This is a genomic window from Streptomyces sp. NBC_01723 (assembly GCF_036246005.1).
GTDB lineage: Bacteria > Actinomycetota > Actinomycetes > Streptomycetales > Streptomycetaceae > Streptomyces.
This window is the reverse complement of sequence record NZ_CP109171.1, coordinates 6302411-6522169: the sequence shown is the minus strand read 5'-3', so window position 1 is coordinate 6522169 and position 219759 is coordinate 6302411. Positions and strand designations below refer to the sequence as shown.

The following is a 219759-nucleotide window of genomic DNA, read 5'->3' as shown; positions in this document are numbered from 1 at the left end:
GGCGTCGGACGCCCGGGTGGTGGCCGTGCCGTCGTGGGCGGCGCGGATGGCCTCGGCGATGGTCTGCTGGGAGACGACCCCGATCACCCGGCCGTCGGCGTCCACGGCGACCGCCCAGCCGGTGGGCGAGAGGACGGCGCAGTCGAGGGCGGCGCGCAGCGAGTCCGTGCCGGGCGTGAACGGCCGCCCGTGGGACAGCAGCCGCTCGGGGGCGACGTCGCCGGCGGTCAGGTCCTCCGGCCGGGCCCAGCCCAGCGGCCTGTCGTCCGCGTCGGTCACCAGGAGGTAGGGCGCGTCGGCCGCGGCGGGCGGCGCCTCGGTGGCGCCGGTGCGCACGACCGGGTCGCGGGTCGGCTCCAGGTCCGCGGACGGGAAGAAGGAGAGCCGCCGGATGCCGCGGTCGGCGCCGAGGAAGTCCTCGACGAACTCGTCCGCGGGGTCGGACAGCAGCTCGGCGGGCGGCGCGAACTGCGCGAGCCGGCCGCCGGTGCGCATCACCGCGACCATGGTGCCCAGCTTGATGGCCTCGTCGATGTCGTGCGTGACGAAGACGATGGTCTTGCCCAGTTCGTCCTGGATGCGCAGGAGTTCGTCCTGGAGCCCCTTGCGGACCACGGGGTCGACGGCGGAGAACGGCTCGTCCATGAGCAGCACCGGCGGGTCGGCGGCGAGCGCCCGGGCCACGCCGACGCGCTGCTGCTGGCCGCCGGAGAGCTGGTACGGGTAGCGCTTGCCCAGGGAGGCGTCCAGCCCCACGCGTTCCATCAGCTCGGCCGCGCGTTCCCGGGACTTCTGCTTGCCCCAGCCGATCATGCGGGGCACGGTCGCGATGTTGTCGAGGATCGTCCGGTGCTGGAAGAGCCCGGCGTTCTGGATGACGTAGCCCATCGAGCGGCGCAGCGTGGTGACCGGCTGCCGGCCGAGGTCCTCACCGTCGAGAAGGATGGTGCCCTCGGTGGGCTCGACCATCCTGTTGATCATCCGCAGGGTCGTCGTCTTGCCGCAGCCCGAGGGTCCGACGAGGACGGTTATCGCGCGGTCGGGTATCTCCAGCGACAGGTGGTCGACCGCCACGGTGCCGTCCGGGTACCGCTTGGTGACTGAGTCCATGCGTATCAAAACGCCGAATGCCCTTCGGGTCTGGCAGAAGCTGCCCGCTCCGGCCGCGGTCGGTGGGGCCGTCGCCGGTCGAGTGTAGACGGCGGATCTGCCGGGCCCGTTGGTCCGGGGCGACTCCTTCCCCCTGGCCGGGCGTTCACACCGGGTCGTCGGGTACGACGCACGCGGGCGGGTACGCGGCCGGGCATCACGTCGGCCGGAGTACGACACTGGAGGGAAGACGTCCCCGGCGTCCGATGGGAGCAACGTGGTGTCTTCCCTGCTGTCGGTGAACGTGGGAATGCCGCGGAACGTGGCCTGGCACGGCGACACGGTCCACACCGGCGTGTGGAAGAGGCCCCGGTCCGGCCCGGTGACGGCCCGCCGCCTCAATCTCGACGGCGACGGGCAGGGCGACCGGGCGGGACACGGGGGTGAACAGCGCGCGGTCCTCGTGTACCAGGTGCAGTCCTACCGGTACTGGGAGCAGGCCCTCCACCGTGACGACTTCGGCTACGGCCGGTTCGGCGAGAACCTCACCGTCGACGGTCTGCCCGACGACCGGGTCTGCATCGGTGATCGCTACGCCATCGGGGAGGCCGAGTTCGAGGTCACCCAGCCCAGGGTCACCTGCTACCGCGTCGGAATGCGGCTCGCGGAGCCGCGGATGCCGGCTCTGCTGGTCAGCCACCGCCGGCCCGGCTTCTACATGCGGGTGATCCGGGAGGGCCGCATCCGGGCCGGGGACCCGATCGTCAGGACGCGCACCGGATGGGGGTCACTGAGCGTCACTGACGCCGATGCCCTGCTGTACCTGCCCGACCACGACGTCGGCACGCTGCGAGTCGCCCTGTCCATCCCCGCCCTCAGCCCCGGCTGGCGCGGCTCGTTCCGTGACCTGCTGGCCGCCGCCGAAGATCCCGACGCGGCCTTGAGTCCGAGGTGGTCGGGGTTCCGGGAGCTTCTGGTGGACCAGGTGGTCCCCGAGAACGCCTCTGTCACCTCCCTCTATCTCAGCTCGCCCGACGGGTCGCCTCTCCCAGAAGCCCGGGCCGGGCAGTACGTCACGCTGCGCCTTCCCTCGCTCGCCGAGCCGGCCCCGGTGCGCAGCTACTCACTGTCCTCGACCTCGGCCGACGGCCGGTACCGCATCAGCGTCAAACACGACCCCCGAGGCTCGGTGAGCGGCTACCTGACCACGCGCACGCACCGTGGTGCCCGCCTCGACGTGGCGGCTCCCCGAGGCGAGTTCGTGCTCGACCGCGGCAGTGAGCCGATCGTCCTCGTCTCGGCCGGAATCGGTCTGACACCGGTGCTGGCCATGCTCCACGAGCTCGCCGCCCATGACCGCGAGCGTGAGGTCTGGTGGATCCACGGCGCCCGCCGGCCCGAGGAGCACCCGCTCGCCGCGGAGGCCCACGACCTGCTCACCGGTCTTCCGAACGGGCATGAGCACGTCTACTACAGCTCCGCCGCACCCGGGGACCACCGACTCGGCCACGCCGTACGGGGACGGCTCACGAGGGAGGCGCTCACGGCCCTCTCCCTTCCCGCCGACGCCAGCGCCTACGTCTGCGGGCCCGAGGGCTTCATGGACGACATGCGGCAGGCACTCCACGCGGCCGGGATCGATCCGGCCCGGACGCACACCGAGGCCTTCTCGGCCCTGCCGGCCCTCCGCCCCGGTATCGCCCCGCAGGTGGTCGCGGCGCCGCACCAGCCCGCCGGCGAGCCCGGAACGGGCCCACAGGTCACCTTCGCCCGCAGCGGCCTCGCCACCCGGTACCCCGCGGGCCGGCGGAGCCTTCTCGAGCTGGCCGAGGCCTGCGACGTCCCGGTCCGCTGGTCCTGCCGCACCGGGGTGTGCCACACCTGCGTCACCGCACTCCTGTCCGGGACGGTCGGCTACGACCCGGCCCCGCTGGAGTACCCCGCGACCGGCGAGGTGCTGATCTGCTGCGCCCGGCCGGACGGCGATGTCGTCCTGGACATGTGAGAGAGGGCGGATCGTGTCGCCGGCCGCTCAGCGCAGGAATCCCTCGTAGCGGTGCTGCTCGATCTGGCTGCTGATCTGTTTGACGGTCTCCAGCCCGACACTCACGATGATGAGGATGCTCGTCCCCGTGAGCTGGTTCGCGCTGCCGAAACTGCCGAGGGCCACGGTCGGAACGAGGGCGATCAGACCGAGATAGAGCGATCCCGGCCAGGTGAGGCGGTTGAGGACGTAACCCAGGTACTGCGCGGTGGCCTTCCCGGCACGGATCCCCGGAATGAACCCTCCGGCCTGCTTGATGTTCCCCGCGATCTCGTCCGGGTTGAAAGTGATGGATACGTAGAAGAAGGCGAAGAAGACGATCAGAAGGAAGTAGATCGCCACATAGTAGGGATGATTCCCTCTGCTCAGGTTGTTCGTGATCCAGGTCGACCACCCGGAATCGGATCCGGCGAACTGCGCGATCAGCGCGGGAATGTAGAGCAGCGAGGAGGCGAAGATGACGGGGACCACGCCGGCCTGGTTGACCTTCAGCGGGATGTAGGTGGCGGTCCCCCCGTACGACTTACGGCCGATCATGCGCTTGGCGTACTGCACCGGGATGCGGCGCTGCGCCTGCTCCACGAAGACGACCAGGCCCACCATCACGAACCCCACCAGCAGGACGATGCCGAAAGCGAGCCAGCCTCCGGCAAGGGTGCTCTCCTGCTTCACGGCCCAGAGGGCGCCGGGGAGGGTCGAGGCGATGGAGAGGAAGATCAGCATCGACATGCCGTTGCCGACACCCCGTTCGGTGATGAGTTCACCGAGCCACATGACGCATGCCGTGCCGGCGGTGATGGTCACGACCATGACGGCGGTGACGAAGACGGAGTCGTCCGGAACGATCCGGGACGCGTCCGGGCAACTGGGAAACAGGGCGCCGTTACGGGCGGTCGCCACGAGACCGGTCCCCTGGAGAACGGCGAGAGCCACCGTGAGGTAGCGAGTGTACTGAGTGATTTTGGCCTGGCCGGAGGCGCCTTCCTTCTTCAACGCCTCCAGCCTCGGAATCACCGCCGTGAGCAGCTGGAGAATGATGCTGGCCGTGATGTAGGGAAGGATCCCGAGAGCGAACACCGTGATCTGCAGGAGCGCACCGCCACTGAACAGATTGACCAGCCCGAGGATTCCGTTCGACTGGGAGACGGAATCCACGCAACTCTGGACCCTCTGGTAGTCCACTCCTGGAATCGGCACGTGGGAGCCGAGACGGAACAGGATGATGATGCCCAGAGTAAATGCCAGCTTTTTGCGGAGGTCGGGGGTCTTGAAAACGCTTGCGAACGCGTTCAGCACGATGGTTCCTCTTGTGAGCCCGAGGTGCCGGTCCGCGGCTCCTTGAGGTCATGCTGCACGAACCGGGCGCGACCGGCCCGTCCTGGTGATCCCATCCGGTGGCGTCGGTAGGCCGTCCGGGTTCGGCGGCGGGGTCAGAAACCGCGCAGGATGCCTTCGAAGGGGCCTCGCTCGATCGACCTGCGCTGCCTTTCGGCGGCCAGTTGCGTGACGGCCTGGTGCACCTCACCCAGGATGGCGACCTGATCGTGATCGAGGTCCGCGGAAGCGTCGTCGGGGGGCGTCGGACGCATCCCGGCCGCTGCCGCGAGGTGGGCAAGGACGGGGTCGTTCCAGTCCCGCACGGCTTCGGCCGCGTGACGGTGGAGGTGACTGGCATCCTCCACAGCGACTCGGTAGCGTCCGGCCAGGCCGCTGCCCCGGCGCCACAGCCATCCCACGACCGTCTCGTAGGGGGCGTCCCGGACAAGCTCCGACGCGGCCTCGATCAGCATCGGGGAGCCGGTTCCCACCCGCGCGGCGGGCAGGAGACGGTCGCCGTGGAGAAGAACGGCCTGCGCCTCCGTGAGATCGATGAGTTCGGCGGCCGCCAGCGCGAGTGACAGGTCGCCCTCCTCGATGCGCGGCTCGCCGCCGAGTGCGACGGCGAGAGCCGACAATCTCTGGGCTGTTGCCATGTACGACTCCGTAATTCGGCCGTCTCGTCACATCTCGCTTCAAGGATAGGCATGGGGGCAGCCTCGGCAATTCATCCGCCGCCCTCATCATCGGTTCCCACGTCCGTGGCCGCGACGAGTACCAAAACAAAACGCGTCGAATGGTGGGTATTTCTTCGGCCCGGTATTCTCGTCCACGGTTCCGGCTGCCTGATCGGAGGTCTGCGATGACCCATGAGCAGAAGGACGGCGGGCTTGCCGGGCAAGTCGTCGTGGTGATCGGTGGCAGCTCGGGTATGGGCTTCGAGACCGCTCGCCGCGTGCGCGCCGAGGGCGGCCAGGTGTTCATGACGGGGCGGAACGCGGAGCGGCTGGAAAGAGCGGCGGCACAGATCCAGCCGCTGGGTACGGCCACGTTCGACGCCACGGACCCCGACGGAGTCCGGACGTTCTTCCGGAATCTGCCGCACCCCGTCGATCACGTCATCTCCACGGCCGGCGGGCCGTCGTATCTGCCGCTGGCCGAGATGGAAATCGGCGAGACCAGCCGTCACTTCGGTGACCGCCTGGCCATGACCCTGGCTATCGCGAAGTACGCTCAGGACAAGGTCCGAGCCGGGGGAACGCTGCTCTTCATCGGCGGCACCGGAGGCAGGCGGCCCGGCGTCGGGCGGACGGTGATCGCGGCGCTCACCGCGGCGCTCCCCGCCCTCACCGCCAATCTGGCCCTCGAACTGGCCCCCGTGCGCGTGAACCTCATCGCGGCCGGCTTCGTCGACACACCGCTCTCGGCATCCCTGCTGGGCGATCGCCTCGAGGCGAGGCGGGAGGAACTGAGGTCGACCCTGCCGATCCGCCGCGTGGTCGGGCCGGAGGACGTCGCCGGTCTGGCCCTCCACATCATGCGCAACGAGGCGCTGACCGGGGCCACGTACGACATCGACGGCGGTCAGCAGCTGCTCTGAACCCACGCGCCGCGCAGGGTCATCCGGTCGGACCGGGAACGTTCGGGTGCGGCTGCAAGGACGTGAGCCGGGATGATGACGAGCCTCCCTTGCCCACCGTCGTCAGAGTGTCCCCGAGCCGGAAGAGCATCGTCCCACCCAGCACGTGGAAGACCTCGTGGGACAGCTGGTGTTGGGGGGCGGAGCGCCGTCCGCCCCGGTCACGAGCGTGAGACGACTGGCGCTCACCGCTCCGCCGTCGGCAAGCAACTCGAACGCCCCGTCGGTCAGTTGTGCGCCGACCGCTTCGCCGGACTGCACGACCAGGGCGGTGTTCGTGGATTCCATGGTCATCCTGCGCAGCGGGCGACGGCTCAGGCGAGGATCTTCAGCATTCGCTCGGCCAGCACCTCGGCGGAGGCCGGGTTCTGCCCGGTGACCAGATTCCTGTCCTCGACCATGTACGGCTCCCAGACGGGCCCCCGGCTGTACTGGACACCGACCTTGTCCTTCAGGTCCGTCTCCAGGAGCCAGGTCGCCCGGGGAGCCAGGCCCACGCCCTCTTCCTCGTCGTTGGTGAAACCCGTGACCTTGTACCCCTCGAACGGCGACACTCCGTGGATCCGTGTCGCCAGCATCGCGGCGGGCGCATGGCACACGATGAACAACGGCTCGCCCGAACCGAGTTGTGCCGTCAGGAGCCGACCGGCGTCGGCGTCGAAGGCGAGATCCGACATCGGGCCGTGCCCACCCGGCAGGTACACCGCGTCGTAGTCCTCCAGGCGGACGTCCGAGAGCTTCAGCGGGCGACGCATCACTTCGGCGTCCCGGATGATGGACTCCAGGTCCAGGGCACCTTGCTCCCCGCCCGCCATCGACGGACGGAGGCTCATCATGTCGACGTTCGGAGTCGTGCCGCCCGGAGTCGCCACCACGACGGCGTGACCGGCATCCGTCAGAGCCTTGTAGGGCTTGGCGAACTCCTCCGCCCAATAGCCCGTCGCATATCGTGTGCCGTCCTTCAGCACCCAGTACGTCGCACCACTGACCATGAACAGGACTGTTGCCATCGCTCTGCGCCTCCACTCGGGCCATCGAGGCGATCAGGCACCGTTCCAGTCTAGAAGCGGGCCCGCTGGGACGCATCCGGCTCACACCGCCCCTCGCAGGTCGTGCTCGCCGGGCGAGTCGGCCGCCGCGTCCCTATCCTCGAAGAAGGGCAGCCATCGGTACCGCGTGGAGGCGGGTCACATGACCGGGACGGCACAGGCGCGTGAGGCCGACCGCGCGCTCAAGGCGAAGCATCGCTCGATGTGGGCCCTCGGCGACTATCCGGCGGTGGCGCGGGACGTCGTGGCCGGTCTGGGCCCCGCCCTCGTGGCGGCCTGTGGGATCAAGGACGGCGACCGCGTGCTGGACGTGGCCGCCGGATCGGGGAACGCCTCGATCCCGGCCGCCTTGGCCGGCGGGGACGTGGTGGCCTCCGACCTCACTCCCGAACTGCTGGACGTGGGCCGGAACGAGGCGGAAGCGCGCGGCGCGGCAGTGAGCTGGCAGGAGGCGGATGCCGAGGATCTGCCGTTCGAGGACGGGTCCTTCGACACCGTGATGTCCTGCGTGGGCGTCATGTTCGCTCCCCATCACCAGGCCGCCGCCGACGAGTTGGTGCGGGTGTGTCGGCCGGGTGGCACGATCGGGCTCCTGAACTGGACCCCCGAGGGGTTCGTCGGGCAGATGTTCGCGACCATGAAACCGTTCGCGCCGCCGCCTCCTCCCGGTGCCCAGCCTCCGCCGTTGTGGGGTCGGGAGGAGCACGTGCGGATGCTGCTCGGTGACCGTGTCACGGGCGTCGAAGCGCGGCGGCGGTCGCTTCGCGTGGACACGTTCGGCGAGCCGGAGGACTTCCGCGCGTTCTTCAAGTCCGCGTACGGGCCGACGATCAGCGTCTACCGGAACCTGGCCGACGACCCCGAACGCACCGCCGCCCTGGACGCGGCTCTCGTGGACCTGGCGCGCGGTGCGCTCGAGGACGGTGTCCTCGAGTGGGAGTATCTGCTGCTCACCGCCCGCCGCAGCGCCTGACGCCCCTGCGGCAGTCCGGCCGGTCGGCCCCTAGGGGTTCGGGCGGCAGGTGGCGCAGTATGTGCGGGTGGACAAAGTGCGACTCCTCGTCGTGGACGACGACCCGCCCATCGCCGATCTCGTGGCCACGGTCGCCCGCTACGAGGGGTGGGAGGCGGTCACCGCGAACACCGGCGAGCAGGCGCTGCGGCTGGCCGCCGGGTTCCGTCCGGACATCGTGGTGCTCGACCTGATGCTGCCGGACGTCGACGGCTTCGGCGTCCTGGACCGGCTGCGCCACTCGGGCACGATGGTGCCGGTGGTGTTCCTGACGGCGCGGGACGGGGTGGCCGACCGGGTGGCGGGGCTGACCCGGGGCGGTGACGACTACCTGGTCAAGCCGTTCGCGGTGGAGGAGCTGATGGCCCGGCTGCGGACGGTCCTGCGGCGCAGCACCGGGCCGGCGTCCCCGCGGTCGGTGCTGCGGGTGGCGGACCTGGAGGTGGACGAGGACACGCGCGAGGTCCGGCGCGGCGGGCGGCGGCTGTCGCTGACGCCGACGGAGTTCGAGGTGCTGCGCTACCTGATGCGCAGGTCGCCGTCCGTGATGACGAAGGCGCAGATCCTCGACCACGTCTGGGAGTACGGGTTCGGCGGCCGGTCCAACGTCGTCGAGCTGGTCGTCAGCCGGCTGCGGCGCAAGCTCGACGACACGGGTGAGCCGCTGATCCAGACGGTGCGGGGCTTCGGGTACGCGGTCCGGGAGACGGCCCGGTGATCCGGCGGTGGTGGCGCGCCTACCGGGGGCTGCGGCTCGGGACCCGGCTGGCGCTGGGCCTCGGGGTGCTGTCGCTGGTGGTGTTCGCGGTGGTCGGCACGGTGCTGACCGCGTACATGCGCGACTACCTGGAGCGGCAGCTCGCCGACCAGATGAAGCTGGTGCAGGTCGTGCAGTCCAAGGACGCGGCGACGCACGGCACGGTGCAACGCAAGCCGTACTACGGCTGGTACACGGCCGTGTACGACGTCTCCGGCACCTCGGTCGACCTGCGCACGCCCGCCGAGGTGCCGGCCGACAGCCGGGCCCTGACCGACCTGGCGCGGACGATGGCACGCTCGGAGGAGGACATCACCCGCACGGTGCGGCTCGGCGGGCACGGCCCCTACCTGCTGCGCGCCTGCGAGGTGGAGCCCGGGGTGGTGCTGGTCAGCGCGGCGCCCATGGGAGACGTCGAGGACACCGTCGACCAGCTGATCACGGTGCAGGTCGTCGCCTTCGGGCTGGCGCTGCTCGCCCTGGTGGTGTTCGGACGGCGGATGCTGCGGCGCGGCCTGAAGCCGCTGAGCGACATGGCGAGCACGGCGCACGGCATCGCCTCGCACGACCTCACCGAGTCGGCGGCCCGGCTCCCGCTGCGGGCCGACGGGCGCGACGGCGGGCAGGAGGTGGCGGAGCTGCGGACCGCGTTCAACACGATGCTGGAGCACATCGACGCGTCGCTGGCGGTGCGGGCGGAGGCGGAGCGGCGGCTGCGCCGGTTCGTCGCCGACGCCTCGCACGAGCTGCGCACGCCGCTGATGTCGGTGCGGGGCTACGCCGACCTCTTCCAGTACGCGGCGGCCAACGAGCCCGCGGAACGGGAGCGGCACCTGGCCCGGCTGCGGGCCGAGGCCGCCCGGATGGGGGTGCTCCTCGACGATCTGCTGCTGCTCGCCCGGCTGGACGCCGACGAGGTGGAGGCGCCGCTGCGCCGGGAGGACGCGGATCTGACGGAGCTGGTGCGGCAGGCCGCGGACGCCTTCCGCGCCGGGCACCCGGACCGTCCGCTGACGGTGCGGACGGGTGCGGCGGTGGTGAAGCTGCGGCTCGACCCGCAGCGGATCCGGCAGGTTCTCGACAACCTGCTCACCAACGCGGCCGTGCACACGCCGCCGGGCACCGCGGTCTCGGTCACCGTCTCCGGCGGGGCGGACGCGGTCCGGGTGTCGGTGGCCGACGCGGGGCCGGGCATCCCGGCGGCGGACCGGGAACGGATCTTCGACCGCTTCTACCGCGTCGACAAGGCCCGCAGCCGCGACCGGGGCGGCAGCGGCCTGGGCCTGTCCGTCGCCGCCTCGCTGGTGCGCGCGCACGGCGGCACGGTCGAGGTGGACGGCGAGCCGGGCGCGACGGTGTTCACCGTGACGCTCCCGGCCGCCGCCCGTGACGCGTCCGCCGCCCGGTGACTCAGTCCTCCGCGGGCGTCAGCCGCAGCGAGATGCTGTTGATGCAGTACCGCTGGTCGGTCGGGGTCGGGTAGCCCTCGCCCTGGAAGACGTGCCCGAGGTGCGAGCCGCAGCGGGCGCAGCGCACCTCGGTGCGGACCATCCCGTGCGAGCGGTCCTCGATCAGCTCGACCGCGTCGGTGTCCTTCGGGTCGAAGAAGGACGGCCAGCCGCAGTGCGACTCGAACTTGGTCGTGGAGGTGAACAGGTCCGCGCCGCAGGCCCGGCAGGAGTAGACGCCCTCGGTCTTGGTGTCGGTGTACTCACCGGTGAAGGCCGGTTCGGTGCCGGCCTGGCGCAGCACGGCGTACTCGGCCGGGGCCAGCTCCGCGCGCCACTGCTCGTCCGGCTTCTCGACGTCGTACGACATGAGTCCTCAGCCCCTTAGTTTCCGGTGCTCGACAGCTGGTCCAGGATGCGCGGTCCGAGGTCGGTGACGTCGCCCGCGCCCATGGTGAGAACGAGATCGCCGGCCTTCGCCATTCCCGCGACCACCGCGGGCGCCCCGGCCTTGTCGTGGACCGGGGTGACGTCGGCGCCGGCGGCCCGGGCCGCCTCGATGATCAGGTCGCTGGTGATGCCCGGGATCGGGTCCTCGCGGGCCGGGTAGATGTCCAGGACGACCGAGGCGTCCGCCAGGGACAGGGCCTGGCCCATCTCCTTGCCCAGTTCCTGGGTGCGGGAGAAGAGGTGCGGCTGGAAGAGGACCAGGATGCGGGCGTCGCCGACCGCGGCGCGCATGGCCTCCAGGTCGGCGGTCATCTCGGTGGGGTGGTGCGCGTAGGAGTCGACGACCTGGACGCCGGCCGCCTCGCCCTTGAGCTGGAGGCGCCGCTTGACGCCCGTGTAGGCGGCCAGGGCGGGGGCCAGCTCGGCGGCGGGGACGCCGAGGGCGGCGCCCGCGGCGAGGGCGGCGACGGCGTTGTGGGCGTAGTGGCGGCCGGGGACGGAGACCGCGAAGGTCAGCTCCGTGCCGTCCAGCACCACCGTGACCTCGCTCTTCAGGCCCTGCGGGACGACCGACAGGATGCGCACGTCGGCGTCCTCGGACTCCCCGTAGGTCACGGTCCGCACCTTGCCGGCCAGGCGCCGCGTCAGCTCTCGGGCGCCCTGCTGGTCGGCCGCGATCACCAGGGTGCCGCCGGGGACGATCCGGTCGGCGAAGGTCTCGAAGGACTCGTAGATCTCGTCCATCGAGGCGTAGTTGGCGTGGTGGTCCAGCTCGACGTTGAGGACGATGGCGACCTCGGGGGCGTACTTGTGGAAGCTGCGGTCGCTTTCGTCCGCCTCGGCCACGAAGATCTCGCCGTCGCCGTGCAGGGCGTTGGAGCCGGGCGTGTCCAGGTCGCCGCCGATGGCGTACGAGGGGTTGAGGCCCAGCTCGGACAGGCTGACCGCGAGCATCGAGGTGGTGGTGGTCTTGCCGTGGGTGCCGGCCACCGCGATCGGGCGCAGGCCGTTCATCAGGGCGGCGAGGGCGTCGGAGCGGTGCACGACCGGGACGCCCAGCTCGGCGGCGCGGGCCAGCTCCGGGTTGTCCTGGCGGATCGCGGACGACACGACGACGCAGCTGGCGTCGTCGGCGAGGTGCTCCGCCGCGTGCCCGATGTGCACGGTGGCGCCCAGGGCGCGCAGCGCCTCGGCGGTCTCGGACTCCTTGGCGTCGCTGCCCGCCACCTGGGCGCCGCGCTGGGCGAGGATCCTGGCGATGCCCGACATTCCGGCGCCGCCGATGCCGATGAAGTGCGGTCGGTCCATGGCGGTGGGAAGGCCGGGTGCCATGCGCTGTTCTCCCAGGGGTGCGGCGGGTGGTCTGCTGGTTGGCGCGCCCCCTGGGCGGGGGCGCGGCACCAGCCTATGCCTTGCTGTGGGAGAACAGTTTCAGGACCGGCACGCCGACCTTGTGCCGGGCCCGGGAGGCCCAGTCGCGGTGGAAGAACTCCTCCACGTAGTGCGGGTCCGTCAGGACGATCACCTCGTCGGCGCCGATCTCCAGGACCAGGGACCTCAGCTCTTCCAGCGGGTGGTCCTCGATCAGCCGGCCCTCGGCCTCGGCGCCGGACGCGCGCAGGGCGGTGAGGGAGACCGCCAGTGCCCGCCGGCCGACGCTCTGCGCGTCGTCGCCCTCGGGCGTCTCACCCTCCCGGACGGCGTCGTCCAGCTCGCCGAGCGCGACGTCGTCGATCGCTCTCAACAGCCTGTCGGCCTGATCGCCGCGCGGCTGGAGCAGCACGTGGAAGGCGACCGTCTCCTCGCCGTGCAAGGTGGTGACGAACTCCACGTCGGCGGACGTCAGGGCCTTCTCGATCATCAAAACGCTTGTGAACACCAGGCGCCCCTTCTCCTTCGAGGGCCCGTGGGCCCACCCTCCGTAGGCCGTACCGGACCCTGCGGAAACCATCCTGCCCCGTGATCGCTCGGGTACTGCCGGATTCAGTGTGCCCGGCGCGGACCAAACGGAACGGACGGTTCCGTCGATTCCCGGAGGTGCGGTACGGCCGAACCCGTATCCGGTGGCCGTCGTCTGCCCGGGACGGTATGTCCTAGTCCCGCCGGTAGCGGCTGAAGAGGAAACCTTCCTCCTCCAGGAGGGACGCCAGCGCGAACCGCCGCGGCACCCCGACGGGGGGCCCGCCCGCGATCCGCTGGGCGTCCCCGGCGGTGAGCATCGGGGACACGGTCAGGCACAGCTCGTCCAGCACACCGGCCGCGACGAACTGGCCCAGCAGCCGCGGGCCGCCCTCGGTCAGCAGCCGGGTGTGTCCGAGCCCGGCCAGCGCGCCGACGGCCCGGACGGGATCCACACCGGCACCGTCCCCGGCGATCACGACCCGGGCGCCCGCCTTCTCGGCGGCCGTGATCCGGTCCCGGGGCGCGGCTGCCCCGGTCAGGATCAGGGTGGGCACCAGCGGGGCGGTGAACAGCGGCAGGGTGAGGTCCAGCTCCAGGCTCGCGCTGACCACCGCGACCGCGGGCACGGGGGTCTGCCCGGCCGCCCGCCGCGCCTCCGCGAACTCGGCACGCGCGCGTGCGGGCCGGTACCCCTCCTGCCGTACGGTCTCGGCGCCGGCGACCACCACGTCGGCGAGCGCGCGCAGGGTCCCGAAGACGCGCATGTCGGCCGCGCTGGAGATGGGCTGGGAACGGCCCTCGTGCTGGGCGGCGCCGTCGAGGGTGGACACCATGTTGGCCCGCAGCCACGCCGCACGCCGCCCGTCCGGCACGGGATAGGCGTAGGCCTCCGCCAGCTCGGCCAGGCTCCATTCCCGATCACCCCCGTCGGGGTCCGGGCCCGCCCCGGGGCCGGCTGTCTGATCGATCACAGGGAACAGACGTCGCATGCGATGCAGTCTTCCACGCCCCGGGAACCCGGACCGGCCCCGGAGCCGCCGGTGGGACCCCGTGGCGCCGAGGTCCGCCGCATCGCCGCGGGGGCCCCACGCACCTCCGGACCCACGTGCCGCGGGCAGGCCCCGCGTCCAGGGCCCCGGCCGGGCGCCCGCATCGGCCCCGGAGCCGTCGGCGGCTGCGGCTGCCGCTGTGGCGGGGCCGACAGGATCAAGATCTGCCGCGTTCGGCCGCGCGGCCCACACACCGCGGGCAGGCCCGCGTCCAAGGCACCGGCCGCACACCCGCACCAGCCCCGGGGACGCCGTGGACACCGGGGGCGCCCCGGCCCGGGGCCGCCACCGGCACCGGGGGCGCCGGCCGCTCGACCGGGGCCCCGGGCCCGCAGGGCCTACCATGGACCACCGTGTCGCCCTCCTCCTCCGCCGCCGGCCCCGGGTCCACCCCGATAGCCGGGGCCGATCCCTTGTCCCTGTGTGCTCGTGAGCCGCATGTGCCCGCCGACCACCTGGTCGCCGAGATGGTGCCGCCGCCGCGGTTCGACTCGGTCCGGTTCGGGACCTATGTGCCGGACCCGAACCAGCCCAGCCAGCACGAGGCCGTACGGGTCCTGGAGGAGTTCGCGGGCGGGCTGGGCGAGCCGTCCGGCGCGGGCACCGGGCGGCGCGGGTTCCTCGGGTTCGGGCGGAGCAAGGCGCCGAAGGCCCCGGCCGGCCCCCGCGGCGTCTACCTCGACGGCGGCTACGGGGTCGGCAAGACCCACCTGCTGGCCTCCCTGTGGCACGCCACCCCCGCCGACCCCTCCCGCAAGGCCTTCGGCACCTTCGTCGAGCTGACCAACCTCGTCGGCGCCCTCGGCTTCCAGCAGACCGTGCGGACCCTCTCCGGGCACCGCCTCCTGTGCATCGACGAATTCGAGCTGGACGACCCCGGCGACACCGTCCTCGTCTCCAGCCTGCTCGCCCGGCTCGTCGAGGCCGGTGTGGCACTCGCCGCCACCTCCAACACGCTGCCCGGCAAGCTCGGCGAGGGCCGCTTCGCGGCGGTGGACTTCCTGCGCGAGATCCAGGGCCTGTCCGCCCACTTCCGCACCCTGCGCATCGACGGCGAGGACTACCGCCACCGCGGCCTGCCCGAGGCCCCGGCACCGCACTCCGACGAGCAGGTCACCCGGGCGGCGCGAGCCACCGCGGGCGCCTCGCTCGACGACTTCGGCGCGCTCCTCGACCACCTCGCCCGCGTCCACCCCAGCCGCTACGGCGCCCTGACCGACGACCTCGCGGCGGTGTGCCTCACCGGGGTGCGCCCGGTCCCGGACCAGTCGACGGCGCTGCGCCTCGTGGTGCTCGCGGACCGCCTCTACGACCGCGAGGTGCCCGTCCTGGCGTCCGGACTGCCCTTCGACCAACTCTTCGGCGAGGACATGCTGAAGGGCGGCTACCGCAAGAAGTACTTCCGGGCGATCTCGCGGCTCACCGCGCTGGCCCGGGACGCCGCGCGCCTGGTCGACGGCCCCGACACGCCCTGAGAACGGCCGCTTCGCGCCAACCGACCCGCGATTTTCAGGCTCTCTTCAGCTCGTAACGCTACGTTAACCCTGCAAAGCTCTTTGCAGGGTTAACGTGTTTCTTGACCACGCATTGACCATGCGTTGACCAAGCGATGACCGTGCACCGACCATGCACCGGCACACATCGAAGGCGTGAAATGCCTGGAGGGGGGCGCATGTTCCGAGGCACGACGGCGCGGACGCGGATTCCGTTCCCCGCCGCCGTCCTGATCGTGCTCCTGCTCTTCGCTCCGGCCGCGTCCTTCGCATTCGCGCATACGAGCCGTGACGCCATGGCCAACGCCCACCCCGGAACCACTCTCTCCGGCACGGCGCCGTACGAGGAGCGGGCCGGCTGTCACGACAGCGGCCGCTGCGCGAACGCCCACGACGCCACTCGCGTCCGCGACCGGCACCGCACCACCACCGCGCCCCCGCCCGGTCCGCCCGAGCGCCCGCTCGCGTGGACCGAGGTGGCCGCCTCCGGGCGGCACGCCGACCACCGGTCCAGACCCTCGACGGACCACTCCCCGGCGGCACTTCAGGTCTTCCGCTGCTGAGGGACGGCCGGATCGCCCCCCCCCACCTCTGTCCTGCCCATCCGACGCGCCCCCACTGCGCGCCAGGAGGAATCCCGCATCATGCAACCCCTCATCGACAACGCCCGTACGTTCGGACAGCGCCCTGAGGAGTTCGCCGGGCACGCCGAAGGCCAGTCGCCCGAAGTACTGTTCATCACCTGCTCCGACTCCCGGGTCGTCCCGGCCCTGATCACGGGCGCCCGGCCCGGCCGGCTCTTCGAGCTGCGCACCGCGGGCAACGTCGTCCCGCCGCACGGCACCGGCCACCCCTCCGGCGAGGCCGCCACCATCGAGTACGCCGTGGCGGTGCTCGGCGTCGGCGACATCGTGGTCTGCGGCCACTCGCACTGCGGCGCCGTCGGCGCGCTGGTGCGCGGCGACGACCTGAGCGCCGTACCCGCCGTGCGCGACTGGCTGGCGTACGCCGCCGAGGAGCCGAAGCCCTGCGACCCCGCCGACCCGACCGTCGCCGAGGCCGTGCAGCACCACGTCCTGGCGCAACTGGAGCGGCTGCGCTCCTACCCCTGCGTGGAACAACGCCTGACGGAGGGCCGGCTGCGGCTGCACGGCTGGTACTACGAGGTCCACACCGGGGCCGTACGCCAACACAGCGCGGACACCGACGCGTTCGAGACCCTGTGAGCGCCGGCATGAACCGCATAGCCAAGTTCCCCCACTGGCGGCAGGACGTCACCTCCTCGCTGGTCGTGTTCCTGGTCGCGCTCCCGCTGTGCGTGGGCGTGGCCGTCGCCTCCGGCGTCCCGGCCGAACTCGGCCTCGTCACCGGCATCGTGGGCGGCCTGGTCACCGGACTCCTGCCGGGCAGCAGCCTCCAGGTGTCCGGCCCGGCCGCCGGCCTCACCGTTCTGGTCTTCGGCGCGGTCGACCAGTACGGACTGCCCGCGCTCGGTGTGATCGTGCTGGCCTCCGGCCTCCTCCAGCTCGCGATGGGCGCCCTGAAGCTGGGGCGCTGGTTCCGGGCGATCTCACTGTCGGTGGTCGAGGGCATGCTGGCCGGCATCGGCCTGGTGCTCATCGCCGGACAGCTCTACGCGGCCGCCGGACTGGAGGCGCCCGCCTCCGGCCTGGACAAGCTCACCGGGCTGCCCGGCGCCGCCGCCGACGCGCTGGGCAGCACCGAGGCGCTCACCTCGCTCGCCCTGGGCGCCGGCACCGTCGCGGTCATGGTGCTGTGGAAGCGGCTGCCGAAGCGGGCGCAGACCCTGCCGGGCGCGCTGGCCGCGGTCGTCCTGGCCACGTCGGTCACGGCGGTGTTCGGCCTGTCGGTCGCGACGGTCGAGGTCAACGGCCTGCTGGACTCCATCCAGCCGCCCGGCGCCGGCGCCTTCGGCGAGCTGGCGAACATCGGGCTCCTCGGCACCATCATCGCCTTCACCCTGATCGCCTCGGCGGAGAGCCTGTTCAGCGCCGCCGCGGTGGACCGGCTGCACAAGGGGCCGCGCACCGAGTACAACAAGGAACTGATGGCGCAGGGCGCCGGCAACACGGTGTGCGGTGTGCTCGGCGCGCTGCCGATGACGGCGGTCATCGTGCGCAGCTCCGCCAATGTGAGCGCCGGTGCGAAGACCAAGGCGTCCCGGGTGCTGCACGGCGTGTGGCTGCTGCTGTTCGCCGCGCTGCTGCCGTCCGCGCTGGCCCTGATCCCGCTGCCCGCGCTGGCCGGCATCCTGGTCCACGCGGGCTGGAAGCTGATCCCGTTCCGCGGCATCGTGCCGCTGTGGCGGGAGCACCGGGGCGAGGCGCTGATCCTGGTGGTCACGGCCGTGTCGATCGTCGCGGTGAACATGTTCGAGGGCGTGCTGATCGGTCTGGCCCTGTCCGTGGTCAAGACCGCCTGGGAGGCGTCGCACCTCAAGCTGGAGATCGTCGACAAGGGCGCGGGCCCCGTCCAGGCCCACCTGTCGGGCAACGCGACCTTCCTGCGGCTGCCGAAGATCCTGGAGAGCCTGGAGTCGCTGCCGCAGGACCGCCCGGTCGAGCTGGACCTGTCCGGCCTGCACCACCTGGACCACGCCTGTCGCACGGCCCTGGAGAACTGGGCCGAACGGCACAGCACCGCCGGCACGGACCCGGTGACGGTCACGGAACCGCCGAAGGCGGTCTCGGTGTAGCGGCACACCCCGGTCCGGGGCCATGGCCCCGGACCGGGCGTCGGGAATATCGTGGCAGGAGCAGATGAATCGGACCTCTGAGCGAGGAGGCCGTCATGCTCGAGGAGCTCCTGACCGCGGCCGCGGCCGTGGGAAGCGCCGGGGTGGTGTACGTCGCCTCGGCCGCGCGGGTCGTCAAGCAGTACGAGCGCGGGGTGGTCTTCCGCCTCGGGCGGCTCGCGGGCGAGGTGCGCGGGCCCGGGTTCACGATGGTGGTGCCGGTCGTGGACCGGCTGCACAAGGTGAACATGCAGATCGTCACCCTGCCGGTGCCCGCCCAGGAGGGCATCACCCGCGACAACGTCACGGTGCGGGTGGACGCCGTCGTCTACTTCAAGGTGATCGACGCGGCCAACGCGCTGGTCCGTGTCGAGGACTACCGCTTCGCCGTCTCCCAGATGGCCCAGACCTCCCTGCGCTCGATCATCGGCAAGAGCGAGCTGGACGACCTGCTGTCCAACCGGGAGAAGCTGAACCAGGGCCTGGAGCTGATGATCGACAGCCCGGCCGTGGGGTGGGGCGTGCAGGTGGACCGGGTGGAGATCAAGGACGTGTCCCTGCCCGACACCATGAAGCGCTCGATGGCCCGGCAGGCCGAGGCCGACCGGGAGCGCCGGGCCCGGGTCATCAACGCCGACGCCGAACTGCAGGCCTCGAAGGTCCTCGCGGAGGCGGCTCGGGAGATGTCCGAGACACCCGCGGCGCTGCAACTGCGCCTCTTGCAGACGGTGGTGGCGGTGGCCGCCGAGAAGAACTCGACCCTCGTGCTTCCCTTCCCGGTGGAGCTGCTGCGGTTCCTGGAGAAGGCTCAGGAGCACCCCGTGGAGCAGTGACACGTGCTACGCGCGTGGTTCCCGGGACTCCTGGCAGGTGATAGACACGGCGGGGTCACAATCCTGTCCGCCAGCAGGAAGGTTTCCCCCATGACCATGTCCAGCAACGAGGCGACCCGACGTCAGGTACTCGCCCGCACGGGAGCCCTGGGCGCAGGCATCGCCTTCACCGGGGCCCTCTCCGAACTCTTCGCCGGCACCGCCGCGGCCCAGACCCTGGGCCACACCGGCTACGGCCCCCTGGTGCCCGACCCCGACGCCCTGCTCGACCTGCCCAGGGGCTTCCGCTACCGGGTACTGTCCCGCGAGGGCGACCGGCTGCGCTCCGGCGAGGGCCCGGTGCCCTCCAACCACGACGGCATGGCCGCCTTCCCGGGCCGGCACGGCGGGGTCCACCTGGTCCGCAACCACGAGAACCGCGAGGACGGCCGCGTCCCGGTCCCGACGGTCAAGGGCCTGACCTACGACCCCGAGGGCAAGGGCGGCTGTACGGCGCTGGCGCTGGACTCCCGCAACCGCGTGCTGTCCGAGCGGGTCGCGATCGCCGGTACGGCCGTCAACTGCGCGGGCGGGCCCACGCCCTGGCACACCTGGCTGACCTGCGAGGAGACCGAGGACAAGGCCGGCACCAACGGCTACACGAAGGACCACGGCTTCATCTTCGAGGTCGACCCGGTCGACCCGCACCGCACCGGCGCGGTACCGCTGACCGCGATGGGCCGCTTCCAGCACGAGGCGATCGCCGTGGACCCGCGGCGCGGCGTCGTGTACGAGACGGAGGACGCGTTCGAGCGGCCGTTCGGACTGTTCTACCGGTTCCTGCCCGAGAAGCCGCTCGGCGGCCGGGGTTCACTGCGGGCGGGCGGCAGGCTCCAGGCGATGCGGGTGCCCGGCGTGCCCGACCTGTCCTCGATCCAGGAGACGGGCGCCGAATTCGACGGCATCGAGTGGGTGGACGTACCCGACCCGCTGGCCACCGGGACGCCGATCCGCTTCCAGGACTTCGGCCGGGGCGGCATCACCCACGCGCAGAAGCTGGAGGGCTGCTACTGGGGCGGGCGGTGCGTGTACTTCGTGTCGTCCTTCGCCCACAGCGACGAGGGCTCGGCCGCCGACCACTACGGGCAGATCTGGCGCTACGACCCCGAACGGCGCCGCCTGACCCTGGTGATCGTCTTCGGTCCGGACACCGACGTGCAGCTGCCGGGCGAGTCCCCGGACAACATCTGCCTGGCTCCCAGCGGCGGCCTGATGGTCTGCGAGGACGGCGGGGGCGCCCAGCACGTGTTCGGGGTGACCCGGCGCGGCGAGGTGTACGCGATGGCCCGGGGCGCCCAGAACATCGGGACGCCCGAGGCGCCGGAGTGGGGCGAGTTCGCGGGGGTCACCTTCTCCCCCGACGGCGACACGATGTACGTCAACTGCTACACACCCGGCACCACCTTCGCGGTCACGGGTCCCTGGCGCGGGTAGGCCCGGGAGGGTGAGCCTCGGGGCACGTCACGCCCCATAGTCGTACAAACCGAAGAACACACTCATACGTTCGTACGGTGATCACTCTCGTACGTCGTGCCACCGCCCTCTGCGTGCTGGGCGCCGCCCTCGCCGCCTGCGGAACCTCCGAGTCCCCGCGGGCGCCCCGACCGGCGCCCAGCGCGCCCTCCACCGCCCCGTCGAAACCCTCCCGGCCACCGACGCTCGCGCCCGGCCCGGCCGGTCTGACCCCCGTCTTCGAACACGGCTCGCGCACCGCCGGCAAGACGGTCGCGCTCACCTTCGACGCCGACATGACCGCCGACCAGGGGCCCCGGGCGGCGTCGGGTGAGCGTTTCGACAATCCCGGGCTGATCGCGACGCTGCGGCGGCTGAAGGTGCCGGCCACGGTGTTCATGACCGGCCGGTGGGCCGAGGAGTACCCGGACGCGGCCCGGTCCATCGGCCGGGACCCGCGGTTCGAGATCGCCAACCACTCCTACAGCCACTACGCCTACACCGACGACTGCTACGGACTGCCGACCGTGGCCCGGGACCGGATGCGCTCGGACCTGGAGCGGGCGTACACGTCGTTCCGGAAGGCCGGGGTCCGGGACGCGATGCCCTACTTCCGCTTTCCCGGCGGCTGCTACGACGAGGCGGCCCGCAGGGAGCTGACCGCCGCCGGTGTCACCGCCGTGCAGTGGGACGTGGTGAGCGGGGACGCCTTCGCGACCGACGCCGACGCGGTGGCCCGGCAGGTGCTGGACGGGGTGCGGCCGGGGTCGGTGGTCGTCATGCACTGCACACGCAGCGCCGCCCCGGTGACCGAGCGGGCGGTCCGGACGATCGTGCCCGAACTGCGCGAGAGGGGCTACCGCTTCGTGAAGGTCTCGGAGCTGATCGGCACCGCGCACGGCCGCGCCTGACGGGCCTACGCTGGAGAGATGAACAGCGACGACGACCAGGGTCCGGACGAACGGGGTCCGAACGACTACTGCCTCATCGACGCCACCCGGCCGCCCAAGGCCGACGGGCCGCCGTACGCGGAGTGCGTGCTGTGCCGGGAACCGACGGAGTACCCGGAGTCGTACAAGGGCATCACATACTGCCCGGTCTGCGAGTGGCAGGAGGCGCAGCGCACGGCCTGCTCGGGCTGACCGGCACGCGGATTGGCAGACTGGGGGCGTGAGCAACGAAGCGACGACGCCCGTCCCCGACAGCCCCTTCCGTCCCGAACCCGGCGACCGCGATCTCGCGCCGCAGTTCGTCCTGCCGCTGGTGGTGCGCATCGAGCGGGTGGCGCCGCCGGCCCGTACCGACGCGCTGGAGACCGCGGCCCGGGCGGTGCTGGTGATGCTCGGCGACGAGCGGTCGGCCGGCGACGGCGAGTGGGCGCAGGCGGTGCGGGACTGGCAGGACGCGCGCATCCGCAAGGTGGTGCGCCGGGCCCGCGGCGCCGAGTGGCGGCGGGCCGAGGCGCTGCCCGGCATCACGGTCGCCGGCGGGTCGGCGGAGGTCCGGGTCTTTCCCCCGGTCCCGCTGGACGGCTGGCCGAAGGACCTGGCCCGTCTCCAGGTCTCCGGCACCGACCTCGAGGATCCGGAGCCGCCGGTCGAGGCCGACCTCTCGGCGCCGGTGCTCTGGATGAACCCGGACCTGGACATGTCGGCGGGCAAGGCCATGGCCCAGGCGGGCCACGGCGCCCAGCTCGCCTGGTGGGAGCTGGACGCCGGGGCGCGGGCGGCGTGGCGGGCGGCGGGCTACCCGCTGGCCGTGCGCACGCCGGATCCCGCCCGCTGGAGCGGCCTGACCACGAGTGGCCTGCCGGTGGTCCGCGACGCCGGGTTCACGGAGATCGCGCCGGGCTCGTGCACGGTGGTCGCGGACCACCCGGCGCTGCCTGGTGCTACGACTCGATCTTGATCGAGTTGATGGGCGTGAGGTTGCGGTTCCAGGCCCAGTCCGGGGGAATGCGGTCGCCGCAGCCCGTACCGTTGCCGCCCGTGCACAGCCGCACGGTCCAGCCGTCGGTCTGGTTGTTGTAGACCCAGTGGTCTCCGAACTGGTCGTAGAGCTTGTGCACCCCCCGGGAGTAGTAGAAGTGGGTCGGCTTGCTGTCCTTCCAGTACTCGCCCTGCGGGTAGATGCAGACGGCCCCGACCGGACATCCGTACTGGGAGTCCGCGACCGGTGCCGCGGACGCCGCCCCCGTGCCGGCGCCCAGCAGCCCGGCCGTGAGGGCGACGGACGCGGCGCCGCCGGCGAGTGCGCGGTGGAAGAGCTTCATGGGATTCCCTCCGTTGCGGTTTCCTGCACCGGCAGGTTCCTGGCGCGGGTGCCGTTCGCGCACCACTGTTCGGACCCAGCCAAATCGTCGCCGAGCAGCCGCAGACCCAGGGCGGTCACCGAGTGCAGGACGTACTTGCCGGCCCGGCGCGTCGTGAGCAGGCCCGCCTCCCGCAGCACCGCCAGCTGCTGGCTGCCGCTGGGCAGCGAGATGCCGACCGCCGCCGCCAGCTCGGACGTCGTCCCGCACGCGCGTCCGGCCGCCTCGTGGAGCAGCGCGGCCCGGGTGGGGCCCACCAGGGCGGTGAGCGCGGCGAACCCGGTGAGCGGCGCCGGGACGACCGTCTTGTCCGCCGGGTAGACCAGCACGGGGCTCTGGTCCGCGTCGACCAGGGTGATCGGCCGCCGCCAGCAGAAGTACGAGGGCACGAGCAGCAGCCCACGCCCCTCCAGGTGCAGGTCGCGCCGGACCGGATAGTCCACTTCGAGCACCGGTGGCCGCCACACCGCCACCGGCCGGAAGGTGGCCAGCAGGGCGGCCGTCCCGCCGGTCACCAGGGCGCGGGTGCGCCAGGCGAGGTCGGCGCCCACGGCCGACCCGATCCGGTCGCGCACGGGTTCGAGCAACGCCTCGTCGTAGGCGCGCAGGCCGCCGCCCAGCTCTCCGAGCGCCGTCACGTCGCCCCGGGCCAGTGCCGCCGCGCCCGGGACCGGCCGCGCGCCGGACGCGGCCAGCAGGGCCAGCTCGTGCCGGAGGCGGCCGCGCGGGGTGGCGAGCACCCGTTCGACGCCGTCCCGCAGGGTCACGTGGTGGCCCTCTACGGGCGGGGTGAGGAAGTCCGGGAAGTACGCGCCGAACGGCACCAGGCCACGCAGCGCCAGCGCGGCCCGGCGGGCCGTGCCGTCGCGCAGCAGCCGGGCCCTGACCTGCCGCCGCCACGGGTCGAAGGCGAGCGCGCCCTCCCGTGTCTGGAGGCGGCAGACGCTGCACACGATCTCCCACAGCGGATCGGGGCCGCGCGCCAGTCTGATGTTCTCCAGGTCCTGTCCGGTGAAGTGGATCCGCAGCAAGGTGTTCCCCCGTTCCCCCGACGGGCGCCGAACTCGTCCACGGCCAGCGTGGGCCGCCCGCATACGCAAACGGTTGACGCCCGCTGAACGGCGGCCACGCCGGTGCGCGTGCGATGAGTTCCGCGAGGCGGGACGGTCTGCCCAGGAGACGCACCTCCCAGAAACGGACGTGATCACCGTGCCGAACAGTTCCGCCCACGCCGACCTCGACGGCCTGGAGATGTACTACGAGATCCACGGCACCGGCCGGGACGGCACCCGGCGTCCGCTGGTCCTGCTGCACGGCGGTGTCCTCACCGTCGGACTGAGCTTCGGCGCCCTGCTGCCCGCGCTCGCCGCCGGCCGGCACATCGTGGCCCCCGAGTTGCAGGGGCACGGCCACACCGCCGACATCGAGCGCGCCATCACCGTGCCCAACCTGGCGGGTGACGTGGTCGCCCTGCTCGACGCGCTCGGCATCGAGCGGGCCGACCTGCTCGGGTTCAGCCTGGGCGGGCTGACCGCGCTGGAGGTCGCCGTCAGGCACCCCGCGCGGGTGGGACGACTCGTGCTCGCCGCCACGCAGTACACCCAGGGCGGCTACCGCGAGGAGGTCCGCACCCCCGACTACGACTCACCGCTGCTGCCCAGCGAGGCCGACTTCCAGGAGATGGCCGACGCCTACGCGGCCGCCGCTCCGCACCCCGAGCACTTCCAGGACTTCGTCGACAAGTGCTCGCAGGCCGCCCACGGCCCGCTGCCCTGGAGCGCCGACGACCTGCGCGGGCTGACGGCACCCACGCTGCTGGTCGTCGGGGACCGCGACTTCGTGCGCGTGGAGCACGCCGCCGAGATGCGGGAGCTGATCCCCGACGCGCGCCTCGCCGTCCTCCCCGACACCACCCACATGACGCTGATGCGGCGCACGGCCCTGCTCGTGCCGCTCCTGGAGGAGTTCCTGGGCACCGGGCGGGCGCCGGAGGCGTCGTCCCGTGCGGCGTGACATCGTGATGGCATGAGCATCGACGTACGCCCGGCCTCGGTCTTCGAGGACGTGCGCGCGGTGCTCGGCCCCAAGTCGCCCGGAGCCAACGTCTGCTGGTGCCTGAGCTACCGCGTCCCCTCCAAGGTCAACAAGGAGCTGCGCGGCCCGGCCCGCGGCGCGTACGTCGCCGAGCTGTGCCGGACGGCCCCGCCTCCCGGGGTGCTCGCCCACGACGGGGACGAGCCGGTCGGCTGGGCCGCCGTGGCGCCGCGCGCGGACACCTCCTTCGCCCGCAACCGCAAGATCCCGCACGTGGACGACCTGCCGGTCTGGTCGTTGTGGTGTGTCCGCGTGCGGCCCGGTCACCGGAAGCGGGGGATCTCGCACGCCCTGATCGCCGGGGCCGTGGAATTCGCCCGCTCGCAGGGTGCTCCCGCGATCGAGGCGTACCCGCTGGACAACGGGGACGCCCGGGTCGACCTGACGATGGCGTACGCCGGGCTCCGGCGGAACTTCGAGCGTGCCGGGTTCGTCCACGCCGCCGACACCACCTCCGTGCCGGCCGGACACCCGCGCGTCCTGATGCGGCTCGACCTGCGCTGAGCGTCCGAGATCAACCACGAAACGGACGAGATCTCACCTTCCACACCCCTCAGAGCGCGACACCGTGGAACGGTGCATCGACCGGCTGCGGAACTGGCGCGGTATCGCCACCCGGTACGACAAGGCCCCGGAAAGCTACGAGGCCGGACTGCACCTGTGTGGTGCGATGCTCCGGCTCCGCGGCATCGCACCACACTCATGATGCGAACTACCTAGCAGAACTGCTTCGCGGTCGCCTGACCGAACCTGGCGAACGCCGCACGCGTTCCCTCGCCGGCGATACCGTCGATCTTGCCGGTGTACCCCCAGTTGCCGTGCTTGAGGAAGTACTGGAGCCCCTTGATCGTGGCCGGGCCGACGATGCCGTCTGTCACGAGGTTCCGGCCCCAACTCCTGTTGAGGAACTCCTGCATCGCCTCCCAGCTCTTCGGGCCGAGGTACCCGTCCTCGTCAAGGTTGACGGTGGGCGAGGTGTTCAGGAAGCACTGGACGCCGGTGGCCTGGTTCTTGGTGAGGCCGAGGTTGTTGTACGCGGCCACCGCCGCGGGCGAGGCCGCGACCGCCGACCTCGGGGCGGGTGAGGTGTCCGCCATGGCCGTGCCCGCGGTGGCGAGGCTGCCGGCGGCGATACCGACCGCGGCGGTGACTCCGACCAGTGTCTTGGTGAGTGCTCGCATGCTGTGCTCCTCGATATGACGTGCGCTTGAAGAAGCCGACCGCGGCGGCCGGCTCCGCGACGAGACTGCGGGTTCGGCGGGATGCTCGTCCACAGGTGACGCGGAGGTGGCCCCGTCCCGAGACGTCCCGCTCCATGACCTGCGCAGATGCCGACCGCCGTGTCCCTGTGACGGGACTTCGACGGCAGGGGCACGGCCGGGTGCGCGCCCGGGGCGGGGTCGGCGGCAGGGCGGTTCCCCGGACGGCTGGTGCAGAATGAGACCGGGACACGGGGGGCCGGTCCTGCGGTCCGGAACGCGAGTGGGGGGAAGCGTGTCGCGCTGGAAGGCACTGCCCGCAGAACTGCATCCGCACGTTCACCAGCTGATCGTGCGCCTGCGCAGGCTGAAGGACCACAGCGAACTGAGCACGCGGCAACTGGCCGTGAAGACCGGATACAGCGCGAGGTCGTGGCAGCGCTATCTGAACGGCAGGTCCCTGCCGCCCCTGGAAGCCGTCGAGGCGATAGCCCGCATCGGCCGTGACGATCCGGCCCGGCTGCTGGTGATGCACGAGATCGCCGCCCAACGCTGGGCGGAGGGGCGGACGGCCGGCACGGCAACCCCCGAGGACTCCTCCGCGACACCGGACCACACCCCCACCGAACGGCAGCCCTACGGACGCCTTCTGCGCGTGGCGGCCGCGGCGGGAGCCGTGGTCACGGTGCTGTCCGTCTCCGTGGCCCTCCTGCTGGCCGTTCGGCTCACCGAGGCCCGCGCCCAGCTCGCGCACGACCGCGCCGACGCCGAGGTGACGGCCCCGGCCACCGTGTCGGAGTCCTTGGTGCCGGTCATCTACACCTGTCGGCTGGAGCGGCGTGGCGCCCGCTGGTACGCGGGCCTGAGCAGCACCACGGACATCCTCCTGTCCAACACCCAGGTGGGGCTCGAAGTGGCCGAGGCCCAGTGCCTGCTGCGCCGCGCGGGTACCGCGCCGGGAGACATCGACGGCATCTTCGGCCCGAAGACGCGGCGAGCGGTCGAACGCATGCAGAAGCGGAACGGACTGATCGTGAACGGAGTCGTCGACCCGCCGACCTGGCAGGCACTACGCAAGGCGGCGCCCGAGTGAGCACGGAACACACCCGGCTGGTAGCGGCGTTGCGGGAACTGCGGGCCCGCGCGGGCCTGAGCCTGGCGGCGCTGGCGGAGCGCACGCCGTACAGCAAGTCCTCCTGGGAGCGCTACCTCAACGGCAAGAGCCTGCCTCCCCGACAGGCCGTACGGGAACTGTGCAGGCTCGCGGACGAACCAGACGGGCGGCTGCTCGTGCTCCGTGAGATCGCCGAGTCGCACTGGAGCGGACGCGCGGTGGCCACCGCACCCGCCGCTTCCCCGGACGAGTCGACGCGGCCGCGTCCCCAGGAGCTGCCACCGCCCGACGGGACCCGGCGGCGGCGACTTCGCCGAAGCAGGCTCCTGGTGGTGCTGGCGGCGGCCTACACCGTGGTCGTGGGCGGTGTCGCGGCCCTGCTGTTCCTCCTGTTGCCGGACTCGGAGGCGCGGGAGGCCGAGTCGCTGCCGGCCTCCGTGCCGTTCTCCTTCGCTCCCCTGTGCCGGGGAGCGGCCTGCGAGGGCCAGGACCCGATGCGCCTGATCTGCGGGGTCGGCCCCGACACCCTCGCCTCGTACCGCACGGCCACCGGCGCCCACGTCGAACTGCGCCACAGTGAGAAGTGCGGTGCGAGCTGGGCCCGGACCTGGGCGACCGAGATCGGCGACCGGGTGGACGTCACGGCGGGCGGCCCGACCCACGGCGTGCGCATCAGGAACAAGGACGACGCGGCGACCTTCGTCTACACCGAGATGACCGAGGTGCACCCCGGTAGCACCGTACGGGCCTGCTTCCGGCCCGCGTCGGCCGACGGCGAACGGGAGTGCTTCGAGGCCCGCGTGGGCGCGGCCACCACAACGGCCGACCCATCCTCACCTCAGTAACGTCGGTCCTCCGGACGCCTCGATGTGTCTCGGCGCGGTCATCCCGCAGACAGGAGCAGCCGAGGCACACGCGGGTGCAGCAGCCACTGTCCGTCGCCGTCCACACGAAACGTGAACGTCTCCGGGCCCCGGCCGACGCGGGCCGACCAACGCGCGCCCAGAGCTCACATTCCACACCCTCAAATCTTGCTCTGAAGACGCCCCCGCGCGGTTGGCGGCGGGACGGGTGGGCCATACCCCCGTCATACCGACGGGGAGGAGGTACGACCATGCGACGACTGGGAACCGGCATCGGGTGGCGTCCGGAGATCGCGGACGCCGTGGAGCGGATGCCCGGCATCGACTGGGTCGAGGCCGTGTCCGAGAACCTCTGTCCCGGGCATCTGCCGGAATCGCTGCTGCGGCTGCGCGAGCGCGGGGTGACCGTCGTGCCGCACGGTGTCTCGCTCGGTCTGGGCGGCGCCGAACGGCCGGACGCGGGGCGGCTGGCGGCGCTGGCCGGCCGCGCGGAGGCGCTCGGATCGCCGCTGGTCACCGAGCACATCGCGTTCGTCCGCGCGGGCGGCGCGCTGACCGCCTCCCCGCACCTGGAGGCCGGGCACCTGCTGCCCGTACCGCGCACCCGCGACGCGCTCGACGTGCTGTGCGAGAACGTGCGCATCGCACAGGACGCGCTGCCCGTGCCGCTCGCCGTGGAGAACATCGCCGCGCTCGTCGCCTGGCCGGACGAGGAGCTGACGGAGGGGCAGTTCCTGTACGAGCTGGCCGACCGGACCGGGGCGCGGCTGCTGATCGACGTGGCGAACCTGCACACCAACCACGTGAACATCGGGGCGGACCCGGCCGAGGCGCTCGGCGAACTGCCCCTGGAGGCCATCGCCTACGTCCATGTCGCGGGCGGCTTCGAACGGGACGGCGTCTGGCACGACAGCCACGCCCACCCCGTCCCGCGGCCCGTGCTCGACATCCTCACCGACCTCGCCTCGCGGGTGGCACCGCCGGGCGTCCTGCTGGAGCGGGACGAGAACTTTCCCGGCGCGGGCGAGCTGGCGGCGGAGGTCGCGGCGATCCGCGACGCCGTCGCGCGGGGGCGGGCGGAGAGCGGGGAGCCCGCCGGTCGGGAGGCGTCCGTGGCACGAGCGGCCCCGCCCGAGGCGAACGCGGCGGACCACGCCGTACGGCAGCGGCTCGGCCTGGCGCAGGCCGCGCTGCTGTCCGCGCTGGTCGCGGGGGCGCCGGCGCCCGAGGGGTTCGACCGGGTGCGACTGGGCGTGCAGGCGCGGGCGCTCGCCGGGAAGCGGGCGGACGTGGTCGCGAAGGTGGCGCCCGAACTGCCGGTGATCCTCGGCCCGGCGTACCGGCCGGCGTTCCTCGCCTACGCGCGGGGGTGCCCGATGGGCGCGGGCTACCGGCGGGACGCCCTCGACTTCGCCGAGCGGCTGCTGAGCGCGGACGCGGGGCCCGCGGCGGAGGACGCCGGTGTGCGGCGGGAGTTGCGGGAGTGGTGGCTGGAGCGCTCGGGGCCGGTGCCGCGGTCGAGGCGGCCGGGGGTGCGGTGGGCGCGTGCGACCAGGCGGGTCCTGCTGCGTCGCTGACCCGGTCACGGCCGGTCCGGGACATCACCAAACGGAACGTCACATACTCACAACACTGCGTCCCGAAATGTGAACAGGCCATGGCGCCGGCGAAAGCCTTTGGCATAGAAGTACGGCATGTTCTGGGTCCTTTTCCTCCTGTCGGCCTGGGCCGTCGCCGGCCTCGCGTGTCTGCGGCTGTGTCTGGCCGCCGTGCGCGCGGCGGCCGTCGCCCCGCGCACCCCCGCGCGGGAGCACGCGCTGACGCTGTACGAGGCGGCGTTCCTGTCCGGCGGACCGCGGCGGGTGGCCGACCTGACGCTGGTCTCGATGGCCCGCCAGCGCCGGCTGCTGCTCGCGCACACCGGCTGGGCGACGGTCGTGGACCCGTGCGGACGCGACGACATGGAGCGGTCGGTCATCGGGGCGATAGGGCCCGAGGGGCAGTCCCGGATAGCCCCGGTCCGGGCCACCGCCGCCACGGCCGACCCGGTACGGGGCCTGGCCGACCGGCTGGTCGGCGCCGGTCTCGCCGTACCGGACGGCGGCTCCGACGGCGTCGCGGCCGGGGTGCGGCGGGTACGGGTCGCGGCGGTGGCCGTGTGCGCGCTGGCCGTCGCCGCGCTGGCGCTGCCCCTGCCCGCGCACGAGCCGCGCACGCTGATCGCGCTGTGGTTCGCCCTGCCGCTCGCCCTGACCCTGGGGTGCCTCGCCATCACGCGGATGGAGATCCACCCGTACTCCCGCTGGGCCTCCCCCGCCGGGCAGCGGCTGATCGGCACCCTCGTCCAGCACGCCGACGGCACCGCCGACGAGCGCACCTACCTCACCTCCGTCGCCGTGCGCGGCGTGCACGCGATCGGCGAGCCGGACCTGCGCGCGGCCTTCGCCCACCGCGAGGCGTACACCGAGGGGTACCGCGGGCGCCGGTTCTGACCGGCCGCCGCCGACACGCCGACGCGCCGGGGGCGTACGGAGGCACTCGGCGCCGACACCCGCGGGCGGTGCTTGCCCTGCCCGGCGGGCGAACCAAACATCCCTTGTGACACCCCCGTGCCACCGAAGGGATACGCGATGCGAGCTGCCGCCCTCTACTCGGCCGCCGGGTCCTTGCTGCTGACCACCCTCGCCACCACCGCTCCGGCCCAGGCGGCCCCGCCCGCCCACGGCCTGGCCGAGGCGCGCGGCACCGCCGTGGCCGCCGAGCGGGCGGCGGCGGCCGGTATCGCGTTCGGCAACTGCCCGAAGGCGGAGGACCTGCCGGGCAGCATGCGCTGCGGCACGGTCGGGGTGCCCCTGGACTACGCGCACCCCGACGGGAAGCAGCTCCGGCTCACCGTCAGCCGGGTGCGGGCCACCCACAAGGACCCGCGGAACCCCAAGCGCAAGGTGCCCGGGCAGGGCGCCCTCCTCTACAACCCGGGGGGTCCCGGCGGCTCGGGCCTGCACTTCCCGCTGGTCGGCCTGGTGCCCGAGTGGAAGCGGATCGCGGGCGCCTACGACCTGGTCGGATACGCGCCGCGCGGGGTCGCGCCCTCCGCGCCGCTGTCCTGCCAGGACCCCGGCGACTTCTTCAAGGGCCCGCGCCCGGCCCCGGCACAGCCCTCGGACGCGTACAAGAAGGAGCGCGCCGCCGAGGCCGAGGCGTACGCACGGGGCTGCGCCGAACGCGCCGGGGAGTCGCTGCGGCACTACCACTCGCTCAACAACGCCCGTGACCTGGAGGTGGTGCGGGCCGCGCTGGGCGAGGACCGGCTGTCCTTCATGGGCGCGTCGTACGGCACCTACCTCGGGGCGCTGTACGCCGAGCTGTTCCCGGCCCGGGTGCGGCGGATGGTGTTCGACTCGGTGGTGAATCCGGACCCCGCGCTGGTCTGGTACCGCAACAACCTGGAGCAGTCGGAGGCGTTCGAGGACCGCTGGGGCGACTTCAAGGAGTGGATTGCCGGGCACGACGCCGTGTACGGCCTCGGGGACACACCGAGGCAGGTGCAGAACAGCTACGAGGAGGCGAGCGAGCGGCTCGCGGCGGAGCCGGCCGGCGGGACGGTGGGGCCCGCCCAGTTGCAGGGGGCGTTCCTGCGGGCCGGGTACTACGACGACTACTGGCCGCACCGCGCCGAGGCGCTGTCGGCGTACCTGAAGGGCGATCCGCAGCCGCTGATCGACCAGGCGGGGACGCGGACCGCGAAGGGCGCGAAGGGGGCGGAGAACTCCAACGCCGTGTACACGGCCGTCGAGTGCAACGACGCGCCCTGGCCGACCGACTTCGAGGTCTGGGACCGGGACAACACACGGCTGGCGCGCCGGGCGCCCTTCGAGACCTGGGACAACGTGTGGACCAACCTGCCGTGCGCCTACTGGCGGGTGCCCCGGCAGCGGCCCCTCGACGTGCGCACCGTGCCCGGTGAGCTGCCGCCGACGCTGATCCTGGCCGCCGAGCGGGACGCGGCCACCCCCTACGAGGGCGCGCTGGAACTGCGGCGGCGGCTGTCGGGCTCGGTCCTGGTGACCGAGCGGGACGCGGGCACGCACGGCATCGCCGGGGGACCGAACGCCTGCGTCAACGGCCACCTGGAGGCGTACCTGCTGGAGGGCCGGCTCCCGGCGCGGAACACCTCGTGCGCCCCGCGCCCGGAACCGGAACCGGAACCGAGCCCGGCGCCCTGATCAGGCCAGCCCGGCCACCAGCTCCGCGACGTCCTTGCGGCGCCCGGTGTAGAAGGGGACCTCCTCGCGGACGTGCATGCGGGCCTCGGAGGCGCGCAGGTGGCGCATGAGGTCGACGATGCGGTGCAGTTCGTCGGCCTCGAAGGCGAGGATCCACTCGTAGTCGCCGAGCGAGAAGGAGGCGACCGTGTTGGCGCGCACGTCCGGGTAGCCGCGGGCCATCTTGCCGTGGTCGGCGAGCATGCGGCGGCGGTCCTCGTCGGGCAGCAGGTACCAGTCGTAGGAGCGCACGAACGGGTAGACGCTGATGTAGTCGCGGGGCGTCTCGTCGGCCAGGAAGGCCGGGATGTGCGCACGGTTGAACTCGGCGGGGCGGTGCAGCGCCATGTTCGACCAGACCGGCTCCAGCGCGCGGCCCAGCTTCGTGCGGCGGAAGAGGTTGTACGCCTCCTGGAGCTGGTCGGCGGTCTCCGCGTGCCACCAGATCATGAGGTCGGCGTCGGCGCGCAGACCGGACAGGTCGTACGTGCCGCGGACCGTCACGTCCTTGGCGGCGAGCTGGTCGAACAGCTCCTGGACCTCGTCGGCGTACCCGGCGCGGTCCTCGGGGAGCGTGTCCTTGAGCTTGAAGACGGACCAGAGGGTGTAGCGGATGACCTCGTTGAGGTCCTTGGCCAGCTTGCCCTTGTTGGGGATCCGGCCGGCGGCAGCGGTGGAGGCGTCGTCACTCATGCCCCTATTCTCCCGCTCCGCCGTGCAGACTCTGCACCGGGTGGGCGGTCAGCTCGTCCACGCCGCGCGGGTCCCCGTGGATCTGGTCCACGGCCGCGTACGCGCTCGCGATGCTCGCCGGGATGCCGACGCCGTCGTAGGCCGCCCCGCACACCGCGAGGCCGGGGAGCCTCGCGACGTGCCCGCGGACGCGGGCCACGCGCGCGTGGTGGCCCACGGGGTACTGGGGCAGGCCGTCCTGCCAGCGGGTGACCCGGGCGGCGACGGGCTCGGCGGTCAGCCCGGTGGCCTCCCCGAGGTCGTGCCGGGAGGCGGCGACCAGGCCCGCGTCGTCGCGGCCGAGGATCTCCGTCTCGCCGTACCGCCCGACGGAGGTGCGCAGGACGACCAGGTCCGGGTCGCCGTCGGCGATCCAGCCCCACTTGCGTGAGGCGAAGGTGGACGCCTTGATGGTGTGCCCGTCGACCGGCGGCACCAGGAAGCCGCTGCCCTCGGGCAGGGCGGCGGCGTCGGAGCGGCGGTAGGCGAGGGTGATCAGGGCCATCGAGGCGTACTCCACCGCGGACAGCTCGGCGGCGGCCGCGGGCGCCTCGGCGCGCAGCAGCTCGGCGGCGGGGCGGGCGGGGAGGGCGACGACGACCGCGCCGGCGTGCAGCACCCGCTCGCCGGCGACGATCCGCCAGCCGTTCGGAGCCGTGCGGCGCAGCTCCGTCACGGGTGCCCCGGTGACGATCTCGCCGCCGCGCGCGCGGACCGACTCGGCGACGGCGAGGGGCAGGGTGCCGATGCCGCCCTCGATGCCCATGAACACCGGGCCGCGGGCCGGGGAGGTGGCCGTCCGTCCCTGGAGGGCGCGCACCGCCTCGGTGAGGGAGGTGTGGTCGCGGGCCGCCTCGAAGAGCTGGGGCACGGCGGAGCGCAGCGAGATGCGGTAGGCGTCGCCCGCGTAGACCCCGCCGAGCAGCGGCTCGACGAGGCGGTCGACGACCTCGCGGCCGAGGCGCGCGGCGACGTACTCCCCCACCGCGACGTCGTCGCCCACCTCGGTGCGCGGCAGGTCGGCGTCGCGCTCGATGCGGGCCAGGCCCTCCTCGGAGAGGACGCCGGCGAGGGCGGCGGCGGTGCCGGGGACGCCCATGACGTGGCCCTTGGGCATGGGGCGCAGCGCACCGCGGGTCCACAGGGAGGCCGACGCGGTGGCCGGCGGCTGGAGGCGGTCGGCGAGACCGGCCGCGCGGGCCAGGCCGACGGCCTCGGGGCGGCGGGCCAGCATCGACTCGGCGCCGAGGTCGACGCGGACGCCGGCGATCTCACCGGGCAGCAGCTTGCCGCCGACCCGGTCGGCGGCCTCCAGCACGGTCACCCGGGCGCCCCGCTCCAGCAGGCGGTGGGCGGCGGCCAGTCCGGCGATGCCGGCTCCGACGACGACGACATGTCCCGGGTCCCCCGGAACCCGGCCCGCGGGGGTCTCGCTTGCGCACATGTCCCCAGCGTCTCAGACCCACCGGCGGGGCCGCCGCCAGGCCGGTCACGTGTCCGGGCCCCGCGAGTCCGGACCGTGACCTGTTCGGGACCGTTTCGCGCCGGCCTCCGGGCCGCTCCCCGCGTCGTAGGAACGACAAGTCGTACCGACGATCCCGGGGGCCCCTGTGCGCACATCATCCTTCCCACGACCGCTGCCGGCGCTGGCCGCCGTCCTGCTGGCCGGGGCTCTCGCGCTGACCGGATGCAGCTCCGGGGGCGGTGACTCCGGCGCGGACAGCGCGGCCGGCGCGGCCAAGGAGGCCGCTCCCCCGGCGGCCGACGACCGGCCGGGCGCGGCGGGCGGCGACGCCTCCGGTGCCAAGGCGACCGTGCCGCCGAAGGCCGCCGCGACCCACGTCATCCGCACCGCCTCGCTGACCGTCCAGGTCGAGGACGTGCCGAAGGCCCTGGACGAGGCCCGCACCACCGTCGAGAACGCGGGCGGCTACGTGGGCGACGAGGACACCAGCCGGGACGAGGACGGCCGGGAACGCACCCGGCTGGAGCTGCGCGTGCCCGTCGACGCCTACCAGGACGTCCTCGACGGCCTGGAGGGCGCCGGGAAGCTGCTGCACCGGGGCGCGAAGGCGGAGGACGTCACCGACCAGGTCGTCGACGTGAAGAGCCGGGTCAAGTCGCAACAGGCCAGCGTGGCCCGGGTGCGGGAGCTGATGGACCGGGCGACGAAGCTGAGCGACGTGGTGACGCTGGAGGGCGAGCTGAGTGCCCGGCAGACCGAACTGGAGGCGCTGCTGGCCCAGCAGGCGTCCCTGAAGGACCGCACCAGCCTGGCCACCATCACCCTCTCCCTGTCCGAGACGCCGGCCGACGAGGCCGCCGAGGACGACGACCCCGGGTTCACGGACGCGCTGGCCGGCGGATGGGACGCCTTCGTGACGATGCTGCGCTGGCTGGCCGTGGCCCTCGGCGCGGTGCTGCCGTTCGCCCTCGTGGCGGCGCTGCTGGCGCTGGTGTGGCTGCGGGTGGTGCGGCCCAGGCTGCCGCGCCGCACGGCGGCTACGCCGGCACCTGCCGAGTCGCCGTCACCGGCGGCGCGCGCGGAGGAGCCCGGCGCGCGGGACTGAAATGCCGGGTCCGCGTAGCGTGTTCGCATGAGCATGAGCGCCGCGGGCGGTACGAGAGAACGACTGGTCGTGATCGGCGGTGACGCCGCGGGGATGTCCGCGGCGTCGCAGGCCCGTCGGCTGAAGGGCCCGGACGAACTGGAGATCGTGGCGTTCGAGCGCGGCCACTTCAGCTCGTACTCGGCGTGCGGCATCCCGTACTGGGTCGGCGGCGACGTGGCCGGCCGGGACCAGCTGATCGCCCGCACGCCCGAGGAGCACCGGGCCCGGGACATCGACCTGCGGATGCGCACGGAGGTCACGGAGATCGACGTGGCCGGCGGGCGGGTACGCGCGCGTGACGTCGATTCGGGGGCGGAGTCCTGGACGCCGTACGACAAGCTCGTGATCGGTACCGGGGCGCGGCCGATCCGGCCGGAGCTGCCGGGCGTCGACGCGCCCGGCGTGCACGGGGTGCAGACCCTCGACGACGGTCAGGCGCTGCTCGACACGCTCACCCGCACGCACGGCCGCCGCGCGGTGGTCGTCGGCGCCGGGTACATCGGCGTGGAGATGGCCGAGGCGCTCATCAACCGCGGCTACGAGGTGACGGTCGTCAACCGCGGCCGGGAGCCGATGTCGACGCTGGACCCGGACATGGGCCGCATGGTGCACGAGGCCATGGAGGGCCTCGGCATCACCATGGTGAACGGCGCCGAGGTCACCGAGGTCCTCACCGGAGACGACGGCCGGGTCCGGGCGGTGGCCACCGAGGACGCCGAGTACCCGGCGGACGTGGTCGTGCTCGGCATCGGCGTACGCCCCGAGACCGCGCTGGCCGAGGCCGCCGGGCTGCCGCTCGGCGCGCACGGCGGGCTGCTGACCGACCTCGGCATGCGGGTGCGGGGGCACGAGAACATCTGGGCGGGCGGCGACTGCGTGGAGGTGCTCGACCTGGTCTCCGGGCAGTCGCGGCACATCCCGCTGGGCACGCACGCCAACAAGCACGGTCAGGTCATCGGCACCAACGTGGGCGGCGGTTACGCCACCTTCCCCGGCGTGGTCGGCACGGCGGTCAGCAAGGTGTGCGACCTGGAGATCGCGCGCACCGGGCTGCGCGAGAAGGACGCCCTGCGGGCGGGGCTGCGGTTCGTGACGGCCACGATCGAGTCGACCAGCCGCGCGGGCTACTACCCGGACTCCTCCCCCATGACGGTGAAGATGCTCGCCGAGCGGCGCACCGGCCGGCTGCTCGGCGTCCAGATCGTCGGCCGCGAGGGCGCCGGCAAGCGGGTCGACATCGCCGCGGTGGCCCTCACGGCCGGGATGACGGTGGACCGGATGACGGCCCTCGACCTGGGGTACGCGCCGCCCTTCTCCCCCGTGTGGGACCCCGTGCTGGTGGCCGCCCGCAGGGCCTCGCGGGCGGTGGAGGAGCAGCGCGGCTGAGTGCGGTGGCGCCTGCTACGCGGTCCCGTTGATCCGGTCGATGGCCTGCCGTGCCTGCTCGGCCGGGGGCCGCGCGGGCAGCGACGACACCGAGGCGGGTGCCGTGCCGACCGCCGACGCGGCCACCGCGGGCGGCTGTTCGCCGGCCGGCCTGGCGTGCGTCGCCGCCGCCCGCGCGGAGCGCAGCCGGTGGCTCACCGCCTCGTCCAGCGTCACCGGGCGCTGCATCTGCGCGGCCAGCCGCCCGGCCTCCTGGCCGAGCCGGGCCACGTCCTCCCAGGGCAGGCGCAGCACGAGGGCGACCTCGGCCTCCCCGTCGGGCAGTGCGTGCATCGCCGGCGCCGGTGTGACCCGTTCGTTCATCGCCTGATCCTCACGTCGTCCCCGCGTCCGCCTTCCCCGGGTCGCGGGCGGTTGTGAGGACATACGTACGCGCGGCCCGGGGTGTTCACGGGCGGGGTCAGGCGGGGGTGGCGGCCTCGTCCGGCACGGCCGGTGCCGGGGTCCAGCGGATGCGGGTGCTGCACAGGGCGACGGCGCCCGCGGACGCGGCGACGGCGCCCATGCCCCAGGCCAGGCTGCTCGCACCGGCGATGAAGCCGATGAGCGGCGGCCCGGCCAGCAGTCCGGTGGTCCCCATGGCGGCGACCAGGGTGAGCGCGTCCGAGCCCTGACGGGCCGCGGCGGCGTAGACGCAGGGGGTCACGGCGGCGATGCCCAGGCCCATGCAGGCGAAGCCCGCGAGGGCCGGTGCGACGCCGCCGCTGACCAGCGCGAGGGCGAGGCCGGCGGCGGCGACCACGCTGCCGAGGAGGACGACCCGGCCGTCGCCCCAGCGGGCCCGCCAGCCGTCGGCGAAGAGGCGGGCGACGACCATCATCCCGGACACCACGGCGATGCCCAGGGGCGCGAGTTCCGCCGACGCCTCGGCGACGTCCTTGAGGTAGAGGGCGGACCAGTCGTTCATGGCGCCCTCGGCGACCGTGCCGAAGACCATGGCGCAGCACATCCACAGGGTCAGGCTGGAGGGGACGGTCCAGCGGCGGCCGGCCGGTTTCCCGTCGGCGGTGGCGGCCGCGTCCGCACGGGCCGCCTCGCCCGCCTCGTCCGCCGGTGCCTCGTCGTCGAGGAGCCCCGTCCGCGCGGACGCGCCCAGGGCGACGAGGAGGACGACGGCCACGCCGAAGTGCGCGGCGACCGCGTCGGTGGCGGCGGTCATGCCCGAGGCGAGCAGCGCGGCGAGCAGCGAGCCGGCGGAGAACGTCGCGTGCAGCTTCGCCATGGTGTTGCGTTCGTGCCGTGCCTCCAGGGCGGCTCCCTGCGCGTTCATGGCCACGTTCAGGCAGCCGACGAGGACGCCGTCGGCGCACATCACCAGCAGGGCCACCGGGTAGTTGGGGGCCGCCGCCAGGCCGAGCAGCAGGAGGGCGAGGCCGAGCTGGGAGAGCAGGCCGAGCCGCCGCGAGCCCATGCGCCGCATCAGCCACGCCACCACCGGGAACGACACCGCCGCGCCGACCCCCGCGGCCATCAGGAGCACCCCCACCTCGGCGGCGCTCAGGTCCAGGTCGGACTTGATCGCCGGGATCCGCGCGGCCCAGGTGGCGTACTGGAAGCCGAGGGAAAGGAACAGCGCGGCGATCGCCAACTGGCCGCGCAGGAAGGGGTCGTGGACACGGGACACGCGCATCAGCTCACTTCGCGCAGGAACGGGGGCGGGCTCGGGGGCGGGGACAGGGACGGGTGGGCCGGGACCGGCTTGGACATGTAGACGGCCTCGCCGCCGTAGGCGCCGTCGGGCACCACCCCCGGCTCGGCCACGAAGCCGCGCGTCGACCAGAACCGCTCGGTGCCGCCCACGGCGACCAGCGAGATCCGCTCGTCCCCGCGCGTCCGGGCGGTGCCGGTGAGGTGGTGCAGCAGGTGCCGCGCCAGCCCTCTGCGGCGCAGGCCGGGCGCCACGACGATGTCGTGCAGGTGGAGGTTGCCGGTCGGGAAGGCCGTCGCGGCCTCCTCCGCCCGCGTCAGGTCCGGGTAGCGGTGCGGCGGGTAAGGGAGGGCCAGCACGTATCCGGCGGTGCGGGCGCCGACGTCCACGACGAAGCAGGTGTCCGGCGAGGCCGCCGCGCGGGACTCCAGCGCCGCCCGGCCCTCCGACAGCCCGAGGCCGGTGTAGGCGTCCCGCTCCAGCGCAACGACGGCGTCCCAGTCCCGGTCGGCGAGGGGCCGGACGCGCACGGTGTCAGTCATCGGCGCCGGTCCCCTCGGGGCGGTCCGCCCAGGCGTACGGGAGCGGGGCGAAGCCGTTGAAGCCCAGGGTCGTGTAGCTGGTCGCGTAGGCGCCCGAGGACAGCACCCAGACCGGATCGCCCGAGGCGAGTGCCCGGGGTACCGGCACCAGTGCGTCCTCGTGGGAGTAGGCGTCGTCGCTGTCGCAGGTGGGTCCGGCGACGACGGCCCGGACGGTGGGCCCGTCGGGGTGGGTCGGGAACACCAGCCGGTACTGGAGGGCGTCCATCTCGTACAGTCCGTTGAACTTGCCGCAGCTCAGGTAGAGCCAGTGCCGCCGTTCGCCGTCGGCGTCCCGGCGTTCGGTGAGGCGGGCGACGTGGGCGCGGATCGCGCCGTGGTCGGCGACGAGGTGCCGGCCGGGTTCGATGACGAAGTCCAGCGGTCCGCCGTGGATCCGGCGGAGTTCGTCCGTGCCCTCCCGGATCACCGCGAAGATCTTGTCCAGCGGTGGGTCGAGAGGGGTGCCGCGCCGGTCGCGGTAGCCGAGCGCGGGCAGCCCGCCGCCGAGGTTGACGTGGTCGACGCGGATACCGCCCCGGTCCAGCGCGCGCAGCACCTCGCCGAGGTCCTCGATGGCGGCGTGCCACGCCTCGCCGGTCATCTGCTGGGAGCCGACGTGCACGGACAGGCCGGCCGGGACCAGACCGGCGTCCCGGGCCCGCTCCATGACGTGGACGGCGTCGCCGGGCGAGCAGCCGAACTTGTTGCTGAGTCCCCACACGGCGCCCGCCCCGCCGGTCGCCACCCGGCAGAAGACGCGGGCGCCGGGGGCGTGGCGGGCGACGGCGGCGACGTCCTGGACGCTGTCGGTGGCGAAGGTGCGGATGCCGAGCCGGTACGCCTCGGCGATGTTCCGGTCGGACTTGACGGTGTTGCCGTAGTGCACGCGCCCGGCCGGCACCCCGGCGCGCAGCGCCTGTTCGATCTCGCCGGGACTGGCCGCGTCGGCGCCGGCGCCGCGTCGGGCCAGGGCGGTGAGGACCTCGTCGACCGGGCAGGCCTTCATCGCGAACCGCACCTCGACGCCGGGCAGTTCCCGGCGCAGGGTGTCGTACCGCTGCTCGATGCCGGCCAGGTCGTAGACGATGCGGTCCTCGGAGGCGGCGGCGAGGGCGGCGGCCAGGGGCTCGCCGAGGACCGCGCCCGGCACCGGGCCCGTCACCGCGCTCACCGCGGCGCCACCGGCGGCCGGACCGGGGGCGTGGCCTTGGCGGCGGCGACCAGCCCCTGCCACGCCTCGGTCAGCAGGGCGAAGTCGGCCATGTCGCCGCGCGCCTCGTCGAGGAGCCGCTCGCGCCGGCCGGCCAGCAGGTCGGCGAAGTCGGCGTACGCGCCGCCGAGGCGCCGGTAGGCGCTGTCGAGGGCGTCGAGTCTGCGAACGTTCTCCGCGGTGTCCAGACCGGTGCTCTCGCGGGCCAGGGCGGCGACCGCGGCGGGGCGGGCCCGGCCGTGCTCGTCCAGGAGGGTGTCGCCCGCCTCGGCCATGCGGTCGTAGACGAAGTGGAAGTAGAGCATCGACAGCAGGAACTTGGCGAAGCGGGTCTGGTAGGCGAGGAAGCCGGGGCCGGTCCGTCGTTCGCCGGTGTAGTAGTTGACGATGTTGCGGTTGTGCAGCACGCCGGGCAGCCGGGCGTCGTGCACCAGGTGGATGAGGAAGTAGTCGCTGCCGATGGTGTCGCGGGCGGGCGGCAGCGGTACGCGCTCGCTGACCGTCTCCCCGTGGAAGGCGATGTTGCACATGTCGACCCGCATCGGGTCGACCACCGTGAGCAGCGAGTGGTCCGTCGTGAAGGGTTCGGTGCCGGCGCCGGCGAAGGACTCCTCGACCAGCTCCCGTTTCTGCTCGGGGGTCCAGTCCTCGGGCGCCCACAGGGAGACCACGTCGTGGTAGACGCCGGGGTCGGCGTCGCGTATCCGCGCGATGTCCACGGAGAGTTCGCCCACGAAGGAGCTGCCCACCATGGCGATCCGCCGTTCCAGCAGGCCGTCGGCGAGGTCGGACTCGGTGACGCCGGGCAAGGCGTCGGCGGCGGGCCTGCCGAGGGAGAGGAGTTCGTGGTGGACGGGGAAGACGGTGCGGCCGTCCACCCTCTGGTAGCGGCTGTCGGAGTCCCTGCGGTGCACGGACTCGCAGCCGAGTGCCGCCGCGATCAGGAAGGCGCGGTTGGTGCAGGCGCCGTAGGACAGGCCGTCGGGCAGCATCAGGTCGAGGAGCAGCTCGGGCTTGGCGCTGCCGGAGCGTGCCGTGACCCGCTCCAGGAAGTCGCGCTGGGCGGCCTCGTCGAGGTGGTGCGCCGTGATCCGGGGGTGCGCGGGCAGCCGCCGCAGCGCCTCTGCGTGGGCGGCGTGGTCCTCGGGCGGGCAGGAGTCGAGGACCAGCAGGTGGACATCGATGTCGAAGTGAGCGGTCGCGTAGGCCGCTTCCTCGCCGAGTGCCGTGATGGTGTCCGGGCAGTGCCGGTTGGTGGGCAGGGTCAGGCAGATGCTGCGCATGCGGCGTCCCCGGTGGCCTCGTCGGTCGCCTCGTCCGTGCCGGTGCCGGCGTCCGCGTGCCAGGACGTCAGGCCCAGCAGCCTGGCGCCCAGTTCGTTCAGTTCGGCGGGCCCGTAGCGCTCGGACTCGTGGCGGTGGGCGTCGCCGAGGAGCGTGACGTTCCAGTCGGGGGTGGCCAGGGTGCGCCAGGAGTCGACGCGGGAGTCGCGCAGCCGCCGGTGGCTCTCCAGCGCGGGCATCATCGACAGGTACTGGACGGCGCGCACGCCCTCGCCGGAGACGTTGGGCGCCACTCCGTGGGCCAGCAGGCCGTTCCAGATGAGCAGGTCGCCGGCCTCCAGGTCGGGCCGTACGACGGGCATGTCCTCGCGGTCGATCGCGGGCCGGATCGGGTCACGGCCGTCGGGCTGGAGCGCCTTCCAGCGGTCGAAGCGGCGGAACAGCTCGGGACAGCACTGGAAGCCGCCGTGGTCGGGCTTGGTGTCGTTGAGGGCGATGATGCCCTGGACGCGCTGGGGCAGTACGCCGAGCGTGGTGTCGACGTCCCAGTGCAGGTCGATGTCGAAGCCGCGGTCGGGCTTGTCGATGAGGGCGCGGTCGCGGTTGCCGACGTTGGGCGGGTTGAGGTTGAGCCGGTCCAGGGTGACCCACAGCTCCTCGACGTCCCACACGTCGACGAAGGCGTCGTACACGCGCCGGGTCTGCCGGCTGTCCCAGATGAGCTGGTGCTGGTACGCCTCGACGAAGCCGTAGATGTGCAGTTCCCGGTCGAGGTCGGAGCGGTACTCGCGGTCCTGGTACCAGGTGTCGGGGCGGTCCGGGTCGAGGCCCTGGAACTCCCAGGCGAAGTCGAGCAGTCGGCGCGCGGAGGAGGCGGGTATCGCCTCCTTGACCACGACGTAGCCGTACGTCTGCCAGTGCGCGAAGTCCTCCTCGGACAGCACCCGCAGTGGACGGGTCTTGTCCAGGTCGCGCAGCTGGGTGCGGGCCAGGTAGGTGTCGGCGTCCGCGCTGAAGTACGGGATGGCCGACGGGGCTCGGTGGAGGTAGGAATCGGGCGTCGCCATGTGGTGCTCCAGATCCTCGCCGTCGCACCGTGCGGCAACGGCGGTGTGTGCGACGGAGGTCGGGCCGTCACACATCAGGTCGGTGGGGGCAGCGGGGCCCGCTCGCGTCCGGGGGCGGAGCGGGGCGACGAGGGCGGCTCGGACGGACGGGGCTCTCCCGGTTCAGGGGCTCGCCCGGTCCGCGCTCTCGTCCGGAATGGTCGTCTCGTCCGGGGTGGTCGTCACGGAAGTGGTCGTACGGAAGGCGTCGCGGGCGGTCTTCGCAGCCCGGCCGCGGCAGGTGTCCGGCGCGGTAACTGGTGTCCCATGTGTCCCTCGCCGAACTTGCGCCTCACAATGGACTAGACCAAGGGAGGGTGTCAACACCCCGCCCGACGAGGAAAGTTGTTACTTCCCGGTTCGGCGACACCCCTCTTGACAGGTCTGGTTAACCTGAACGCGCACCCCCTTGGTCTATACCAAGAAACGTCACCGAAAGGCGCGCCCGATGGCCTCCAGCAAGCACAACGGCGAGCTGCGTCGGCTCGCGCTCTCCGTCCTCCAGCCCGGCTTCGTCGGCACCGAGGCGCCCGACTGGGTCCTGCGCGACATCGGCGACGGCCTGGCCTCCGTGGTGCTCTTCTCCCGCAACATCGTCTCCACCGAGCAGGTCGCCCGGCTGACCACGCAACTGCGGTCGGAGAACCCGGAGCTGATTGTCGCCATCGACGAGGAGGCCGGTGACGTCACCCGGATCGAGTCGGCCACCGGATCGTCCCGGCCGGGCAACTTCGCGCTCGGCACGGTCGACGACCCGGAGCTGACCGAGGCCGTCGCCGCCGACCTGGGCCGGCAGCTGCGCACCGCCGGAGTGAGCCTCGACTACGCGCCGAGCGCGGACGTCAACTCCAACCCCGACAACCCCATCATCGGCGTACGCTCCTTCGGCTCGGACCCCGACGTGGCCTCCCGGCACACCGCCGCGTGGATCCGGGGCCTCCAGTCGTCCGGCGTCGCCGCCTGCGCCAAGCACTTCCCCGGCCACGGGGACGTCGCCGTCGACTCGCACCACGACCTGCCGGCCTACGGTGCCGGGCGGGACGAGATCGCGGCCCAGGCCCTGCCCCCGTTCCGGGCGGCCCTCTCGGCCGGGGTGCGCGCGGTGATGAGCGGCCATCTGCTCGTGCCCGCCTACGACCCCGACCTGCCGGCCACGCTCAGCCGGCGCATCCTGCGGGACCTGCTCCGCGACGAACTGGGCTTCGACGGGCTGGTGGTCAGCGACGCCATCGAGATGGGCGCCGTCACCCGCCGGTACGGCATCGACGGCGCCACGGTGAAGGCCGTCGCCGCCGGGGTGGACGCGATCTGCGTCGGCGGCGAGAGCGCCGAGGAGGCCACGACCGAGCTGCTGGTCAAGGCGCTGGCCGCCGCGGTCGCCGCCGGTGAGCTGCCGGAGGAACGGCTGGCCGAGGCGGCGGGCCGGGTACGGGAGTTCGCCGGCTGGTCGGCCGCGCTGCGGGCGTCGGCCGGGGGCGCCGGGGAGACGGCCGGCGCCGGGATCGGACACCTCGCCGCCCGCCGCGCCGTCCGGCTCACCGGGGGCGCGCGCGAGGCGCTGCCGCTGACCGCCGCGCCGCACGTGGTCGAACTGGCACCGGTGACGAACATGGCGATCGGCAAGGAGACCCCGTGGGGCGTCGCCGACCCGCTGCGCGAGCGACTGCCCGGCACGACCTCGGTGCGGGTGCACGACGAGGAACTGCGCGAGGGAACCCTGGAGTTGACGAGCTGCGCTCTCGAACCGGCCGCGGGACGCCCCCTGGTCGTCGTGGCCCGCGACGCGGCCCGCCACCCGTGGATGAGCCGCGCGGTGACCGGCCTGACCACGGCCCGCCCCGACGCGATCGTGGTGGAGATGGGCCTGCCGGGCGCGGTCACGGCGGCACATGCCCAGATCTTCACGCACGGCGCGAGCGCGGCGTCGGGGGTGGCGGCGGCCGACGTGCTGACGGGGAGGGACTGACGGGGGACGCGGGGCGCGCGCCGTGCGGGGCCCGATCGAGCAGGGACCGACCCGTACTCGAGCCGTGCTCCCGAAAGGCTGTTGAAGTAGGCGGCGTTGCCGCCTAGAGTTCAATGGTCCAGACCAAAGGGCGAGGCAGGGCGGCGCGTTCGTCGAGGCCGTCGGCTTCGCCATGCACGGGGGACGGGGGATTGATTCATCGTGAGGGCGCGGGACTTACGCCGGCTGATCGTCCTGGATTTCGACGGGGTACTGCTCGACACGGAACGCACCGGCATCGACGTCTGGCGTGACCTGCTGGGCGACGCTCCGCCGGAGGCACGGGGCGCGCTGAGCGTCCGGACCGACGGCACGCTCGACCGGGACGCCCTGCGCCGGGACCTGGCCGGCACGCTGGGCCGGCGGCGCACACGGGCCCTGTGGTCCGAGTTCGAGCGCCGCAACCGCGCCCGGGCCGACCTGCTCGACGCCCGGCCCGGCGTACGCCCCTTCCTCGCCCACTGCCGGGAGCGCGGGCACCGCCTGGCGATCGCCTCCGGCAACGGCCGGGACTGGGTGGAGGGCCACCTCCAACGGCTCGGCATCCGGTCCGCCTTCCACTCCGTGCACTGCGCGGGCCCCGGGGTGCGGACCAAGCCCGCCCCCGACACCTACCTCGGCGCACTGCGCGCCTGCGCCCCCGCCGGACCGCCCTTCGGACTCCTCGCCGTCGAGGACTCCTACGCCGGTCTGGCCGCCGCCGCCACCGCGGGCCTGCCCGCCGTCTGGCTCACCGACGCACCGGACTCGGCGCTCCCGCCGGGCCCCGTCGCACGACGCGTGCGCGCGCTGGACGAACTCATCGGCACCGTCTGACCCGCCGGGCACCGACCGCACCATCGCCCTCCGACCGGGGACCGTGACCGGGCCGCACCAGGCCCCGTGACGCCGTCACCGCCGTCGAACCGCGCTCTCACCCCACCCAGGAGACTGCGATTTCCGTGCTGCTCGCCTCACCCATGCGCGAACTGGACCAGCTCGTGGCCGGTTCCGACCCACTCGACGCCGCCCGCGACGCGTCGCGGCTGCCCGCCCTGAACCGAGCCGGTGACATCGCCGGCCTCGACCGGCTCGCCCGCACCTGGCACGGCCGGGTCGCGGCGAACGTGCGCGACACCGTCACCGCCGGCGCGGCCCTGCGCGACCTCGGTTTCGCCCTCGCCTCGCTGGAACGCCACGGCGTCGACCTCCGCCGCGTACCCGGCGCGGAGGAGACCCTGCTGCGCCTCGGCGCCCTCACCGGCGAGGTGCCCCGCGACAGCGTCTACACGTACGCGCTGCGCAACCCCGAGAACGCCGTGCGCTCCTTCACCGAACTGCCCGAGGAGGCACTGTTCATCCGGGAGGTGCGCACGGCCGGCGTCGCCCTGCGCCCCGCGGTCGACGCCCTGCTCGAAGCACTGACGCTCACCGCGGAGGACCCCGTGCTGCCGGAGCTGCTGGCCGAGGCGACCCGCGGGTTCACCGTCTTCGCCCAGTCGCTGCTGGCCGTGAAGCGGGCCATCACCCCGCAGACCTTCTCGGGTGAACTGCGCCCCTACTTCCCGCCCATGACCGTCGGCGGGCAGGTGCTCTACGCGCCGGGCGGGGCGCAGATGACCCCACTGCTCGTCGACATCCTGCTGATCCGGCCGGAGCCCGGCGACCACGCGGCGGAGTGGTACGAGGGGTACCTGCGCGAGAACCTGCCCTACCTGCCCGCCGCCTACCGCGCGGCGAGCGACCGGGCCCGCCGCCATCGGCCCCTGCTCCCCAGGCTGGTGGACGAGGCCACCGCGCACTCCCCGGTCCGGCCCGCGGCCGGGCGCGCCCTCGCCGGACTGCGCTCGCTCATGCGGGAACTGCTCCGCTTCCGCCTTCCGCACCTGCAACTCGCCAAGGCCAACATGAACATCCGCCCGGACGGCTCCCTCGGCAGCGGCGGCTACACCACCGACTCCCTCGACCACCTGGCGGAGCTGACGCTCGCCCGGCACCGCCTCCTGTCCGGCGCAACCACGGAGAAGTGACCGAAGTGACCACCCCCATGCCCGCCACAGGGCCCACGCGATCGACGCCGGACCCGGCCGCCATGTTCGCGCCCTTCGCCCCCGGCACCGTCCACCACCCGCTCGCCACGCCCCCGGGCCCGGTGCGCCCGCCCGCCGACGAGGTGCGCGTCCGCTACCCGACCCGGCTGAACGCCATGGCCCTGCAGCCCGGGGCGATCGCGGGCGACAACAACCTCATCTACGACGCCGGCGAGGTCGTCTTCTCCGTCGCCCGCCACCACCACGTCCACGTGCGCCGCCGGGACCCCGGTGCCGGACTGGTTCTGGACCCCGGCGTCCGCAGACCCGAACTGGCCGAGCACGCCGCCCTGATCATGTGCGCGGCCCTCGGCGTGGAACCCGACCTGGCGATCGGCGTCGAGAGCGACCCGCTGCCGGTGCACGCCGGGTTCGGCTCGAGCAGCAGCCTGATCGCGGCCGTCGCCGCCGCCGTCAACCACCTGTACGGCTGCCCGGTGGACCGCGCCGACCTGCTGCCGTACCTCACCGGCAACCACGGCGAGGAGCACGGCAGCAGGCCCGGTCTGCTCACCCCCGTGCAGTGCATCGGCGGGTCGGCCGCCTCCGGGCTCTACCCGGGCGGGGTGCAGGTCGTCGCCGGACGCGGCACCGTCGTACTGTCCGTGCCCGTGCCCGAGCACCTGTCCCTGGTCATCGGGGTGCCCCGAAGCCTGGAGGAACGCCCCACCGACGAACTGATGGCGGCCGAGGTCGCCCACTTCGACCGGTTCCGGGCCACCGGCGAACGCTGGTCGCCCACCATCGCGTTCCGGATGCTGCACGAGGCCATGCCGGCCGCGCTCCGCGGCGACCTCGGCCCGCTCGGCTCCCTGGTCTTCGACTACCGGTTCCGGATGGGCAGCATCGAGAACTGCTCCTTCTCGCACCCCGGCCTGACCGAGCTGGCCGGCGAAGTGGAGTCCCTGTGGCACGAGAAGGCGGCCACGGTGCTCGCCCTCTCCTCCGTCGGCCCCGCCTTCTTCGCCCTCACCGACGACCCCGGCCGCTGCGCCGAGCGCTTCGCCGAGCTGGACATGGACGTGATCCACGCCCGGCCGCACAACGGCACCTACGAGGAGACGGGGTCCGCCCGATGACCGAGACGACCACGGCCGCCGGCCGCGCCGCCGCCTACTGGAACTCCCCGGAGACCGTCGCGGAGTTCCGCGCCCTCGGCGTCCGGCCCTACCTCACCGACCTGCTCGGCCGCACCCCGGTCGACGGCCCCGCCCTCGACCTCGGCTGCGGCGGCGGCCGCAACACCGTGGCCCTGCTGGAGCGCGGCTTCGACGTCCTCGCCGTCGACCTGCACGAGGGCATGGTCGCGGCGACCCGAGCCCGCACCGCCGGGTACCCGGACGGGCGGATCACGGTCCGGCAGGGCGCGGCCCACGGCGTCCCGGCCGACGACGGCGTCTTCGCCCTGGTGGTCTGCTACGGCGTCCTGCACAACGCCGTCGACCGGGCGCAGTGGGACACGGCGGTCGGCGAGATCCGCCGGGTGCTGCGGCCGGGCGGACGGCTGGCGCTCAACACCTTCACCGCCGAGACCCTGGACCCGCGGCTGCGGCCGGGCACCGGCGAGGGCCAGTACCTGCTGCCCGACGACGTGCCCATGACCCTGCTGCCCGACGCCGCGGTCCTGGACGCGTTCGCCGGGGCCGGACTGCGCCCCGAGGGCGGGACGCACAGCTACGTGCGCGACCTCGACGTCGGCCCGCGTGCCGTCCTGCGGTGCGTGCTGCGCCGGGAGGAGGACTGACGTGGCCGACCTGGAGGACGGTTCGACCGAGACCGACGCCTTCCCGGACGTCCCGCTGTCCGGTGCCGAGCTGGCGCGGGTGCTGGACGAGCGCCTGGCCGAGGTGCCCGGCTGGCACTCCCCGGACGACCCGGTGCGGCTGGGGTTCGCCATGACGGCGCCGCACGCCCTGGCCCTGGACGCGTTCGGGCGCTTCGCCGAACGCAATCCCAACAACGTGGGCGTCCACACCCGCTTCGGCGACGGCGTCCGCGGCACCCGGCGCCTGGAACGCGAGGCGGTCCTCGCGCTCGCCGGGCTGCTGCACGCCGACGCCGCCGACGGCTACCTCACCGGAGGCGCCAACGAGGGCACCCTCGCGGGCCTGCGCATCGGCCGCAACGCCCTGCGCGCGGCGGGCGCCGGACGGGTCGTCGTCCTCGCGTCGGCGCTCACCCACCACTCCGTGGCCAAGGCCGCCGAGATCCTCGACCTGGAGCTGCGGCCGTGCCCGGCCGGGCCCTCCTGGCTGCTGGAGGCGGAGGCCGTGGACGCCGCGCTGGACGCCCTGGCCGAGGAGACCGGGCCGGGCGCCCGTACCGGAGTCGTCGTCGTGTCCACCGCCGGGTACTACAACACCGGCCTGGTCGACCCGGTGGACGCCATCTCCGCCGTACTGGCCCGGCGGGCGGCCGGCGGCGGGAACCTGAGCGTCTTCCACCACGTGGACGCCGCGCACGGCGGCATGATCCTGCCGTTCACCGCGCCCGAGGTGCCCTTCGACTTCCGCAACCCGTACGTCCACTCGGTCGTGCTCGACCCGCACAAGTCCGGGCTGATGCCGTACAGCTGCGGGGTCTTCCTGTGCCGCAAGGGGCTGCTCGGGCACGGCGCGGTGCCGGCCCCGATGTCCGGCTTCGTCGACGAGACGATCAGCGGGTCGCGCTCCGGGGCGATGGCCGCGGCCCTGTGGTCACTGGTCTTCGGGCTGGCCGCGGACGGCTACCGCGAGGTGTTCCGCGACTGCCTGGGCGTGCGCGACCGGCTCGCCGACGCGATCCGTGCCGCCGACCCCGACGCGGTGGTGCTGCCCTCCCCCGGCAACACGGTGGTCGTCGCCGGTTTCTCGCACGGGGAGGGCAGGCTGCCCGCCGAACTCGCCGAGCGCTACCGCCTGGTGGGCAACACCCTCCCGTGGACGGCGCCGGACGGCTCGGCCGGAGAGCGGCTGTTCCACCACTTCTACGCCATGCCCCACCTGACCCCGGCCCACGTGGACGGCTTCGGCGCCGCGCTCGCCGCCGCCCTCGCGGGCGCGGCGCGCGTGCCCCGGCGGGAGGTCCCCGCCGCGCCGGCGAACCCCGCGGGCGAGTTGCGGGACCTGCGGCGCAGCAGCGTGTGCCTGCGGCACCTCGTGGTGCATCCGCCGGGCCGCCGCGACCCGGACGACCATCCGCACGCCTACTCCTTCCACACCTTCCAGGACCGGGCCGGTCTCGGGGAGGAGCTGGCCGCCCGCCCGTGGACCGGTGAGGACGGCGGCCGTACCGGCCTGTACGTCTACGCGCCCGACCTGGCGGCGCCGTTCGCGAACGAGCTGTTCGGGGTGACCGACCCCGATCGGTACTCGCTGGAGGTCCTCGACCGCAACCAGCAGAAGCTCTCGCTGGTGGGAGCGGCCCACTTCGCCGTCTTCGGTCCCGAGCCGCGCACCCCGGACCGGCCCGTGGTCCTCGCCAACTTCCACGCGGACGGCGCCTTCCGGTCCGTCGAGTACAAGTACGGCGACCGCCGGTACAACGACGAGGTGCAGGTCTTCGCCGACCACGTCGTGGTGAAGATCGGCAAGGACGCGCGCAGCGTGCGCCGCGACGGGAACGACTACTCCTTCTCCCTGGACACGTCACTCGAGCTGCGGGTGCGGCTGACGGACGACGCGGCCGTCCCCCGGATCACCCGGGTGGCCCGGCACGCGGATCCCGCGCTGCCGCGCCGCCGCCATCTGCTGCGCGGACAGTACCGCCGGTTCCCCAACCGCTTCTTCGACACGGTCGTCGACCTGACGGTGGGCCGGGCGTACGCGCAGCGGTGGCCGGCCGGTCCCGAGGGGCCGTTGCTCGCCCGGTCGGCGCTGCTGGACCTGGTCCGGGTGACGGCGTCCGTCGCCGAAGGCGCCCTGCGCGTGGAGCTGGCGGCGGTCGGCGGAGAGGGCGGCGCCGCCTTCACCGTGCCGCTCGGGCTCGGCGCGCGGCTGCCCGCTCTGCTGCCGGGCATCCCCGTGGGCGACCCGGAAGCACTCACCCCCTCCGAGGTGGTGGGATGGGCCGGGCGACTGCACCCGCGGCTCGCCTCCCTGCGCGAGGCCGCGCTCGCCCGCGAGGGACACCGGCGGCTGTCCGTGCCGGACGGCGCGGCCGGCGGAACGGAGCCGGCATGACCGTGACAGCCCTGGCCGTGCTGTGGGGGGTACTGCTGTGGGGCGTGCTGCTGAGCGTCCGCGCGGCCCTCGCGGCCCGTGTCCTGGACCGGCGGCGTGGGCACGCGGTGGCGCCGGACAGCGCGCCGCACGTCGTGCTGCTAGTGCCGGCGCTGCGCGAACAGGAGCTGCTGGGCGAGGTGGTGCGGGCGGCGGCCGGACTGCCGTATCCCCCGGGCCTGTTGCACGTGGTCGTCGTCACCACGGAGCGCGAGGAGCGGGAGCGGCGGGCGGTGGTGGACCGGCTGCCCGCCCTCGCGGCGGCCCTCGTCGCCGGCGGCGCCCGGGACGCGGCCGTGCTGGCCGGTGTGGTGCCCTCCGGCCTGGCGGCCCGGACGGCGGAGCGCACCCGCGCCTCCGCCGACCCGGCGGGCACCCTGCGGGCCGAACTCGACGCCGTCCCCACCACCCGCGAGGTCGCCGGCGCGCTGCTGCCTGAGGTCGCGGCGGAACATCCGGGCGTGAGCCTGCACCACCTGCACTACCCGGACGAGGGCGCCAAGAGCAGCCAGCTCGTGCACGCGGTGGAGCGGTTGCCGGAGCTGCTGCCGCCGGACGCCGCGCCCTCGTTCACCTATGTCGGGCTCTACGACGCCGACTCGCAGCCCGATCTGGACACCCTGACGCACCTCGCCGCCGCCGTCTCCCCGGACGGCGGCGGCCCCGCGCCCGACCTGGTCCAGCAGCTCCCGCTCCAGCTGCGCCGCCCGCACGCGGCCCGCCCCGGCGGCGCGGACGTGCTGTTGCGCGCCCACGCCCTGGCCGACCTGCGCCGCCGGGCGGGCGTCGAGGCCCACCGCCTCCTGGCCCGGCGCCGCATCCGGGCCGCACGGCTGCCGGCGGGCGTGACGGCCGTGGCCGAGCCGGTGGTGTACGGCGTCGGGGCCGGACTGTTCGTCCGGCACGACACCCTGGTGTCCATCGGCATGTACGAGGAGCCCGTCGACGATCTCCTCGTCGGCTACAAACTCTCCTCCGCCGGCGCGGTGATGGAGGTGCTGCCCGTGTTCAACCTGGTCGACCGGTACTCCGGTACGGCGGCGCTCGGCAAGGCGTACGCGCTGGTGGCGCACGGCTCGCTCGCCGGGTGCCGGCGACTGCTGACCGATCCGGTCCTGCGCGCCTTCCGGCTCCGCAACACCGTGGTGCTGGTCAAGGAAGGGCTGGACACGCTGTGGTGGTTCGCCGGTCCCGCCGTCGTGCTCGCGGCGCTGGGCACCCTGGTCGCGCGCGGCGCCCACGGTCCGCTGCTGGCCTGGGCGTTCGCGGCCTGCGCCTACACACTGCTGCACGCCTGGTGGTGCGTGCGGCGGGCCCGGCGCTGGCTGGCCGCGCACCGGGGGGCCGACGCCCGCGCCGAACCACCCGGCGGACCGGCGGCCCCCGTCCGCGTCCCCGTACTCGTGCTCGCGTTCCTCGCCCAGCCGCTCCTGCACTGGGCGGGGCCGGTCCGGCACCTGGCCCGCGTCCTGCGCGGCGGGCCGCCGGTGCTCGGCAAGACGGAGCGGTGACCGCCGCCCCCCCGTCCGGGCCGCGGCCCACGGCTCCCGCCGCACGACCGACCCGTCCGCCCCTTCGTCCCCGACCTCCCCCGTCCCCCGAAGCCCCGCGAGAAAGACCCGAGAATGACGACACCGCACCGTTCCGACCTCCGCCTGTCCACCGTGATCATGGCCCACCCGCGCCGGCGGGCCGCGGCCGAGGCGCTGGGCGAGGCGCACCCCGCGCTCGCCGCGCGGGTCGTCACCGACCCGGAGCCGCAGGGTCCGCCGTCCGCCCTGCGCACCGCGCGCCTGGCCTGGCGGTCCGTGGCCGCCGACGCCACGCACCACCTGGTGCTCCAGGACGACGCGGTGCTCTCCCCGGACTTCGCGGACACCGTCGCCGCGCTGGCCGCCGCCCGGCCGGGGGACTCCGTCAGCCTGTTCACCGAGTGGGGTTCGCGCACCGCCAACGCGGTCCGTGCCGCGGCGCTGCTCGGCCACGCCTGGGCGCCCGTGGTGGACGACTACCTCCCGTCCGTCGCGCTGGTGCTGCCCGCCGCACTGGCCCGGGGGTTCGAGGAGTACGCCGCCGCGAAGGCCGCACCCGACGCGACCGACGACGTCACCCTGCTCGACTACCTGCACGACGTCGGCCGGGTCGTCCCGGTGGCCGGCCCGGTCGACCACGCCAACCCGCCGAGCCTCGTCGGCAACGACGTGATGGGCCCGCGCAGCGCCGCCTGCCTCGCCCCCGCCGGCGACCCGGAGGGCTCCGTGCTGCCCGCGATGCGCGCGGTGCCGTACTTCTGCTGGTGGGAGCAGCTGGCCGTGGTCTACCTGCGCGACCCGGCGAGTCCGGACGGCTGGCGCCGGGTGCCGGCCGAGGAGGCGCTGCTGGAGCGGGGCATCGGGCGGGAGCGGGTCGTGGCGTCGCTGCGGACGGCGCTGGAGAGCGTCCCGCACCGCGAGTTGATCCACGACCGGGTCAGCGACGTACTGCTCTCCGAGGTGTGGACCACCGCCTACGCGCTGGGCGTGGTGACCCGGGACCTCGGCGGATTCCCCGACCTCGGCCGTCCGGCGGCCCGGGAGGCGCTGGCCACGCTGGCGCCGGGGGCGCTGCGCAGGGTCGTGCCGGTGCAATGGCTGGCGGCGGTGGGCGAGCTGCTGTACCCGCTGGTGGCGGCGGCCGTGCTGGGGGGCGCGGCGGACGCGGAGGCGGCGGGGAGCGGCTCGTGAGCGCTCCCGGGCTCGCGGAGCCCGTCATCGACGTGGAGGGCGTCACCAAGACCTTCCGCACCTGGGACCGGTCCGACGCCTGGAGCGTCCGCCGGCCCTTCCGCCGGCGGCGTGCTTCCCGCGCGGTCGCCCTCAGCGACGTGGAACTGCGCATCGGGCGGGGGGAGTTCGTCGGGCTGCTCGGACAGAACGGCGCCGGCAAGTCCACCCTCATCAAACTGATGACGGGCCTGCTGCTCCCGGAGGAGGGCACCGTCCGGGTGTGCGGACTCGATCCGTACGCCGACCGGGAGGCCAACGCCCGGAACATGGGCGTCACCTTCGGGCAGCGCACCCAGCTGTGGTGGGACCTGCCCGCCCGGGACTCCTTCTCCATCCTGCGCGACATCCACGGCCTGCCCCAGGACGCCTGGCGCGGCGCGCTCGCCGAACTCGACGACGTGCTCTCGCTGTCGGACTTCTGGGCGACGCCGGTGCGTTTCCTGTCGCTCGGTCAGCGGGTGCGCTGCGATCTGGCCGCGGCGCTGCTGCACCGGCCGCGGGTGCTCTTCCTGGACGAACCCACCATCGGCCTGGACGTGCTGGTGAAGGACCAGGTGCGGGAGCTGTTGTCGCGGCTGGCCGCCACCGGGGACCACTGCGTGGTGCTGACGACGCACGACATGGCGGAGGTGGAGGCCCTGTGCCGCCGCATCGTCGTCATCGACCGCGGCCGGGTCGTCCACGACGGGCCCCGCGAACGGCTGAGCGTCGCCGGGGCGGAGTCGGTCTTCCTGGTCGAGTTCGAGACTCCGCCGCCACCGCTCGACCTGCTGACCGCCGAGGTGGTCTCCGCGGAGGGGCCGAGCGTGCGGGTCAGGCCGCTGCCGGGCGCGGACCGGGCACGGGTGACCGCCGAACTCCTCGCCGCCCATCCGGTCCGGTCGGTGCGGTACGAGGGGGCGACGGCGGAGGACGTCCTGCGGGCCCTGCACGGTGACGCGCGACGGCAGCGGGCCGCGGCACCGGGGGCGGGTGGATGAGTGTCCTCGACAGGCCCGGCCCGGCTCCGCGGCCGCCCTCGCGCGCCCACCGGCTCGTCACCCTGGTACCGCGCACCGAGTGGGCCTACCGGCCGCGCCTGGTGGCCACCGCCTTCGTCATCGTCACCCAGGTGTTCCTGTACGTGCTGCTGTGGCGGGCGCTGTACCGGGAGAGCGGCGGCGCGGTGGTCGGCCTCGACGTCGACCAGGCCATCACCTACTCGGTGCTGGCCACGCTGATGGGCACCGGCCGGGTCATCATGGAGGGGGCCTCGCAGGAGACCGCGCAGAGCAAGATCCGCGACGGCTCGGTGGTGTTCTGGTTCGTCCGGCCGCTCTCCGCCCGCCGCTACTGCGCCTGGCGCGGCCTCGGGGAGAGCCTGTACGCCACGGTCTGGCTGCTCGTCGGCCTGGCGGTGGGCGTGGCCTGCCAACTGGTCGCACTGCCGCCGTCCCCGGCCGCCGCCTCGGTGACGGTGCTCGCCTACGGCCTCGGGCAGGTCGTCTTCTACCAGATCGGTCTGCTGGTCGACCTGACCAGCTTCTGGACCATCACCAGCTTCGGCGTGAACCGGCTGGTGGCCTTCGCCCAACTGCTCCTGTCGGGCGGGCTGATCCCGCTCTGGTTCTTCCCGGAGGGCTTCCGTTCCGTCGCCGGGCACCTGCCCTTCGCGGCGACCATCAACGTGCCCGTCTCCCTCTACACCGGGCGGATCACCGTGGCGGACTGCTGGCCGTACCTGGCCGAAGGGGCCCTGTGGTGCGGGGTGCTGGCCGTGCTGAGCCGCGTGATGTGGCGGCGCGCCGCCCGTCGACTGCTCGTCCTGGGCGGGTGACGCCGATGACCTCCGACACCGCCGCCCCGGCGTCCGGGGCGCACCCGGTGGGCCGGCTGCGGCTGGCCGTCGTGATCATGCGGGCCGGGCTGCGCAGCCAGCTCGCCAACCGCGCGGACTTCGCGATGGCCGTCGCCAACGGGGTGACCTTCCAGATCACGGTGCTGCTCTTCGCCGCGGTGATCTTCAGCCGGTTCCCCTCCCTGGCGGGCTGGGACCTCGGCGAGATCCTGCTGATCAGCAGCATCCGCATGCTGGGGCACGGCCTGTACATGCTGTTCTTCGGCAACCTCGGGCTGATCCCGCACCTGCTGCGGGAGGGCCGCTTCGAGGCCTTCCGCACCCGGCCGGCGCCGGTGCTGCTCCAGGTCTTCACCTACGAGGCGCCGGTCAACGCGCTGGGCGACCTGGTGGTGGCCGGCGCCTCGCTCGGCGTCTGCCTGTCCCTGCTGGACGTGACATGGTCGCCGGCCGCGCTGGGCTTCCTGGTGGTGGCGGTCGTCGCCGCCACCGTGATCGAGCTGGGGCTCAACCTGCACATCGCCGCTCTGGTGCTGAGGTTCCGGGGCAGCGAGTCCCTGTTCTTCTGGCTGGACAACACGGCGGGCAACTTCGGCAACTACCCGCTGAGCGTGTTCCCGGTGGCGCTCCAGGGCGCGTTCACCTTCGGGGTGCCCATCGCGTTCGCCGGGTACTACCCGGCGGCGTGGCTGACCGGCCACGCCGACACGGTGCCGGTCTCCCCCGCGCTGGTGTACCTGTCACCGCTGGTCGCCCTGCTGGTGCTGGTGTCCGGGCTTGCGCTGTGGCGGCGGTGCCTGGCCTGGTACGCCCGCAACGGGTGAGCGGGGCTCAGCGGGCGGTGCGGGTGTGGACGTACTCCACGAGGCGGGTCAGCGCGTCCGGGTCGGTGGTGGGCAGGACGCCGTGGCCGAGGTTGAAGACGTGGCCCTCCAGACCCGCCGCCGCGTCCAGGACCTCGCCGGCCTTGGTCTCGACGGCCTGCGGGGTGGAGAAGAGGACGGCGGGGTCCAGGTTGCCCTGGAGCGCCTTGCCGGGGCCGACCCGGCGGGCCGCCTCGTCCATCGGGACGCGCCAGTCGACGCCGACGACGTCCGCGCCGGCCTCGCCCATCAGGCCGAGGAGTTCGCCGGTGCCGACGCCGAAGTGGATGCGCGGCACCCCGTACCCGGCGACGGCCTCGAAGACCTTGCGGGAGGCGGGCAGCACCGAGGCGCGGTAGTCCGCGGGCGAGAGGGCGCCGACCCAGGAGTCGAAGAGCTGGACGGCGCTCGCGCCCGCCTCGATCTGCACCTTCAGGAAGGCTGCGGTGATGCCGGCGAGCCGGTCCAGGAGGTCGGCCCACAGCTGCGGGTCGCCGTACATGAGCGCCTTGGTGTGCTCGTGGTTGCGGGACGGGCCGCCCTCCACGAGGTAGCTCGCGAGGGTGAACGGCGCCCCGGCGAAGCCGATCAGCGGGGTGGCGCCCAGCTCGCGGGTGAGCAGGCCGAAGGCCTCGCTGACGTAGGTGACGTCCTCGGGGGTGAGCTCGCGCAGCCGCGCCAGGTCGGCGCGGGTGCGGATCGGGTTCTCGATGACCGGGCCGACGCCCGGCTTGATGTCGAGGTCGATGCCGATGGCCTTGAGCGGGACCACGATGTCGCTGAAGTAGATGGCGGCGTCCACGCCGTGCCGGCGGACCGGCTGGAGGGTGATCTCGGTGACCAGTTCCGGCCGCATGCAGGACTCGAGCATCGGGATGCCCTCGCGCACCTTGAGGTACTCCGGCAGCGAGCGCCCGGCCTGCCGCATGAACCACACCGGGGTGTGCGGCACCGGCTCGCGCCTGCAGGCCCTGAGGAACGCGGAGTCGTACGTGGCGGTCGGCGGCTGGCCCGCGGGGCTCTGGTTGGCACTCACACCGGCAAGTCTCGCACGGCGCACGGACGGTCCCGGACCGCGGGTGGGGCGGCTCCCGCGCGCCCTCGGGGTACCGCGGGATCCGGACATCGCGTCCGCACGCGGGTGTCCCTCCCTGCGCCGGGCCGCCGTTCCGCTTAGTGTTCCCCGCATGGCTGCGGCTCAGGGACGACTGTCGGACGGCGCTGGCGGAATGGACGAGGCGAAGGGAACCGAGGAGGAGGCCCGGCACAAGGGGAGTACGGCACCGCCGGCCTTCACGGCCGCCGTCGAGGCCCTGCGGTCCGCGCGGCTGCGGCCGCAGATCGAGGTGGAGCCGACGCGCGCGCCCCAGCGGCTCGCCCCGCACACGTACGCGCTGGAGGCCGCGGTCGTCGACGGCGACGAGGACCTGGCGGACGGCCGGCTGGTGCTGCTGCACGACCCGGCCGGGCACGACGCCTGGCGGGGGACCTTCCGGCTGGTGACCCTGGTCCGGGCCGAGCTGGAGCCGGAGATGGCCGCGGATCCGCTGCTGCCCGACGTGTGCTGGTCCTGGCTCACCGGCGCGCTCCAGGCCCGCGGGCTCACCTACGGGGAGCCGAGCGGCACCGTCACGCGCGCGAGCTCCCACTACTTCGGGGGGCTCTCGGCGCGCCCCGCGGCCTCGCAGATCGAGATCCGGGCGTCCTGGACGCCGCGCGAGGGCCTGGGCGGCGTCCCGGACACCGCGGCGCACCTCGCCTCGTGGTGCGACCTGCTGGCGCAGGTCGCGGGCCTGCCGCCGGCCGGGCCCGGCGACGCGTCGATCGTCACGCTGCCGCAGCGCCGCGGCCCGCAGTCGCGCTGACCCGCTCTTCCTTTCCTTCTTCTTCACCAGGGGGCTTCCGCACGGCCGGGAAACGTTCCGTCACTTTGTCGACACGGCCACTTTCGGCCGGGTATCGACAAAGTGTGAAACCGTTCGATCTTCGAATGATCGACCGCGTGTCCGAATTGCTCGGATTGTTACTCACCAGATCGTGATCATTCTCTAAAGGCGAACGGGTTCGGTGCCGAAGACGACTGTGACCTTGAAAGCACGGTTCGTCCCGCCTTCACCCCACGAGCCGGCCCCGTCCCCGCCCCCCAGGAGGCCTGGTGTCCGTTCTCCTCGAGCAGCCTGCAAGCCTGGTCGCCTACCGCCCGAACAAGCCGACCGCCATGGTGGTCGTGGCCGACCAGCGCGTCCGTTCCACCGTCACCCGTCACCTGTGGGCGCTCGGTGTGCGCGACGTCATCGAGGCCTCGTCCGTCGCGGAGGCTCGTCCCCGCATCGGCAACCCCCGCGACATCTGCGTCGCGGAAGTCCACCTTCCCGACGGCTCCGGCCTGACCCTGCTGTCCGAGACCCGCGCCGCGGGCTGGCCCAACGGTCTCGCCCTGTCCGCCGCCGACGACATCGGCGCCGTGCGCAACGCCCTCGCCGGCGGCGTCAAGGGCTACGTCGTCACCGGCACCCGCACCAACGTCGGGCTCCCCACCCGGCCGGGCGCCGCCCCCATCGGCGCCGCCGCCGCCCGCCTGCACCGCCGCCCCCCGGGTGCCCCGAGCCACCCGGGCGGCTACCGCGAGCTCTCCGGCCGCGAGGTGGAGGTGCTGCGACTGGTCGCGGAGGGCCAGTCGAACAAGGCGATCGGCGTCTCCATGGGCCTGTCCGCCCTGACCGTCAAGAGCCACCTGGCCCGCATCGCCCGCAAGCTCGGCACGGGCGACCGCGCCGGGATGGTCGCGGTGGCCCTGCGCACCGGCATCATTCACTGACCCGTTCACCGACCTGACTGGTTTACGACCCCCCGGCGCCCGCCGACGGAACGTTCCGTCGGCGGGCGCCGTCGATCCACCGATACTCTTGACAGGTGACCGACGCCCACGAAACCGCAGCAGACCGCCCACTGCGAACCACCGGAGGCGCCCCTCCGGACGACGCCGGATCTTCTGTGAGTCAGGCGCCGACCCCCTTGCTCGAACCACGCGAGGGCATTCCGCCGGTGATCGCCGACGCCGACGCCCTCGCAGAGGTGACCGCCGCCTTCGCCGCCGGCCACGGCCCCGTCGCCGTGGACGCCGAGCGTGCCTCCGGGTACCGCTACGGGCAGCGGGCGTACCTGGTGCAGCTGCGCCGCGAGGGCGCCGGGAGCGCGCTGATCGACCCGGTGGCCTGCCCCGACCTGTCCGGACTCGGCGCGGCCATCGCCGACGTGGAGTGGGTGCTGCACGCCGCCACCCAGGACCTGCCCTGCCTGCGCGAAATAGGGATGGTCCCCACCCGCCTCTTCGACACCGAGCTGGCCGGGCGGCTCGCCGGGTTCCCGCGGGTCGGCCTCGGCGCGATGGTGGAGAACGTCCTGGGCTTCGTTTTGGAGAAGGGCCACTCGGCCGTCGACTGGTCCACCCGCCCGCTGCCGGAGCCCTGGCTGCGCTACGCCGCGCTCGACGTCGAGCTGCTCGTCGACCTGCGGGACGCGCTGGAGAAGGAGCTGGACCGGCAGGGCAAGCTGGAGTGGGCCCGGCAGGAGTTCGACGCGATCGCGTCCGCCCCGCCGCCCGAGCCGCGCAAGGACCCGTGGCGGCGCACGTCCGGGATGCACAAGGTGCGCCGGCGCCGGCAGCTGGCCGTCGTGCGGGAGCTGTGGCAGGCGCGGGACCGGATCGCGCAGCGCCGGGACGTCTCCCCCGGCAAGGTGCTCGGGGACGCGGCCATCGTCGAGGCGGCGCTCGCCCTGCCCGCCGACGCGCAGGCGCTGGCCGCGCTGAACGGCTTCGGGCGGGTCAGCCGCCGACAGCTGGAGCAGTGGCAGGTGTCGGTCGACCGGGCCAAGGCGCTCTCCGAGTCGCAGCTGCCGCAGCCCGGCCAGCCGGTGACCGGTCCCCCGCCACCGCGTGCCTGGGCCGACAAGGACCCGGCCGCCGCGGCCCGGCTGTCCGCGGCGCGCGCGGCGGTGACGGCGCTCGCCGAGCAGCTCGCCATGCCGCAGGAGAACCTGATCACGCCGGACACGGTGCGCCGGGTCTGCTGGGAGCCGCCGGCCGCGGTCGACGCCGGCTCGGTGGCGGCCGCCCTGGCCGGCCACGGGGCCCGGCCCTGGCAGGTGGAGCAGGTGACGCCCGTACTGGTCACCGCGCTGACCTCCGCGGCGGACCCGCGCTGAGCCGCCCGGCGGACCGCGCCGGGCCTCCGCGTGCCCCCGACGGTGTGACGTTCGCCGCTCCCGCCGGGGGGACTGGGCAGCTACGTTACTCATAAGTAGCATGGGGCTGAGCGCGCGCTCAGTGCATGCGTGCCGCAGCAGTGCCACCCCGCACCCTGGAGGAGAGCCATCGTGCCTCGTACCGTCAGGGACGTCGTCTTCGTAGACGGCGTCCGCACCCCGTTCGGCAAGGCGGGCCCGAAGGGCGTCTACCACGAGACCCGCGCCGACGACCTGGTCGTGAAGGCGATCCGGGAGCTGCTGCGCCGCAACCCCGGTCTCGACCCCAAGAAGGTCGACGAGGTCGCCGTCGCCGCCACCACGCAGGTCGGCGACCAGGGCCTGACCATCGGCCGGATGGCCGGCATCCTCGCCGGTCTGCCCCAGTCGGTGCCCGGCTACGCGATCGACCGCATGTGCGCGGGCGCGCTGACCGCCGTCACCACCGTGGCCGGCTCGGTCGCCTTCGGCGCGTACGACGTCGCCATCGCGGGCGGTGTGGAGCACATGGGCCGCCACCCGATGGGCGAGGGCGCCGACCCCAACCCGCGGTTCGTCTCCGAGAAGCTGGTCGACGAGTCCGCCCTGTTCATGGGCATGACCGCGGAGAACCTGCACGACCGCTACCCGAGCATCACCAAGCGGCGCGCCGACGAGTACGCCGTGCGCTCGCAGGAGAAGGCCGCCAAGGCGTACGCCAACGGCCAGATCCAGGCCGACCTGGTGCCGGTCTCGGTGCGCCGCACCAACGAAGAGGCGGGCGAGACGGGCTGGGGCCTGGTCACCGCCGACGAGCCGATGCGTCCGGGCACCACGCTGGAGAACCTGTCCGGCCTGAAGACGCCGTTCCGCGTGCACGGCCGGGTCACCGCGGGCAACGCGGCCGGTCTGAACGACGGCGCCACCGCCTCGATCATCGCGAGCGAGGACTTCGCCCGCGAGCACGACCTGCCCGTCAAGATGCGCCTGGTCTCGTACTCCTTCGCGGGCGTCGAGCCGGAGGTCATGGGCTACGGACCGATCCCGGCGACGGAGAAGGCGCTGGCCCAGGCCGGCCTGTCCATCTCCGACATCGGCCTGTTCGAGATCAACGAGGCCTTCGCCGTCCAGGTCCTCGCCTTCCTGGAGCACTACGGCATCGCCGACGACGACGCGCGCGTCAACCAGTACGGCGGCGCCATCGCCTTCGGCCACCCGCTGGCCTCCTCCGGCGTGCGTCTGATGACGCAGCTGGCCCGCCAGTTCGAGGAGCAGCCGCACGTCCGCTACGGCCTGACCACCATGTGCGTCGGCTTCGGCATGGGCGCGACCGTCATCTGGGAGAACCCGCACTTCGAGGGGGACAAGTGAGCACCACCGCAGAGCTGCTGAAGGGTGCGGCCGAGCTGTTCCCCGGCGAGGTCGTCACCCAGGCGCACGTACGCCACTTCGACCTTCCCCTCGGTGCCGGGCGCTTCGCCCTGATCACCCTGGACAACGGCCACGACCACACCAAGCCGACCACGCTCGGCCCGCAGTCGCTGGCGAACATCGACGCCGCGATCGACCAGGTCGAGAAGGAGGCCGCGGACGGCGACATCGTCGGCGTCGGCGTCACCGGCAAGCCGTTCATCTTCGCCGTCGGCGCCGACCTCAAGGGCGTCGAGCTGCTGAAGCGGCACGAGGACGCGCTGGCCATCGGCAAGGGCGGACACGACGTCCTCAAGCGGCTGTCGAAGCTGGCCGTGCCGTCCTTCGCGTACTACAACGGCGCCTCCATGGGCGGCGGCGTGGAGATCGGCCTGCACTGCTCGTACCGGACGGTCTCCGCGGCCCTCCCGGCGTTCTCGCTCCCCGAGGTCTTCCTCGGCCTGGTCCCCGGCTGGGGCGGCTGCACGCTGCTGCCGAACCTGATCGGCGCGGACAAGGCCGTCTCGGTGATCATCGAGAACAGCCTGAACCAGAACAAGCAGCTCAAGGGCAAGCAGGTCTACGAACTCGGCATCGCGGACGCGCTGTTCGAGGGCGCGGACTTCCTGGAGCAGTCGCTGATCTGGACGGCGTCCGTCCTCAAGGGCGAGATCGCCGTCGAGCGTCCGGTGATCGACCGCGGCGACGCCTGGGACCAGGCCGTCGCGAAGGGCCGCTTCATCGCGGACGGCAAGGTGCACGGCGCCGCCCCGGCCGCCTACCGCGCCCTGGACATCATCGCCACCGCCAAGAACGGCGACCTCCAGCAGGGCTTCGACGCCGAGGACCAGGCGCTCGCCGACCTGATCATGGGCGGCGAACTGCGGTCCGGCATCTACGCCTTCAACCTGGTGCAGAAGCGCGGCAAGCGCCCCGCGGGCGCCCCGGACAAGTCGCTGGCCCGCCCGGTCACCAAGGTCGGCGTGGTCGGCGCCGGCCTGATGGCCTCCCAGCTCGCGCTGCTCTTCCTGCGGCGCCTGGAGGTCCCGGTCGTCCTCACCGACATCGACCAGGAGCGTGTCGACAAGGGTGTGGGCTACGTCCACGCCGAGATCGACAAGCTGCTCGGCAAGGGCCGGATCAACCAGGACAAGGCGAACAGGCTGAAGGCGCTGGTCTCCGGCGTCCTGGACAAGGCCGAGGGCTTCGCGGACGCCGACTTCGTCATCGAAGCGGTCTTCGAGGAGATGGGCGTCAAGCAGAAGGTGTTCGCGGAGGTCGAGGCGGTCGCCCCGGCGCACGCGATCCTCGCCACCAACACCTCCTCCCTCTCCGTCTCGGAGATGGCGTCGAAGCTGAAGCACCCCGAGCGGGTCGTCGGCTTCCACTTCTTCAACCCGGTCGCGATCCTGCCGCTGCTGGAGATCGTCCGCGGCGAGCAGACCGACGAGGCCTCGCTGGCCACGGCGTTCGGCGTCGCCAAGAAGCTGAAGAAGACCGCGGTCCTCGTCAAGGACGCCCCGGCGTTCGTCGTCAACCGCATCCTGACCCGCTTCATGGGCGAGATCCAGAACGTCATCGACGAGGGCACGCCGGTGGACGTCGCGGAGAAGGCGGTGGAGCCGCTCGGCCTGCCGATGTCCCCGCTGGTCCTGCTGGAGCTGGTCGGCCCGGCGATCGGCCTGCACGTCTCGGAGACCCTCAACGGGGCCTTCCCCGAGCGCTTCACGGTCTCCCCGAACCTCAAGGCGGTCGTCGAGGCCGGCAAGCGCGGCTTCTACGTCTACGACAGCGGGAAGCCCGAGCTGGACCCGGAGGTCGCCGCGCTCCTCAAGCAGGGCGACACCGTCCTGACCGAGGAGCAGGTGCGGGCGCGGGTGCTCGACGCGGTCGCCCAGGAGATCGGCCTGATGCTCGACGAGGGCGTCGTCGCCGAGGCCCAGGACATCGACCTCTGCCTGATCACCGGCGCCGGCTGGCCCTTCCACCTGGGCGGCATCACGCCGTACCTGGACCGCGAGGGCGTCTCGCAGCGGGTGAACGGGAAGCCGTTCCTGGAGGCGGGCGTGGCGAGCGTGCCCGCGTAGGTCTCCGTACGAGAGGGCCCCTGCCACGTGTGGCGGGGGCCCTCTCGCGTGCGGGGGCCGGGTCAGTAGCCGTACGGTGTCGCGCCCGCCGTGACATGCGCGACGGCGAAGGGGACCGGCGTCGCCGGGGACTCGTTTCCCGCCGCGTCCACGGCGAAGACCTCCACCGTGTGCCGGCCCTCCTGCCACGGCCAGCCGGAGTCCCAGGCCCAGCGTCCGTCGACCGCGACCGGGCTCCCGCCCAGGAGCGTGCCGCCCGCCCGGAACCCCACCTGCGCGGCGCCCCTGGCCAGGCCGGTGAAGCGCACGGCCGACCCGCCGATCTGCTCGTACGCCACCGGGGAGTGGACGGTGGGCGCGGGCAGCCCGCCGCCCATGGGCGCGAAGTCCATGGGCGCCGCGGGCTGGGCCGGGATCGCGCCCGCACCGGCGGCCGGGGCGCCGGCCACCGCGGTGAACGGGACGGCGGTGCCCCTGGTCTTGCGGCCCTCCGCGTCCCACGCGACGGCCTTCACCAGGTGCTTGCCCTTGCTCCACGGCTTGTCCCGCTGCCAGGACCAGGTGCCGTCCACGGCCACGGCCGGCGAGCCCAGGAACTTGCCGTGCTCCCACAGGCTCACGCGCACCGCGCCGGGCGCGGTGCCGGTGAAGTACACGCCGTTCGTGGGCAGTTCGGTGTCCGGTGCCGGGTGGGAGACCACCGGCATGGCGATGGTGCTGGGCCGCTCGGCCGAGGTGGCGGACAGATAGCCCTTGATCGCCGAGGTGTCGCGGTCCGGCTCCTCGTACCCGTTGCGCACCATGCCCAGCCGCGGGGCGAGCCCGTCGGAGAGCATGTTGACGAGGCCCATGAGGAAGGGCACGTTGCGCCGGGTGACGTCCGAGTGGCGGGTGATGTGCGGGGATTCGCTGTAGACGAGGTTGAAGTTGTCGTACCCCTGGAAGAGCCCGAGGAAGGGTTCGACCTGCTCCTCGTACTGCTCGTCCTGCGGCGAGGTGAGCAGGTAGATGTTGGACTGCCGGCCCACGCCCGAGCGCACCAGGTCCGGGAGGAGCGCGTCGACCGTCCGGACGTTCTCCTCCGGCACCCCCTCGCCCAGCATGAACCGGGCGACCTTGGGGTGCACCGTCTTCACGTAGGTGCCGATGAGGAACTGCGGCACGATGGAGACGATGTTGCCGAACCCGTAGCGCAGGCCGAAGTAGAGGGCCGCGCTGCCGCCCTTGGAGCCGCCCCACAGGGTGACGCGGTCCGGGGTCAGGTCGAGGGCGTTCATCACCTTGGAGACGACCCCGATCACGGACTGCTCCAGGGAGAAGTCCATCCCCTCGCACAGGTAGTAGCTCCGCATACCGCGGAACCGGTCACGGATCCAGAGGATGTTGGCCCGCACCGGGTTGAGGACGCCGTTCGACCAGCCGTAGTCGTCGGGGACGCCGAAGTTGGAGAACACGACGAGGAGATGGCGGTTGCCGCCCTTCCCGTGCGTGAACCGGTACTCGACGGGATACGCGCCCGAGGTGTCGATCCCGCTGATCAGCTCGCGTGCTTTCGGCGGTGCAGTCGGCATGTGTGGCTTCCACTCGTGAGTTGTTCGTCGTCCGGACCGTCGTGCTCAGTACCGCGGCGGGAGGTGACCGACGGGCACGGCCGCGTGCAGGACCGTGAAGGCGGCCGCGGCCGGGGCGGACTCCGCGCCGTGCGCGTCCACCCCGACCACCTCGACCAGGTGCATGCCCTCCGGCCACGACCAGCCCGGGTCCCAGCCCCAGACGCCGTCCGGCGCGACCGCCACCGCGCCCAGCAGCACGCCGTTCTCCCGGAAACCGACCTGGACCGCGCCCGGCGCGGTCCCGTGGAAGGCGACCGACGGCCCCACCTGCTGCCCCGGTCCCGGCACGGCGACGGCCGGCGGGGTCGGCCCCGCGGGGGCGGGGCGGTCGACCACCGTGAAGGGCACCTCGACCCGGCTGGAGTGGAACCCGGCCAGGTCGACCGCGAAGACCTTGACCAGGTGCTTGCCGGTCGCCCACGGCCTGGCCGGCGCCCAGGACCAGGAGCCGTCGGCCGCGACCTCCGGCGACGCCACGAACTTGCCGTTCTCCCACATGCTGACCCGCACCGCCCCCGGGGCCGTCCCGGCGAAGCGGAGGCCGGTGGCGGGGGCCTCGCCGTTGTAGTCCGGGGCCGTCACCACGGGCGGCGCGAACGCGTCGGCGCCCTGCACCTTCGAGGTGGCGGAGAGGTAGGCCTCGATGTCCGACGTCTCCCGGTCGAACTCCTCGGCGGCGTGGCGCACGAACCCGAGGCGCGGGGCGTAGCCGTCGGCGAGCAGGTTCAGCAGACCGACGAGCGCCGGGACGTTCCGCCGGGTGACCGTGGCGTGGCCGGTGATCGTCGGCGACTCGCTGTACAGGAAGTTGAAGTTGTCGTAGCCCTGGAACATGCCGAGGAACGGCTCCACCTGCACCGCGTAGTGCTCGTCCTGGGGTGAGGAGAGCACGTAGATGTTGGCGGCGCTGTTGGCGCGGGCCCGCACCAGGTCGGGGAGGAGCGCGTCGAGGAACCGGGCGTTGTGCGCCGGGGCGCCTTCGCCCAGCATGTAGGCGGAGACCTTCGGGTGCCGCCGCTCCAGGGCGTCGCCGACGAGGAACTGCGGCACGATGGCCACGATGTTCCGGTACCCGTACCGCAGCCCGAAGTACAGCGCGGCGCTGCCGCCCTTGGAGCCGCCCCACAAGGTGACCTGGTCCGGCGTCAGCCCCAGCGACCGCGTGACGTTCGAGATGAGGGCCTGTACCGAGTCCGCCAGGCCGAAGTCCATGTTCCGGCACAGGTAGTAGGCGTTCGTCCCGTCGAAGCGGTCGCGGATCCAGAGGATGTTGGCGCGTACGTTGTCGAAGACGCCGTTGCACCAGCCGTAGTCCTCGGGCGCGGAGAAGTTGGCGAACACCACGACGAGGTGGCGGTTGCCGCTCTTGGCGTGGGAGAACCGGTACTCGACGGGAAACGGGCCCGACGCCTCGATCCCGTTGAACATCTTCCGCGCGGGCGCCTTGGTCATGTACGGAACTCCACTCTCATGACCGCCCCCGTGGGCCGGCTCGGTCGATCGGACATGATGTCGGGATGCCTCTGCCGGACTTCCCGCTCCTCACCGGCCCGCGCCGGCGTCGCGGCCTCGTCGCCGTGGCCTCGGTGCTCGCGCTGTCGGCGCTCCTGGTCACGCTGGTGCCGGTGCTGACCGCGAGGGGAACGGTGCGGTCCCTCCCGGCGGAGCGCGTCCTGACCGTGGCGTCCTGGAACATGTGCGGCGTGCGGCGGTGGAACTGCGCGGAGACCGGTGGTGCCGCCGCCAAGAGGCGGGCGGTGGAACGGCTCGTCGGCGAGGGTGCCGACGTGGTCCTGCTCCAGGAGGCCTGCGAAGCCGAGGCGGAGTCGGTCCGCGACGCCCTCGGCGATTCCTGGCAGCTCGCCTTCCGTCCCTACACCTCGCGCGACCGGGCCGGGCGTTCCGGCACGGTGCGGTGCGACGGGCGCGGGCAGGGCGCCGCCGGCCTCGCCCTGCTCTCGGCCCACCCGCTGTCCTCGGTGCGGTCGGTGCCCTCGCGCCAGCCGGTGGCCGGACTGGGGCGCGGCATCCTGTGCGCGACGGTCGACAAGGCCGGCGTCCGGGTGTGCAACGCCCACCTGAGCCTGCCCGGCAGCGACCTGGCGCATCCCGGCCGGGAGTACCGCGACGACCAGTTGCGGGCACTGGTCGCGGCGGTGCCGCGGCGGCGCACCGTGTTCGGCGGCGACTTCAACCTGAACCCGCCGAGCGTCCGCAACACGTCCAGCTGGGTGTGGCCCGACGCCGTCTACCGCGTCTACCGGGAGTGCGACCAGGAATCTGCCGCCGACCGCTCCGGGCGCCCGACGCACGAGTCCGGTCACAAACTGGACTATCTGTTCACCGGCCTGCCCAGATCCGGCTGCACGGTGCGCGACACCGGCGTCTCCGACCACCGCGCGCTGCTGGTCCGGGTGGACACCGGCTGAGGGCCCGCCGAGTACCGGCGTCATACGACCGCGCCCTCGAAGGTCCGCCCGCCGGGCATGAGCTGCGGAGGGCCGGCGTACTCGGGCCCGGGCTGCGCGGGCACCGCACCGACCACCGGCGCGACGGCCGGCTCCGGTTGCACCGTCCGGCGCGGCGCCGTGAACCAGCTCCCGGCACGGCCCTGGACCGGCGTCATGGGCCGCCCCGCCTGTCGGGTGTCGACGGTGCCCACGGCCGGTGCCTGCGCCTGCCCGGGAGCGAGGTCGCCGCCGACCACGAGCATCCGGTCGGCGAGCCGCGCGGAGGCGTAACCGTCGTCCAGGTCGCAGAACTCGCGCTGGAACCAGCGGTACCGGTCGGCGTAGGCCTCCTCGATCCGGTCGATCCGCTCGACGGCCGTCACCAGCGCCTCGGAGGTGTGCAGGAGGGGGCCGGGGGCGCTGCTCGCGAAGTCGAAGTAGAAGCCGCGCAGGGTGTCCCGGTAGTGGTCCAGGTCGTAGGTGAAGAAGAGGATGGGCCGCCCGGTGTTGACGTAGTCGAACATCAGGGACGAGTAGTCCGTGATCATGACGTCGGTGATCAGGGAGAGTTCGGCCATGTCCGGGTAGTCGGAGACGTCGAAGACGAATCCGTCGCCGGCGCCGGGCACCGGGTCCACGACGTTGGGGTGGCGGCGGACCAGGAGGACGTGGTCGGCGCCCAGCCGGGCGCGGGCGTCCGCGAGGTCGATGCGGAAGTCCAGCTTGTACTTGCCGGGCGCGTAGTACTGGTCGTCGCGCCAGGTGGGCGCGTACATCACGACCCGCTTGTCCTCGGGCAGGCCGATGCGGCGGCGGATCTCCCGCCCCCGCTCCTCGGTGCCGGGCAGCCGGAGGATGTCGTTGCGGGGGTAGCCCGACTCGACCATCTCCCCGGGGAAGCCGAAGGCGCGCTGGAGGATCGGGGTGGAGAAGCTGTTGGGCGAGACCAGCATGTCCCAGTTCCGCACCTCCTTCTCGACCCGTTCCAGGTAGCGCTGGTCGGCGAAGTGGATGGACTCGATGTCGTGGCCGATCTTCTTCAGCGGGGTGCCGTGCCAGGTCTGCACGACGATCTGGCCGTCGCGCCGCTGGAACCAGTCGGGGAGGTGGTTGTTGGCGACGATGTACCGGCTGGTGGCCAGGGCCTCGTACCACTCGGGCGACCACATGCGGATCGGGATCGCGCTGGGCGGCACCTCCACCTGGTCGTCGCGCACCACCCACAGCTGTTCGAGGTCGGTTCCGCGGCGGAGCAGTTCCTCGTGCAGGGCGCGGGGGCTGTCCGAGTACTGGGTGCCCTTGAAGGCGTCGAAGAGGACGGCGGGGCGCACCCGTTGCCGGCGGGCCGCCGGATACGCCTTGGTGCGCAGCAGTTTCTGGCGGTAGGGGCCGCGGGCGTAGTCGGGCATGGCGGAGTGGACGAGCAGGGAGAGCCGGTCGTAAGCCTCGGCCTGGAGTTCGTAGCGGCGCTCGTTCTCCTCGTACTCCTCGGGGAAGGCGCCGACGAGATCCTGCTCGATCTTCACCATCAGGTCTTCGAGGCGGTCCTCGCGGGCCACGGCCGAGTGGTCCTGCCGGCGCAGGAAGAAGTCCCAGCGGCCGGCCGCGAGCGGGATGTCGCCGGCCAGCGTCCGCATGGCGGCCGGGCTGACCAGGCACCGGAACGCGTTGCCGTCCCACTCGACGGGGACCTCGCGCTCCGCGCCGTGCGCCCGGGAGCGGACCACCAGGTGGGCGTCCCGGTACTCGCGCGACGAGAGCCGGTCCGCGGCCAGGTAGCGGCCGTGGATCTCCAGCGAGCCGTCCTGATGCCAGGAGAATCGATTCACCGTCGGCAGGGTGGCGCGCTCGAAGAGGACGAGGTAGCCCGAGCCGTTGCGGTGCACCACGACCTCGCGGTCGCCCTCCCGGGTCTGCAGCGAGCCGGGCATCCGGTAGTGGCCGTCGGGCGTCTCCTCCGCCATCACCGGGTAGAGGGCGCCCTTGCGGCCCTCCACGTGGAGAGTGGTCTTCCAGCCGTTGCTGCCCATGCTCCAGGACTCCGGGATGTCCGCGTCCGCCTGGGCGTCGGCCCGGAAGGCCGGCACCAGCGAGCGCAGCGGGAGCCTGGCCGAGAAGGTGCACCAGCCCTCGCCGCCCGCCGTGAAGTACACGCGGCCGTCGTGCTGGCCCGCGCCGCTGAGACTGGTGACGCGCAGCTTGCCCCACTCCGGCACGCGCGGCCCGAGGTAGACCCCGCGCACCTCCAGCTGGTCGCCGGTCACGCGGTGGCCGGTGATCCGGCAGCGGACGATCTCGACCCGGAGCTTCAGCTTGCCCTGGAGGAAGACCGGAAGGATGCGGGTGTTCTTGTCGACATAGCGGTACGGCGGGTTGGCGGAGCTTCCCGCACTGCCGCGGTCGATGCCCCGGTAGCGGAACAGCCCGCGGCTGAGGACACCGGCGGCCACGTCCCAGGTCCCCTCGACCCACTGGCCCTTGCGCTTGAGCCGGGTCGTGTCGATCCGGGCCTCGAAGCCGGCCCAGTCGTAGCAGTAGCGGTTCTGGTTGGAGTGCTCGGTGGCCTGGGGGGCGTAGGTGGTCTTCGCCGGGGTGAGCACCATCCGCCCCTGCTTCTTGTTCCGCAGGGCGATCGCCTTCACCGACATGTGCCGCTTGTGCACGTTGATGAAGCGCACGTACGCGCTCCCGGTGAGGGTCAGCAGATGGCCGTTGGTGCTCCAGCGGGCCTCGCCGAGCGAGCCGTGCAGGGAGAGTTCCTTGTCGAGCCGGAACGCCTTCTTGTCGAGGCCGACCTCGCGGTCCCCGAGGTAGGGGTACTTCAGGTAGCGCCGGAAGCGGCGCTGGACCGGCATCGGGCCGCCGCGCCGCTCGAACTCGATGACCTCCAGCAGTTCGGCCAGCCGCCACTCGCGTACCAGCAGCCACTTGACCCGGGCGTCCGCGGGCAGTTCGTCGATGATGGTGAGGTCGGTCTCGTCGAGGAACTCGTTGGCCCACCGCATGAACGACTGCCGGTACTCCTCGTCCGCGTCCGGCAACACCTTGAGGTGCAGCATCAGGTCGGACTTCAGGCAGGCGAGGTCGTACTTGCGCTTGCTCTCCTCGTACTGGCGCGAGCGGCGGTCGGCCAGGAAGCGGCTGACCGACTGGACCGCCGCGACCCGGTCCCGCAGGTTGGACAGCTCGGTGTGGCGCTGGGTGATCGAGGGCGCGGCCCCGCCCTCGCGCCGGCGCCAGAAGTACACGATGTCGGTGACGACGTCGACCTTGGCGGCGCGGAAGTGGGCGTACATGTTGACCCAGGAGTCCTCGTACATGACGCCCTCGGGGAACGCGATGTAGTGGTAGTCCCAGAAGGACCGCCGGAACATCTTGTTCCAGACGGTGCGGTCGTAGATCAGCGCCTCGAACCGGGTGATGTGCGTGCCCCGCCGGTTCTTCTGCATCGGCCCCTTGTGCAGCGGTGACTGCCACTTCTTGGTGGAGTTCATCATCTGCACGTTGCCCGAGACGAAGTCCGACTCGGACCCCTCCAGGGTGCGGACCAGCAGGCCGTAGGCGTACTCGGGGATGACGTCGTCCCCGTCGACGAAGGCGAGGAACTCCCCCTGGGGGTGCATGGCGCGCAGACCGGTGTTGCGGGCGTGGCCGGGCCCCTGCGGCTCCTGGCGGATCATCCGGAAGCGCGGGTCGGCGGCGCAGAAGTCGGCGGCGATCCGTGAGGAGCCGTCGGTGGAGCCGTCGTCGACGAGGATCACCTCGAAGTCACGGAACGACTGCCGCGCGATCGACTCCAGGCATTCGGCGAGATAGGTCTCGACGTCCTGAAAGGGCACGACGATGCTCAAACGCGGGTGATCCACCAACTCGTACTCCTACCAAGACATTTCGCCCAGCGGGCTGCCGAACAGTCCGCACTGGACGCCCCTCCCCTGTCCGGCGCAGCCACGGCCCCCACCGTGAACGGCCACACCGGAAACCCCTGACAGCGGGAAAGCCCCCCTTCACAGCCGTCACAGGTTCGCCACATCTTATGTCACCCTTAAGGCTGGTCAAGGGGAGTTAATGTGGCGTACATCGCTGTTACCCGCTATGGTTCCCCGCTCGTAAAATGACTGGGCGTGAGCACATATAGTGCTCGCACTGACACGACCGCCCAGCGGGCCGGCCTCCCCCCACCCGGGCCCTGCGACTCCGCCACCGCGGAGCCCGTGAGGAGAGGAACCCACCACCATGACGCACAGCGCCACCACGGAGCCTCGGCGTACCCGCCGGGCCGCGCCGGACGGCGGTCGCCGCGCGCCACGCCGCCGCAGACGCTGGGGACGGATCGTCCTGCTGTCGCTCGTCGTGCTCCTGCTCGCCCTCGGCGGCACCGGCTACTGGCTCTACAGCGGCCTGAACGGGAACATCGACGGGGTCGACCTGGACAAGGCCCTCGGTACCGAACGTCCGGAGAAGCTGCCGACGTCGGGACAGAACCTGCTGGTCCTCGGCTCGGACTCGCGCGCCGGCGACAACGCCTCGCTCGGCACCGGCAAGGTCGCCGGGGCCCGTTCGGACACCGCCCTGGTGGTGCACATACCCGAGGGCCGCAAGCAGGCCGTCGCCGTGAGCATCCCGCGCGACACCCTGGTCACCCGCCCCGAGTGCGAGAAGTCCGACGGCTCCGCCCTGCCGGAGGCGAAGCGCGTGATGTTCAACTCCGTGTACTCGCAGGCCGGACCGGCCTGCGTGGTCAAGACCGTGGAGAAGATGTCCGGCGTCCGCATGGACCACTACATGGAGATCGACTTCGCCGGGTTCAAGGGCCTGGTCGACGCCATCGGCGGGGTGCCCGTCACCGTCGAGGAGCCCATCAAGGACCCCGCCAGCGGCCTCGACCTGAGCGCCGGCACCCACACCCTGGACGGCACCGAGTCCCTGGCCTTCGTGCGCACCCGGCACGGGGTGGGCGACGGCAGCGACCTCGGCCGCATCGGGCTCCAGCAGCAGTTCCTGATCGCGCTGCTGAGCGAGGTCAAGAAGCAGGACCTGCTGGGCAGCCCCACCAAGACGTACAAGATCGCCGACAGTCTCACCGCCGCGCTCACCACGGACTCCGAACTGGCCTCGCTGACCAGCCTGGCGGACTTCGCGCGCAGCATGAACGGGGTCGACCCGGCCACCATGGAGACGATCATGCTGCCGGTGGCGTACGACAAGACCGACCCGAACCGGGTCGTGGCGGCCGAACCCCAGGCCACCGAGTTGTGGAAGGCCGTCCGGTCGGACTCCGAGATCCCCGAGTCCGCCAAGAAGTCGCCCGCGACGGGCGGCTGATCCCCCGCCAGGACGTCCGCACGGGACGCCTTCAGGACGCCGCGAGGCGTCGGCCGCTCAGGACCCGAGGGTTCGCCAGCGGGTGAGGGTGAGGCCGGTGCCGTCGTCCTGGCGGGCCACCTTCGGGGTGCCGTCCGCCCCGAGCAGCGCCATCACCACGCGCCCGTGTCCGTCGCGTGCCAGGGCCGGTGCGCCCTGGCACGACTCGGCCAGGGCGTACCACCAGAACCCGCCGGTCTCGTTCTCCGTGGCGCCCATGCCGAACAGCGCGGAGCCGTCCCGGGTCCGGTGGGCGAGGACGACGCAGTCGTAGCCGTCCACGGCCGTGCGCAGGGAGGCGTACGGCCGTTCGGCCGGCGATCCGCCCAGTACGGCGGGCCAGTCGCCCTCCCGCCACGCGGCCGCGCCGCCGCTATCGGCGTCGGACCAGAAGTACGTGGATCGGTCCGGCCCGGTCTCCACCGCGGTGACCGTGCCCGGCACCGGGCGCAGGGCGAGGCCCTGGGGGCCGGCGAAGTCGCCGCCCGGTTCGTTCTGGCGCCACAGCAGGACGCCCGACGCGGAGACGGCGCAGACCTCCAGCCGGCCGCCGGACAGCGCGACCGGCGCGGGCGGTCCGTCGATTCCGTTGCCGCGCAGGTCCTCCCAGGCGCGCCACTTGCCGTTCGGCGCCTCGCGGCGCAGTGACAGGCCGCCGTTCGCGTTGCGTACGAAGACGTGCACCGTGCCGTCGGACGCGACCGCCCCCACGGGCACCCCGAGTCCCCGGCCCTCGGCGCCGTCGCGGTGCGGGCTGCCCAGCGAGCGCCACTCGGTGAAGGCCAGTCCGGTCTGGTACTGGATGGCGTGCACGACGTCCACGCCCGGCGCGCCGTCGGACCGCTCGCGCTCCCGGCGGCCCAGGAAGTGGACGTAGGTGTCCGCCCCCTGCACCACCGTCAGGTCGGTCAGCCCCGCGACGGGCACGAAGTGCGGTCCGCTCCAGTCGGGGCCGCCCACGGCCGTCTCCGTCCAGCGCACCAGGCCGCCATCGGCGGGCAGGTAGAGGCTGAGGCGGCCGTCCCTGCCGAGGGTGAGCCAGTCGCCGTGCGGCGGTCCGGCCGCGCCGTCGTGCCCGCGCTCCGCGGTGCCGGGCCCGACCCGGCTGGCGGTGCCGACCGGGGCCGCCGACTTTCTCCGCATGGCCTGCTGCACCTTCCTGAAGCCCGCCGTGTCACGGACAGGGACCGTCGAACGCGGAACATCATATGCCGTTCGTTCACCAGTTCCCCATGCGTCCGTCACCGGGCCGCCGGGCGGCGTCAGACGGCCTGCCACGCCCCCAGCGCCAGCCCCGCCTCGTCCTTCCGCCGGGTGAGGTGGAGCTGCCCGGTGGACGGGGAGAGGGCCGCGGCCACCAGGCGGCCGTCGGCGTCCAGCGCCAGGGAGACCGTCGCGTCGGCCGGCAGCGTGGGGCCCGACTCGGTCCAGGCCGCGCCCATCTCCTCCAGTTCCGAGGGGTACGCGGCGAAGGCGACCCGGCCGCTGCCCGCCGAGCGCTGGGCGACCACCGTGCAGTCGTGACCGTCTATGACACAGCGGACGGCGGACACGGGGCCGGGTCCCGCGGCGGCCACCAGCGGCGTGGGCTTGCCGCCGGGGCGCCAGGCGCACAGCTCACCGGTGCCGTCGTCGGTGTACAGGACGGTGGTGTGCCCGGCGGAGGTCGCGAGCGCGCGCAGGGTGCCCGGGCGGACCGCCGCGTCGAGGCGCTCCCCCAGCACCGGCCGCGCACCCGCCTTGTCCTGACGCCAGTGCAGGATGCCGTCCGGGACGGGCGCGTACACCTCGACCAGACCGGTCTCGGCCGTCGCCGCCGTGGGTGCCTCCTGGACGCCGCGGCCCTTCAGGTCGCGCCAGGGGTCCCAGCCGCCCTTCTCCTTCTGGGCCACCATGCTCAGGCCGCCGCCCCCGTTGCGGACGAAGACGTGGGCGCGCCCCTGGGCGTCGACCGCGACGGCCGGCGTTCCGGTGCGGTCGCCCTGCTTGTTGGGGTGGCCGGCCGGCTCCCAGTCCAGGGGGGCGAGCAGCGGCCGGAAGTGCGTGGTGTGCACGAGTCCGGACCGGTCGGCGCCGGTCGGCCGCCAGGCGACCAGGTGGGCGTAGCCGTCGGGGCCCCTGCCGACCGCGAGGCCGGGGCGCAGGGCCTGGTCGCCGCCGAGGCGTCGCGGGGCCTCCCAGGCGCCCGCGGGCACGCGTTCGGCACGCCAGAGGGCGGCGTCGTCGGTCGGGAGGTACACGCTGAGGCGGCCGTCGCGGCCGAGGAGAAGCCAGTCGCCATTCACCGCATCACTCTAAGCGGGGGGACCGGCTCCGTGTCGATCGGGTGCCGTTCAGGGGCGGCGACCGCGTGCGACCCTGGCCGCATGGACGACGACAACGCACCCCTGTTCGTGATCGTCGACGCCGCAAACGTGGTCGGCTCGGTGCCCGACGGCTGGTGGCGCGACCGGCGCGGGGCCGCGGAGCGCCTGCGGGACCGCCTGGCGGCGGACGGAGTGCCGGGGCACACCGGGCCGGTGGAGATCGTGCTGGTGGTGGAGGGCGCGGCCCGCGGGGTGGAATCCGTCGAGGGCGTGAGGGTCGAGTCGGCGCCCGGCAGCGGGGACGACCACATGGTCGCCCTGGTCGAACGGGCCGCCGGCCACCGCCCCGTCCTGGTGGTGACGGCCGACCGCGAGCTGCGCCGCCGGGTGGCGGAACTGGGCGCGGAGGTGGCGGGGCCTCGGACCGTACGGCCCCGGTGACGGCGAGCGCCCGGTTCCGGAGCAACTCATCCGGGACCGGACGCCGCCTTCGTCCGGCTACTGGCCGGCCGGGGGCGCCGGGGTCTCCTCGCCGCGGGCCAGGCGGCTGTGGTTGCGGCTGTAGAGGAAGTACACGACGACGCCGATGACCATCCAGATGCCGAACCGGACCCAGGTCTCGGCCGGCAGGTTCAGCATCAGCCAGAGCGAGGCGGCCACCGACACGATCGGCAGCACCGGCACCAGCGGGGTGCGGAAGGCGCGCGGCAGGTCCGGGCGGGTGCGGCGCAGGATGATCACGCTGATCGCCACGATGACGAACGCGAACAGCGTGCCGATGTTCACCAGCTCGGCCAGCTCGCTCAGGCTGGTGAAGCCGGCCACGATGGCGATGATCACGCCGAGCAGGATGGTCGGCCGGTACGGGGTCCGGAACTTCGGGTGGACGCGGGAGAAGAAGCGGGGCAGCAGGCCGTCGCGGCTCATCGCGAAGAACACCCGGGTCTGGCCGAGCAGCAGGATCATGCACACCGTGGTCAGGCCGACGGCGGCGCCGAAGCTGATCACGCCGGCGAAGAACGGGTGCCCGGTGGACTTGAAGGCGTCGGCGAGCGGGGCGTCGACGGACAGTTCGCTGTAGTGCTGCATGCCGGTGACGACGATCGAGACGGCGACGTAGAGGGCGGTGCAGATGAACAGCGAGCCGAGGATGCCGCGGGGCATGTCGCGCTGCGGGTTGCGGGTCTCCTCGGCGGCCGTGGCGACGATGTCGAAGCCGATGAAGGCGAAGAAGACGACCGAGGCCGCGGTGAAGATGCCCATGACGCCGAAGTTCGCCGGCGCCCAGCCGAACATCAGCTGGATCAGTGGCGAGTCGAGCCCCGCTCCGGCATCCACCGGCTGCGACTTCGGGACGAAGGGGTCGTAGTTGGAACCCTTGATGAAGAAGGCACCCGCGATGATCACGATGAGGACGACGGTCACCTTGATGGCGACGACGAGCGAGGTGATCCGCGCCGAGAGCTTCATGCCGAGGACGAGGATGCCGGTGAGCACCAGCACCAGGGCGGCGGCGAGGATGTCGAAGCCGAATCCGTCGGCCCCGTCCCGGCCGCCCAGGGTCTCGGGGAACGTCACGCCGGCGTTGTCGAAGAACGAACGGATGTACCCCGACCAGCCGACGGCCACCACCGCCGTGCCCAGCGCGAACTCCAGGACCAGGTCCCAGCCGATGATCCAGGCCGGCAGTTCGCCGAGCGAGGCGTAGGAGAAGGTGTAGGCGGAACCCGCCACCGGGACGGTGGAGGCGAACTCGGCATAGCAGAGTGCGGCGAGCCCGCACACCACACCGGCGACCACGAAGGCCAGGGCCACGGAGGGCCCGGCGTTGTTCTTGGCGACCGTGCCGGTGAGTACGAAGATGCCGGTGCCGATGATGACACCGACGCCGAAGACGGTCAGGTCCAGCGCGGACAGGGATTTCTTGAGCGCGTGCTCCGGTTCCTCCGTGTCCCGGATCGACTGCTCGATCTTCTTGGTCCTGAAAAGACTGCTGTTGCTCACGCGTACCTCCGACGCTTGTCGTCCCCGACATGATCGAGAGGGGGGCGTACTGCGTATGCCCTGGCGTGAGCCGATTCACGCGGATGGGCCGGTTTCACCACCGCAACGAGTGGAGATACCGGCCCATCGGCGCAACAGCACTGGCGTCCCGTCAGTCGCGGGCCGCCTCCACGGCGTCCGCCCCGGCGCCCGCGCGGTCGTACCGGCCGTCGAGCCGGGCGACCAGGCCGGTGACCTGGCGGGCGATGTCGGGCGCGGTGAGCCCGATCTCGGCCAGTACCTCGGCGCGGGAGGCGTGGTCGAGGAAGCGCGGCGGGATGCCGAAGTCGCGCAGCGGCACGTCCACGCCCGCGTCGCGCAGCGCCTGGGCGACGGCGGAGCCGACACCGCCGACGCGCGAGTTGTCCTCGACGGTGACGACCACGCGGTGGCGCTCGGCGAGCGGGGCCATGGCCTCGTCGACGGGCTTGACCCAGCGCGGGTCGACCACGGTGGTGGAGATGCCCTGCTTGTCCAGCAGGTCCGCCACCTCCAGGCACATCGGCGCGAGCGCGCCGACGGAGACCAGCAGGACGTCCGGGGTGTCGGTGCCCGGGGCGCGCAGCACGTCCATGCCGCCGACGCGGCCGACGGCGGGTACGGCGGGGCCGACGGCGCCCTTGGAGAAACGGACCACGGTCGGCGCGTCGTCGACCTCGACGGCCTCGCGCAGCTGGGCGCGGACCTGGTCGGCATCGCGCGGGGCGGCCAGCCGCAGGCCGGGGACGACCTGGAGGATCGACATGTCCCACATGCCGTTGTGGGAGGCGCCGTCGGTGCCGGTGACACCGGCGCGGTCCAGCACGAAGGTGACGCCGCACTTGTGCAGGGCCACGTCCATCAGCACCTGGTCGAAGGCGCGGTTGAGGAAGGTGGCGTACACGGCGAAGACCGGGTGCACCCCGCCGTGGGCGAGGCCGGCCGCGGAGACCGCGCCGTGCTGCTCGGCGATGCCGACGTCGTAGACGCGGTCCGGGAAGGACTTGGCGAACTTGTCGAGGCCGACCGGCTGGAGCATGGCGGCCGTGATGGCGACGACGTCCTCCCGCTCCTCGCCGATCTTCACCATCTCTTCACCGAAGACGCTGGTCCAGTCGGCGCCGGAGGTGGAGATGGGCAGGCCGGTGTCGGGGTGGATCTTGCCGACGGCGTGGAAGCGGTCGGCCTCGTCCTGGAGGGCGGGCTGGTAGCCGCGGCCCTTCTCGGTGAGGCAGTGCACGATGACCGGACCGCCGAAGCGCTTGGCGCGCGTGAGCGCGGACTCCAGGGCCTCCAGGTCGTGGCCGTCGATCGGGCCGACGTACTTCAGGCCGAGATCCTCGAACATGCCCTGCGGGGCGATGAAGTCCTTCAGGCCCTTCTTGGCGCCGTGCAGGGTGTCGTAGAGCGGGCGGCCGACGACCGGGGTGCGCTCCAGGACCTCCTTGGTGCGGGCCAGGAAGCGCTCGTAGCCGTCGGTGGTGCGCAGGGTCGCCAGGTGGTTGGCGAGGCCGCCGATGGTGGGCGCGTAGGAGCGCTCGTTGTCGTTGACGACGATGACGAGGGGGCGGTCCTTGGCGGCGGCGATGTTGTTCAGCGCCTCCCAGGCCATGCCGCCGGTGAGCGCGCCGTCGCCGATGACGGCGACCACGTGGTCGTCGCGGTCGAGGACCTGGTTGGCCTTGGCGATGCCGTCGGCCCAGCCGAGGACCGTGGAGGCGTGGCTGTTCTCGATGACGTCGTGCTCGGACTCGGCCTGCGCGGGGTAGCCGGACAGGCCGCCCTTCATCTTCAGCCTGGAGAAGTCCTGGCGGCCGGTGAGCAGCTTGTGCACGTAGGACTGGTGGCCCGTGTCCCAGAGCACCTTGTCCTTCGGGGAGTCGAAGACGCGGTGCAGGGCGAGGGTGAGTTCCACCACGCCGAGGTTGGGGCCGAGGTGGCCGCCGGTCTTGGACACGGCGTCGACCAGGAAGGTGCGGATCTCCTCTGCCAGGCCGCCCAGCTCTTCCAGGCTGAGCCGGTCCAGATCGCGCGGTCCCGTGATGCGGGTCAGCAGCGGCACCCGTGCCTCCTTGCAGTAGAGCTGTTGCCGGGCCTGCCCGAGTCTAATGTTCCGCCGTGGCGGAACGTGTCCGGGCGGTGCGTCGTACGTCACGCGTTCGGCCTTACCCAGCGGCGGACCGTTCTACGACTGCCCCGCCGGCGGCGGCCGACGCGCACCGTCCCCCGAACGCCACGGCACAACGGTCCGCCCGCCCTCCCGGGGCTCAGCCGGGCGGGCGGGCGGTCGTCGGCCGTACTGGCCGCGCCAGGGGCCTGTGTGGCGCCGCTACGCGCGGCCGGCCGTCTTCTGGGTCTTGCGGGTGACCGCGTCGATGACGACGGTCGCCAGCAGCACGCCACCGGTGATCATGTACTGGACCGGCGAGGCGATGCCCTCCAGGGCGAGGCCGTACTGAATGGAGACGATGACCATCACACCGAGCAGCGCGTCCCAGGTGCGGCCGCGGCCGCCGAAGAGGGACGTGCCGCCGATGACGGCCGCGGCGATGACGTTCATCAGGAACTCACCGGTGCCCGCGCCCTGGTTGGCGGAGGCGATCTTCGAGGCCACGAAGAGGCCGCCGATCGCGGCGAAGGTGCCCGCGATCGCGAAGACCGAGATCCGGATCAGCTCGACGTTGATGCCGGCCCGGCGGGACGCCTCGACGCTGCCGCCGAGCGCGAAGATCTTCCGGCCGTAGGCGGTGCGGCGCAGGACGAAGTCCGTGAGCAGCAGGAAGCCCAGGAAGATCACGACGGCCAGCGGCAGGCCCTTGTACTGGTTGAAGACGATCGCCACGGCGAAGGCCAGCACGGCGAGAAGCACCGTGCGCACGATGATCTCGTTCAGCGGACGGGACGGCACACCGGCGGCGTCCCGGCGGCGGTTGTCGAAGAACGCGCTGAGGAAGTACCCGGCGGTGACGACGATCGCCAGACCGTAGGCGGCGGCCACGTCGCTGAAGTAGTAGCTGGTCAGCTTGACGACCACGCCCTCGGAGTCGAGGTTGATCGTGCCGTTGCTGCCGAGGATCTGCAGCATGAAGCCCTGCCAGAACAGCAGGCCGGCCAGGGTGACGGCGAAGGCCGGGACGCCGATGCGGGCGAAGACGAAGCCGTGGATGGCGCCGGCCGCGGTTCCGGTGAGGATCGCCAGCACCAGGGCGAGTATCTCGTTCATCCCGTGCGTGACGCTGAGCACCGCGAAGGTGGCGCCCGCGACACCGCTGACCGAGCCGACCGACAGGTCGATCTCGCCGAGCAGCAGGACGAAGACGATACCGACGGCGATCATGCCGGTGCCGACCATGGCGACCGACATGTCGGAGAAGTTGCCGGCGGTGAGGAAGTTGGAGTTCAGGCTGGTGAAGATGGCCCAGATGACCAGCAGGCCCACGACGACCGGGATGGACCCGAGGTCACCGGCCTTCATCTTCCGCTTGAACTCGCCGAGGTAGCCGGCGAAGCCCTGCTCGCGCACCAGCAGCCGGGGGTCGACCGCGGCGACCGCGGCGGGGGCCGCGTCGGTGTTCTCCACCGAGCTCTCCTCGGCGGCCGTGGAGGTCTTGTCGATGCTCACTTCTTGATCTCCCCATTGGTGCGCGCCGCACGACGGGTCACGGCGTTCTCCGTGGCGCCCGTGATGGCGGAGATGATCTCTTCCTGGGAGGTCGACTTGACCTCGAAGATGCCGTTGTTGCGCCCGAGGCGCAGGACGGCGACCTTGTCGGCGACCGCCTTGACGTCGGCCATGTTGTGGCTGATGAGGATGACCGCGTGGCCGCGCTCGCGCAGCCGCTCGACGAGGTCGAGGACCTGGGCGGTCTGCTCGACGCCGAGGGCGGCGGTGGGCTCGTCCAGGATGACCAGCTTCGGCTCGCCGAGCATGGAGCGGGCGATCGCCACGACCTGGCGCTGACCGCCGGAGAGCGAGGCGATCGGGATGCGCACGCTGGGGATGCGGATGGACAGCGTGTCCAGCAGCTCGCGGGAGCGGCGCTCCATCTCCACCTCGTCCAGGACGCCGCGCTTGCGCAGCTCCCGGCCCAGGTAGAGGTTGCCGACGACGTCGATGTTGTCGCACAGCGCGAGGTCCTGGTAGACGGTCGCGATGCCGAGGTTCTGGGCGTCGTGCGGCCTGTTGATCGAGACGGACCTGCCGTCCCACTCGATGGCGCCCTCATCGATGGGGTGCACGCCGGCGATCGTCTTGACCAGCGTGGACTTTCCGGCGCCGTTGTCGCCCACCAGGGCGACCACCTCACCGGCGTGGACCTCAAGCTCTACGTCGGTGAGCGCCTGGACGGCACCGAATCGCTTGGAGACCCCGCGCAACGCCAGCACGGGCGTAGCGGACACGTGAACCATCTCCTTCGCCGCCTGACCCGGCGGGAGGTTGTGCAGAAAGGTTGGGGGGAGGGTCCGTCCGGCGCCCCGCGTAGCTTGCGGGGCTGATGAGTGCGGGGCGCCGGAGGAGCTGAGGCGGACGGTCCCGGGCGGCTCAGTCAGCTCGGGACGCGGGTTCCGCTTACTTCAGACCGATCTTGTCGCAGGCGGCCTTGTACTTGCCCGCGCAGATCTCGTCGATCGTGTAGAAGCCGTCCTTGATGACGGTGTCCTTGATGTTGTCCTTGGTCAGCGAGACGACCGGGACGATGACCGCGGGGACGTCCTTGGCGGACTCGCTGTCGACCTTGTCGTTGGCGATGGAGTCGAGCGACTCGCCCTTGGCCAGCTTCACGGCCATCTCGGCCGCGACCTCGGCCTCCTTCGGGTAGGACTTGAAGACGCTCATGTACTGCTCACCGGTGACGATGCGCTGCACACCCGCGAGTTCGGCGTCCTGGCCGGTGACCGGGATGTCGGCGATGCCGGCGGCCTTCAGGGCGGTGATGATGCCGCCCGCCATGCCGTCGTTGGCGGAGTAGACGCCGGCGATCTTGTCCTTGCCGAGGGCGGAGATGGCGCCCTCCATGTTGGCGTTGGCGTTCTCCGGCTTCCACTCCTTGGTGTCGTACTCGCGACCGACCTTCACCTTGCCGTCGAGGGCGGCGTGGGCGCCCTCCTTGAACTGGGCGGCGTTCGGGTCGGTGGACGAGCCGTTCATCATGACGACCTGGCTGTCCTTGGCCTTGTCGCCCAGCGCCTTCAGCAGCGCCTCGCCCTGCGTCTTGCCGACGGTGACGTTGTCGAACGAGGTGTAGGCGTCGATCGGGCCCTCGGCCAGGCGGTCGAAGGCGACGACCTTGATGCCGGCGTCCTTGGCCTTCTTCACCGAGCCGGCGATGGCCTTGTAGTCCACCGCGTCCAGGATCAGCACGTCGACCTTGTTGGTCACCATCGTGTCGACCTGCTGGTTCTGCAGGCTGGCGTCCTGCTTGGCGTTGGCGTAGACGACCTCGCCCTTGTTGTTCGTGAGCTCCTTGACCTTCTTCTCGATCATGGGCTTGTCGAACTTCTCGTAGCGAGCGGTCTGGTTCTCCGGAAGCAGGAGACCGACCTTGATGTCGTCGCCCTTCTTCGCGGCCGAGTCGGACGAGTCGTTGTTGTCGGACTCCGCGGCGCTGCCACAGGCAGCAAGCGAGACGACCATGGCGCCGGCGGCGACGGCAAAGGCGGCACGACGCATACGCGTGTTCACTTCACAAACCTCCCTGACGAGGCCGCGTCGTTGCGGCCGAGGTGGCTGGAAGTCAACTCGGCCGCGCGTACGACGTCAAGAAGTAAATCCTTAACGAGATGACAACGGTGCCATCCGTGCTCTAAGTGAAGGCAGGCGTGGCCGTCGGCAGAGCGCCGGTCGCACTTCCGTCCAAAAGGGTCGAATCACCCATTTCACTGAGCGCGAGGGCGAGGGCCCCGAGCACCTCCGCACGGCCCCCAAGTGCCCCGGGAAGCACCGAGAGTTGACGCGCCGCGCTGGGGATGGCGTACCGCCCGACGGACTCCCTTATCGGGCCGAGCACCAGCTCACCCGCCTCGGCGAGATCGCCGCCGAGGACGACCCGGCTCGGATTGAGCAGGTTGCAGAGGTTGGCGACTCCACTGCCGATGTGGCGGCCGACGTCGGCGATCACCCGACGGCAGCCCGGGTCACCGTCCCGTGCCAGCCGCACGACGCCCTCCATCGTCAGATCGGTGCCGTGGCCGGGCTGGAGGAGCGGAAGCACATAGCGTGCTGCCGCGAAGGTCTCCAGGCAACCCCGGTTTCCGCAACGGCAGACGGGGCCCGCCTCGTCGAGGGTGATATGCCCGATTTCTCCCGCTGTGCCGCCCGGTCCACGGTAGATCTTCCCGTTGATGACCAGGCCCGCGCCGACACCGCTGGCGACCTTGATGTAGGCCAGGTCCCGCACCCCCCGGCCACTCCCCCAGACCAGCTCCCCCAGGGCGCCGAGGTTGGCGTCGTTGTCCACGTGCACCGGCACGCCGAGCCGCCCCCGCAGCTCCTCGGCGGGCCGGGTGCCGCCCCAGCCGGGCAGAATGGCGGTCGAGCCCAGCGTCCCGGACTCCACGTCGATCGGGCCGGGCACGCCGAGACCCACTCCGGCGATCTTGGAGCGGTCGACGCCGGTGGCCGCGACCAACCGGCTGACCAGCTGTTCCGCCCGGTCGAAGCCCTGGTCCGAGGAGGCGTCCACGTCCAGTGGCTCGGCCTCCTCGGCGAGGACCTGATGGGCCAGGTTCCCGATCGCGACGCGCAGGTGGGTGTGGCCGAAGTCCACACCGATGACGATGCCGGCGTCCCCGCTCAGCGAGACGCTGCGGGCCCGCCTGCCGCCCGCCGACGTGGGCGTGACCTCGACGGTCCCGCCCTCCCTCAGCTCCCGGACGATGTTCGAGACGGTCGCCGCGGACAGGCCCGTCGTCCTCGCGATCTCCGCCTGCGTGAGCGAACCGGCGAGCCGTACCGCTCGTACGACCCGTTCCAGGTTGGCTCGGTGCAGCGACGACTGCGACCCCGGAGTCTCCACGACGACCTCCTGCGCGCGGGGCCGCTTCGATGAGGCCCCGTCCATGTCCAACTAGTGAACTCTAAGCTGAGCCGTTCGGGTCGCCTCCCGTCAAGAGGTTGAACCGCATCAGGGCCCCCCACGGGTGCGTGGCCGCACACACGCGCGTGCCGCCCCCGGCCTTCGGGAGCGGCACGCGCGAGCACGCCGGCGAGCGCCGGGGCGCTATTTCAAGGCGCCCGCGGTGAGTCCCTGGACCACCTGGCGCTGGAAGATGATGTAGGCCGCCAGCACCGGCAGCATGGCCATCACCAGTCCCGCGAACAGGCCCGACCAGTCGCCCTTGTACCCCTGGCTGACCGCGAGCTGCACCAGGCCCTGGGTGAGGACGTGCTTGTCCGGGTCCGTGTTGAGCACGGTCGGCAGCATGTACTGGTTCCACTGGCCCAGGAAGTTGAAGATCCCCACGCTGATCAGGCCGGGCTTGGCCATCGGCAGCATGACCTGGAAGAACGTCCTGGTGTGCGAGGCCCCGTCCACGAACGCCGCCTCCGCCACCGAGCTGGGCAGGGTCCGGAAGAAGGCGGTCAGGAAGAACACCGTGAAGGGCAGCGAGTAGGCGATGTAGACCAGGATCAGCCCGTGGATGGTGTTCAGCAGGCCCATGTTGTCCACGACGTAGAACAGCGGGACCAGCGCGAGCATGATCGGGAAGCTCATGCCGCCGATGAACAAGTAATAGATGAACCGGTTGCCCGGGAAGTCGAACCGGGCCAGCACATAGGCCGCCATGGAGCCCAGCACGAGGGTGCCGACGAGCGAACCGCCCACCACCATGACGGTGTTGAGGAAGTAGTCGCTCATGTGCGCCTGGGACCAGGCCCGCGACCAGTTGTCGAAGTTCAGCTTGGTGGGCAGCGACCAGGGCGAGCCGAAGATGGAGGCGTCGTCCTTGAAGGACGTCATCACCGCCCACACCAGCGGCATGCCGACCATGATCGCCCAGATGACCAGGACGCCGTGGGAGAAGACGTTGAGGGCGGTGCCCTCCTTCTTCCCCTTGCGGAGTCCGCCGGGCGCGGCCTCGGTCTTCAGGACGGGCGCGCCGGACTCGGCCGGCACGGGGGCGGGGGTCTCGGTCGTCTTCATTGCTCAGTACTCCAGCCGCTCGCGCCGGCCCAGCTTCATCACGAGGGCCGCGAAGGCCAGCGTGACGAGGAGCAGGGCGACGCCGATGGTGGTGGCGTAGGCGGCCTGACCGTCCCGGAACGCCTTCTGGTACACGTACAGGACCGTCACGGTGGTCGAGTAGTCGGGTCCGCCGGGCCCGGTCGTCATGATCTGCACGACCGCGAACGACTCGGCGCCGAGCGCGAGGATGCCCATGTAGACCCAGCCGGACTGCACGGTGTCCCACAGCAGCGGCAGGGTGACCTTGAAGAAGGTCGTGAAGCGGTTCGCCCCGTCCAGCAGCGCGGCCTCGTACAGCTCCGCCGGGATGGAGGCCATGCCCGCCGAGAAGAGGACCACGAAGAAGCCGACGGTGGACCAGACGAGCACCGCCATCACGCACCACAGCGCGAGGTTCGGGTCGCCGAGCCACAGGGGCTGCACGGAGTCCAGGCCGATCCCGCGCAGCAGGGAGTTGACCGCGCCGCTGTCCGGGTTGTAGGCGAACTGGAACAGCAGGGCGACGATCGCGATGGACAGCACCTGCGGGAAGAAGTAGACGATCTTGTAGAAGCCGGAACCGCGGACACCGGTGATCACCGGGCCGCCCTTCCGCTTCCGCCCGCCCACGTTGATCATGAAGGAGAAGAAGAGCGCCAGGCCGAGCGTCACCAGCGGCACCAGCAGGGCGAACAACACGCTGTGCCACAACGACTTCCAGAAGATGTCGTCGTCGAGCATCCGCGAGTAGTTGTCGAAACCGACCATCTTGAACTCGGGACTCAGCCCGGTCCAGTCCGTGAACGAGTAGTAGATGGACTGGATGAACGGCCAGACGACGAAGAGCGTGTACAGCCCCAGGGGTACCGCCAGGAACCCCACGATGAACCGGTACTTGCCGTGCTGCATTGCTACCGACCCCGATCTGAGCGCGGGTGGCGCCGCCAGGGCCCGTCCGGCGCGACGGCGCCGGACAGGCCCTGGTGACGCTTCCTCACTGGTGCTTGTAGTGCTTGATCGACGAGTCCTTGGCGGCGTCGTCGGCGAAGCCCTGGATCTTCTTGATGGTCTCGGCCGGAGTCATCCGGCCCGCCATCATCTCGCCCAGGCAGCCGACGCCGATCTTCTCCTTCTGGAGCTGCACGTACCAGTCCTGCATCCGCGGGTTCACCACGTTGCTGCCGGCCAGCTCCAGCGCCGCTACGCCGGACTTCAGGCCCGGGGTCAGCTCGATGCCGTCGGTGCCGCCGTTGTAGGCGCTGAGCGACTTCACCTTGCTGGTGAAGTTCTTCGAGGAGGCCTCGCTGAGCATGATGCGCAGCTGCTCCATGCCGCCGGCGCCGTTGGCCGCCTTGGCCGGGACGATGAAGGGCTCGCCGCCGGAGGCCCACATCGTGCCGAAGGGCATCTTGTCGCTGTCGTCGATGCCGGGCGGGGCGGACACCGCGAGGTCGAAGTCGGCGGGGATGACCTTGGCCGACTCGTTCTCCACCCAGGAGCCGTTGGGGATGAACAGGGCCTTGCCCTTGGCCCAGGCGGTCTGCGACTGGATGTGGTCCAGGCCGGGGGTGCCCTTGAGGATGTAGCCCTTCTTGTACAGCTCGTACCAGGCCTCGAAGACCGTCTTGACCGCCGGGTGCTTCCAGGCGTTCGGCTCCAGGTTGTCGATGGCGTCCAGCACCTCGACACCGCCGACCTTGGCGATCATCGGGGACATCGAGAAGGGGATGTAGTACGGGTACTTGCCCGCGTACGTCCAGCCCGCCATGCCCTTCTTCTTGGCCTTCTCGCAGACCGCGAGCATCTCGTCCCAGGTCTTCGGGTACTCCGCGTCCAGCGAGTCGAGCGCCTTCTGCGAGTACCAGTTCCCGTAGACCGTGTACGCGTAGTACAGGATCCAGACCGGCTCGCCGTCGAACTGGCCCATCTCCACGATGCCGGGGCGCAGCGTGTCGCGGACCTTCTTGTTCGGGTCGTCGTAGGACGGGGCGTCGAGGAGCGGGGTGAGGTCGGCGAGCTGCTTCTTGCCGACCAGGACGCCCATGTCCATCTGCTCGGCGCCGGAGTTGTCGACGAGGTCGGGCGGGTTGCCGCCGTTGAAGCGCGGCTGGAGGGTCGACTGGATCTTCTGGGTGGCGGAGAACTTCACCTTGGCCTTCGGGAAGGCCTTCTCGTACAGCTTCACGGCGTCCTCGGCGTACTCCTTGCCGAAGCCGCCGTCGAAGAGGACGAATTCCATCTGGGCGCTGTCGTTGACCGCGAGAGGGTTCTTCGCGGACTTCTCGCCCGCCTTGGCCTTCTCCTGGTCGTCCCCGCCGCCGCTCGCACAGGCGGAGAGGAAGCTCATGGTCGGTACGGAGATCAGGCCGAGCGCGGCGGACCGCTTGATCAGATCGCGGCGGCCGACGCCCGTACCGTTGTTCTCGGCGGAAGTGGATCCCATGCTCAAGTCCTCGCCTTCTAACAGGACTCAGGCGGTGAACCGGATCCTCCCCGGCACCGCGATCGGGTCACGCTGGGTCGTGCGGGAAACGCTGGTACTGCTCTGCTGAGAAGTGCTGCTCGGGCGCTTGGGCGGTTCCCCTTCACGGTTCCCCCCGTATCCCCCGGTGGGCGACAGGTATAGTCCACTTCCCGCCAGCGGATCAAGATCGAAAGCAAGGTTGGCGGTACGTCTTTTCCGAGTTGAGACCTCCCGGAAATATGAGTGGCCTGTGCGCGCCATGCCGTAAGAATCCCTGGCATAAGCCCCGAACGCCACATCCAACACCCTTGACATCACATGCCACTTGACCCCTACTGGTCCTTGCGCAGCAGAATTGACAACGTTGTCCCACGCGCAGGGAGGGTGGCCAGGACATGGAATACAGAGTTCGGCACAGATGGGGTCCGGCGGTCGTACTGACGACCGCCTTCGCTTTGGCGGTGGGTTCACAGGGGGCGGCGGTCGCGCTGCCGCAGGCTCCGGCCGGAGCCGACCGGGAGTTCGCGTCCTCGTTCGAGGCGGACGACCCGGCTCCGGACTGGCTCAACACCGTGGACACCGGCGCGGACGGCGGCAAGCGGTCCTCCGGTGTGGACGGCGGGTACACCACCGGCATACCGGGCAACGTCACCGACCACGTGACCGGCGTGCGGGCCAGCGCCGAGAACACGAACGGCGGGGAGGTCAAGGAGAACCTCGTCGACGGCGAGCCGGGCACCAAGTGGCTGACCTTCGAGAAGACGGGCTGGGTCGAGTTCGACCTGGACAAGTCGACGAAGATCGCCAAGTACGCCCTCACCTCGGCCAACGACCACGACGAACGCGACCCGGTGGACTGGACGCTGAAGGGCTCGGCGGACGGCGAGACCTGGCAGACCCTGGACACCCGCTCCGGCGAGTCCTTCGGCGAGCGCTTCCAGACCAAGACGTACGACCTCGCCGAGGCCGTCGAGTACCAGCACTTCCGGCTGGAGATCACCAAGAACAACGGCGCGGGCGACGCCCTCCAGCTCGCCGACTTCCAGCTGTCCACCGGCGCCGGCGACACCCCGGTGCCCGAGGACATGCTCTCCCTGGTCGACCGCGGCCCGACCGGGTCGCCGACCGCGAAGTCGGGCGCGGGCTTCACCGGCACGCACGCCCTGCGCTACGCGGGCCGCCACACCGCGGACGGCCGGGGCTACTCGTACAACAAGGTCTTCGACGTCAATGTGAAGGTCGACCGCCGCAGCGAGCTGTCGTACAAGATCTTCCCCTCCATGGCCGACGGCGACCTCGACTACGACGCCACGAACGTCTCCGTCGACCTCGTCTTCACCGACGGCACCCACCTGAGTGACCTCAAGGCCACCGACCAGCACGGGTTCCCGCTGACTCCGCGCGGTCAGGGCGACGCCAAGATCCTCTACGTCAACCAGTGGAACAGCGTCGAGTCGGGCATCGGCTCGGTCGCGGCCGGCAAGACCGTCGACCGGATCCTGGTGGCGTACGACTCCCCCAAGGGCCCGGCGAAGTTCCGCGGCTGGCTGGACGACGTGAAGATCGAGCGGGCCGCGTACGAGCGCCCGAAGGCCCACCTCTCCGACCACGCGCTCACCACCCGCGGCACCAACTCCAGCGGCAGCTTCTCGCGCGGCAACAACTTCCCGGCGACCGCGGTACCGCACGGCTTCAACTTCTGGACGCCGGTGACCAACGCCGGATCGCTCAGCTGGCTCTACGAGTACGCGCGCGGCAACAACGCGGACAACCTGCCCACCCTCCAGGCGTTCAGCGCGAGCCACGAGCCGAGCCCGTGGATGGGCGACCGGCAGACCTTCCAGGTGATGCCCTCGGCCGCGTCCGGCACCCCGGACACCGGCCGCGACGCCCGCGAGCTGGCCTTCCGGCACGAGAACGAGACCGCCCGCCCGTACTACTACGGCGTGCGGTTCGAGAACGGCCTCAAGGCCGAGGTGACGCCGACCGACCACGCGGCGATGATGCGCTTCACCTACCCCGGTGACGACGCGAGCGTGATCTTCGACAACGTCACCGACCAGGCCGGCCTCACCCTGGACAAGGAGAACGGCACCTTCTCCGGCTACTCGGACGTCAAGTCCGGGCTGTCCACCGGTGCCACCCGCCTCTTCGTCCACGGCGAGTTCGACAGCAAGGTCACCGGCGGCGACTCCAGCGGCGTCAAGGGCCACCTGCGCTTCGACGCGGGCAAGGACCGCACCGTGACGCTGCGCATCGCCACCTCGCTGATCAGTGTCGAGCAGGCGAAGGACAACCTGCGCCAGGAGATCCCCGCGCGCGCCTCCTTCGACAAGGTCAAGCGCGACGCCCAGAAGCAGTGGGACGAGGTCCTCGGCAAGGTCGAGGTCGAGGGCGCCACGCAGGACCAGCTGACCTCGCTGTACTCCAGCCTCTACCGGCTGTACCTGTACCCGAACGCCGGCCACGAGAAGGTCGACGGCACGTACAAGTACGCCTCCCCCTTCTCCAAGGCGGTCAAGGAGGACACCCCGACGGAGACCGGCGCCAAGATCGTCGACGGCAAGGTCTACGTCAACAACGGCTTCTGGGACACGTACCGGACCACCTGGCCCGCGTACTCCTTCCTGACCCCGTCCAAGGCGGGTGAGCTGGTCGACGGCTTCGTGCAGCACTACAAGGACGGCGGCTGGACCTCCCGCTGGTCCTCGCCCGGCTACGCGGACCTGATGACCGGCACCTCGTCCGACGTTGCCTTCGCGGACGCCTACGTCAAGGGTGTCGACTTCGACGGGAAGGCGGCCTACGACGCGGCCGTCAAGAACGCCACCGTGGTGCCCCCGTCCTCGGGCGTGGGCCGCAAGGGCATGGAGACCTCGCCCTTCCTCGGCTACACCAGCTCCGAGACGCACGAGGGACTGTCGTGGGCGCTGGAGGGCTACCTCAACGACTACGGCATCGCGAAGATGGGCGAGAAGCTCTACAAGGAGACCGGCGAGAAGCGGTACAAGGAGGAGTCGGCGTACTTCCTCAACCGCGCGCAGGACTACGTGAACCTCTTCGACTCGAAGGCCGGCTTCTTCCAGGGCAAGGACGCCAAGGGCGACTGGCGCGTCGACTCCGAGAAGTACGACCCGCGCGTGTGGGGCTACGACTACACGGAGACCAACGGCTGGGGCTACGCCTTCACCGCCCCGCAGGACAGCCGCGGCCTCGCCAACCTCTACGGCGGCCGCAAGGGTCTCGGCGACAAGCTCGACGAGTACCTCGCCACCCCCGAGACGGCCTCCCCGGAGTTCAAGGGCTCCTACGGCGGTGTCATCCACGAGATGACCGAGGCGCGGGACGTCCGGATGGGCATGTACGGGCACTCCAACCAGGTCGCCCACCACGCCCTGTACATGTACGACGCGGCCGGGCAGCCGTACAAGACGCAGAAGAACGTCCGCGAGGTGCTCCAGCGCCTGTACACCGGCAGTGACATCGGCCAGGGCTACCACGGTGACGAGGACAACGGCGAGCAGTCGGCCTGGTTCCTCTTCTCCTCGCTCGGCTTCTACCCGCTGGTGATGGGCAGTGGCGAATACGCCATCGGCTCCCCGCAGTTCACCAAGGCGACGGTCCACCTGGAGAACGGCCGCAAGCTGGTCGTCAAGGCCCCGAAGAACAGCACGAAGAACGTCTACGTGCAGGGGCTGAAGGTCAACGGCAAGCGCTGGAACTCCACTTCACTCCCCCACTCGGTGATCGCCAAGGGCGGGGTCCTGGAGTTCGACATGGGCGCCAAGGCGTCCTCGTGGGGCACGGGCAAGAACGCGGCCCCGCCGTCGGTCACCCAGGACGACGAGGTGCCGGCCCCGCGCGCGGACGCCGTCACCGGTGAGGGAGCCCTGTTCGACAACACCTCGGCGACGGACGCGAGCGTGACGTCGGTGGACCTGCCGGTCTCCGCCAAGGGCGTGAAGGCGGCCCAGTACACGCTGACTTCGTCGGCGGACCACGCGAAGGCACCGGCCGGCTGGAAGCTCCAGGGCTCGGCCGACGGCACGACCTGGCGGACGCTGGACCAGCGCTCCGGTGAGTCCTTCGCCTGGGACCGGCAGACCCGGGCGTTCTCGGTGAAGTCACCGGGCACGTACGCGAAGTACCGGCTGGTCCTGGATGGCGAGCACACGCTGGCGGAGGTGGAGCTGCTGTCGTGAACCCGACGGTGAGCGTGGGATGAAGTCGCGGGGTACGCCGGGTGACCGGCGTACCCCGCAAAAGGTTGTACGGCCCACGTTGCTCTTCCATACCTGTTCTGTACCGCTCTCGTCCCCTGCGGTAAATCTGATTGACCTGTGAACGTCATGTGTAAGGATCACGGAGTATCCCGGATCATGCCGGGCCGTCATCGGCCCGCGATCCGTTCCGGATGCCTCATCGCATCGTCAACTGGAGGACACACGTGGCCAAAAGCTCTGGCCTGAACACGCGTCGCGCCCTGGCGCGTGCCACGGCGGCGGCGCTCACCGCCGCCCTGGTGGCGACGGGCGCGGGTGCCGCCGTCGCGGCCGACGGTCCGTCGGCCGCGTCCCGGCCGCAGGCCGACCTGAAGCCCTCGGGCGCCACGAAGTACGGCTCCACCGCCCTGCCGGGCGACGCCCAGATCAACCCGGTGTTCGGCGTGGACGGCAACGGCGACCTGTGGAGCTACTACCCGACCGGTGAGGGCGGGCTCGAGTCCCGCATGGACTCCGGGTACGGCTGGCAGTCCGCCCGCGCCATGACGCAGGTCGACCAGGACGCCGACGGCTACTCGGACGGCATCTGGCACGTCACCAGCGGCGGCCAGCTCTACTGGGCGCCGTGGGGGACCGAGGACCACACCTTCGTCGGCAACGGCTGGAAGATCTACAACCAGCTGTTCTCCGGCGCCAACCTGGGTGGCGCCGCCGCCGACGACCTGCTCGCCCGGGACGGCTCCGGCAACCTGTACCTGTACCTCGGCTACGGCAACGGCAAGCTGACCCAGCGCTACAAGGTCGGGGGCGGGTGGGACGCCTACACCCACATCACCGGCAAGGGCGACCTGACCGGCGACGGCAAGGACGACATCGTCGCCAAGGACAAGTCGGGCGTCCTGTGGCTGTACAAGGGCACCGGCAACTACAAGGCGCCCTTCTCCTCCCGCACCCGTGTCGGTGGCGGCTGGAACACGTACAACAACATCGTCTCCGTCGGTGACATCGACATCGACGGCATCACGGACGTCGTGGCCCGCAACAAGAGCGGGGCCCTGTACCTGTACAAGGGCACGGGCAACGGCTCCGCGCCGTTCAAGAGCCCCGTGAAGATCGGCAGCGGTGGCTGGAACACGTACCGCCTGATGTTCTGAGGCAGGCAACGGCCGAGGGCCGCACTCCCGGTGACGGGGGTGCGGCCCTCGGCTTTCGCGCGCTGCTTCCTACTTGCGGATCAGGCTCCGCAGCACGTACTGCAGGATGCCGCCGTTGCGGTAGTAGTCCGCCTCACCCGGGGTGTCGATGCGGACGACCGCGTCGAACTCGACGCCGGTGTCGGTGGTGACCTTCACCGTGCGCGGGGTGGTGCCGTCGTTCAGCTCGGTGACGCCGGAGACGGAGAAGGACTCCTCGCCGGTGAGGCCGAGGGAGGACGCGGTCTGGCCCTCCGGGAACTGGAGCGGCAGGACGCCCATGCCGATGAGGTTCGAGCGGTGGATGCGCTCGTAGGACTCGGCGATGACGGCCTTGACGCCGAGGAGCGCGGTGCCCTTGGCGGCCCAGTCGCGGGACGAGCCGGAGCCGTACTCCTTGCCGGCCAGGACGACGAGCGGGACGTTCTGCTCGATGTAGTTGCGGGAGGCGTCGTAGATGAACGACACCGGCCCGTCAGCCTGCGTGAAGTCGCGGGTGTAGCCGCCCTCGGTGCCCGGCGCGATCTGGTTGCGCAGGCGGATGTTGGCGAAGGTGCCGCGGATCATGATCTCGTGGTTGCCGCGGCGCGAGCCGTAGCTGTTGAAGTCGCGGCGCTCGACGCCGTGCTCCGTGAGGTACTTGCCGGCCGGGGTGTCGGCCTTGATGGCACCGGCCGGGGAGATGTGGTCGGTGGTGACCGAGTCGCCCAGCTTGGCCAGTACACGGGCACCGGAGATGTCCTCGACCGGGGCCGGCTCCATGCCCATGCCCTCGAAGTACGGGGGCTTGCGCACGTAGGTGGACTCGCTGTCCCACTCGAAGGTGTCGCCGGTCGGGATCGGCAGCGCCTGCCACTGGGCGTCGCCCGCGAAGACGTCGCTGTAGGACTTGGAGAACATGTCCTCGCCGATGGCGTTGGCGACGACGTCGTTGACCTCGGCCTCGGTCGGCCAGATGTCCTTCAGGAAGACCGGGTTGCCGTCCTGGTCGGCGCCCAGGGCGTCCTTGGTGATGTCGACCTTCATGGAGCCGGCGAGGGCGTAGGCGACGACCAGCGGCGGGGACGCCAGGTAGTTCATCTTGACGTCGGGGTTGATCCGGCCCTCGAAGTTGCGGTTGCCGGAGAGCACCGAGGTGACGGCCAGGTCGTGGTCGTTGACGGCCTTGGAGACCTCGTCCGGCAGCGGGCCGGAGTTGCCGATGCAGGTGGTGCAGCCGTAGCCGACGAGGTTGAAACCGACCTTGTCGAGGTACGGGGTCAGGCCCGACTTCTCGAAGTAGTCGGTGACGACCTTGGAGCCCGGGGCGAGGGTGGTCTTGACCCACGGCTTGCGGGTCAGGCCCTTCTCGACCGCCTTCTTGGCCACCAGGGCGGCGGCGACCATGACGTACGGGTTGGAGGTGTTGGTGCAGGAGGTGATGGCGGCCACCGTCACGGCACCGTGGTCCAGCTCGTAGGTCGTGCCGTCGGGGGCCGTGACCGGGACCGGGTTGGACGGCACACCGTTGGTGACGGCCGGGGCGTCGGAGGCCGGGAAGGACTCCTGGCCGGCCTCGTCCACGCTGTCGACGTAGTTGCGGACGTCCTGCTTGAACTGCTCGGCGGCGTTCGCGAGAACGATGCGGTCCTGCGGGCGCTTCGGGCCGGCGATGGAGGGCACGACCGTGGACAGGTCGAGCTCCAGCTTCTCGGAGAAGTCCGGCTCGGCCTTCGGGTCCAGCCAGAGGCCCTGCTGCTTGGCGTACGCCTCGACCAGGGCGACCTGCTGGTCGCTGCGGCCGGTCAGGCGCATGTAGTTCAGCGTCTCGTCGTCGATCGGGAAGATCGCGGCGGTGGAGCCGAACTCCGGCGACATGTTGCCGATGGTGGCGCGGTTGGCGAGGCTCGTGGCCGCCACGCCCTCGCCGTAGAACTCGACGAACTTGCCGACGACGCCGTGCTTGCGCAGCATCTCGGTGATGGTGAGCACCAGGTCGGTGGCGGTGGTGCCGGGCGTCAGCTCGCCGGTCAGCTTGAAGCCGACGACGCGCGGGATGAGCATGGAGACCGGCTGGCCGAGCATCGCCGCCTCGGCCTCGATGCCGCCGACGCCCCAGCCGAGGACGCCGAGGCCGTTGACCATGGTGGTGTGCGAGTCGGTGCCGACCAGGGTGTCGGGGTAGGCCTTGCCGTCGCGGGTCATGACGACGCGGGCCAGGTGCTCGATGTTCACCTGGTGGACGATGCCGGTGCCGGGCGGGACGACCTTGAACTCGTCGAAGGCGGTCTGGCCCCAGCGCAGGAACTGGTAGCGCTCCTTGTTGCGGCCGTACTCCAGGTCGACGTTCTGCTTGAAGGCGTCGTTGGTGCCGAACTTGTCGGCGATCACGGAGTGGTCGATGACCAGCTCGGCCGGGGCCAGCGGGTTGATCTTCGCCGCGTCACCGCCCAGCTCCTTGACGGCCTCGCGCATGGTGGCGAGGTCCACGACACAGGGCACGCCGGTGAAGTCCTGCATGATCACGCGGGCCGGCGTGAACTGGATCTCCTGCGACGGCTGCGCCTGCGAGTCCCAGCCGCCGAGGGCACGGATGTGGTCGGCGGTGATGTTCGCGCCGTCCTCGGTGCGGAGCAGGTTCTCCAGCAGCACCTTCAGGCTGTAGGGAAGGCGCGCGGAGCCCTCGACCTTGTCCAGCCGGAAGATCTCGTACGACTCGTCGCCCACCTGCAGCGTGCTGCGGGCGTCGAAGCTGTTCGCCGACACGACAGTCTCCTTCATTCATGTGCGCGTACCACCGCATCCTGCCGCCACGCCGCCCTGGCCTTTTCGCTAAGGTATGGCTAAGTTAGGTAAGCCTTACCGCTGGACCCGACGGCGGCTGCGGCTGCGGTGCGCCTCAGCAGATATCTCGATGTCGAGATAACTCTAGTACATGGGGGCGGTCTGGTCATGCCCGGGCACTGTGTGGCGTGCGCCCCACCGCCCCACTTCCCGAGTGACCCGTGCGGCCATCACTACGCCGAACGGGGGTATCCGATGCGTGCCGGACAGCCCCGGCACTACTCGGACGGAGGCACGATGCCGCTCACATTCCGCAAGAGTTTCCGGATCCTTCCCGGAGTGCGCCTGAACATCAACAAGCGTTCGTGGTCCATCACCACCGGCGGCAAGAACGGCCCGCGCCACACCCGCAGCAGCACCGGACGTCGTACGACATCGATGGATTTGCCCGGACCCTTCGGATGGCGCCGCACCACGACGAGCAAGCGCCGCTGAGGCACGCTTGACGTCGCGTCACCCGAACGGACCCCCCGAGAGGCGCCATCTCATATCTGAGATAGCCTCAACCTCATGGCAGACGACTACCTCGTACGCATCGGCAAGCTCATCCGTGACGCCCGGCAGCACCGCGGCTGGACCCAGTCACAGCTTGCGGAGGCGCTCAACACCAGTCAGAGCGCCGTCAACCGCATCGAGCGCGGCAACCAGAACATCAGCCTTGAGATGATCGCCCGTATCGGCGAAGCGCTGGACAGCGAAATCGTCTCCCTGGGCTACGCGGGTCCGATGCACCTGCGCGTGGTCGGCGGCCGGCGCCTCTCGGGCGCCATCGACGTCAAGACGAGCAAGAACGCGTGCGTGGCCCTGCTGTGCGCCTCGCTGCTCAACAAGGGCCGCACCGTGCTGCGCCGGGTCGCCCGCATCGAGGAGGTCTACCGCCTCCTGGAGGTGCTCAACTCCATCGGCGTGCGCACCCGCTGGATCAACGACGGCACCGACCTGGAGATCGTGCCGCCGGGCGAGCTGGACATGGAGGCCATCGACGCCGAGGCGGCGGTGCGCACCCGCTCGATCATCATGTTCCTCGGCCCGCTGCTGCACCGCATGGACCGCTTCCGGCTGCCCTACGCCGGCGGCTGCGACCTCGGCACGCGGACCATCGAGCCGCACATGATCGCGCTGCGCCGGTTCGGCCTGGAGGTCGCGGCGACCGAGGGCCACTACCACGCGGTGGTGGACCGTCAGGTGCGCCCGGACCGCCCGATCGTGCTGACCGAGCGGGGCGACACGGTCACGGAGAACGCGCTGCTCGCGGCCGCCCGCCACGACGGCGTCACCGTCATCCGCAACGCCTCCTCGAACTACATGGTCCAGGACCTCTGCTTCTTCCTGGAGGCCCTGGGCGTCCGCGTCGAGGGCGTCGGCACCACCACCCTCACCGTGCACGGCATGCCCGTCATCGACGCCGACGTGGACTACTGCCCCTCCGAGGACCCGGTCGAGGCGATGAGCCTGCTGGCCGCGGCCGTGGTGACGGAGTCGGAGCTGACGGTCCGCCGCGTCCCCATCGAGTTCCTGGAGATCGAGCTGGCGGTCCTCGAGGAGATGGGCCTCGACCACGACCGCACGCCGGAGTACTTCGCGGACAACGGCCGCACGCGCCTGGTGGACCTCACCGTCCGGCCCTCCAAACTGGAGGCGCCGATCGACAAGATCCACCCCATGCCCTTCCCGGGCCTGAACATCGACAACGTCCCGTTCTTCGCGGCCATCGCGGCCTCCGCGCAGGGCCAGACCCTCATCCACGACTGGGTCTACGACAACCGCGCCATCTACCTGACCGACCTCAACCGCCTCGGCGGCCGCCTCCAGCTCCTGGACCCCCACCGCGTCCTGGTCGAGGGCCCCACCCGCTGGCGCGCCGCCGAGATGATGTGCCCGCCGGCCCTGCGCCCCGCGGTGGTCGTCCTGCTGGCGATGATGGCGGCGGAGGGCACGTCGGTGCTGCGCAACGTGTACGTCATCAACCGGGGGTACGAGGATCTGGCGGAGCGGCTGAACTCGGTGGGGGCGCAGATCGACATCTTCCGGGACATTTGAGAGCCTTCAGAAGCAACGCTGCTGCACCCCTCCTGAACTGCGCGTATGCAAGCCAGGGGGGGGTCGGCTTCACCTGTGGGACTTCTCAGGGACCTTGTTGTCACGCTCAGACACCTTCCGCGAACCCCTCCCGCTCACGGCGGACGCGGGCTCGCATCATCACCCTTACCGCTCCCCTGCCGTCATAATGGCGGCATGTCCTCCAGCCCACAGCACCCCGCACCCGGGCCGAGCGGCCTCTCGGACGCGGTCGCCGAGGATCTCGCGCTGTACCGGGAGAAGTTCCGACGGCGTCTGCCGGAGTCGCTGGACGAGTTGCACGGCCCGACCCAGGGGATCGTGGAGCTGCCGCTGCACATGGCCTGGTCGGGGATGACCTCGTACGACCTGGGCAAGCCGCGCCAGCGCATGGGGCTGTACCGCACCGTCCTGCACGAGGGCCTGCGCGATGACCTGCCCCGCTACCTCAACCAGGGCCTGCTCCTGGAGCTGTGGCCGGTGCTGCGCACCCTCGTCGGCCGCAGCGTGCGCGCCGTATGGGAAAACGCCTTCCCTCAGCTCGCCTCCCGCACCCGGGCAGCCGCGTGACGGACATGCCGGAGCTGCACACGCGGCTCCTGGCGGATGTGATCGCGCTCGGTTCGCCGTATCCGCTGGTTCTCACCGGTGGATACGCGGTGCGGGCACACCGCCTCGTGAACCGTCCCAGCCAGGACCTCGATGTCGCCACCGAGAACCCGGCCCCCATGGCCGACATCGCCACCACGCTGCGTGCAGGCCTGGAAGCCCGCAGCTGGAACGTGCACGCTCTGGAGACCGCCCCGCTGTCCGCCCGCTTCACCGTGTCCGACCCGACCACCGGACAGGTATGCGAAGTCGACATCCTCAAGGAGATCTTCTGGCGGCCCGTCGCCCAGAGCCCGTACGGGCCCGTCCTCGCGGAGGAGGACGTGATCGGAACCAAGGTCCGCGCCCTCGCCGACCGCGGAGCGCCCCGCGACCTGATCGACGTGTTCGCGGCCTCACGTCGCTGGCCCAATGCCGACCTCGAGGAGTTCGGCCGTCGCCACGCTCGTGGCCGCTTCGAGCGTGAGGACCTGCAATCCAACCTCACGGGCGCCGAGTGGACCGACGACGAAGCCTTCGCCGCCTATGGGCTCGATGACGCCACGATCAACGCTCTCCGCGGCTGGGCCTTGGAGTGGGCCAACGAACTTGCGGGCCGTCTCCTCGAAGAGGCCGCCGATCCGGACATCGAGTAATCACGTCCGAATCAGATCGCATCTGCAAGCACTCAGAGCAAGAGCCGAGCCTCCGACTGATCTGCCCCGGATCTGCCCGGCGTGCTTCCAGTGGACCCGCTCGGCAACGCGGTGGACGGTCGCCCCACGCGAGGGTGCGCCGGGCAAGGCGGTCTGGGTGGAACTCGACCTCGCGTGAGAGGCGCCGGACTCGGCCAGCAGTGGACATCCTCTTCGGCGGAGCCACGGACCGCGCCGACTACGTCCGCGACGGCCGCGCCGATGTCGCCCTGCTGTACGTGCCGTTCGACGACATGACCGGCCTGGACCACGAAATCCTGACGGTCGAAGGACGTGTCGCGATCCTTCCGCCGGACCACCGGCTCGCCTCTCGCTCGGAGATCACTCTCGCCGACCTCGCCCAGGAGACACTGCCACGCTGGAAAGGCGTGCGCTGGACCGGAGCGCCCGAGGCCCGGCCTGGGCCCGAGGTCACGGACGCGGTCGAAGCCATGCAGATGATCAGGCTGGGACGCGCCGTCGCGATCCTGCCGCGCTCGCTGGCCCAGCCCATGCAACCCGATCTCGTCCACCGGCCCGTAACCGATGCCCCCCACAGTGAACTCGTCCTCGCATGGTCCCAGGACGACCGCCGCAGCCTGGTCGCCTCCTTCGTCGCTGCCGCTGTGGATGCCGCGGGGGCGACCGAGTGAAGTCTTCTGGGACGCGCGGGTGCGACGCAGGCGGGGCCGGAGGGACGTGTCGTCCCTCCGGCCCCGCCGTACTGCCTGGCCCCGCCGGCCTCCGCGTGGGACCGGTGTCCCTGGGGCTCAGGCGGTCTGTGGGTCCGCCGGTCAGTAGGCGGAGTCGACGTTGTCCATGGAGCCGTACTTGTCGGCCGCGTAGTTGCAGGCGGCGACGATGTTGGCGACCGGGTCGGTGATGGAGTCCTTGGTGCCCTTGACGTGGTACGCGTCGAAGGTGGGCTGAATGGTCTGGAGCAGACCCTTCGAGGGGATGCCGTTCTGGGCGTTCACGTCCCAGTTGTTCTGCGCGGTCGGGTTGCCGGACGACTCGCGCATGATGTTGCGGTGCAGGCCCTCGTAGCTGCCCGGGATGTTCTTCGCGTCCATGACGTCCAGGGCGGTGCGGATCCAGCCGTCGAGGTCGTCGCCGTGCTTCTTCTCGCCGGCCTTGACGATGGCCTTGATCTTGTCGGTCTGGGCCTGCGTCTGCGCGGAGGAGGCCTTGGCCGGCTCGGCGGCGTGCGCCGGGCTCGGGGCCAGGGTGAGGGTGACGGCGGCGGCGCCCGCGGCGGCGAGGGAGGCCACGGCGGACTTGCGGATGCTGGGACGGCGCAGGATGGCGTGCATGGGTGTACCTCTCCATTCGGGAACGTGATGGGGAGGCCGACGGGGGGTCGGCGACGCGGTGTCCGCGTTGGACGCGGCTTCGCGTCATCAGGGCCGGTGTCTGGATCACGGTCGGGCTCTTCCCGTCCGGTCCCGGCGCTCGGCTCCCCGGTACGCCGAACACATTGCGGAACGCCCGGGCGCCGCGACAAGTGTGTGACCTACTACGCCGCTTCGCAGACCGGCCGTGCGACCACCCGGGCGGCTGGTGACCACGGGGGCTTGCGGCCGTCGGGCGTCTACTAACCCCGGCGCAGTGTGACGTGGGCCCTGTGCGCGCCCTCACAGAGCCGATCACCCGGCGCATACCCGTCGTCACCTTGCGGAGGCAGAAGCCTCACTCAACGGCACGGCACAGTCACCTTTCGGGGTCGCCAGGAAGGTCGGCGTCCCCGCACCGCACGCACTCCGCCCAGACCGTCTTGCCCGGGCCTCCCGGCCGGAGGTGCCAGCCCCAGCGGGCGGCGAGACCCGCGACCAGCAGCAGCCCTCGGCCGCTGCTGTCCTGCGGGGCGGGGGCGGGCAGGGCGTCCGGTTCGGGTGGTGTGCGTTCGGAACGGGTGTCGGTGACCTCGATCCTGACCGTGCGGGCGGGTTCGCCGGCGTGCAGGAGCAGATGGAAGTCCCGGCCGGGGACGTGGCCGTGCCGTACCGCGTTGGCGGTCAGCTCACCGACGATCAGCACGATCTCCTCGTGCGGGCCGGTGCCGTACGGGATCCCCCAGGCGTCCAACCGGTGCGCGGCCAGCCGACGGGCGAGGCGGGCGCCCCGTGGGGTGGAGGTGAAACGCATCTCGAAGGTGCGGTTCAAGTCGACGTTGGGACAGGTGGGTTGGGTGGTGCCGATGGGGCTGGGGAGTTGGCTCGTCATGCCGACCACGGTGTCGCCGGTCGCGTAGCGTGACCAGTGGTGACGCACCGACGCGGTCGGTTGTACGCGTTGGGGCGGCACGGGTACGAGACGCGCGGCGTGACGAGGCCGTCGGGGCGGCGTTGGGCCAGGGAGGCGGTGGCGATGACCGAGGTTGCGCGCGAGGGGGCCGACGCCGTGGTGGCGGACGAGGCGGGACAGGCGACGGCGGACACGTCCGGCCAGGCCGTGGTCGTCGCGTTCGGGCAGACGATGAAGACGCTGCGGGTACGGGCGGGGCTGGAGCGGGAGGAGTTCGGGCGGCGGATCGGGTATTCGGCGTCCACGGTCGCGTCGTACGAGCAGGGGCGGCGGATCCCCTCACCCAGGACCATCGAGCGTGCCGATGAGGTTCTGGACGCGGGCGGGTTGCTGACGGTGTGGAAGGAGCAGGTGGAGCGGGCTCAGTATCCGGTGTTCTTCCAGGGGATGGCCGCTTTGGAGAAGGAGGCCATCGAGTTGCTTTCGTACGACACGCTGGTGGTCAAGGGCCTGCTCCAGACCGAGGAGTACATGAGGGCGGTACTGGCTATGCGGCGGCCCCCTCTGGGCCAGGAGATCATCGAGCAGCGCGTGGCCGCCCGGCTGGCCCGGCAAGACATCTTCGACCGCCAGCCCGCACCACTTCTCAGCTTCGTGATGGACGAGTCGGTATTGCGGCGTCGGCTGGGTGGAAAGCGCGTGGTGCGAGGGCAGTTGGAGCATCTGCTCCTCGTTGGCCAGAAGCGAAACGTCGAAATCCAGATCATGCCGCTCGACTGCGAGGAATGTGCAGGCGTGGACGGAGCGTTCACGGTCGTCACGCGTGACGACGGCAAGAAGTTCGCGTACACGGAGGCACAGGGGTCCAGCACTCTTCAGACCGACCCACAGCAGGCAGCGCTCACCGCCGCCCGTTATGGGATCATCCGATCACAGGCTCTCACTCCGCGAGAGTCCCTTGAGTTCGTCGAGAGATTGCTGGGAGAGCTATGAACACCGCTGAGTCCTCGGCCGTCGCTTCCGGCCTCGCCTGGTTCAAGAGCAGCTACAGCGGAGCGGAGGGCGGCGACTGCGTCGAGGTCGCGGCCGACATGAGAACCGTGCACATCCGAGACTCCAAAGCCGTGACCGGACCCGTCATCCGTGTGGCACGCGAGGCGTGGGAGGGGTTCCTCGGGGAGGCCTGACGGCTTCATCCGCGCGGATGCCGCCACCGCCACCCCCGCGCAGGCGCGCAGCCGGTCGTCGGTCGCGTCCCGGTCGGGTACGACGCGCAACGTGGCGTAGGGCCCGTCGGCCGGGTCGAGTGCGGGCAGGTGGCGGAGTACGACCGCGGTGTCCGTGCCGATCAGGCCGGTCAGGACCGCCTCGGCCAGGGCGTGGTGGACGTGCACGAGGTAGTCGGCGAGGGAGACCCGGGTGGTGACGACGTCGAGCCGTGCGGTGGGGGCGTCCAGGGCGGCGGGGGCACGGGGCGGGATCTCGATGCGGGCCGGCAGTGGGGGCAGGGCGGCCGCGGGGAAGAGGCGCAGCAGGCGTCGCAGGGGCGGGGTTTCGCCCGTCTGCTCGGGCAGGGTCCACGCCATGGTGCCGTCCGCGCTGACGTGGTGGAAGGCGAAGCGCCTACGGAGGTTGTCGGGGTTGCCGGAGAGGAAGACCGTGCGGGTGTACGCGCGCAACCACGGCTCGCCGAAGGTGTCGGGCAGGTCCAGGGCGTAGCCCACCGCGGACCGCGCGAAGGTCGTGGGCGCGAAGCGCCGCAGGACGACCGTCACGGCCGTCCGGTCCGGGTCGGGCGCCGGGTTCGCGCGGGCGGCCCGGACGCGGCGTTCGGCGTGCTCCCGGAGGTACCGCTGGGTGAACATGGGGTGCGCTCCTTGTGCCGGTCGGTCAGAGGTAGGCCGCGGCTGCCACGGCGCGCAGCGGGACGGGCCGGTGCCTGCGCAGCAGCGCGGAGGTGAGCCGGTAGGGATCCACGTGGGCCCGCCCGCCGGTCTGCCGGCGTACGAACTCCGGGGCGTCCGGGGCGGACGGCGGGTCCTCGCGGGCGAGCAGTCCGGCGGCGCGCTGGACGGTCTGGCGCAGGAGCTCCTCTCGGTAGGACTGCCCGTTCTCGCCCTTGCCGAGCCCGGCGACGAAGTACAGCCGCACGCCGAGCCGGACGGCCTCCGGTGACGCATGGTCCCGCAGCGCGCCGGCCAGCCCGGCGACGGTGTGCGCGTGAGCGACGCCGTGGCGGCTGGAGCGCACCACGCCGTCGAGCGGGACCCGGTCGAGACAGACCCGGTGCGCGCGGGCGCCGCCGAGCGCGCCGAGGAGCTTCTGCAGCAGGACGTAGTCCTCCGTCAGCTCGCGGTCGTGGAGCAGGACGATCTCGTCGTACTCCTCCGCCGCCGGGATCAGGTCGCGCAGGGCGCAGCCAAGGTAGTTGGGGCGGCCCGTGGCGGACGTGGCGGGGCGCAGGGGCAGTCCCTGGGCGGTGGCGTCCAGGTAGACGGGGCCGCCGTCGTCGCGCGTGTCCAGGCAGAGTCCGTGCTTGGCGAGCCGTTCGACCGTCTCCTCGAAGTCGAGTCCGGGGTGCAGGGTCGCGGTGAGGCCGGGATCGTGCATGCCCAGCCGGGCGAAGTGGCCGCGCCACAGCTCCAGCAGCCGTCGGCTCACCGGGTGGGTCCAGCCGGTCTGCTCGACTGCGCGGACGTACGGCAGCAGGGCCGCGTCGCCGGGCGGTTCGCCGCGGGTCTGGAACTCCGTGTAGAGCAGGCCCACTTCGTCCTCGGTGATGGCGCTCGGGTCGAGGTCGCCGTGCACGCGGTCGAGGTACTCCCAGAAGCCGGCGGTCTGCCGGGTGCCGTTGAAGGTGGTGTTGCTGTAGAGGTAGTCGACGTCGCGGTCGGCCAGCATCCGTGTGGCGCGGTACATCACGTCCACCCAGAGCAGCCCCTTGAGGTGGCTGAGGCCCAGTGCCTTGGTGGGGGTGACGGTGACGGGCGCGATCAGCACGCGCGGGCGGGGCGCGGTCACAGGAGCCGGCCCTGGACGAGGAAGACGCGGCCGGTCCCGGGGATGTGCCGCGGGGGGACCGGGTCGGGCCAGCGGCCGAAGTCGGCGCCGGGCTCGCCGGGTTGCCGGACCGTCGCCTCGATGCCGTACGCGGCGAACAGGGCCTCCGGCTCGTCGTGCCCGGACAGCCACGGGCAGCCCCAGGTCTCGAACACCGCGAGCAGCGGCGCGACGGCGGGTGCGGTGAGGGCCGTGGCGCTGACCAGGTCCGCGGCGACCGTGCTGCCGGGCGCGGCGGCGTCCCGCACCCGGCCCAGCACCTGTCCGACCTGTTCCTCGGTGAGGTAGTAGAGGATTCCCTCGAGCAGCCAGACCGAGGGCCGGTCCGGGTCGTAGCCGGCCTCGGTGAGCGCGGCGGTCCAGTCCGGGCCGAGCAGGTCGGCGCCGACCTGGTGCCGGGTCGCTCGCGGGGGCGCCGGCTCGGCGCGCAGCACCGACTCCTTGGCGGCGAGGACGGCCGGGCGGTCGAGTTCGAAGACGTCGACGGGGCACGGCCAGGGCAGCCGGTGGGCCCGGGTGTCCATGCCGGCCGCGGCGATCACGACCTGGGGACGATCGGCCTCCGCGATGCGGGCGAGCAGGACGTCGTCGAAGTACCGGGTCCTGATGGCGTTGTAGGCGAACGTGCTGGGTACGGGTCGCGCGGAGCCGGTGCGGTTCGGCCGGGTGGCGTCGCCGATCCGGCCGAACAGGTCGGTGCCGAGGACGCCGGCCAGCCGGGCGGCGTACGGGTCCCGGAACAACCGGTCCGGACGCCTGCTCTCCTGGGCTCGCAGAGCCGCCGTCAGGAGGGAGGTCCTGGCGACCGCGTCGAGTGTTTCCACGGATGCTCCTTGAAGATCGGGAAGGTGCGGGGTGCGGGCCGCTCAGGCGTCGAGCAGCCGGCGCCACGCCGCGTCGTCGTTCTGGAAGACCCGGTCCTTCACCTGGGCCGGCCGCGTGCCCCGGGCGACCCTGTCCTGCCACTCGGAGGCGAACCCGCCGGGCGCGACGTGGTGCAGGTCGGGAGCGCCGAGGCGGGCGCTCACGCGAGCCGCGCGGTACCCGTCGGACCGCCCGCCGAGCGCGCTGTCCAGGGCCCGGGCGAACGCCTCGGTCTCCTCGTGCGACCAGCGGCCGAACGGCTCCACGGCGAAGGCGTACCGCTGCGGGCCGTCCGCACCGGGCTCCGGTGGGCCCGGCCGGGCGGGGGACCCGGTGACCCGGCAGGTGGCGTTGCGGATCTCCAGGCCGGTGGCCCGGGTCGCGCCGTGCAGCGCGCTCACCACGTGTCCCTCGCGCAGCCGTTCACCGGCGGCGTCGGACAGGGTGCGGCGGCCGGCGTACTCGAGCCGGGGCACGCCCTCGGTCCGGTCCACGACGCGCACCACGTCGCCGAGGGCGTACCGGTAGAGGCCGCCGACGTGGCTGAGGACGACGTGGTACTCGCCGCCCGGCGTCAGTTCGTCGCAGAGCAGCGTGTCGCTGTCGGGCAGCAGGTCGTCGTCGGCGTCGACGAACTCCAGCAGTCCGCCGGTGACCGCGGGCGACCCGGCCGTGGGATGCCGGTCCAGGGCCACGGCGACGAAGCCCTCCGACGCCGCCGCGGGAGCGGGCAGCGCGCTCACCCGGGGGCCGAACACCTCGCGCAGCCGGGGAAGGTAGAGCGAGGACAGTCCGGTGGTCCAGCAGAACAGCAGCTCCATGCGCGGCCAGACGTGGGCGGGCAGCGGGGCGCCGGCGCGTTCGGCGAGCCGGTCCAGGAGCCTGGCGCGCTCCGGGTCGGGCTCGGGCCCCGGGCGGCCGTCGACCGTGCCGTCGTGCACGTCCTTGACCAGGCGCGGCCACCACTGGACCAGTTGATGGGGCAGCGCGGCCACCACGGCGGGGTTGATGCCGATGACGCAGCGCACGTCGTGCGCCATGGCGGCGCGCAGCCGTACGTAGCAGCGCTGGAGGTGGTCGGCCGGGTCCACGAACGAGGGCAGGGTGCTCCAGGGGGCGCGGCTGCCCGGTTCCGCCGACAGCCGTTCGCCGAAGGCGCGGCCGAAGTCGACCTGGCTGGCGCCGAGATGCGGGTGGCCGGAACGGGTCGCGGCGGGGGCGGGCGCGGGGTCGTGCTTGAGGTTGAGCGTGGCGTCGGGCCTGCGGACGGCTTCCGGGTGGTGCTCGACGATGTTCGCCCAGGCCGCGTAGTAGGGCGGGAAGAAGCAGGTCCGCATGAACTCCCGGGTGACCGGTATGCGTTTGCTGTCGCCGGTGCTGCCGCTGCTCTTGAAGAAGACCACGGGGGGATCGGCGCTCAGCACGTTGGGCCGGCCGGCGGCGGCGGCCTCCATCCAGGGGCCGAGGGCCTCGTAGTCGGCGATGGGGACGGCCGCGCGGAAGTCGTCGACACCCCGGCAGCGGGCGAACCCGTGGCGCCGCCCGAACTCGGTGTCGGCGTTCGCGTCCAGCAGGTGCCGCAGGGCGCCGTCCTGTGCCGCCCGCACGTCCCCGAGCGCCTTGCGCAGCCCGTCCCGCTCGGCCAGCACCCTTTGCCGGTAGGCGGCGAACCGTTCCTCTCCCACGTCAGACACCGGCCCCACGTCCCGTGTGCACGACGGCGTCCACGGCGTCGACGGCACGGTCGATGCCGGAGCCCTGTTGGAGGGTGGTCACCCTCATGCCCGCCACCTCTGTCCGCAGCATGTCGCGCAGGTCGTCCTGGAACCGGGTGAACCCTTCCTCGGTGGGCGTGTCGCCGTAGTGCTCCATGGGGTTCAGCGCCGCTCCCCGTCCGCTGCGTTCCCAGGCGACGGCGGGCGGAACGTCGAGGTAGACGACCCGGTCGGGCTGCGGGAACGACCGCCACCAGGAGAACAGCGACGGATTGGCGTATCCGAGCAGCGTGCACTTGGCGAGGATCTTCAGGTAGTACGAGTCCACGATCACCGGCCGTCCGGGCGGTGCGCCGGTCACGCGGTCGCGCATGTGCACCACGGCCAGCTGCATCAGGGTGAGGAGGACGTCCGGCGAGTAGCGTCCGGCCGGCGCCCCGAGCGCCTCGGGCAGCAGTTCCCGGCGGGCCCGGCCGATCAAGGGGTAGTCCGTGTCGAGCGGACCCTGGTCGCAGGTGACCACCGTCCAGGAGCCGCTGTCGGCGAAGCGCCGCAGCACCGACGACTTGCCCGCGTAGTCGGGGCCGAGCAGCACGGTGAACTTCGGGCCCCCGGTCCGGGGTGGCGCGTACGGCGGTGCGCCGTACGGCATGGGTGGGATGGGCATCTTCGCTTCCTGGTAGCTGCTCCGCGGCCGGGTCCGGGCACAGGCCGGCCCCGCGCACGGCGTTGGGCGCGTACGGCCTCGGGCGCGCGTGGGCACGGCCGCTGGGACGGCCGCCTGCGCGGCGCCGCGGTGCGGTCGGTTCTTGAGGGTCGGGTCGGTTTTCTCGGCGCGGTGGACCCGGGTCCACCGCCTGATCCGCGGCGGCGGGTCCGGGTCCCCCCTGCTCCGCGGCGGCGGGCCCGGGTCCGCCCCTGATCCGCGGCGGCGGGCCCGCGCCCTAACCGCGCAGGTCGGTGGCGGAGGGGCCCGTGGGCTCGTAGTACTCGGTGAACAGCCGGCCCACCAGCTCGCCGCGGCTGGAGACGCCGAGCTTCTCGAAGATCGCCTTGATGTGGTCGCGCACGGTGTGCGGGGACAGGTGGAGCTCCTCGGAGATCCCGCTGGTGGACAGGCCGCGTGCCACCTGCCGGGTGACCTCGAGCTCCCGTTCCGACAGCTCGTAGGCCTGCACGACGAGCGGGGTGACGTCGGAGACCGGGGCGCGCTCGATGATCACCGCGGAGACGCCCAGGCGCCCGTCGGACCCGCGCAGGCAGGACGCGTGGCACACCAGCCAGCGGCCCGTGCGGGTGCGCATCCTGATCCGCGCGGTGTCCCCGCCGCCCTCCTCGGCGATCGCCCTGGCCCGCATCGCGGTGCCGTGCACCCACAGGGGTACGCGCAGACCGAGGGCGGTGAGCGAGGCGGGGCCCTGCGGCATCTCCTCCAGATAGCGCCGCGCCTCGTCGTTGACGGAGACGAGGGCGCCCTCGGCGTCGAACAGCAGCAGCCCTGTGCCGGTCAGCGCGCCGGCCGAGGGATCGGGGCGCTTCTTGGCGTGCGCCCTGATCAGGCGGGCGATCGGCGCAGCCAGCTCCTCTATGAACCTGCGCTCCCCGGTGGAGAACTCCGCCCGCCCCTTCTCCCGGAACAGGCTGACGTACCCGTGGGGGCGGCCGTCCACCCGCAGCACGGCACGCAACTCGTCGTGCACCCCGCGCGGCGCCAGAAAGCCCCGGTACAGGGAACTGCGCTCGGGCTCGCCCCCGGTGCTCTCCCACAGACTGGCCACCGGCACCGGCGCCCGCGCGAGGTCCCGGAACAGGTTGATCTTCTCCGTGAACAGCTCGTACTGCCAGTAGACGGCACAGCTGTGATCCTCGATGTTCTCCGCGAGGATCGGTGACGTGATCATGCCGGTCTCGGGGTCGGTGGCCCGCCAGACCGCCGCGTCGTACGGGACCGCCCTGCGCAGTTGCGTCGCGAGGGTGCTGAACAGCGTGTGCGGGCTGTCCGCGCGTCCGGCACGCAGGAGGAGTTCGTCGCGACCGAGCGCAGTGGGCATCTCCGGCACTCCGTTCCGGGGTGGTCCGCGGATGATGAGGTAAGCCTTGCCTGTCCCAATCTGCCACCACAGTACGCCACTTGGCGGCGGCAGGCCGGTGACGGTGGCCGGAACCGACCGTCACCACACCTCGTCCGGCAGCCACTGGGCGTACCGTCGCGCACCGGCCAGGACGCGTCCGTCCTCGCGGACCTCCACGTCCGGCAGGTCGGCCGCCTCCGGCATCCTCGGCATCTCCGGTCCGACGTAGAGCGGGTCGATCCGGATGTGCTCGATTCCCAGTGGCCGGAGCAGCGCCAGGAGCGCGGGCCGGGACAACCGGGTCCACCGCTGGGTGGGTCCCAGCGCGGCGTGGAGCCGGTCCTCGCCGGTGAAGGCGAGGCCGACCCGCTCCCGGCCGGCACCCGGCCTGGCCGTCCGCAGGACGGCCGCCACGTCCTCGGGGTCGCCGCCCCGGACCGGGACGTACAGGAGCGCGTCCACTACGTCACGTCTCGAGGCAGAACTCGTCGAGCGGGTAGCCGACGTGCCGGTCCTCCGTGGGCAGGAAGCCGAGCACCTTGTCGCCGGGCTTCAGCTCGGTGCTGTTGAGGACCTTGCCGCCCGGGCCGAGCACCCGCACGTGCCAGTCGTCCTGGAGGATCAGATTGACCTCGCGGCCGTCGGCGGCGACCGCGTTCACCGAGATGAGCGGCCTCGTCTCGATCTTGACGCGGCCGACGGTGACGAGCCGGGTGCGGCCCTCGATGTCGGACGCCACCACCTTGCTGCCGGCCTTCAGCTCGCTGAGGTAGTTGGTGCGGCCGTCCTTGGACAGCGTGTACGAGTGGATGGCGCCGGCGTTCACCCGGAACGGGCGGGTCGGCATGTACGGCAGCGGGTGCGTCTCGCTGACGCAGAGGATCATGCCCTTGGAGTGCGACCCGACCAGGATGCCCTCGTCCTTGCGGAAGTAGGTGCAGGTGTCGACGCACGCACGCTCGCCCATGCCGACGTGCTCGGTGCTGACGACCTCCAGCTCGGTCAGGGTCAGGTCGGGGGTCTCGGCGTTGACCACGGCCTTCAGGGCGATGGCGTCGCCGACCTTGCGGGGCGCCATCATGACGCCGTCGGAGCCGTGTTCGAGCACCCCGAAGATGATCTCGGCCTCCTCGACGTCGGCCGCCACCGTGATGAGGCTGCCCCGGGAGGCCGCGGACGCCGCGATGACGATCTCCAGCGGGATCTTGGTCGGGTCGCGGAACAGCAGCAGGCTCCACTGTTCGGTGCGCGCCGACTCGCAGGCGTCCTCCAGCGTCTTCGCGTCGATGATCTCCACGAAGCGGCCGAATTCCAGCTCCGGGTGTTTGAGCTTCAGCTCGGCGGGCGTGATCTTGTGGAAGTCGGGGTCCACGATGACCACGGTGGCCTCGCCGAAGTCCTCCGGGAGGGGCTTGCCGCGGGGGAACAGCACCTTGGTGACGGTCGGGGGCAGCCCCTCCAGGGATGCCGGGTCCGCCGCGACGATGCCGTCGACCCGCTGGTGCAGCGCCTCCTGGACGATGGCGTCCCGCGCCTCGTCGACGTTGCGGATGTCCAGCCAACTGAGCTTCATGTGCAGGGCTCCTAGAAGTCACTCACTGTGGATGAGGTCGGCCAGCTTCGCGGCCATGACGCCGGGATCGGGCGCCTCGAAAACGTTGCGGCCCATCGCCACGCCCGCGACGCCGGCGCTGAGCGCCTCGCTGACGTGGGCGAGGACCTGGCCCTCGTCGTCGTTGCGCGGCCCGCCGACGGTGATGACCGGGACCGGCGAGCGGGCGACGATCTCCTTCATCTCCGTCACCGAGCCGACGTACGGGGCCTTCACCAGGTCGGCGCCGAGATCGGCGGCCAGGGTCACCGCGTGCGCCACCAGCGCGGGGTCGCGGGGATCGCTGATCCTGGGACCACGGGGATACATCATGGCCAGCAGCGGCACGTTCCAGCGGTCGCAGGCCTCGGCGACCACCGCCAGATCGGATATCTGCCGCTGCTCGCCGTCCGAGCCCAGGTTGACGTGCACGCTCACCGCGTCCGCGCCCAGCCGCAGACTCTCCTCGACGCCGGCCACCAGGTACTTGGCGTCCGGGTCGGGAGCGTGCACGGTGCTGGCGCTCAGATGGACCATGAGCGAGGTGCTGCCGAACCAGGCGGGATCGACGTGCCGGAGGCTGCCCTTGTGCAGGACGATCACGTCCACCCGGTTGGCGGCCAGTCGGCCCACGAGCGCGTCGATCCCTTCGCCGCCGGTGATCGGTCCCTGGCTCACCGAATGGTCCAGCGGCACGATCAACAGCCGTTCGGAATCGTTTCGGTACAGGCGCCGCAGGCGGAGTCGCCTGCCGAACGCGCCATTGGAGATCATGGGGGTTCCTCATTTCTCCGTGCCGGTCTTGGATCAACCCTGAAGAGAGCGCGTATCTTCGGTGTCTCATCCGTATATCGCGTGCCACGCCTTTCCGATATCGGCGAGAAACATCGGCGGTCAAGACTCGTGGGCAACCGGCGAGAAAGGTGTCCACAAAGTGACCACCATGAAGATTGACGGGCGCGGCCTGACCATCTCCCAGACCGTGGCCGCCGCATCCCGCGAAGGTTCGGAATTCGCGGTCTCCGAGGACGCGTTGCGGGCGATGAACGCCTCCCGGAACCTGAAGCTGGAAATCCTCGCGACCGGCAAGCCCATTTACGGGGTGACGACGGGTTTCGGTGACAGCGTCAACCGGCAGATATCACCGGAGAAGACCGCGCGACTCCAGAACGAGCTGATCCGCTACCACCTGAACGGAACCGGCCCGCTCGCCTCCGACGAGGTCGTGCGCGCCACCGTGCTGATCCGCGCCAACTGCCTGGCCCGGGGCAACTCCGGCGTCAGCCTCCCCGTCGTGGAGCTGCTGCTGGACTTCCTCAAGCACGACATCCTCCCGACCGTCCCCGAGCGCGGCTCGGTCGGCGCCAGCGGTGACCTCGTTCCGCTGTGCTACCTCGCCCACGCCCTGACGGGCCAGGGCAAGGTGCGCCACCGCGGCGAGACCCGGCAGACCGCGGAGGTGCTGGCCGAACTGGGCCTGAAGCCGGTGACGCTGGAGGCCAAGGACGGGCTGGCGCTGATCAACGGCACCTCCTTCAGCGCGGCGTTCGCCGTCCTGAACACCGAGGCGGCGGCCGAACTCGCCGACGTGGCGGACATCTGCACCGCGCTGGCCGGCGAGGGGATGCTCGGCAACCGGGGCCACTACGCGCCGTTCATCCACAACGAGAAGCCGCACAGCGGCCAGGGCGCGAGCGCCGCGTACATCCACCAGATGCTCGAGGGCTCCTCGCTGGCGATGACGTACGACCAGGTCGTCGACCTGAACGTCCCGCTGGACGGCCGCCACTACCAGCGGCTCACGCGCAGCATCCAGGACCGCTACTCGCTGCGCTGCGCCCCGCACGTCAACGGCGTGCTGCGGGACATGCTCGACTGGGTCCGCACCTGGATGACGGTCGAGATCAACTCCTCCAGCGACAACCCGCTGTTCGACCCTTCCACGGGCGCGGTGTACAGCGGCGGCAACTTCTACGGCGGGCACGTCGTCACCGCGATGGACTCGCTGAAGACGGCCGTCGCCGGCGTCGCCGACCTGCTCGACCGGCAGCTCGCGCTGCTGGTCGACGAGAAGTTCAACAACGGCCTCACCCCGAACCTGATCGCCCGGGTGGACGACGACGACACCGAGGCCGGGCTGCAGCACGGCTTCAAGGGCATGCAGATCGCGTGCTCGTCGCTCACCGCCGAGGCGCTCAAGCACGCCGGTCCGGCCTCCACGTTCTCCCGCTCCACCGAGGCCCACAACCAGGACAAGGTCAGCATGGCCCCGATCGCGGCACGCGACGCGCGCAACGTGATCGAGCTGACCCGGGAGGTCGCGGCCATCCACCTCCTCGCCGCCTGCCAGGCCGTCGAGCTGCGCGGCGTCGACGAGATGAGCCCCCGCACCAAGGCCGTGCACGCGCGCATCCGCAAGGAGGTCCCGTTCGCCGCCAAGGACCGGCAGATGGACGGCGACATCGCCGCGGTCGTGGAGATGATCGCCTCCGGCGCCATCACCGAGGCCGCCCGGGCGGGAGGGAGTCTGTGACCGTCGCCCTCGACACCGAGTCGGCCGCCTCCGGCCGGGCGCCCGGCGCGCTGCCGGCCATCGGCGACTGGAAGACCTTCGACGAACTCCGGGCGCTCCAGCGGGAGCGGATCGGGCCGACGCTGCGGCACGCCCTCGACTCGCCGTTCTACGCCGAGCGTCTGGAGGCCGGGCAGGAGCTGTCCACGGTGGGCCTCACCGGGAAGTCGGACCTGCGCGACAGCTACCCCTTCGGCATGCTGGGCGTGCCCAGGGAGCGGCTGGCCTCCTACCACGAGTCCAGCGGCAGCACCGGCAACCCGACCCCCGCCTACTTCACCGAGGCGGAGTGGACCGACCTGGCCGACCGGTTCGTCCGCAAGACGGTCCCGCTCGGTCCGCAGGACACCATGCTGGTGCGTATCCCCTACGGACTGGTGCTCGCCGGGCACATGGCCCACTGGGCCGCCATGCGGGGCGGCGCGACCGTCGTCCCGGGGGACTGCCGCTCGCTCGCGGTGCCCTATGCCCGGGTCGTGCGCGTGCTGCGCGACCTCGAGGTGACGCTGACCTGGTCGACGCCGAGCGAGTGCCTGCTGTGGGTCGCGGCGGCCAAGGCGGCCGGCGTCCCCGTCGGCTCCTTCACGTCACTGCGGGCGCTGTACGTGGCGGGCGAGCCCATGAGCAACGCGCGCCGCCGCCGGATCGAGGAGATCTGGGGCGTCCCGGTGATCGAGGAGTACGGCTGCACGGAGGTCGGTCCGCTGGGCAGCGACTGCCCGTACGGCCGGATGCACTTCTGGGCCGACCGGGTGCTGCCGGAGATCTACGACCCCGAGACCGGGGAGATCGCCGCCGAGGGCGCCGGGCAGCTGGTGATCACCCCGCTGTACCGCGAGGCGATGCCGCTGGTGCGCTACAACCTGGAAGACCTGGTGGAACTGCGGTACGAGGACTGCCCCTGCGGGTGGAAACTCCCCACCGTGCGGGTCATGGGCCGGCTCGGCCACGGCTACACGGTCGCCGGGCGGCGGATCGGGCAGATCCAGGTGGAGGAGATGGTCTACCGGCTGCCCGCCTCGCACGGCGTGCTGTTCTGGCGGGCCAGGGCCGAACCGGACCGCCTGGTCGTCGAGTTCGAGGCGCCCGGCCCGGACGGCGCGGCGGCCGCCGTGTCACTCGCCGCGTCCGTCGAGGCGGAGCTGGGGGTGCCCTGTGTGGCCGGCGCGGTGCCGGAGGGCACGCTGGTGCCGACCGCGTTGCTGGCGGAGCAACTGGACGCCATGAAGCCGCGCAAGCTGTTCGGGCCCGACGAGGACTGGGGGCAGGCCGTTGTCCGGGGGTGAGACATGGTGATCGTGATGGCGCCGCACGCCACGGCGTCGGACCTCGCCGCGGTCGTCGCGCGGGTCGAGTCGGCGGGCGGCGAGGCCTTCGTCAGCCGTGGGACGAGCCGTACCGTCGTCGGACTGGTCGGTGACATCGAGCAGTTCGGCACGCTCAGCCTCGGCGCCCTGCGCGGGGTCGCCGAGGTGGTGCGCATCTCGGTGCCGTACAAGCTGATCAGCAGGGAGAGTCACCCGGACCGCTCGGTGGTCCGGGTGGGCGGGGCGCCGATCGGCCCCGGCGCGCCGACGCTGATCGCGGGGCCCTGCGCGGTGGAGACGCCGGAGCAGACGCTGCGGGCGGCGCTGATGGCCCGGGCGGCCGGCGCGACCATCCTGCGGGGCGGTGCCTTCAAGCCCAGGACCTCCCCCTACGCCTTCCAGGGGCTGGGAGAGGACGGGCTGAGAATCCTCGCCGACGTGCGCGCCGAGACCGGCCTGCCGGTCGTGACCGAGGTGGTGGACGCCCACGACGTCGAACTGGTCGCCTCGTACGCCGACATGCTGCAGATCGGCACCCGCAACGCGCAGAACTTCGCGCTGCTGCAGGCCGTCGGCGATGTCGGCAGGCCGGTCATGCTCAAACGGGGGATGTCCGGGACCATCGAGGAGTGGCTGATGGCCGCCGAGTACGTGGCGCAGCGCGGGAATCTCGACATCGTGCTGTGCGAACGCGGCATCCGGACGTTCGAGACGGCCACGCGCAACACCCTGGACATCGCCGCCGTGCCCCTCGTCCAGCGGCTGTCGCACCTGCCCGTCATCGTCGACCCCTCGCACTCGGGCGGGCGGCGCGACCTCGTGCTTCCGCTGACCCGGGCGGCGCTGGCCGTCGGCGCCGACGGGGTCATCGTGGACGTGCACCCCGACCCGGCGACCGCGCTGTGCGACGGGCCGCAGGCGCTCGTCCGCGAGGACCTGGCGGAACTCGGCGCGGCGATGCGCGGCGAGCGGGCCGGAGGGCACCGGGTCCTCGACGGCGTCGCCTCCCTCCCGTAACGGCGGCCGGTCGCCGGGTCCGGCCCGGCGACCGGCCGCCGCATCCTCCTCAAACGGGGGATGGGACGCGGCCCGAGGGGTTGAAAGAGTCCTTCCGTCCCGCCAAACAACCGGGTCCGGGAGGACTGAGGATGACGACAGGCAAGAGCATCGAGAAGCCGGCCGCGGCGGAGCTCTCCGACCGGCTCCGGGGCCGGGTCCTGCTGCCGGGAGACCACGACTTCGCCCCGGAGCTGGACGGGTTCAACCAGATCACCGAGCACGCTCCGGACCTGCTGGCGGTCGTGGCGGGGGCCGAGGACGTGCGCGCGGCCGTCTCCTTCGCCGCCGCCCGCGGGATGCCGGTCGCGGTCCAGGCCACCGGCCACGGTCCGTCGACCGCCGCGGACGGCGGACTGCTGATCAGCACCCGCAGGATGCGCGGCGTACGCGTCGATCCGGAGGCGCGGACGGCCCGGGTCGAGGGCGGCACGCAGTGGTTCGAGGTGGTCGCGGCGGCCGCCGAGCACGGCCTCGCCCCGCTCAACGGCTCCTCCCCGCTGACCGGGGTGATCGGCTACACGCTCGGCGGCGGCCTCGGGCTGATGGCCCGCAAGTACGGCTACGCCGCCGACCACGTCACCGCCCTGGAGATCGTCACGCCCGACGGGCAGTCGCACCGGGCCACCTCCGACCAGGACACCGACCTCTTCTGGGCAGCGCGCGGCGGCAAGGGCAACTTCGGCGTCGTCACCGCCCTCGAGTTCGGCCTCTTCCCGGTGGAGCGGCTGTACGGCGGCGGGCTGTTCTTCGCCGGCGAGGCCGCCGCCGAGGTGCTGCACGCCTGGCGCGAGTGGACCGCGGCCGTGCCGGAAGAGCTCACCTCCTCGCTGGCCCTGCTGCGGCTGCCGGACGTCGAGTCGATCCCGCCCTTCCTGCGGGGCCGGCTGATCGTGCACGTCCGGATCGCCTACCTGGGCTCGGCCGAGGACGGCGACAAGCTGGCCGCGCCGCTGCGCGCCGCCGGTCCACTGGTCGCCGACACACTGGCCGACATGCCGTACACGAGGTGCGGGGAGATCCACAACGACCCCACCGAGCCGATCCCCTACAGCGAGCGGTCGCTGATGCTCCGCGAGCTGGACGAGGCGGCCGTGCGCGCGCTGCTGGAGCTGGCGGGACCGGGCGCCGACTGCATCGACCTGGCCGTGGAACTGAGGCAGTTGGGCGGCGCGGTCGGCCGGCCGCCGAGGACGCCCAACGCCGTCGACCACCGGGACGCCGCCTTCGCGCTGTCGACGCTCTCGCTGCCCGACAACCGGCCCCCTCTCGTGGTGGACGGCCTGGCGGCGTGGGGCACCGGGCGGCGCTATCTCAACTTCCTGGCCAGTCCCGACACCGCGGACCTCGCCGAGAGCGGCTACGAACCGGCCACCTTCGCCCGGCTGGCCGGGATCAAGGCCCGCGTCGATCCGGACAATCTCTTCCGGTTCAACCACAACATCGCGCCGCGTCCCCAGCGGGTCTGAGCTCGCACGAGCCGAGCGGCGCGCCCCCTGGCGCGCCCCCGGCGCACTCCCGGCGCGACTGCCGGTGCGGCGCCTCCGGCGCGATATCTCGGCGATACATCCCATTGCAAGGCTGACCGGGACCAATACCACTGTTTGGTGGTTTGTCAATTGGAGGACCCTAGTGAAACGACGTGACGTGATGAAGGGCGTGGCGGGCGCCGTCGCGGTCGCGGCGGCGCCCGCCGCCGTCATCCACGCGGGCAACACCTGGGCGGACTCGCACGCGGACGCGCCCGTCGCCCGGGCGGCCGCGGAAGAGTCGGGGGACCTGTACACCGAGCAGTACAAGGGCCGCACGATCACCGTGTCGAAGAGCTCCGAGAAGGTGCACATCGACGGCAAGGAACTGCACCTCATGAAGCTGGGCGAGGGCGCCTACCTCAGCTCGATGTGCCACTACCGGTTCGAGCCCACCCCGCTGGCCGCCGGCCGGCAGGCCGTCGACGAGCTGCGCGGGGCGAACCTGCTGCCCTCCGGCGGCCACCACCAGGTCTGACCCGCCCGCGAGAGAACCGAGAGGGAAGAAGACGATGGTTCCCGTCCGCAAGAACCACCTCAACATGACCGCCCGGGAGAAGAGACGTTTCATCCGCGCGCTGCTGCGGGTCAAGGAGACAGGCGTCTACGACGAGCTGGTCCGTATACACATACAGATCAACTCGGGTGACTACCTGGACAAGGACGGCGGGGTCGGCAAGCGCTGGGGTCACATGAGCCCGGGCCTGTTCCCGTGGCACCGCCAGTACCTGCTGGTCCTGGAGCGCGCGTTGCAGCGGTTCGATCCGACCGTCACCATCCCGTACTGGGACTGGACCAAGGACCAGAGCCCCGACTCGCCCCTGTGGGCCGACGACTTCATGGGCGGCAACGGCCGGCCCGGCGACCGAAGGGTCATGACCGGCCCCTTCGCCCGCTGCAACGGCTGGAAGCTCAACGTCAGCGTGGTGCCGGTCGGCGAGGAGCACCCGGCGTTCAACGGCCACTACACCGCTGACGACCGGGACTACCTGGTCCGCGACTTCGGCACCACCAACCCCGTCCTGCCGACGACGAAGGAGTTGGAGGACACCCTCGCCCTCCCGACGTACGACACACCGCCCTACAACTACACCTCGGGGTACGGCACCGAGACGCAGTCCCTGCGCAACCACCTGGAGGGGTACGCGAAGTTCCCCTACGAGGCCAACCTGGGCAAACTGCACGGCGCGGGCCACACCTGGGTGGGCGGCCACATGCTGTACATAGGGTCGCCGAACGACCCCATCTTCTTCATGCACCACTCTTTCCTCGACCGGGCCTGGTCGATCTGGCAGAAGCAGCACCCGGACGTTCCGCAGTACTTGCCGGTGGAAGAGCACCCGGACGTCCCCTCGCTGCACACGAAACTCGCGCCGTGGTACACGATGACACCGGCCGATCTGCTGGACCACACGAAGTTCTATCGCTACGAATAGTATCTACCTGCCGCCGAAGCAGTTGCCATCGACATTCTCACTGATGCCGATGGCAACTGCATTGGCAGCACTCGCACATCACTACCGGGGGTATATATGTGCGCCGACTACGTATTCCGAATACTTGGCCCGCTGTTAGTGACCAACGGCGGGGAACCCATCGAAATAAGCGGGATCCGCCGGCAGAAGCTGTTGGCGGCGCTGCTGCTGCAGGCGAATCAGTTGGTGAGCCTGGACCGGCTCGTCGACACCATGTGGGACGACAAGCCGCCCGCTTCCGCCCACGGGCAGATCCGCATCTGCGTCTCCGGCCTGCGCCGCCTGCTCAGGGGCGGCGAGCGCGACAGCGTGATCGAGACGCACCCCTCCTGCTACCGGATCAGCGTCCACGACGAGGACGCCCTGGACCTGTTCACCTTCGAGCGGCTGGTCTCGCAGGGGCGGGCGATGGTCCACGACAACCAACTGGAGCGCGCCGAGCGGCTGCTGAAGTCCGCGCTCGCGCTGTGGCGCGGACCGGTCGTCACCGGGCTCGACAGCTCGGCGCTGACCTCGCTCGTCGTCCGGCTCCACGAGGACCGGCTGACCGTACAGGAGGAGTACTTCGACGTGGCGCTGAAGCTGGGGCGCCACCAGCAGATCATCGGTGATCTGACCGGTTTCGTCGCCGAGAACCCGTTCCGGGAACGCGCCTGCGCGCAGCTGATGCTGGCGCTGTACCACGCCGGGCGTCAGGCGGACGCCCTGGAGACCTTCCGCGCCATCAGGATGCGCTTCTCCGAGGACCTCGGCATCGAGCCGGCGCGTGACCTGCACGTCCTGCACCAGTCGATCCTGGTCGGACGGCTCGCTTCGGCGGCCCCCCATCCTTCGGACGTACTGGCGCCACCCTCCCCTCGCACGAACCGCAACCAGGGCCGGCCGGCCGGGGTCGCGCTGCTCTCACGCACCGCGCCGAGCGCCGTCGGCGGCGACCCGCTGGAGCAGCTGCGGCTGGAGAACGACCTGCTCCGCGTGGAGCGCGACGGGCTCCGCCGGATCCTGTCCCTGTGGCTGGACCTGAACGACGGCGACGCGGGCGCCGCGGCCGTCTGAACCGTCGCACGGCAACGCCCCTCCCCCTGGTCTCCGACGAAGTGGACCGGGAGGAGGGGCATTGTCGGCTCGGCGCCGTGCGTGTCAGGCCTCCTGCTGCGCCCGGGCGGGCGGCAGGGTCAGGGCGATCAGACCGGCCAGCAGCGGGAGCGCCGCGACGACGGCGAGCGCGCTGGTGAGGTCCATGTGCTCGGAGAGGGCTCCGGCCGCGGCCGAGCCGATCCCGCCGCCGACGAAGAACAGCAGGTTGAGCACGCCCATGGCGCCACCGCGCCGGGCGGGCTCCAGGCGGCTGGAGAGCACCGCGGTGGTGAGCACCTGCGTGGCGGCGAAGGTCGCCATGCCCATGGAGGTGCCGATGAGCATGACGACGATGCCGCCGTCGACGAGGCCGACGATGCCAAGGAACACCGCGCAGCTCACGGCGGTCACGGCGAGCAGCAGGCTGCCGCCCTTGCCGACGGTGAGCTTGCTGGCCACCCGGGCGGCCACGGCGCCGACGACCGCGCCCGGCAGCAGCCAGGCGCCGATCTTGAACACGCCCCAGCCGTACTGGACGGCGAGGATCTGCGGCACCGCGTACATGGCGGCGAACAGCCCGGCGTAGCCGCCGACGCCGATCATCGCGGAGGTCAGGAAGGTGCGGTCGGTGGCCAGGTCGCGCGGGAGGAAGCCATCGGGCCGCTTGCCGATCCGGGTCAGCAGGCCGGCCACCGACACCACGAGGAGCACCGCCAGCCCGATGACCAACGGGGTGTCGAGGTCGAGGGAGGAGGCCTGGATGAGCAGCAGCAGCGAGGTCGCGCCGGCGCCCAGCAGCACCCCGCCGGGCACGTCGACGGCCTTGCCGTAGCCGGGGCGGGAGGCCGCGAGCTCCAGGCAGAAGGGCACCAGCAGCAGCGAGAGCGCCGGCAGCACCAGGGTCAGCCGCCAGTCCAGCCAGTCCGTCACCATGCCGCCCATGAGGGTGGCGGTGGAGGAGAACAGCGCCATGGACGCGCCGAAGATGGCCAGGATCTTCGTCCGTTGTTCGGGCGCCGCCGCCGAGGCGAGCGTGAGGGCGCTGGAGGTGATGGCGCCCGAACCCGCCGCCTGCACGAACCGGCCGGCGATCAGGGTGCCGAAGTCCTGGGCGACCAGGCACAGCACCGCGCCGACGGCGAGGAACAGGGCGCCGGTGAGGAGGGAGTTGCGCACCCCCCACTTCTCGGAGAGCCGCCCGAAGAACGCGGTGCCCACACCGAGTGCGAGGGCGTGCGCCGTCAGCACCCAGCCGGCGACGGCCGGGCGGACCTCCATCTCCATCGCGACGTCGGGCAGCGCCACGCCGGCCGCGGTCACTCCGAAGATCACAGGGCCGAAGAGAGCGCCGAGCCTGAGCCCGGTCAAGCCCGCACCGGGTGCGGTTCGCGGCGGGGCCTGCACCGCGCTGTTGGTGGTCATCGAGAGTCGTCCCTTCCAGGATTCGTGAGGTGTGCCGAGTCGGCGTCTTCGTGTGGTCGGGGGGCTCGTCACGCGGGGCGTTCAGACGGCCGTCACGCGCGGCGAGATGGTGTGGTTGAACCGGAAGAGGTTGTCCGGGTCGTAGCGGGCCTTGATCTCGCCCAGCCGCGCGTAGTCGGCGGGCGCGTAGCCCCGGGCGGCCAGCCGGGCGGTCCCGGGTCCGGCGAGGAAGTTGAGATGGCTGCGGCCCGTTCCGTGGTGCGCCATGCCGTCCACGACGTGATCCGGGCGTCCGCCGGGCGGTCCGAGCGTGGTCAGGCAGTACAGGGCGTCGCGGTGGTCGGTCGCGCCCGGCACCGGGGCCGGGCGGCCGAGCGCTCCGCCCAGGTGCCGCAGCTCGACCATGACGTCCGTGCAGCCGCTGCCGGGGCCGGCGAGGCGGAGCAGGTCGTCGGCCGCGTCCGGGCCCAGCTCGCGCAGCATGACGGAGCGTTCGTCGTAGGGGGTGGGGAAGGCCGGGTCGTTGTGGATGTCCGCGAAGCGGCTGTACGGCATCTCCCCCAGCGTGTCCGCGAGCGTCGGGGCGACGGCTCGCAGGGGCCTGACCAGTCGCTCCCCCTCGTCGCCCGGGCCGAGGTGGGCGACGCGGACGTGCACCACGAGCCCGCCCCGCGGGAAGGGCGGGATCGGATCCTGGTCGGGCATCCTCAGCAGCGCCAGCGAGGAGGCGGTCCGCTCCGGCACGGACTCCGTCCACGCCCGCCAGGCGTGCAGCACCTCGGCGACGGCGTCACCGGGGAAGAAGAGGCCGCCGCCGTAGAGCCGGGTGACCGGCACGAGCCCGAATTCCAGGGCCGTCACCACGCCGAAGTTGCCCTTGCCGCCACGCAGCGCCCAGAAGAGGTCGGGGTTCCGCTGTGCGGTGGCGGTGCGGGGCAGTCCGTCGGGGGTGACGAGGTCCACCGCGGTGACGTGGTCGGCGGCGAAGCCGTACGCGCGGGAGAGCAGCGCGAGGCCGCCGCCCAGGGTGTAGCCGACCACCCCCACCAGCGGTGAGGAGCCGTTGAGCGGGGCGAGTCCGTGCACGGCGGCCGCGTCGACGACCTGCCGCCAGCGGGCCCCGGCCTCGACCCGGGCGATCCGGGCCACCGGATCGATGCTCACGCCGTTCATCCGGCGGGTGTTGATGAGCAGCCCGGATCCCTCGGTGACGCGGGAGGGGCCGTGGCCGGTCGCCTGGACCGCCGTCGGCAGTCCGGTCTCGGCGGCGAAGGCGACGGCCTTGCGCACCTGCGTGGCGTCCCGTGCGCCGAGGACCATCGCGGGCCGGTGCCGCAGGACGCGGTTGAACCCGGCGACCTCGGCCGCGTATCCCTCGTCCCCGGGCCCCAGCACCGGACCGGAAAGGCGGCCGGCAAGCCTGTGCGCGGTTGCCGGTCTGTACATGCGTCAGCCCTCCCAGGCGGAGCCAGTCGGTTCGCTGATCACACTTCCAGCGCCGGCTCGGAGGGCCCATCCCTCTATTGAGGGGAAGTGGGCTGCGGCATGTCTCCCATGACACGGAGCATCTCGACCAGTTGCCTCGTCCGCTCCTCGCCCAGCAGCTCCTCCACCCGTGCGTGCAGCAGCGCCGCCTCCTCGACCCCCTCGGCCAGGCGCCGGCGGCCGGCGTCGGTGAGGGCGACGATGCGGCGCCTGCGGTTCGCCGGGTCCATCTCCTTGGTCACCAGGCCGCGCGCCTCCAGACGGTCCAGCAGGACGGTGAGCGTGGAGCGGTCGACGGCGGCCAGGGCCCCCAGCGCGGACTGGTCCAGGCTGCCGTGGTCGTCCAGGGCGAGCAGCACCGCGAACTGAGGACTGGTCAGGTCGGGCAGGCGCTGCTGCCACAGCGCCGTCCACGCCTGTCCGGCCCGGCGCAGCTGATGCGGCAGCGCGTCTTCCAGTTGCGGCCGGGGTCGGGGGCTTGTGTTCGTCATGACGACCAGTATATTCAGTACAAGGATATTCCGTGTACGGAAGGTTCGATGGGGGCAGGATGCGGCTGATCGTGGGAATGACCGGCGCCACCGGAGCGGCGCTGGGTGTGCGACTGCTCAGCGAGCTGCGCGGGAACCCGCAGGTGGAGACGCACCTGGTGGTCAGCCGCTGGGCACGGGCGACGGTGGAGCTGGAGACCGGGCTGAGCGCCCGCGAGGTGGCCGCGCTGGCCGACGTCACCCACTCCCCCGACGACCAGGGGGCGTCGATCTCCTCCGGCTCGTTCCGCGCCGACGGCATGGTGATCATTCCGTGCAGCATGAAGACGCTGGCCGGCATCCGGGCGGGGTATGCCGAGGGGCTGCTGGGCCGCGCCGCCGACGTGACGCTCAAGGAACGGCGCCCGATGGTTCTGGTACCGCGGGAGACGCCGCTCAACGAGATCCATCTGGCGAACATGCTGGAACTCGCCCGCATGGGCGTCTCGATCGTGCCGCCCATGCCCGCCTTCTACAACCGGCCGGAGTCGGTCGACGACATCGTCGACCACATCGTCACGCGTGTTCTCGACCAGTTCGGGATCGAGACCGCCGGCGCCCGGCGCTGGAACGGCTTCCCGCGGTCACCGGCCGGGCGGGCGGGCCCCGCGGCCGACGTCCCCGCGACACGCCACAACGGTACGAAGCAGAGGAGCGCCCGTTCATGACCGACCCCACGACCAGGCAGCCGATCCGGTTCGGTGAGCTGCGCGGCTACCTCGACACGCTGGAAGCCCTCGGCGACCTGCGCCGCGTCACCCGGCCGGTGAGCGCGGACCTGGAGGCCGCCGCGATCAGCCGGCTGTCCTGCGAACGGCAGTCCCCGGCCCCGCTGTTCGAGAACGTGGAGGGCGTCGCGCCGGGCTTCCGGCTGCTCGGGGCGCCCGCCGCGCTCAGCTCCGCCCCCGGCAAGCCACTGGCCCGGGTCGCCCTGTCCGTCGGCCTGCCCGCGGGGACCACCGCCGCCGAGCTGGTCGACCACCTGGCCTCCACCCGCGTCGCGAAGCCCGTCCCCCCTCGGCGGGTCGCGCGGGAGGACGCGCCCTGCAAGCAGAACGTGCTGCTGGGCGACGACGCCACCCTCGACCGCTTCCCGGTGCCCCGGGTCCACGAGTTCGACGGCGGCCCCTACGCCAACACCTGGGGCATCATCGTCGCCAAGACGCCGGACGGCCGGTGGACCAACTGGTCCATCGCCCGGATCATGCTGATCGACGGCAGGCACATGACCGGCCTGGTGATCCCGGCGCAGCACATCGGCATGATCTGGTCGGAGTGGGTGGCGATCGGCGAGCCGATGCCGTACGCGCTGGTGCAGGGCGGCGACCCGGCCATCCCGTTCGTCGGGGGCGTCCCGCTGCCGCCCGGGGTCGACGAGGCCGGCTACATCGGGGCGCTGCACGGCGAACCGGTCGACGTCGTGCGGTGCGAGACGGTGGACCTGGACGTGCCCGCGGGCGCGGAGATCGTCATCGAAGGGCACCTGTCCGTCGGCCGCGACGCGCGGGAGGGACCGTTCGGCGAGTTCGCCGGATACGGCTCCACCGAGACGTCGATGCAGCCGGTGTACACGGTCGAGGCCATCACCCACCGCGAGGACCCGATCTGGCCGCTGGTGGCCGAGGGCCGGCCGGTGGACGAGTTCCACACCGTGACGGGCGTCGGTCAGGCGGCCGAGGTGCTGGCGGAACTGCGCGCCGCCGGGCTGCCGGTCACCACTGCCTGGTCGCCGCTGCGTGCGGCGTCGCACTGGATGGTGGTGACCGTCCCGCGGGACTGGCGGGAGCGGCTGCCCGGCGTCGACTCCGCCGAACTCACGCACCGGATCGGCAAGGTGCTCTCCGACTCCCACTCGGGCCGCGCCACGGCGGCCACCTTCGTCCTGGACGACGACGTCGACCCGGCCGACGACACCGACCTGCTGTGGGCGCTGGCCACCCGGATCCACCCGCTGGACCGGGCGGAGCCGTGGTACGGCTTCGTCCACCCGCTGCTGAACTGCTACACCCACGAGGAGCGCGCCGCCCAGTCCGGCCCGATCGTCTTCCACGACGGGCTGCTGCCCGCCCCCGGCGAGGGCCGGCTTCCGCACAGTTCCTTCGCCCAGGCGTATCCGGAGCGGATCCGGAGCCGGGTTCTCGAGCACTGGGACGACTGACACCGGACCGGGTCGGTCCTGGTGACCGGTCCCTTCGAAACAAGGATGGAGCGCGTGAACACCGAGCAGCAGCACGCAGGGCTCGCGGCCCTCCCCCGCCGCGCGGCGATCCGGCACGAGGGCGGTGTCCGATGAGGAGCGCCCTGGTCATAGGAGCCGGTCTGATCGGTACGTCCGCGGCACTGACGCTCGCCGGACGCGGCGTCACCGTCCATCTGACCGACCACGATCCGGACCGGGCCCGGACGGCGGCGGCCCTCGGCGCCGGCAGCGACGAGCCGCCTCTCGGCCCCGTGGACCTCGCGCTCGTCGCCGTGCCGCCCGCGCACACCGCCGCCGTGCTGGCCGGGGCCATGCGCGCGGGGGTGGCGCGCGGGTATGCCGACGTCGCGAGCGTCAAGGGCGGTCCCCGGCGCGAGTTGGAGGACCTGGGCCTCGACCTCGCCTCGTACATCGGCACCCATCCCATGGCGGGCAAGGAGAGTTCCGGACCGCTCGCGGCGAGCGCCGATCTGTTCGAGGGCCGGCCCTGGGTGCTCACCCCGATGCCGGACACCGACACGGAGGCGCTGAACCTCGCCCTGGAACTGGTCGCGCTCTGCCGCGCCGTGCCCGTGGTCATGGACGCCGCCGCCCACGACCGGGCCGTCGCCCTCGTCTCGCACACGCCGCAGCTCGTCTCCTCGATGGTCGCCGCACGGCTGCGGGCCGCCGACGAGACGGTGGTGCGGCTGTGCGGACAGGGCATCCGCGACGTGACCCGGATCGCCGCGTCCGACCCGCGGATGTGGATCGAGATCCTCTCGGCCAACCCGGGTCCCGTCGCGGAGGTGCTCGCCGGGGTGGCGGCCGATCTGGAGGACACCGTCGAGTCGCTGCGCGCCCTGCAGTCCGCCGACGAGGCCAAGCGGCGCGGCGGCGCGGCGGGCATCGAGGACGTCCTGCGGCGGGGCAACGCGGGCCGGGCCAGGGTGCCCGGCAAGCACGGCGAGGCGCCCGCCACCTACGAGACGGTGGCCGTGCTCATCAGCGACCAGCCGGGCGAACTGGCCCGCATCTTCGCGGACGCCGGGCGCGCGGGCGTCAACATCGAGGACATGCGCATCGACCACGCGACGGGCCGGCAGGCGGGCCTGGCCCAGCTGATGGTGAGCCCCGCGGCGGCCCCGGCACTGAGCGCCGCCCTGAGCGAACGCGGCTGGTCGATCCGCCGTTGACGTCGCGAGTCCGGCGTCGGCACCTGGGTCCGGCACGACCGGCGGGTGCCGAAGCCGGCCTCCCGAGCGGTGCGTTCGGGGGCCTCCTGGGGCCTGTCCGACCATTACCGACCGGCCGGTGACCCGGGGACGACCCACCGCGCCCCGGGCCCGTCCGTGCGCGACGCCTTGGCGGACCTGGAGGCGCGCCCGCGCGACGTGGTGAACGCCGCGGGCGCGCCTCCAGGACGGCTGACCGCCCTGTGCCGGGGCCATCCGGACTTCGCCGCGGTCCGCCCGGGGCGCTACCGGACGAAGTTCGGGGGGATCTGGATGTCGGACCCCGAGCAGGGCTCGTTCGGCGCGCAGGATCTCGCGGCACTCGGCCGGGCGAGCATGCGACCGCTCACTGAGGCCCTGGGGAACTGCGCCGACGAGCCCTCGCGACCAGCACCGACGTGGCCGCCGAACCGACGCGCTCGCGCGCTGGCTCGGCCTGCACGGCCTCGCCCCCCAGCGGGCCGCGGCCCCGTCGTCCCCCTGGACACCGGAGATCACCGAACGCCTCGTCGGCTCACTGGCGCAGGTCACCGGCGAGGCGGCCCTGCGGCGCCGGCGGGCTCAGCCCTTGGCGACGAGTTCGAGGATCTGCCGGGCGTGCTCGACGGACCCGTCGACGGTGTCGACGTCGTACATCGAGTCGACCATGAAGTGCTCGATACCCGTCCGGTCGTGGATCTCCCTGATGGTGTCCGCGACCTGCCGCGTGCTGGTACCGGCGTCGATGTTCACCCGCAGCACGGTGTCGATGGCGCCGGGATCGCGGCCCTCCGCGCGGGCCAGTCCGTCCAGCGCCGAGCGCTGGGCCACGAGCCCGTCGACGTCGACGTAGCTGGGCACGACCACCAGCGGCAGCCAGCCGTCGCCGCGCCGGGCGACCCGGCGCAGGGCGCGCTCGGACATCGCGCCCAGGTAGAAGGGCGGCCGCGGCCGCCGCGCCGGCTTCAGCGGTGCGTGGTGTTCGGGTACGGAGAGCTGGTCGCCCTCGTACCGCGCGGGGTCGTCGGTCCAGATGGCGTCGAGCGCGTCGAGCAGTTCCTCCATCCGGGCGCCGCGGCGGGTGAAGTCCAGGCCGGCCGCCTGGTACTCCTCGGGCGACCAGCCGACGCCGAAGCCGGGAAGCAGGCGCCCGCCGCTGATCAGGTCGATGGTCGTCAGCGACCTGGCCAGCTGGACGGGCGGGTAGAGCGGGGCGACCAGGACGTGGGAACCCAGCAGTACGCGGCTGGTCGCGGCGGCGGCGACACCGAGGAGGACGAACGGGTCGGCGGCGGGGTTCAGTTCCTCGGGGATGGTGTCGCCCTGGCCGCCGTACCCCACGACGGGGCGGACCGCGGCCAGGTTGCGGTCCCCCACCCAGAGACTGGCACCCCCGGCCTCCTCGATCGCGGCGGCGAACGTACCGGCCCGGGCGACGCCGGATGCCTGGTGGTGGAACTGGGGGAGAGCGAAACCGATCTTCATGACGTCCTTCGCATCGTGATCCTGATCGGGTGGGCCTACCCCGACGAAGGCACCACACACGCAACTTCGATCAGAATGCGACTAGTTGACGACCGTCGCCCTCTCGACCGGCGACGCCCGAGAGCGCGTGCGGGCCGAGCGGCTGCTCGATCTGGTGCCGGACGGCCTCACCCGCCGCGACCGCCGACACCCGTGCGGGGACCGAGCCGGTGTGAATTCGGGATTGGGTAAGAATCGCAGAAACCGTTCACTCGACTGCCGCGCATCCGACGGAGTAGGCAGACGTTACTTCGGATATGACCGAGGAAAACGGGGAATTGACGGCGCTCGGCCCGTACACCTACAGGCCCGGCGAAGATCACTTTCCGTCACCGAGTGACGGAACCCTGACCAGAGGCGGGCGCCCCGTTCCTCTGCGGGTGACCGAACCGGTCCTGCAACGCTTCCTGGACGTCATGACGGAACTGGAGACCGGCCTCGCCGAGCGCTGGGGCAGGGCGCAGTCCTCCCTGACGTGCCCCCCGGCGGAGTGACCGGCGCGTCGTGCACGAAGAACACACCTACCCTCACATGCCGTACGGCGAAGGCTCGTTCCGCACCACGGGCAGCGGGCGGCACCGGGCACCACAGGAAGCCTACGGGGAAGCCCTCGTCCCGCCCGAACCCGGCTGGGACCCGGCCGAGGAACTCGCGTTCCTGCTCCAGGACGCGGTGGAGCAGCAGCCCGCCGTCCCGTACGGCATGGACACCTCGGCGATCCCGCCGGTGCCGGGCACGCCGCTGAGCAATCTGCAGGAAATCACCGCGGAACTGCCCCCGTTGAGAGACGCGCCCACCAGTCACCGCCGCGTCCGCCGCCCGAAGGTGAGCCGGCTGCGCGCCGCGAGCCTGTTCGTGGCGGCGCTGGCCGCCGTCATCGCGGCCTCCGTCAGCCTGTTCGGCGGCATGGTGGCCTACGAGCCGCTGCGGCTGGCCGCCGTCACGCGTACTCGCGGCAGCGTCGTGTCCTGGTGGCCGCTGCTGGTCTACGGACCCTGGCTGGTGGCGTCGCTGGCGGTGCTGCGGTCGGCCCTGCACCAGCGCCGCGCGGTCCACTCCTGGGCCGTCGTCCTGCTGTTCTCGGCCATCGCGATGCTGCTGTGCATCGCGGAGGCGCCGCGCACGGTCAGCGACGGGGCCGCCGCGGCGCTGCCGGGTCTCGCCTCGCTGGTCTGCTTCCAGCAGATCGTCCGGCAGATCACGCTCACCCGGCCGCCCCGCCGGGCGGTGCCGCGCCACCGGCAGCGTGCGGAGGCCGCGCCGGGCGACGAGGCGGCGGACACGGCCGGCCAGGACCCGGTGTCCCTACCGCAGCAGCGGCAGAGCACTCAGCGCGCGCCTCGGCCGGGCACGGGCCCCAAAAAGCGAACATGACTCTGTGTGACTGACCTCGGGGACTAATACAGCACTTACGAAAGGCGCCCAATTCCTTCCCGCCGCCTCCCGGAGAACGAACGGATAATTCCTTCTCCGGGAAGTGGTGGTGGCGTTGGGCGCCGTCCGCTCAGCCCGCCACCAGCTTCACGTCCTGGTCCTTCCGCGCGTGGAAGCTCGGCAGCGGCAGGCCGCTGGTGATCCGCAGCTCCATCAGCGTCGCCTCGACGTGGGCCGCGCCGGGCTTGAGCAGGTCGGTGGAGGGCGTGCCCGTGTTGGTCCAGCGGTGCTCCTTGCCGTCGCAGACCGCGCGGGTGCCGCCGATGCCGTGGCGGACGGACGAGTCGTCGCCCTGGCGCACGATGGAGCTGACGAAGACGGCACCGTCGGCGGCGGTGCAGCGGTAGGTGCCGGTGAGGGTGACGGTGCCGTCGGCGGCGACGCGGCCGGTCCGGGCGACCGTCACGGACTCCGTGACGGCGGGGGTGTCGGCGGTGGCGTCGGCGGGGGCCGCCGTCGCTGCGGGGGCGGCAGGCAGGAACAGGGCGGCGCCGGCGGCCGCGGCGAGGACCGCGGATCGTACGGGCATGGGGGGACCTCCCGATCGGTCGGAATGGGGTGTTCCACTGGTACCGGGCGGATGGGCCGGCGCCAGTGACCGTCACCCCTTCGGTGGCGAGTCCGCCTCGGCCGCCGTCCGTGAACCGTCGCCGGGTTGTCCGGGTGTTGTCACGCTTGCCGCCCGGGCCTTGGCGACGAGTTCCCGGCGGGCGCACGGTCTGTTCATGCGACGGTCCCATGACGGGACGGTCTCCCGACGTGGAGGTGCGCCATGTGTACCCACCGGTCTTCCTGCCCCGCGGCCGACTCCCCCGCGACCGACTCCGTCGTCGCGCACATCGTCGCCGCCCACCCGGAGCAGGGGTGGCACCTGCTGTGCGACGGCACGATCGTCTTCGACGACACCGGTGAGCTGCGGCCCGACGGCCGGGTGGTCGCGCCGCGCCGGATGCCCGCCGGGCGCCTGGCGATGGCGGCCTGAGCCCGACCGCCGGCCGGGTGCCGCTCAGCGTTCCGGCTCAGCGTCTCTCCGCTCAGCGCTTCTCGGCGATGAACTCCCGCAGCAGGGAGGCGAGCAGCTCCGGCTGGTCCTCGGGGATCAGCGTCCGGGCGTCCTCGACCTCCACCAGCCGCCCCTGCGGGAGGAGTTCGGCCAGGCGCCGGCCGTGGGCGCGGGGCATCATCAGGTCCTCGGTCGCCCAGACGACGAGTGCGGGCCGGTCGAACCTCCGCAACCCCTGGGCGGCCTCCAGCAGTTCGTCGCCGCGGACGTGGGTGTTGTAGTGCCGGAAGTCGCGGCGGATCGCCGGATCGGTGCGCAGGGGGCGCAGCCAGCCGTCGACGACCGCGTCCGGCACGGGCCGCTTGGTGAGGGCGCCGATCCCGACGGGGAGGCGGCGCAGCGGCTTCAGGCCCAGGGTGCGGACCAGCAGGGGCACGCCGCCGGGCAGGCGGCAGGCGACGCCGATCAGCTTTCCCGGCAGTCCCGGCGGGTAGTTGTCGAAAGCCTCGCACGCGACGAGCACCAGCCGTGCCAGCCGCTCCGGGTGCCGGGCCGCCACCGTCTGGGCGCGTCCGCAGTCGTTCTCGACCAGGGTCACGTCGGTCAGGTCGAGGCGGCCGAGGAACTCCGCGATCAGTTCGTTGACGAGGTCCGGCGTGGGCGGCCGGGTCAGCGGCCGGCGGTGGGAGCCGTAGGGCAGGGTCGGCGCGATCACCCGGTGGTCGGCGCGCAGGTCGGCGAGGACCCCGCGCCAGACGGTCGCGTCGTGGACGAGACCGTGGAGGAGCACGACGACCGGGCCGTCCCCGCCGGTGTCCTCGTACTCGATGGTCCCCGCGCTCAGTTCGATGTCCGGCATGCCGGAACTCTAGGGCGGGCGGGCGCTTCGCGGCAGTGGGCGCTACGGCAGTACCGCGAAGCCGTCGAGTTCCACCATCGCCCGTTCGTCCCAGAGGCGTACCACCTCCACGACCGCCATCGCCGGGTAGTCGCGGCCGGCCAGTCGGCGCCAGGTGCGGCCGAGGTCGGCGGCGTGGGTGCGGTAGGCGGCGACGTCCGTGGCGTAGACGGTGACGCGGGCGAGGTCGGCGGGGGTTCCGCCGGCGGCTCGCAGGGCGGTCAGGAGGTTGGTGAGGGCCTGTTCGAACTGGGCGGGGAGGGTGTCGCCGGTGACCTTGCCGTCGGTGTCCAGGGCGGTCTGGCCGGCCAGGAACACGACGCGGGTGCCGGTGGCGACGACGGCGTGCGAGAACCCGGTGGGCGGGGAGAGTTCGGGCGGGTTCACCCGTTCGGCGGTCATGTACCGGCCTCCTCGGTCGTCGTGTCGTGCGTGCGGTACAGCTCCTTGGCGATGATGCCGCGCTGCACCTCGCTCGCGCCCTCGTAGACGCGGGGTGCGCGCACCTCGCGGTAGAGGTGTTCGAGGAGGTGGCCGCGGCGCAGGGCGCGGGCGCCGTGCAGTTGGACGGCCCGGTCGACGACGTACTGGGCGGTCTCGGTGGCGAGGAGTTTCGCCATCGCCGCGCGCCGCGGGACGTCCGGGGCGCCCTCGTCGTACGCCGTCGCCGCCGCGTACACCATCAGGCGGGCGGCCTCGGTGCGCAGGGACATCTCGGCGACCTGGTGGGCGACGGTCTGGAGGTCGCGCAGCTTGCCGCCGAAGGCGTCGCGGGAGGTGGTGTGCGCGACGGTGGCGTCGAGGGCGGCCTGCGCCATGCCGACGGCGAAGGCGCCGACGCTGGGCCGGAACAGGTTGAGGGTGTCCATCGCGACCCGGAAGCCACGGTCCGGCTCGCCGAGCACGTCGTCCGCGGTGACGGGCACGGCGTCGAAGGCGAGGGCGCCGATGGGGTGCGGCGAGAGCATGTCGAGCGGGCTGCCGGAGAGGCCGGGCCGGTCGGCGGGCACGAGGAAGGCGGTGACGCCGCGGGCGCCGGCGCCGGGTGTGGTGCGGGCGAACACGGTGTAGAAGTCGGCTTCGGGCGCGTTGGAGATCCAGCACTTCTCGCCGGTGAGCCGCCAGCCGGAGCCGCCGTCGGGGTCGGCGTTCAGGGCGACGGGGCCCGACGGGGCGTCGGCGGCGACCGCGCGGTCTCCGGGGGCGGGCACGTTCGCGTCGTCCTCGGCGGCGGGTGCCACGGCGTCCCGGCCGGTGCCGGTGCCCTCGGTGGCCCAGGCGGACTCGGCCGGCGGGGCCGTACCCGTGCCGCTTCCCGCGGCCTCCCCCGCCGGGCCCCCGCGCTCCCCCGCGGCGGGCCGCGACGCGGACGGGGTCGCCGTGAGGGTCAGGGCCGCCGCGTCCGAGCCGGCGTCGGGCTCGCTGAGGGCGAAGGCGGCGACCGTCGTGCCGGCGACGACGCCGGGGAGCCAGCGGGCGCGCTGGGTCCCGGTGCCGTGGGCGTGCACCGGGTGGGCGCCGAGGCCCTGGAGGGCGAGGGCGGTCTCGGCCTCCGTGCAGGCGTGGGCGAGGGACTCGCGCATCAGGCACAGGTCGAGCGCGCCCGAGGTGAACAGGCGGGAGAGCAGCCCCAGGGCGCCGAGTTCGGCGACGAGGGCACGGTTGACGTGGCCGGGCTCCCCCTTGTCCGCCAACGGACGCAGCCGTTCGGCGGCCAGGGCGCGCAGCTCCCCGCACCAGGTGATTTGTGCCGGTTCGAGCGAGAATGCGGTCATCGCCGATCCTTCCCCTGCTCCGCTGCGGCCGCTGGGTCTCACCCGAGGTTATCGCGCCCCGTTGACTGTCGTCACCAACGCGATACGCTCGATGCGCGTGCCCACCACGACAAAGGGGGCGAACCGCCATGGCAGCTCCGCACCGCGCGGAACCGAGCCGCTCCGCCCACGTCGACACCTTCGCGCGCGAGCACCTGCCACCCCCCGACCAGTGGCCGCAGCTCCGCTTCGACCTGCCGGAGCTGCGCTACCCCGCGCGGCTGAACTGCGCCGCCGAGCTGCTCGCCGGCCCGCCCGGCGACCGCCCGGTCTTCCGCACCGCCACCGGGGACACCTGGAGCTACGGCCTGCTCCGGGACCGCGTCGACCGGATCGCCCACGCGCTCACCGGCGAGCTGGGCGTCGTACCGGGCAACCGGGTGCTGCTGCGCGGCCCCACCACGCCCTGGCTGGCCGCCTGCTGGCTGGCGGTGCTGAAGGCGGGCGCGGTGGCGGTCACCGTGCTGGCCCAGCAGCGCCCGCACGAGCTGGGCGCGATCTGCGAGATCGCCCGGGTGCGGCACGCCCTGTGCGACGTCCGGTCCGTCGACGACCTCGCCAAGGCGGAGATCCCCGGCCTGCGGATCACGACGTACGGCGGGGACGCCCCCGACGACCTGCTGGCCCGCACGGCGGCGGACACGGCGCCCGGCACGCCGTACCCGGCCGTGGACACCGCGGCCGACGACGTGGCGCTGATCGCCTTCACCTCGGGCACCACCGGCCGCCCCAAGGGCTGCATGCACTTCCACCGTGACGTGCTGGCCATCGCCGACACCTTCTCCCGGCACGTGCTCAAGCCGGACCCGGACGACGTCTTCGCGGGCAGCCCGCCGCTCGGCTTCACCTTCGGTCTCGGCGGGCTGGTGATCTTCCCGATGCGGGCCGGCGCGAGCGCCCTGCTGCTCGAACAGGCGGGCCCCAGGCAACTCTTGCCGGCCGTCGCCGAGCACCGGGTGTCGGTGCTGTTCACCGCGCCGACGGCGTACCGCGCGATGCTCGACGAGCTGGACGGGTACGACGTGTCGAGCCTCAGGCGGTGCGTCTCGGCGGGCGAGAACCTGCCCGCGGCCACCTGGCAGGCCTGGTACGAGCACACCGGGCTGCGTGTCATCAACGGCATCGGCGCCACCGAGCTGCTGCACATCTTCGTCTCCGCCGCCGACGGCGACATCAGACCGGGCACGACGGGCGTCCCGGTGCCGGGCTGGCACGCGCGCGTGCAGGACGCCCGCGGCGTGCCGGTACCCGACGGCGAGCCGGGACTGCTCGCCGTGCGCGGTCCGGTGGGCTGCCGGTATCTCGCCGACCCGCGGCAGCGGGAGTACGTGCGCGACGGCTGGAACATCACCGGGGACACGTACATACGGGAGCCCGACGGCTACCTCCGGTACGTGGCCCGGGCCGACGACATGATCATCTCCGCCGGGTACAACATCGCGGGACCGGAGGTCGAGGACGCGCTGCTGCGGCATCCGGACGTCGTGGAGGCGGCCGTGGTGGGCCGGCCGGACTCCCGGCGCGGGCAGATCGTGGTGGCCCACGCCGTACTGAAGGAGGGCGCCGGCCGGGACGCCGAGGCGCTGCGCGCCTTCCTGCGGGAGGAGCTGGCGCCGTACAAGTGCCCGCGGGAGATCGTCTTCCTGGACGCGCTGCCGCGCACGGCGACCGGCAAGCTCCAGCGGTACCGGCTCCTGTCCGACGACATAAGATGATCAACGTGTACGACCAGCACGCGCAGCACGCCCCGAGGTCCCTCATCGTCACGCTCTACGGCGCCTACGGCCGTTTCGCGCCGGGCCCGGTGCCCGTCGCGGAGCTGATCCGGCTGCTGGGCGCGGTCGCGGTGGACGCCCCTTCCGTGCGCTCGTCGGTGTCCCGGCTGAAACGGCGCGGGCTGCTGCTGCCCGCCCGGACCGCCGAGGGCGCGGCGGGCTACGAACTGTCGCCCCAGGCACGTCAGTTGCTGGACGACGGCGACCGGCGCATCTACGCCGCGGCCCCGCACGACGACGAGGGCTGGGTGCTCGCCGTGTTCTCCGTGCCGGAGTCGGAGCGGCAGAAGCGGCACGTCCTGCGCTCCCGGCTGGCCGGCCTCGGCTTCGGCAGCGCGGCCCCGGGCGTGTGGATCGCCCCGGCCCGGCTGTACGAGGAGACGCGGCACACGCTGGGCCGCCTGGACCTGGACTCCTACGTGGACTTCTTCCGCGGCGAGCACCTGGGTTTCACGCCGACCGCGCAGGCCGTGGCGCGCTGGTGGGACCTGGCGGCGATCGCCAAGGAGCACGAGGCGTTCCTCGACCGCCACGCGCGCGTACTGCGCGACTGGGAGGGCCGGGCGGACACTCCGCCCGAGGATGCCTACCGCGACTACCTCCTCGCCCTGGACTCCTGGCGCCACCTGCCCTACACGGACCCGGGGCTGCCCGCCCGGCTGCTGCCCGCCGAGTGGCCCGGCACGCGCTCGGCCGCCGTCTTCCGCGCCCTGCACGAGCGGCTGCGCGACGCGGGCTCCCGCTTCGCGGCCCTCGGAGCACCAACCGGCCCCGCCGAGTGACCCCCGTCACACTTTTCCGGGATCAGGGAACCCTCAGTCTTCTCAGACCCTCTTCTCAGGTTTCTCACCTACCGTGCGGACGCATGAGTCTCGCGCGCAACTTGAACCGGGCCCTGACCGTCACCACCGGCCTCCAGGTGCGGAGAGCACCCCAGGCCGTGAAGGGGAAGGAGAAGTCCGCCGCGCCGAAACCGGCGGCGGCGCGCCCCGCGGCCGCCTACCGATGTCCGTCCTCCGAGGAACTTCCCACCGAGCGGCTGCTGCGGCGGCCCGTCTTCATCATCTCGTCCATCCGCTCCGGCTCCACTCTGCTGCGCATGATGCTGGGCGCCCACCCGCGGCTGCACGCCCCGCACGAGCTGCACATAGGCAGGCTGGAGGTCGTCTGCACCAACTGGTTCTCCGAACGCGCGATGGGCGCCCTCGACCTGAAGCGCGGCGACCTGGAGCACCTGCTCTGGGACCGTGTCCTGCACCGCGAACTGACCAGGTCCGGCAAGGACTTCGTGGTCGAGAAGACCCCGGCCAACGTCTACATGTACCAGCGCCTCAAGGACTGCTGGCCCGACGCCCGCTTCGTCTTCCTGCTGCGCCACCCCGTCTCGGTCGCCCGCTCCTGGCACGAGACCGACCCCGTCAAGCGGCCGTACGACACGGCCGTCGCCGACGTGCTCAAGTACCTGACGGCCGTCGAGGAGGCCCGGGCGGCGGACGCCGAGGGTTTCACCGTGCGCTACGAGGACATCACCGACGACCCGGGCCGCGAGATGCGCCGCCTGTGCGCGTTCCTCGGCGTCGACTACGCCCCGGCCATGCTGGACTACGGCAAGAAGAGCGGCGGCGAGCTGGTCAGGGGGCTCGGCGACTGGCGCGACAACATCCGCACGGGCACCGTGCAGCCGGGCCGCGCGCTGCCCGACGCGGACGAGGTCCCGGAGCCGCTGCGCCCGGTCTGCGAGGCCTGGGGCTACGCCTCCTGAGGCCCGCCGCGCAGCGTGAGCCGGGGCCTCGGGGCGTCGGTGCGTCCGGTGCGCGGCGGACGGCTGCCCGCCCGGTACGGCGCCGGCCAGGCCGCTCCCGGGCCCTCGTACCCCTGCTCGGCCGCGGCGTGCAGCGTCCAGTGCGGGTCGTAGAGGTGCGGGCGGGCGAGGGCGCACAGGTCGGTGCGTCCGGCCAGGATCAGTGAGTTGACGTCGTCCCAGGAGGAGATCGCGCCGACGGCGATCACCGGGACGCCCGCCTCGTGGCGGATGCGGTCCGCGTACGGCGTCTGGTACGACCGCCCGAACTCGGGCCGTTCGTCGGACACGACCTGCCCCGTGGACACGTCGACGGCGTCCACCCCGTGCGCCGCGAAGGCGCGGGCGATCGCCACGGCCTCCTCGGCGCCGGTGCCGCCCTCGGCCCAGTCGGTGGCGGAGACGCGCACGGTCATGGGCCGCTCCCCGGGCCACACCTCGCGTACGGCGTCGAAAACCTCCAGCGGGAAGCGGAGCCGCTTCTCCGGTGAGCCGCCGTAGGCGTCGGTGCGCCGGTTGGTGAGCGGGGAGAGGAAGCCGGAGAGCAGGTAGCCGTGGGCGCAGTGCAGTTCGAGCAGGTCGAAGCCGGCCCGGGCGGCGCGGGTCGCGGCGGACGTGAACTGCTCGCGGATGTCCGTGAGCTGTGCCCGGGACAGCTCGCGGGGCGTCTGGCCGCCGGGCCTGTACGGCAGCGGGGAGGGCGCCACCAGGGGCCAGTTGCCCTCCGGCAGCGGTTCGTCCATGCCCTCCCACATCAGCCGGGTCGAGCCCTTGCGTCCGCTGTGCCCGAGCTGCACGCCGATCGCGGTGCCCGGGGCGCTCGCGTGCACGAAGTCGGTGATCCGCCGCCACGCCTCGCCCTGCCGGCCGGTGTAGAGGCCCGCGCAGCCGGGGGTGATGCGGCCCTCGGCGCTGACGCACACCATCTCCGTCATCACCAGGCCGGCACCGCCGAGGGCGCGGGCGCCCAGGTGGACCAGGTGGAAGTCGCCGGGGACGCCGTCGACGGCGGAGTACATGTCCATCGGGGACACCACGACGCGGTTGCGCAGGGTCAGGTCGCGCAGCCGGAACGGGGTGAACATCGGGGGCGTGCCGGGCGGGCAGCCGAACTCGCGCTCCACGGACCCGGTGAAGCCCGGGTCGCGCAGCCGCAGGTTGTCGTGGGTGACCCGGCGGCTGCGGGTGAGCAGGTTGAAGGCGAACTGGCGGGGCGGCTGGTCGACGTAGCGGGCCAGGTCCTCGAACCACTCCAGGCTGGCCTTGGCCGCGCGCTGGGTCGAGGCGACGACGGGGCGCCGCTCCTCCTCGTAGGCGGCCAGGGCGTCGGCGAGGGAGGGCTGCTCCTCCAGGCAGGCGGCCAGCGCGAGGGCGTCCTCCACGGCGAGCTTCGTGCCGGAGCCGATGGAGAAGTGGGCGGTGTGGGCGGCGTCGCCGAGCAGGACGGTGTTGCCGTGCGACCAGCGTTCGTTGACGACGGTGCGGAAGGTGGTCCACGCGGAGTTGTTGGAGCGCAGCGGGTTGCCCCCGAGGGCCTCGGCGAAGACCTTGGCGCAGCGGGCGGTGGACTCCGCCTCGTCGAGTTCGTCGAAGCCGGCCGCCCGCCAGACCTCCTCGCGCATCTCCACGATGACGGTCGAGGCGCCGGCCGCGTAGGGGTAGCCGTGCAGTTGCATCACGCCGTGCTCGGTCTCGGCGATCTCGAAGCGGAAGGCGTCGAAGGCGAAGTCGGCGGCCAGCCAGATGTAGCGGCAGCGGTGGGTGGTGACGCGGGGCCGGAAGACCTCGCGACAGGCCTCGCGGGTGGCGCTGTGCACGCCGTCGGCGGCGACGACGAGGTCGTACGTCCGCGCCAGCGTCCCGGGGTCCGGGGCCTCGGCCTGGAAACGGAGGTCGACGCCGAGGGCGCGGCAGCGGTCGTGCAGGATCTCCAGGAGGCGGCGGCGGCCGAGGGCGGCGAACCGGTGTCCTCCGGAGGTGTGGCGGTGGCCCCGGTGGACGATGTCGATGTCGTCCCAGCGGACGAAGTCGGCTTTGAGGGCGGCGTAGACGTCCGCGTCGGCGTGTTCGATGCCGCCGAGGGTTTCGTCGGAGAGGACGACTCCGAAGCCGAAGGTGTCGTCGGGGGCGTTGCGTTCGTAGACGGTGATCTCGCGGTGGGGGGCGAGGCGTTTGAGGAGGGCGGCGGCGTAGAGGCCGCCGGGGCCTCCGCCGACGATCGCCACGTTCAAGGGGTGACCTGCCTTCGCGGGCGAGTGCGGCGCCGTCGTGGCTGGTCGCGCCCCGCGGCGGAGCCGCAAATCGACACGGTCCCGCGCCCCTCGGGCCGGCATGCTCCCCTGCGCCGAGAACACCTCTACCTCCCTCGCCACTTCGGAGGGCGTTTCTCCGTGAACGACGCGTGGAATTCCGCGTAGTCCTCGCCGGTCATCAGGAGGGCCTGGGTGGAGGCGTCCAGTTCGATCGCCGTGGCCAGGGGCATGTCCAGCTCGGCGGTGAGGAGGGCCTTGGTCTGGGCGTGCGCGAGGGCGGGGCCGTCGGCGAGGCGGTGGGCGAGGGCGTGGGCGGCCTCGTCGGCGCGGCCCTCGTCGGTCAGCTCGCTGATCAGGCCGATGCGCTCGGCCTCGGGCGCCCGCACCGTGTCGCCGAGCATCAGCAGCCGGGTGGCGTGGCCGAGGCCGACGACGCGGGGCAGCAGGTACGCGGCGCCCATGTCGCCGCCGGAGAGGCCGACGCGGGTGAAGAGGAAGGCGAAGCGGGCGGACGGGTCGGCGACGCGGAAGTCGGCGGCCAGCGCGAGGACCGCGCCCGCGCCCGCGGCGACGCCGTGCAGCGCGGCGATCACCGGGAACGGGCACTCCCGTACCGCGCGCACCACCTGGCCGGTCATCCGGTTGAAGTCCAGCAGCTGGGCGGTGTCCATGGACAGCGTCGCGCCGATGATCTCGTCGACGTCGCCGCCGGAGCAGAAGCCGCGGCCCTCGCCGGCCAGCACCAGGGCGCGTACGGACCGCTCCCGGGACAGTTCCGCGAGCAGGTCGCGCAGGTCGGCGTAGGCCTCGAAGGTGAGGGCGTTGAGTTTGTCGGGGCGGGCGAGGGTGACGGTGGCGACGCCGTCGGCGCGCTCGACGCGCAGGTGCCGCCAGTCGGAGGTGGGGGCGGCGGAGCCGGTGAAGGGACTCATGACGGGCGGGGCCTCCTAGGGCGGGCACGGCCTCACTGAGCGTGGTGTCTCGCGGCCCTTCGAAGTTATCACCCTTCCGTGACCGTCGTCACGAGTGCGCGATACTTTGGTCCCGTACCGGAGGGTCGAAGGTCCCGGGGGTGCCCGTCGAACGGCTCTGCCGGGTGGCGCCGTACCATTCATACGGTTGAAAGCAGGACAGGACGCCCTGCTCCACGAAACGGACCCGCCGTGCAAGATCACTCCAAAGCTCCCGCCTCCTGGCGCATCGCGCTGCCGCACTCCGCCGCGGCCGTGCCGGTGGCCCGTGCCCTGGTGCGCACGGCCCTGGCCGAGCTGGAGCACACGACGGACGGCGACACCGCGGAGCTGCTGACGGCGGAGCTGGTCGCCAACGCCGTGGAGCACACCTCGGGCGGGACGCCGATCGAGCTGGTGGTGGAGCTGAGGCCGACCGGCTGCCAGGTCGAGGTGCACGACCCGGACCCGGCACCGCCCGCCGACCTCACCCGCCCCGGGATCGAGCCGCCCGACCCGTGGCAGGAACACGGGCGCGGTCTGCTGCTGATCCGCGCCCTCAGCTCGTCCTGCGGTCACCGGCCCGCCGGCTCGGGCAAGGCGGTCTGGTTCAGGCTTCCTGCGGTACCCGCTCCGCGTTGCTCTCCGGAGTGACCTCCGCGCGGGCGAGACGGGAGTGCCGGCGGCCGTAGGCCGTGTACACCAGCAGCCCCACCGCCAGGAACACCGCGAACTGGAGCCAGGTGGCGCCGCCCGTCTCGTACATCAGGTAGAGGCAGAAACCGACGCCGAGGAGCGGGGTCACCGGGTACAGCGGCACCCGGAAGGTGCGGGCCAGGCCCGGCTCGCGGCGGCGCAGCGCGATGACGGAGACGTTCACGGCGGCCATGGTGGCGAGGGTGCCGATGGTGCACAGGTTGACCACCGCGTCCAGCGGCGCGAAGGCCGCGGGGAGGGCGAAGACCACGCCGACGATCAGGGTGCCGGCGACCGGGGTGGCGGTGCGCGGCGACACCTTCTCGAAGACCCGCGGGATCAGTCCGTCCCGGGACATCGACATCAGGATGCGGGTCTGGCCGTACATGACGGCGAGCACCACCGAGGCGATGGCGACGACCGCGCCGAAGGCGACCACCCCGCCGCCGACCGTGGAGCCGGTGACCTCGTTCACGACGTACGACAGGGCGGCGGGCCGGTCGCCGACCGCGTCGCCGCCGACGGCGCCGATCGCGGCGACGGCGACCGCGCAGTAGAGCAGGGTGACCAGGCCGATGCAGACCAGGATCGCGACGGGGATGTCCCGGCGCGGGTTCTTGGCCTCCTCGCCGGCCGTGGTGATCGCGTCGAAGCCGATGTACGAGAAGAAGGCGGCCGTGGTGCCGGCGCCGATGCCGCCGAGGCCGGCCGGTGAGAACGGGCTGAGGTTGCCGTCCTTGAAGGCGACGAAGCCGATGGCGCAGAAGGCGATCAGGACGGCCAGCTTGAGGACGGCCATCGCGGCCGTGGCCCGGGCGCTCTCCCGCACACCGCGCACCAGCAGGACGCAGGCCAGGGCGATGACGATCACCGCGGGCAGGTTCACCGCGCCGCCGTCGCCGGGACCCGCGGACAGGGCGTGCGGCAGCTGGATGCCGAGGACGCTGTCGAGCAGCTCGTTGACGTACTGGCTCCAGCCGACCGCGACCGCGGAGACCGAGACGCCGTACTCCAGGAGCAGGCACCAGCCGACGAGGAAGGCGGTGCGCTCGCCGAGCCCGGCGTAGGCGAAGGAGTACGAGGAGCCGGAGACCGGGATCGCGCCGCCCAGCTCGGCGAAGGCGAACGCGGTGAAGACGCAGGTGATCGCGGCCAGCACGAAGGAGACGACGACGGCCGGGCCGGCCTCGGCGACGGAGTCGGACAGGCCGACGAAGATGCCGGTGCCGACGATCGCGCCGACGCCGAAGCAGACGAGCTGGAAGAGGCCCATCGTGCGCTTCAGGCCGTGGCCTTCGCGGTCGGCGCCGGATTCGGCGATGAGGACCTGGGGGGACTTGATACGGGAAGCGGGCATTGCGGGTGGTGCTCGTTTCTGGTGGTGCGGGGCGCGACGGTGGTCGCGGCGGCGGCTCCGGAAGGGGTGGCTCCGAGGCCGCCGGACAGCATAGGGCCTGTTCAGGCGAGGGTGGCCACGAGTACGGCCTTGATCGTGTGCAGCCGGTTCTCCGCCTCGTCGAAGACGACGGAGTGCGCGGACTCGAAGACCTCGTCCGTGACCTCCAGGGACTCCAGGCCGTGGGCCTCGAAGATCTCCTGGCCGACCTTGGTGCCCAGGTCGTGGAAGGCGGGCAGGCAGTGGAGGAACTTGACGTCCGGGTTGCCGGTGGCGCGCAGGACGTCCATGGTCACCGCGTAGGGGGCGAGGGCCTTGATCCGCTCGGCCCAGACCTCCTTGGGCTCGCCCATGGAGACCCAGACGTCGGTGACGACGAACCCGGCGCCGCGCACCCCCTCGTCCACGTCCTCGGTGAGGGTGATCCGCGCCCCGCTGGACTCGGCCAGCCCCCTCGCCCGGTCGACGACCTCCTGAGCGGGCCAGTAGGCGCGCGGGGCCACGATGCGCACGTCCATGCCGAGCAGGGCGCCGGTGACCAGGTAGGAGTTGCCCATGTTGAAGCGGGCGTCACCGAGGTACGCGAAGGCCGTCTCCGACAGCGGCCGGTCGGTTTGCTCGGTCATCGTGAGCACGTCGGCGAGCATCTGGGTGGGGTGCCAGTCGTCGGTCAGGCCGTTGTAGACGGGGACGCCGGCGAAGGCGGCCAGCTCCTCGACCTTGGCCTGGCTGTCGCCCCGGTACTGGATCGCGTCGTACATGCGCCCCAGGACGCGCGCGGTGTCCTTCACGGACTCCTTGTGCCCGATCTGCGAGCCGGCAGGGTCGAGGTAGGTCGTCGAGGCGCCCTGGTCGGCGGCGGCGACCTCGAACGCGCAGCGGGTGCGCGTCGAGGTCTTCTCGAAGATCAGCGCGATGTTCCTGCCCTGGAGATACCGCGTCTCGGCCCCGGCCTTCTTCGCCGCCTTCAGCTCCGCGGCCAGTTCGACCAGGCCGCGGAACTCCTCCTCGGTGAGATCCAGCTCCTTGAGGAAGTGGCGGCCGGCGAGGGCGGTCGGGACTGTCGCCATGGGGCGCTCCAGAGGTACAGGGTCGGGGAGAGTGACTCTGGAAGTCTATACGACCTTCTGAATTTCTATACAGGTGCCCGCTCCACCGGGCAGCTCATGCAGCGCGGCCCGCCCCTGCCCCGGCCCAGCTCGCTGCCGGGGATCTCGATCACCTCGATGCCCTGCTTGCGCAGGTGGGTGTTGGTGGTGGCGTTCCGTTCGTAGGCGACCACCACCCCCGGCTCGACGGCCAGCACGTTGCAGCCGTCGTCCCACTGCTCGCGTTCGGCGGCGTGGACGTCCTGGGTCGCGGTCAGGACCCGGATCTCGCCCAGCCCGAGCGCGGCGGCCATCGCGCGGTGCATGTGCTCCGGCGGATGGTCGGTGACCTTCAGGTCCTTCTCCCCCGCGCCCGGCTCGATCGTGTAGGAGCGGAGCATGCCGAGCCCGGCGTACTGGGTGAAGGTGTCGCCGTCGACCATCGTCATCACCGTGTCCAGGTGCATGAAGGCACGCCGCTTGGGCATGTCGAGGGCCACGATGGTGCGGGCCGAGCCCGCGGCGAACAGCTTGTGGGCGAGCATCTCGACGGCCTGGGGCGTGGTCCGCTCGCTCATGCCGGTGAGCACGGCGCCGTCGCCGATCACGAGGACGTCGCCGCCCTCGATGGTGGAGGGGTAGTCGGCCTGCCCCTCGGACCACAGGTGGAAGGTCTCGTCCCGGAACAGCGGGTGGTGCCGGTAGATCGCCTCGAAGTGGACCGTCTCGCGCTGCCGGGCGGGCCAGCGCATGGCGTTGATGGAGACGCCGTCGTAGATCCAGGCGGAGGTGTCCCGGGTGAAGAGGTGGTTGGGCAGCGGGCCGAGCAGGAAGTCGTCCAGCTCCATGGCGTGGAAGCGCACGGAGGTCGGCTCCGGGTGCGCCTCGAGGAACTCCCGCTTGGTCATGCCGCCGACCAGGACCTCGGCGAGTTCGTGGGCGGGCAGGTTCTCGAAGGCGGCCCGGAGATGGTCCGTGGCCAGCACTCCGTACTCCTTCTCGTCGAAGACCCGGTCCAGGACGAGCCGGCGGGCCGCCGGGACGTCGAGGGTCTCCGTGAGCAGGTCGCCGAAGAGGTGGACGGCGACCCCGCGGTCGCGGAGCACGTCCGCGAACCCGTCGTGCTCGGCGCGCGCCCGGCGCACCCAGAGCACGTCGTCGAAGAGAAGGGCGTCCTTGTTGCTGGGGGTGAGCCTTTTGAGCTCGAGATCCGGCCGGTGCAGGATGACGCGGCTGAGCCGCCCGGCTTCGGATGCGACGTGGAATCCCATGTCTCCATCCTGACCATTCGGGCCCGCGTTCACCCCCTGCTTTCACGTGCCCGTGGCCACAAGTGCGCCCTCCCGGTGCACCCGTGCGACGTCGGTGTGCCCCCGGGTCCCCGCGTAGACCAGAGCGAGGGCCGGAGCGCCCGGCCACGTGTCAGGGGGGGGAGACCGGGTGAGTCCCGATTCGATGATCGCCCACTTCGTGGGTGCCTCGGCGCTGATCCTGGTGGCCGCGCACGCCGGCGGCTGGCTGGCCAGGCGGCTGCGTCAGCCCTACATCGTGGGACAGCTGGCGGCGGGGATCGCCCTCGGTCCGTCCCTGCTCGGCAGTCTGGCCCCCGACGCGTACGCCGCGCTGTTCCCGGCGGCGATCGGCCCGGCGCTGACCGGCTTCGCGCAGTTCTCCCTGGTGGTGTTCCTGTTCGCGGTGGGCTACGAGCTGGACCTGAAGGTCCTCGGCGACCGGGCGCGCACCTCGGTGACGGTGGCCCTCGCCTCGTTCGTGGTGCCGATGGCCGTGGGGTGCGGCACTGCGCTGCTGTTCCGGGACGCGCTGCACGACCTGGGCATGGAGCGGGAGCCGTCGGTCGCCACGGTGCTCTTCGCGGGGATCGCCCTGTCGATAACGGCGGTGCCGGTGCTGACCGCGATCGTGCGGGAGAACGGGCTGTCGCGCTCGGTGCCGGGGGTGGTGGCGGTCTCGGCGGCCGGGATGCTGGACGCGGTGTGCTGGACGGTACTCGCGGCCGCGCTGCTGGACAGCGGTGCGGGGGACGCGACGCTCGGCTGGCCCTGGCGGGCGGCGCTCGCCGTCGGCTTCGTCACCGTGATGGCACTCGCCGCCCGGCCGGTCCTGCGCCGGCTGCTGTGGCGCACCCGCCTGGAGCCGTCACTGCGACTGGCGCTGCTGATCGGGTTCGCGCTCGGGTCGGCCTGGGTGACGCACTCACTGGGGCTGCACGTGATCTTCGGGGCGCTGCTCGCCGGGGTGGTGGTCCCGCGCGAGGAGGCCGGCACGCTCGACCCCGATCTGCTGCGGCCGCTGCACGAGGTCGGTTCCCTGCTGCTGCCGTTCTTCTTCGTGCTCTCGGGGCAGTCCGTGGCCCTGAACAGCATGACCGGCACGGGCTGGGCGGCCCTGCTGGTGGTGACGGTGCTGGCGGTCGGGACGAAGATCGGCAGCGGGACGGTGGCGGCCCGGCTGGGCGGACTGGACCGGCACGAGGCGCGCACGGTCGGGGTCCTGCTCAGCGCCCGGGGCCTGACCGAGCTGATCGCCCTCAACGCCGGCCTGGAAGCGGGGCTGCTGAGCGGCCCGCTCTACACGGTCCTGGTCTTCATGGCGCTGACCACCACGCTGCTGACCCAGCCGTTCCTGCTGCTGACCCGCCGCCTGGCCGACCGGGACCGCCGCACGGCCCCGGTCCCGGACAGCGCCGTGAAGCCGTCCGCGGGGTGACGCGGCGGTGTCGCCGCGTCACCCGGTTCACAGTCGCGGGTCCACCGGCTCCGACTCCAGCGCCAGCACCCCGAACACCGCCTCGTGCACCCGCCACAGCGGCTCGCCGTCCGCGAGGCGGTCCAGGGCCTCCAGGCCGAGGGCGTACTCGCGGATCGCCAGGGACCGCTTGTGGCCCGGGAACCGTCCGCGCAGGCGGGTGAGGTTGTCGGGGCGGGTGTACTCGGGGCCGTAGATGATCCGCAGGTACTCGCGGCCGCGGCACTTGATGCCGGGCTGGACCAGGCGCCCTCGCGGGTCCCGCACCAGGGCGCCGACCGGCTTGACCACCATGCCCTCACCGCCCCGGCCGGTCATCTCCAGCCACCAGTCGACGCCCGCCGCGACCGACTCGGGGTCGCCGGTGTCGACGTACAGCCGCCGCGTGGTGTGCAGCAGGCCGGTGGTGTCGTGCTCGACGAGGCGGTCGATGAGGGCGAGCTGCTCGTCGTGCGGCAGGGACGCGAGGCTGCGGCCCTGGGCGGCGAGGATCTGGAACGGGGCGAGGCGGACGCCGTCCAGGCCGTCGGTGGTCCAGCAGTAGCGGCGGTAGGCGTCCGTGAAGGCGGCGGCGTCGGCGGACCGTTCGCGCTGGCGGGCGAGGAGGCCGGCGACCTCGACGCCGCGCGCGGCGGCACCCTCCAGCGCGGCGAGCGCGCCCGGGAACACCGCGCCGGAGGCGGCGCCCACGGCGGCGTACTGGGAGCGCAGCAGCCCGGAGGCCTTCAGGGACCAGGGCATCAGCTCGGCGTCCAGCAGCAGCCAGTCGGTGGACAGTTCGTCCCAGAGTCCGGCCTCGCCGATCGCCGCGCGCAGCCGGTCCAGGACCGCCTCGGCCACGGTCGCGTCGTCGAAGAACGGGCGGCCGGTACGGGTGTAGAGGGAGCCCGTGGGTCCTCCCCCACTCTCGGCTCCGCTCGAGCGGGAGGTGCCCCCATCCCCGAAGCGGGCGCGGGCGGCGTCGGCGTCGCGGCACACCAGCGCCACCGCCCGCGAACCCATGTGCTTCTCCTCGCACACGACCCGTGCCACCCCGTCCGCCGCGTACTGCGCGAACGCCTCCTCCGGGTGCTCCAGATAGCCGGCCACCGACGAGGTGGCGGTCGGTGCCATGGTCGGCGGGAGGTACGGCAGCAGCCGGGGGTCGATGGCGAAGCGGCTCATGACCTCCAGGGCCGCCGCGCCGTTCTCCTCGCGCACGGTGACCCGGCCCGCGTGCCGGGTCTCCACCACCCGGCGGCCCCGGACGTCGGCCAGGTCCAGCGGGCGTCCGTCGTGCCCGCCGGGGGCCTCGGTGCGCAGGGGCTTCGCCGGCTCGTACCAGACCCGCTCGGCCGGTACGTCGACCAGCTCGCGCTCCGGCCAGCGCAGCGCGGTCAGCTTGCCGCCGAAGACGGCACCGGTGTCGAGGCAGATGGTGTTGTTCTGTCCTTCTAGCGCAGGTCACGTGCTGCTCGATGGCGCCTCGGGGACGGCAGGGCCCTGATCAGGCATTCATTGCCTGACTTAGTCGAACACTGCCTGAACGGTTCGCTCACGATAGATCTCCCCGGACACTCCCCACTCGCCTTCACTCCCCAGACACTCCCCGGCTCCCCGGCCTAATAGGCGGCGTCACCAGGGCTATTCCGACGACTCATGGCGCCCCAACTGGCCCGGCAGGTAGGGCACTCCACGGCGGGCGGCAGCACCAGCGCGGAGCCGCTCCATCTCCAGGACGCATTCAGCGCAGGCGCGCACATCCTGAAGCCCTCCCCCTGCGGGGCGGATCGTTTCGACGTGAGTCGTAGCCACGCGGCCCTTGCCGGGGTGTCGAAAGCAGACCCCGCCGGCCCACTCGTAGAGGTCGAGGATCTGCTGGCGGTCCATCTATCCAACTCCTGGTGAGGTCTCTCGCTGGGCGACGCTGTGGCGCTGGTGCCCTGTCTGCGAGCGGTGAAGCGGCGAAGTCGTCATGTTCACCCAAACGAGCGAACACATATTCGAATCTTGCACACTACCTGCGGCCTTGCGGCACGCGAAGCCGTATCGCAAGGCTGTTCCAATCTTGATCGCTTGGCGACCATTTGGGTACTGACACAAGATCACGGACGTCGAACCGTGTACCAAGTGCCAGCCCGCCGCAATTCCAGACCCGACTGGGTCCAGCCCCGACGCGTCGCCTTAGGGCACCGCATCGCCGACCTGCGGCGGCAAGCAGAGCTATCGCAAGAGGAACTCGCACACCTCGCCGGCATGGAACGCCGGTCGATCCAGCGGTACGAGAACGCGGTGCGGGATCCCCAGTACTCGGATCTGCTGCTCATCGCGCACGCCCTGCGAGTGCATGTGACCGACCTCCTGCACGACTGACGGCCGGGAGCTGGCCGCTTCCTGACCGTCGTCACCGGATCGAACCAAAGTCAACAACAAGTCAAGGGCCGTGGGAAGGGTGCAGGCGACATATATCTACACCTCACCCTCACACCCCGTGCGAAAAGATCACCGCAGGTCAAGCGTTGGCCAAACGTTTCACCCGGTAACCGATTCCACCCGCCCTACTGACCGGTCGTACAGCGGTCGGCTACGCGGTCCCCCCGGCCAGCCGGCGGAACGCGCCGTCCGTGGCCGCCACCCAGGCCCGCCGCAACTCCCCCGCGGACTCGCACACGCCGCCGTCGACGTCGCCACAGACACGGCAGGCGAGGGAATGCCGGGCGTAAGCCGCCCAGGCCTCCTTCGGCGGGGCGAGGTCGGTGTGGGCGGCGACTAACCGCGGCCTACTGTCGGCCGGGCTGGGTTGGTTCGTAGGCTCGTCCACGTCGACGCTCCGTTCGTCGGCCAGCCCCGGGGTCGGTCGCACGGCCGCCGGGGCACTACATGCAATTGCAGGGTACCGCTGCATACTGCTCTATACCGCTACACGGAGCAGCCTGCCGCTACCTGCGGAGGCGTGGCGCGGTAGGGCTCTCTACGTTCGACTCATGGGTGATCAGGAGCCTGTCGTCGACCCGACCCGGCCCGTGTATGCGTGGCAGCAGGTCGCGGACTGGATCGCACGCCGTATCGAAGCCGGCGAACTCCGGCCGGGTGCCCGCCTAGAAGGTGAGCGGGAGATGGCCGAGCAGGCTGGTGTCGCCGTGGGTACGGTGCGGCGGGCCGTGGAGGATCTGCGGCAGCGCGGCCTGGTGGTGACCCTGCCGGCGAAGGGCACGTACATCGCGCAGCCGCCGAAGTCGTAGCCGCGTGTCAGAGGTGCGCCGTAGGATCGTGGGCATGCCTCCCTCCCCTTCGCCGCGCCGCGGGCTGCGGTCTGCCGAGGAGTTGAACGCGGCGATTCGCGCCCTGTTCAGGCACAGGGATGCCCGGCTGTCGGATGCGGAGCGGGCGGAGTATCGGGCGCTGCTGGATGAGCTGGAGCAGGTACAGCGCGGGGACGTGACGACGGCGGCGTAGGCTGACATGCGAGCGCCCCCGCCTGCTTACCTCAGGCGGGGGCGCTCCTGCGTGCAGGTCTCGGCCCCGTCACTTCTCGGCGGCGGAGTCGGCAGCAAGCCGAGCGCTGGTCTTGTCCCACACATTCTCGTAGCGCACCCAGCGCTGCCCGTCGACGTCCCACTGGTCCACGGCGATGCGGACGACGTTGCTCAGTCCGGCGGCGACGCGTTCCTTCTCGTCATCGACGGCTCGGTAGGCGGCGGGCTTGGACCGGTGCTTGGTGTAGACAGGGACGCTCGGCGTGGTCAGCACCAGCCGCCACGGCTGCGAAGGCTTCTTCGCGGGCATGGTCACTTCTCCTCGTGGGGTCGGGTTTCGTGCTTGCGGACGCTGGCTTCGGCGCCGACGTAGGGGCAGCCGGGGATTGAGCAGCGCACCCAGCCGTGACGGACGGCGGCTTCGGTGACGGACTTGTCGGGTCCGTAGCCGTGGGCGGCGAGGAGTCGGGGGACGGTGCCGCCGTACTCGGCTTTCATGAGCGCGGCTTCGGCGGTCTTGTCGTGGCCTCGGGCGAAGAAGCTGCCGATGCCGGTCTCGGCGCCGCAGCCGCACCAGCAGAAGCCCGTGGGGAGGAGGCGGTTGGGTGTCTCTTCGGTCATGCAACCAAGATACCCAATCAAGAATGGCAATCAAGATGTACGTAGGGAAGATGCGCTCCGACGCGTAGACGAGCCCACGCCCGGACAGCACAGGTGCCCGACGTGGGATCCCCGAGTGGCACACACCTTCGAAGATCTTGTGAACCTGGAGCGGCTGGCCGAGCAGGCGCACACCGCCTACACCGCCAACCCCGGCGACGACACCCGCACCGCATGGCTGGCCGCGGCAGACACGTTCCAGGCCGCCGTCGTCGAACACGCGACGACCGAGGGGAAGAGCCGGTACGAGGTCGAGATGGCCGCGAAGAAGATCGTGCGGCACCCGGAGGCCGAAGCGGCTTGACCACTTTCGCGATGCCACGAAAGTGATGCCTGACCTGCGGCGGGGGATAGCGTCTCAGACAAGACGCCGATCCCGTGTCACCGTCGCGGCATGACAGAGCAGAGAGAATGGCGCCGCTCCGAGGCCCGCAGACTGAAGCCGCGCCCTTGCCCGGAGTGCCGCATCGGCACCGACATGCCGCACTGGGCCATCGCGGACGCCACCGACAGCCCCGACCCGCTCGTTGTCGTGCGCCGCGAGTGCACCAACGAGCTGTGCGAGAAAGGGCCCGGGTTGGGATAAGCGGCAGGCCCCGCCTGCGTGACCAGACGGGGCCTTCAGCCACAACAAACCCGACTTGCTCGTCGGATCGATACGACGAGTCTACGAGGGGCCGCTGACAGTGCCGGGGCGTCGCGTCGACAGGACGTACACGCCCGACTGGCCCTGCGGCTGACGGGGCACGGGCAGCAGGTGGGCGGGGATCTCGTTGCCGTGGCGGCGCATGATCTGCCGCAGCGCACGGGCACGAGACGGTCGAGGACGGACGGTCAGTGCCGCAGCATGGCAGACGATCACCGATCGTCCGGCCACTCCGTCAGCACCCTGCCCGCCTCCTCATCCACGAGGGTGACGCGGGCGCCGGGCCGGCTGCCGTGCTCGCCGATCCACGACGCGAACTTGCGGCGGGCCACGGTCTTGTCGTCCCACCAGCCCTGGATCAGCGGCTCGCCGTCGGTGGTGACGGTCACCCGGAAGCGGCCGGCGGTCATGCGAGCCGGATCCCGCGCGGCTGGTGCGGCTCGCGGGCGATGGCGCCCTTCGTCTCCAGCTCGCCGAGCTGGTAGTGGACGGTCGACGCGCTGAGGCGGACGGCGGCGGCGATCTCGGCGACGGTGGGGGCGTCGCCCTGCTCGGTGATGGCCGCACGGATGGCGCCGAGGATCCGCTCCTGGGTGCCGGTGAGGTACTCCGTCTTGTGGTTGGCCATACCCCCAGTAGAAACCTTGTTCGAATTTTGGTGCAAGCTGGAGACGTGACCGACCTGCCGCCTGACCTGCCGCGACTCCGCACCCTGGAGACCTGGCTCGCCCACACCCTCGACCAGGTGCGGGCCGCCATCCGGCAAGCAGAGCAGCGAGAGGCAGAGCGGCAGCGCGGCATCCAGGACCGCCCCCGGCCACCCGACTGGCTCCTCGAAACCGGCCTCAACCGCGACAGCCCGCCCGTCCAAGTCCACCAAGGCGACTGTTGGAACTCCGGGAAACGCACCCGCGGACTCAGCCTCGACGAAGCCCGCCGCGCCATCACCGAAGGCGTCAAACCGTGCGACGTGTGCCGGCCGGATACGGCGTTGGGCTTCCTGGAGAGCTGACAGCCGCGAAGCCTCCCGTGGGGAGCCGGGAGGCGCGGCGGGCCCCGCCGCTCGCACGGCAGGGCCCAAGGCGGGGGCCCAACGGGGGCGTGGACCCCTCATGCCCACACCATGCACCACATCCGGCCAGCGAGGAAGGCACTGGCCGAGAATCCCCCAAACGAGCGACGGGCTCAGGCCGACTTCCGAGGCTTCCGCGCCGCCTTCTTCGCCGCAGCCTTCTTCGCCGACTGCTTCTTCGCGGACCGCTTCTTCGGCATCTCGTGCACGTCCGCGTGCCCCGCGTCCTCGCCGCGGGACTGCTTTGCCTTCGACACCGACTCTGTCAGTGCGGCCATCAGGTCGACCAGCTGCCCCGACTCGGCCTCTGGCTCCGGTGCGACCACTGGCTCCCGGTGCTCGCGCTTCGCCTCGATCAGCTCCGCCACCGCCTCCGTGTACGTGTCGCGGAACTCTGGGCTGTCAAGGTCGTCGCGGGCCATCGTGTCCATCAGGGCGAGCGCGCCGTCGATCTCCTCCTCCGACACCTCCACGGCAGGTGGCAGCAGCGAGGAGGGGTCGCGGATCTCGTCGGGCCAGCGCATCGCGTGCAGCACGATCGCCTCCTCGCGGACCCGGAGCAGGCCCAACCGTTCCCGCCCGGACCAGGCGTACCGGGCCACCGCCACCCGCGACGACCGTTCGAGGGCCTGGCGGAGCAGCTTGTACGGCTTGCCCGCGACCTGCCCGTCCGGGGCCAGGTAGTAGCCGTCGCCGATCCGGATCGGGTCAATCGACTCCCACGGCATGAACGCGACGATCTCGATCGCGCGGGCGGTCGGCAGCGGCAGATCCCGCAGCTCCTGGTCGGAGATCGGCACCACGATGCCCCGGGCCACCTCGTAGCCTTTGCCGATCTCCGAGGTGGCGACCTCGCGGTCCTCCAGCTCGCACACCTTCCGCGTCCGCACCCGGGCCATGTCCTCCAGGTGCACGCGATGGAAGCGGATTGAGTGGTCCTCCGTCGCGCCGACCACATGAATCGGCACCGTGACCAGGCCGAAGCTGATGGCGCCGGACCAGATCGTTCGGGGCATGACGAACCTCCGTGACAGCCCCGAGCAGGAACAGCCTACGAGGCAGCCGGGGCGATCGCACCCGCGCCGCTGTCAGTGCCACCAGGCAAGATGCGGCCATGACCACGATGCGCAGCTACGCGTTCACCTGGACCGACTCCGACGGCACCCCGCGGGCCTCCGCCGTCGCCTACGACCGCGTTTCCGCCGACCGGCGACGGGCCGAACTGGAGACGGCCGGCGTCACCGACATCGACGAGGTGCCCGTCCGGCCCGGGGAACTGCCGGTGGTGAAGGGCTGAACCTGAGAGACCCGCCTCGACGGGGATGCGAGACGGGCCTGCGGCCAGTGCGGCACGAAGGGGTCTACCGGCGTCGCCAACCCGGCTTGCCGCCCATCGGGATGCTGCTGGTAGTCCAGGTGGCGGAACCCTTGCTCAGCTCGCGTCGCTCGGCGAGGAACTCCTCGTACTCCTCCCGTGCCCACTCGACGACCTCGTCGTAGCTCTGGCTGTGCCCGCCCCACTCCTTGCCTGTCCCCATCACGCTCCAGATGGTGAACTCCCAGTAGGGCGGCTCTCCCTCGGCGGTGTCCTCCTCCGTGAGTTCCCCACGTCGGATCTCGCCGATGCGGTCGTCGCCGTCGTAGAGGTCGAAGCGTTCAGGTTCGTCGGCAGGGCGGATCTCCAGCGTCATAGTCCGATGTCCTCCGATGCGGCGTCGGTCCACTTGTCGGCTTCGCGGATGTACCCCCAGAAGGCGGGGCTGTTCTCTGCGTGGCCGGACTGTTCGCGGATCTTCTCCTCTCGCTTGCCTGCGCGTCGAGAGGTGGTGATGAATCCGGCCCGCATCGAGTGGCCGGTGAGCCTGACGGAGAGTCCGGCGCGTTCGGCGTTGCGGGCGATGATCTCGCGGACGGCTTCCGGGGAGAGGGCGCGGTCGCCGAGGTGGCCGTGGACGGTGATGGGCAGGAAGGCGGGGCCGGTGGAGATTCCTGCGGCGGCGCGCCAGGTGAGCCAGGCGCGGACGGGACAGGTGTCGGGGTTCTTGCCATAGCCGACAACGACGTCTCGGGGTGGCCGTCCCTTGACGGCGGGGACGTGAACTTCGAGTCCTTGGCTGACGTGGACGATGGTGTCGGCGCGGAGGGCGGCGACTTCGGCGGAGCGTCCGGCGATGGCGAAGGCCATGAGCCAGAGGGCGCGGTCGCGTAGTCCGGTGAGTCCATCGGTGACGGCGGCGTTCATCTGCCGGAGTTGTTCGGGGGTGACGGCAGCGGCCTTGCCCCGGCCGCGCGCCTGCCGCTCGGGGTCGTTCTTCAGCGGCTTGAGCGCCTTGCGTGCGGCGACGGTGGCAGCCTTCGCGACTTCGACGCCGATCCCTCGCGCGGTGACGGTGACCCCGGTGATCCGCCGGTCGATCGACGTGGGGGCCGCGAGCTTGATCGTGTCGAGCCAGACAACGAAGCCGACGAGGTTGCCTCTGGTGACGGCGGCTGACGGCATGCGGTGGCCGGTCCGTTTGGCGAGCCAGTCATGGAACTCTTCCCAGAGCGCCCAGTCGTTGGCGTAGCCGCGCTTCGTGTTGTCGGGGATGATCCTGTCGAGGTGCTCGTCGGCTGCCTTCTCCATGGCGGCCAGGACGGCGAGCGTCGCAGCGTCGTAGGCGGCGGGAGTGGTGTCGGGCTGTCGCGGAACGAGGTCAGGCACGGGGTCTCCGATCGGGTACGGTACGGGCGGTGCCCCGGCTGCTTCCTTCAGCCGGGGCACCGTGCACATCGGGCAGCCTCAGAACCGCCACCAGCCGTCGTACCCGTCGGGAATCTCCGGGTAGTTGGCGAGCATCGGTTCGAGCAGCGCTAGGTGCAGCGACTGCTCGAACGGCTTCTGGGATCCCCAGTAGCGCTCGCCATCCCATCGGCCGTCTGGGTCGCCTCCGTACCGGCTGTCGAGGTTGTTCGCGAGGATGGCCTCGGGGCTGGACACGTCCGGCTCGTCCCTGAGCCAGTGGGCCCACAGACGCAAGGTGCCGAGGCACGCATATGTGGTGCCGTTCTTGCGTCGGAACCAGACCGCCTGGCAGCTCCCGGACAGCCAGTCGGCGTCGTGCTGGTGGGTCCGTTCGACGGTGACGGTGGACAGGTCGATGGCGAACGGCTTGCGGCTGATGAGGAACTTCTCTTCGCGGATCATGCGGTGTCTCCGTCGGCGGGGTTGGTGATGGTGATGCCGTCCCGGGTGCGGGACAGGACGCGGTCGTACTCGCGCTTGGGGTCGTCCCAGCCGCCGCCACCGCCATCGAGCGTGAGCGTCTTCTTGTTGACGCGCTTGACCCGGTAGGTGCTGGTGCTGGTCTCGAAGACCCGCACGGTGACGATGTCGCCGACCTGGAAGTCGGCGGGCTCCCAAGGACGGGACCGAGTGGCGACGGTGTCGGCGATTTCGGATTGCGCGTCCGCCTTCGCCTTTGTCCACTTCGCCTCTGCCTGAGCACGCTCGGCCGCCTTGTAGGCGTCGATGGCGCGGTCGGAAGCCGCGTCGGCGCGGTTCTTGGCGCGGCGGGCACTGCGGTACGAGTGGTGCCCCGGGAGGAGTGGTTGCCCCCCGGCGAACCTGCCGTACATGGCGAACGCGCGCTCGGAGCGCTGCTTCGCCTCCGTCGTCAACTTGTCCGCCTTCTGCTGGGCTGCTTCCGCCGCCTTGCGGCTTCGCTCCGCATCCATACTTCGTTCCTCCTGCATGCAGCTAGTTTCTGTACCTACAGATTACTCCCATGGAACCCCCTTGTCGAGCAGTGAAGCCTGATGGATGCTAGTTTCTGTACCTACACGCCCGAGGGGGAGAGATGGCCAGGCCAGCCACCGGCAAGACGCCACTGCGTAACGTCCGCGTACCCGACGAACTCTGGAGCGCCGCCATGACGGAGGCGAAGGAGGAAGGGCGGTCGCTGACCGATGTCATCGTGAGCGACCTGCACCGGTACGTGAACCGGAGACGGCGCGAACGGGGGGCTCTCGATGGCGAGTCGCAGCCCTCCGGAGAGTCGGACAATCACCCCAAATAGCGCCCGCGATATGGCATGTTATCGAGAGCGCGCCGTCCCGGAATCGGCGTCAGGCGTTGCCATCCTCGGCCATCTGTGCCGCCTCAAGGAAGGCTTGATGGCGAGCCGTTCCTGCGGGATGCCGGCGAGCAGCCGTGCGCAGCTCTGTGGCAACCACCCGACGAGTCTGAGCGGCGTCCCAGCCTTCCTCCACGATGCCCAGTTCTTTGCCCAGATGGACGGTGAGCGCGCCGACGATAGGGAGGAGGAGCCTCTCGTCTGGGTCGCCGATCCGCCAGGTGGATCTCCCCAGACCCTCGCGGGCTGCGGCGAGCATGCGGTCGAGGACGGGGCGCACATCGCAAGAGTCGTTCATGCCGTGCGAGCCTACGACCCCGGTCCGGCAAGGGGGCAGCGCCCAAGCCGGCCAGGAAGCCGTCGTACTCTTCCGACATGCAGGCAGCCGACGCAACGCGTCTTCAGAAGGAATGGGAAGCCAAGGGCTCTCCCCCGTGCGACCACCCACGGCTGGAGAAGGAGTACTACCTCAGCTCCCAAACCGGGGACAAGGTGTGCACGACGTGTGGCGAGGACTTCTCTCCGGCCGAGTTGAGCAAGATGGGCCGGTAGGTCCCGCCCGGCGAAGCGCCCCCGCTCCCCTATTGCGACAAGGAAGCGGGGGTGCGGTCGTGTCACAGAGCGGTAACCCGCAGGCACACATCCCTCACATCTGCTCTACCGTGTTCCGCCTGTACTGGCATCACTCGGGGGGAATCTGTGCTTACCCGCATCATCATGGTCGTTCTGCTTTGCGCCGCCGCAGCTGGCGCCACGGCCTGCGAGCCGACGGATGACAGCAAGGCGTCCAGCAGTAGCGCGCCGTCTCAGGCCGCGGAGTCGCCGGCCGACGAGCCCGCGAAGGACGACAACGCCGACAGCGAGAAGGCGACCGTGCCGAACTTCGTCGGCATGGGCCTGCAGTCGGCGCAGGACAAGGCGCAGGAGGTCGGCTTCTACAGCCTGGACTCGCACGATGCGCTGGGTCGGGACCGGATGCAGGCCTTCGACCGGAACTGGAAGGTGTGCAGCCAGAACGTGAAGGCGGGCACCTCGGCGGCGACCGACACCAGCCTGGACTTCGGCGCGGTGAAGCTCGAGGAGACGTGCCCGGCGAAGGACGAGAAGGCCCCAGAGGCCGCGGGCGGGAAGATGCCGGACTTCGCTGGCAAGTCGGTGAAGGCGGCCCGCGGAGCCCTCGACTCTGGTGCGTCGATCACGGTGAACGATGCGTCGGCCGACGACCGGATGGTGCTGATGGAGTCCAACTGGCAGGTCTGCTCGCAGAGGCCAGCGGCGGGCGCGGCGTTGCACGGCCAGCCGGTGGAGTTCACGGCGGTCAAGTTCGAGGAGACCTGCCCGTAATGGGCGAGGCTGAGACAGGGGGAATCATGCGCACACGCGTCTCTGCGGCTACGGCCGTTCTGCTCCTGGCCGTGCTTACGGCCTGTGGCGGTGGGGGTGACGACAAGTCCGCCGCCAAGCCCGAGGCGTCGTCGCCCGCCGCCCCGGCATCGAGCGAGGAGCCGGCAGGGCAGGTGGAGGCGAGCCCGAAGTTCGGCACGCCGGCCCGGACGACGGGTGACGGCGGCACGGGCGTCCTGGAGATCACCCCGGACACGGTCGTCTTCGTGGAGGAGGGCGGTGGAGAGAAGGCCGCAAACGGCATGTTCGCCGTGGTCACGATGAAGGACAAGGCGATGACCGCGGTCGCCGCCGACGAGCCGGCGCCGATCTCGGGCGGCGGCTGGAAGTGGATGGCTCCGGACGGAGAGATGATCGACGTCGGCGGCGGTAACGGGTTCAACGTGGTCATGGAGAAGTACAACAACGCCGACCCGGTGCAGCCTGGCGCCTGGCAGTGGCGGTCGCAGGTGTTCGACCTGACGGCGGAGCAGGCGAAGGGCGGCACGCTGATCTACATCGACGGTGAGGAGAAAGCCCACCGCTGGCAGATGCCGTCGACGGACTCGGGTCCGAACGTCGCCGAGGTGAAGAAGCAGCTGGCGTCCTGAAAACAGACGAAGCGCCCCGCCCTCCGTGATGGAGGGCGGGGCGTTGTCATGCTGGCTGGTCCTCGGGGGGCCAGTCGGGTTCGACGAACGGCTGGGTGGCCGGTTCGGGGATGGGCTGGGGTTCGATGCGGCCCATCTTCTCGAGGCTGCCTGCGTCGGCGGCGCCAGGATCCTGCCGGGGCTGCAACGGGATCGGGTCGGGCATGCTCAGACTCCAGTTCGGTTGTACTCGTCGACCAGAGGATGCGTCGGCTCCGGGTCGATACCCGCGCGGAGCATCTGGCGAGCCCACCGGTCGGTGGTCCAGGCGAAGGCGCTGACGACACGCTCCAGGCGCGACATTTTCCCGCGGAGCTGCCCATTCTCTTCGTCGACGCGGCGGACTGTCGCTTCGAGGACGGCGAGGTTGGCGGCCTGTTGCGCTGGTGCGGCGTTCGCTCGGGCTGCGGCTTCGGTTGCTGCGGCTGTGGCTTGGCCAGCACGGACGGTGGCGCGGGAGACGAACCAGCCTCCGCCTCCGAGGACGCTTCCGGCGGCCGTGATGATCCCCGCCCATTCGCCGACGTTCATGCGGCCTTACCTCTCCGGGGCCGCGGAGCTGGGGGGACCGAGTATTCGGGCACCGTGGCCGCCCACATGATGACCCCGACGTGCGAGGTCAGATACCAGATGGCGACGAAGCCGCCGCGTGAGTAGTCGCCGGTTACGACGGCGACGGTGTAGGCGGTGGCCCACACGATGGGGGGAACGAGCGCGGCGAGGAAGCCGAGCTTGTCACGGCCGACTTTCAGGAAGGCGCTGCCCAGGACAGCGAGTCCGCAGCAGATCCACAGCCATGCCCAGTGCCGGAGGCTGCACACGCTCGTGAGCAGTTCCAGGCCCTGGTCGCCGGGTGGGTCGACGAGGAAGCTGATGCCCCAGCAGGTTTTGCCGACGCCCAGGATGAGGAGGAAGCAGCCGCGGCGGCCCAGCGCCTTGTACAGCCGCCGGGCCGCACGGCACGGCATCAGACCGTCCGCGGGGGCTCGGCTGCAGCCGGCGCGCTGGGGCTGGCCGGGGCGACCTGGCCGCGGGTGAGCAGGGCGAGGCCGGCGAGGACGACCGCGTTCAGGGCGCCGATCTTCTCCGTGGACAGGTCCAGCCCGTAGGCGCCGAGGAGTACGGCGACAGCGGCGACGAGACCGGTGAACGCGGACGGCGCGATCGGCCGGGTGACCGCGGCGGTGGCGGCGGCGAACACCGCGGAGATGACCGCGACGATCGCGCCCGCCTGCTCCGCAGACAGGCCGAACCCGAACGTGACCAGCAGGGACAGGCCCGCGGAGACGCCCGCGATGATGAGAGCAGGCTCTCTGCCGAAGAACTTCATGGAGGTTCTACTTCCAGTAGAGGCCGCGGCAGTACGCGGCGGTGATGGTGACGGACTTCTGGTCGTCGGACTTGGCCGGGTAGTAGATGACCTCGAAGCGCACGCGCTCGCTGTCGACTACCGACCCCGAGTTGTGGAAGTCCGCGAACGTAGACCCGTCGGTGCCGATGCGTTCGATGAGCGGGCCGGACCAGCGGGAGTTGTCCTTGCGCAGGTGGTAGAAGCGGCCCTGGAGCGTTGATCCGGGCGGCAGGACGGCCTGGACGTTGGCCATGGCCTGGTAGTGGGAGGCGCCGGTGAGCAAGTCGGCGCCGTCGATGCTGAGGGTCGTCCACTTGCGGGGGACGAGGGTGCGGTCTGTGCTGTCGTAGCGGCCGATGGCGTGCGGCACGTCGTCCTCCTGAGCTGGTGGCTTGTCGCTGCTGACGGTGGGCCTGGGGGCGCCCTTCTGGACCCAGGCGTAGAGGGGTCCGCCGGGGCAGGCGGTGGCGTAGCCGTCGCGGTGGCCCTTGATCTCGGTGCCGGCGCCGTTCTTGCGGAGGAGTTCGATGCCGTCGCGGATCGCGGAGAGCATGGCGTCGGTGGGCTGCGTCAGGCCTTCGGAGCCGACGAGTCCGACGATGGCGTAGTGGCCCTGGTTGAGGGTCTGGTTGCCGTTGGCGCCGGTGCGCTTGCGGAGGCCGCGGCCTTCGAGGAGGTAGCCGTGGGGGCAGGCGGCGTAGTTGTAGGCGACGTCGCTGTAGCCCTCGGCGGTGTTGGCCAGGTGGCTCTTACGGATGTTCTTCCACTCGGCGATGCAGGCGTTGTGGTCGCTGAGCAGCTTGGTGCTGACCGGGGCGCCCTCGTAGTGGACCTTGACGCCCTTGGTGCTGGTCTGGGTGGGCGCGGCTGAGGCGGGCCAGCCAAGCTGCGCTCTCGTGACGAGCTTCACCAGTCCCCCCTTTCATGCGAAAGGCCCCGGCCGTCTGGCTCGGGGCGTGCTGGGTGGTGCGGTGGTTAGAGGCTGGCGAAGCAGCCGTTGAAGCCGATCCATGGCGGTTTCGCGGTGTTGCTGATGCCGTAGAGGGTGAGCTGGCCGCCGGTGGTGATGTCGAGCTTGAGGGTGATGCGGTCGGAGGCGACGTCGGAGCAGGGCACGACGATGGTTCGAAGCGTGGCCGGGCGCGCGTCGGCAGGCAGGGCGGTGCTGTTGATGGTGAAGTTGGCGGGGATCGTCCCGGGGTAGCTTGACCTGCCGATACCGCCCCGGAACATGATCGAGTCTTCGCCGAACAGGTTCACGATCCGGTACTGGAAGGTGCCCTGGCTGTTCCCGTTCTGGGACCAGCCGGACGACAGGGCGATGGTGGTCCAGGCCCGGTTGCCGACGGCGACGACCACCCACACGCCGTCGACGCGGAGTTCGAGGCGTCCCACATCGGCCAGCCAGGTGAGCATGCCGTCGACCGGCGCCTGATCGCCGACCATCCACGCGCCGCGCGCCGACGCCGACGCGTAGCGGAGGACGCCGCGCGGGATCACACCGTCCGCGATCGCCTTGATCGCGGCGGGAATGTCGGGGGCGTCAGTCATCTGCCAGAGGCCGATGTCCTGCCCATACTTGTCTGGTGCGGGCACGTGGCCCCCCCTTCCTTAGGTGAGCCGGTAGTGGCTGGCCACGTCGAACTCGGCCCACTTCTGGCCGGTGGAGGACAAGGTGCCGCTGAAGTCGCCGAGCGTGACCCGCCCGTCCGGGTAGAGCGTCATGACCCCGTAGAAGCCGAGAACAACCTGCACAGGGAACCGGCACTGGAATGCAGGCCGGGCCTCGGCCGGCAGCGTCGCCACGACCGTGCCCGACGGGAGGCTGCCCGACATGGCGGCCAGCCCGCACAGTGAGGCAGTCCCGTCATCCCAGATGCGGTAGGCGGGCGTGTAGTAGCCCGAAAGGACAGCCCAGCCCGACGACAGAGGAAGCGTCGTCCAGGAGCGGGTGGTTGCGGCGAGCCGGTTGAGGGCCACCCAGTTTCCGCTGCTGGACTGGCTGATGACGATGAAGTCGCCGACGGCTGGGCCTGTGTAGGGGGCGAGGCAGCGGATGCGTGGGATGCCGTCCGCTGTGATCGTGCCGTCGGTGTTGACGAGGGTGACAGTGGCGGTGCGCCAGTCCGCGCCGCGCACCGATGGTGTGGACTCCCCTGCCCGTGTGGCCTGCTGCTTCAGCGCGGCGGCGAGGTCGCGGCGGACAGCGGGTGCTGGCCGGTCGGGGCTGGTCACCCGTCCTCCTTCGCGGAGATCGTAGAGATCGGGAGGTCCCCGTCGTGGGACAGCGGCACCGTGAACGCGGCGACCTGGTGCAGTTCGCGGGTGCCGTCCTCGTGGGTGACGCGGATGACGTCGCCGGGCTCGAGTGCAGGGTTCGGCAGGGCGGAGATGTCGCCGGTAGCGTTGGGCGTCTTGGCCTGGCGGAGTTTCAGCACGGCGGCCTGCTGGCAGGCGGCGAGCGTCGTCAGCGTGCTCGACGAGTAGAAAGACGGCCGGCGCCCGAACGGGCCGCCCCAGTAGGTGGGGCTGCCGGTGTCGTCGTCGGTGGCCAGCCAGGACACGGGCGGAGCGAACTCGCTGGTGTTCTCGCCGCGGGCCAGGACGCCGTTGAAGACGTTGTCGCTGTTCATGGCCCGGTTGGCTTTGATGTAGACGCCGCCCTCGGTGGCCTCAACGGCCCACACCGGCTCTGCCGTCAGCAGGTCTGGCAGTGCGGCGATCACGAACACGCCGTCGGCATTGCAGTACACCTCGGCACCGGCAGCCGCCGCGATCTCCTGCGCGCCGGCCCACGGATCGGCCTCCACATCGAACGTGCGCCGGCCGATCGCGGCATCGTCGACGAGCGCGATGACGTCCGCGTCCGGCAGGCTGCGCTGGATGAGGGCGGTGACCGCGCCGACGACGGTGCCGGTCGCCGAGTACGGCTCGGTGAACTTGTCGTCGGCGACGCACGCCGAGAGGTCTTTGCCTTGCATGTTGACGGGGCCTTCGTTGACGTCGCCGTCGACGGAGTCCAGGCGGAACACGCCCAGCGGCACCAGCTCCGGGGCGTCCGGGTTGCCGTAGTCGACGCCGCGGGAGACACGCATTCGGGCTCCGTAGGTGGCGAGCTGGTCCGTGGGTGTACGGGGGATGACGGCCGGGTCGGCGACGGTGACGGTGCAGGTGCGGCGGATGGCCTGCCCGCGGTCCACCGTCACCGAACCGCCGGTGTGCTCCAGGTCGACAACCTCACCGGTCGTCAGGAACAGCTGAACCCTGGTCGCGACACGGTGGCCTTCGGCGAGGCGGGCGAGGAACCTGTCCGACACGGGGTACACGGCGTCACCCCATTCGCAGGTCGAGCAGCAGATCCTCGCTGGTCGCGTACACGTCCAGGACATCCGCGCACGTCGCGAATTCGGCGACGACGTCCTGCCAGGTACGGCCTGCTGCCCCGTTGACGCCGGTCGTGACCGGCATGTCTTGCTCGGTCGACGGAAGTGTCCAGGCCCGCCACTGCTCCTGTGCGAGCCTTCCGATGCGGCCCTCGGTGATGGTGGCGACGGAGATGTACATGTCGGTGACGCCCATGCCCGGTACGGCCTGCCACAGCAGGGTGTTCCCGGAGTCCAGGAGGAGGTGCAGGGCTTCGCGTTCGGCGTCGGTGCGGGTCCAGATGGCGAGGTCGCCCTCCAAGCCCTGCCGCCGCCCGGACAGAACAACCTTGTTGCGGCGTCCGCGGACCACAAAGGATGCCTGCTCGATGGGGCGCTGCCAGTCCGGCGGGCTCTGCATGACGACCATGCAGTTCCGCTGGGGGTTCCCCGGGTCCTTGATCCAGGCGAGGTTGATGTCGTCGAGGGTCAGCATCACCGGGTCCGACGACCTGGTGGATGCGAGGACCCCTGGGGCGCTGTACAGCTCGATGCGGTAGAAGACTGTGACGCCGAGCGGCGCCTCGTGATCCTCCAGGACCATCGCGTCGCCGGTGACCTCCTGCTGGCTGATCAACCCCGACGTGCCGCGCACCAGTGTCCGCGCCCCGTCCGAGGTCATCCGGTACACGCTGACCAGGTAGCCGTCGGGGAGTTCCCGCAGCGTCAGACGGATGTAGCCGTCGCCTGGCACAGCCTCCACCGCGGTCAGCGGAAGCACCTGCCACAGGGCGACCGCATCCACCCACAGCGCCGCCGCTGTAGAACCCGCCACCCCCACAACCTCAACCGCGGCCTGAGTAGCGCTGGCCGGGGCGACCGCATCCGACGTGAGGAGGTACCAGGATCCTGCCGGGACGGCGTAGGTGTTGCCGGTGCTGGTGCCGAGGCTGACGCTGCCTGCGTCGTACCAGCGGACCCGCACCGTCACCGTCGTCCACGTGCCGGTGGAAATCTTGGTGATGATCTGTGCCCGCCAGTTCACGCCCTCCGTGACGGGTACGAGCGGGGACCGGATCGTGGACGTGGCCGCGGTCGCCGACGACACGGTCAGTGCGTAGCTGCCGGTGATCCCGGCCGCGCCCCACGGTGTGGACCTGGCGAGTGTCGCCGGGCCGGTAGTGGTCGTCCAGCCTCCGGTGTCCTGTTCGAAGCTGCCGCTGGCGTAAGGCAGCACAGTGCCGGTGACGAGCGGCGGCAGCGACCGCACCACCACGGTTTCCAGGCGCAGCACCTGCCCTGCCGCAGCACCGTCCAGCCCCGCGGCGAACCCGCAGGTCGCCGCGTTCGCCGGGGCGACAGCGGACACGAGCTGCCGGTAGAACCCGACGCCAGGGGCGGCCAGGGCTGCACGGGTGGCCTGGACCTGGTTGCCGTTGCTGTCGTAGAAACGCAACTCGATCCAGGCGGCGGACGCCATCGTCGGCGGCTGCAGGTAGGCGTGCCCCAGGTACTCGGCGCCCGGTGTGACAGTGGGCCGGTCCACCGAACGGACTGCCGCGTTGCCCGCCGCCGTAGCCGTGACGGCGAGAGTGTGACCACCCGCCCAATACCAGTCCACCGACCACGGGGCTACCGGCACCTGCCGGGAGATCGTGGCGTTGACCTCGGACACCCAGCCGGTGGCATCGATCTCAGTCGATTCGGTTCCGAAGCCAAACAGGTTGCCCGTCGTCCTCACCGGCAGACCGAGGTAGACGTTCTCGAAGTAGGAGATGACGTTCGGCGCGGCCGGGGTCATCATCGACAGGACGACCTGCGCCTTGGCGGCGCCGACCGGTGCGGCCCCGGCGACGCTGATCCGATGCCACGACGCCGAGGCTGCCATCGTCGTCAGCGACCAGGTAATGCTGATCTCAGTGCCTGTGATGGCGAGCCAGCGGATGCCGATGCGCTCCGGGACGGTCGCCCCGGAGGCGTCGGCGAACGCCTGGTAGGTGACCCCGGCGGTGATCGTGTAAGAGGTGACGGTGCGGGCCTGCGCCTCGCCCGCAGCAATCGACTTGACGGCAAGGCAGCCGTCACCGTTCCGGCCGCCCGCCCCCTTGCTGGTCGTCGCATTGAGCTTGGCCGTCCACCCGGAGGTGTTGGGGTCGACCATCTCGGTGGTCGGGCTGAGGAGGTTCCCGGGGATCGCCAAGGTGGCCTCCTCAGTTCGCGTTGATGACGGAGATCAGTTCCTGCTGGTTGCGGTGGACGCAGACGTCGATGAAGTCGGCGAGCGCCCGGTCCTGCGTGTTGATCTCCACGGTGATGGGTCCATCGCTGCCGCCCGCGCGGGCCAGAGCGTTGAACTGCGACCCGGTCAGCACCGGCTCGGGCCTGCCCGTTCCGTTGTAGGCGAGGTTGAAGCCGGGCTGGAGCATGCCGCCGTTGTCGTACTTGCCGGGCTGGAACCCGTACCAGTCGGTGAACAGGGAGTCCTTGTAGCCGCGGGCCCTGCTGCCGACGATGACGCCGTCTCCGCCGCGGGACTCGACGTTGGTTTTGCCGATGGTTCCCGCGGTGTGGCCGACACCGGCGTTGGTGATGCCGATACGGAACGCGGACGCGCCGTTCTTCTCCCAGCCGGGTGGAGCGGTCCGGCCCGAGAAGGAGCCGGTCGCCCACCTGCGGTGCGGCTTCTGACCTCGGATAACGGACTCGATCGCCGACATGAAACCAGAGCAGTCCCACGAGGGGTTGCCGTTGCCGCCCCACTGATAGGGCAGGCCGTTCTGGGTCTTCGCCCACTTGAGTGCGGCCTGGATGCGGGGGCCGCCGATGCCTCCGCCGCCCTTCTTGTCGGCCTCCTTGGAGTAGCCGAACAGCGCGTCGATGATCCCGTCGGGGATGTGGCGGACCAGCTTCCCGAACCCGGTGTCCATGCCCGGGAAGCGCTTCAGTAGCGGGTCGACGACGTTCTTGACGCCCGCCCGAGCGGACGCCTCCAAGCCGTCCTTCAGCCAGGACGCGGCCTCTTTGACCTTGTTCCAGGCTGCCGAGCCGGCGCCGACCGCAGCCGACGCCGTGCTCTTGATCCAGCCGAAGATGCCACCGTCCGCGAACCGCTGCACCGGGAGCACGCCGCCGCCGGAGTAGCGCAGCGACCGGTCCGTCGGCGTCGACGGGTTCCCGCCGAACACCGGAGCCAGGGCCGCCTTCACGCCCTGCGCGCCCTGCGACTTCGCGATGCTGTTCATCGTGCCGACGAAACCGGAGCCGACCGCCCGGGTGAACTCCGGCCGCATGATGGCCTCGCCACCCGACAGCTCCAGTGCGCCGCCCGTCGGCGACAGGAAGCGGTGCACGTCCCGGCCTGGCGTGTAGCCGGGCATGATGCCGCCCGACGCGAACGTGAACTTGTCGAGCTTTTTCGCGCCGAACGCCGAGGCGACCTTGTTCCAGACGCCACGGATACCGTTGTTGTAGACGGTGTCGACGATGAACTGCACCGGGCGCCGGGCCACATCTCGGATCCGGTCCCACGCCGTCTTGATCGCGCTCACCGCGGTGCTGAACGCGCCGGACAGGCTCTTGACGACGCCCTTGAACGAGTCGAACGTCGGCTTGATGCTGCGCTGCCACGCGTTTCGGCCTGCCGCGGAGATGTTGTCCCAGGCCGGCTTGATGGCCTCCCGGTACAGCCAGCGTGCGGCGGCACCGAGTGATTTGATGTCGGCGACGAACCCCTTGAAGATCGGCTTGAGGATCGTTTCCCACATGTACTTCCCGGCAGCCTGAATACCCTGCCAGGCGGGCTTGATCGCCCCGTTGTACAGCCACTTCGCCTTGTCGCCGATCTGCTGGAACGCGGGCTTGAGCGCCGTATTCCACAGCCAGCGTCCGGCCGCACCGATGCCCTCGAAGGCAGGCTTCAGCGCGGTGGTCCACAGCCACTTGCCGACCGCGGCGAGGACTTTGAATCCGACGACGAGCGGCCCCACCAGCAGCGTGAGAACGACGATGGCCAGGTACTTCGCGGCCGTCATGATCCCGTCGAAGGCTGGTTTGATCGCGTTGTTCCACATCCACAGCGCGACCGCAGCGACCTTCTGCCAGTACGCGATGATGAAGCCGACATAGGGCTTGATGACCGTGTTCCACAGCCACATGACCGCCGTGCCGATGCCGGAGAACACCGGCTTCAGGACGGTGCTCCACAGCCACAGAGCCCCAGAGCCGACCATCTTCCAGTAGGCGATCAGGAAGCCCAGGTACGGCTTGAGGATCGTCGTCCACAACCAGGTGACGATCTTCCCGAACCAGTCGAAGAACGGCTTGAGGGCCGTGTTCCACAGCCACATCGCCCCGGCCTGGATGCCCGACCAGACCGCCTGGACGCTGTTACGGAACCAGTCGAACTTCTTGTACGCGTAGATGAAGATCGCAACCAGGGCGATCACCGCGATGACGATCAGCGTCAGCGGGTTCGCGGCCACCGCAGCGTTGAACGCCCACAGGGCGATCGTCCACAGCTTCGTCGCGAGGATGATGCCGTAGATGGCCAGGACGAACCCGGGTGCGGTGTCGGCGACGATGGCGATGGCCTCCGCCATGGCGCCCAGGATTCGCAGCAGCGGCCCCGAGAGCGGCGACAGGGCCTGCCCGACGCTCAGGAACGCGGCGCCGATCTTCCCGAACGTGTCGGCAAGCTGCGGGCCCATCCTTGCCGAGTAGTCCAGGAACCGCTCAAATTCCGGGCCCCCCTTGAGGCCGGTCCCCCAGTCGGCGAACCGCCCCGTGATGTCCTGCATGCGCGTCGAGATGGAGTCCATGTGCGGCAGGAATGCCTGGACGATCCCGGCCATGCCTTTGAACACGCGGCCGAAGGAAACCCCCAGCCCGGTGATCGCCGGGCCGACAGAGCCCTGCAGATCCTTCTTGAACCCCTGCCACCACGGCGACTTGAAGCCGCGCGACACCCGATCCTGCAATCCGCTAATCGCATCAGCGGCAGCCAGAACGAACGGCGTCAGACCCGGAAGGGCCTTCCGCATCCCCACCAAAGCCCGCGTGAAGATCGGCATGACGGCCGGCTGCAGACTCTTCGACCACGCCGAGAACGCGTCCTTCAGCCCGAGGACCGCGTCATACGTTTCCCGCGCGGCCGGCGTCAGCTTCGCCAGCTCGGCCTGATACTTGGCCTGCGCGATGGCAGCCTGATCAACGCCCCCGGCCGCAGACTGCGACGCGGAGGCAATCTGGCGCTGAGCCGACGCGATCGAATCCGCCGCCGACTCCTGCGCCGCCACCAGACTCTCCTGGGCGCGGGCAACCGACCGGGCCCCGTCCTCCTGGGTGCGGGCCACATTGCGCTGCGCCTCAGCCACACGATCCTGCGCCTCAGCGATGTCCCGCTGTGACTGGACCGCTTGCCGTGCGGCATCCTCGCGGGCCTTCCCCAGGGCACGCTGCTGGTCGCCGACACGCTTCTCGGCGTCCTCCAGGCGCTCCTGGGCGTCCCGGACGCGTTCCGAGCCGTCCACCCCCGCTATGTCCGCGGCGGTCTTGTCGGCGGCGAGCTGCTTCGTCTCGGACTGCTGGTCCTTGAGACGCTGCACCGCCTGGTCGTAGGCCAGCTGGGCGCGCTGCCGCTCCAGCTCGGTGGCGGTCGACCCTTCTACCTGGGTGGCGCGGAGCCGCTTTTCCGCCTCCTGCACGGCCAGCGTCGCGTCCCGCTCCGACAGCTTCGCGTTGGCGAGCTGGGACTCCATGTCGGCCAGTTCCTGCGCCGCCGCAGCACGGGCCTCGGTCAGATCCTCCTGAGCACGGACCGCGTCCCGCTGGGCGTCCGCCAGCGACTCCTCCGCCGACCGGACCTGCTCGGCGGCCTGCCGCTGCCGGTCCGCGGCCTGCTGCACGGCATCCGCCAGACCGCGGCGGGCATCCACGACCTGGTCGGCGGCACGCTCATTCGCCTCCGCCGCGTTCCGTACCGCGTCCGAGACGCTCTGCTCGGCCTGCTTGATCTGCCGGGCAGCGTTTCGGTGCGCCGACGCCAGAGACTGCTGGGCGCCCGCCATCTGCTGCGCCTTCTGAGCCCCCTGCGCGGCGGCCTGCCCGCCCTGCAGCGACGCCTGCGTCGAAGCATCCTGGGCGGCCTTCTGCGCCTGCATGACCTTGCCCATCTGCATGAACGCAGGCACGGCCACCAAGGCGATGCTGCCGATACCAACCGCCGCAGCCGTAGCTGCAGCAGCAACCGCACCCAGGCCCGCCGCGGCCACAGGCAGCACCGGCAGCAGCGCCGGCCCGAACGCCAACGCCGACGCCACCAGCAGCTGCATCCCGGACACGCGGACGTTGACGTTCGCCGTCTGACCATCCAGGCGGTTGACCATCGCCTGCACAGTCGCGAGCTGGGCCGCCGCCGCACCGGTGTCGACGCGGATCGCGACGTCAGCATCAGACGCAGACAGAGCCTGCAGCCTGGCCTGGATCGCCTCTATGCGGGCCGTGGCGGTGGCGACGTCCATGTCGACGCCGATCCGCACATCCCTCAGCGCGGTCAGCTGCGCGCGCAGCCGGGCGATCTCGACCTCGGCTGCGGACGAGTCCGCGCGCAAGTTGATGTTCGGGAGGGACGCCTCAGCGGCCTGCACCTGAGCCCGAAGCCGCTGCCCGAATGTGCCGTCCGTCTCCACCCTGCCCCGGGCCGGGTCACGCGTGGTGTCGTCGATCTGCTGCTGCAGCAGCTGAAGCTGGGCGATCGCCGCGGCCGTGTCCGCGCGCACTGCAACGTCCGGGTGGGCGGCGCCGATCCGGCGCAGCCGCTCCTCGATGTCCGCCGCCTGCGCCCGCGCCGTAGCAGCGTCGATGTCGATGCCGACGGTCTTGCCGGCCAGCGACTCCAAGCGGGCCCGGAGCCGTGCCAGGTCCGCGTCGATACCGGTGTCGGAAAGGCGGACGTCCAGGCGGGGCATGCTGCGGAACGCGGCCTCCAGCCGTGCCCGCAGCGACCGGGCGAACGCACCGCCAGCCTGCTCCCCACCCCTAGTAGCGGCAGGGCGGGCCGCACGAGCACCGTTCTGGATGCCGTCCCGGACCGCAGGCGTGATGTGCGTGGCGATCTGGCGGCCGATGATCCGGCCGACCTCGTCCCCGATCGCCGACGCCGGAGGCACCAGCGCCGCACGCAGCCGCGACTGGATACCGGACGCATTCGGCAGAACATCGACCTCAACGGAGCCGACGGAGATAGCAGGCACCAGGAGCCTCCTCCCGGCGCCCCTATGCGGCGCCCCCTTGCAGCAGTTCAAACAGCCGGTTCGCGGACGTCTTCGTGAGCGTTGCTGTCTTCTTCCGCGACCCCGCACCCGGCCGGCGCATCGGCTCAGGCGGATCCGGCCGCTTGCTCTTCTTCTCGGTGTTGATGCAGATCAGCAGATACTCCAGGCGGCGGATCGCGTCGACGTTCGCGGCCACCAGCTGCTCGAGCTGTGACCAGCGGCCCTTCTCCGGCTCGCCCTTGTCGGCCTGAGCGTCCAGCTCCGCCTGCGACAGGCTGTTGCGGAGGGCGGTCATGGTGTGTGACTCCGGCGGCAGATGCTCGATGAGCACGCGCAGCCACCGCCATGACCGGCGGCCCGCCAGCACGTCAGCAATGTCGTACTGGCGGTCGATCAGGTCGGCCTCTACCGCCTCCGGGTGCGCCCGCCAGATCGCGACGGTCCCCCGGACTTTCCCAGGGACTCCCCCGAGCGGCGGCCCGCATCCTCCAGGAACTCCTCCCACTCCCGCAGTGTGGGATCGACATCGATGTAGAAGTCGAAGTCCTCCGGGTGCAGGATCTTCTCGGCGAAGAAGTCGATCTGGCCCTGGCCCAGGGCGCGCTGCCACGACGCACGCCACGCCGCTGGCGGCACGACCTGCACTTCCTCGCCGCAGAGGGTGGCGGTGACGTAGTGGCCTTCCGCCTCGATCTCCTGTGCGTCCGACGCCGACACCTCGACGTCGTCCGTCTCCGGCTCGACATCCGGCTCAACCGCCCGGCGGCTGGTCGCGGGACGGGACGCGGCGCGTGCCCCGCTTCGGGGCTTCCTGCTGCTGCTCGTGCTCTTGCTCGTGGTTGCCACGGCGCGGGCTCCTCATCTCTCAGGCGCGGGCGTGGGAAGGGGGAAAGGTGGGCGGGCCGGGCCCGCGCCGACGGTGATCGGCCCGCCCACCAGCTCAGGAACCGGTGTAAGCCTCGGTCTCAGGCACCCGGTCGAAGTGGTAGACGGTGTTACCGCTGAGGTCCGGGTAGGCGGTGATCGTCCACTCGAAGCCCGCGACCTCGTCCTGCTTGTGAGACACGTCCGAACGCTCGGTGATCTCGCCCTCCGGCACGTAGAAGCCGCGCTGGAAGTTGTCGCCGTCCAGGACGACGAACCAGAACGCGCGCCGGTCCGGCTGCGGCGACGCGGTCTCCGCGAACGTCGTCAGCCCAGACGCCGGAGTCAGATCCGCGGCATCCAGCCGGTACTGCAGGGCCTGCACCGTCGTCCGGCCCGTCTCCCACACCGTCAGCCCGAACGTCCGCAGCGACGAGGTGATGGTGGTGCGGATCGGCGCCGTGTAGCCCCACGGCGTGAAGCTCTCGCTGTCCTCCTCGAAGCCCTGCGTGAGGCCGTCGTCCGAGATCGCGCCCAGCGGCAGCCACGGGGCCAGCGGTTGGATCGCCGGATCGCCCGGCGAGGTCGTTCCCAGCGGGGCGGTCCAGCCGGCGCCGTTGGCTCCCACTTCGAGGAGGTCCGCAGCGCGGGTGATGTTGACCATGATGTCTCCAGACATGCGTGAAGCCCGCGCACGGGCGGGTACTGAGGGGGCCTGGCGCGGGCCGAACAGCCGGTCAGGAAACCGGGTGACAGAAGATCTCGAAGGTTCCGCCCACACGGCGGAGTCCGGTGTTCTCGTAGGGTCGGGCAGCAGGCAGGGTGACGACACCGGCACGGCTGATGGTCAGCGTGCTGGTGGTGGAGCCGCGAAGCTCCCGCTCTACCCAGGCGACGGTCTCGCGGGCCAGAGTGAAGGCCTCCGCCCGGGTGGCCGCGTACACGTCGATGTCGACGAGCATCCGCGCCAAACGGCCAGCAGCCAGGTCACCACCGGGGATCTGCGTGATCTGGATCGTCGGCAGCTCCTCGAGGAGGCCGTTGTCGAGTTCGTCGCGGACCACGACATCCTGCCAGCGGGCCTGCGCACGTGGGATCAGCTCGCCCTCGATGTCGACGACGACGGTCACTGGTTCCGCCCACCCACCCGCGCAGCCCGCAGCAGCACGTGATGTGCAGTGACCTTCTCGGTGCCGTACTCCACATAGCGGGCGTAGTAGGCGGTGTTGCGGACGTACCCCACAGCGCGGTCCCGGCGACGGCCGCCGCGGGAGGTGCTGTCCGTCTCCCAGGACTCCTTGTAGTGGCCCGGGTCAGGGCTGTTCTGGTCGACGGGCGAGATCGACACTGCGACGCCCTTGATGACCTCGGCGCGGCGCAGCATCTCCGCCTGCATGCCAGGCATTCGCAGCATCTTGCCGATGCCCTTGCGCTTCACTTTGAACTTGGCGGCCACGAGCACCTCCTTCGGTCAGCCGGTGACTCGGTCGGCGGCGAACTGGATGACACCGCGGGTGCCGGTGAACGGGCTGCGGCCCCAGTCGCCGGGCTCGCCGGTGATCTCGCAGTCGACGCCGCGAATCCGCGCCTTGTCCGTCGTCCGCAGCGGCATGCCGGGCTGGTCGGCGGGCGCGTACACAGTCCAGCCGACGATGACCGTGTCCCGCTCCTGCTGCTGCGAGCCGCCCACCTGAGGCGTCTCCGCTCGCGGCGACACCACACAGCCCGGCACGTCGAACGACTCGTCCACGCCCGGAAGGGGCTGGCCGCGGCCGTCCCGCAGCACCTTGCCGTCCGGGCCCCGCGGCGGATCCCCAGTGCGGACGATGCGCACCGTCTCCCCGAACGGGTACGGGGCCGGCATCAGTAGCCCCAGCCCGGTTCGAACTCGTCGGCGAACCCGGCGTCGTCGATCGGCCACGTCGGTGACGGATCCGCTGTGTCCGGTGTCGGGTCGATCGTGAACGCCCCACCCCGGCCCGCGAGCGACTTCAGCGCGGACTTGTCGGCCTTCGTCAGGTACAGGCCGCCAGATCCCTGCGGGCGCTGCACCGACATCGGGCCGATCGTCTCGTAACTGACCTGCTGCGGGTTGACGTAGGCACGGCCTGCCACCGACAGTACGACCGCCTCCGCGCCCTCCGGGAGCGGCTTCACGATCGTCTGGCAGAGAGCCGTAGCCGACGCGATCAGCAGGTCGGCGCGGTCGCCTTGGATCTCACCCAGCCCCAGATAGAGGCCGAGCTGCTCAGCAGTCGGAGGGACGAATGCCATGACGCCCTCCTCAGGCCAGAGACTCCACAGCGCCACACCAGGCCGCCAGATCCGCAGTCGGATCAAGCTCAGCCGACCGGGCCTTCGCCCGCTTCGACGCGAGCCGGTACTCGGCAGGCGCTGCGAGCTTTCGCAGCACCGCCTCATAGCCCGGCACGTCATTCCGGTCGACGAAGATGCCGGCCTCACCGAGGGACTCGCACAGCCCCGGCGTGGGGTGTGCGACCACAGGGATACCGCTGGCCAACGCCTCGACGCCGGCCCGGCCCCACGACTCGTAGGACGACGGCATCAGCAGCACCCGAGTGCGGGCGTACACCCGGTCCCGCATGTCCTCGCCACGCACGTGGTCGACAATCTCGACGTTCGGCAGGTCCGGGAGTATCTGCTCACCGTAGGCGCCCTTCACGGCGAGGAACTGCTGGTCCGGCATCCGCTCGGCGAGAGCCGCAAGAACCTTGCCGCCCTTCTCCGCATTGCAGTTGATCAGCGTGATCGCCTTGCCCGGCTTCGCCGCGTACTCGCCAGCGAACACCGGCGGACGCACCACCAGCGCCCGCTCGGGGCGGACCGCCTTCGGGTACTCGGCGAAGAACAACTCCGCCTCCCGCTCCATCCAGGAGCTGTTGTACACCGCCAGCGCCGTCCCGCCCGCAGCAGCGTCCCGAAAGGTGGGCCGGTGCGTGTTGTGGCACACCACCACCATGGGCTTCCCGTACCCGCGGGCCAGCGACGCCGTCGACGGCACAGTCTCCAGATGCGCAAGCAGCACATCCGCCTTGCGCACCGCCGTCGGGAAGTCGAGCCGTGACTCCAGAGGGACGACCTTGATGCCGTGGTACTCGTACTCCTTGTGCGACTTGCCGTAGCGGGACAGCCACACCTGCACGTCGTGCCCGCGTTCCACTAGCGGCCGGAGCATGGACACGAGCATGTGCTCGGCGCCCGCGTTGTGCTCCGGCGGCATCAGATGCACACGGGCCACGATCTTCAGGGGCTTGGCTGCCCCGCCCGGCGCGGAAGCCGGGACAGCCGTAGCCATCAGGTGCCCGAGGGGGTGCCGGTGTACTTCACGAAGGCGTCGACGTCGCCGAGGACGAAACCGTAGTAGGCCTCCGCGAGGATCAGCACCAAGTTCTCCTGGAAGGCGGAGTGGACACCGCCCTCCTCGTCCACGTAGGTCGCCTGGTCGGAGATCCGCACGGTGATGTCCATGCCGACGCCGTAGGCCGCCTGCGACCAGTCGCCGCCGATCGCCCGGAGACCCGAGTCCACCGACGCCGACTGCCGACGCTGCTTACCCGACACCGAGCGGGAGTAGGCGAGCGGCTCACCGATCAGCGTGCCCGCCGCCGCCATGTTCGTGCCCGGCGTCTGCGTGTCCACCAGGATCGGACGGCCCGTGGTGTCCGTCGCCAGCAGCAGCGACGGCTTCAGCCGGTGGTCCGCGACCGTACCGGTGTAGTCCCAGTCGGAGTCGACGACCTCGGCCATGCCGTTGACGAAGTCGGCCCAGATGCCGCCCTGCGCCTGCGTGGCCGTGCCCAGCGCCACCGAGTTGCTGGTGGCGGCGAGGTACTCGGTGAACGGGCCGGTGGCGCCCTTCATCGTCTTGCCGTGGATCGTGGCGTGGTCGAAAGCGCGGGCGAACGCTGTCGGCAGATCCTTCTGCAGCTGGTCGTACAGGCCGCCCGCGTTGGTCTTCGCGACCTCCATCGCGACCGGGATCAGCACGGCGACCTTCTTCGCCTGCATCTGCTTGACGTCGACGCCGCCCGTCGACAGGGGCTTCTTCGCCGCCTGCCCCACCCAGTCCGCGACCGGGACGTCCATGGGGATCGGCACCGACGTGGTGGCGTCCAGGGCCAGCGGCGCCGGACGGGCCAGCTGCATGACCGCCGACGCTTCGACGGACTTCTCGAAGATCGGCGCGGTGATCGTGCGGGGCAGGAGCGCGCCATCCACATTGGACAGCGTCAGGGGGGCGGTGACCGCCATGATGTCTCTTCTCCCGAAGCTACGTGAGCTTCGAACTCAGCCACCCCGCGAACTCGTCGCGAGGATTGGGGGCCTGCTTCTTGTTGGCACCGGACGCCTGTGTGCGGTCCGGTGCGGGACGCCGCGGGCCCTCCTGGGGCTGGGTCTTCGCCCAGTGCGGCTTGCGCTCCAACAGCGCCTGAAGATCCGCCTCAATAGCGGACGCGTCGATCACACCCGACTCGTCGATGTACGACGACAAATCCAGCTGCCCGACCGCATCCTCCGGATCGGTGAACGCAGCCCGCTCCCCCACCTGCGCGCCGGCCAGAGCCTGCACGCGCGCCTCAACGAGGCTCCTGCGGGTCGCGGCGATCTGCTCGTTCGCCTGGGCCAGCTGGTCAGTGAGGCGCTCGGTCTCCGACTTCTTCGCGTCCTCGAACTCCTTGGCCTTCTGCGCCAGCGGTTCGAGTTCCTTCAAACGCTTGCGGAGGTTCGCTGCCTCGCTGTTCTTCTTCCGCAGTTCAGCCTCGAACTTCTTCCGGTCGAACGGCTTTCCCTCGTCGCCAGACTCCGCCTCCTGGGCGTCGTCCTGCTGCTCGGTGCCGTCCGCCTCGGTGGCCGTCTCCTCGACGGTCTCCTCGGTTCCGGTGTCCTGCTGCTCGCTGGTCTGCTCGTTCTCTTCGGGCATGACAGATCGGCCCTCCAGGGGCTGGGAAACGGGGAAGGCCGCCACCAGGGCGACCAGGTCAGAACCCTCCGGGGAGCGGGTTCGGGTCGTGCTCGGCCAGCGCCCGCCGGAACCGGGCAAGCTGGCTACCGGAGTGGCCGGCGGCGTACTCCTGGTACAGCCGCGCCCACTCCGCCGCCTGCGGGGACGGTTCGAAACGCTGCCCACGGAAGATGGGGACGGCGCCGCAGTGGCAGCCATCATGTGCCTCGAACCGCGCCGTGCCCTGCTTGAACACGGCGCCCCGGCTGGCGATGAGCTTGCAGAAGGCGCAGGCACCCAACGCGGCCGTCCGCGCCCACGCCGTGGCCTGCGCGTCCTCGCGCACAGCCCCAGTCACGGTGCTGCGGCCGGTGTCAGCGACGAGCTTCTGCGCTACAGCTTCGGCCTTCTTCGCCGCCTGCTCGAGGCGGACGGCGAGCGGCTGTGACTGTGCCGCGGTGGCCTCGTCGGGATCGCGGTCCCACACGTCCTTTGTCGCCCATCGGAGGCTCGCCTCGGTCTTGCCGACCGACGGCGGATCAGCGACCGGCACCGTGAACACCCCGGACACCCCAGCCGCGTCCCGCTGGGCGTCATAGAACTCGGCGCCGAGCGCGGCAGACGTGCGGGCGTACTGATCGATGACCGCCTGCATCGCGGCAATCCAGTCCGGGACCGACGTCCGCAGCCGCGACGGAATGATCAACCGGCGCAGGCCGCGAACATCCCGCACCAGCAGCCTGGTCAGACCCAGCTGAGCGGAGCGGTAGCGGGCGGCATCCTGGCCACCGTCAGAGACCGTCGTCGCCACCAGACACCTCCGCGACCGAAGGCAGACGCTCACCCCGCTGCTCGTTCACCGCAGCAAGACGATCCAGGAGGCCGCCACCCGAGACGGCAGCGGACGACCTGCGCCGGTCCGCACCAATCCGCTGCCGCTGCGGCTCCGTGAACCCAGCCATCTCCAGCGTGACGTCGCTGTCCGCAGGCAGGACCCCGGCCTGCACCAGCTTGACCGTGGCATCCACCTGGGCCGCAACCGTCGGTGTCGCCGGGTTCCGCCACACCGTCTCGATCCGCCGGGCCTTGTCCGGCGGTTCACCATCACGCACCCACAAGGCAAGCCGCATCGCCTGCTGCCAGCCGGCACCGAAGCGCCTGATGCGGCGCTCCGCCTTCTTCACCTGCCGGTTGTCAGCGAAACGGATCGCGTCCGCCGAGGCCGGATTGTCGCTGCTGTAGCCGAGAACATGCGGGGCCACCGACATCTGCGACGCCATGATCCTGGCGTACAAGTCGACGATCTTCGTCATGCCCGTCGGGTCATGCGCCGCGAACTGGCCGACGTCCGGCACATTGCCGTCCTCGTCCCGCTCCAAAGCCAGCACACGGCCGATGTACGTCTCCCACGCCGACTTCGCCGTACCATCCGCGTCCTGGAACGCCGACTCCGACGCGCCCAGAATGTACCGCTGCGGGGCGCCGAAGAACTCGGCGGCCACCTCGATCCCGCTGAGCCGACGACACGCCGCATCCGTGATCGACATGACCTCGGGGGTGATCTCCGACTTCCCCACCCGGTCCGCCGTCCGCTGGCGGTTCGCCAACCGCACCACCGGCACGACCCCCAGGCCGTGCATGTCCCGGTCGACGACCTCCCAGCCGCCAGACGCCGACGGCATCGCCATCACCGTCTGATCCGGCAAATACAGGACCAGCATCCGCTCCTCAGGGCCCGCCTCGACGAAGGAGTCCGCAGCGCACTCCCGCAACGCCGCAGTGCCCATACGCAGGCGGGCATCCCACATCAGCGTCATGTCCAGCGGCGACTCCGCCGTAATCAGCGGCGGACACTCATCCGTACCGCAACCACCCGAACCCACAGCCAGGTACTCCCGGCCGTACACAAAGGCATCCAGGTGAGCCAGCGACGACTCATCGAACAGGTCATTCGCCTCGGCGATCTCCGCCAGCTCGCTAGAGTCCGAGCCGTCAGCCCACCGGAACGCCTCCAAATCCAGGCGCTCCTCCAGCGACTCCACACCCACCCGCGGCCAGCCAATCACCGTATGCAGGCCGCGGAGCTGCGGCGGAATCGAAATCCCCAGGTCGCGGATCAACTGCTCGCCGTTGAAGTAGGCGTCCCGCAGCATCAGGGCGTACCGGTCGCGCAGCATGTCCGCCCGCAACACATTGACCAGCGCCAGCTCGTCATCCGACAACGTCAACAGAGGCAACTCGGGAATGGACAGGGTCATCGCAGCACCACCACCCTCCCCTTGCCGGCCGTCTTCTTCTTGGTCCACGAGGGCGAGTTCATGACCATGCGACGCAGCATCCGCGCCCCGATCGCACACACCGCAAGGTCCACTTTCCGGGCCGACTCACGGTGCTCCTTGCCAATCGTGTAGCCCCACGCATTCGTCCTCCGGCGTGCGTTCGCGACATGCTGCCGCAGCACCTTGTGGCCGTCGTGAGGCACCTGTCGCTCCAGCACGTCCCGGTAGAAGCGGTCCACAGCCTCGGTGAACGCCTGCTGGCGACGACGGTCACCCATATCCCACATCACCGCATGCTGGCCATGCCCAGAAACCACAGCCTTCAGCTTCAGGCGCTTCCCATAGCGCTGCGCCCACGCGTCGATGTAGCCATCCCAGTACCGCTCGCCATCCGCCTCGTCGTAGCCCGCGCCCGGGTCGGCGAAGAACGCGGGCGGCTTATAGAGGGCGAACACCTGGTCCACAACGCCATCGACCTCCTCGCGGGGAACGCGGTACGGGACATCCGCTGGCCAGTTCGCCGGCCGCTGCCACACGCCCAAGGTCTTCACGAAGCCGTCCCGCAGTCGGCACCCGACCAAACCGGTCGCGTCGTCCGACTTGGAGCCGTCGAAGAACAGCGCGACTTCGTCACCCTTCTCCAGATCGATCCCGTCATGCGGGTTCGCATCCCACTCGTAGGGCGCTAGGTAGGCGTCCTCGGCCGCCGTGATCTGGTTGAACCAGAACCGCCGCGACCTGCTAGGAGGGTTTCGAACGTCGAGAATTGACGCCTTCAGCCGCTCGAGGTCGAGCCAGACCGAATCCCCGCGAACCGCTTTCAGCGTCGGTACGATCCACGCCTCGGTCAGCTTCGCCTCGGCCGGAGCCTCCAGGCTGTCGTAGAACAAGCCGGTGTCCGCGACTCGGCCGGCCTCCGCCGACTCGAACGCCTCCCGAGTCCGCTCAGCAACGCTGTCCTCGCCCGGCTCGTAGGCGTTCGTCAGAGCCAGGGTGCGCGACATGCCGTCGGCGCTCTTGGTCGAGTTGCGCTCGATAACGGCAGCCATCTCGTGACCCTGATTCGAGTCCACCCAGTGGTGCGTTTCGTTCAGGAGAACGAACGTCGGCCGGCCGCCCTCCATGGCGCGCGGCGAAGACGTCACCGCCTCGATTCGGGCCCGCCCCTTGTCTGCGTAGATGATCTCTTTGCCAAGGTCAATCCGGTACTCCTGGATCGCCCGCTTCGTGAACATCCCCGGGAAGATCGTCATCGTGGAGCGCGTCTGATCCTGCGACACTGCGGCTATCTGAACCCAGGGGGCAGGATGCTGCACGCCAAGCGGCTGCCCAGCCGGGATACCCCACTCGTTGCCCGCATCTGCGACACGGCCAGAAGGGCGACAGGGTCCGACGAATTCGAACCCCGACCATGAAGCCCCGAGAGGGTCCTTGCCGTGGCCCTTCAGTCTTTGGACCACCCCATCGCGCCACAGGAACCGGCCCGTCGCCGGATCCATCGCGTACCACCACAGGGTCAGCCGGGCCTGCTCAGGCGTGTACTGCCAGGCCCTCCCGACGTAGTGCTGCAGGTACGTCTTCGTCCAGGCGAGGCACTGCCAGCCCAGCGTGTACTCGGGCAGCACGAATTTGCCGTCTGGGCCGCGCTTCCACGTTGGGCCGAGCGTGAAGGGTTCAACGACGTCGGGGACCTGCTCGTCAGACTCCATCGCCGCGACGGTCGCGCAACGGGGAGCGCCGCTTCAGCTCGTTGCGCAGCAAGCAGGCCTCAATGTCGCTCCGGTCCGGCCGGTCGAAGAAGCCCCGCAGCCGGACCACGGCGAAGTCCCGGAGACCCTCAATCGTTCGCAGCGAGCCGGCGTACAGGCACTGCTGCCGCGGGATGCCATGGAGTCGGGCCCACGCCTGCGCCTCGTCCTGGCTGCCCGCACAGACGACGTACTTGATCACGTCAACCCCCCGCAATGTCACGGTAGGAGTCCAGCGGACTCACCGACGCCAGCTGTGGACCAGCGGGCTTCTTCCGCTCCAGCTCCATACGGGCCCGCCGTCGGTCCCCCTCCGTCGTCAGCAGCGACGACATCACCGAGTTCAAGGCCGCTACCAGCTGACCGTTCGGGCCGCGCTCCGAAAGCAGCACCTTCGACATCAGGTCAGCGGCATACCGGGCCACAGCCCAGTCCGACGGCTCGTAGAAGGCCGCCTGCCCGGACTGGCGCAAACTCAGGTACCAGTCCGTGGCGATCGGGTGCCACAGCGGATCGGACTCCGGCAGATCTGGTACCTCAGCCGGCGCCCCAGACGGGGCCTGTACCAGCTCCGGCCCATCGTCCTTGTTGCGACGGCGGCGCGCTTCAGTGCGCTCCGGAATGGGTCCTCGAGTGCCCATGGCGACCTCCAGGGTCAGGCACGCCGCCAGGGCGCGCGGGGCAGAAACAGTGAACCGACCAGGCTCGCCTCCAGGGCGAGCATGGCCATGGGCGTGCGAATGACCGGCGAGGAGGGGCCTAGGAAACCCGTACCGGATCTCGTGAGCTACACGTCCCCGATCTGGAGAAACCGCAGGTGGGGGGCATATCCCCAGGTCAGGGCGTTGCGGTGCGATCTTGAGTCGACTCATCCTGAGCCGGCGAGCCAGGGTGATCGTCAGGCTGCCTCACCGTGTCGATCATCGTCGACTCGATCACGTTTCCGACTGTTGCAGCTCAGGTGAGCGCATTGCACGTTGGCAAGCGTGTGCGATCCACCTTGGGACAGAGGAAGGATGTGGTCCACCGAGGCGCTCATGGGGTGCGGCCACGCCAGCCCTGGGTCCACCGGCAGCCGGCACAGCCCACACGTCCACCCGTCCCGCTTGTACACGCAAGCGGGTGCGAACCGTTCACCTTGGTCTGCTTGTGCCTTCAGTGCGCGACGGCGAGCATCAGCGAGTGCTGCGACCTCTGGGTAGAGCTTCCTCCAGTGGCCTTGCTTCTCTCGTCGCCGCTTGTCGTACTCCGACGCTTGCTCACGATACCGATCGGTTCCGTACCGCTTGCCTGTCGTCGCCGTGTAGTTGCGGTGCCAAGCCTTCGCGCGCTCCGCGTTCATCGCCCGCTTGCACTCGGGCTTGCCGCACTGGACTCGCCTCGGATGCGTCATGGGAGCGTCGCAGTATGGGCACGGCCGCGCGTTCGCTGCCCGCCTCTGGGCGTTCTCCTCGCGCCTCGCAGCCTTGGCCGCTTCGTAGCGCCCGTCTTCGCGGGCGGCCTGGCGATTCCTGGCGTCACGGCACCGCGGCGAGCAATAGCGGGCGTCAGTCCGGCCGCGGAATGGCTGACCGCAGTATGCGCACTCAACGTCGGTGTGCCGCTCGTTACCTACACCGGCTCGGCATGCATCCGAGCAGTAGGCGGGAATGCGTCCTCTGGTGCCCACCTTCTTCTCTGCCCCGCACCGGGCGCAGTTGATGAAGGCTGGGCGTATAGCCTGGGTCATGTCGGTCCTGTCGTGTCAGGGCTGGCCATGGCCCCGGGAGTGTTGGTAGCACTCGCCGGGGTTCTATTGTCTCAACGCCCGCTGACAGTGGGGTGGTTCCGTGTCAGCGTCGGCTTCCGCCCCGCATGGCCTTGGCGTGCTGTGAGGTCCACATGCCGGTGGCGGCCTTGTGCCTGAGTGCGCAGTATCCGCGGGCGCGGGCACCCATGTACTTCTGCACGGCTCGAACGCAGCGCTGGTAGTCGCCGGCCGTCCCCCATTTGACCTTGGCCGCGCCTCGGCCGGTCGTCCAGTAGTTCCGCAGCGTCTGCGCGTTGCCGCGCCGTCCGCGTCCCTTGGATGCCACGGCTGATCACTCCTTCTGCGGCGCGGGCTCCTGGTCGTGGGGCTCCTGTTGTTCGTCTACCCGTTCGACGCGGCGGACTTGCGTGGCGGGGATGGCGATGGCGACCCGGTTCGTGTGGATGAGGTCGCGGTCTTTGAAGAGGACCCAGCCGTCGACGAAGTCGACGGTGAGGTTGGGGTCTTCGATGAGGGTGTCGTCGCGTTGCCGTTCGGAGTGGATGACGAGGTATGCGGGCACGATGCTCACCTCATCCCGGGATGGGCTTCGGGCGGGCGTTTCCGTCCGGGCCGGGGGTTGGCGCGCTGGGCGTCGTTGCCCTCGCGGCTGGATTTCTGCAGGTGGCACTCGGCACACACGCCTTGCAAGCGGTCCTCGGCGTGGGCGTCGGTCTTGGCTTCGATGTGGTCGCAGTGGGTGGACGGCCTCACGCCGCACAGCTTGCAGACCGGGTCGCGGTCGAGCACCTTGCGGCGGATGGTTGCCCAGTTCGACGGCAGCCGGCTCTTGCGGTCCGACCCTTCCCAGCCGCCGCTCACGGCTGCGGGTTGCTCTGGGGGCAGTCGTCGATGTGCTGCTTGCCGAGGGTTTGGAAGGCGAGGCTGCAGCACCAGTCGCGGCGGGGCTTGGCGGTCGCCGGGTTGTTGGCGTCGCGCAGCTTCTGCATGTCGGCGGCGATGGCGTCGCGTATCGCGTCCGGGTCGCCGCTGAGGTTGACCACGAGTTCCTGCTTGGCGGGCGTGGCGAGGTATCCGCTGGTGTCGTTGGCGGGGATGTCGATGGTGTCTTCGAAGACGAGGACGGCGCGGGCGCCGATCTGTTCGGCGATGCCGTCGAACTCGCTGACGGGCTCGGGCTGGTCGAGCCCAGTGACGTACCGACGCGCGACGTACTGATCGACGACGAGCACGAATGGCGGCAGGTCGTCGCTGCTGCCTTCGGGGAGTTCGAGGATCTGCAGGCGGGCCATCAGCCGGTCACCGCCTCGTCGTCCTGGCGGACGATGCTGCGGACGTTGGCGGCGGGGGCGAGCGCGATGACGCCCATGCCATCCGGTCCGGTGAAGGTGTAGTCGCCGGCGATGCCGTCGTACTCGACGCCGTCGGCTTCGACGGTTTCCACGTCGCCGGTCAGGTAGTTGATCGTGTACTGGGCCATGGCGCGGGCTCCTGTGGGGTGGTGGGTCAATCGTGGGTGGCGATGCCGAGCGGTCCGGTGATCTCGTACTGGTCGAGCTGCGAGAGCGCGTACCCGAGCAGGCCGCGCAGGAGGGCGCGTTCGCGTGCGCTGTCGGGGATGCCGCCGGGCTGGTCAATGACGCTGAGCGTGCGCCCGTCAGACCAGGCGTACACGATCGTTGTCGGCTTCTGCTTGAACGCGGTCGCGTATTCGTCGAGGGTGCGCATCAGCTCTTCGCCGTCGATCTTGTGGCAGAGGGAGCAGATGCGGACCGACGCCGACGCGTTCGCGGGCTTGTTGTACGACCAGGAGTGCTCGCAGAGGTCGTCGGCTGAGATGGGAGCGTTCATGGGCGCGGGCTCCGGGGTGGGGTTAGAGGTCCTCTTCGGCTGCGATGACGACGCGGCGGGCGAACAGGGTGAGGGTGACGTTGAGGATCTCGTCGGGGTCGGTCTTGATCTCGTGGACGATGACCGGGGAGTCGCGCGGCGCGAGCAGCGACTGGCCGTTGATTCGCACATCATTGGGGATGATGACGCTGCCGCCGGTGGTGTTGTCGGTGGCCCGGCCCTTCTCGATGATCTCGATGACGGCCGCCTGCGGTTGGTCGGTCTTGGCGAGGGCGGGGTTGGGGTGGGGCTTGTCCTCGCGGCGCCCGCGCCAGACGAGGACCATGCCAGCGAGGGCAGCCAGCCAGGCGAGAACGGCGGGCAGGTAGTCGTTCACGTCGTCGCCTCCGTTCCGGCCTCCGGCTTGCCGCCGCCGAAGAAGGCGTCCATGAGTTCGCCCCACGTCTTGGCTGCTTTGTCGGCGATCTGCTGGCCGCTGGCCTTCTTCACGTAGCCGCTGATCGCTTCGGCCTGCTGTCGAACTTCGGGCGGGACGGCGTGGAGGACACCGTTGAGGCAGTGGTCGCTGCTGCCGTGCAGTTCTTCGTGCTGCTGCATTGCGATGATCAGATTCCATGCCCACAAGGGCAGGTCAGGGACAGGGGAAGCCATGGCGCGGGCCTTCCGTGGGGTCAGGTGGTGTAGGGCAGTTCGATCCGCCACCAGTCCGGGTCGTCCGCGACGCGGGTGATGACGGGCTGTGCATCGTCGGGTACTCGCGCTTCCCCGCGCTGCGCCAGGAGACGCCCGTAGTGCAGGGCGTTCTCGGGGGTCGGTTCGCTGCCGAGTCCGGCGAGTTCGAAGCTGAAGATCCCCTCAGCCACGGTTCCACCACCAGACCCCGAGTGTCGACCCCCGCATGGTCTCGACTCGTCCACCGAGTCTGCCCATGACGGCGTCCATGTCGTCGGGGTCCCACTGGTGGAGGTGGGCTTCGTGCGGGTTGCCGTCGACCTCACCCTGCGGGGAGTCGACGATCGGCACGGAGACGAGGATGTTCCAGGCCCCTGCGGCCACGGTGCGCTCCAGGAGGGCGACGGCGTCCTCGCGCGGCAGGTGCTCGAGCACGTCGCCGTACAGGACAAGGTCGCGGTGGAAGAGGTGGTCCTCGGACTCGCGGACGTCTTCGATGTGGATCTCGTCGTACATCCGCCGGGTCTTCGTGGAGCGCAGCTTGTACTTGCTCACGTTCGGCTTGAAGATCTCGATGCCGGTCCACCACACGCCCTCGTGCACGGGCCGGAACAGCCTGGCGTAAGTCCCCTCGCCGGGCCCGACGTCGGTGACGGTGTTGGGTAGGTGGTAGCGGAACCAGTCGAGGGACCAGTCCTTGCCCTCAGCGTCGGATGTGGGCATGGCGGGTCTCCTAGTAGACGGTGATCGTTCCGGTGCGGTAGACGGGTGCTTCGAGTCCGGCGGTCCAGGTCAGCCACACCCGGTACTCACCCGGCTCCAGGCTTGTGGTGCCGCCGTTGGGGCCGATCAGGATGCGGGCGTGCGGGCTGGCCCACTCCCCCGTCCACCAGTCTTCGACTGACGGATTCCCCGTCGCCGACGTGGGCTGGAATGCGAACTGGGGCGGGGCGGAGGGGCTGACGGGGCTGCCTCCGACGGCGCTGACCGCTGTGACCCGCACGTACTCGGTGCTGGTGGCGGCTATCTCCACGGCCGGCTCACCACCCATCCGCTGTATGGCCGTCCGAGGGTGAAGTCGATGTCGTTGTGGTCGGTGCCGCCTGCGGTGGCGGTGGCATCGGTGTCGACGCTGCCGTGCCCGGCCGCGTTGTAGACGGCGAGGGCGGTGACCGAGCTGTCGGTGTCGGCGGCGCCTGTGCCGGTGACGGTGGCGATGCGCCGGGCGGTGCCGGTGGCCGTGGTGGTCATGGTGCCGCTGCCGGTGGCGGTGGCGACGGCGCCGTCGGACAGGGTGTTGACGTTGTCGTAGGCCCCGTAGTCGGTGACTCCGGCGTCGCGGTAGCAGAACAGGTCGAGAGCGCAGGTGTCGACGGCTGCGGGGATCCAGGCGGGGGTGGCGAGCGTCCTGCGGTTGGTCCACGTGGACCCGTTCGGCGAGGTGTCCCAGTAGACGTTGGTGCCGTCCTCGCGGAGCCGCAGCCACAGGTGCGCCACCGGATCGTAGGTGATCTCCACGGCGGCGCCGTCGTAGTAGGCGACGTTGGCCTGCATCCTGAGTTTCGCCGTGACCGCGTTGTACTTGAACCCGATCGCCGTCCCGGCGGTCGCCGAGGTGACCATGAAATTCTGCGACACGTCGGTTCCGGTGGACGCTGCGGGCCGCACGGCGAGTTTCAGAAAGATGCTGGCCCCGGCGAGTGTCCAGGCGCGGCCGGTCTGGTAGCCGGCGTAGGCCCCGGCGACGAGTGGGACGCGGGCCTGGCCGCCGGTTTCGGTGACGCCGCCGTAGGAGTCGCCCCAGTTCGCCGAGATGATTCCGTCGTTGAAATTGTCCTGGAGGGCCGTGAGGAGCGGCATCCGCGTCTCCGATCAGCTTGCGCTGAAGCTCCACGCCCCGGCGGCCACCTTGAGTTCGTCTCCGGCCGCGACCGTCTTGGACGCGTCGAACGGGCCGTAGGACCAGCGGACGGGTGTGCCGGCGGAGTCCCAGATTTCCCAGCCGACGACGGTGCAGGCGGGCATGCCGGTAAAGGACAGGTCCGCACTGTTGGTGACAGCCCCGTTGACGGCGGCGGCGACGGAGATGTTCTTGCGGGCGTAGGAGCCGCCGACGACTTCGGTGCCCGCGGTGGCGTCGTTGCCTGCTGCGGTGACGAGCGCCATTTTCAGCGGCAGGGTGGGGGCGGTGGTCGACGTACCGAAGAGCCAGTCGACGGTGCGGTTCTCGCCCGTGTTGGAAAGGTTATCGCTAATGGAAAACACCACCTTCTCGGGCGTGTTATCGAATAAAATGCAGTCATGTGTTCTGTCGAGAACTGCACGAGAGAAGCAAAGGTTCGAGGTTGGTGCAAGGCGCACTATCTCCGGTGGTACCGATTCGGAGATCCGACAGCATCAGCACCCAGGAGGACTCCAGAACAGCGGTACCACGAGAAGGTCGACAAGCGTGGGCCCGACGACTGTTGGCCCTGGACCGGGGCCTACGCGACGGTGGACCGTGGAGCGTTCCGCTGGAAGGGCAAGACCCGTATTGCCACGCGAGTCGGCTGGGAGATAGCGAACGGCCAGCCGCCTGGCGAACTGCATGTGTGCCACACCTGCGACCACGGCTGGTGTCATAACCCCAGACACTGGTTCCTCGGCACCCACGCAGACAACATGGGCGACCTTAAGCGGAAGAACCTTCCACGGGGGCGCCCGCTGGCCACAACTCCTGAAATCGACGCCCAGATCGAAGAAGGCCTAAAAGCAGGAGAAAGACATCTCAGCATTGCCAGACGTCTCGGCGTCGGACGCTGGATCGTCGACCGGCACGCAACGGGACTTCGGAACATCACCAGAGCCGAGGCGCCGAACCGCATTCCACCAGTCCGTCGCGCTAGCTGATGGTGAGGCTGCCGGACAGCCGGACGATGTTTTCGGCGCCGGGCGGGTCGAAGGTGATCCACACCCGGTAGCGGCCCGGGTCGAGGGCGAGAGCCCCGCCGTCGGGGCCGATGAGGATGCGGGCGGCGCCTTCGGCCCATTCGGCGGTGTGCCATTCGTCGCCGTCGGGGTTGTCGCCGTGCGCCACGACCGCGATCTGCACTGGCGCCCCGGCGAGGCTGGTGCCTGCGGGGGCGGTGACGGGGACGTGCAGGTATTCGGTGGAGGAAGCGGGGATCACCACGGTGCACCCACCCTCCAGTTGTCAGCCCGGGGCGGGGCGGCCGTCCACGCCGATGGCCGGGGTGCGCTTGCCGTCCAGTGGCTGTAGGGGGCGCCGACGGTGACGTCGACGTCGTCGGGGCTGCTGCCGGACGACACGCCTCTGGCCGTGAGGACGGCGGTTGCGGCGAGACTCGCGCCCGCGGTGGCGCCGTGTGCGCCGGCCGCCGTGAGGCCCGCGGTGGCGGCGAGCGCGGCGTGTCCTGCGCGTCCGGCGCTTCCTTCGGCCGTGAGCGCTGCCGCTCCAGCGAGCCCGGTGCTGGCGGTCGTGGCCCGCTGCCCGGATGACGTGAGGCCGGCGTGGACGTCGAGCACGGCGTCGCCGGCCTGGTGGGAGGCGACTGCGCCGTCGGCGTCGAGGACGGCCGCCGCGTCGAGGCCTGCCCCGGTGGCGGCGCCGCGGACCCCGGCTGCCGTCCGGTCGGCTGATGCTGCGAGCCCGGCGCCGGCTGTAGCGCTGCGGAGTCCGCTACCTGCCAGAGCGGCGGTCGCCGCAAGCCCTGTCGTGCCCTGCACACCGCGGGTTCCGCCGGCTGCGAGTGCTGCGGTGGCGGTGAGGTTCGCGTCGCCGGTGGCGCCTGCGGCGGGTGCGGGTGGGAGAGCGACGAGGCCAGCAGCCCAGTTTGAAGTTGGGCTGGCGGTGCCGCCGTCGGCGGTCTGGCTGCCGCTGGCCACAGCGATGCGGTAGGCGGATGCGGCCGGTGACGCGTCGGCGACTTCGGTGAACCCTGCGGGCGGGTTGTGGGTGACGCCGGAGGTGTCGATGGTGTTGACGTGCCAGGCGAGTGCGCTGTCGATGTCGCTGGTGACGGTGAGGGCGCCGATGGCGGTGCCGCTGCCGGTCGCCGACTGGAACGGGACCGAAGCGAGGTCGACGGCCGGGTCGACGCCGGCAAACCAGACGGCGGCCAGGGTCGACCAGCGTCCGCTTGTCCACGTGTAGGCGAACGACGTCTCGGCTGCGACCCGGTGCAGGTAGCACTGGGTTTGCATGCTGGTCGTTGTGATCGTGCCACGGAGTACGGCCCCGGCTGGCGGGGTGACGGCGGGGAACGATCCGCTCTCGTGCCAGCGGACGAGCCAGAACACGCCGACGGCTCCGGCGGTGACTCCGGCGGGTTTGGTGACGGTGCGGGTGGAGGCGAGTGTGTCGGCGCCGGTGTTGGCCTGGGCGAGGTACGTCGTCACGGCCGACGCCTCCCGGCGGTCAGGAGGACTGCGGGCTGAGGCTCGCGCCCAGGCTGGTGAGGGTGAACTGGTCCCCGGACGCCCACGCCTTGGATGCGGTGAGGGCGACGGAGAACAGGAAACTGCCGCCGCTGGCCGCGGTCCACACGGAGATGTGGGTGAGGGTCTCGGAGGTGCCCCCGTTGGTCCACGCGGCGGGCGCGGCGCTGAGCGCGAGCGCCGACCCGGACGTGGAGGCGGCGAAGGTGAAGCTGTTCCGGGTGGTGGAGCTGGCGGACACGTTGCCGGTGCCTGCGGCGCCGGGGTCTCCGGTGTGGAGTTGGGCGAACGTTCCGGCGACCGGGCTGTAGGCGGTGCCTGCGCTGCGCAGTGTGTTGAGCCAGCCGGAGACGAGGGAGGGTGCGAGTCCTGCGGTCACTGCTCCTCCTCAGGCTCGGGTTCGGGCTGGGGTGCGGGGGTGACTTCGCCGGAGGCTTCGAGCCGCAGCAGGTATTCGTCGGGCACGGTCGCCTCCAGGATGGTTGGGGGTGTCCCGCCGCCTGGACGGGGGGTCATCGGGCGGCGGGACGAGGTTGTTGTCCGCCCGGCCACCCCACAGAGGCCGGGCGGACATGGGGGCCGAGCGCTGGGGGCGCTGCAAGGCCCAACCCTGCGGGAGCCGTCACGCAGGGAGATCAGGCGGCGAGTAACGGCGCCGAGTCGATGATCGGTGGGGTGGGGCCGGGTTGGAGCAGTTCACGGGTGTCGGGGTCGCGGCGGGCTTCGGGGAGTTCGGCGAGGTCGTAGAGGACGCCGTTGCGGCGGCGTGCTCGGTCGCCGTGGCGGGTGAGCCGTCCTTCGGCTGCCCAGCGGCGGATGGTGTTGGCGGGGCGGCCGGTCCAGTAGACGGCGAGGTCTTCGGTGACGAGCTGCGGGGGCATCGGATCACCCCCGGAACGCACGTGAGGGCCGCCTGTAGCGGCCCTCCAGACACAGCGAGATCGATTGGAGCACACCATACGCTCAGCGCTGATCACGTGGCAAGCCCTGTTGCTGAAACAGCATTATGCGGCGCGCAAGGTCGGGAGCGACGGAATCGTCTCGGCGAGCCAGCCGTCGGGTTCCGTGGTGAAGTGAGCGGCGGGGCTGGTCTCCCACCAGGAGCGGACGGCCGTGGTGCGCACGGTCTCGTCGGTCCGCTTGTCGACGTACTCGACGGGCCGTTCCCCGGTCTGGCGGGTGGTGGTCTGGCCGCGCTTGCATTGGGCGGGGTAGTCGTTCCAGTTGACGCCTGCCTCGGACCAGAGCAGTTCCTGCATGCCACTGCTGGTGACGCCGTGGAGCCGCTTGTGGGAGAAGTGGGCTTGGGCGGCCATGCTGATGCTGTTGCGGACGGCGTCGCGCTGCCGCCACAGGAAGTAGTTGGCGACTTCGACGGGGTCGCTGATGGTGAAGACGCGCGCGTCGAACAGGGCCCGCTTACCGGGGCGCCGCTCATTGAAGACGGCGGTGGCGAAGGAGGCGGACACGCTGAGCTGCTTGGCGACGACACCACCGAACCAGGGCTGAGTCCCGGGGGTGGCGAAGTCGGTGAGCAGGATGCTGATCTCGTCGGACTGGTGGTAGGCGAAGACGGCGCCGCCGATCTCTTCGCAGAGTGCTTCGGCGACGGCGGCCATGTCGGCGATGAACGGCATGTCGAACGGCTTGCCGGCGCCTCGCAGGTAGGTGTGGAAGGCGCGGCCGTCCAGGCGAAGGATCGTGTAGGTGCGACGCGGCAGCACGGCCCGGTGGACGGCCTCGTAGCCCTTCATGCGGTCCCCGAGGGCGGTCGTGTCGCTCACGTGGTCTCCCGAGTGGCTGCGATGGCGCGGAATTCGAGGGCGTCGGCTTCGATGTCGATGGCGGCCCCGGCGGTGTGGAGGTCGCAGTCGGGGTCGTCGGCAAGGGTGCGGCAGGAGTCGGCGATGGCCCGCAGGAGGATCGTCACGGCTTCGCACGACAGGTACGGCTGCCCGTCGTTCGCGGTCACGATCGGCAGACTGTCCGCCGCATGCGGCCGCGGGGCGGTCATTCCGTGCTCTTGAGGAAGACGCGCCGCCTTGGCGCGTTCCGCCTGCGAAGGTCCGCAAGGATCCGCTCCAGCTCATCGAGTGGAGGCGCGGTGTTGTCCGGGGCAGGTGCCTGCCTCTCCAGGGCTCGACTCACGCGCTCCATCTCGGCTGCCAGCGCGCGTTCGGCACCGGCCCTGATTCGCTCCGTGATCCTCATGCCGCCGCTCCCGCCTGCTCAGTCTGGTCCGCGAGGACAGCATCCTGTGCGGCGCGGAGGTCCCGCCACTCCCCCAGCGTCTCCCACCGGGCCCCGCATGCGCCGCATCGGACGCGGTGGCTGGCGGCAGTCGCGGTCAACGGCGTCCCGCAGTGGCCGTCGTCGACGCGTACCGGGCACAGGCCGATCTTGACTCGGCCGGGGCGACGGTCACCGTCGACGAGCGTCTTGCACTCGGCGTGCAGACGCCGCAGGTCGTCAATATCCTGGCCGACCTCCTCGTAGGACGAGCAGGCCCACAGGAGGTTGTTGGCCAGGAAGCCGATCAGGTGCGGCATCGCCTGCGCCGGGCTGCCACGCCACGGGGCGACGGTCCAGCCGAGCGCGGCCCGCCACGCGTCCTCGATCGCCGACAACCGAGCGGCCACTCCGCCAGGCCCGACCAACGCGAGGACTTCCAGCCGGGGCGGGATCGGCGGCGTCTTGCTGCCGGTGCCCCCGGATCCGCCTGGCCGGCGCGCGCCCCGCATCAGCATCGCCGTGGTGTCGAGCTGGCGGAACAGGGCGGGCAGTCCGGCTATCCGCTGGCCGGTCTGATCTTCGCAGGGGCGGCAGGCGAGCCGCCCAACCTCATTGGCCCAAAGCTGACGGCCACAGTTCGGGGCGACACAGACGGGCCAGTCGTAACCGTCGAGGTCGGTGGTGGGGTTGTCGTACACGGCAGGCTCCTCATGGCGCGGGAAGCAGGGTGACGCTTGAGCCAATGGTGCACTACAGGGTTGACAGTCGACGCCAATGGCACTGTGGCACGGGCGCGCGTAGGCCCGGCGCCCGTTGAGGGGGGCCGGGCCGGGATGCTGCCGCGCTCAGCTCTGTGAAGCCTCGCCTTCTTCAGCGAGCTGCGCGGCCAGCGCGTTGAACGCGGTCACGTACTGGTTGGCCGCCTTCAGGTAGGACGGCTCGGGCTTGACCGTGTACGTCTGCGCGGCCCCGTTGCCGAAGGTCACGTTGATGACTGCGGCGCCCTTGTTCTTCCTGCCTGTTGCCGCGGCGGTGACGCCTGCGGTGGCGACGCCGGCGATGAGCCGTGTAGCCGTCCAGGCTTTGTGGGCTCCGGCGTTGAAGAACTCGGCGGAGCCGCCCTTGATGGGCCCGAGCGGGGGTGACGCCCATCTTGGAGGAGGGCCACATTTTCATCATGGCGGCTGTGTTCATGGTCTGTTCGGCGGGGTGGCTGCGGCGCCACTCTTTGAGGGCTTCCTTCTCGCTGGCCCGTTGTGCTGCCGCTTCGTCTCGCTGCTGCTTCTTCTCGGCTTTGCGTGCGGCCTTCTCTTCGGCTTTCTCAGGGTCTCGGTTGAAGAGCATGGTTCCCCCTGTGGGTGTGTGGGATGGGCATCATCCTCCTGGTGAAGGCGGTGTGGCCACGGTGTAGCCAAAGCGTGACGGATCACTACATGCGTGAGGGCCCGCACTGGTCTGGTGCGGGCCCTCGGCGGGCGGTCACTTCTCGGTGGCGCGGTCGGCGGTCTGATCGATGGCGTCGGCGAGGCGGAAGAGGCTCAGGGCGATGGTCCCGGACCACGTGTTGCCTTCTTTGCGGACCGCCTCAGCGTCGCCGCGCGCGATGGCGTTGCTCAGGTAGTCGCGCACGCGGTCCGCATCCCACGCGGGCAACAGGATCAGTTCTTCCTGCACGACGCGGCCAGCCTCCGTCACGGGCGAGATGCTCATGGTCGGCTCCCTCACTTCTGGTCTGTGTGCGTGATGCCGATGGCGGCGATGTCGCCTCGGCTGAGCTGGTAGGTGCATCCGTCGACTGCGGCGGTGATCCCGCCGGTGCCCGCTTCGGTGATCTCGTAGACGCGATCCTGGTTCGAGGGCATCCCAGCGTTCGGGAACCGCACCCGGTCACCCACGGTGTACCGCTGGCAGTCGATCTCGAATGCGGGCTCGGTGCGGGGTTCGGTGTCGTTCACGGCGCCTCCTTGGGTGTGCCCAGCCAGCCGCGCAAACTCTGGCTGGTGTATCGGGTGATGTGGGAGGACCAGGCGGTGAGCGCGGCAAGGTGTTGGTCGGTGAGGCCGATGCCGCGGGCTTGGGCGCGAAGGTCGGTGGCCAGGTAGTCGAGGACGAGGAGCCGTCCCCTGCCGGTGAGGAGGCGGCGGGTCTGGTCCAGGAACGCTGCCTGGTCGATGAATGGGAACACGAGCCGGGTGACGATCAGGGTGTAGGCCGGGCCGTCTGGGAGGCTGCTGATGTCCGTGCATGCGAACTGGCACTCGGGGTGGTGGGTGCGGGCTTGGTTGATGGCGGTTGGGGAGAGGTCTACGCCGTCGGCTTGGTAGCCGAGCTGGTGGAGGGTGGCGGTGAGGTCTCCGACGCCGCATCCGACATCGAGGGCGCGCTCGCCGGCTTGGGAGGGTGTGGCGTGGACGGCGAGGGCCTGGATTTCGGCGGCGTCGACGAGGCGCCACGGGTTGCCGCGGGGGCGATCGGGGCCTGCCTCGGCATAGTGGCGGTCCCAGCGGTCGACGGCCGCGGACGGTTCGTTCACGGCGTCTCCTTGCTGGTGGCCCATCGCTGCCAGGCGGCGAGTCCTCTTGCTGCGGCGGCTTGCCGGGTGGGTTCGGGTTGGTGCCGGCTGCGGGACCCTTCGGCGAGCCACCAGTTCCATCCGTTACGGCCGGTGCGTGACGCGCCGCCATAGGAGGGTTCGATGACGACGAGCGTCCGCCCGTCGGACACGACATGCCAGCGGTGGGTCTCCGACCAGTCGGGCGCCTTCACGATTTCGGCGGCGTCCAGGATCGCGCGGGCGGCTTTGACGGACAGTCGGCGGGTCACGGGGTCCGCCCCTCGCTGGCGCTGAGGGAGAGGCGTTGCAGGAGGTTCTTCGCTGATCCGATGTCGCCGTTGTCGATGTAGCGGCCGGCGCGAGCCATCTCTCGGCGGAGTTCCCGGTTCTCGGCGGCACGGTCGCTGAGTTCGGCTCGCAGCGATGCGATCCGCCTCTCGTCTTCGTTCATCAGTCCTCGTCTCGGTCGGTCCAGTAGCGTCGGTCGGCGGCGGCTGCTTGGGCGGGGGTTTCGTCCCACCAGTCGCCGGGAGGACCCGGCTCCACCAGCGGCGGGGTGGGTGGCGGGGCGGTCACGGCTTGTTGGCGTTGACCAGGCCGACGAGCCACTCGGGCCAGTTGCGGCGGCCCCGGTCGTACATCACATCGATGACGTGGTCGGTCGCTTCGCCGGTCTCGCGGATCCAGGTCCCGAAGAGGCGGACAACCGTGTCGGGCTCGCCGGTGCCGGTGTCGTACCAGTAGGTGATCTGGACCTGTGTGGGGCGGATCGATCCGCTGCCCCACCGGTTGTCGACGGCCGGGGCGCCTTCGACGCCCAGGTTGACCATGTGCGAGCGGACGCGGGTGGTGATCTGTGCGCTCATCGCTCCTCCTTCGTGATCAGGGTTGGGATGTTGGCCCACCGCACGGTGAGCCCCGGATTGTGGGCGGCCAGCACCTTGGACGCGGCACGGAGTCGGGCTTCGAGCAGCTGCCGGGCTTCGGCGTACTGCGGGCCTCGGCAGGCGGCGTAGAGGCGGGCCGCCTCCGCGGCGTCGGCGACCGCCGCCCGGACCGGTGCCGGAAGGTGGCGGCCGGCGAGCAGCGCCACCGCATCCGGCACCGGAACCGGGGACGTCGGGCGGGCGATCACTGGGGGCCGCCGAGTTCGCGGGGCACGACCAGGAGCAGCGTGTCGGGCTGGTAAGTGGTGCAGCCGTCGACGGTCCAGCACGACCGGTCCCGCCCGGCATTCCGGAAGTTGTGGATGCACAGGTAGCAGTGCGCGGGGTCGAACGGGTGGGCGTCAGCCGACTGCGGCTTCACCTTGTGGGAGGTCCAGCAGACCCACTGGGCCCGGTCGAGGACTTCGAGGAGCGGCCCGTAGTGGGGCTGGATCGTGCCGACGATCGTGTCGCCGGCCCGAACCTCGGCGACGGGGATGATCCGGACGGCGGCCGGGTCGAACGCGTCGGCCGGGGGGATGGCCATCCGGCAGCCGGGGAACATGTCCACGCTGGGCGTGCGGACGATCACCCGGTGGAAGGCGACGGGCTCAGGCATCGGGGGCTCCTTACGCAGCCAGTGCGAGGCGGGCGGCGGCGAGAGGGCCACTGCATCCCGCACTGACAGGGACGGGCGGGTGATCACGGCTGGCGTCCGTCGGTGTCGTACTCGCGGCGGCTGGTGACGGTGACGTCGGCCTTCCACGCGGAGGACGCGTCCTGCAGCGAGGCCTCCAACTCGCCCAGGTCCCACTCGGTGATGCCGTCCGCGGACACGGTGATCTCGACGTCGATACGGGTGCTCATGACTGGTTGTCCTCCGGGTCGGTGTCGGGGTGGCGGCGGGCGATGCGTTCTGCGGCACGCCGGTTGCTGGCCTGGAAGCGGGACCAGCCGTGGCGGGCCGCGTTCCAGTGGTTGAGCGTTCGGCGGATCTCGGCAGGGTCGTCAGCGGGCATCTGGTCTCCTAGGCGGCGAGTTCGCGGGGGAATTTCTCTCAGGTGGCGGGCCGGTAAGGTCGCCAGTCGTCGCGCATCGCGTAGTTGAACTGGTGGTCCTCGATCTCGAGCGGCAGGTCGGACCACACGAGGTGCGTGAGGCCAGCGTCGAGGGCGGCGGCGACACGGTGGTGGCCGTCGACCAGCCACGGCCGGCCGTTGAGGGTGCGGATCATGATGGGGAGGGCGATGCCGTCCGCTCGGATCTCGTCCAGCAGGTCGGCGTAATGCTCGGACGTGCGCTTGTGGGGCAGAACGTCCCGGACGTACAGGCAGTCCGGGGTGTCATCGTCGTCCGGGGTCAGCATGTCGAGGACGTCCGCGACAGCGATGATGCCGAGCATTAGGGGCTCCTTAAGTGGCACAGGCGGGGCGGCAGCCGGAGGGCTGCCGTCCCGGTGTGGGTGGGGTCAGCTGTTCCAGAGTCGGTCGGCGACGATGCTGTGCGCCTCGGCGAGGAGGTAGCGGGCCTCCCGGCCGCCGATCTGGGCGGTGAGCGCGGTGAGAAGGCCGGCGTCACCGGCGGCCAGGATCCGGTCGGCGAGAGCGTCCGGGGCGGTGGGCAGCGGAGCGGCGGTCTGGCGGGTCATGGCGGTCTCCCAGGTAGTGGCGGGTGGCGAGGTTCAGCGGCGGGCGCGGCGGACAGCCCGGCGGGCGGTTTCGGTGACGGCCATGACGGCGACCGCGACAACCGCGGCGACCTGCGCTTCGCCGGTGCGGGCCCAGTCGGCGAACTCGGCGATGAAACCCATGACGACTCCTTGATCAGGTCAGGCGGCGAGAGCGAGTCGGGCGGCGGCGAGCTTGAACTCCAGCCGGCGCGGCCGGTAGGCGAGGCAGATCACTCCGACCTGCATCGGCGTGTAGCGGGTGCAGTCCCGCATCCGCTGGCCGCGGTGGATACGGCCCGGGATGCCGGTGATCCCCAACTTGGCGGCGACCTTGCGGAGTGTGCCGACCATGCTGCGGGCGTCACGCGGGGCGAGACCCTGAGCGATGGCGTGCGAGGCGAGGGTGCCGGTGCCACGGCGAGCGATGCGGGCGGCGGCGCGGGTGGTGCGGCTCCGGGCCTTCAGTGCGGCGCGGCGGGCGCGGTTCGAGCGGATCATGCGGGTCCCCCTCCGCCTAGCGTGATCACAACTTACTAGCGATCATGTGTTGCGCTGGCGACACCTCAGACAGTACCCATGAGGCATAGGCACCGCAAGTCCCTTGCGATAGATTGATGCCATGAAGCCGACCCCCGCCGACGAGCCGCCCACCCTCGAAGAGATCACCGCAGCTGGCAGCCGCCGACAGCGCGACGCCGACCGCCTCAAGAAATCCAGTGACGAACTCCGCGAACTCGTCCTCGCCGCCCTCCGCGAAGGCCACCTCAAGCCCACCGAGGTCGCCAAAGCGTCCGGCTGGACCGGCGCCCACGTCCGCAAGATGGCCCGGGACGCGGGCGTCGAACCCGACGAGCGCTATCGCGACCGCGCCGAACGACTCAAGAAGGCGCAGGCTGGGGAGGCGCAGGATGTCTGATCTGGTTCAGTGGCTGCGCGAGCAACTCGACGAGGACGAGCGGATCGCGCGGGAGGCGCCTCCCGGACCTTGGTACATCGGTGGCGCCGTCGACCCAACGAAGCCGTGCCAGGTGAACACCTTCCCCGACCTGCGCCTGGTCGCTGATGGGCTGAACTGGTTGGTCGCCGAGCACATCGCCGTCCACAACCCGGCGCGGGTGCTGCGCGAGATCGACGCCAAGCGGCAGGTCATTGCTCGCTACGAGCAGGCACACCAACTTTGGGAAGGCGGCGCTGGAAACGGCGCGGATGCCATGAGGGCCGGGTTGCTCTACTGCCTCCAGGCTCACGCCTCCGTGTACGCGGACCGGCCCGGCTACCGGGAGGCGTGGCGCCCGTGACCGCACGTCGAAGGCCCCGCACCGGAGCTATCCGGGCGGGGCCTTCGGTGTTACGGCGTCTCGCTGGGCCAGGCGGATTCGAGGGATTTCCTCATGGCGTCCTCGAACGCCTTGTCGGCTTCGGGACTGTCGAGGTATTCCTGCATGATCTCGCCGGTGATCGCCATGACCTCGTCGGTGTCGAGAAACAGGCAGGCCGGCGGCGGCTTCCGGTCTTCCGATTCCTGGTCGGCGAGGCTCTCTTCGACGCCGAGCGCGTACACCTCGGCGAGCGCCTCCTTGCACGCCTGCCGACCGCTCCGCTTGTCGTCGCGGTTGTCGGCGACGATGAGCCCGGCGGTGATGATCGCGGCGATGAGGGCGACCGCAACCCCGATGATGATCGCGTTGACGTTGCGGGGCGGCGGATACTGCTGCTGGTACATGGATCCCCCCAGGGATGACGTGGGTGAATGATGGCCGCCGCAACCATCGGCGTGAAGGTGAAGCGGCCGACCTGTGACCCGAATCGGCGGAACCCCCGCCACTCCCCCGCGGCACCCGGCACACTGCGGGTATGGCGATCCGGGTCAGCGTCCAGGCAGCGACAGAGGACGAGTGCGTTGAGGGCTTGGCCCGGCTGGTGGACGCGGGCTTCCAGCCGGTGATGATGCCGCGGTACCTGACCGACGGCAGGTGGATGGCCCGGGCTGTACCCACGCCCGCGGCGACGGCCCCGGCCGCGGATGGCCGGGGCCCTGCCGTGGCCAGCTAACGGTCGCGCAGACCGACAGGCCGGCCCGGGGTTCACCGGGTCTTCTTCACCGTGTTGCGGTTGCGGGCGAACGCGCCGCGCACGGTGCTGTTGATCTCCGTCTTGTTGGAGACGGACACGGAGCCCTTGTAGACGTTCGTGGTGCTGGCACGACTGGCCCTGGCCACGGCCGCGCCGATCGCGAGCACAAGCAGGGAGACGCCGACGAACGGGGAGAGAGCGGCCAGGACGCCGGTCAGGGTGATCGCGGCCAGGCCTTTCGCGGCCAGCCACACGGCGCAGCCCAGGCCGACGGCGCCGGCACCGACACCGATGGAGGCGACGGCGATTCCGGTGGCCCAGGCGGGTACGCGGCGGGAGTCGGGCTGCGGCACGGGCGGGGTGCTGCCGAATGCCGGGACGGGGGTGGGGTCACGGAAGGCGGTGGCCATGATCTCTCGGGCGGTCTCAGTAGCGACCTCCTCGCTCATCGGTGCGACGTGCTCGGACATGAGGGTCTCCTAGGCGAGTTCGATGCGGGTGGCGGTCCAGGTGCGGTTCTTGCGGGCGCCGTCTTCGCGGACCCAGTTGGCGACGGCGGCGCGGGCTTCGGCTTCGGAGCTAGCGCGGACGGTGCCGGCGCTTTCGCCGTCGTGGTGCTTGCCGTCGCTGACCTGCGCGGTCCAGTGGTAGGTGCGGGCCATGAGGTCTCCTGATGGGGTTAGGCGGCTTTGGGGGCGGATCCTTTGCCGCGGCATTCGCCGCAGACGACGACGAGTTGCTGGCCGCCGAAGGCGCTGTACAGCTGGCCCTTGCCGTTGCACTGCCAGCACTTTCCGGCGGCGATGGCCTTGGCGGGGTCGATCGGCTTGTTCTGCTTGATCCACTGTTCGTCGGTCATGCCGGAGTCGGTGACAGCCTTAGAGACGGCGGCCGGCTTCTGCACGGCGGGCTGAGCTGCGGCTTCATTGGCTTGGGCGTACCAGGCGCCGCCGACGGACTTGCCGCCGTGCTTCTTGCTCTCGTGGGCGCGGAGGGCTTTGGTGGCTTCCTTGGCGTCGCGGTAGCGGGGCTTCTCCTTCTTGCCGCAGGGGCAGGCCCAGCCGATGAGGCCGGTGTTCTTGTCGGGCCCGAACCGGGAGGCTTTGTAGATCTCCCACTTGGAGACGCGCTGCTTGGTGGGTTTGGCGGGGCAGGGCTTGGAGCCGCTGAAGGCGCCGGTCTTCTTGTCCTTGGTGAAGATCTGGCCGTTGCCGTGGCAGGTGGGGCAGCCTTGGTGGGTGGCGCGGAGGATGGCGGCGTCTTGGCGGGAGCGGACGACGTCGCCGTGGGTGTCGAGGTGGGATACGGCGAAGAGGACCATGCGGGCGCCGATCCGGGCGTGTATGGGGCCCGACTTGGGGATCTTGACGCGTCGGGCGGGGTGCTTGCGGGCGGAGGTGCGCCGGGCCTTCGATCCGGCGCTGCGGGGGGCCAGCTTGCGCTTCGCGGGCGGCATGGGGACTCCTCGGACGGGTGATCGGTTTGTAGGGGTTTGTCAGGTGCTCAAGCGGTGCTCACGGGTGCTCCGTTGCAGGTCAGGGCCGCTCAGGGTGCTGCTCAACGCCTGCTCACGATCTTGTTGAGCAGTTGGTTGAGCAGAGGGTTGAGCGGCTCTGACCTGCGGCTGAGCAGCGCTGAGCAGGTGTTGAGCAGGGGATTTTCTAGGTCAATACGGTCAGCGCTTCGAGCTTGAAGCCGCGCGGATTGTTCTCGCCGTTGAGGTAGCCCAACGTCACCGGCGACCCGGCCCCGGCGTCCTTGAGCAGCTTCCGCAGCTCGGCCGCCGTCAGCCCTTCATAGGTGCCCTGGTCGTAGCCGGCGAGAGCATCGGCGAGCGTCTCGGTCTTCATCCGGTCGACCTCGGCCTCGGCCATGACTGCGATCGCATCGACAACGATCTGCCGGTCCCCCGGGATAGGCCCGCGGGTCGCGCCGCCGTCGGCGAGGTGCAGGAGTCCGGCGGCGGCCAGAGTGTCCCGGTCGAACCACGGCCGGCCCGCTGCCTTCCGGTCGGCAACCGCCTGCTTGATCGCCTCGCTGCTGTGCTCGTTCCACCCGTACAGCAGCGGCCGGTCGAGGCCGGGGCCCTTGATGTAGGACTGGCCGGCGTCGTTCTTCAGCTGCCGGTTCTGGGCGGGGATGAGCCGGTCGGGCCGGAAGCCCGCGTTGATCGCGCCCGAGCCGAGGACCAGCGGGATGTCGGCGTGTCGCGCCGCCAGCATGATCCGCAGCGTGAACGTGTCGGCGATCGCGTCACCCATGCTCTCGCTGGTGGCGTCCTGGCCGGCGGCGATCGGATAGATCCCAGACTGCTTGCCGATACGCAGGAGTTCGATGAACGACTCCTTGGCCTTCTGGCTGAGGAAGATGAACTCGTCAACGAACACGAAGATCGCCGGGTAGTCGCGGGAGGCCTGCCAGGTGTCGCCCATTCCCTGCCGGTGCCGGACCGCGTTCCGGCCGCTGGCCATCTTCACCATGTGCGCCAGCCACGTCTCGCACGCCTTGTTCCCGCGGATCGGCGGCACGGCCATGGCGCCTTCGAACTCGCGGAGCCCATCCTTGATCGGGTCCATTTCGATGGCGATGGCGTTGTGGCAGGCGGTGATGACCTCGGCCAGGTCCCGGAGGACACCGGTGGTCTTCGCCGACCCGGACACGCCGATCGCGAGGATCCGCAGGCCCTCCAAGACCAGGTCGAGGGGGCTGCCGTCCATGCAGCGGCCGAAGTTGTGCGGGTCGGCGATGTCCAGGCTGTTCGGGGCGTTCACGGCGGGCCGCGGCATGTCGTTGAACGGGTTGGCGGTGACGAGGCGCAGCACCAGGTGCGCGGACTGCTGCGGGTCGGGGTCGATGAGGGTGCCGCCCCGCTTGATGTTGAAGTGGGAGTCCAGCTGGTCGGCGGCAGTGTTGACCTTGCCGGGCGTGGAGCCTTGCAGGATGACGTCGATCTCCCATCCCCAGCTGCGGTAGCCGAGGGCGCGCACGGCACGGGTGCCGACGCCTTCCCAAGCGAGGGCCCGGGACACGCAGTCCTCGACCATGCTGGGCGAGGTGCACAGGGTCAGCGGGTAGGGCTCGTCCGAGTTCGGGTTGTCCTGCTCGGCGATGAGCATCTGCGGGGCGATGTCGGGCCGGTTGGCGCGGTAGCGGCCGTACCCGGTGACGGCGGCGAACGCGATCGCCGCGGTGAGCGCGGGCGGGATCTTCCACGACCAGTCGACGGCGGTCATGCCGCCGAACTTGACGAGCGCCCACCAGCCGGCCAAGTTCAGGCCGGCGGTGGCCGCGGCGGTCCAGCCGAGGAACCGCCACCGCTTCTTGCGGACGATGTCGACCTTGTTCCAGTCGGCGCCCTTGGTCATGCCGCCGAGGGTTTCCTGAAGGTCGTGGGCGCGGACGTACCGCCAGCCGAGGAAGCCGACGGCACGGCTGCCGGTGAAGAACCAGCGGGCCGTGAGCCCGCAGGCGCGGCCGGTGACGGCGGCGGCGGTCATGGCGGCCGAGCCGGTGGCGCGCAGCACGGGGGTGCGCGGCTCGTAGGGGACGACAATGCCGGGCGCGATGTCGTCGACGTCCTCGCCGGACAGGTCATCGGGGACGACGAGGCTGCCGGGGATGACCTTCGACGTGTCCCAGTCGGCCGGGAACTCGGGGTGCTGATCGAGGCTCATGACGCGTCCTTCTGGCGGGCGTTCTTGGCGGCGATGGAGGCTTGGCGTCGGGCGCCTGCGGACTGCTTCGGGGTGTCACCCTTGGTTCGCCTTCCGGGGCGGGCCGGCGGGTTGTAGACGCGGCGCTGCTTGGGCCCGAGCACTTGCGATGCGACCTGCTGTGATGATCCGTTTACGGGGCGCTTCTGGCGGGCGGCTTCGACCCTCATCTCGGCCGCGTTCCGCATGCGAAGAACCTCGGCGGATTCACCGGGCGGGGCACCCTCGACGTCGAGCTTGGCCTGACGCCAGATCGCCTCCGTCATGTCGGTCTTGCCGAGGTCTGCAGCGAGCCTCCACGCGTGCCGGTGAACCTCGGGGAACTCGTCGGCACGGATCTGGTCGAGCCTCTGCGCGGCGTCGCGTTCGGCCTTCTCGAAGTAGGCCAGACGCTCCGTCTCTCGCAGCTCCGCTTCGATCTTCGCGGCGGCCTCTTCCTTCTCGGCCTTCCGCTGCTTCCTTCGCTGGCGCCAGGACGGCTTCCCGTCGCGCTTGCGGATCCGGCCGTGCTCGTGGAGGTCCCACATGCCGGGGCCGGCGATGGAGGCGAGCGCGGTGCCGAAGGCGGTGGCCGGGTCGTACTCGGCGAGCCCGTGGACGATGTTGATGCTGGCTGCGGTGAGCGCGCCGATCCACGCGACGAGCCGGTAGTGCCAGTGCGGGCGGCCGGCGGTGACCGCTGCGGCGGCGCCGACGAGGGCGACGAGGGCGATCACTTCGATGAACACGGGTGCGACGAGCAGGTACTCGGCGTCCGGCTTGTAGAAGGCCGTCATCTGCACGGGCAGGGCGACCGCAGCGCAGAGGGCGTAGAAGCCCTTAGCGACCCGACGCCACCGGGTGCTCGACTTCTCAATATCGCCAGCCTTGGCTACCTCGGCCTGCTGCTGCTCCTGGTCTTCGCGGGCGGCGCGCTCGCGGGACCGGTCGGCTTCGTCTCGGCGCCGGTTGTGCTCGGCGATCCGCGCCTCGGACGCGGCCTGCTCTTCGGCGGCCTTCCGCTCGGCGCGATCGTTGGCGAGACGCTGCTTGCGGGCGTCTTCCTCCGCCTTGACCCGAATGGCGTCGGCCTCGGCGTCGGCCAGCTTCAACTCGGCTTCCCGCCGCGCCTCGGCGGCGAGGCGGCGCTCCTCCGCCTCGGCCCAAGCCTTGGCTCGGGCGATGTCCTGGTCGGCACCCGGATCGGGCTGGGGGCTGCTCTGTTCCTCGGCGGGGTCGGCTGTGAGGGCCTGCCACTCCCCGAGTACGGGCATGGGCGGCCTCGCGTGGCCGTTGACCTGCTTCTCGACGGGCGCGGCGGTCATGACGGTTCGGTGTCCTTTCAGTCAGCGCTGGTTGCGGCGGCGGGTGGTCCGGTAGCCGAAGGGCCCGGGCAGGTCCATGGATGTGGTGGTGGTCCCCGTGCTGGACCATGTGCGCTTCGGCCCGTTGCGGGGCCCGACCGTGATCGACCATCTGCGCCGGTTGATGTTGAGGCGGACGCCGGGCAGGATCCGGAAGCTCTTGCGGAACGTGACCGGCATCAGACGGCCGTCTCGCCCCACGTGTACGCGTTGATCTCGTCCACCTCGGCAACGACCCGGGCCAGAACGTCCTCGACCTGCGCACCGGTCAGCCCGCCGAGAACCTGACCGACCGCGGCCCGGATCTCGTCCATGCTGTTCCCGACGGCGTCGCCTGCCTTCACCGCCCCCATCGCCTTGGCGGCAACCGCGTCCAGGTCGATCGGCTCCGGAGTGAAACCGACCTCCCCCGGCACGGTGTCCGGGAAGTCCGGGCCCGCCACGGGGTGGGAGCGCAGACGGTAGGGGCACTGCAGCCGCCACACCTGCGGCTCGTAGTCGAACGCCAGGGCGTACTCGTCGGTGACGGGCAGGTCCAGGGCGGCGGCGACACGGACGGCATCCGTGGGGTCGGCGGCGCGAACCAGCACGGTGTAGACGCCGTTCGGGCGGGTCGGCCAGGTGACCGACCAGCGGGGCTTCCGGAGCATGCGGATCTTCCTTTCTAGGTGGGCGCGCTGGTGCGCGCCTTGTGGAATTCGCGGATGAACTCGTCGGTCAGCCCGGATCCGACCGCGGCACCGACAGGGCCGATGCCGGTCACGGACGCGGCCCACAGCTCCAGCCACGCGGCACGGATGGCCAGGTAGTTGATGACGGGCCGGGTGCAGCGGACCGTGAACACGACCGTGCCGAGGCCGACCATCACCGCCAGGGCGAGGGCCCGCAGCACACACCGGCCCGCCCAGACGGCGGCCCGATGCAGCCGCCCAGGCTTCGCAGTGATCAGGTAGGGGTGCACTGGGGCTCCTCTCGCATGCGGGGGTGGGCCGACGATCAGCGGCGCTTGGTGCCGCCGTGCCAGAACGACACCTTTGCCGCGGCGGCGTTGGCGTCCTGGTTGAGGCGCTGGTACTCGGGGGTCTCGTCGCGGATGCCGGCGCGGCGCTCGCGGTCGGAGTTCTCGTTGAGGCGGCGGTCGGCGGCCCGCATCGCGGCGATGTTGGCCTTCTCCTCGGCGGTCTTCTTGAACACGCCCATCAGGCCTCCTCTCGGGTTGGGGTTGGAAGCGCTGGCGCGGTTCCCCTCGACCGGGTCCGTGCGAGACGGGCCCGGCGGGCAGCCGGTCAGCTCGGGGGTGCCGGGGCGCGGCTGGGGGTTACGCGCCCCGGCGGTCGGTGGGCTGTCGTGTCACCGCCAGATCGACTTCTTCTTCGGGACGATCTGGCCGCCGTGGTCACCGCCCATGTGGGCCACGCACTGCGGGCAGTCCTCGCGCGGGCCGAGCCTGCGGTGAATGTCCGGGTCGTAGGCGTGGGTCCAGCACTGGCGGCACTCCCCCGGCGGAACCGGGCGCCGCAACGCCATCAGGCGGCGGCCGGGTGGTGGAGGTGGAGGTCGGTGCAGCCGGTCACCCAGTCCAGGTGGATCGGGCACGTCTGGCGCTCGGCGAGCGGCACCGAGTAGACGGTCTCCCGGTGCAGCGCCCGCCCGAAGTCGTCGCCGAACAGGTCGGCGATCGTGGTCGTGGACCGGACGCGCTGGCCGAGGTCGGTGCGGGCAAGGTCGGCGTCGGAGATGAACGGAGACATGGCAGGTAGCCCTTTCGGCTGTAGGTGCAGGCGGGGGGTGATGCGGGGGTGGTATGCCGCGGCCGGCGGGACGGGGGTTGGACACCGCCGACCGCGGCGGTCTAGGGGGTGGGCGTCAGCCCTGGGGGTGGGGGCGCGGCGGCCGGACGGGAAGGGGCGTCTTCGCCCGCTCGTGCTCGGCGCTCACGACTCGGCCCTCACGACCACGAACCGGTCGGAGTCGAGGTCCATGCGGACGGTTGCGGGCTGGCCCTGGGCGGTGAACTCGGCGGCCTTCTCCTCCGCCGGCCAGCTGCCGCGCGGGTTGCCGGCCGGGAAGTCGGCGAGGATCTCGCGGCTCACCGAAACCACCGCCGCTTCTTCTGCGTCACGGCCGGCGCTTCGGCTGCGGGTGCGCCCAGGAAGCTCTCGGCGGCGCACACCATGGCCTTGACGTCGGCGTCGTCCACGGCGGGCAGGTCCGACTCGTCGCCGTTCACCCGGCCCGTGATCCGCTTCAGGTCCGGCGTCGACAGCCACACGTCACCGACGTACCGGCCGTCCGCGAGGCGCAGCGTCACCATCCCGGCCCGGTCCCCGTCGTCCGGGGACGACGCCACCAGCGCGTGGTAAAGGGCGAAGACGAGGAGGTTCCGCTCGTCCGGCCCGGTCACGCCGTCACCCCGATCAGGTGCAGCTGGCCGGCCTGCTTCAGGACGGTGTGGGCGGCGGCCATGACGTTCTCGGCCTCGGCGAGCGACCGGGCGTCCAGGTCCGACATGCGGCCCGACTCGGCGAGGCCGGCGAGCTGCGCAGCATGCACCGCAGCCGTCTCGTACTCGGTGACCGCCTGAACCAGCGGGAAGTGCGGGAGCGTGCGGGCCAGCGCCTCGACGGCGGCTGGCGGGAGCGGGGCGGTCCGGCTCTCCAACGTGAACGGAGCGCGGGCATGGTCGATGGTCATGACGACTCCTTCGGTGCGTTGTTACGCGTCTGCTTCTGCTTGGCGCGCTGGCGACGGTCCTGCAACGTTCGGCACGTCCGACAGCGCTTGGTGCCGCGCGGATCGATGTAGGTGTTCTCGGGCGTGAAGTCGTGGCCGTGGACGCAGACTTCGGGATCCTCTCGTCGCTGCCCCTGCTTGCTGTGGCTGGGGACCTCGACGGTGTAGGGACGTGCCTTCTCCTCCGCGTACCGGCGCCGACCGCGCTCGCGCTGGCACGTGAGGCAACCGCGCCCGGTGGGCACCACAACCGTGTTCTCAGGGGTGAACTCGTGCCCCTTCTGGCAGTGGGTCTTGCGGGAGTTGATCGCGGCGCGCGCTATCGGCGAGCGGAGGATGTTCTCCCGGCAGGTCACCGGCTCAAGGTGCGCGGGATTGCAGCATGCATGGACGCGGCAGAGGTGATCGAGGTGCAGCCCTGCGGGGATCTCGCCAACCAGCACCATGTAGGTGACTCGGTAGACAGGAAGAATCTTCCGCCGCAGGCTGAAGCGTCCGTAGTCGAGCTTCGTCCGCTGGCCGGTCCAGATCCAACAGCCGTCCCTGTTGGGCTCGACGGAACCCCAGAGCCGGTGCAGTTGCTTCTCGGTGAGTCGGTGCTGCGTCCCATCTGGAAGCGTCACCGGCTTCATGCCTTCGAACGGCGCAGTAGGCAGAGTGCTCATCAGGCGGCCTCGTCTTCCAGGGCGAGTAGCGAATCCACCGCGCTGCTCGGGATTCGGATGGCTCCACCACGCCGGGTCTCGCCCTCGGCGCGGGGCTGCCCGTACTGGATCGACGGCAGGTATCCACTGGCGGCCCAGCGGTAGATCGTCGGCTTGGAAACCCGCAGCAGGACTGCGGTCTCCGCCACGGTGAGCAGCTTTTGGGCCGCAGGCAGCATCTGGTTCTCCAATCCAGGAGTCGGGGTTGCTTGAGATGACTGTGACACGTCTCTTGAGAGGTAGCAAGCTTCTCGTGCAAGTCAGGCACTCTCGTAAGCCCTCCGGCCCCAGTTGACGTGGGCTTATGGTGGAGAAACTGATGGATGCCTCAAGAGACGTTGCGCACCAGAGAGGGCCCGGAGTGACACAGGACCGGTGGATCGGCTCGTCAGCGCCCTACATCGAGGGCGGCAAGGGCGATGCGTGGGGCGCCGAAGCGGCAAAGCGTGGCCGCAAAGGCAGTCAGCGCATCCTCGGGGCTGGCGAGACGCCAGCACCTCGCGGGGTCGCCGACAGCCTCGGGATCCCGGCTGGCTCACCCGTCGTCACCCGCCAACGATTGATCCTGCTCGACGACGAGCCGATCGAATTCGCCCAGTCCTACTGGCCCGCAGAGTTCGCCACAGGGACCGCCCTGGCTGGCACCGGAAAGATCCGAGGTGGCGCCGCCAGCCTGCTCGCCGACCTGGGCTACAGCCCCGCCGTCGTCGACGAAGACGTCCAAACCAGGCCCCCCACGAAGGAGGAAGCTGAAGCGCTGAACCTACCGAGCAACAGCGAATGGGTCCTGACCCTCACCCGCACGATCACCGCACCGGACGGACACCCCTACGAGGTGTCAGTCATGGTCAGCCCCGGCCGCATTGGGCGGCTCCACTACTCAATGAAGGTCGACTGACGTGACAGAGACACCCCCAGAAGACACCGTCTGGCCAGTTCAGGACCAGATCGCCGCCTACCTGCGCGACGGCATCCTGAACGGCGACTTCCCCCCAGGCGAGGCGCTCCCCTCCAGCCGCAAGCTGAACGAACGATTCGGCGCCGCCGCCCAGACGATCAAGAATGCGATGGAGATCCTGGAACGCGAGGGGCTGGTCTACAGCCGTCGCGGCGCCGGCATCTTCGCTCGCGAGCACCGACAGCGCACCATGACGCCGGCGGAGTACAAGACCCCACCCGCCGATGGCGGCAAGTATCAGTGGATCGCCGCTGCGGAACGCAAGGGCATGACTGGAAGGTCCGAGCTGCTAGACGTCGACAAGGTCGTGCCGCCGCGCCTTGTCCGTGAAGCTCTCGGGATGGGTGAGGGCGAGGCCGCGGTTCTTCGTCGGCAGGTGATGTACCTCGACGAGGAGCCGTGCGAGTTGGTGGAGGTCTACTTCCCTCTCGATCTTACGGAGGGGACTCCGATCGAGGAGCGCCGACGCATCAAGGGCGGGGCGGGGCGCGTGCTCGCCGAGGCCGGCTTGCCGCCTGTGCGGTGCGTGGACAAGGTCGCTGCTCGATGGCCGACACCGCAGCAGCAGCGGGCACTGAAGATGCCGACGAAGCTGCCGGTGCTGCGTCAGTTCCGGGTGACCTACAGCGTGGGCGACCGACCTATCCAGGCGGAATTCATGATCAAGGCGGGCCACCTGTACGAGCTGGAGTACGAGTTCTGACCTGCACCAACAGAGAGCCCCGACGCCGAGGCGTCGGGGCTCTCTGCCTTATGAGGCAAGCGCGAGGATTGCCAACCTCTCAATTAACCTCTTACAGTCACTCCCGAGAGTGGCACACGCCACACACTCGGTTAGGAGCGGCATGTCTGAGTCTTCGAGCACACGACACACTCCGCCGCGCCGGAAAGCAGCTGGCTAGCCCAACAACGTGAACGGCCGGGCGCTACCAACGCCCGGCCTGTTCTTCACCAGCGAGTCGCCACTCGCTGTTCACCAATCCCACCCAAGGAACTGGAGTACGCCATGACTTTAGCGCAAGCCTGCCCTGACGCCCAGCGGAAGCCCTCCCCCAGCCGTCTCCTCAACGCACCACTCGCCGAGCTCCTCGATGAGTACGGCGTGACGGTGACCGCCCTGGAGGCGGGCCCGGGGTTCACAGGCGGCACCTACGTCCGCGAAGACGGGACGCTGCTGTTCGTGAAGCCGGCGGGCCGGCCGGATGCGGAGTGGGAGTTGATGGCGCGGGCGATGCTGGGGGCGGTGTTGCGGGTGCCACTGCCGCCACTGCCTGAGCCGTACCAGCTGTCGGAGGTTCCGGCGCCCCGCGGCTGAGCAGACGACGAGGCCCCCACCCGATCCGGGCGGGGGCCTCAGTCGCGCGTTCGGCTGCGTTCTGCTGGTGGGGCGTGGCATGGTGACGGTGCGTCGGGTGACCGGCGTCTGCTCCCCGCGCTGGCGGGGGTGGCCCGAGGCCGGAACGTGCGTTTCTGGTGATGTGCCCTTGCTCCCCGCCGCTGCGGGGTTGGCTGGTCTTTCGTGCGGGTCCTCTCTGCCCGCCATCGGCTTTCTGCTGGTGGCGGGCAGTTTCGCGTTTTGGGCTTGTGTTGTCGGGGGTTGGTTGGCTTCACCCCCCTTGCCATAACGCCTCACGGTGCGGCATTATGGAGTCATCGAACCAAGGGGGACACGATGAACACCACCGCCGCCGCCACCGAAGCCCGGGTCACCACCGCCACCATCCGCACCTGGTGCCGCCGCGGCGTCATCGCCGCCACCAAGCAGGCCGGCCGCTGGATCATCGACACCACCTCCCTCGCCGCCCGCATCACCATCGGCGCCATGCGCACCAGGAAGGCCAACCCCGTGACCATCAACCTCGCCGGCACCTACACCCACGCCGACACCACGGTCACCACCACGACGAAGACCCGCACCCGCAAGACCGGCTACACCTGGACCACCATCACCGGCCTCGCCCCGCTCTTCGCCGACCGCCTCAACGCCATCACCGACGACGGAGACCGCACCGCCACCCTCATCGCCCTCACCGGCTCCCAGATCACCATCACCGACCAGATCGAGGAAGGCCCCGACGAGATCGTCAACGGCATCGCCTTCCTCGACCAGGGCCGGCTCCGCATCAAGCACCAGCCGACCGCAGCCATCCCGATGGACACGGTCATCGACCTGGCCAAGCAGATCCGCGCCCAGCTCGCCGCCTGACCACCCGCCACCACAGCCGGAGACGCCGCCATGCCCACCCTCGTCCCCCTCAACATCCGCCGCACCGCAGACGGCACCGAGGCCTTCACCGACACCGTCGACCTCGACACCCTCACCCCGAAGGCCCGCGCGTTCGCCGAAGCCATCCACGCCTCCGCTGGTCATCGGCCCATCGGCATCCTGTGCGCCACCGGCAAGACCAAGGGCGACGCCCCGAACTACGCCTGGCGGTACGGCACCGGCCCCGAAGCCGACACCATCGCCACCCAGCCCGTCACCACCGTGATCCGCCCCACCGCGCTGCGCGCCGACTCCGTCACCCCGCCCGAGGAGTGGCTGGAACGCCAGGCCCACGGCCTCGCCCACGACGTGTACCCCATCGCCGGATCCCGCGACAGCCTCACCACCCTCGACGAACGCGTCCCCTCCGCCGACGCCGCCCGCGACGACCGCTGCCTGTCGCTGGACACGGTCCGCTCCTACCTCGCCGACACCCACCAACTGGTCATGTCGCCGACGGGGTGGAGCCTGCTGTGGAAGGTCGGCCACCTGCCCGAGCCACGGCACCACGCCCTCGACGGCCGCCTGCCGTTGTGGCACGTGGACGACATCGACGCCTACGCCGCCCGCACCTACGACCGGTGGACGATCAGCCAGGTCGCCGACCACCTCGGCTACACGGGCAAGTCGGCGAACGGCTCGGCCCGCAAGCAGATGTCCCGCTGGGGCCTGGAAGCCGTCGGGCGCGCGCCAGGGCGGGGCGGGGAGTCGTTGTTCGCCGCGGACCAGGTACAGGCAGCCCACGCAGCGCGACCCGGCAAGGGCCGGCACGGTGCGGCTCGTTCGGGCGGAGGACGGTTCGCCTAGAGCGACGAATGTGGTGGGCGGGGCTGCCGGGTTGTGGCCCAGCCCACACCTCCCGCATCCGCCTTGCTGTACCGGCCGGTACCCCCGGACGCTGCTGCCTCTACCGCGCCGCACCTCGGGGGTTGCCGTGATCGCTTGCCCGTCGCCGAAATGTTCCTCTCCGAACGTTGCTGATCTTCCGCATTACTGGCGGAGCCTGCCGTCGGATTCGCCGCTGAAGGTCGACTACGCGCCGCCGTCGAAGCCGAAAGTGTCGTATTGGGCGGCGCTGGCCGCGATCGCTGTCGGCGTCGTGGTGCTCGCCGAGGGGGCGATCCTGCTCGGCCTGCTGATCGTCCTTGGTGGCGCCGGCTGGGGCGGGCTGGTGTTCAAGGCGTCGCAGTGGGCGGAGGAGCAGCACGCGGCCTGGGCGCGGTCGCACGTGTGCCTGGCCTGCACCGGCCGGTTCTGAGCGCGACGAAAGCCCCGCCCCTCCGGAGAGGTGGCGGGGCTTCGTCACGCGCGGCGACCGGTTTCGGCGCCCATCGCTCCGAGGTGCTGGTCGAGGCCGGCGAGTGCGGTGCGGAGTCCGGCGGCGATCCCGTTGTGCGGGCTGATCCGCAGCTCGTCGGGGATGCCGCCGCGGTCGCGGGTGACCTGGTCGGCGTGTTCGGCCTTGGCCAACTCGCGGGCCAGCCACTCCCGGTATCGGCCCAGGTCGGGGGCGGTCTCGGCGACGACAGCTTTGGCCATGGCTTCGACGGCGGGCATGGGCAGGCCGCCTTCTCCTTGGGCGTGGAGGGCTTTGAGGGCGGCGATCACCGCACAGGACTCAAGGCGGCGCAGGGCCGCGGCGTCGGTCGCTTCGGTCGCTGCGGGCTGGCCGTGGCCGGGGCAGTGGACAGGATCCATGCCGGGCTGCGGCTCCCAGCCGTGCGGGCCGTGCACCTGCCGCAGGCGCGCGTGCTTGCAGGGCAGGCTAGTCGGCAGATCGGTCATGCGGCGCTCCTTCGAACGGGGATGCCAGCGGCTTCGGCGAGGCGGGCGCAGTGGCTGGCTCCGTGGCTGGGGTGTGGTCGTGGCCTGTGGCAGCGGGGCCTGGTGCAAGGGCCTGCGAAGGCGAGGCAGAGGTCTGCGCCGAGGCTGACCATGTAGGCGTTGCGGCGAGGTCCGGCTTCCGGCCACGGTCCGAAGTTCTGCGTTGGGTGGCCTTGGGCGGGGTGGTGTTCGGCGGTGACCTGGCGGGTGAACTGACTGGCGACGTCGGCCCACTGGGCTGCGTGCAGGTCGGCGCCGGTCGGGCAGGCGCCGTGGACGACGATCAGCGGTCGGCCTGCGAGGAGCGTCTCGGTGCGGACGTCGTTGAGGGCAGTCCACACCGTCTCGGGCGCGGGCCAGTCCCGGCTGCCGGTGACGAGGACGCGGTACGGGGTCATGCGGCACGCTCCTGTTGGGCGGGTGGGATGAGTCCGCGGTGGCGGGCTTCGGCGACGGCGGCGGCGCGGCGTTCGGTTCGCGGATGCTGGTGGACGCCGAGGCGGAGGTAGGCGCCGGAGAGGCTGGCTGCAACCTGCTCTCGCTTGGTGCCGAGACGAGCGGCGACGACGGTGAGGCTGGCCCCGTCTGCGGCGGCGTCGAGCACTTCGGCTTGCCTGGGGGTGAGTGGCTGCCGTGGGGGTCCTGGGCGCCGCTTGGCACGGCCGGGGAGGATTCCCTGCTGGACGGCGAGGAAGACGGCGTTCGGGGCGTTGAGGGCGCCGAGCCGCATCATCATGCGACTCGCAGCACCCTTCGCTCCGCCGACGCCGATGGACAGCTGTTCGGCGATCTCCTCGTAGGTGAAGCCGTCGGCCATCAGCTTCAGCACCTCCAGCTCACGGGACGGCATCTCGGTCACGGCTGCCTCCGTCCTGCGGGCCGCCCGCCGATGCCGGCCTTCAGCTGCCCGCTGGGTGTGAGGTTGCCGTCGGCGGTGGCGAGCATGATCAGCGCGCGTTCGAGGACGGCGGCCGGGGACTGTCCGGGGTAGCAGCGGCGGAGGATCTGCCACACCCGCGCCGACGGCTGCACATGCGGCAGCGGGCGGCCGGTCACGAGTGCACCCGCTTCCCGCCGCGCCCGCTGTACCAGGGCAGAGCCAGGCCGTCGTTCTCGGCGCGGGGCACGAGGTGCAGGTGAAGATGCGTCACGGACTGCGTGGCGTGCACGCCTCGGCTGGTGATGAGGTTGGCGTGCACCAGGTCTAGCTCCCGGCAGAGCTGTGCCGCCCGCCGGGCGGTCACCCCGGTTACGTCGGGGTCGTCCGCGAAGTCGGTGACGTGACTCTTGGGGATGATCAAGGTGTGGCCGTCGACGACAGGCTTGAGCGGGGTGATCGCGAAGGCGTCGGCCCACTCGTGAATGAACGTGGCCGGGGAGCGTCCGGCGTTGATCTCGCAGAACGGGCAGGGCTGTTCGGTCATGATGCTGGGCCTTTCTCGGGCCGCCGCCTCAGGTGTGGGGCGGCGGCGGGTCAGAGGTAGTGGCTGGTGGGAACGGTGTCGGCGGTCCAGAGCGCTTTGGTTCCGGCGCGTTGGCGTTTGAGGTCCCGTATCTCGGCTTGCCGAAGGTCGAAGGCGCTGGGCGGGCGGTCGCCGGGCTCCCAGTCGTCGGTCCACAGGGGGTCGCAGAACGGGAGCGGGTCCGCGGTCACGGCGCGGTGCCGTTGATCGCTCGGGCGACCGCGAGGGCGTGGCGGGCGTCCTCGGGAAGGGCGTGGGCCTCGTACATCTCGATGCCGGTCCAGCTCTCCAGCCACGCGGCGAGGGCGGCGCCAACTCCGGGGTGCATGGCGGCGATGTACGGGAGGTCGGCGCGTTCGGCGGGGTGGCCGGTGCCGGACCGGTCGGCGACGATCATGCCGTCGGCGCAGCGGACGACGTTCTCGTCGGTGACGTTCCACGGGGAGGGCGATGCCCGGTGCGCGGCAGCGGCGTCCTGCCTCAGCTTCTCGGCGGCGGTGCGGAGTTCGTCGGCGGGGGTCATGTCGTCTCCTGGTGATCGAAAGCTCTGTGCGCCTCTGTGAGGCTCTGGGGAGGGTTTCGGCGCCGCGAGGGGGCGTCGGGCAGGTGCGGGGCGCTGAGACGGGCACACAGCGCCCCGCGCGGCGGTCACGCGGGCGGAGGCTCCTCCCCGGCCTCCGTTCGGTCCCGGGCGTCGAGGTAGGCGAGCGCCTCCCGCCAATCCGTCGGCAGGTCCCCCGACGGGCGGGTCTCCCCCGGGAATTGCCCGGCGGGAGGCTGGCGGCGGGACAGGACGGCGAGGGCAGCGGCACGGCGGCCGGCGAGGCTCACCGCTGCGCCTCGTCCTGCCGCGCCCCGGCGGCGGCCCGGTGCGCGGCGGCCTGCTGCTCGGCTTCGGTCTCCGTCTTCGCGGCGCCGTGCCCGTCGCGGCAGGTGCACCACCAGGCCCACGGCCACCGTCGGGCGGCCCGCAGGTGTCGCTTGCTGACGAGGAGGTGATCCAGCCCGCGCAGGGCGGGTGCCACCTTGGTGACGTGCTGGGCCATGGTCACACCTCCTCGTCCTGCCGCGCCCCGGCGGCGGGCACAGGCTCGGCGATGAATAGAGGCATCTCAGACAGGCGCCGAGCAATGCGCTCGCAGTACTCCTCACGCGCCTCGATAGCAATGCACCGGCGCCCGGACTGCCGTGCTGCTTCTAGACCGACGCCGGATCCGGAGAAGACGTCAAGGACAAGGCCACCGGGCGGGCAACCGTAGCGAATGAGCGGCTCAGCGATCTTCAAGGGCTTCTGCGTGGGATGGATCGCCTTGCCCCGCATGCCAGACGTCTGGATCATCGAGGTCAACAGACGCGTGCCGTCATCCGCCCACGACCGCGCGTTGTAGGTGCCCAGATGCGGACCCTTGTAGCCGGAGCGCCGGGTGGACTGGTTACGGCCGTGCCGGCGTTCCCGCTGCGCCTCGTGATGGACGTCGCGCCAGGGGCCGCGGTACCAGTGGAGGGCGTGTTCGTGGACCCGGCGGAAGCGGTCGGCGACAGCGGAAGATCCGACGGTCTTCTCCCAGATGAAGTGGACGTCGCCGAAGACGGGCTGTCCGTCGGGATCCTTGCCGACGACGTCCTGGCTGAGGTGCCAGTCCTCGGCGCGGAATTCGTGGAGGCGGTCGAAGAACATGCGCTGGCTGCCGAAGCACCACATGCTCCGTGCGTGCTTCGCTGCGGTGGTGAGCCAGCCGTCGGGCCACCGGTCCCACTTGAGGCTGGTCTCGGCGTAGGGCGGGTCAGCAAGGATCAGATCCGCCTGCAGTTCCAGCTGGGGCAGGAGCTCGCGCATGTCGCCGTGGTAGAGAGCCAGTCCGGCGTCCGTGTCTTCCCAGTACGGCTTGGTCACTGTCCATCCTCCTGCTCGCCGCGCGCGGGGCCATCGGCGGCTAGGGCGCGGCGTGCTTCGTCGGCTGCGGTAGGGGCGTCGGGCCAGCAGAAGAGGCGGTCGACGCTGAGGGCGCTGATGGAGTCCTGCCATCCCTCTGTGGTCCAGGCTCGGCCGCCGCCGTAGCCGGGGGCGGTCGCCGCCCATCCGGTTCCGTGGGCGAGGTTCTGGCGCCGGAGGAGGAGGGTTGTACCGCCGTCCTCGGGTACGGGGATGCGGTATTCGGTGGCGTCTGCGGCAAGGCTGCAGAGCTTGCACGCGTGCGTCTCGGTGGCTGCCGTCTCGTCGGCCACACGACGCAGCTCGGCGGCGCGCTTCCGCATGTCGTCGACCACGGCGCAGTGGCAGTCCATCCACACGCCGTCCTGGTCCTGCGGCCCGTGATCGGGGCAGTGCTTCAGGATCAGCGCGGCCTCGCTTTCGAGGACGGCGGCCCGGTCGGCGCGGAGCCGCTTCACCTCGGCCTCGGCGCGGTCGCCCCGCTGCTGCCAGGCGTACCGCTCCTCAGCCATCTCCTGGCGCTGGGCAAGCAGTCGGCGGGAGGCGTCACGCTCGCTCTCCAGCTCGGCGCGCAGCCGGGTGTTCTCCCTGCACGCGATCTCGTAGTGCCGCTTCTCGTCTTGGAGTGCCCGGCCAGCGTTGACCGCGAGGGACGCCAGCTCGGCCAGCACCGCGTCGGCTCCCTGCTCGTACAGCGGCTGCTCGGGGTCGCGATGCCACTTGCTGATCGCGGTGGTGATGCGGTCCCGGAGCGCGGTCTGGTCGGCGGGCGGCAGCGGGGCAGCCGGGGCGTGGTGCGGGCAGTCGGTGCCGCGCTCCCAGCCACTGATGTCGTCCACGGTCTCGTTCGGGCCGCAGTAGCGGGGGGTCCCGTACTTCCGGGTGTACGGGATGCAGGTGCAGTCCGGGCTGCCGAAGTGCGGCTCGGTGGTCTGGTCGGTCATCGGGTCTCCAAGGGTCGGGGTGGGATGATCAGGGCCAGGCCCGGGGCGCGGTAACGGCGCGCCCCGGGCCACTGGCATTCAGGCGGCAAGGTCGGTGAAGCAGCCGCAGCCACCTTCGTCGAACAGGTCGAGCTGGTCGGGCTGCTCCTCGATGCGAGAGCGGAGCACGGTCAGCGTCAGCGGCTTCGTGTCGCCGCCGGTGCGGTCGCGGAGTATCGACACGTCCTTGCCGAGCAGCGTCCGCATCTTGATCTCGGCGGCCTCGGCGCGGGCGTACCGCTCGGGGAAGACCTTCAGCAGCCGCGCCCACTGCGCCTGGCCGCCCTTCACGCAGGCTCCGCCGCAGTTGTTGTGCGCGAAGCCCAGCCCGTACAGGCGAGGCACCGGCAGGCCAGCGGCACGGGCGTCGTCGAGGAGCTGCCGCTTGTCGCGGTACGGCGGCCGAGTCAGCGGGGCGTCCACGGCCCACGGGGCCCAGCCCTTGACGATGGCGGGCAGGCGTTCGGTCTCGGTCCAGTCGATGCCGACGTACAGCGTGGTGTCGGCGAAGTTCCCGGCGTTGGCGTTCAGCCAGTCGCGGCAGGGCTTCAGCTTCAGCTCCATCGAGCACTGGGCGACGCGGGTGTTGCCGAGCCAGCGCTTGTCCTCGAAGACCTGCCAGGGGTCGCGGCCGTCGGCGACGCGGGTGATCGGCACGCCGAGCTGCGCGCTGGCCGCAGCGTTGAAGGCGTGCAGCCCTTCGTCCTCGGCGAGGGTGTCGGCGAACAGCAGCGTGACGCTGGCCGTGCCGTGTTCGGCGATGACATGGCGGGCGGTCGCCCACGACGTGATCCCGCCGGACCACATCACCACGTGGCGTGTGCTCATCGGGTTTCTCCTGGGGTTGGGCCGCGTGTGCGGCGGGGGTTTCGGGACCACCGGTCCCTCTGGCCCGGCGGTAGGGTCGGGGCAGGTCCCGGCGTGTTACGAGCACGCCGGGACTGCCGCGTTCACGGGCTGGGGGCCAGCGCCGGGCACGCCCCCAGCGAGTACTCGCCCGAGCCGAGGGCCTGGCAGGAGCACGCGGTCTCCTCGCGGACGTGCGAGCACGTCTCGACGTCGAACTTCTCGTCGCCGTCGTCGGTGAAGAAGTCCTCGCACTCCCGTTCCAGGCATTCGAGGCTGCCGACCCAGACCGGGATCGCCTGGTGCTCGACCTCGGGGTTGGGGGCGATGCCGTTCGCCGGGCGGATGTGGTCGCGACCCTCGCAGCGCTCCCAGGGCACCATGTCGCCGTGCTCGGCGGAGCAAGCCGGGCAGGCGGTGCCGGCGGGCGCGGACAGGCAGAGGGTGCCGTGGTCCGAGCCGTTGTCGTAGGGCTGGTGGCCCAGAGTCATCCACTGGTCCCAGGCGTCGGTGTTCCGCTCGGGGATCGGCTTGTGCGGGCAGTGGTTGGTCTCGGCGTCCCAGTAGAACTGCTTGGGCTCGTGGTCGTGGAGCTCGGTCATCGGTTCTCCTTCGGGTTGGGCCTCGGTCACAGGGACCAGAGGCTGGGTTGCATGGGGGTCAGGTCGATCTCGACCTGGCCCGGTATGGGTTCGGCCGGCGGTTCGGTGGCCCGGATGGGCCGCGGCCGGGCGGGGGCGGGTCGGCGGCGGGCGCCGGTCGGAATGCCGTGGCGTTCGGCGCACACCCGGCCGTAGCCGAGCGCCACCGATGCCGGCGTCGTCAACCACCGGCCACACCCGCCCTCACACAGGCGGGGCGACATCAGGCAGCCTCGGCGAGGTCCGCGGTCGTGCCCGAGTCCTGCGGACTGTGGATCACGGCCCGCAGACGCGCACCGATCCAGGCACCCACCTGCGGGCTAACGGCGTTCCCAAAGCCGTCGACCTGGTTGCGGGCGGTACCCCAGACCTTGAACGTGCCGCGGTAGGCACCGAAGTTGACGTCGAAGCCGCAACCACGGCCGATCTCGTGGGCCGCCATCATGCGGTAGAAGCACTCCTCGAACGGCAGCTCCGACAGTGCAGGCCCCCAGTCGGCCGTGACCAGCGCCGTCGTATCCCGGGCGGTGATCGTGCCCAGCGGGTCGGTCACCGGGTGGGCAGCGGTTTCGGTACCAGTGGAGCCGTTCTGCTTGAACCAGCCGGCCGCGGTCAGCAGCCCCGGGATCTGGTCGGAGGTGAACGTCGACATCGGCTCCGCGTGCACGGCGGGCACGGTGTGCTTCCGGTACGGGATGACGCCGGACGAGACCACGGCGAGCGTCTCGGAACCAACCTGGGTGGGCAGCGGCTCGCCAGCTCCGCGTGCAGCTCCCTGGTAGTTGTCGACGGCGAGCGCTATCGCCGCCTCGTCCCACAGACCCTGCGGGGCCCGCCCGGTCGACAGGATCGCGGCCTCCTGCTGGCTGGTCTGCGTCGCCAGCGGCTGAAGCAGCAGCCGCTCCGAACCGTGCACACCCTTCGCCGGCATGAGGATCGCCGGGAAGTCGGCGAACTTCTGCCGGCACCGCTCGATTCGGGCAGTCGTCGACGCCGCGAACGGCCCGCGGTGGCCGTCGGGGAACGTCTTGACCGGACGGTCACCGATGCGGGTTCCGAGGTCGCCGAGGTCCAGGGCGGCGAGCGACGGCGTCATCGGCGGAACGACCTCCCGACGGCACGACGGACACCGGTAGTCGTACTGCTCGCCGTAGGCGACCTTCCCCGTCGGCGGGATCCGGGTCCGCCACGTCCACACCGCTTCGACGTCCTTGTCGCAGTGGTGGCAGCGCGACACCGGGCGGTGCTCCAGGTCCGGCATCGGCAGCGACTTGTGGACGAACACCCAGTAGCCGCGGTTCCGGGACTGCGGCACCCCGAAGAACTGCGAGTTCAGGAACAGAACCTGCGGGGGGTGGTAGT

249 protein-coding genes and 3 pseudogenes (2 of these 252 only partly in view) are annotated in these 219759 nt (G+C 71.3%); 86 read left to right on the top strand and 166 right to left on the bottom strand.

Annotation, left to right across the window (positions count from 1 at the left end; genetic code table 11):
* A protein-coding gene (locus tag OIE75_RS30655; protein WP_307015714.1) for an ABC transporter ATP-binding protein crosses the window boundary here: on the bottom strand, positions 1-1119 show its 5' portion. The gene continues 48 nt to the left of window position 1, outside the view; only the first 1119 of its 1167 coding nucleotides appear in the window; the start codon lies at positions 1117-1119; its stop codon lies off the left edge, out of view.
* A 250-nt stretch (positions 1120-1369) separates the two neighbouring features.
* Between OIE75_RS30655 and OIE75_RS30650 the strand changes: the two genes are divergently transcribed.
* On the top strand, positions 1370-3094 hold the full coding sequence (locus tag OIE75_RS30650; protein ID WP_329472870.1) for an MOSC and FAD-binding oxidoreductase domain-containing protein: 1725 nt from the start codon (positions 1370-1372) through the stop codon (positions 3092-3094).
* Between the two features lie 27 nt (positions 3095-3121).
* Here the strand turns inward: OIE75_RS30650 and secY are convergent, their stop codons facing one another.
* Together secY and OIE75_RS30640 are read right to left on the bottom strand one after the other, a co-directional pair.
* Entirely contained in the window at positions 3122-4429 is a 1308-nt protein-coding gene (gene secY / locus OIE75_RS30645; protein ID WP_307015712.1) for a preprotein translocase subunit SecY, read from the bottom strand.
* 134 nt (positions 4430-4563) lie between these two features.
* Positions 4564-5106, bottom strand: a complete 543-nt coding sequence (locus OIE75_RS30640) for a GPP34 family phosphoprotein (protein ID WP_329472869.1) — start codon at positions 5104-5106, stop codon at positions 4564-4566.
* Between the two features lie 206 nt (positions 5107-5312).
* Here OIE75_RS30640 and OIE75_RS30635 point away from each other — a divergent pair, with 206 nt between their 5' ends.
* Positions 5313-6050 (top strand): SDR family oxidoreductase, encoded by a 738-nt coding sequence (locus OIE75_RS30635; RefSeq protein ID WP_329474083.1) that lies wholly within the window; start codon positions 5313-5315, stop codon positions 6048-6050.
* Between the two features lie 353 nt (positions 6051-6403).
* Here OIE75_RS30635 and OIE75_RS30630 read toward each other — a convergent pair whose 3' ends face one another.
* A complete protein-coding gene (locus OIE75_RS30630) occupies positions 6404-7099 on the bottom strand; it encodes a type 1 glutamine amidotransferase domain-containing protein (protein ID WP_307015708.1) in 696 nt (231 codons plus the stop codon).
* A 181-nt stretch (positions 7100-7280) separates the two neighbouring features.
* Here OIE75_RS30630 and OIE75_RS30625 point away from each other — a divergent pair, with 181 nt between their 5' ends.
* The 3 genes from OIE75_RS30625 to OIE75_RS30615 all read left to right on the top strand — a co-directional run bounded on the left by OIE75_RS30625 (position 7281) and on the right by OIE75_RS30615 (position 10316).
* Complete coding sequence (locus OIE75_RS30625) at positions 7281-8111, top strand: class I SAM-dependent methyltransferase (RefSeq protein ID WP_307015707.1); 831 nt, start codon at positions 7281-7283, stop codon at positions 8109-8111.
* A 67-nt stretch (positions 8112-8178) separates the two neighbouring features.
* Positions 8179-8868, top strand: a complete 690-nt coding sequence (locus tag OIE75_RS30620) for a response regulator transcription factor (RefSeq protein ID WP_307015706.1) — start codon at positions 8179-8181, stop codon at positions 8866-8868.
* Positions 8865-10316, top strand: coding sequence for a sensor histidine kinase (locus OIE75_RS30615; protein ID WP_307015705.1), 1452 nt, complete (start codon positions 8865-8867; stop codon positions 10314-10316). The genes OIE75_RS30620 and OIE75_RS30615 overlap by 4 nt, the downstream gene beginning before the upstream one ends.
* Position 10317: 1 nt before the next feature.
* Here OIE75_RS30615 and msrB read toward each other — a convergent pair whose 3' ends face one another.
* The 4 genes from msrB to OIE75_RS30595 all read right to left on the bottom strand — a co-directional run bounded on the left by msrB (position 10318) and on the right by OIE75_RS30595 (position 13696).
* The gene (gene msrB, locus OIE75_RS30610) at positions 10318-10725 is read right to left on the bottom strand and encodes a peptide-methionine (R)-S-oxide reductase MsrB (RefSeq protein ID WP_064730354.1); all 408 of its coding nucleotides are present in this window, start codon (positions 10723-10725) and stop codon (positions 10318-10320) included.
* A gap of 14 nt (positions 10726-10739) precedes the next feature.
* Entirely contained in the window at positions 10740-12137 is a 1398-nt protein-coding gene (murC, locus tag OIE75_RS30605) for a UDP-N-acetylmuramate--L-alanine ligase (RefSeq protein WP_329472868.1), read from the bottom strand.
* A gap of 73 nt (positions 12138-12210) precedes the next feature.
* Entirely contained in the window at positions 12211-12684 is a 474-nt protein-coding gene (locus OIE75_RS30600) for an indole-3-glycerol phosphate synthase (protein ID WP_307015702.1), read from the bottom strand.
* 214 nt (positions 12685-12898) lie between these two features.
* Complete coding sequence (locus OIE75_RS30595; protein ID WP_307015701.1) at positions 12899-13696, bottom strand: pyrimidine reductase family protein; 798 nt, start codon at positions 13694-13696, stop codon at positions 12899-12901.
* A 413-nt stretch (positions 13697-14109) separates the two neighbouring features.
* Here OIE75_RS30595 and zapE point away from each other — a divergent pair, with 413 nt between their 5' ends.
* From zapE to OIE75_RS30550, 9 genes are all read left to right on the top strand, one after another.
* Positions 14110-15231 carry a cell division protein ZapE gene (gene zapE / locus OIE75_RS30590; protein WP_307015700.1) on the top strand — a complete coding sequence of 374 codons (1122 nt, stop codon included), beginning with the start codon at positions 14110-14112 and terminating at the stop codon, positions 15229-15231.
* 197 nt (positions 15232-15428) lie between these two features.
* Positions 15429-15812 carry a hypothetical protein gene (locus OIE75_RS30585; RefSeq protein WP_307015699.1) on the top strand — a complete coding sequence of 128 codons (384 nt, stop codon included), beginning with the start codon at positions 15429-15431 and terminating at the stop codon, positions 15810-15812.
* Between the two features lie 81 nt (positions 15813-15893).
* Entirely contained in the window at positions 15894-16475 is a 582-nt protein-coding gene (locus OIE75_RS30580; RefSeq protein WP_307015697.1) for a carbonic anhydrase, read from the top strand.
* An 8-nt stretch (positions 16476-16483) separates the two neighbouring features.
* Complete coding sequence (locus OIE75_RS30575) at positions 16484-17965, top strand: SulP family inorganic anion transporter (RefSeq protein ID WP_329472867.1); 1482 nt, start codon at positions 16484-16486, stop codon at positions 17963-17965.
* A gap of 95 nt (positions 17966-18060) precedes the next feature.
* Complete coding sequence (locus tag OIE75_RS30570; protein WP_307015694.1) at positions 18061-18837, top strand: slipin family protein; 777 nt, start codon at positions 18061-18063, stop codon at positions 18835-18837.
* A gap of 90 nt (positions 18838-18927) precedes the next feature.
* Positions 18928-20310 carry a PhoX family protein gene (locus tag OIE75_RS30565; RefSeq protein WP_329472866.1) on the top strand — a complete coding sequence of 461 codons (1383 nt, stop codon included), beginning with the start codon at positions 18928-18930 and terminating at the stop codon, positions 20308-20310.
* Positions 20311-20387: 77 nt separating this feature from the next.
* Positions 20388-21239: a polysaccharide deacetylase family protein gene (locus OIE75_RS30560; protein WP_329472865.1), complete on the top strand. Its 852-nt coding sequence runs from the start codon at positions 20388-20390 to the stop codon at positions 21237-21239.
* Positions 21240-21257: 18 nt separating this feature from the next.
* Positions 21258-21470, top strand: coding sequence for a hypothetical protein (locus OIE75_RS30555; RefSeq protein WP_307015691.1), 213 nt, complete (start codon positions 21258-21260; stop codon positions 21468-21470).
* A 28-nt stretch (positions 21471-21498) separates the two neighbouring features.
* On the top strand, positions 21499-22236 hold the full coding sequence (locus OIE75_RS30550; RefSeq protein ID WP_307015689.1) for a peptidyl-tRNA hydrolase: 738 nt from the start codon (positions 21499-21501) through the stop codon (positions 22234-22236).
* Here OIE75_RS30550 and OIE75_RS30545 read toward each other — a convergent pair.
* Both OIE75_RS30545 and OIE75_RS30540 read right to left on the bottom strand, forming a co-directional pair.
* Entirely contained in the window at positions 22220-22600 is a 381-nt protein-coding gene (locus tag OIE75_RS30545; RefSeq protein WP_329472864.1) for a hypothetical protein, read from the bottom strand. The two genes, OIE75_RS30550 and OIE75_RS30545, sit on opposite strands and share 17 nt — an antisense overlap.
* Positions 22597-23670 carry a helix-turn-helix domain-containing protein gene (locus OIE75_RS30540; RefSeq protein ID WP_329472863.1) on the bottom strand — a complete coding sequence of 358 codons (1074 nt, stop codon included), beginning with the start codon at positions 23668-23670 and terminating at the stop codon, positions 22597-22599. Before OIE75_RS30540 ends, OIE75_RS30545 begins: the two co-directional genes overlap by 4 nt.
* A 178-nt stretch (positions 23671-23848) precedes the next feature.
* Between OIE75_RS30540 and OIE75_RS30535 the strand changes: the two genes are divergently transcribed.
* From OIE75_RS30535 to OIE75_RS30525, 3 genes and pseudogenes are all read left to right on the top strand, one after another.
* Positions 23849-24652 (top strand): alpha/beta fold hydrolase, encoded by an 804-nt coding sequence (locus tag OIE75_RS30535; protein ID WP_329472862.1) that lies wholly within the window; start codon positions 23849-23851, stop codon positions 24650-24652.
* Positions 24653-24664: 12 nt separating this feature from the next.
* Positions 24665-25237, top strand: a complete 573-nt coding sequence (locus OIE75_RS30530; RefSeq protein WP_329472861.1) for a GNAT family N-acetyltransferase — start codon at positions 24665-24667, stop codon at positions 25235-25237.
* Positions 25238-25289: 52 nt separating this feature from the next.
* A pseudogene (locus OIE75_RS30525) lies at positions 25290-25439 on the top strand (IS5/IS1182 family transposase); the annotation flags it as partial.
* Between the two features lie 10 nt (positions 25440-25449).
* On the opposite strand, the gene OIE75_RS30520 reads toward OIE75_RS30525, so the two are convergent.
* The gene (locus tag OIE75_RS30520) at positions 25450-25914 is read right to left on the bottom strand and encodes a peptidoglycan-binding protein (protein ID WP_329472860.1); all 465 of its coding nucleotides are present in this window, start codon (positions 25912-25914) and stop codon (positions 25450-25452) included.
* A gap of 313 nt (positions 25915-26227) precedes the next feature.
* On the opposite strand from OIE75_RS30520, the gene OIE75_RS30515 reads away from it, so the two are divergent.
* The 5 genes from OIE75_RS30515 to OIE75_RS30495 all read left to right on the top strand — a co-directional run bounded on the left by OIE75_RS30515 (position 26228) and on the right by OIE75_RS30495 (position 32135).
* Positions 26228-27025 (top strand): peptidoglycan-binding protein, encoded by a 798-nt coding sequence (locus tag OIE75_RS30515; protein ID WP_329472859.1) that lies wholly within the window; start codon positions 26228-26230, stop codon positions 27023-27025.
* A complete protein-coding gene (locus tag OIE75_RS30510) occupies positions 27022-27891 on the top strand; it encodes a helix-turn-helix domain-containing protein (protein ID WP_329472858.1) in 870 nt (289 codons plus the stop codon). The genes OIE75_RS30515 and OIE75_RS30510 overlap by 4 nt, the downstream gene beginning before the upstream one ends.
* Positions 27892-28160: 269 nt before the next feature.
* Complete coding sequence (locus OIE75_RS30505; protein ID WP_329472857.1) at positions 28161-29486, top strand: DUF692 domain-containing protein; 1326 nt, start codon at positions 28161-28163, stop codon at positions 29484-29486.
* A gap of 117 nt (positions 29487-29603) precedes the next feature.
* On the top strand, positions 29604-30401 hold the full coding sequence (locus OIE75_RS30500) for a TIGR04222 domain-containing membrane protein (RefSeq protein WP_307015677.1): 798 nt from the start codon (positions 29604-29606) through the stop codon (positions 30399-30401).
* 138 nt (positions 30402-30539) lie between these two features.
* Positions 30540-32135, top strand: a complete 1596-nt coding sequence (locus OIE75_RS30495; protein ID WP_329472856.1) for an alpha/beta hydrolase — start codon at positions 30540-30542, stop codon at positions 32133-32135.
* On the opposite strand, the gene hemQ is transcribed toward OIE75_RS30495, so the two are convergent.
* A complete protein-coding gene (gene hemQ, locus OIE75_RS30490) occupies positions 32136-32867 on the bottom strand; it encodes a hydrogen peroxide-dependent heme synthase (protein WP_122618324.1) in 732 nt (243 codons plus the stop codon). It lies immediately after the preceding gene.
* 4 nt (positions 32868-32871) lie between these two features.
* Positions 32872-34350, bottom strand: coding sequence for a protoporphyrinogen oxidase (hemG, locus tag OIE75_RS30485; protein ID WP_329472855.1), 1479 nt, complete (start codon positions 34348-34350; stop codon positions 32872-32874).
* Between the two features lie 166 nt (positions 34351-34516).
* Between hemG and OIE75_RS30480 the strand changes: the two genes are divergently transcribed.
* A complete protein-coding gene (locus OIE75_RS30480) occupies positions 34517-35476 on the top strand; it encodes a DUF4349 domain-containing protein (protein ID WP_329472854.1) in 960 nt (319 codons plus the stop codon).
* Positions 35477-35503: 27 nt separating this feature from the next.
* Complete coding sequence (locus OIE75_RS30475) at positions 35504-36904, top strand: FAD-dependent oxidoreductase (protein WP_307015673.1); 1401 nt, start codon at positions 35504-35506, stop codon at positions 36902-36904.
* A gap of 15 nt (positions 36905-36919) precedes the next feature.
* Here OIE75_RS30475 and OIE75_RS30470 read toward each other — a convergent pair whose 3' ends face one another.
* From OIE75_RS30470 to OIE75_RS30445, 6 genes are all read right to left on the bottom strand, one after another.
* Entirely contained in the window at positions 36920-37267 is a 348-nt protein-coding gene (locus OIE75_RS30470; RefSeq protein ID WP_307015672.1) for a hypothetical protein, read from the bottom strand.
* Positions 37268-37364: 97 nt separating this feature from the next.
* Positions 37365-38594 (bottom strand): MFS transporter, encoded by a 1230-nt coding sequence (locus OIE75_RS30465; protein WP_329472853.1) that lies wholly within the window; start codon positions 38592-38594, stop codon positions 37365-37367.
* Positions 38594-39154 (bottom strand): GNAT family N-acetyltransferase, encoded by a 561-nt coding sequence (locus tag OIE75_RS30460; RefSeq protein ID WP_329472852.1) that lies wholly within the window; start codon positions 39152-39154, stop codon positions 38594-38596. Before OIE75_RS30460 ends, OIE75_RS30465 begins: the two co-directional genes overlap by 1 nt.
* Positions 39147-40358 (bottom strand): type III PLP-dependent enzyme, encoded by a 1212-nt coding sequence (locus tag OIE75_RS30455; protein WP_443078456.1) that lies wholly within the window; start codon positions 40356-40358, stop codon positions 39147-39149. The genes OIE75_RS30460 and OIE75_RS30455 overlap by 8 nt, the downstream gene beginning before the upstream one ends.
* A 5-nt stretch (positions 40359-40363) precedes the next feature.
* Positions 40364-41689: a DUF6271 family protein gene (locus OIE75_RS30450; RefSeq protein WP_307015667.1), complete on the bottom strand. Its 1326-nt coding sequence runs from the start codon at positions 41687-41689 to the stop codon at positions 40364-40366.
* Positions 41671-42756 carry a phytanoyl-CoA dioxygenase family protein gene (locus OIE75_RS30445; RefSeq protein ID WP_329472850.1) on the bottom strand — a complete coding sequence of 362 codons (1086 nt, stop codon included), beginning with the start codon at positions 42754-42756 and terminating at the stop codon, positions 41671-41673. The genes OIE75_RS30450 and OIE75_RS30445 overlap by 19 nt, the downstream gene beginning before the upstream one ends.
* A 487-nt stretch (positions 42757-43243) precedes the next feature.
* Between OIE75_RS30445 and OIE75_RS30440 the strand changes: the two genes are divergently transcribed.
* From OIE75_RS30440 to OIE75_RS30390, 11 genes are all read left to right on the top strand, one after another.
* Positions 43244-44761 (top strand): glycoside hydrolase family 3 protein, encoded by a 1518-nt coding sequence (locus tag OIE75_RS30440; protein ID WP_307015664.1) that lies wholly within the window; start codon positions 43244-43246, stop codon positions 44759-44761.
* A 201-nt stretch (positions 44762-44962) separates the two neighbouring features.
* A complete protein-coding gene (locus OIE75_RS30435) occupies positions 44963-45616 on the top strand; it encodes an HAD family hydrolase (RefSeq protein ID WP_307015663.1) in 654 nt (217 codons plus the stop codon).
* A 125-nt stretch (positions 45617-45741) separates the two neighbouring features.
* Positions 45742-46809, top strand: a complete 1068-nt coding sequence (locus OIE75_RS30430; RefSeq protein ID WP_329472848.1) for a monodechloroaminopyrrolnitrin synthase PrnB family protein — start codon at positions 45742-45744, stop codon at positions 46807-46809.
* A complete protein-coding gene (locus OIE75_RS30425; RefSeq protein ID WP_329472847.1) occupies positions 46806-47948 on the top strand; it encodes a GHMP family kinase ATP-binding protein in 1143 nt (380 codons plus the stop codon). The genes OIE75_RS30430 and OIE75_RS30425 overlap by 4 nt, the downstream gene beginning before the upstream one ends.
* The gene (locus OIE75_RS30420) at positions 47945-48613 is read left to right on the top strand and encodes a class I SAM-dependent methyltransferase (RefSeq protein WP_307015660.1); all 669 of its coding nucleotides are present in this window, start codon (positions 47945-47947) and stop codon (positions 48611-48613) included. The genes OIE75_RS30425 and OIE75_RS30420 overlap by 4 nt, the downstream gene beginning before the upstream one ends.
* A gap of 1 nt (position 48614) precedes the next feature.
* Positions 48615-51029 (top strand): pyridoxal phosphate-dependent decarboxylase family protein, encoded by a 2415-nt coding sequence (locus OIE75_RS30415; RefSeq protein WP_329472846.1) that lies wholly within the window; start codon positions 48615-48617, stop codon positions 51027-51029.
* On the top strand, positions 51026-52579 hold the full coding sequence (locus OIE75_RS30410) for a hypothetical protein (protein ID WP_329472845.1): 1554 nt from the start codon (positions 51026-51028) through the stop codon (positions 52577-52579). The genes OIE75_RS30415 and OIE75_RS30410 overlap by 4 nt, the downstream gene beginning before the upstream one ends.
* A gap of 114 nt (positions 52580-52693) precedes the next feature.
* Positions 52694-53791, top strand: coding sequence for a hypothetical protein (locus OIE75_RS30405; RefSeq protein ID WP_329472844.1), 1098 nt, complete (start codon positions 52694-52696; stop codon positions 53789-53791).
* The gene (locus OIE75_RS30400) at positions 53788-54813 is read left to right on the top strand and encodes an ABC transporter ATP-binding protein (RefSeq protein WP_329472843.1); all 1026 of its coding nucleotides are present in this window, start codon (positions 53788-53790) and stop codon (positions 54811-54813) included. Before OIE75_RS30405 ends, OIE75_RS30400 begins: the two co-directional genes overlap by 4 nt.
* A complete protein-coding gene (locus tag OIE75_RS30395; protein ID WP_307015655.1) occupies positions 54810-55649 on the top strand; it encodes an ABC transporter permease in 840 nt (279 codons plus the stop codon). The genes OIE75_RS30400 and OIE75_RS30395 overlap by 4 nt, the downstream gene beginning before the upstream one ends.
* Before the next feature lie 5 nt (positions 55650-55654).
* Positions 55655-56494: an ABC transporter permease gene (locus OIE75_RS30390; protein ID WP_329472842.1), complete on the top strand. Its 840-nt coding sequence runs from the start codon at positions 55655-55657 to the stop codon at positions 56492-56494.
* A gap of 7 nt (positions 56495-56501) precedes the next feature.
* Here OIE75_RS30390 and hemE read toward each other — a convergent pair whose 3' ends face one another.
* The gene (gene hemE, locus OIE75_RS30385; RefSeq protein ID WP_329472841.1) at positions 56502-57569 is read right to left on the bottom strand and encodes a uroporphyrinogen decarboxylase; all 1068 of its coding nucleotides are present in this window, start codon (positions 57567-57569) and stop codon (positions 56502-56504) included.
* Between the two features lie 151 nt (positions 57570-57720).
* Here hemE and OIE75_RS30380 point away from each other — a divergent pair, with 151 nt between their 5' ends.
* From OIE75_RS30380 to OIE75_RS30360, 5 genes are all read left to right on the top strand, one after another.
* Positions 57721-58398 (top strand): DUF3000 domain-containing protein, encoded by a 678-nt coding sequence (locus tag OIE75_RS30380; RefSeq protein WP_307015652.1) that lies wholly within the window; start codon positions 57721-57723, stop codon positions 58396-58398.
* 290 nt (positions 58399-58688) lie between these two features.
* Positions 58689-59351 (top strand): helix-turn-helix transcriptional regulator, encoded by a 663-nt coding sequence (locus OIE75_RS30375; RefSeq protein ID WP_059298226.1) that lies wholly within the window; start codon positions 58689-58691, stop codon positions 59349-59351.
* A gap of 95 nt (positions 59352-59446) precedes the next feature.
* On the top strand, positions 59447-60739 hold the full coding sequence (locus OIE75_RS30370) for a ribonuclease D (RefSeq protein ID WP_307015651.1): 1293 nt from the start codon (positions 59447-59449) through the stop codon (positions 60737-60739).
* Between the two features lie 171 nt (positions 60740-60910).
* Entirely contained in the window at positions 60911-62128 is a 1218-nt protein-coding gene (locus OIE75_RS30365) for an acetyl-CoA C-acyltransferase (protein ID WP_307015650.1), read from the top strand.
* Positions 62125-64254: a 3-hydroxyacyl-CoA dehydrogenase NAD-binding domain-containing protein gene (locus OIE75_RS30360; RefSeq protein WP_122618344.1), complete on the top strand. Its 2130-nt coding sequence runs from the start codon at positions 62125-62127 to the stop codon at positions 64252-64254. Before OIE75_RS30365 ends, OIE75_RS30360 begins: the two co-directional genes overlap by 4 nt.
* A 62-nt stretch (positions 64255-64316) precedes the next feature.
* On the opposite strand, the gene OIE75_RS30355 is transcribed toward OIE75_RS30360, so the two are convergent.
* Together OIE75_RS30355 and OIE75_RS30350 are read right to left on the bottom strand one after the other, a co-directional pair.
* Positions 64317-65825: a hypothetical protein gene (locus OIE75_RS30355; RefSeq protein WP_329472840.1), complete on the bottom strand. Its 1509-nt coding sequence runs from the start codon at positions 65823-65825 to the stop codon at positions 64317-64319.
* Between the two features lie 45 nt (positions 65826-65870).
* The gene (locus tag OIE75_RS30350) at positions 65871-67319 is read right to left on the bottom strand and encodes a hypothetical protein (protein WP_329472839.1); all 1449 of its coding nucleotides are present in this window, start codon (positions 67317-67319) and stop codon (positions 65871-65873) included.
* Positions 67320-67384: 65 nt separating this feature from the next.
* On the opposite strand from OIE75_RS30350, the gene OIE75_RS30345 reads away from it, so the two are divergent.
* Entirely contained in the window at positions 67385-68296 is a 912-nt protein-coding gene (locus OIE75_RS30345) for an endonuclease/exonuclease/phosphatase family protein (RefSeq protein ID WP_307015647.1), read from the top strand.
* Between the two features lie 20 nt (positions 68297-68316).
* Here OIE75_RS30345 and OIE75_RS30340 read toward each other — a convergent pair whose 3' ends face one another.
* Complete coding sequence (locus tag OIE75_RS30340) at positions 68317-72168, bottom strand: bifunctional glycosyltransferase/CDP-glycerol:glycerophosphate glycerophosphotransferase (RefSeq protein ID WP_329472838.1); 3852 nt, start codon at positions 72166-72168, stop codon at positions 68317-68319.
* Between the two features lie 385 nt (positions 72169-72553).
* Here OIE75_RS30340 and OIE75_RS30335 point away from each other — a divergent pair, with 385 nt between their 5' ends.
* On the top strand, positions 72554-73642 hold the full coding sequence (locus OIE75_RS30335) for an LCP family protein (RefSeq protein ID WP_307015645.1): 1089 nt from the start codon (positions 72554-72556) through the stop codon (positions 73640-73642).
* A 57-nt stretch (positions 73643-73699) separates the two neighbouring features.
* Here OIE75_RS30335 and OIE75_RS30330 read toward each other — a convergent pair whose 3' ends face one another.
* Together OIE75_RS30330 and OIE75_RS30325 are read right to left on the bottom strand one after the other, a co-directional pair.
* Complete coding sequence (locus tag OIE75_RS30330) at positions 73700-74824, bottom strand: hypothetical protein (RefSeq protein WP_329472836.1); 1125 nt, start codon at positions 74822-74824, stop codon at positions 73700-73702.
* A gap of 119 nt (positions 74825-74943) precedes the next feature.
* On the bottom strand, positions 74944-75966 hold the full coding sequence (locus tag OIE75_RS30325; protein WP_329472835.1) for a hypothetical protein: 1023 nt from the start codon (positions 75964-75966) through the stop codon (positions 74944-74946).
* Between the two features lie 81 nt (positions 75967-76047).
* On the opposite strand from OIE75_RS30325, the gene OIE75_RS30320 reads away from it, so the two are divergent.
* Positions 76048-76428 (top strand): NTP pyrophosphohydrolase, encoded by a 381-nt coding sequence (locus tag OIE75_RS30320; RefSeq protein WP_329472834.1) that lies wholly within the window; start codon positions 76048-76050, stop codon positions 76426-76428.
* Positions 76429-76485: 57 nt separating this feature from the next.
* Here OIE75_RS30320 and OIE75_RS30315 read toward each other — a convergent pair whose 3' ends face one another.
* The 9 genes from OIE75_RS30315 to ngcE form a co-directional block, all read right to left on the bottom strand.
* The gene (locus OIE75_RS30315; protein WP_307015641.1) at positions 76486-77991 is read right to left on the bottom strand and encodes an amino acid permease; all 1506 of its coding nucleotides are present in this window, start codon (positions 77989-77991) and stop codon (positions 76486-76488) included.
* A gap of 151 nt (positions 77992-78142) precedes the next feature.
* Positions 78143-80071, bottom strand: coding sequence for a 1-deoxy-D-xylulose-5-phosphate synthase (gene dxs, locus OIE75_RS30310; RefSeq protein WP_307015640.1), 1929 nt, complete (start codon positions 80069-80071; stop codon positions 78143-78145).
* 267 nt (positions 80072-80338) lie between these two features.
* Entirely contained in the window at positions 80339-81631 is a 1293-nt protein-coding gene (locus OIE75_RS30305) for a sugar ABC transporter permease (protein ID WP_307015639.1), read from the bottom strand.
* On the bottom strand, positions 81628-82419 hold the full coding sequence (locus tag OIE75_RS30300; RefSeq protein ID WP_064730313.1) for an ATP-binding cassette domain-containing protein: 792 nt from the start codon (positions 82417-82419) through the stop codon (positions 81628-81630). The genes OIE75_RS30305 and OIE75_RS30300 overlap by 4 nt, the downstream gene beginning before the upstream one ends.
* Before the next feature lie 160 nt (positions 82420-82579).
* Complete coding sequence (locus OIE75_RS30295) at positions 82580-83680, bottom strand: ABC transporter substrate-binding protein (protein WP_307018182.1); 1101 nt, start codon at positions 83678-83680, stop codon at positions 82580-82582.
* Between the two features lie 133 nt (positions 83681-83813).
* Positions 83814-85025 carry an ROK family transcriptional regulator gene (locus OIE75_RS30290; protein WP_307018180.1) on the bottom strand — a complete coding sequence of 404 codons (1212 nt, stop codon included), beginning with the start codon at positions 85023-85025 and terminating at the stop codon, positions 83814-83816.
* Positions 85026-85229: 204 nt separating this feature from the next.
* Positions 85230-86153, bottom strand: a complete 924-nt coding sequence (locus tag OIE75_RS30285) for a carbohydrate ABC transporter permease (protein ID WP_064730310.1) — start codon at positions 86151-86153, stop codon at positions 85230-85232.
* A 3-nt stretch (positions 86154-86156) separates the two neighbouring features.
* Positions 86157-87083, bottom strand: coding sequence for a carbohydrate ABC transporter permease (locus OIE75_RS30280; protein WP_064730309.1), 927 nt, complete (start codon positions 87081-87083; stop codon positions 86157-86159).
* A gap of 85 nt (positions 87084-87168) precedes the next feature.
* A complete protein-coding gene (gene ngcE / locus OIE75_RS30275) occupies positions 87169-88617 on the bottom strand; it encodes an N-acetylglucosamine/diacetylchitobiose ABC transporter substrate-binding protein (RefSeq protein WP_307015638.1) in 1449 nt (482 codons plus the stop codon).
* A 416-nt stretch (positions 88618-89033) separates the two neighbouring features.
* Here ngcE and OIE75_RS30270 point away from each other — a divergent pair, with 416 nt between their 5' ends.
* A complete protein-coding gene (locus OIE75_RS30270; protein WP_329472833.1) occupies positions 89034-92840 on the top strand; it encodes a GH92 family glycosyl hydrolase in 3807 nt (1268 codons plus the stop codon).
* A 245-nt stretch (positions 92841-93085) separates the two neighbouring features.
* Entirely contained in the window at positions 93086-94015 is a 930-nt protein-coding gene (locus OIE75_RS30265) for an FG-GAP repeat domain-containing protein (protein ID WP_329472832.1), read from the top strand.
* Positions 94016-94084: 69 nt separating this feature from the next.
* Here the strand turns inward: OIE75_RS30265 and acnA are convergent, their stop codons facing one another.
* Positions 94085-96799, bottom strand: a complete 2715-nt coding sequence (gene acnA, locus OIE75_RS30260) for an aconitate hydratase AcnA (protein WP_307015635.1) — start codon at positions 96797-96799, stop codon at positions 94085-94087.
* Between the two features lie 315 nt (positions 96800-97114).
* On the opposite strand from acnA, the gene OIE75_RS30255 reads away from it, so the two are divergent.
* The 5 genes from OIE75_RS30255 to OIE75_RS30235 all read left to right on the top strand — a co-directional run bounded on the left by OIE75_RS30255 (position 97115) and on the right by OIE75_RS30235 (position 100871).
* Complete coding sequence (locus OIE75_RS30255; protein ID WP_079030465.1) at positions 97115-97312, top strand: DUF4236 domain-containing protein; 198 nt, start codon at positions 97115-97117, stop codon at positions 97310-97312.
* Between the two features lie 75 nt (positions 97313-97387).
* On the top strand, positions 97388-98917 hold the full coding sequence (locus OIE75_RS30250; RefSeq protein WP_307015634.1) for a helix-turn-helix domain-containing protein: 1530 nt from the start codon (positions 97388-97390) through the stop codon (positions 98915-98917).
* A 195-nt stretch (positions 98918-99112) separates the two neighbouring features.
* Positions 99113-99505, top strand: a complete 393-nt coding sequence (locus tag OIE75_RS30245) for a hypothetical protein (RefSeq protein WP_329472831.1) — start codon at positions 99113-99115, stop codon at positions 99503-99505.
* Between the two features lie 5 nt (positions 99506-99510).
* The gene (locus OIE75_RS30240; protein WP_329472830.1) at positions 99511-100179 is read left to right on the top strand and encodes a nucleotidyl transferase AbiEii/AbiGii toxin family protein; all 669 of its coding nucleotides are present in this window, start codon (positions 99511-99513) and stop codon (positions 100177-100179) included.
* Positions 100180-100379: 200 nt separating this feature from the next.
* Positions 100380-100871 carry a LysR substrate-binding domain-containing protein gene (locus tag OIE75_RS30235; RefSeq protein ID WP_329472829.1) on the top strand — a complete coding sequence of 164 codons (492 nt, stop codon included), beginning with the start codon at positions 100380-100382 and terminating at the stop codon, positions 100869-100871.
* Between the two features lie 141 nt (positions 100872-101012).
* Here the strand turns inward: OIE75_RS30235 and OIE75_RS30230 are convergent, their stop codons facing one another.
* Positions 101013-101531 (bottom strand): transglycosylase SLT domain-containing protein, encoded by a 519-nt coding sequence (locus OIE75_RS30230; RefSeq protein ID WP_329472828.1) that lies wholly within the window; start codon positions 101529-101531, stop codon positions 101013-101015.
* Between the two features lie 397 nt (positions 101532-101928).
* Positions 101929-102441, bottom strand: coding sequence for an ATP-binding protein (locus tag OIE75_RS30225; protein WP_329472827.1), 513 nt, complete (start codon positions 102439-102441; stop codon positions 101929-101931).
* 144 nt (positions 102442-102585) lie between these two features.
* Between OIE75_RS30225 and OIE75_RS30220 the strand changes: the two genes are divergently transcribed.
* Both OIE75_RS30220 and OIE75_RS30215 read left to right on the top strand, forming a co-directional pair.
* Entirely contained in the window at positions 102586-103455 is an 870-nt protein-coding gene (locus OIE75_RS30220; RefSeq protein WP_329472826.1) for a helix-turn-helix domain-containing protein, read from the top strand.
* Entirely contained in the window at positions 103452-103649 is a 198-nt protein-coding gene (locus OIE75_RS30215) for a DUF397 domain-containing protein (RefSeq protein ID WP_329474082.1), read from the top strand. The genes OIE75_RS30220 and OIE75_RS30215 overlap by 4 nt, the downstream gene beginning before the upstream one ends.
* A 39-nt stretch (positions 103650-103688) precedes the next feature.
* On the opposite strand, the pseudogene OIE75_RS30210 reads toward OIE75_RS30215, so the two are convergent.
* The 9 genes and pseudogenes from OIE75_RS30210 to bagB all read right to left on the bottom strand — a co-directional run.
* Positions 103689-104327 (bottom strand): annotated as a pseudogene (locus OIE75_RS30210) (DUF6182 family protein); the annotation flags it as partial.
* Positions 104328-104352: 25 nt separating this feature from the next.
* A complete protein-coding gene (locus OIE75_RS30205; protein WP_329472825.1) occupies positions 104353-105483 on the bottom strand; it encodes a hypothetical protein in 1131 nt (376 codons plus the stop codon).
* A complete protein-coding gene (locus tag OIE75_RS30200) occupies positions 105480-106346 on the bottom strand; it encodes a class I SAM-dependent methyltransferase (protein WP_307015617.1) in 867 nt (288 codons plus the stop codon). Before OIE75_RS30200 ends, OIE75_RS30205 begins: the two co-directional genes overlap by 4 nt.
* 42 nt (positions 106347-106388) lie before the next feature.
* Positions 106389-108080, bottom strand: a complete 1692-nt coding sequence (locus OIE75_RS30195; protein WP_329472824.1) for a GH3 auxin-responsive promoter family protein — start codon at positions 108078-108080, stop codon at positions 106389-106391.
* Positions 108073-108768 (bottom strand): dTMP kinase, encoded by a 696-nt coding sequence (locus OIE75_RS30190; RefSeq protein ID WP_329472823.1) that lies wholly within the window; start codon positions 108766-108768, stop codon positions 108073-108075. The genes OIE75_RS30195 and OIE75_RS30190 overlap by 8 nt, the downstream gene beginning before the upstream one ends.
* A gap of 277 nt (positions 108769-109045) precedes the next feature.
* Positions 109046-110152 carry a LuxR family transcriptional regulator BagY/FevT gene (gene bagY, locus OIE75_RS30185; protein ID WP_329472822.1) on the bottom strand — a complete coding sequence of 369 codons (1107 nt, stop codon included), beginning with the start codon at positions 110150-110152 and terminating at the stop codon, positions 109046-109048.
* Positions 110153-110272: 120 nt separating this feature from the next.
* Complete coding sequence (locus OIE75_RS30180) at positions 110273-110635, bottom strand: SAV_915 family protein (protein ID WP_307015613.1); 363 nt, start codon at positions 110633-110635, stop codon at positions 110273-110275.
* Between the two features lie 4 nt (positions 110636-110639).
* A complete protein-coding gene (bagC, locus tag OIE75_RS30175; protein ID WP_307015612.1) occupies positions 110640-111746 on the bottom strand; it encodes a bagremycin/ferroverdin biosynthesis 3,4-AHBA synthase BagC/FevH in 1107 nt (368 codons plus the stop codon).
* A gap of 18 nt (positions 111747-111764) precedes the next feature.
* Positions 111765-112538 (bottom strand): bagremycin/ferroverdin biosynthesis DhnA-type aldolase BagB/FevI, encoded by a 774-nt coding sequence (bagB, locus tag OIE75_RS30170; RefSeq protein ID WP_307015611.1) that lies wholly within the window; start codon positions 112536-112538, stop codon positions 111765-111767.
* A gap of 169 nt (positions 112539-112707) precedes the next feature.
* Between bagB and bagA the strand changes: the two genes are divergently transcribed.
* From bagA to bagI, 7 genes are all read left to right on the top strand, one after another.
* Entirely contained in the window at positions 112708-114297 is a 1590-nt protein-coding gene (bagA, locus tag OIE75_RS30165) for a bagremycin/ferroverdin biosynthesis tyrosine ammonia-lyase BagA/FevW (RefSeq protein ID WP_307015610.1), read from the top strand.
* Entirely contained in the window at positions 114294-115622 is a 1329-nt protein-coding gene (gene bagE / locus OIE75_RS30160; RefSeq protein ID WP_329472820.1) for a bagremycin/ferroverdin synthetase BagE/FevW, read from the top strand. The genes bagA and bagE overlap by 4 nt, the downstream gene beginning before the upstream one ends.
* A 3-nt stretch (positions 115623-115625) precedes the next feature.
* Complete coding sequence (gene bagF, locus OIE75_RS30155) at positions 115626-116660, top strand: phospho-2-dehydro-3-deoxyheptonate aldolase BagF/FevY (RefSeq protein ID WP_329472819.1); 1035 nt, start codon at positions 115626-115628, stop codon at positions 116658-116660.
* 131 nt (positions 116661-116791) lie between these two features.
* Positions 116792-118168 carry a bagremycin/ferroverdin biosynthesis FAD-dependent oxygenase BagG/FevA2 gene (gene bagG / locus OIE75_RS30150; protein ID WP_329472818.1) on the top strand — a complete coding sequence of 459 codons (1377 nt, stop codon included), beginning with the start codon at positions 116792-116794 and terminating at the stop codon, positions 118166-118168.
* A 163-nt stretch (positions 118169-118331) separates the two neighbouring features.
* On the top strand, positions 118332-118706 hold the full coding sequence (gene bagZ / locus OIE75_RS30145) for a bagremycin/ferroverdin biosynthesis copper chaperon BagZ/FevE (RefSeq protein ID WP_307015605.1): 375 nt from the start codon (positions 118332-118334) through the stop codon (positions 118704-118706).
* A 34-nt stretch (positions 118707-118740) separates the two neighbouring features.
* Entirely contained in the window at positions 118741-119664 is a 924-nt protein-coding gene (gene bagH / locus OIE75_RS30140) for a bagremycin/ferroverdin biosynthesis o-aminophenol oxidase BagH/FevF (protein WP_307015604.1), read from the top strand.
* Positions 119665-119802: 138 nt separating this feature from the next.
* Positions 119803-120759, top strand: coding sequence for an AfsR/SARP family transcriptional regulator BagI/FevR (bagI, locus tag OIE75_RS30135; RefSeq protein ID WP_307015603.1), 957 nt, complete (start codon positions 119803-119805; stop codon positions 120757-120759).
* A gap of 84 nt (positions 120760-120843) precedes the next feature.
* Here bagI and bagJ read toward each other — a convergent pair whose 3' ends face one another.
* From bagJ to bagL, 3 genes are all read right to left on the bottom strand, one after another.
* On the bottom strand, positions 120844-122202 hold the full coding sequence (bagJ, locus tag OIE75_RS30130; protein WP_329472817.1) for a bagremycin/ferroverdin transporter BagJ/FevB: 1359 nt from the start codon (positions 122200-122202) through the stop codon (positions 120844-120846).
* A gap of 81 nt (positions 122203-122283) precedes the next feature.
* Positions 122284-123648, bottom strand: a complete 1365-nt coding sequence (gene bagK, locus OIE75_RS30125) for a bagremycin/ferroverdin biosynthesis FAD-dependent oxygenase BagK/FevA1 (RefSeq protein ID WP_329472816.1) — start codon at positions 123646-123648, stop codon at positions 122284-122286.
* Between the two features lie 74 nt (positions 123649-123722).
* Positions 123723-124178 carry a MarR family transcriptional regulator BagL/FevM gene (bagL, locus tag OIE75_RS30120; protein ID WP_329472815.1) on the bottom strand — a complete coding sequence of 152 codons (456 nt, stop codon included), beginning with the start codon at positions 124176-124178 and terminating at the stop codon, positions 123723-123725.
* A gap of 59 nt (positions 124179-124237) precedes the next feature.
* On the opposite strand from bagL, the gene bagM reads away from it, so the two are divergent.
* The 3 genes from bagM to OIE75_RS30105 all read left to right on the top strand — a co-directional run bounded on the left by bagM (position 124238) and on the right by OIE75_RS30105 (position 127592).
* The gene (bagM, locus tag OIE75_RS30115; RefSeq protein ID WP_307015599.1) at positions 124238-124885 is read left to right on the top strand and encodes a bagremycin/ferroverdin biosynthesis UbiX family decarboxylase BagM/FevK; all 648 of its coding nucleotides are present in this window, start codon (positions 124238-124240) and stop codon (positions 124883-124885) included.
* Complete coding sequence (bagN, locus tag OIE75_RS30110) at positions 124882-126375, top strand: bagremycin/ferroverdin biosynthesis UbiD family decarboxylase BagN/FevL (protein WP_329472814.1); 1494 nt, start codon at positions 124882-124884, stop codon at positions 126373-126375. Before bagM ends, bagN begins: the two co-directional genes overlap by 4 nt.
* Positions 126376-126506: 131 nt before the next feature.
* The gene (locus tag OIE75_RS30105) at positions 126507-127592 is read left to right on the top strand and encodes a prephenate dehydrogenase (RefSeq protein WP_307015595.1); all 1086 of its coding nucleotides are present in this window, start codon (positions 126507-126509) and stop codon (positions 127590-127592) included.
* Between the two features lie 600 nt (positions 127593-128192).
* On the opposite strand, the gene OIE75_RS30100 is transcribed toward OIE75_RS30105, so the two are convergent.
* On the bottom strand, positions 128193-129095 hold the full coding sequence (locus OIE75_RS30100) for a TIGR03619 family F420-dependent LLM class oxidoreductase (protein ID WP_307015594.1): 903 nt from the start codon (positions 129093-129095) through the stop codon (positions 128193-128195).
* Between the two features lie 570 nt (positions 129096-129665).
* On the opposite strand from OIE75_RS30100, the gene OIE75_RS30095 reads away from it, so the two are divergent.
* Positions 129666-130508: a DUF2637 domain-containing protein gene (locus tag OIE75_RS30095; RefSeq protein WP_329472813.1), complete on the top strand. Its 843-nt coding sequence runs from the start codon at positions 129666-129668 to the stop codon at positions 130506-130508.
* 130 nt (positions 130509-130638) lie between these two features.
* Here the strand turns inward: OIE75_RS30095 and OIE75_RS30090 are convergent, their stop codons facing one another.
* Positions 130639-131097: a DUF6299 family protein gene (locus OIE75_RS30090; RefSeq protein ID WP_329472812.1), complete on the bottom strand. Its 459-nt coding sequence runs from the start codon at positions 131095-131097 to the stop codon at positions 130639-130641.
* 243 nt (positions 131098-131340) lie between these two features.
* Here OIE75_RS30090 and OIE75_RS30085 point away from each other — a divergent pair, with 243 nt between their 5' ends.
* A complete protein-coding gene (locus OIE75_RS30085; RefSeq protein ID WP_329472811.1) occupies positions 131341-131550 on the top strand; it encodes a DUF5999 family protein in 210 nt (69 codons plus the stop codon).
* 52 nt (positions 131551-131602) lie between these two features.
* Here OIE75_RS30085 and OIE75_RS30080 read toward each other — a convergent pair whose 3' ends face one another.
* From OIE75_RS30080 to OIE75_RS30070, 3 genes are read right to left on the bottom strand one after another with little or no spacing between them, the layout of a single operon-like run.
* The gene (locus OIE75_RS30080) at positions 131603-132430 is read right to left on the bottom strand and encodes an alpha/beta fold hydrolase (RefSeq protein ID WP_329472810.1); all 828 of its coding nucleotides are present in this window, start codon (positions 132428-132430) and stop codon (positions 131603-131605) included.
* A 42-nt stretch (positions 132431-132472) separates the two neighbouring features.
* On the bottom strand, positions 132473-132871 hold the full coding sequence (locus OIE75_RS30075; protein ID WP_234958616.1) for a RidA family protein: 399 nt from the start codon (positions 132869-132871) through the stop codon (positions 132473-132475).
* On the bottom strand, positions 132868-134244 hold the full coding sequence (locus OIE75_RS30070) for an acyl-CoA dehydrogenase family protein (RefSeq protein WP_329472808.1): 1377 nt from the start codon (positions 134242-134244) through the stop codon (positions 132868-132870). Before OIE75_RS30070 ends, OIE75_RS30075 begins: the two co-directional genes overlap by 4 nt.
* Before the next feature lie 65 nt (positions 134245-134309).
* Here OIE75_RS30070 and OIE75_RS30065 point away from each other — a divergent pair, with 65 nt between their 5' ends.
* The 3 genes from OIE75_RS30065 to OIE75_RS30055 all read left to right on the top strand — a co-directional run bounded on the left by OIE75_RS30065 (position 134310) and on the right by OIE75_RS30055 (position 137820).
* The gene (locus tag OIE75_RS30065; protein ID WP_329474081.1) at positions 134310-135998 is read left to right on the top strand and encodes an AMP-binding protein; all 1689 of its coding nucleotides are present in this window, start codon (positions 134310-134312) and stop codon (positions 135996-135998) included.
* The gene (locus tag OIE75_RS30060; RefSeq protein WP_329472807.1) at positions 135995-136840 is read left to right on the top strand and encodes a PaaX family transcriptional regulator; all 846 of its coding nucleotides are present in this window, start codon (positions 135995-135997) and stop codon (positions 136838-136840) included. The genes OIE75_RS30065 and OIE75_RS30060 overlap by 4 nt, the downstream gene beginning before the upstream one ends.
* An 83-nt stretch (positions 136841-136923) precedes the next feature.
* Positions 136924-137820 (top strand): sulfotransferase family protein, encoded by an 897-nt coding sequence (locus OIE75_RS30055; protein ID WP_307015585.1) that lies wholly within the window; start codon positions 136924-136926, stop codon positions 137818-137820.
* Here the strand turns inward: OIE75_RS30055 and OIE75_RS30050 are convergent.
* On the bottom strand, positions 137808-140213 hold the full coding sequence (locus OIE75_RS30050; protein WP_329472806.1) for a bifunctional salicylyl-CoA 5-hydroxylase/oxidoreductase: 2406 nt from the start codon (positions 140211-140213) through the stop codon (positions 137808-137810). The genes OIE75_RS30055 and OIE75_RS30050 overlap by 13 nt on opposite strands.
* 2 nt (positions 140214-140215) lie before the next feature.
* Entirely contained in the window at positions 140216-141043 is an 828-nt protein-coding gene (locus OIE75_RS30045) for an enoyl-CoA hydratase family protein (protein WP_307015583.1), read from the bottom strand.
* A gap of 231 nt (positions 141044-141274) precedes the next feature.
* On the opposite strand from OIE75_RS30045, the gene OIE75_RS30040 reads away from it, so the two are divergent.
* Positions 141275-141715, top strand: a complete 441-nt coding sequence (locus OIE75_RS30040) for an ATP-binding protein (protein ID WP_206328693.1) — start codon at positions 141275-141277, stop codon at positions 141713-141715.
* Here OIE75_RS30040 and OIE75_RS30035 read toward each other — a convergent pair.
* The 3 genes from OIE75_RS30035 to OIE75_RS30025 all read right to left on the bottom strand — a co-directional run bounded on the left by OIE75_RS30035 (position 141672) and on the right by OIE75_RS30025 (position 145512).
* The gene (locus tag OIE75_RS30035; protein ID WP_329472805.1) at positions 141672-143114 is read right to left on the bottom strand and encodes an amino acid permease; all 1443 of its coding nucleotides are present in this window, start codon (positions 143112-143114) and stop codon (positions 141672-141674) included. The genes OIE75_RS30040 and OIE75_RS30035 overlap by 44 nt on opposite strands.
* Positions 143115-143215: 101 nt before the next feature.
* Positions 143216-144223, bottom strand: a complete 1008-nt coding sequence (gene argF, locus OIE75_RS30030) for an ornithine carbamoyltransferase (RefSeq protein WP_329472804.1) — start codon at positions 144221-144223, stop codon at positions 143216-143218.
* A gap of 65 nt (positions 144224-144288) precedes the next feature.
* Positions 144289-145512 (bottom strand): arginine deiminase, encoded by a 1224-nt coding sequence (locus OIE75_RS30025; RefSeq protein WP_329472803.1) that lies wholly within the window; start codon positions 145510-145512, stop codon positions 144289-144291.
* Positions 145513-145681: 169 nt separating this feature from the next.
* Here OIE75_RS30025 and OIE75_RS30020 point away from each other — a divergent pair, with 169 nt between their 5' ends.
* Entirely contained in the window at positions 145682-146968 is a 1287-nt protein-coding gene (locus OIE75_RS30020) for a cation:proton antiporter (RefSeq protein ID WP_329472801.1), read from the top strand.
* Positions 146969-146995: 27 nt separating this feature from the next.
* On the opposite strand, the pseudogene OIE75_RS30015 reads toward OIE75_RS30020, so the two are convergent.
* Positions 146996-148432, bottom strand: a pseudogene (locus OIE75_RS30015) (polynucleotide kinase-phosphatase); the annotation flags it as partial.
* Positions 148433-148630: 198 nt separating this feature from the next.
* A complete protein-coding gene (locus tag OIE75_RS30010; protein WP_329472800.1) occupies positions 148631-148876 on the bottom strand; it encodes a hypothetical protein in 246 nt (81 codons plus the stop codon).
* Between the two features lie 39 nt (positions 148877-148915).
* On the opposite strand from OIE75_RS30010, the gene OIE75_RS30005 reads away from it, so the two are divergent.
* Positions 148916-149359: a helix-turn-helix domain-containing protein gene (locus tag OIE75_RS30005; RefSeq protein WP_329472799.1), complete on the top strand. Its 444-nt coding sequence runs from the start codon at positions 148916-148918 to the stop codon at positions 149357-149359.
* Positions 149360-149570: 211 nt separating this feature from the next.
* On the opposite strand, the gene OIE75_RS30000 is transcribed toward OIE75_RS30005, so the two are convergent.
* On the bottom strand, positions 149571-149807 hold the full coding sequence (locus OIE75_RS30000; RefSeq protein ID WP_329472798.1) for a hypothetical protein: 237 nt from the start codon (positions 149805-149807) through the stop codon (positions 149571-149573).
* Positions 149808-149970: 163 nt separating this feature from the next.
* On the opposite strand from OIE75_RS30000, the gene OIE75_RS29995 reads away from it, so the two are divergent.
* Positions 149971-150228, top strand: a complete 258-nt coding sequence (locus OIE75_RS29995) for a winged helix-turn-helix domain-containing protein (RefSeq protein WP_329472797.1) — start codon at positions 149971-149973, stop codon at positions 150226-150228.
* 34 nt (positions 150229-150262) lie between these two features.
* Positions 150263-150442 carry a hypothetical protein gene (locus OIE75_RS29990; protein ID WP_329472796.1) on the top strand — a complete coding sequence of 60 codons (180 nt, stop codon included), beginning with the start codon at positions 150263-150265 and terminating at the stop codon, positions 150440-150442.
* A gap of 69 nt (positions 150443-150511) precedes the next feature.
* On the opposite strand, the gene OIE75_RS29985 is transcribed toward OIE75_RS29990, so the two are convergent.
* Both OIE75_RS29985 and OIE75_RS29980 read right to left on the bottom strand, forming a co-directional pair.
* A complete protein-coding gene (locus tag OIE75_RS29985; RefSeq protein ID WP_329472794.1) occupies positions 150512-150772 on the bottom strand; it encodes a hypothetical protein in 261 nt (86 codons plus the stop codon).
* A 2-nt stretch (positions 150773-150774) separates the two neighbouring features.
* Complete coding sequence (locus OIE75_RS29980) at positions 150775-151083, bottom strand: hypothetical protein (RefSeq protein ID WP_329472793.1); 309 nt, start codon at positions 151081-151083, stop codon at positions 150775-150777.
* Between the two features lie 115 nt (positions 151084-151198).
* Here OIE75_RS29980 and OIE75_RS29975 point away from each other — a divergent pair, with 115 nt between their 5' ends.
* Positions 151199-151426 carry a hypothetical protein gene (locus OIE75_RS29975; protein WP_329472792.1) on the top strand — a complete coding sequence of 76 codons (228 nt, stop codon included), beginning with the start codon at positions 151199-151201 and terminating at the stop codon, positions 151424-151426.
* 90 nt (positions 151427-151516) lie between these two features.
* The gene (locus OIE75_RS29970; RefSeq protein WP_329472791.1) at positions 151517-151708 is read left to right on the top strand and encodes a hypothetical protein; all 192 of its coding nucleotides are present in this window, start codon (positions 151517-151519) and stop codon (positions 151706-151708) included.
* An 81-nt stretch (positions 151709-151789) separates the two neighbouring features.
* Here OIE75_RS29970 and OIE75_RS29965 read toward each other — a convergent pair whose 3' ends face one another.
* From OIE75_RS29965 to OIE75_RS29955, 3 genes are all read right to left on the bottom strand, one after another.
* Positions 151790-151912 carry a hypothetical protein gene (locus OIE75_RS29965; RefSeq protein WP_329472790.1) on the bottom strand — a complete coding sequence of 41 codons (123 nt, stop codon included), beginning with the start codon at positions 151910-151912 and terminating at the stop codon, positions 151790-151792.
* A gap of 68 nt (positions 151913-151980) precedes the next feature.
* Positions 151981-152178: a hypothetical protein gene (locus OIE75_RS29960; RefSeq protein WP_329472789.1), complete on the bottom strand. Its 198-nt coding sequence runs from the start codon at positions 152176-152178 to the stop codon at positions 151981-151983.
* A complete protein-coding gene (locus tag OIE75_RS29955; protein WP_329472788.1) occupies positions 152175-152396 on the bottom strand; it encodes a LexA family protein in 222 nt (73 codons plus the stop codon). Before OIE75_RS29955 ends, OIE75_RS29960 begins: the two co-directional genes overlap by 4 nt.
* 45 nt (positions 152397-152441) lie before the next feature.
* On the opposite strand from OIE75_RS29955, the gene OIE75_RS29950 reads away from it, so the two are divergent.
* Entirely contained in the window at positions 152442-152780 is a 339-nt protein-coding gene (locus OIE75_RS29950) for a DUF6233 domain-containing protein (protein ID WP_329472787.1), read from the top strand.
* 173 nt (positions 152781-152953) lie between these two features.
* On the opposite strand, the gene ku is transcribed toward OIE75_RS29950, so the two are convergent.
* Positions 152954-153856, bottom strand: coding sequence for a non-homologous end joining protein Ku (gene ku / locus OIE75_RS29945; RefSeq protein WP_329472786.1), 903 nt, complete (start codon positions 153854-153856; stop codon positions 152954-152956).
* Between the two features lie 98 nt (positions 153857-153954).
* Between ku and OIE75_RS29940 the strand changes: the two genes are divergently transcribed.
* Positions 153955-154137, top strand: coding sequence for a hypothetical protein (locus tag OIE75_RS29940; protein ID WP_329472785.1), 183 nt, complete (start codon positions 153955-153957; stop codon positions 154135-154137).
* A gap of 64 nt (positions 154138-154201) precedes the next feature.
* Here OIE75_RS29940 and OIE75_RS29935 read toward each other — a convergent pair whose 3' ends face one another.
* The 5 genes from OIE75_RS29935 to OIE75_RS29915 all read right to left on the bottom strand — a co-directional run bounded on the left by OIE75_RS29935 (position 154202) and on the right by OIE75_RS29915 (position 157253).
* Complete coding sequence (locus tag OIE75_RS29935; protein WP_329472783.1) at positions 154202-154531, bottom strand: hypothetical protein; 330 nt, start codon at positions 154529-154531, stop codon at positions 154202-154204.
* Positions 154528-155544 (bottom strand): tyrosine-type recombinase/integrase, encoded by a 1017-nt coding sequence (locus OIE75_RS29930; RefSeq protein ID WP_329472782.1) that lies wholly within the window; start codon positions 155542-155544, stop codon positions 154528-154530. The genes OIE75_RS29935 and OIE75_RS29930 overlap by 4 nt, the downstream gene beginning before the upstream one ends.
* Positions 155545-155622: 78 nt before the next feature.
* Positions 155623-156027, bottom strand: coding sequence for a hypothetical protein (locus OIE75_RS29925; RefSeq protein ID WP_329472781.1), 405 nt, complete (start codon positions 156025-156027; stop codon positions 155623-155625).
* Positions 156024-156557: a DUF3560 domain-containing protein gene (locus tag OIE75_RS29920; RefSeq protein ID WP_329472780.1), complete on the bottom strand. Its 534-nt coding sequence runs from the start codon at positions 156555-156557 to the stop codon at positions 156024-156026. Before OIE75_RS29920 ends, OIE75_RS29925 begins: the two co-directional genes overlap by 4 nt.
* A 390-nt stretch (positions 156558-156947) precedes the next feature.
* A complete protein-coding gene (locus OIE75_RS29915; RefSeq protein WP_329472779.1) occupies positions 156948-157253 on the bottom strand; it encodes a hypothetical protein in 306 nt (101 codons plus the stop codon).
* Positions 157254-157672: 419 nt separating this feature from the next.
* Here OIE75_RS29915 and OIE75_RS29910 point away from each other — a divergent pair, with 419 nt between their 5' ends.
* Together OIE75_RS29910 and OIE75_RS29905 are read left to right on the top strand one after the other, a co-directional pair.
* A complete protein-coding gene (locus tag OIE75_RS29910) occupies positions 157673-158299 on the top strand; it encodes a hypothetical protein (protein ID WP_443078455.1) in 627 nt (208 codons plus the stop codon).
* Positions 158300-158325: 26 nt separating this feature from the next.
* A complete protein-coding gene (locus OIE75_RS29905; protein ID WP_329472777.1) occupies positions 158326-158949 on the top strand; it encodes a hypothetical protein in 624 nt (207 codons plus the stop codon).
* A gap of 46 nt (positions 158950-158995) precedes the next feature.
* On the opposite strand, the gene OIE75_RS29900 is transcribed toward OIE75_RS29905, so the two are convergent.
* The 62 genes from OIE75_RS29900 to OIE75_RS29600 all read right to left on the bottom strand — a co-directional run bounded on the left by OIE75_RS29900 (position 158996) and on the right by OIE75_RS29600 (position 197415).
* The gene (locus tag OIE75_RS29900) at positions 158996-159154 is read right to left on the bottom strand and encodes a hypothetical protein (RefSeq protein ID WP_329472775.1); all 159 of its coding nucleotides are present in this window, start codon (positions 159152-159154) and stop codon (positions 158996-158998) included.
* Positions 159155-159156: 2 nt separating this feature from the next.
* The gene (locus OIE75_RS29895) at positions 159157-159519 is read right to left on the bottom strand and encodes a hypothetical protein (RefSeq protein ID WP_329472774.1); all 363 of its coding nucleotides are present in this window, start codon (positions 159517-159519) and stop codon (positions 159157-159159) included.
* On the bottom strand, positions 159516-159956 hold the full coding sequence (locus OIE75_RS29890) for a hypothetical protein (RefSeq protein WP_329472773.1): 441 nt from the start codon (positions 159954-159956) through the stop codon (positions 159516-159518). Before OIE75_RS29890 ends, OIE75_RS29895 begins: the two co-directional genes overlap by 4 nt.
* On the bottom strand, positions 159956-160318 hold the full coding sequence (locus tag OIE75_RS29885; RefSeq protein WP_329472772.1) for a hypothetical protein: 363 nt from the start codon (positions 160316-160318) through the stop codon (positions 159956-159958). Before OIE75_RS29885 ends, OIE75_RS29890 begins: the two co-directional genes overlap by 1 nt.
* A gap of 7 nt (positions 160319-160325) precedes the next feature.
* The gene (locus OIE75_RS29880; protein ID WP_329472770.1) at positions 160326-161249 is read right to left on the bottom strand and encodes a peptidoglycan recognition protein family protein; all 924 of its coding nucleotides are present in this window, start codon (positions 161247-161249) and stop codon (positions 160326-160328) included.
* A 65-nt stretch (positions 161250-161314) separates the two neighbouring features.
* On the bottom strand, positions 161315-161935 hold the full coding sequence (locus tag OIE75_RS29875) for a hypothetical protein (RefSeq protein ID WP_329472769.1): 621 nt from the start codon (positions 161933-161935) through the stop codon (positions 161315-161317).
* Between the two features lie 15 nt (positions 161936-161950).
* Positions 161951-162574, bottom strand: coding sequence for a hypothetical protein (locus OIE75_RS29870; protein WP_329472768.1), 624 nt, complete (start codon positions 162572-162574; stop codon positions 161951-161953).
* A complete protein-coding gene (locus OIE75_RS29865; protein WP_329472767.1) occupies positions 162571-163656 on the bottom strand; it encodes a DUF5047 domain-containing protein in 1086 nt (361 codons plus the stop codon). Before OIE75_RS29865 ends, OIE75_RS29870 begins: the two co-directional genes overlap by 4 nt.
* Before the next feature lie 13 nt (positions 163657-163669).
* The gene (locus OIE75_RS29860; RefSeq protein WP_329472765.1) at positions 163670-165901 is read right to left on the bottom strand and encodes a hypothetical protein; all 2232 of its coding nucleotides are present in this window, start codon (positions 165899-165901) and stop codon (positions 163670-163672) included.
* A 10-nt stretch (positions 165902-165911) separates the two neighbouring features.
* Positions 165912-170951, bottom strand: coding sequence for a hypothetical protein (locus OIE75_RS29855; RefSeq protein WP_329472764.1), 5040 nt, complete (start codon positions 170949-170951; stop codon positions 165912-165914).
* 22 nt (positions 170952-170973) lie between these two features.
* Positions 170974-171303, bottom strand: a complete 330-nt coding sequence (locus tag OIE75_RS29850) for a hypothetical protein (protein WP_329472763.1) — start codon at positions 171301-171303, stop codon at positions 170974-170976.
* 74 nt (positions 171304-171377) lie between these two features.
* Positions 171378-171818 (bottom strand): hypothetical protein, encoded by a 441-nt coding sequence (locus tag OIE75_RS29845; protein WP_329472762.1) that lies wholly within the window; start codon positions 171816-171818, stop codon positions 171378-171380.
* 94 nt (positions 171819-171912) lie between these two features.
* Entirely contained in the window at positions 171913-172515 is a 603-nt protein-coding gene (locus OIE75_RS29840; RefSeq protein WP_329472761.1) for a phage tail tube protein, read from the bottom strand.
* Between the two features lie 58 nt (positions 172516-172573).
* Positions 172574-172966 (bottom strand): hypothetical protein, encoded by a 393-nt coding sequence (locus OIE75_RS29835; protein WP_329472760.1) that lies wholly within the window; start codon positions 172964-172966, stop codon positions 172574-172576.
* Complete coding sequence (locus OIE75_RS29830; RefSeq protein WP_329472759.1) at positions 172963-173292, bottom strand: HK97 gp10 family phage protein; 330 nt, start codon at positions 173290-173292, stop codon at positions 172963-172965. Before OIE75_RS29830 ends, OIE75_RS29835 begins: the two co-directional genes overlap by 4 nt.
* Positions 173293-173307: 15 nt before the next feature.
* Positions 173308-173700, bottom strand: a complete 393-nt coding sequence (locus OIE75_RS29825; protein WP_329472758.1) for a hypothetical protein — start codon at positions 173698-173700, stop codon at positions 173308-173310.
* Complete coding sequence (locus tag OIE75_RS29820; protein WP_329472757.1) at positions 173700-174110, bottom strand: hypothetical protein; 411 nt, start codon at positions 174108-174110, stop codon at positions 173700-173702. The genes OIE75_RS29825 and OIE75_RS29820 overlap by 1 nt, the downstream gene beginning before the upstream one ends.
* Positions 174111-174120: 10 nt before the next feature.
* Complete coding sequence (locus tag OIE75_RS29815; RefSeq protein ID WP_329472756.1) at positions 174121-175095, bottom strand: glycosyltransferase family 4 protein; 975 nt, start codon at positions 175093-175095, stop codon at positions 174121-174123.
* A gap of 56 nt (positions 175096-175151) precedes the next feature.
* Positions 175152-176108 (bottom strand): phage major capsid protein, encoded by a 957-nt coding sequence (locus OIE75_RS29810; RefSeq protein WP_329472755.1) that lies wholly within the window; start codon positions 176106-176108, stop codon positions 175152-175154.
* A 19-nt stretch (positions 176109-176127) separates the two neighbouring features.
* Positions 176128-176778: a hypothetical protein gene (locus OIE75_RS29805; RefSeq protein ID WP_329472754.1), complete on the bottom strand. Its 651-nt coding sequence runs from the start codon at positions 176776-176778 to the stop codon at positions 176128-176130.
* A 58-nt stretch (positions 176779-176836) separates the two neighbouring features.
* Positions 176837-177610: a VG15 protein gene (locus OIE75_RS29800; RefSeq protein WP_329472753.1), complete on the bottom strand. Its 774-nt coding sequence runs from the start codon at positions 177608-177610 to the stop codon at positions 176837-176839.
* A complete protein-coding gene (locus OIE75_RS29795; protein ID WP_329472752.1) occupies positions 177591-179057 on the bottom strand; it encodes a phage portal protein in 1467 nt (488 codons plus the stop codon). The genes OIE75_RS29800 and OIE75_RS29795 overlap by 20 nt, the downstream gene beginning before the upstream one ends.
* Positions 179054-180787: a terminase gene (locus tag OIE75_RS29790; protein ID WP_329472750.1), complete on the bottom strand. Its 1734-nt coding sequence runs from the start codon at positions 180785-180787 to the stop codon at positions 179054-179056. The genes OIE75_RS29795 and OIE75_RS29790 overlap by 4 nt, the downstream gene beginning before the upstream one ends.
* Positions 180777-181028, bottom strand: coding sequence for a hypothetical protein (locus OIE75_RS29785; protein ID WP_329472749.1), 252 nt, complete (start codon positions 181026-181028; stop codon positions 180777-180779). The genes OIE75_RS29790 and OIE75_RS29785 overlap by 11 nt, the downstream gene beginning before the upstream one ends.
* A gap of 1 nt (position 181029) precedes the next feature.
* Positions 181030-181467 carry a phage terminase small subunit gene (locus tag OIE75_RS29780; RefSeq protein WP_329472748.1) on the bottom strand — a complete coding sequence of 146 codons (438 nt, stop codon included), beginning with the start codon at positions 181465-181467 and terminating at the stop codon, positions 181030-181032.
* 257 nt (positions 181468-181724) lie between these two features.
* Positions 181725-182168 carry an HNH endonuclease gene (locus tag OIE75_RS41510; RefSeq protein WP_443078404.1) on the bottom strand — a complete coding sequence of 148 codons (444 nt, stop codon included), beginning with the start codon at positions 182166-182168 and terminating at the stop codon, positions 181725-181727.
* A gap of 490 nt (positions 182169-182658) precedes the next feature.
* Positions 182659-182901: a hypothetical protein gene (locus OIE75_RS29775; protein WP_329472747.1), complete on the bottom strand. Its 243-nt coding sequence runs from the start codon at positions 182899-182901 to the stop codon at positions 182659-182661.
* 6 nt (positions 182902-182907) lie between these two features.
* Positions 182908-183138, bottom strand: coding sequence for a hypothetical protein (locus OIE75_RS29770; RefSeq protein WP_329472746.1), 231 nt, complete (start codon positions 183136-183138; stop codon positions 182908-182910).
* A 5-nt stretch (positions 183139-183143) separates the two neighbouring features.
* On the bottom strand, positions 183144-183437 hold the full coding sequence (locus tag OIE75_RS29765) for an HNH endonuclease signature motif containing protein (RefSeq protein WP_329472745.1): 294 nt from the start codon (positions 183435-183437) through the stop codon (positions 183144-183146).
* Entirely contained in the window at positions 183434-183868 is a 435-nt protein-coding gene (locus OIE75_RS29760) for a hypothetical protein (protein WP_329472744.1), read from the bottom strand. The genes OIE75_RS29765 and OIE75_RS29760 overlap by 4 nt, the downstream gene beginning before the upstream one ends.
* On the bottom strand, positions 183868-184056 hold the full coding sequence (locus OIE75_RS29755; RefSeq protein ID WP_329472743.1) for a hypothetical protein: 189 nt from the start codon (positions 184054-184056) through the stop codon (positions 183868-183870). Before OIE75_RS29755 ends, OIE75_RS29760 begins: the two co-directional genes overlap by 1 nt.
* Positions 184057-184082: 26 nt before the next feature.
* Entirely contained in the window at positions 184083-184427 is a 345-nt protein-coding gene (locus OIE75_RS29750; RefSeq protein WP_329472742.1) for a hypothetical protein, read from the bottom strand.
* 22 nt (positions 184428-184449) lie between these two features.
* Positions 184450-184803 carry a hypothetical protein gene (locus tag OIE75_RS29745; protein WP_329472741.1) on the bottom strand — a complete coding sequence of 118 codons (354 nt, stop codon included), beginning with the start codon at positions 184801-184803 and terminating at the stop codon, positions 184450-184452.
* Complete coding sequence (locus tag OIE75_RS29740) at positions 184800-185024, bottom strand: hypothetical protein (protein ID WP_329472740.1); 225 nt, start codon at positions 185022-185024, stop codon at positions 184800-184802. Before OIE75_RS29740 ends, OIE75_RS29745 begins: the two co-directional genes overlap by 4 nt.
* Before the next feature lie 74 nt (positions 185025-185098).
* Positions 185099-185290: a hypothetical protein gene (locus OIE75_RS29735; protein ID WP_329472739.1), complete on the bottom strand. Its 192-nt coding sequence runs from the start codon at positions 185288-185290 to the stop codon at positions 185099-185101.
* Positions 185283-185822, bottom strand: a complete 540-nt coding sequence (locus OIE75_RS29730) for a class I SAM-dependent methyltransferase (protein WP_329472737.1) — start codon at positions 185820-185822, stop codon at positions 185283-185285. Before OIE75_RS29730 ends, OIE75_RS29735 begins: the two co-directional genes overlap by 8 nt.
* 10 nt (positions 185823-185832) lie before the next feature.
* Positions 185833-186132 (bottom strand): hypothetical protein, encoded by a 300-nt coding sequence (locus OIE75_RS29725; RefSeq protein WP_329472736.1) that lies wholly within the window; start codon positions 186130-186132, stop codon positions 185833-185835.
* Complete coding sequence (locus OIE75_RS29720) at positions 186123-186959, bottom strand: hypothetical protein (protein ID WP_329472735.1); 837 nt, start codon at positions 186957-186959, stop codon at positions 186123-186125. Before OIE75_RS29720 ends, OIE75_RS29725 begins: the two co-directional genes overlap by 10 nt.
* Before the next feature lie 12 nt (positions 186960-186971).
* Entirely contained in the window at positions 186972-187460 is a 489-nt protein-coding gene (locus tag OIE75_RS29715; RefSeq protein WP_329472734.1) for a phage tail fiber protein, read from the bottom strand.
* A 520-nt stretch (positions 187461-187980) separates the two neighbouring features.
* Entirely contained in the window at positions 187981-188271 is a 291-nt protein-coding gene (locus tag OIE75_RS29710; RefSeq protein WP_329472733.1) for a hypothetical protein, read from the bottom strand.
* Positions 188265-189497, bottom strand: coding sequence for a hypothetical protein (locus tag OIE75_RS29705; protein WP_329472732.1), 1233 nt, complete (start codon positions 189495-189497; stop codon positions 188265-188267). Before OIE75_RS29705 ends, OIE75_RS29710 begins: the two co-directional genes overlap by 7 nt.
* A gap of 19 nt (positions 189498-189516) precedes the next feature.
* Entirely contained in the window at positions 189517-189915 is a 399-nt protein-coding gene (locus OIE75_RS29700) for a phage tail fiber protein (protein WP_329472731.1), read from the bottom strand.
* Positions 189916-190171: 256 nt separating this feature from the next.
* Positions 190172-190417, bottom strand: a complete 246-nt coding sequence (locus OIE75_RS29695; RefSeq protein ID WP_329472730.1) for a DNA-binding protein — start codon at positions 190415-190417, stop codon at positions 190172-190174.
* 123 nt (positions 190418-190540) lie between these two features.
* Entirely contained in the window at positions 190541-191320 is a 780-nt protein-coding gene (locus OIE75_RS29690; protein ID WP_329472729.1) for a tRNA(His) guanylyltransferase Thg1 family protein, read from the bottom strand.
* Positions 191317-191508, bottom strand: a complete 192-nt coding sequence (locus OIE75_RS29685; protein ID WP_329472728.1) for a hypothetical protein — start codon at positions 191506-191508, stop codon at positions 191317-191319. Before OIE75_RS29685 ends, OIE75_RS29690 begins: the two co-directional genes overlap by 4 nt.
* A 235-nt stretch (positions 191509-191743) precedes the next feature.
* The gene (locus tag OIE75_RS29680) at positions 191744-192466 is read right to left on the bottom strand and encodes a hypothetical protein (RefSeq protein WP_329472727.1); all 723 of its coding nucleotides are present in this window, start codon (positions 192464-192466) and stop codon (positions 191744-191746) included.
* Positions 192467-192613: 147 nt separating this feature from the next.
* Positions 192614-192754 carry a hypothetical protein gene (locus OIE75_RS29675; RefSeq protein ID WP_329472726.1) on the bottom strand — a complete coding sequence of 47 codons (141 nt, stop codon included), beginning with the start codon at positions 192752-192754 and terminating at the stop codon, positions 192614-192616.
* 493 nt (positions 192755-193247) lie between these two features.
* Positions 193248-193478, bottom strand: a complete 231-nt coding sequence (locus OIE75_RS29670) for a hypothetical protein (RefSeq protein WP_329472725.1) — start codon at positions 193476-193478, stop codon at positions 193248-193250.
* A gap of 11 nt (positions 193479-193489) precedes the next feature.
* Positions 193490-193723: a hypothetical protein gene (locus tag OIE75_RS29665; protein ID WP_329472724.1), complete on the bottom strand. Its 234-nt coding sequence runs from the start codon at positions 193721-193723 to the stop codon at positions 193490-193492.
* Complete coding sequence (locus tag OIE75_RS29660) at positions 193720-194301, bottom strand: class I SAM-dependent methyltransferase (protein WP_329472723.1); 582 nt, start codon at positions 194299-194301, stop codon at positions 193720-193722. The genes OIE75_RS29665 and OIE75_RS29660 overlap by 4 nt, the downstream gene beginning before the upstream one ends.
* The gene (locus tag OIE75_RS29655) at positions 194298-194591 is read right to left on the bottom strand and encodes a hypothetical protein (protein WP_329472722.1); all 294 of its coding nucleotides are present in this window, start codon (positions 194589-194591) and stop codon (positions 194298-194300) included. The genes OIE75_RS29660 and OIE75_RS29655 overlap by 4 nt, the downstream gene beginning before the upstream one ends.
* On the bottom strand, positions 194588-194773 hold the full coding sequence (locus tag OIE75_RS29650; protein ID WP_329472721.1) for a hypothetical protein: 186 nt from the start codon (positions 194771-194773) through the stop codon (positions 194588-194590). The genes OIE75_RS29655 and OIE75_RS29650 overlap by 4 nt, the downstream gene beginning before the upstream one ends.
* Positions 194773-194898, bottom strand: a complete 126-nt coding sequence (locus OIE75_RS29645) for a hypothetical protein (RefSeq protein ID WP_329472720.1) — start codon at positions 194896-194898, stop codon at positions 194773-194775. Before OIE75_RS29645 ends, OIE75_RS29650 begins: the two co-directional genes overlap by 1 nt.
* Positions 194895-195188: a hypothetical protein gene (locus OIE75_RS29640; protein WP_329472719.1), complete on the bottom strand. Its 294-nt coding sequence runs from the start codon at positions 195186-195188 to the stop codon at positions 194895-194897. The genes OIE75_RS29645 and OIE75_RS29640 overlap by 4 nt, the downstream gene beginning before the upstream one ends.
* On the bottom strand, positions 195185-195427 hold the full coding sequence (locus OIE75_RS29635; protein ID WP_329472718.1) for a hypothetical protein: 243 nt from the start codon (positions 195425-195427) through the stop codon (positions 195185-195187). The genes OIE75_RS29640 and OIE75_RS29635 overlap by 4 nt, the downstream gene beginning before the upstream one ends.
* 26 nt (positions 195428-195453) lie before the next feature.
* A complete protein-coding gene (locus OIE75_RS29630; protein WP_329472717.1) occupies positions 195454-195867 on the bottom strand; it encodes a hypothetical protein in 414 nt (137 codons plus the stop codon).
* Positions 195868-195950: 83 nt separating this feature from the next.
* Positions 195951-196115 (bottom strand): hypothetical protein, encoded by a 165-nt coding sequence (locus OIE75_RS29625; RefSeq protein WP_329472716.1) that lies wholly within the window; start codon positions 196113-196115, stop codon positions 195951-195953.
* Positions 196112-196267 carry a hypothetical protein gene (locus tag OIE75_RS29620; protein WP_329472715.1) on the bottom strand — a complete coding sequence of 52 codons (156 nt, stop codon included), beginning with the start codon at positions 196265-196267 and terminating at the stop codon, positions 196112-196114. Before OIE75_RS29620 ends, OIE75_RS29625 begins: the two co-directional genes overlap by 4 nt.
* A 38-nt stretch (positions 196268-196305) precedes the next feature.
* The gene (locus tag OIE75_RS29615; protein WP_329472714.1) at positions 196306-196650 is read right to left on the bottom strand and encodes a ParB/Srx family N-terminal domain-containing protein; all 345 of its coding nucleotides are present in this window, start codon (positions 196648-196650) and stop codon (positions 196306-196308) included.
* A 66-nt stretch (positions 196651-196716) separates the two neighbouring features.
* Positions 196717-196896, bottom strand: a complete 180-nt coding sequence (locus OIE75_RS29610) for a hypothetical protein (RefSeq protein WP_329472713.1) — start codon at positions 196894-196896, stop codon at positions 196717-196719.
* Positions 196897-196929: 33 nt separating this feature from the next.
* Positions 196930-197058 (bottom strand): hypothetical protein, encoded by a 129-nt coding sequence (locus tag OIE75_RS29605; RefSeq protein ID WP_329472712.1) that lies wholly within the window; start codon positions 197056-197058, stop codon positions 196930-196932.
* An 18-nt stretch (positions 197059-197076) separates the two neighbouring features.
* Entirely contained in the window at positions 197077-197415 is a 339-nt protein-coding gene (locus OIE75_RS29600; RefSeq protein WP_329472711.1) for a hypothetical protein, read from the bottom strand.
* A gap of 121 nt (positions 197416-197536) precedes the next feature.
* On the opposite strand from OIE75_RS29600, the gene OIE75_RS29595 reads away from it, so the two are divergent.
* On the top strand, positions 197537-197833 hold the full coding sequence (locus OIE75_RS29595) for a hypothetical protein (RefSeq protein ID WP_329472710.1): 297 nt from the start codon (positions 197537-197539) through the stop codon (positions 197831-197833).
* Complete coding sequence (locus OIE75_RS29590) at positions 197826-198215, top strand: DUF6221 family protein (RefSeq protein WP_329472709.1); 390 nt, start codon at positions 197826-197828, stop codon at positions 198213-198215. Before OIE75_RS29595 ends, OIE75_RS29590 begins: the two co-directional genes overlap by 8 nt.
* Positions 198216-198265: 50 nt before the next feature.
* Here OIE75_RS29590 and OIE75_RS29585 read toward each other — a convergent pair whose 3' ends face one another.
* The 17 genes from OIE75_RS29585 to OIE75_RS29505 all read right to left on the bottom strand — a co-directional run bounded on the left by OIE75_RS29585 (position 198266) and on the right by OIE75_RS29505 (position 207632).
* Entirely contained in the window at positions 198266-198640 is a 375-nt protein-coding gene (locus OIE75_RS29585; RefSeq protein WP_329472708.1) for a hypothetical protein, read from the bottom strand.
* A gap of 361 nt (positions 198641-199001) precedes the next feature.
* A complete protein-coding gene (locus OIE75_RS29580) occupies positions 199002-199460 on the bottom strand; it encodes a hypothetical protein (protein WP_329472707.1) in 459 nt (152 codons plus the stop codon).
* A 9-nt stretch (positions 199461-199469) separates the two neighbouring features.
* The gene (locus OIE75_RS29575) at positions 199470-199652 is read right to left on the bottom strand and encodes a hypothetical protein (protein ID WP_329472706.1); all 183 of its coding nucleotides are present in this window, start codon (positions 199650-199652) and stop codon (positions 199470-199472) included.
* A 17-nt stretch (positions 199653-199669) separates the two neighbouring features.
* Positions 199670-200446, bottom strand: coding sequence for a hypothetical protein (locus tag OIE75_RS29570; protein WP_329472705.1), 777 nt, complete (start codon positions 200444-200446; stop codon positions 199670-199672).
* 205 nt (positions 200447-200651) lie between these two features.
* Entirely contained in the window at positions 200652-202664 is a 2013-nt protein-coding gene (locus OIE75_RS29565; RefSeq protein WP_329472704.1) for a hypothetical protein, read from the bottom strand.
* Positions 202661-204007: a hypothetical protein gene (locus tag OIE75_RS29560; RefSeq protein ID WP_329472703.1), complete on the bottom strand. Its 1347-nt coding sequence runs from the start codon at positions 204005-204007 to the stop codon at positions 202661-202663. Before OIE75_RS29560 ends, OIE75_RS29565 begins: the two co-directional genes overlap by 4 nt.
* Positions 204008-204028: 21 nt before the next feature.
* Positions 204029-204226, bottom strand: coding sequence for a DUF4236 domain-containing protein (locus OIE75_RS29555; protein WP_329472702.1), 198 nt, complete (start codon positions 204224-204226; stop codon positions 204029-204031).
* A complete protein-coding gene (locus tag OIE75_RS29550) occupies positions 204226-204696 on the bottom strand; it encodes a hypothetical protein (RefSeq protein WP_329472701.1) in 471 nt (156 codons plus the stop codon). The genes OIE75_RS29555 and OIE75_RS29550 overlap by 1 nt, the downstream gene beginning before the upstream one ends.
* A gap of 14 nt (positions 204697-204710) precedes the next feature.
* Positions 204711-205007, bottom strand: coding sequence for a hypothetical protein (locus OIE75_RS29545; protein ID WP_329472700.1), 297 nt, complete (start codon positions 205005-205007; stop codon positions 204711-204713).
* A 35-nt stretch (positions 205008-205042) separates the two neighbouring features.
* Complete coding sequence (locus tag OIE75_RS29540) at positions 205043-205246, bottom strand: hypothetical protein (RefSeq protein ID WP_329472699.1); 204 nt, start codon at positions 205244-205246, stop codon at positions 205043-205045.
* Between the two features lie 150 nt (positions 205247-205396).
* Positions 205397-205573, bottom strand: coding sequence for a pRL2-8 (locus OIE75_RS29535; RefSeq protein ID WP_329472698.1), 177 nt, complete (start codon positions 205571-205573; stop codon positions 205397-205399).
* Complete coding sequence (locus OIE75_RS29530) at positions 205573-205797, bottom strand: hypothetical protein (RefSeq protein ID WP_329472697.1); 225 nt, start codon at positions 205795-205797, stop codon at positions 205573-205575. Before OIE75_RS29530 ends, OIE75_RS29535 begins: the two co-directional genes overlap by 1 nt.
* A 183-nt stretch (positions 205798-205980) precedes the next feature.
* Positions 205981-206139, bottom strand: coding sequence for a hypothetical protein (locus tag OIE75_RS29525; RefSeq protein ID WP_329472696.1), 159 nt, complete (start codon positions 206137-206139; stop codon positions 205981-205983).
* On the bottom strand, positions 206136-206450 hold the full coding sequence (locus OIE75_RS29520) for a hypothetical protein (RefSeq protein ID WP_329472695.1): 315 nt from the start codon (positions 206448-206450) through the stop codon (positions 206136-206138). The genes OIE75_RS29525 and OIE75_RS29520 overlap by 4 nt, the downstream gene beginning before the upstream one ends.
* Positions 206447-206740: a hypothetical protein gene (locus tag OIE75_RS29515; RefSeq protein WP_329472694.1), complete on the bottom strand. Its 294-nt coding sequence runs from the start codon at positions 206738-206740 to the stop codon at positions 206447-206449. The genes OIE75_RS29520 and OIE75_RS29515 overlap by 4 nt, the downstream gene beginning before the upstream one ends.
* Positions 206737-207444, bottom strand: coding sequence for an HNH endonuclease (locus OIE75_RS29510; RefSeq protein WP_329472693.1), 708 nt, complete (start codon positions 207442-207444; stop codon positions 206737-206739). Before OIE75_RS29510 ends, OIE75_RS29515 begins: the two co-directional genes overlap by 4 nt.
* Positions 207444-207632 carry a helix-turn-helix domain-containing protein gene (locus OIE75_RS29505; protein ID WP_329472692.1) on the bottom strand — a complete coding sequence of 63 codons (189 nt, stop codon included), beginning with the start codon at positions 207630-207632 and terminating at the stop codon, positions 207444-207446. The genes OIE75_RS29510 and OIE75_RS29505 overlap by 1 nt, the downstream gene beginning before the upstream one ends.
* Positions 207633-207787: 155 nt before the next feature.
* Between OIE75_RS29505 and OIE75_RS29500 the strand changes: the two genes are divergently transcribed.
* The 6 genes from OIE75_RS29500 (at position 207788) to OIE75_RS29475 (ending at position 211965) form a co-directional block, all read left to right on the top strand.
* Positions 207788-208381, top strand: a complete 594-nt coding sequence (locus OIE75_RS29500) for a UTRA domain-containing protein (protein ID WP_329472691.1) — start codon at positions 207788-207790, stop codon at positions 208379-208381.
* 1 nt (position 208382) lies between these two features.
* Positions 208383-209144, top strand: a complete 762-nt coding sequence (locus tag OIE75_RS29495; RefSeq protein ID WP_329472690.1) for a GntR family transcriptional regulator — start codon at positions 208383-208385, stop codon at positions 209142-209144.
* Positions 209145-209447: 303 nt separating this feature from the next.
* Positions 209448-209756, top strand: a complete 309-nt coding sequence (locus tag OIE75_RS29490; protein WP_329472689.1) for a hypothetical protein — start codon at positions 209448-209450, stop codon at positions 209754-209756.
* A 357-nt stretch (positions 209757-210113) separates the two neighbouring features.
* Positions 210114-210647: a helix-turn-helix domain-containing protein gene (locus tag OIE75_RS29485; protein ID WP_329472688.1), complete on the top strand. Its 534-nt coding sequence runs from the start codon at positions 210114-210116 to the stop codon at positions 210645-210647.
* A 30-nt stretch (positions 210648-210677) separates the two neighbouring features.
* Positions 210678-211514 carry a hypothetical protein gene (locus OIE75_RS29480; RefSeq protein WP_329472687.1) on the top strand — a complete coding sequence of 279 codons (837 nt, stop codon included), beginning with the start codon at positions 210678-210680 and terminating at the stop codon, positions 211512-211514.
* Between the two features lie 127 nt (positions 211515-211641).
* Positions 211642-211965: a hypothetical protein gene (locus OIE75_RS29475; RefSeq protein WP_329472686.1), complete on the top strand. Its 324-nt coding sequence runs from the start codon at positions 211642-211644 to the stop codon at positions 211963-211965.
* 44 nt (positions 211966-212009) lie between these two features.
* Here OIE75_RS29475 and OIE75_RS29470 read toward each other — a convergent pair whose 3' ends face one another.
* From OIE75_RS29470 to OIE75_RS29405, 14 genes are all read right to left on the bottom strand, one after another.
* Positions 212010-212492, bottom strand: coding sequence for a hypothetical protein (locus tag OIE75_RS29470; RefSeq protein ID WP_329472685.1), 483 nt, complete (start codon positions 212490-212492; stop codon positions 212010-212012).
* Positions 212489-212929: an SLOG family protein gene (locus OIE75_RS29465; RefSeq protein WP_329472684.1), complete on the bottom strand. Its 441-nt coding sequence runs from the start codon at positions 212927-212929 to the stop codon at positions 212489-212491. The genes OIE75_RS29470 and OIE75_RS29465 overlap by 4 nt, the downstream gene beginning before the upstream one ends.
* The gene (locus OIE75_RS29460) at positions 212926-213381 is read right to left on the bottom strand and encodes a LuxR C-terminal-related transcriptional regulator (protein ID WP_329474080.1); all 456 of its coding nucleotides are present in this window, start codon (positions 213379-213381) and stop codon (positions 212926-212928) included. Before OIE75_RS29460 ends, OIE75_RS29465 begins: the two co-directional genes overlap by 4 nt.
* 5 nt (positions 213382-213386) lie before the next feature.
* Entirely contained in the window at positions 213387-213587 is a 201-nt protein-coding gene (locus OIE75_RS29455) for a hypothetical protein (RefSeq protein WP_329472683.1), read from the bottom strand.
* Complete coding sequence (locus OIE75_RS29450; protein WP_329472682.1) at positions 213584-213955, bottom strand: HIT family protein; 372 nt, start codon at positions 213953-213955, stop codon at positions 213584-213586. Before OIE75_RS29450 ends, OIE75_RS29455 begins: the two co-directional genes overlap by 4 nt.
* A gap of 50 nt (positions 213956-214005) precedes the next feature.
* A complete protein-coding gene (locus OIE75_RS29445; RefSeq protein WP_329472681.1) occupies positions 214006-214185 on the bottom strand; it encodes a hypothetical protein in 180 nt (59 codons plus the stop codon).
* Complete coding sequence (locus OIE75_RS29440) at positions 214182-214517, bottom strand: hypothetical protein (protein WP_329472680.1); 336 nt, start codon at positions 214515-214517, stop codon at positions 214182-214184. The genes OIE75_RS29445 and OIE75_RS29440 overlap by 4 nt, the downstream gene beginning before the upstream one ends.
* A gap of 304 nt (positions 214518-214821) precedes the next feature.
* Positions 214822-215040 (bottom strand): hypothetical protein, encoded by a 219-nt coding sequence (locus OIE75_RS29435; protein WP_329472679.1) that lies wholly within the window; start codon positions 215038-215040, stop codon positions 214822-214824.
* Positions 215041-215042: 2 nt separating this feature from the next.
* A complete protein-coding gene (locus OIE75_RS29430; protein ID WP_329472678.1) occupies positions 215043-215888 on the bottom strand; it encodes a DNA-methyltransferase in 846 nt (281 codons plus the stop codon).
* On the bottom strand, positions 215885-216871 hold the full coding sequence (locus tag OIE75_RS29425) for a hypothetical protein (RefSeq protein ID WP_329472677.1): 987 nt from the start codon (positions 216869-216871) through the stop codon (positions 215885-215887). The genes OIE75_RS29430 and OIE75_RS29425 overlap by 4 nt, the downstream gene beginning before the upstream one ends.
* A 78-nt stretch (positions 216872-216949) precedes the next feature.
* Positions 216950-217738, bottom strand: coding sequence for a hypothetical protein (locus OIE75_RS29420; RefSeq protein ID WP_329472676.1), 789 nt, complete (start codon positions 217736-217738; stop codon positions 216950-216952).
* Between the two features lie 122 nt (positions 217739-217860).
* Entirely contained in the window at positions 217861-218358 is a 498-nt protein-coding gene (locus OIE75_RS29415) for a hypothetical protein (protein ID WP_329472675.1), read from the bottom strand.
* 26 nt (positions 218359-218384) lie between these two features.
* Entirely contained in the window at positions 218385-218621 is a 237-nt protein-coding gene (locus OIE75_RS29410) for a DUF6011 domain-containing protein (RefSeq protein ID WP_329472674.1), read from the bottom strand.
* Positions 218621-219759 carry the 3' portion of a DNA cytosine methyltransferase gene (locus OIE75_RS29405; protein ID WP_329472673.1) on the bottom strand. 595 nt of this gene lie beyond the right edge of the window, so only the last 1139 of its 1734 coding nucleotides appear in the window; its start codon lies off the right edge, out of view — the gene reads right to left on this strand; it ends in the stop codon at positions 218621-218623. Before OIE75_RS29405 ends, OIE75_RS29410 begins: the two co-directional genes overlap by 1 nt.

Excerpts from the sequence above, each read along its gene's own strand:
- OIE75_RS29885 (WP_329472772.1), bottom strand. The coding sequence starts at position 160,318 with ATGAAGTTCTTCGGCAGAGAGCCTGCTCTCATCATCGCGGGCGTCTCC.
- OIE75_RS29910 (WP_443078455.1), top strand. The coding sequence starts at position 157,673 with ATGGTCGTTCTGCTTTGCGCCGCCGCAGCTGGCGCCACGGCCTGCGAG.
- OIE75_RS29890 (WP_329472773.1), bottom strand. The coding sequence starts at position 159,956 with ATGCCGTGCCGTGCGGCCCGGCGGCTGTACAAGGCGCTGGGCCGCCGC.
- ngcE (WP_307015638.1), bottom strand. The coding sequence starts at position 88,617 with ATGGGATCCACTTCCGCCGAGAACAACGGTACGGGCGTCGGCCGCCGC.
- OIE75_RS30250 (WP_307015634.1), top strand. The coding sequence starts at position 97,388 with ATGGCAGACGACTACCTCGTACGCATCGGCAAGCTCATCCGTGACGCC.
- OIE75_RS30390 (WP_329472842.1), top strand. The coding sequence starts at position 55,655 with ATGACCTCCGACACCGCCGCCCCGGCGTCCGGGGCGCACCCGGTGGGC.
- OIE75_RS30025 (WP_329472803.1), bottom strand. The coding sequence starts at position 145,512 with ATGGGATTCCACGTCGCATCCGAAGCCGGGCGGCTCAGCCGCGTCATC.
- bagJ (WP_329472817.1), bottom strand. The coding sequence starts at position 122,202 with ATGACCACCAACAGCGCGGTGCAGGCCCCGCCGCGAACCGCACCCGGT.
- OIE75_RS29760 (WP_329472744.1), bottom strand. The coding sequence starts at position 183,868 with ATGGCCCGCCTGCAGATCCTCGAACTCCCCGAAGGCAGCAGCGACGAC.
- OIE75_RS29500 (WP_329472691.1), top strand. The coding sequence starts at position 207,788 with ATGGTGGAGAAACTGATGGATGCCTCAAGAGACGTTGCGCACCAGAGA.
- OIE75_RS29720 (WP_329472735.1), bottom strand. The coding sequence starts at position 186,959 with ATGCCGCTCCTCACGGCCCTCCAGGACAATTTCAACGACGGAATCATC.
- OIE75_RS30105 (WP_307015595.1), top strand. The coding sequence starts at position 126,507 with ATGAGGAGCGCCCTGGTCATAGGAGCCGGTCTGATCGGTACGTCCGCG.
- OIE75_RS29490 (WP_329472689.1), top strand. The coding sequence starts at position 209,448 with ATGACTTTAGCGCAAGCCTGCCCTGACGCCCAGCGGAAGCCCTCCCCC.
- OIE75_RS29790 (WP_329472750.1), bottom strand. The coding sequence starts at position 180,787 with ATGGAGTCTGACGAGCAGGTCCCCGACGTCGTTGAACCCTTCACGCTC.
- OIE75_RS30345 (WP_307015647.1), top strand. The coding sequence starts at position 67,385 with ATGCCTCTGCCGGACTTCCCGCTCCTCACCGGCCCGCGCCGGCGTCGC.
- OIE75_RS29450 (WP_329472682.1), bottom strand. The coding sequence starts at position 213,955 with ATGACCGAACAGCCCTGCCCGTTCTGCGAGATCAACGCCGGACGCTCC.
- OIE75_RS30330 (WP_329472836.1), bottom strand. The coding sequence starts at position 74,824 with ATGCGGAGAAAGTCGGCGGCCCCGGTCGGCACCGCCAGCCGGGTCGGG.
- OIE75_RS30505 (WP_329472857.1), top strand. The coding sequence starts at position 28,161 with ATGCGACGACTGGGAACCGGCATCGGGTGGCGTCCGGAGATCGCGGAC.
- bagY (WP_329472822.1), bottom strand. The coding sequence starts at position 110,152 with ATGCCCACTGCGCTCGGTCGCGACGAACTCCTCCTGCGTGCCGGACGC.
- OIE75_RS29615 (WP_329472714.1), bottom strand. The coding sequence starts at position 196,650 with ATGCTCGGCATCATCGCTGTCGCGGACGTCCTCGACATGCTGACCCCG.
- OIE75_RS29440 (WP_329472680.1), bottom strand. The coding sequence starts at position 214,517 with ATGACCCCCGCCGACGAACTCCGCACCGCCGCCGAGAAGCTGAGGCAG.
- OIE75_RS29580 (WP_329472707.1), bottom strand. The coding sequence starts at position 199,460 with ATGTCCGAGCACGTCGCACCGATGAGCGAGGAGGTCGCTACTGAGACC.
- OIE75_RS29820 (WP_329472757.1), bottom strand. The coding sequence starts at position 174,110 with ATGGCATTCGTCCCTCCGACTGCTGAGCAGCTCGGCCTCTATCTGGGG.
- OIE75_RS29985 (WP_329472794.1), bottom strand. The coding sequence starts at position 150,772 with ATGCCCGCGAAGAAGCCTTCGCAGCCGTGGCGGCTGGTGCTGACCACG.
- OIE75_RS29900 (WP_329472775.1), bottom strand. The coding sequence starts at position 159,154 with ATGCCCGACCCGATCCCGTTGCAGCCCCGGCAGGATCCTGGCGCCGCC.
- OIE75_RS30555 (WP_307015691.1), top strand. The coding sequence starts at position 21,258 with ATGAACAGCGACGACGACCAGGGTCCGGACGAACGGGGTCCGAACGAC.
- OIE75_RS29570 (WP_329472705.1), bottom strand. The coding sequence starts at position 200,446 with ATGCCGCCCGCGAAGCGCAAGCTGGCCCCCCGCAGCGCCGGATCGAAG.
- OIE75_RS30440 (WP_307015664.1), top strand. The coding sequence starts at position 43,244 with ATGGCCTCCAGCAAGCACAACGGCGAGCTGCGTCGGCTCGCGCTCTCC.
- OIE75_RS29805 (WP_329472754.1), bottom strand. The coding sequence starts at position 176,778 with ATGCCCGAAGAGAACGAGCAGACCAGCGAGCAGCAGGACACCGGAACC.
- OIE75_RS29640 (WP_329472719.1), bottom strand. The coding sequence starts at position 195,188 with ATGAGCGCACAGATCACCACCCGCGTCCGCTCGCACATGGTCAACCTG.
- OIE75_RS30285 (WP_064730310.1), bottom strand. The coding sequence starts at position 86,153 with ATGAAGACGACCGAGACCCCCGCCCCCGTGCCGGCCGAGTCCGGCGCG.
- OIE75_RS29920 (WP_329472780.1), bottom strand. The coding sequence starts at position 156,557 with ATGGATGCGGAGCGAAGCCGCAAGGCGGCGGAAGCAGCCCAGCAGAAG.
- OIE75_RS29425 (WP_329472677.1), bottom strand. The coding sequence starts at position 216,871 with ATGACCGACCAGACCACCGAGCCGCACTTCGGCAGCCCGGACTGCACC.
- OIE75_RS30045 (WP_307015583.1), bottom strand. The coding sequence starts at position 141,043 with ATGAGTCCCTTCACCGGCTCCGCCGCCCCCACCTCCGACTGGCGGCAC.
- OIE75_RS30075 (WP_234958616.1), bottom strand. The coding sequence starts at position 132,871 with ATGACCGCCGAACGGGTGAACCCGCCCGAACTCTCCCCGCCCACCGGG.
- OIE75_RS29695 (WP_329472730.1), bottom strand. The coding sequence starts at position 190,417 with ATGCCCCCGCAGCTCGTCACCGAAGACCTCGCCGTCTACTGGACCGGC.
- OIE75_RS29935 (WP_329472783.1), bottom strand. The coding sequence starts at position 154,531 with ATGACGCTGGAGATCCGCCCTGCCGACGAACCTGAACGCTTCGACCTC.
- OIE75_RS30585 (WP_307015699.1), top strand. The coding sequence starts at position 15,429 with ATGTTCCGAGGCACGACGGCGCGGACGCGGATTCCGTTCCCCGCCGCC.
- OIE75_RS30190 (WP_329472823.1), bottom strand. The coding sequence starts at position 108,768 with ATGCCCATCCCACCCATGCCGTACGGCGCACCGCCGTACGCGCCACCC.
- OIE75_RS29825 (WP_329472758.1), bottom strand. The coding sequence starts at position 173,700 with ATGCCGGCCCCGTACCCGTTCGGGGAGACGGTGCGCATCGTCCGCACT.
- ku (WP_329472786.1), bottom strand. The coding sequence starts at position 153,856 with ATGCCCCGAACGATCTGGTCCGGCGCCATCAGCTTCGGCCTGGTCACG.
- OIE75_RS29560 (WP_329472703.1), bottom strand. The coding sequence starts at position 204,007 with ATGACCGCCGCGCCCGTCGAGAAGCAGGTCAACGGCCACGCGAGGCCG.
- OIE75_RS30350 (WP_329472839.1), bottom strand. The coding sequence starts at position 67,319 with ATGACCAAGGCGCCCGCGCGGAAGATGTTCAACGGGATCGAGGCGTCG.
- OIE75_RS30090 (WP_329472812.1), bottom strand. The coding sequence starts at position 131,097 with ATGCCCGTACGATCCGCGGTCCTCGCCGCGGCCGCCGGCGCCGCCCTG.
- OIE75_RS30625 (WP_307015707.1), top strand. The coding sequence starts at position 7,281 with ATGACCGGGACGGCACAGGCGCGTGAGGCCGACCGCGCGCTCAAGGCG.
- OIE75_RS30280 (WP_064730309.1), bottom strand. The coding sequence starts at position 87,083 with ATGCAGCACGGCAAGTACCGGTTCATCGTGGGGTTCCTGGCGGTACCC.
- OIE75_RS30220 (WP_329472826.1), top strand. The coding sequence starts at position 102,586 with ATGACCGAGGTTGCGCGCGAGGGGGCCGACGCCGTGGTGGCGGACGAG.
- OIE75_RS29650 (WP_329472721.1), bottom strand. The coding sequence starts at position 194,773 with ATGAACGAAGACGAGAGGCGGATCGCATCGCTGCGAGCCGAACTCAGC.
- OIE75_RS29625 (WP_329472716.1), bottom strand. The coding sequence starts at position 196,115 with ATGAGCACCCGTATCGACGTCGAGATCACCGTGTCCGCGGACGGCATC.
- OIE75_RS30080 (WP_329472810.1), bottom strand. The coding sequence starts at position 132,430 with ATGCCGGACATCGAACTGAGCGCGGGGACCATCGAGTACGAGGACACC.
- bagM (WP_307015599.1), top strand. The coding sequence starts at position 124,238 with ATGCGGCTGATCGTGGGAATGACCGGCGCCACCGGAGCGGCGCTGGGT.
- bagN (WP_329472814.1), top strand. The coding sequence starts at position 124,882 with ATGACCGACCCCACGACCAGGCAGCCGATCCGGTTCGGTGAGCTGCGC.
- OIE75_RS29990 (WP_329472796.1), top strand. The coding sequence starts at position 150,263 with ATGCCTCCCTCCCCTTCGCCGCGCCGCGGGCTGCGGTCTGCCGAGGAG.
- OIE75_RS29465 (WP_329472684.1), bottom strand. The coding sequence starts at position 212,929 with ATGACCCCGTACCGCGTCCTCGTCACCGGCAGCCGGGACTGGCCCGCG.
- OIE75_RS29895 (WP_329472774.1), bottom strand. The coding sequence starts at position 159,519 with ATGAACGTCGGCGAATGGGCGGGGATCATCACGGCCGCCGGAAGCGTC.
- OIE75_RS30380 (WP_307015652.1), top strand. The coding sequence starts at position 57,721 with ATGGCTGCGGCTCAGGGACGACTGTCGGACGGCGCTGGCGGAATGGAC.
- OIE75_RS30225 (WP_329472827.1), bottom strand. The coding sequence starts at position 102,441 with ATGACGAGCCAACTCCCCAGCCCCATCGGCACCACCCAACCCACCTGT.
- OIE75_RS30060 (WP_329472807.1), top strand. The coding sequence starts at position 135,995 with ATGATCAACGTGTACGACCAGCACGCGCAGCACGCCCCGAGGTCCCTC.
- bagG (WP_329472818.1), top strand. The coding sequence starts at position 116,792 with ATGACGACAGGCAAGAGCATCGAGAAGCCGGCCGCGGCGGAGCTCTCC.
- OIE75_RS29780 (WP_329472748.1), bottom strand. The coding sequence starts at position 181,467 with ATGGGCACTCGAGGACCCATTCCGGAGCGCACTGAAGCGCGCCGCCGT.
- OIE75_RS30465 (WP_329472853.1), bottom strand. The coding sequence starts at position 38,594 with ATGCGCGTGTCCCGTGTCCACGACCCCTTCCTGCGCGGCCAGTTGGCG.
- OIE75_RS30530 (WP_329472861.1), top strand. The coding sequence starts at position 24,665 with ATGAGCATCGACGTACGCCCGGCCTCGGTCTTCGAGGACGTGCGCGCG.
- OIE75_RS30230 (WP_329472828.1), bottom strand. The coding sequence starts at position 101,531 with ATGCACGCCATCCTGCGCCGTCCCAGCATCCGCAAGTCCGCCGTGGCC.
- OIE75_RS29415 (WP_329472675.1), bottom strand. The coding sequence starts at position 218,358 with ATGACCGAGCTCCACGACCACGAGCCCAAGCAGTTCTACTGGGACGCC.
- OIE75_RS30470 (WP_307015672.1), bottom strand. The coding sequence starts at position 37,267 with ATGAACGAACGGGTCACACCGGCGCCGGCGATGCACGCACTGCCCGAC.
- OIE75_RS29565 (WP_329472704.1), bottom strand. The coding sequence starts at position 202,664 with ATGAGCCTCGATCAGCACCCCGAGTTCCCGGCCGACTGGGACACGTCG.
- OIE75_RS29810 (WP_329472755.1), bottom strand. The coding sequence starts at position 176,108 with ATGGCGGTCACCGCCCCCCTGACGCTGTCCAATGTGGATGGCGCGCTC.
- OIE75_RS30070 (WP_329472808.1), bottom strand. The coding sequence starts at position 134,244 with ATGACCGCATTCTCGCTCGAACCGGCACAAATCACCTGGTGCGGGGAG.
- OIE75_RS30630 (WP_307015708.1), bottom strand. The coding sequence starts at position 7,099 with ATGGCAACAGTCCTGTTCATGGTCAGTGGTGCGACGTACTGGGTGCTG.
- OIE75_RS29600 (WP_329472711.1), bottom strand. The coding sequence starts at position 197,415 with ATGATCCGCTCGAACCGCGCCCGCCGCGCCGCACTGAAGGCCCGGAGC.
- OIE75_RS29485 (WP_329472688.1), top strand. The coding sequence starts at position 210,114 with ATGAACACCACCGCCGCCGCCACCGAAGCCCGGGTCACCACCGCCACC.
- OIE75_RS29960 (WP_329472789.1), bottom strand. The coding sequence starts at position 152,178 with ATGACCGCCGGCCGCTTCCGGGTGACCGTCACCACCGACGGCGAGCCG.
- OIE75_RS29940 (WP_329472785.1), top strand. The coding sequence starts at position 153,955 with ATGACCACGATGCGCAGCTACGCGTTCACCTGGACCGACTCCGACGGC.
- OIE75_RS29510 (WP_329472693.1), bottom strand. The coding sequence starts at position 207,444 with ATGAGCACTCTGCCTACTGCGCCGTTCGAAGGCATGAAGCCGGTGACG.
- murC (WP_329472868.1), bottom strand. The coding sequence starts at position 12,137 with ATGGCACCCGGCCTTCCCACCGCCATGGACCGACCGCACTTCATCGGC.
- OIE75_RS30445 (WP_329472850.1), bottom strand. The coding sequence starts at position 42,756 with ATGGCGACGCCCGATTCCTACCTCCACCGAGCCCCGTCGGCCATCCCG.
- OIE75_RS30240 (WP_329472830.1), top strand. The coding sequence starts at position 99,511 with ATGCCGGAGCTGCACACGCGGCTCCTGGCGGATGTGATCGCGCTCGGT.
- OIE75_RS29755 (WP_329472743.1), bottom strand. The coding sequence starts at position 184,056 with ATGGCCCAGTACACGATCAACTACCTGACCGGCGACGTGGAAACCGTC.
- OIE75_RS30575 (WP_329472867.1), top strand. The coding sequence starts at position 16,484 with ATGAACCGCATAGCCAAGTTCCCCCACTGGCGGCAGGACGTCACCTCC.
- OIE75_RS41510 (WP_443078404.1), bottom strand. The coding sequence starts at position 182,168 with ATGAACGCGGAGCGCGCGAAGGCTTGGCACCGCAACTACACGGCGACG.
- bagC (WP_307015612.1), bottom strand. The coding sequence starts at position 111,746 with ATGAAGCTCAGTTGGCTGGACATCCGCAACGTCGACGAGGCGCGGGAC.
- OIE75_RS29730 (WP_329472737.1), bottom strand. The coding sequence starts at position 185,822 with ATGCCCACATCCGACGCTGAGGGCAAGGACTGGTCCCTCGACTGGTTC.
- OIE75_RS30640 (WP_329472869.1), bottom strand. The coding sequence starts at position 5,106 with ATGGCAACAGCCCAGAGATTGTCGGCTCTCGCCGTCGCACTCGGCGGC.
- OIE75_RS30565 (WP_329472866.1), top strand. The coding sequence starts at position 18,928 with ATGACCATGTCCAGCAACGAGGCGACCCGACGTCAGGTACTCGCCCGC.
- OIE75_RS30410 (WP_329472845.1), top strand. The coding sequence starts at position 51,026 with ATGACCGTGACAGCCCTGGCCGTGCTGTGGGGGGTACTGCTGTGGGGC.
- OIE75_RS30270 (WP_329472833.1), top strand. The coding sequence starts at position 89,034 with ATGGAATACAGAGTTCGGCACAGATGGGGTCCGGCGGTCGTACTGACG.
- OIE75_RS30245 (WP_329472831.1), top strand. The coding sequence starts at position 99,113 with ATGTCCTCCAGCCCACAGCACCCCGCACCCGGGCCGAGCGGCCTCTCG.
- OIE75_RS29925 (WP_329472781.1), bottom strand. The coding sequence starts at position 156,027 with ATGATCCGCGAAGAGAAGTTCCTCATCAGCCGCAAGCCGTTCGCCATC.
- OIE75_RS30095 (WP_329472813.1), top strand. The coding sequence starts at position 129,666 with ATGCCGTACGGCGAAGGCTCGTTCCGCACCACGGGCAGCGGGCGGCAC.
- OIE75_RS29605 (WP_329472712.1), bottom strand. The coding sequence starts at position 197,058 with ATGGGTTTCATCGCCGAGTTCGCCGACTGGGCCCGCACCGGCGAAGCG.
- OIE75_RS30450 (WP_307015667.1), bottom strand. The coding sequence starts at position 41,689 with ATGCGCAGCATCTGCCTGACCCTGCCCACCAACCGGCACTGCCCGGAC.
- OIE75_RS29955 (WP_329472788.1), bottom strand. The coding sequence starts at position 152,396 with ATGGCCAACCACAAGACGGAGTACCTCACCGGCACCCAGGAGCGGATC.
- OIE75_RS30010 (WP_329472800.1), bottom strand. The coding sequence starts at position 148,876 with ATGGACCGCCAGCAGATCCTCGACCTCTACGAGTGGGCCGGCGGGGTC.
- OIE75_RS29420 (WP_329472676.1), bottom strand. The coding sequence starts at position 217,738 with ATGAGCACACGCCACGTGGTGATGTGGTCCGGCGGGATCACGTCGTGG.
- OIE75_RS30405 (WP_329472844.1), top strand. The coding sequence starts at position 52,694 with ATGACGACACCGCACCGTTCCGACCTCCGCCTGTCCACCGTGATCATG.
- OIE75_RS30355 (WP_329472840.1), bottom strand. The coding sequence starts at position 65,825 with ATGCCGACTGCACCGCCGAAAGCACGCGAGCTGATCAGCGGGATCGAC.
- OIE75_RS29905 (WP_329472777.1), top strand. The coding sequence starts at position 158,326 with ATGCGCACACGCGTCTCTGCGGCTACGGCCGTTCTGCTCCTGGCCGTG.
- OIE75_RS29590 (WP_329472709.1), top strand. The coding sequence starts at position 197,826 with ATGTCTGATCTGGTTCAGTGGCTGCGCGAGCAACTCGACGAGGACGAG.
- OIE75_RS29470 (WP_329472685.1), bottom strand. The coding sequence starts at position 212,492 with ATGACCGATCTGCCGACTAGCCTGCCCTGCAAGCACGCGCGCCTGCGG.
- OIE75_RS30500 (WP_307015677.1), top strand. The coding sequence starts at position 29,604 with ATGTTCTGGGTCCTTTTCCTCCTGTCGGCCTGGGCCGTCGCCGGCCTC.
- bagF (WP_329472819.1), top strand. The coding sequence starts at position 115,626 with ATGGTGATCGTGATGGCGCCGCACGCCACGGCGTCGGACCTCGCCGCG.
- OIE75_RS30545 (WP_329472864.1), bottom strand. The coding sequence starts at position 22,600 with ATGAAGCTCTTCCACCGCGCACTCGCCGGCGGCGCCGCGTCCGTCGCC.
- OIE75_RS29995 (WP_329472797.1), top strand. The coding sequence starts at position 149,971 with ATGGGTGATCAGGAGCCTGTCGTCGACCCGACCCGGCCCGTGTATGCG.
- OIE75_RS30475 (WP_307015673.1), top strand. The coding sequence starts at position 35,504 with ATGAGCATGAGCGCCGCGGGCGGTACGAGAGAACGACTGGTCGTGATC.
- OIE75_RS29535 (WP_329472698.1), bottom strand. The coding sequence starts at position 205,573 with ATGGCGTTGCGGCGCCCGGTTCCGCCGGGGGAGTGCCGCCAGTGCTGG.
- OIE75_RS29515 (WP_329472694.1), bottom strand. The coding sequence starts at position 206,740 with ATGACCATCGACCATGCCCGCGCTCCGTTCACGTTGGAGAGCCGGACC.
- OIE75_RS30580 (WP_307015697.1), top strand. The coding sequence starts at position 15,894 with ATGCAACCCCTCATCGACAACGCCCGTACGTTCGGACAGCGCCCTGAG.
- argF (WP_329472804.1), bottom strand. The coding sequence starts at position 144,223 with ATGGCGACAGTCCCGACCGCCCTCGCCGGCCGCCACTTCCTCAAGGAG.
- OIE75_RS29795 (WP_329472752.1), bottom strand. The coding sequence starts at position 179,057 with ATGACCCTGTCCATTCCCGAGTTGCCTCTGTTGACGTTGTCGGATGAC.
- OIE75_RS29460 (WP_329474080.1), bottom strand. The coding sequence starts at position 213,381 with ATGCCGTCCCGTGAGCTGGAGGTGCTGAAGCTGATGGCCGACGGCTTC.
- bagK (WP_329472816.1), bottom strand. The coding sequence starts at position 123,648 with ATGTACAGACCGGCAACCGCGCACAGGCTTGCCGGCCGCCTTTCCGGT.
- OIE75_RS29575 (WP_329472706.1), bottom strand. The coding sequence starts at position 199,652 with ATGGCCCGCACCTACCACTGGACCGCGCAGGTCAGCGACGGCAAGCAC.
- OIE75_RS30520 (WP_329472860.1), bottom strand. The coding sequence starts at position 25,914 with ATGCGAGCACTCACCAAGACACTGGTCGGAGTCACCGCCGCGGTCGGT.
- OIE75_RS30495 (WP_329472856.1), top strand. The coding sequence starts at position 30,540 with ATGCGAGCTGCCGCCCTCTACTCGGCCGCCGGGTCCTTGCTGCTGACC.
- OIE75_RS29530 (WP_329472697.1), bottom strand. The coding sequence starts at position 205,797 with ATGTCTCCGTTCATCTCCGACGCCGACCTTGCCCGCACCGACCTCGGC.
- OIE75_RS30255 (WP_079030465.1), top strand. The coding sequence starts at position 97,115 with ATGCCGCTCACATTCCGCAAGAGTTTCCGGATCCTTCCCGGAGTGCGC.
- bagB (WP_307015611.1), bottom strand. The coding sequence starts at position 112,538 with ATGATCTCCAATGGCGCGTTCGGCAGGCGACTCCGCCTGCGGCGCCTG.
- OIE75_RS29595 (WP_329472710.1), top strand. The coding sequence starts at position 197,537 with ATGAAGCCGACCCCCGCCGACGAGCCGCCCACCCTCGAAGAGATCACC.
- OIE75_RS29555 (WP_329472702.1), bottom strand. The coding sequence starts at position 204,226 with ATGCCGGTCACGTTCCGCAAGAGCTTCCGGATCCTGCCCGGCGTCCGC.
- OIE75_RS29540 (WP_329472699.1), bottom strand. The coding sequence starts at position 205,246 with ATGGGCGTGTTCAAGAAGACCGCCGAGGAGAAGGCCAACATCGCCGCG.
- hemG (WP_329472855.1), bottom strand. The coding sequence starts at position 34,350 with ATGTGCGCAAGCGAGACCCCCGCGGGCCGGGTTCCGGGGGACCCGGGA.
- OIE75_RS29740 (WP_329472740.1), bottom strand. The coding sequence starts at position 185,024 with ATGCAGCAGCACGAAGAACTGCACGGCAGCAGCGACCACTGCCTCAAC.
- OIE75_RS30100 (WP_307015594.1), bottom strand. The coding sequence starts at position 129,095 with ATGAAGATCGGTTTCGCTCTCCCCCAGTTCCACCACCAGGCATCCGGC.
- OIE75_RS30460 (WP_329472852.1), bottom strand. The coding sequence starts at position 39,154 with ATGACTGACACCGTGCGCGTCCGGCCCCTCGCCGACCGGGACTGGGAC.
- OIE75_RS30635 (WP_329474083.1), top strand. The coding sequence starts at position 5,313 with ATGACCCATGAGCAGAAGGACGGCGGGCTTGCCGGGCAAGTCGTCGTG.
- OIE75_RS29610 (WP_329472713.1), bottom strand. The coding sequence starts at position 196,896 with ATGACCCGCCAGACCGCCGCTCCGCTGCCCACCGCCCCGGACGCTCTC.
- OIE75_RS30295 (WP_307018182.1), bottom strand. The coding sequence starts at position 83,680 with ATGCGTCGTGCCGCCTTTGCCGTCGCCGCCGGCGCCATGGTCGTCTCG.
- OIE75_RS30420 (WP_307015660.1), top strand. The coding sequence starts at position 47,945 with ATGACCGAGACGACCACGGCCGCCGGCCGCGCCGCCGCCTACTGGAAC.
- OIE75_RS29410 (WP_329472674.1), bottom strand. The coding sequence starts at position 218,621 with ATGTCGCCCCGCCTGTGTGAGGGCGGGTGTGGCCGGTGGTTGACGACG.
- bagA (WP_307015610.1), top strand. The coding sequence starts at position 112,708 with ATGAAGATTGACGGGCGCGGCCTGACCATCTCCCAGACCGTGGCCGCC.
- OIE75_RS30085 (WP_329472811.1), top strand. The coding sequence starts at position 131,341 with ATGTGTACCCACCGGTCTTCCTGCCCCGCGGCCGACTCCCCCGCGACC.
- OIE75_RS29840 (WP_329472761.1), bottom strand. The coding sequence starts at position 172,515 with ATGTCTGGAGACATCATGGTCAACATCACCCGCGCTGCGGACCTCCTC.
- OIE75_RS30035 (WP_329472805.1), bottom strand. The coding sequence starts at position 143,114 with ATGCCCGCTTCCCGTATCAAGTCCCCCCAGGTCCTCATCGCCGAATCC.
- OIE75_RS29550 (WP_329472701.1), bottom strand. The coding sequence starts at position 204,696 with ATGCTCCGGAAGCCCCGCTGGTCGGTCACCTGGCCGACCCGCCCGAAC.
- OIE75_RS29915 (WP_329472779.1), bottom strand. The coding sequence starts at position 157,253 with ATGAACGACTCTTGCGATGTGCGCCCCGTCCTCGACCGCATGCTCGCC.
- OIE75_RS29970 (WP_329472791.1), top strand. The coding sequence starts at position 151,517 with ATGACAGAGCAGAGAGAATGGCGCCGCTCCGAGGCCCGCAGACTGAAG.
- OIE75_RS30320 (WP_329472834.1), top strand. The coding sequence starts at position 76,048 with ATGGACGACGACAACGCACCCCTGTTCGTGATCGTCGACGCCGCAAAC.
- OIE75_RS30300 (WP_064730313.1), bottom strand. The coding sequence starts at position 82,419 with ATGGTTCACGTGTCCGCTACGCCCGTGCTGGCGTTGCGCGGGGTCTCC.
- OIE75_RS29480 (WP_329472687.1), top strand. The coding sequence starts at position 210,678 with ATGCCCACCCTCGTCCCCCTCAACATCCGCCGCACCGCAGACGGCACC.
- OIE75_RS30395 (WP_307015655.1), top strand. The coding sequence starts at position 54,810 with ATGAGTGTCCTCGACAGGCCCGGCCCGGCTCCGCGGCCGCCCTCGCGC.
- OIE75_RS30595 (WP_307015701.1), bottom strand. The coding sequence starts at position 13,696 with ATGCGACGTCTGTTCCCTGTGATCGATCAGACAGCCGGCCCCGGGGCG.
- hemQ (WP_122618324.1), bottom strand. The coding sequence starts at position 32,867 with ATGAGTGACGACGCCTCCACCGCTGCCGCCGGCCGGATCCCCAACAAG.
- bagL (WP_329472815.1), bottom strand. The coding sequence starts at position 124,178 with ATGACGAACACAAGCCCCCGACCCCGGCCGCAACTGGAAGACGCGCTG.
- msrB (WP_064730354.1), bottom strand. The coding sequence starts at position 10,725 with ATGTCGTACGACGTCGAGAAGCCGGACGAGCAGTGGCGCGCGGAGCTG.
- OIE75_RS29585 (WP_329472708.1), bottom strand. The coding sequence starts at position 198,640 with ATGTACCAGCAGCAGTATCCGCCGCCCCGCAACGTCAACGCGATCATC.
- OIE75_RS29750 (WP_329472742.1), bottom strand. The coding sequence starts at position 184,427 with ATGAACGCTCCCATCTCAGCCGACGACCTCTGCGAGCACTCCTGGTCG.
- OIE75_RS29980 (WP_329472793.1), bottom strand. The coding sequence starts at position 151,083 with ATGACCGAAGAGACACCCAACCGCCTCCTCCCCACGGGCTTCTGCTGG.
- OIE75_RS29670 (WP_329472725.1), bottom strand. The coding sequence starts at position 193,478 with ATGAGCATCTCGCCCGTGACGGAGGCTGGCCGCGTCGTGCAGGAAGAA.
- OIE75_RS30570 (WP_307015694.1), top strand. The coding sequence starts at position 18,061 with ATGCTCGAGGAGCTCCTGACCGCGGCCGCGGCCGTGGGAAGCGCCGGG.
- OIE75_RS29630 (WP_329472717.1), bottom strand. The coding sequence starts at position 195,867 with ATGCCTGAGCCCGTCGCCTTCCACCGGGTGATCGTCCGCACGCCCAGC.
- OIE75_RS29965 (WP_329472790.1), bottom strand. The coding sequence starts at position 151,912 with ATGCGCCGCCACGGCAACGAGATCCCCGCCCACCTGCTGCCCGTGCCC.
- OIE75_RS29620 (WP_329472715.1), bottom strand. The coding sequence starts at position 196,267 with ATGCCCGCTGACGACCCTGCCGAGATCCGCCGAACGCTCAACCACTGG.
- bagH (WP_307015604.1), top strand. The coding sequence starts at position 118,741 with ATGGTTCCCGTCCGCAAGAACCACCTCAACATGACCGCCCGGGAGAAG.
- OIE75_RS30055 (WP_307015585.1), top strand. The coding sequence starts at position 136,924 with ATGAGTCTCGCGCGCAACTTGAACCGGGCCCTGACCGTCACCACCGGC.
- OIE75_RS29435 (WP_329472679.1), bottom strand. The coding sequence starts at position 215,040 with ATGGCCCAGCACGTCACCAAGGTGGCACCCGCCCTGCGCGGGCTGGAT.
- OIE75_RS30335 (WP_307015645.1), top strand. The coding sequence starts at position 72,554 with ATGACGCACAGCGCCACCACGGAGCCTCGGCGTACCCGCCGGGCCGCG.
- OIE75_RS30215 (WP_329474082.1), top strand. The coding sequence starts at position 103,452 with ATGAACACCGCTGAGTCCTCGGCCGTCGCTTCCGGCCTCGCCTGGTTC.